General features: G+C 37.1%; 240 protein-coding genes, 5 pseudogenes and 2 riboswitches (2 of these 247 running past the window's edge). Of the genes and pseudogenes, 70 read left to right on the plus strand and 175 right to left on the minus strand.

The window, feature by feature from the left end; translation table 11 throughout:
* The 5 genes from dinG to panB all read right to left on the minus strand — a co-directional run.
* A protein-coding gene (gene dinG / locus HXV90_RS08395; RefSeq protein ID WP_115673435.1) for an ATP-dependent DNA helicase DinG crosses the window boundary here: on the minus strand, nt 1–126 show its beginning. It extends 2,646 nt beyond the left edge of the window; only the first 126 of its 2,772 coding nucleotides appear in the window; the start codon lies at nt 124–126; the stop codon falls past the left edge of the window.
* 182 nt (nt 127–308) lie between these two features.
* Nucleotides 309–2,444: a 5'-nucleotidase C-terminal domain-containing protein gene (locus HXV90_RS08400; protein ID WP_269898803.1), complete on the minus strand. Its 2,136-nt coding sequence runs from the start codon at nt 2,442–2,444 to the stop codon at nt 309–311.
* Between the two features lie 228 nt (nt 2,445–2,672).
* Nucleotides 2,673–3,056, minus strand: coding sequence for an aspartate 1-decarboxylase (panD, locus tag HXV90_RS08405; RefSeq protein WP_009370842.1), 384 nt, complete (start codon nt 3,054–3,056; stop codon nt 2,673–2,675).
* Between the two features lies 1 nt (nt 3,057).
* A complete protein-coding gene (gene panC / locus HXV90_RS08410) occupies nt 3,058–3,912 on the minus strand; it encodes a pantoate--beta-alanine ligase (RefSeq protein WP_054550960.1) in 855 nt (284 codons plus the stop codon).
* The gene (panB, locus tag HXV90_RS08415) at nt 3,912–4,748 is read right to left on the minus strand and encodes a 3-methyl-2-oxobutanoate hydroxymethyltransferase (protein WP_066037629.1); all 837 of its coding nucleotides are present in this window, start codon (nt 4,746–4,748) and stop codon (nt 3,912–3,914) included. The genes panC and panB overlap by 1 nt, the downstream gene beginning before the upstream one ends.
* A 427-nt stretch (nt 4,749–5,175) precedes the next feature.
* On the opposite strand from panB, the gene HXV90_RS08420 reads away from it, so the two are divergent.
* Genes HXV90_RS08420 through HXV90_RS08430 form a run of 3 tightly spaced genes read left to right on the plus strand, consistent with a single transcriptional unit; the run spans nt 5,176 to nt 6,931 of the window.
* Nucleotides 5,176–5,496: a PadR family transcriptional regulator gene (locus HXV90_RS08420; protein ID WP_004232706.1), complete on the plus strand. Its 321-nt coding sequence runs from the start codon at nt 5,176–5,178 to the stop codon at nt 5,494–5,496.
* A complete protein-coding gene (locus HXV90_RS08425; RefSeq protein ID WP_066037628.1) occupies nt 5,489–6,094 on the plus strand; it encodes a DUF1700 domain-containing protein in 606 nt (201 codons plus the stop codon). The genes HXV90_RS08420 and HXV90_RS08425 overlap by 8 nt, the downstream gene beginning before the upstream one ends.
* Nucleotides 6,095–6,931, plus strand: coding sequence for a DUF4097 family beta strand repeat-containing protein (locus HXV90_RS08430; RefSeq protein WP_048389854.1), 837 nt, complete (start codon nt 6,095–6,097; stop codon nt 6,929–6,931). It begins immediately after the preceding gene.
* A gap of 604 nt (nt 6,932–7,535) precedes the next feature.
* On the opposite strand, the gene HXV90_RS08435 is transcribed toward HXV90_RS08430, so the two are convergent.
* The 6 genes from HXV90_RS08435 to HXV90_RS08460 all read right to left on the minus strand — a co-directional run bounded on the left by HXV90_RS08435 (nt 7,536) and on the right by HXV90_RS08460 (nt 12,569).
* Nucleotides 7,536–8,519 (minus strand): biotin--[acetyl-CoA-carboxylase] ligase, encoded by a 984-nt coding sequence (locus tag HXV90_RS08435; RefSeq protein WP_054550716.1) that lies wholly within the window; start codon nt 8,517–8,519, stop codon nt 7,536–7,538.
* 155 nt (nt 8,520–8,674) lie between these two features.
* Entirely contained in the window at nt 8,675–9,847 is a 1,173-nt protein-coding gene (locus tag HXV90_RS08440; RefSeq protein ID WP_269898804.1) for a CCA tRNA nucleotidyltransferase, read from the minus strand.
* Nucleotides 9,834–10,979, minus strand: a complete 1,146-nt coding sequence (gene bshA, locus HXV90_RS08445; protein WP_004232695.1) for an N-acetyl-alpha-D-glucosaminyl L-malate synthase BshA — start codon at nt 10,977–10,979, stop codon at nt 9,834–9,836. The genes HXV90_RS08440 and bshA overlap by 14 nt, the downstream gene beginning before the upstream one ends.
* A 33-nt stretch (nt 10,980–11,012) precedes the next feature.
* Nucleotides 11,013–11,417, minus strand: a complete 405-nt coding sequence (mgsA, locus tag HXV90_RS08450) for a methylglyoxal synthase (RefSeq protein ID WP_004232690.1) — start codon at nt 11,415–11,417, stop codon at nt 11,013–11,015.
* Nucleotides 11,418–11,436: 19 nt separating this feature from the next.
* A complete protein-coding gene (dapB, locus tag HXV90_RS08455; protein WP_004232679.1) occupies nt 11,437–12,234 on the minus strand; it encodes a 4-hydroxy-tetrahydrodipicolinate reductase in 798 nt (265 codons plus the stop codon).
* Nucleotides 12,234–12,569, minus strand: a complete 336-nt coding sequence (locus tag HXV90_RS08460) for a nucleotide pyrophosphohydrolase (RefSeq protein WP_036077682.1) — start codon at nt 12,567–12,569, stop codon at nt 12,234–12,236. The genes dapB and HXV90_RS08460 overlap by 1 nt, the downstream gene beginning before the upstream one ends.
* Nucleotides 12,570–12,684: 115 nt before the next feature.
* Here HXV90_RS08460 and HXV90_RS08465 point away from each other — a divergent pair, with 115 nt between their 5' ends.
* Nucleotides 12,685–13,554 (plus strand): YitT family protein, encoded by an 870-nt coding sequence (locus HXV90_RS08465; RefSeq protein WP_004232676.1) that lies wholly within the window; start codon nt 12,685–12,687, stop codon nt 13,552–13,554.
* A gap of 55 nt (nt 13,555–13,609) precedes the next feature.
* Here the strand turns inward: HXV90_RS08465 and HXV90_RS08470 are convergent, their stop codons facing one another.
* The 38 genes from HXV90_RS08470 to prsW form a co-directional block, all read right to left on the minus strand.
* A complete protein-coding gene (locus HXV90_RS08470) occupies nt 13,610–14,284 on the minus strand; it encodes a zinc metallopeptidase (RefSeq protein ID WP_036077718.1) in 675 nt (224 codons plus the stop codon).
* Between the two features lie 60 nt (nt 14,285–14,344).
* A complete protein-coding gene (locus tag HXV90_RS08475) occupies nt 14,345–14,941 on the minus strand; it encodes a lipoprotein heptaprenylglyceryl N-acetyltransferase LhaT (RefSeq protein ID WP_269898805.1) in 597 nt (198 codons plus the stop codon).
* Between the two features lie 268 nt (nt 14,942–15,209).
* Complete coding sequence (locus HXV90_RS08480; protein WP_004232669.1) at nt 15,210–15,977, minus strand: menaquinol-cytochrome c reductase cytochrome b/c subunit; 768 nt, start codon at nt 15,975–15,977, stop codon at nt 15,210–15,212.
* A 41-nt stretch (nt 15,978–16,018) separates the two neighbouring features.
* Entirely contained in the window at nt 16,019–16,693 is a 675-nt protein-coding gene (gene qcrB, locus HXV90_RS08485; RefSeq protein ID WP_004232663.1) for a menaquinol-cytochrome c reductase cytochrome b subunit, read from the minus strand.
* Between the two features lie 19 nt (nt 16,694–16,712).
* A complete protein-coding gene (locus HXV90_RS08490) occupies nt 16,713–17,219 on the minus strand; it encodes a QcrA and Rieske domain-containing protein (protein WP_004232660.1) in 507 nt (168 codons plus the stop codon).
* Nucleotides 17,220–17,373: 154 nt separating this feature from the next.
* Nucleotides 17,374–17,823, minus strand: coding sequence for a DUF2487 family protein (locus HXV90_RS08495; RefSeq protein ID WP_048389840.1), 450 nt, complete (start codon nt 17,821–17,823; stop codon nt 17,374–17,376).
* Nucleotides 17,824–17,964: 141 nt separating this feature from the next.
* Complete coding sequence (locus HXV90_RS08500) at nt 17,965–18,522, minus strand: ReoY family proteolytic degradation factor (protein WP_048389838.1); 558 nt, start codon at nt 18,520–18,522, stop codon at nt 17,965–17,967.
* Nucleotides 18,523–18,536: 14 nt separating this feature from the next.
* Nucleotides 18,537–19,805, minus strand: coding sequence for a tetratricopeptide repeat protein (locus HXV90_RS08505; protein WP_004232654.1), 1,269 nt, complete (start codon nt 19,803–19,805; stop codon nt 18,537–18,539).
* A gap of 96 nt (nt 19,806–19,901) precedes the next feature.
* Entirely contained in the window at nt 19,902–21,188 is a 1,287-nt protein-coding gene (gene aroA, locus HXV90_RS08510; RefSeq protein ID WP_112117664.1) for a 3-phosphoshikimate 1-carboxyvinyltransferase, read from the minus strand.
* Nucleotides 21,189–21,247: 59 nt separating this feature from the next.
* Nucleotides 21,248–22,345, minus strand: coding sequence for a prephenate dehydrogenase (locus tag HXV90_RS08515; protein ID WP_066037623.1), 1,098 nt, complete (start codon nt 22,343–22,345; stop codon nt 21,248–21,250).
* Nucleotides 22,342–23,442, minus strand: coding sequence for a histidinol-phosphate transaminase (gene hisC, locus HXV90_RS08520; protein ID WP_066037622.1), 1,101 nt, complete (start codon nt 23,440–23,442; stop codon nt 22,342–22,344). Before hisC ends, HXV90_RS08515 begins: the two co-directional genes overlap by 4 nt.
* Nucleotides 23,443–23,460: 18 nt before the next feature.
* Nucleotides 23,461–23,829 (minus strand): chorismate mutase, encoded by a 369-nt coding sequence (gene aroH, locus HXV90_RS08525; protein WP_004232646.1) that lies wholly within the window; start codon nt 23,827–23,829, stop codon nt 23,461–23,463.
* On the minus strand, nt 23,826–24,917 hold the full coding sequence (gene aroB, locus HXV90_RS08530) for a 3-dehydroquinate synthase (protein WP_269898806.1): 1,092 nt from the start codon (nt 24,915–24,917) through the stop codon (nt 23,826–23,828). The genes aroH and aroB overlap by 4 nt, the downstream gene beginning before the upstream one ends.
* Nucleotides 24,918–24,920: 3 nt before the next feature.
* Nucleotides 24,921–26,102, minus strand: a complete 1,182-nt coding sequence (aroC, locus tag HXV90_RS08535) for a chorismate synthase (RefSeq protein WP_004232644.1) — start codon at nt 26,100–26,102, stop codon at nt 24,921–24,923.
* A 281-nt stretch (nt 26,103–26,383) separates the two neighbouring features.
* A complete protein-coding gene (locus tag HXV90_RS08540; protein ID WP_269898807.1) occupies nt 26,384–27,157 on the minus strand; it encodes a CheR family methyltransferase in 774 nt (257 codons plus the stop codon).
* Nucleotides 27,158–27,241: 84 nt separating this feature from the next.
* On the minus strand, nt 27,242–27,472 hold the full coding sequence (locus HXV90_RS08545) for a hypothetical protein (protein WP_048389827.1): 231 nt from the start codon (nt 27,470–27,472) through the stop codon (nt 27,242–27,244).
* A 125-nt stretch (nt 27,473–27,597) separates the two neighbouring features.
* Complete coding sequence (locus HXV90_RS08550) at nt 27,598–29,223, minus strand: long-chain fatty acid--CoA ligase (protein WP_269898808.1); 1,626 nt, start codon at nt 29,221–29,223, stop codon at nt 27,598–27,600.
* A 70-nt stretch (nt 29,224–29,293) separates the two neighbouring features.
* Nucleotides 29,294–30,061 carry a 3-hydroxyacyl-CoA dehydrogenase gene (locus HXV90_RS08555; RefSeq protein ID WP_048389823.1) on the minus strand — a complete coding sequence of 256 codons (768 nt, stop codon included), beginning with the start codon at nt 30,059–30,061 and terminating at the stop codon, nt 29,294–29,296.
* A 15-nt stretch (nt 30,062–30,076) separates the two neighbouring features.
* Nucleotides 30,077–31,225: a thiolase family protein gene (locus HXV90_RS08560; RefSeq protein ID WP_269898809.1), complete on the minus strand. Its 1,149-nt coding sequence runs from the start codon at nt 31,223–31,225 to the stop codon at nt 30,077–30,079.
* Nucleotides 31,226–31,666: 441 nt separating this feature from the next.
* Entirely contained in the window at nt 31,667–32,392 is a 726-nt protein-coding gene (locus tag HXV90_RS08565; RefSeq protein WP_269898810.1) for a zinc-ribbon domain-containing protein, read from the minus strand.
* Between the two features lie 632 nt (nt 32,393–33,024).
* Nucleotides 33,025–33,441, minus strand: coding sequence for a nucleoside-diphosphate kinase (gene ndk / locus HXV90_RS08570; RefSeq protein ID WP_004232627.1), 417 nt, complete (start codon nt 33,439–33,441; stop codon nt 33,025–33,027).
* An 86-nt stretch (nt 33,442–33,527) separates the two neighbouring features.
* Entirely contained in the window at nt 33,528–34,502 is a 975-nt protein-coding gene (hepT, locus tag HXV90_RS08575; RefSeq protein ID WP_054550708.1) for a heptaprenyl diphosphate synthase component II, read from the minus strand.
* A 19-nt stretch (nt 34,503–34,521) separates the two neighbouring features.
* Nucleotides 34,522–35,226: a demethylmenaquinone methyltransferase gene (locus HXV90_RS08580; RefSeq protein WP_048389815.1), complete on the minus strand. Its 705-nt coding sequence runs from the start codon at nt 35,224–35,226 to the stop codon at nt 34,522–34,524.
* A 15-nt stretch (nt 35,227–35,241) separates the two neighbouring features.
* A complete protein-coding gene (locus HXV90_RS08585; protein ID WP_269898811.1) occupies nt 35,242–36,009 on the minus strand; it encodes a heptaprenyl diphosphate synthase component 1 in 768 nt (255 codons plus the stop codon).
* Between the two features lie 263 nt (nt 36,010–36,272).
* A complete protein-coding gene (gene mtrB / locus HXV90_RS08590) occupies nt 36,273–36,491 on the minus strand; it encodes a trp RNA-binding attenuation protein MtrB (protein WP_269898812.1) in 219 nt (72 codons plus the stop codon).
* A 62-nt stretch (nt 36,492–36,553) separates the two neighbouring features.
* Nucleotides 36,554–37,123: a GTP cyclohydrolase I FolE gene (gene folE / locus HXV90_RS08595; protein WP_009370809.1), complete on the minus strand. Its 570-nt coding sequence runs from the start codon at nt 37,121–37,123 to the stop codon at nt 36,554–36,556.
* A gap of 219 nt (nt 37,124–37,342) precedes the next feature.
* Nucleotides 37,343–37,615 (minus strand): HU family DNA-binding protein, encoded by a 273-nt coding sequence (locus HXV90_RS08600; protein WP_004232618.1) that lies wholly within the window; start codon nt 37,613–37,615, stop codon nt 37,343–37,345.
* 198 nt (nt 37,616–37,813) lie between these two features.
* Nucleotides 37,814–39,292, minus strand: a complete 1,479-nt coding sequence (spoIVA, locus tag HXV90_RS08605) for a stage IV sporulation protein A (RefSeq protein WP_269898813.1) — start codon at nt 39,290–39,292, stop codon at nt 37,814–37,816.
* A 92-nt stretch (nt 39,293–39,384) separates the two neighbouring features.
* Nucleotides 39,385–40,167 (minus strand): hypothetical protein, encoded by a 783-nt coding sequence (locus tag HXV90_RS08610; protein WP_054550706.1) that lies wholly within the window; start codon nt 40,165–40,167, stop codon nt 39,385–39,387.
* Between the two features lie 22 nt (nt 40,168–40,189).
* A complete protein-coding gene (locus tag HXV90_RS08615) occupies nt 40,190–40,402 on the minus strand; it encodes a DUF2768 domain-containing protein (RefSeq protein ID WP_004232605.1) in 213 nt (70 codons plus the stop codon).
* A gap of 223 nt (nt 40,403–40,625) precedes the next feature.
* On the minus strand, nt 40,626–41,642 hold the full coding sequence (locus HXV90_RS08620) for an NAD(P)H-dependent glycerol-3-phosphate dehydrogenase (protein ID WP_237900051.1): 1,017 nt from the start codon (nt 41,640–41,642) through the stop codon (nt 40,626–40,628).
* A gap of 109 nt (nt 41,643–41,751) precedes the next feature.
* On the minus strand, nt 41,752–43,062 hold the full coding sequence (der, locus tag HXV90_RS08625) for a ribosome biogenesis GTPase Der (protein WP_004232601.1): 1,311 nt from the start codon (nt 43,060–43,062) through the stop codon (nt 41,752–41,754).
* A gap of 403 nt (nt 43,063–43,465) precedes the next feature.
* Nucleotides 43,466–44,602 (minus strand): 30S ribosomal protein S1, encoded by a 1,137-nt coding sequence (gene rpsA, locus HXV90_RS08630; protein ID WP_048389803.1) that lies wholly within the window; start codon nt 44,600–44,602, stop codon nt 43,466–43,468.
* Nucleotides 44,603–44,704: 102 nt separating this feature from the next.
* Nucleotides 44,705–45,379, minus strand: a complete 675-nt coding sequence (gene cmk / locus HXV90_RS08635; protein WP_237900045.1) for a (d)CMP kinase — start codon at nt 45,377–45,379, stop codon at nt 44,705–44,707.
* Between the two features lie 94 nt (nt 45,380–45,473).
* On the minus strand, nt 45,474–46,133 hold the full coding sequence (locus HXV90_RS08640; protein WP_237900035.1) for a flagellar brake protein: 660 nt from the start codon (nt 46,131–46,133) through the stop codon (nt 45,474–45,476).
* Between the two features lie 114 nt (nt 46,134–46,247).
* Nucleotides 46,248–47,531, minus strand: a complete 1,284-nt coding sequence (locus tag HXV90_RS08645) for a PepSY1/2 domain-containing protein (RefSeq protein ID WP_048389800.1) — start codon at nt 47,529–47,531, stop codon at nt 46,248–46,250.
* 15 nt (nt 47,532–47,546) lie between these two features.
* Complete coding sequence (sleB, locus tag HXV90_RS08650; RefSeq protein WP_259419194.1) at nt 47,547–48,362, minus strand: spore cortex-lytic enzyme; 816 nt, start codon at nt 48,360–48,362, stop codon at nt 47,547–47,549.
* A gap of 98 nt (nt 48,363–48,460) precedes the next feature.
* Nucleotides 48,461–49,135, minus strand: coding sequence for a glutamic-type intramembrane protease PrsW (gene prsW / locus HXV90_RS08655; protein WP_004232588.1), 675 nt, complete (start codon nt 49,133–49,135; stop codon nt 48,461–48,463).
* 83 nt (nt 49,136–49,218) lie between these two features.
* On the opposite strand from prsW, the gene HXV90_RS08660 reads away from it, so the two are divergent.
* Nucleotides 49,219–50,187 carry an asparaginase gene (locus tag HXV90_RS08660; RefSeq protein WP_258860450.1) on the plus strand — a complete coding sequence of 323 codons (969 nt, stop codon included), beginning with the start codon at nt 49,219–49,221 and terminating at the stop codon, nt 50,185–50,187.
* Here the strand turns inward: HXV90_RS08660 and HXV90_RS08665 are convergent.
* The 8 genes and pseudogenes from HXV90_RS08665 to HXV90_RS08700 all read right to left on the minus strand — a co-directional run bounded on the left by HXV90_RS08665 (nt 50,167) and on the right by HXV90_RS08700 (nt 57,633).
* Nucleotides 50,167–51,732: an aminotransferase class V-fold PLP-dependent enzyme gene (locus HXV90_RS08665; RefSeq protein WP_269898814.1), complete on the minus strand. Its 1,566-nt coding sequence runs from the start codon at nt 51,730–51,732 to the stop codon at nt 50,167–50,169. The genes HXV90_RS08660 and HXV90_RS08665 overlap by 21 nt on opposite strands.
* Before the next feature lie 5 nt (nt 51,733–51,737).
* The gene (locus tag HXV90_RS08670) at nt 51,738–52,298 is read right to left on the minus strand and encodes a glycerol-3-phosphate acyltransferase (protein ID WP_112117657.1); all 561 of its coding nucleotides are present in this window, start codon (nt 52,296–52,298) and stop codon (nt 51,738–51,740) included.
* Nucleotides 52,299–52,356: 58 nt separating this feature from the next.
* A pseudogene (locus tag HXV90_RS08675) lies at nt 52,357–53,321 on the minus strand (YpdA family putative bacillithiol disulfide reductase).
* A gap of 112 nt (nt 53,322–53,433) precedes the next feature.
* The gene (locus HXV90_RS08680) at nt 53,434–53,625 is read right to left on the minus strand and encodes a metallophosphoesterase family protein (RefSeq protein WP_269898815.1); all 192 of its coding nucleotides are present in this window, start codon (nt 53,623–53,625) and stop codon (nt 53,434–53,436) included.
* Nucleotides 53,626–53,765: 140 nt separating this feature from the next.
* On the minus strand, nt 53,766–54,191 hold the full coding sequence (locus HXV90_RS08685) for a metallophosphoesterase (RefSeq protein WP_269898816.1): 426 nt from the start codon (nt 54,189–54,191) through the stop codon (nt 53,766–53,768).
* 144 nt (nt 54,192–54,335) lie between these two features.
* Nucleotides 54,336–55,073 (minus strand): LysM peptidoglycan-binding domain-containing protein, encoded by a 738-nt coding sequence (locus HXV90_RS08690; RefSeq protein WP_269898817.1) that lies wholly within the window; start codon nt 55,071–55,073, stop codon nt 54,336–54,338.
* Between the two features lie 85 nt (nt 55,074–55,158).
* Nucleotides 55,159–56,601 carry a RecQ family ATP-dependent DNA helicase gene (locus tag HXV90_RS08695; protein WP_269898818.1) on the minus strand — a complete coding sequence of 481 codons (1,443 nt, stop codon included), beginning with the start codon at nt 56,599–56,601 and terminating at the stop codon, nt 55,159–55,161.
* A complete protein-coding gene (locus HXV90_RS08700; RefSeq protein ID WP_048389783.1) occupies nt 56,602–57,633 on the minus strand; it encodes a YpbB family protein in 1,032 nt (343 codons plus the stop codon). It abuts the gene before it with no gap.
* Between the two features lie 106 nt (nt 57,634–57,739).
* On the opposite strand from HXV90_RS08700, the gene HXV90_RS08705 reads away from it, so the two are divergent.
* The 3 genes from HXV90_RS08705 to HXV90_RS08715 all read left to right on the plus strand — a co-directional run bounded on the left by HXV90_RS08705 (nt 57,740) and on the right by HXV90_RS08715 (nt 59,666).
* Entirely contained in the window at nt 57,740–57,988 is a 249-nt protein-coding gene (locus HXV90_RS08705) for a ferredoxin (protein WP_004232564.1), read from the plus strand.
* A 137-nt stretch (nt 57,989–58,125) separates the two neighbouring features.
* Complete coding sequence (locus HXV90_RS08710) at nt 58,126–58,719, plus strand: hypothetical protein (RefSeq protein ID WP_048389781.1); 594 nt, start codon at nt 58,126–58,128, stop codon at nt 58,717–58,719.
* A 164-nt stretch (nt 58,720–58,883) separates the two neighbouring features.
* Nucleotides 58,884–59,666 carry an enoyl-ACP reductase FabI gene (locus tag HXV90_RS08715; protein WP_004232559.1) on the plus strand — a complete coding sequence of 261 codons (783 nt, stop codon included), beginning with the start codon at nt 58,884–58,886 and terminating at the stop codon, nt 59,664–59,666.
* A gap of 52 nt (nt 59,667–59,718) precedes the next feature.
* On the opposite strand, the pseudogene HXV90_RS08720 reads toward HXV90_RS08715, so the two are convergent.
* Both HXV90_RS08720 and HXV90_RS08725 read right to left on the minus strand, forming a co-directional pair.
* Nucleotides 59,719–60,446, minus strand: a pseudogene (locus tag HXV90_RS08720) (sulfite exporter TauE/SafE family protein).
* Between the two features lie 14 nt (nt 60,447–60,460).
* On the minus strand, nt 60,461–61,660 hold the full coding sequence (locus HXV90_RS08725) for an MFS transporter (protein WP_131519654.1): 1,200 nt from the start codon (nt 61,658–61,660) through the stop codon (nt 60,461–60,463).
* 299 nt (nt 61,661–61,959) lie between these two features.
* Between HXV90_RS08725 and HXV90_RS08730 the strand changes: the two genes are divergently transcribed.
* Both HXV90_RS08730 and HXV90_RS08735 read left to right on the plus strand, forming a co-directional pair.
* On the plus strand, nt 61,960–62,784 hold the full coding sequence (locus tag HXV90_RS08730) for a methyl-accepting chemotaxis protein (RefSeq protein ID WP_048389774.1): 825 nt from the start codon (nt 61,960–61,962) through the stop codon (nt 62,782–62,784).
* Nucleotides 62,785–62,801: 17 nt separating this feature from the next.
* Nucleotides 62,802–63,347: a GNAT family N-acetyltransferase gene (locus tag HXV90_RS08735; protein WP_131519653.1), complete on the plus strand. Its 546-nt coding sequence runs from the start codon at nt 62,802–62,804 to the stop codon at nt 63,345–63,347.
* 36 nt (nt 63,348–63,383) lie between these two features.
* Here HXV90_RS08735 and HXV90_RS08740 read toward each other — a convergent pair whose 3' ends face one another.
* Both HXV90_RS08740 and HXV90_RS08745 read right to left on the minus strand, forming a co-directional pair.
* Nucleotides 63,384–64,928 (minus strand): flotillin lipid rafts scaffold protein FloT, encoded by a 1,545-nt coding sequence (locus HXV90_RS08740; protein WP_004232547.1) that lies wholly within the window; start codon nt 64,926–64,928, stop codon nt 63,384–63,386.
* A gap of 15 nt (nt 64,929–64,943) precedes the next feature.
* Nucleotides 64,944–65,474, minus strand: a complete 531-nt coding sequence (locus tag HXV90_RS08745) for an NfeD family membrane protein (RefSeq protein WP_004232545.1) — start codon at nt 65,472–65,474, stop codon at nt 64,944–64,946.
* 154 nt (nt 65,475–65,628) lie between these two features.
* Here HXV90_RS08745 and HXV90_RS08750 point away from each other — a divergent pair, with 154 nt between their 5' ends.
* The gene (locus tag HXV90_RS08750) at nt 65,629–66,006 is read left to right on the plus strand and encodes a hypothetical protein (protein WP_269898819.1); all 378 of its coding nucleotides are present in this window, start codon (nt 65,629–65,631) and stop codon (nt 66,004–66,006) included.
* Nucleotides 66,007–66,132: 126 nt separating this feature from the next.
* Here the strand turns inward: HXV90_RS08750 and HXV90_RS08755 are convergent, their stop codons facing one another.
* The 5 genes from HXV90_RS08755 to HXV90_RS08775 form a co-directional block, all read right to left on the minus strand.
* Complete coding sequence (locus HXV90_RS08755; RefSeq protein WP_048389726.1) at nt 66,133–66,867, minus strand: hypothetical protein; 735 nt, start codon at nt 66,865–66,867, stop codon at nt 66,133–66,135.
* A 469-nt stretch (nt 66,868–67,336) separates the two neighbouring features.
* Entirely contained in the window at nt 67,337–68,128 is a 792-nt protein-coding gene (locus tag HXV90_RS08760; RefSeq protein ID WP_269898820.1) for a GNAT family N-acetyltransferase, read from the minus strand.
* On the minus strand, nt 68,121–69,920 hold the full coding sequence (abc-f, locus tag HXV90_RS08765) for a ribosomal protection-like ABC-F family protein (RefSeq protein WP_269898821.1): 1,800 nt from the start codon (nt 69,918–69,920) through the stop codon (nt 68,121–68,123). The genes HXV90_RS08760 and abc-f overlap by 8 nt, the downstream gene beginning before the upstream one ends.
* Nucleotides 69,921–70,024: 104 nt before the next feature.
* Nucleotides 70,025–70,165, minus strand: a complete 141-nt coding sequence (locus tag HXV90_RS08770; RefSeq protein WP_004232534.1) for an RAxF-45 family protein — start codon at nt 70,163–70,165, stop codon at nt 70,025–70,027.
* A gap of 155 nt (nt 70,166–70,320) precedes the next feature.
* The gene (locus HXV90_RS08775; RefSeq protein ID WP_048389717.1) at nt 70,321–71,349 is read right to left on the minus strand and encodes an AbrB family transcriptional regulator; all 1,029 of its coding nucleotides are present in this window, start codon (nt 71,347–71,349) and stop codon (nt 70,321–70,323) included.
* A gap of 205 nt (nt 71,350–71,554) precedes the next feature.
* Here HXV90_RS08775 and HXV90_RS08780 point away from each other — a divergent pair, with 205 nt between their 5' ends.
* The 6 genes from HXV90_RS08780 (at nt 71,555) to HXV90_RS08805 (ending at nt 75,460) form a co-directional block, all read left to right on the plus strand.
* Nucleotides 71,555–72,004: a LytTR family DNA-binding domain-containing protein gene (locus HXV90_RS08780; protein ID WP_048389715.1), complete on the plus strand. Its 450-nt coding sequence runs from the start codon at nt 71,555–71,557 to the stop codon at nt 72,002–72,004.
* A 1-nt stretch (nt 72,005) separates the two neighbouring features.
* Nucleotides 72,006–72,407: a DUF3021 domain-containing protein gene (locus HXV90_RS08785; protein ID WP_048389711.1), complete on the plus strand. Its 402-nt coding sequence runs from the start codon at nt 72,006–72,008 to the stop codon at nt 72,405–72,407.
* Between the two features lie 6 nt (nt 72,408–72,413).
* Entirely contained in the window at nt 72,414–73,334 is a 921-nt protein-coding gene (locus HXV90_RS08790) for an ABC transporter ATP-binding protein (RefSeq protein WP_112117647.1), read from the plus strand.
* Nucleotides 73,334–74,209, plus strand: coding sequence for an ABC transporter permease (locus HXV90_RS08795; protein ID WP_066037596.1), 876 nt, complete (start codon nt 73,334–73,336; stop codon nt 74,207–74,209). The genes HXV90_RS08790 and HXV90_RS08795 overlap by 1 nt, the downstream gene beginning before the upstream one ends.
* Nucleotides 74,210–74,344: 135 nt before the next feature.
* Nucleotides 74,345–75,100, plus strand: a complete 756-nt coding sequence (locus HXV90_RS08800; protein WP_269898822.1) for a DUF2087 domain-containing protein — start codon at nt 74,345–74,347, stop codon at nt 75,098–75,100.
* An 18-nt stretch (nt 75,101–75,118) separates the two neighbouring features.
* Nucleotides 75,119–75,460 (plus strand): GIY-YIG nuclease family protein, encoded by a 342-nt coding sequence (locus HXV90_RS08805; RefSeq protein ID WP_048389707.1) that lies wholly within the window; start codon nt 75,119–75,121, stop codon nt 75,458–75,460.
* A 39-nt stretch (nt 75,461–75,499) separates the two neighbouring features.
* Here HXV90_RS08805 and HXV90_RS08810 read toward each other — a convergent pair.
* The 8 genes and pseudogenes from HXV90_RS08810 to HXV90_RS08845 all read right to left on the minus strand — a co-directional run bounded on the left by HXV90_RS08810 (nt 75,500) and on the right by HXV90_RS08845 (nt 83,890).
* Nucleotides 75,500–75,879, minus strand: a pseudogene (locus HXV90_RS08810) (MmcQ/YjbR family DNA-binding protein).
* 81 nt (nt 75,880–75,960) lie between these two features.
* A complete protein-coding gene (locus HXV90_RS08815) occupies nt 75,961–76,779 on the minus strand; it encodes a YitT family protein (protein ID WP_004232517.1) in 819 nt (272 codons plus the stop codon).
* Nucleotides 76,780–76,866: 87 nt separating this feature from the next.
* The gene (locus tag HXV90_RS08820) at nt 76,867–78,165 is read right to left on the minus strand and encodes a M48 family metallopeptidase (protein WP_048389701.1); all 1,299 of its coding nucleotides are present in this window, start codon (nt 78,163–78,165) and stop codon (nt 76,867–76,869) included.
* Nucleotides 78,166–78,322: 157 nt separating this feature from the next.
* A complete protein-coding gene (locus tag HXV90_RS08825) occupies nt 78,323–79,129 on the minus strand; it encodes a hypothetical protein (protein ID WP_269898823.1) in 807 nt (268 codons plus the stop codon).
* On the minus strand, nt 79,122–80,192 hold the full coding sequence (locus HXV90_RS08830) for an MBL fold metallo-hydrolase (RefSeq protein ID WP_269898824.1): 1,071 nt from the start codon (nt 80,190–80,192) through the stop codon (nt 79,122–79,124). Before HXV90_RS08830 ends, HXV90_RS08825 begins: the two co-directional genes overlap by 8 nt.
* Nucleotides 80,185–81,846 (minus strand): ABC transporter permease, encoded by a 1,662-nt coding sequence (locus HXV90_RS08835; RefSeq protein ID WP_269898825.1) that lies wholly within the window; start codon nt 81,844–81,846, stop codon nt 80,185–80,187. Before HXV90_RS08835 ends, HXV90_RS08830 begins: the two co-directional genes overlap by 8 nt.
* Nucleotides 81,847–81,902: 56 nt before the next feature.
* A complete protein-coding gene (locus HXV90_RS08840; protein ID WP_269898826.1) occupies nt 81,903–82,928 on the minus strand; it encodes an ABC transporter substrate-binding protein in 1,026 nt (341 codons plus the stop codon).
* Entirely contained in the window at nt 82,925–83,890 is a 966-nt protein-coding gene (locus tag HXV90_RS08845; protein ID WP_112117643.1) for an ABC transporter ATP-binding protein, read from the minus strand. Before HXV90_RS08845 ends, HXV90_RS08840 begins: the two co-directional genes overlap by 4 nt.
* 138 nt (nt 83,891–84,028) lie before the next feature.
* Here HXV90_RS08845 and HXV90_RS08850 point away from each other — a divergent pair, with 138 nt between their 5' ends.
* The 6 genes from HXV90_RS08850 to HXV90_RS08875 all read left to right on the plus strand — a co-directional run bounded on the left by HXV90_RS08850 (nt 84,029) and on the right by HXV90_RS08875 (nt 89,919).
* Complete coding sequence (locus tag HXV90_RS08850; RefSeq protein ID WP_112117642.1) at nt 84,029–84,940, plus strand: LysR family transcriptional regulator; 912 nt, start codon at nt 84,029–84,031, stop codon at nt 84,938–84,940.
* 61 nt (nt 84,941–85,001) lie between these two features.
* The gene (locus HXV90_RS08855) at nt 85,002–85,460 is read left to right on the plus strand and encodes a PTS sugar transporter subunit IIA (RefSeq protein ID WP_054550682.1); all 459 of its coding nucleotides are present in this window, start codon (nt 85,002–85,004) and stop codon (nt 85,458–85,460) included.
* Entirely contained in the window at nt 85,457–85,720 is a 264-nt protein-coding gene (locus HXV90_RS08860) for a PTS sugar transporter subunit IIB (RefSeq protein WP_004232490.1), read from the plus strand. Before HXV90_RS08855 ends, HXV90_RS08860 begins: the two co-directional genes overlap by 4 nt.
* Before the next feature lie 33 nt (nt 85,721–85,753).
* Entirely contained in the window at nt 85,754–87,022 is a 1,269-nt protein-coding gene (locus HXV90_RS08865) for a PTS ascorbate transporter subunit IIC (RefSeq protein WP_054550681.1), read from the plus strand.
* 252 nt (nt 87,023–87,274) lie between these two features.
* On the plus strand, nt 87,275–88,261 hold the full coding sequence (locus tag HXV90_RS08870; RefSeq protein ID WP_131519631.1) for a BMP family lipoprotein: 987 nt from the start codon (nt 87,275–87,277) through the stop codon (nt 88,259–88,261).
* Complete coding sequence (locus HXV90_RS08875) at nt 88,258–89,919, plus strand: methyl-accepting chemotaxis protein (protein ID WP_269898827.1); 1,662 nt, start codon at nt 88,258–88,260, stop codon at nt 89,917–89,919. The genes HXV90_RS08870 and HXV90_RS08875 overlap by 4 nt, the downstream gene beginning before the upstream one ends.
* A gap of 59 nt (nt 89,920–89,978) precedes the next feature.
* Here the strand turns inward: HXV90_RS08875 and HXV90_RS08880 are convergent, their stop codons facing one another.
* Nucleotides 89,979–90,737, minus strand: a complete 759-nt coding sequence (locus tag HXV90_RS08880; protein ID WP_054550678.1) for an SDR family NAD(P)-dependent oxidoreductase — start codon at nt 90,735–90,737, stop codon at nt 89,979–89,981.
* A 164-nt stretch (nt 90,738–90,901) separates the two neighbouring features.
* Between HXV90_RS08880 and HXV90_RS08885 the strand changes: the two genes are divergently transcribed.
* The 3 genes from HXV90_RS08885 to HXV90_RS08895 all read left to right on the plus strand — a co-directional run bounded on the left by HXV90_RS08885 (nt 90,902) and on the right by HXV90_RS08895 (nt 94,154).
* Nucleotides 90,902–92,083: an AraC family transcriptional regulator gene (locus HXV90_RS08885; RefSeq protein ID WP_054550677.1), complete on the plus strand. Its 1,182-nt coding sequence runs from the start codon at nt 90,902–90,904 to the stop codon at nt 92,081–92,083.
* 134 nt (nt 92,084–92,217) lie between these two features.
* Complete coding sequence (locus HXV90_RS08890) at nt 92,218–93,216, plus strand: permease (RefSeq protein WP_048389680.1); 999 nt, start codon at nt 92,218–92,220, stop codon at nt 93,214–93,216.
* An 11-nt stretch (nt 93,217–93,227) separates the two neighbouring features.
* Complete coding sequence (locus tag HXV90_RS08895) at nt 93,228–94,154, plus strand: TIGR03943 family putative permease subunit (RefSeq protein WP_048389679.1); 927 nt, start codon at nt 93,228–93,230, stop codon at nt 94,152–94,154.
* A gap of 34 nt (nt 94,155–94,188) precedes the next feature.
* Here HXV90_RS08895 and HXV90_RS08900 read toward each other — a convergent pair whose 3' ends face one another.
* The gene (locus HXV90_RS08900) at nt 94,189–95,451 is read right to left on the minus strand and encodes an NtaA/DmoA family FMN-dependent monooxygenase (protein ID WP_257961494.1); all 1,263 of its coding nucleotides are present in this window, start codon (nt 95,449–95,451) and stop codon (nt 94,189–94,191) included.
* Between the two features lie 219 nt (nt 95,452–95,670).
* On the opposite strand from HXV90_RS08900, the gene HXV90_RS08905 reads away from it, so the two are divergent.
* Nucleotides 95,671–96,141: a hypothetical protein gene (locus tag HXV90_RS08905; protein ID WP_048389677.1), complete on the plus strand. Its 471-nt coding sequence runs from the start codon at nt 95,671–95,673 to the stop codon at nt 96,139–96,141.
* A gap of 31 nt (nt 96,142–96,172) precedes the next feature.
* On the opposite strand, the gene HXV90_RS08910 is transcribed toward HXV90_RS08905, so the two are convergent.
* The 10 genes from HXV90_RS08910 to HXV90_RS08955 form a co-directional block, all read right to left on the minus strand.
* Complete coding sequence (locus tag HXV90_RS08910; RefSeq protein WP_269898828.1) at nt 96,173–97,303, minus strand: CamS family sex pheromone protein; 1,131 nt, start codon at nt 97,301–97,303, stop codon at nt 96,173–96,175.
* A gap of 283 nt (nt 97,304–97,586) precedes the next feature.
* Entirely contained in the window at nt 97,587–97,982 is a 396-nt protein-coding gene (locus HXV90_RS08915; RefSeq protein ID WP_103117691.1) for a VOC family protein, read from the minus strand.
* Between the two features lie 219 nt (nt 97,983–98,201).
* On the minus strand, nt 98,202–99,119 hold the full coding sequence (locus tag HXV90_RS08920; RefSeq protein WP_048389674.1) for a D-alanyl-D-alanine carboxypeptidase family protein: 918 nt from the start codon (nt 99,117–99,119) through the stop codon (nt 98,202–98,204).
* An 88-nt stretch (nt 99,120–99,207) separates the two neighbouring features.
* Nucleotides 99,208–100,302 (minus strand): sensor histidine kinase, encoded by a 1,095-nt coding sequence (locus HXV90_RS08925; RefSeq protein ID WP_269899032.1) that lies wholly within the window; start codon nt 100,300–100,302, stop codon nt 99,208–99,210.
* Between the two features lie 22 nt (nt 100,303–100,324).
* A complete protein-coding gene (gene vanR / locus HXV90_RS08930) occupies nt 100,325–101,017 on the minus strand; it encodes a VanR-ABDEGLN family response regulator transcription factor (RefSeq protein ID WP_269899033.1) in 693 nt (230 codons plus the stop codon).
* A gap of 220 nt (nt 101,018–101,237) precedes the next feature.
* Nucleotides 101,238–101,825, minus strand: a complete 588-nt coding sequence (locus tag HXV90_RS08935; protein ID WP_269898829.1) for a pyridoxamine 5'-phosphate oxidase family protein — start codon at nt 101,823–101,825, stop codon at nt 101,238–101,240.
* Between the two features lie 159 nt (nt 101,826–101,984).
* Nucleotides 101,985–102,785 (minus strand): DUF817 domain-containing protein, encoded by an 801-nt coding sequence (locus tag HXV90_RS08940; RefSeq protein WP_269898830.1) that lies wholly within the window; start codon nt 102,783–102,785, stop codon nt 101,985–101,987.
* A 203-nt stretch (nt 102,786–102,988) separates the two neighbouring features.
* Entirely contained in the window at nt 102,989–104,416 is a 1,428-nt protein-coding gene (locus HXV90_RS08945; protein WP_004232450.1) for an amino acid permease, read from the minus strand.
* A 268-nt stretch (nt 104,417–104,684) separates the two neighbouring features.
* Nucleotides 104,685–105,590, minus strand: a complete 906-nt coding sequence (gene rocF / locus HXV90_RS08950) for an arginase (protein ID WP_269898831.1) — start codon at nt 105,588–105,590, stop codon at nt 104,685–104,687.
* A gap of 374 nt (nt 105,591–105,964) precedes the next feature.
* Nucleotides 105,965–106,552, minus strand: a complete 588-nt coding sequence (locus HXV90_RS08955) for a TetR/AcrR family transcriptional regulator (protein WP_054550665.1) — start codon at nt 106,550–106,552, stop codon at nt 105,965–105,967.
* 126 nt (nt 106,553–106,678) lie between these two features.
* Between HXV90_RS08955 and HXV90_RS08960 the strand changes: the two genes are divergently transcribed.
* Together HXV90_RS08960 and HXV90_RS08965 are read left to right on the plus strand one after the other, a co-directional pair.
* Nucleotides 106,679–107,671 carry an NADPH:quinone oxidoreductase family protein gene (locus tag HXV90_RS08960; RefSeq protein WP_048389661.1) on the plus strand — a complete coding sequence of 331 codons (993 nt, stop codon included), beginning with the start codon at nt 106,679–106,681 and terminating at the stop codon, nt 107,669–107,671.
* 288 nt (nt 107,672–107,959) lie between these two features.
* Nucleotides 107,960–109,087, plus strand: coding sequence for an acyltransferase (locus HXV90_RS08965; RefSeq protein ID WP_269898832.1), 1,128 nt, complete (start codon nt 107,960–107,962; stop codon nt 109,085–109,087).
* A 740-nt stretch (nt 109,088–109,827) separates the two neighbouring features.
* On the opposite strand, the gene HXV90_RS08970 is transcribed toward HXV90_RS08965, so the two are convergent.
* Together HXV90_RS08970 and HXV90_RS08975 are read right to left on the minus strand one after the other, a co-directional pair.
* On the minus strand, nt 109,828–112,299 hold the full coding sequence (locus tag HXV90_RS08970; RefSeq protein WP_269898833.1) for an S-layer homology domain-containing protein: 2,472 nt from the start codon (nt 112,297–112,299) through the stop codon (nt 109,828–109,830).
* Nucleotides 112,300–112,975: 676 nt separating this feature from the next.
* Nucleotides 112,976–113,512: a TetR/AcrR family transcriptional regulator gene (locus tag HXV90_RS08975; protein WP_048391146.1), complete on the minus strand. Its 537-nt coding sequence runs from the start codon at nt 113,510–113,512 to the stop codon at nt 112,976–112,978.
* A 133-nt stretch (nt 113,513–113,645) separates the two neighbouring features.
* Here HXV90_RS08975 and HXV90_RS08980 point away from each other — a divergent pair, with 133 nt between their 5' ends.
* Nucleotides 113,646–114,386 (plus strand): SDR family oxidoreductase, encoded by a 741-nt coding sequence (locus HXV90_RS08980; protein ID WP_269898834.1) that lies wholly within the window; start codon nt 113,646–113,648, stop codon nt 114,384–114,386.
* A 93-nt stretch (nt 114,387–114,479) separates the two neighbouring features.
* Here the strand turns inward: HXV90_RS08980 and HXV90_RS08985 are convergent, their stop codons facing one another.
* From HXV90_RS08985 to HXV90_RS09000, 4 genes are all read right to left on the minus strand, one after another.
* On the minus strand, nt 114,480–114,791 hold the full coding sequence (locus HXV90_RS08985; RefSeq protein WP_066036654.1) for a cupin domain-containing protein: 312 nt from the start codon (nt 114,789–114,791) through the stop codon (nt 114,480–114,482).
* Between the two features lie 41 nt (nt 114,792–114,832).
* Complete coding sequence (locus HXV90_RS08990) at nt 114,833–115,819, minus strand: ABC transporter substrate-binding protein (protein WP_269898835.1); 987 nt, start codon at nt 115,817–115,819, stop codon at nt 114,833–114,835.
* A gap of 82 nt (nt 115,820–115,901) precedes the next feature.
* On the minus strand, nt 115,902–116,729 hold the full coding sequence (locus tag HXV90_RS08995; protein WP_048391153.1) for a helix-turn-helix transcriptional regulator: 828 nt from the start codon (nt 116,727–116,729) through the stop codon (nt 115,902–115,904).
* Nucleotides 116,730–116,994: 265 nt separating this feature from the next.
* On the minus strand, nt 116,995–117,264 hold the full coding sequence (locus HXV90_RS09000) for an opine metallophore biosynthesis dehydrogenase (RefSeq protein ID WP_269898836.1): 270 nt from the start codon (nt 117,262–117,264) through the stop codon (nt 116,995–116,997).
* 72 nt (nt 117,265–117,336) lie between these two features.
* Between HXV90_RS09000 and HXV90_RS09005 the strand changes: the two genes are divergently transcribed.
* Nucleotides 117,337–117,957 carry a flavin reductase family protein gene (locus HXV90_RS09005; protein WP_269898837.1) on the plus strand — a complete coding sequence of 207 codons (621 nt, stop codon included), beginning with the start codon at nt 117,337–117,339 and terminating at the stop codon, nt 117,955–117,957.
* Nucleotides 117,958–118,147: 190 nt separating this feature from the next.
* Here the strand turns inward: HXV90_RS09005 and HXV90_RS09010 are convergent, their stop codons facing one another.
* The 5 genes from HXV90_RS09010 to HXV90_RS09030 all read right to left on the minus strand — a co-directional run bounded on the left by HXV90_RS09010 (nt 118,148) and on the right by HXV90_RS09030 (nt 122,720).
* Nucleotides 118,148–119,089: an alpha/beta fold hydrolase gene (locus HXV90_RS09010; protein WP_269899034.1), complete on the minus strand. Its 942-nt coding sequence runs from the start codon at nt 119,087–119,089 to the stop codon at nt 118,148–118,150.
* A 270-nt stretch (nt 119,090–119,359) separates the two neighbouring features.
* Nucleotides 119,360–120,292 carry an EamA family transporter gene (locus HXV90_RS09015; protein ID WP_054550654.1) on the minus strand — a complete coding sequence of 311 codons (933 nt, stop codon included), beginning with the start codon at nt 120,290–120,292 and terminating at the stop codon, nt 119,360–119,362.
* Nucleotides 120,293–120,676: 384 nt separating this feature from the next.
* The gene (locus HXV90_RS09020; RefSeq protein ID WP_048391161.1) at nt 120,677–120,886 is read right to left on the minus strand and encodes a hypothetical protein; all 210 of its coding nucleotides are present in this window, start codon (nt 120,884–120,886) and stop codon (nt 120,677–120,679) included.
* Nucleotides 120,887–121,113: 227 nt separating this feature from the next.
* Entirely contained in the window at nt 121,114–121,767 is a 654-nt protein-coding gene (locus tag HXV90_RS09025; protein ID WP_103117684.1) for an MBL fold metallo-hydrolase, read from the minus strand.
* A 29-nt stretch (nt 121,768–121,796) separates the two neighbouring features.
* Entirely contained in the window at nt 121,797–122,720 is a 924-nt protein-coding gene (locus HXV90_RS09030) for a DMT family transporter (RefSeq protein WP_269898838.1), read from the minus strand.
* 113 nt (nt 122,721–122,833) lie between these two features.
* On the opposite strand from HXV90_RS09030, the pseudogene HXV90_RS09035 reads away from it, so the two are divergent.
* A pseudogene (locus tag HXV90_RS09035) lies at nt 122,834–124,251 on the plus strand (aminotransferase-like domain-containing protein).
* Nucleotides 124,252–124,682: 431 nt separating this feature from the next.
* A complete protein-coding gene (gene yiaA / locus HXV90_RS09040) occupies nt 124,683–125,153 on the plus strand; it encodes an inner membrane protein YiaA (protein ID WP_048391167.1) in 471 nt (156 codons plus the stop codon).
* A gap of 119 nt (nt 125,154–125,272) precedes the next feature.
* Here the strand turns inward: yiaA and HXV90_RS09045 are convergent, their stop codons facing one another.
* The 4 genes from HXV90_RS09045 to HXV90_RS09060 form a co-directional block, all read right to left on the minus strand.
* Complete coding sequence (locus HXV90_RS09045; RefSeq protein WP_054550650.1) at nt 125,273–126,322, minus strand: 2,3-butanediol dehydrogenase; 1,050 nt, start codon at nt 126,320–126,322, stop codon at nt 125,273–125,275.
* 19 nt (nt 126,323–126,341) lie between these two features.
* A complete protein-coding gene (locus HXV90_RS09050) occupies nt 126,342–126,980 on the minus strand; it encodes a GntR family transcriptional regulator (RefSeq protein WP_048391171.1) in 639 nt (212 codons plus the stop codon).
* Nucleotides 126,981–127,528: 548 nt separating this feature from the next.
* Nucleotides 127,529–128,506 carry a serine hydrolase domain-containing protein gene (locus tag HXV90_RS09055; protein ID WP_269898839.1) on the minus strand — a complete coding sequence of 326 codons (978 nt, stop codon included), beginning with the start codon at nt 128,504–128,506 and terminating at the stop codon, nt 127,529–127,531.
* Nucleotides 128,507–128,597: 91 nt separating this feature from the next.
* Nucleotides 128,598–129,203, minus strand: a complete 606-nt coding sequence (locus HXV90_RS09060) for a TetR/AcrR family transcriptional regulator (protein ID WP_048391175.1) — start codon at nt 129,201–129,203, stop codon at nt 128,598–128,600.
* 284 nt (nt 129,204–129,487) lie between these two features.
* On the opposite strand from HXV90_RS09060, the gene HXV90_RS09065 reads away from it, so the two are divergent.
* Nucleotides 129,488–130,885 carry a hypothetical protein gene (locus tag HXV90_RS09065; RefSeq protein ID WP_054550648.1) on the plus strand — a complete coding sequence of 466 codons (1,398 nt, stop codon included), beginning with the start codon at nt 129,488–129,490 and terminating at the stop codon, nt 130,883–130,885.
* A 30-nt stretch (nt 130,886–130,915) separates the two neighbouring features.
* Here the strand turns inward: HXV90_RS09065 and HXV90_RS09070 are convergent, their stop codons facing one another.
* The 4 genes from HXV90_RS09070 to HXV90_RS09085 are packed head-to-tail and all read right to left on the minus strand — an operon-like array spanning nt 130,916 to nt 133,259.
* Entirely contained in the window at nt 130,916–131,314 is a 399-nt protein-coding gene (locus HXV90_RS09070; protein ID WP_054550647.1) for a GntR family transcriptional regulator, read from the minus strand.
* A gap of 21 nt (nt 131,315–131,335) precedes the next feature.
* A complete protein-coding gene (locus HXV90_RS09075) occupies nt 131,336–132,115 on the minus strand; it encodes an ABC transporter permease (RefSeq protein WP_048391181.1) in 780 nt (259 codons plus the stop codon).
* 6 nt (nt 132,116–132,121) lie between these two features.
* The gene (locus HXV90_RS09080; RefSeq protein ID WP_054550646.1) at nt 132,122–133,024 is read right to left on the minus strand and encodes an ABC transporter ATP-binding protein; all 903 of its coding nucleotides are present in this window, start codon (nt 133,022–133,024) and stop codon (nt 132,122–132,124) included.
* A complete protein-coding gene (locus HXV90_RS09085; RefSeq protein ID WP_054550645.1) occupies nt 133,008–133,259 on the minus strand; it encodes a PLD nuclease N-terminal domain-containing protein in 252 nt (83 codons plus the stop codon). The genes HXV90_RS09080 and HXV90_RS09085 overlap by 17 nt, the downstream gene beginning before the upstream one ends.
* A 183-nt stretch (nt 133,260–133,442) precedes the next feature.
* Here HXV90_RS09085 and HXV90_RS09090 point away from each other — a divergent pair, with 183 nt between their 5' ends.
* Together HXV90_RS09090 and HXV90_RS09095 are read left to right on the plus strand one after the other, a co-directional pair.
* Entirely contained in the window at nt 133,443–133,982 is a 540-nt protein-coding gene (locus tag HXV90_RS09090) for a transcriptional regulator (protein WP_048391183.1), read from the plus strand.
* A 32-nt stretch (nt 133,983–134,014) separates the two neighbouring features.
* Complete coding sequence (locus tag HXV90_RS09095; RefSeq protein ID WP_048391185.1) at nt 134,015–134,875, plus strand: YitT family protein; 861 nt, start codon at nt 134,015–134,017, stop codon at nt 134,873–134,875.
* A gap of 41 nt (nt 134,876–134,916) precedes the next feature.
* Here the strand turns inward: HXV90_RS09095 and HXV90_RS09100 are convergent, their stop codons facing one another.
* Nucleotides 134,917–136,080 carry a YbfB/YjiJ family MFS transporter gene (locus tag HXV90_RS09100; protein WP_269898840.1) on the minus strand — a complete coding sequence of 388 codons (1,164 nt, stop codon included), beginning with the start codon at nt 136,078–136,080 and terminating at the stop codon, nt 134,917–134,919.
* Nucleotides 136,081–136,180: 100 nt separating this feature from the next.
* On the opposite strand from HXV90_RS09100, the gene HXV90_RS09105 reads away from it, so the two are divergent.
* On the plus strand, nt 136,181–137,059 hold the full coding sequence (locus tag HXV90_RS09105; protein ID WP_269898841.1) for a LysR family transcriptional regulator: 879 nt from the start codon (nt 136,181–136,183) through the stop codon (nt 137,057–137,059).
* 106 nt (nt 137,060–137,165) lie between these two features.
* On the opposite strand, the gene HXV90_RS09110 is transcribed toward HXV90_RS09105, so the two are convergent.
* A complete protein-coding gene (locus tag HXV90_RS09110) occupies nt 137,166–138,767 on the minus strand; it encodes a Na/Pi cotransporter family protein (protein ID WP_181574679.1) in 1,602 nt (533 codons plus the stop codon).
* A 279-nt stretch (nt 138,768–139,046) separates the two neighbouring features.
* Here HXV90_RS09110 and HXV90_RS09115 point away from each other — a divergent pair, with 279 nt between their 5' ends.
* The gene (locus HXV90_RS09115) at nt 139,047–139,352 is read left to right on the plus strand and encodes a hypothetical protein (protein ID WP_048391191.1); all 306 of its coding nucleotides are present in this window, start codon (nt 139,047–139,049) and stop codon (nt 139,350–139,352) included.
* A gap of 4 nt (nt 139,353–139,356) precedes the next feature.
* Here HXV90_RS09115 and HXV90_RS09120 read toward each other — a convergent pair whose 3' ends face one another.
* The 5 genes from HXV90_RS09120 to HXV90_RS09140 form a co-directional block, all read right to left on the minus strand.
* Nucleotides 139,357–140,868 carry a sensor histidine kinase gene (locus HXV90_RS09120; protein WP_269898842.1) on the minus strand — a complete coding sequence of 504 codons (1,512 nt, stop codon included), beginning with the start codon at nt 140,866–140,868 and terminating at the stop codon, nt 139,357–139,359.
* Nucleotides 140,852–141,553 (minus strand): response regulator transcription factor, encoded by a 702-nt coding sequence (locus tag HXV90_RS09125; protein ID WP_269898843.1) that lies wholly within the window; start codon nt 141,551–141,553, stop codon nt 140,852–140,854. Before HXV90_RS09125 ends, HXV90_RS09120 begins: the two co-directional genes overlap by 17 nt.
* Before the next feature lie 53 nt (nt 141,554–141,606).
* Nucleotides 141,607–142,194, minus strand: coding sequence for a DedA family protein (locus tag HXV90_RS09130; RefSeq protein WP_054550639.1), 588 nt, complete (start codon nt 142,192–142,194; stop codon nt 141,607–141,609).
* Nucleotides 142,194–142,766, minus strand: coding sequence for a class I SAM-dependent methyltransferase (locus tag HXV90_RS09135; RefSeq protein ID WP_054550638.1), 573 nt, complete (start codon nt 142,764–142,766; stop codon nt 142,194–142,196). The genes HXV90_RS09130 and HXV90_RS09135 overlap by 1 nt, the downstream gene beginning before the upstream one ends.
* A gap of 510 nt (nt 142,767–143,276) precedes the next feature.
* Nucleotides 143,277–143,582 (minus strand): hypothetical protein, encoded by a 306-nt coding sequence (locus HXV90_RS09140; protein WP_269898844.1) that lies wholly within the window; start codon nt 143,580–143,582, stop codon nt 143,277–143,279.
* Between the two features lie 285 nt (nt 143,583–143,867).
* On the opposite strand from HXV90_RS09140, the gene HXV90_RS09145 reads away from it, so the two are divergent.
* From HXV90_RS09145 to HXV90_RS09160, 4 genes are all read left to right on the plus strand, one after another.
* Complete coding sequence (locus HXV90_RS09145; protein WP_269898845.1) at nt 143,868–144,767, plus strand: hypothetical protein; 900 nt, start codon at nt 143,868–143,870, stop codon at nt 144,765–144,767.
* Between the two features lie 137 nt (nt 144,768–144,904).
* Complete coding sequence (locus tag HXV90_RS09150; RefSeq protein ID WP_115673485.1) at nt 144,905–145,540, plus strand: TetR/AcrR family transcriptional regulator; 636 nt, start codon at nt 144,905–144,907, stop codon at nt 145,538–145,540.
* A 21-nt stretch (nt 145,541–145,561) separates the two neighbouring features.
* Nucleotides 145,562–146,443, plus strand: coding sequence for an ABC transporter ATP-binding protein (locus tag HXV90_RS09155; RefSeq protein WP_269899035.1), 882 nt, complete (start codon nt 145,562–145,564; stop codon nt 146,441–146,443).
* Nucleotides 146,444–146,445: 2 nt separating this feature from the next.
* The gene (locus tag HXV90_RS09160) at nt 146,446–147,243 is read left to right on the plus strand and encodes an ABC transporter permease subunit (protein WP_175400711.1); all 798 of its coding nucleotides are present in this window, start codon (nt 146,446–146,448) and stop codon (nt 147,241–147,243) included.
* A gap of 39 nt (nt 147,244–147,282) precedes the next feature.
* On the opposite strand, the gene HXV90_RS09165 is transcribed toward HXV90_RS09160, so the two are convergent.
* Nucleotides 147,283–147,879, minus strand: a complete 597-nt coding sequence (locus HXV90_RS09165) for a TetR/AcrR family transcriptional regulator (protein ID WP_016993228.1) — start codon at nt 147,877–147,879, stop codon at nt 147,283–147,285.
* A gap of 116 nt (nt 147,880–147,995) precedes the next feature.
* On the opposite strand from HXV90_RS09165, the gene HXV90_RS09170 reads away from it, so the two are divergent.
* From HXV90_RS09170 to HXV90_RS09190, 5 genes are all read left to right on the plus strand, one after another.
* Nucleotides 147,996–148,724 carry an ABC transporter ATP-binding protein gene (locus HXV90_RS09170; RefSeq protein WP_269898846.1) on the plus strand — a complete coding sequence of 243 codons (729 nt, stop codon included), beginning with the start codon at nt 147,996–147,998 and terminating at the stop codon, nt 148,722–148,724.
* Entirely contained in the window at nt 148,721–149,737 is a 1,017-nt protein-coding gene (locus HXV90_RS09175) for an ABC transporter permease (protein ID WP_048391207.1), read from the plus strand. The genes HXV90_RS09170 and HXV90_RS09175 overlap by 4 nt, the downstream gene beginning before the upstream one ends.
* A 159-nt stretch (nt 149,738–149,896) precedes the next feature.
* Entirely contained in the window at nt 149,897–150,769 is an 873-nt protein-coding gene (locus HXV90_RS09180) for an ABC transporter ATP-binding protein (RefSeq protein ID WP_269898847.1), read from the plus strand.
* Between the two features lie 18 nt (nt 150,770–150,787).
* Nucleotides 150,788–151,486 (plus strand): hypothetical protein, encoded by a 699-nt coding sequence (locus HXV90_RS09185; RefSeq protein WP_048391214.1) that lies wholly within the window; start codon nt 150,788–150,790, stop codon nt 151,484–151,486.
* A gap of 32 nt (nt 151,487–151,518) precedes the next feature.
* Nucleotides 151,519–151,656 (plus strand): response regulator, encoded by a 138-nt coding sequence (locus HXV90_RS09190; RefSeq protein ID WP_269898848.1) that lies wholly within the window; start codon nt 151,519–151,521, stop codon nt 151,654–151,656.
* A gap of 76 nt (nt 151,657–151,732) precedes the next feature.
* Here HXV90_RS09190 and HXV90_RS09195 read toward each other — a convergent pair whose 3' ends face one another.
* Nucleotides 151,733–152,182 (minus strand): 2-thiouracil desulfurase family protein, encoded by a 450-nt coding sequence (locus tag HXV90_RS09195; RefSeq protein WP_269898849.1) that lies wholly within the window; start codon nt 152,180–152,182, stop codon nt 151,733–151,735.
* 84 nt (nt 152,183–152,266) lie between these two features.
* Here HXV90_RS09195 and HXV90_RS09200 point away from each other — a divergent pair, with 84 nt between their 5' ends.
* Both HXV90_RS09200 and HXV90_RS09205 read left to right on the plus strand, forming a co-directional pair.
* Nucleotides 152,267–152,812 (plus strand): GrpB family protein, encoded by a 546-nt coding sequence (locus tag HXV90_RS09200; RefSeq protein ID WP_257961724.1) that lies wholly within the window; start codon nt 152,267–152,269, stop codon nt 152,810–152,812.
* Nucleotides 152,813–152,831: 19 nt separating this feature from the next.
* Nucleotides 152,832–153,317, plus strand: coding sequence for an NUDIX hydrolase (locus HXV90_RS09205; RefSeq protein WP_066036627.1), 486 nt, complete (start codon nt 152,832–152,834; stop codon nt 153,315–153,317).
* A gap of 48 nt (nt 153,318–153,365) precedes the next feature.
* Here HXV90_RS09205 and HXV90_RS09210 read toward each other — a convergent pair whose 3' ends face one another.
* From HXV90_RS09210 to HXV90_RS09220, 3 genes are all read right to left on the minus strand, one after another.
* On the minus strand, nt 153,366–153,881 hold the full coding sequence (locus HXV90_RS09210) for a DUF6886 family protein (protein ID WP_257961725.1): 516 nt from the start codon (nt 153,879–153,881) through the stop codon (nt 153,366–153,368).
* Nucleotides 153,882–153,894: 13 nt separating this feature from the next.
* Nucleotides 153,895–154,635: a class I SAM-dependent methyltransferase gene (locus HXV90_RS09215; protein ID WP_269898850.1), complete on the minus strand. Its 741-nt coding sequence runs from the start codon at nt 154,633–154,635 to the stop codon at nt 153,895–153,897.
* A gap of 185 nt (nt 154,636–154,820) precedes the next feature.
* The gene (locus tag HXV90_RS09220; protein WP_269898851.1) at nt 154,821–156,023 is read right to left on the minus strand and encodes a YbfB/YjiJ family MFS transporter; all 1,203 of its coding nucleotides are present in this window, start codon (nt 156,021–156,023) and stop codon (nt 154,821–154,823) included.
* Between the two features lie 99 nt (nt 156,024–156,122).
* On the opposite strand from HXV90_RS09220, the gene HXV90_RS09225 reads away from it, so the two are divergent.
* From HXV90_RS09225 to solA, 4 genes are all read left to right on the plus strand, one after another.
* A complete protein-coding gene (locus HXV90_RS09225; RefSeq protein WP_269898852.1) occupies nt 156,123–157,013 on the plus strand; it encodes a LysR family transcriptional regulator in 891 nt (296 codons plus the stop codon).
* Nucleotides 157,014–157,207: 194 nt separating this feature from the next.
* Complete coding sequence (gene guaD, locus HXV90_RS09230) at nt 157,208–158,575, plus strand: guanine deaminase (RefSeq protein WP_269898853.1); 1,368 nt, start codon at nt 157,208–157,210, stop codon at nt 158,573–158,575.
* 51 nt (nt 158,576–158,626) lie between these two features.
* On the plus strand, nt 158,627–159,976 hold the full coding sequence (locus HXV90_RS09235) for a uracil-xanthine permease family protein (protein ID WP_269898854.1): 1,350 nt from the start codon (nt 158,627–158,629) through the stop codon (nt 159,974–159,976).
* Between the two features lie 127 nt (nt 159,977–160,103).
* Nucleotides 160,104–161,219, plus strand: a complete 1,116-nt coding sequence (gene solA, locus HXV90_RS09240; RefSeq protein ID WP_048391246.1) for an N-methyl-L-tryptophan oxidase — start codon at nt 160,104–160,106, stop codon at nt 161,217–161,219.
* A gap of 42 nt (nt 161,220–161,261) precedes the next feature.
* On the opposite strand, the gene HXV90_RS09245 is transcribed toward solA, so the two are convergent.
* From HXV90_RS09245 to HXV90_RS09260, 4 genes are read right to left on the minus strand one after another with little or no spacing between them, the layout of a single operon-like run.
* Nucleotides 161,262–161,825: a 5' nucleotidase, NT5C type gene (locus HXV90_RS09245; RefSeq protein ID WP_066036621.1), complete on the minus strand. Its 564-nt coding sequence runs from the start codon at nt 161,823–161,825 to the stop codon at nt 161,262–161,264.
* Nucleotides 161,826–161,841: 16 nt separating this feature from the next.
* Nucleotides 161,842–162,927, minus strand: coding sequence for an FAD-dependent monooxygenase (locus HXV90_RS09250; protein WP_112117585.1), 1,086 nt, complete (start codon nt 162,925–162,927; stop codon nt 161,842–161,844).
* Nucleotides 162,924–164,036 carry a bifunctional diaminohydroxyphosphoribosylaminopyrimidine deaminase/5-amino-6-(5-phosphoribosylamino)uracil reductase RibD gene (gene ribD / locus HXV90_RS09255; protein ID WP_082148121.1) on the minus strand — a complete coding sequence of 371 codons (1,113 nt, stop codon included), beginning with the start codon at nt 164,034–164,036 and terminating at the stop codon, nt 162,924–162,926. The genes HXV90_RS09250 and ribD overlap by 4 nt, the downstream gene beginning before the upstream one ends.
* 15 nt (nt 164,037–164,051) lie before the next feature.
* Nucleotides 164,052–164,783 carry a GTP cyclohydrolase II gene (locus HXV90_RS09260; RefSeq protein WP_048391249.1) on the minus strand — a complete coding sequence of 244 codons (732 nt, stop codon included), beginning with the start codon at nt 164,781–164,783 and terminating at the stop codon, nt 164,052–164,054.
* A 268-nt stretch (nt 164,784–165,051) separates the two neighbouring features.
* Here HXV90_RS09260 and HXV90_RS09265 point away from each other — a divergent pair, with 268 nt between their 5' ends.
* The 4 genes from HXV90_RS09265 to HXV90_RS09280 all read left to right on the plus strand — a co-directional run bounded on the left by HXV90_RS09265 (nt 165,052) and on the right by HXV90_RS09280 (nt 168,861).
* Entirely contained in the window at nt 165,052–165,687 is a 636-nt protein-coding gene (locus HXV90_RS09265; RefSeq protein ID WP_269898855.1) for a GntR family transcriptional regulator, read from the plus strand.
* A 158-nt stretch (nt 165,688–165,845) separates the two neighbouring features.
* The gene (locus HXV90_RS09270) at nt 165,846–167,045 is read left to right on the plus strand and encodes a quaternary amine ABC transporter ATP-binding protein (protein WP_048391251.1); all 1,200 of its coding nucleotides are present in this window, start codon (nt 165,846–165,848) and stop codon (nt 167,043–167,045) included.
* Nucleotides 167,038–167,892 (plus strand): ABC transporter permease, encoded by an 855-nt coding sequence (locus HXV90_RS09275; RefSeq protein WP_048391252.1) that lies wholly within the window; start codon nt 167,038–167,040, stop codon nt 167,890–167,892. Before HXV90_RS09270 ends, HXV90_RS09275 begins: the two co-directional genes overlap by 8 nt.
* A gap of 84 nt (nt 167,893–167,976) precedes the next feature.
* The gene (locus HXV90_RS09280; protein ID WP_048391254.1) at nt 167,977–168,861 is read left to right on the plus strand and encodes a glycine betaine ABC transporter substrate-binding protein; all 885 of its coding nucleotides are present in this window, start codon (nt 167,977–167,979) and stop codon (nt 168,859–168,861) included.
* 42 nt (nt 168,862–168,903) lie between these two features.
* On the opposite strand, the gene HXV90_RS09285 is transcribed toward HXV90_RS09280, so the two are convergent.
* The 3 genes from HXV90_RS09285 to HXV90_RS09295 all read right to left on the minus strand — a co-directional run bounded on the left by HXV90_RS09285 (nt 168,904) and on the right by HXV90_RS09295 (nt 170,955).
* Nucleotides 168,904–169,218 carry a DMT family transporter gene (locus HXV90_RS09285; protein WP_016991838.1) on the minus strand — a complete coding sequence of 105 codons (315 nt, stop codon included), beginning with the start codon at nt 169,216–169,218 and terminating at the stop codon, nt 168,904–168,906.
* A complete protein-coding gene (locus HXV90_RS09290) occupies nt 169,218–169,559 on the minus strand; it encodes a DMT family transporter (RefSeq protein WP_269899036.1) in 342 nt (113 codons plus the stop codon). The genes HXV90_RS09285 and HXV90_RS09290 overlap by 1 nt, the downstream gene beginning before the upstream one ends.
* A gap of 126 nt (nt 169,560–169,685) precedes the next feature.
* A riboswitch (guanidine-I (ykkC/yxkD leader) is annotated at nt 169,686–169,782 on the minus strand.
* Between the two features lie 30 nt (nt 169,783–169,812).
* On the minus strand, nt 169,813–170,955 hold the full coding sequence (locus HXV90_RS09295; RefSeq protein ID WP_269898856.1) for a PstS family phosphate ABC transporter substrate-binding protein: 1,143 nt from the start codon (nt 170,953–170,955) through the stop codon (nt 169,813–169,815).
* Nucleotides 170,956–171,190: 235 nt separating this feature from the next.
* Between HXV90_RS09295 and HXV90_RS09300 the strand changes: the two genes are divergently transcribed.
* A complete protein-coding gene (locus HXV90_RS09300; RefSeq protein ID WP_066036616.1) occupies nt 171,191–171,664 on the plus strand; it encodes a YbaK/EbsC family protein in 474 nt (157 codons plus the stop codon).
* Between the two features lie 590 nt (nt 171,665–172,254).
* On the opposite strand, the gene HXV90_RS09305 is transcribed toward HXV90_RS09300, so the two are convergent.
* The 3 genes from HXV90_RS09305 to HXV90_RS09315 form a co-directional block, all read right to left on the minus strand.
* Entirely contained in the window at nt 172,255–173,136 is an 882-nt protein-coding gene (locus tag HXV90_RS09305; protein WP_269898857.1) for a glutathionylspermidine synthase family protein, read from the minus strand.
* A 608-nt stretch (nt 173,137–173,744) separates the two neighbouring features.
* Nucleotides 173,745–174,674: a stage II sporulation protein P gene (gene spoIIP, locus HXV90_RS09310; protein WP_131519559.1), complete on the minus strand. Its 930-nt coding sequence runs from the start codon at nt 174,672–174,674 to the stop codon at nt 173,745–173,747.
* Entirely contained in the window at nt 174,661–175,206 is a 546-nt protein-coding gene (locus HXV90_RS09315; RefSeq protein ID WP_131519558.1) for an RNA polymerase sigma factor, read from the minus strand. Before HXV90_RS09315 ends, spoIIP begins: the two co-directional genes overlap by 14 nt.
* 84 nt (nt 175,207–175,290) lie before the next feature.
* On the opposite strand from HXV90_RS09315, the pseudogene HXV90_RS09320 reads away from it, so the two are divergent.
* Nucleotides 175,291–175,389 (plus strand): annotated as a pseudogene (locus HXV90_RS09320) (recombinase family protein); the annotation flags it as partial.
* Between the two features lie 46 nt (nt 175,390–175,435).
* Here HXV90_RS09320 and HXV90_RS09325 read toward each other — a convergent pair.
* From HXV90_RS09325 to HXV90_RS09340, 4 genes are all read right to left on the minus strand, one after another.
* Entirely contained in the window at nt 175,436–176,299 is an 864-nt protein-coding gene (locus HXV90_RS09325; RefSeq protein WP_131519557.1) for an IS3 family transposase, read from the minus strand.
* Nucleotides 176,263–176,823 carry a helix-turn-helix domain-containing protein gene (locus tag HXV90_RS09330; RefSeq protein WP_131519556.1) on the minus strand — a complete coding sequence of 187 codons (561 nt, stop codon included), beginning with the start codon at nt 176,821–176,823 and terminating at the stop codon, nt 176,263–176,265. The genes HXV90_RS09325 and HXV90_RS09330 overlap by 37 nt, the downstream gene beginning before the upstream one ends.
* Nucleotides 176,824–176,951: 128 nt before the next feature.
* On the minus strand, nt 176,952–177,359 hold the full coding sequence (locus HXV90_RS09335) for a DUF5412 domain-containing protein (protein WP_373564985.1): 408 nt from the start codon (nt 177,357–177,359) through the stop codon (nt 176,952–176,954).
* A gap of 434 nt (nt 177,360–177,793) precedes the next feature.
* On the minus strand, nt 177,794–178,189 hold the full coding sequence (locus HXV90_RS09340) for a hypothetical protein (protein ID WP_131519555.1): 396 nt from the start codon (nt 178,187–178,189) through the stop codon (nt 177,794–177,796).
* A gap of 190 nt (nt 178,190–178,379) precedes the next feature.
* Here HXV90_RS09340 and HXV90_RS09345 point away from each other — a divergent pair, with 190 nt between their 5' ends.
* Nucleotides 178,380–179,855, plus strand: coding sequence for a M1 family metallopeptidase (locus tag HXV90_RS09345; protein WP_131519554.1), 1,476 nt, complete (start codon nt 178,380–178,382; stop codon nt 179,853–179,855).
* A 708-nt stretch (nt 179,856–180,563) separates the two neighbouring features.
* Here the strand turns inward: HXV90_RS09345 and HXV90_RS09350 are convergent.
* The 10 genes from HXV90_RS09350 to HXV90_RS09395 all read right to left on the minus strand — a co-directional run bounded on the left by HXV90_RS09350 (nt 180,564) and on the right by HXV90_RS09395 (nt 191,089).
* Nucleotides 180,564–181,112 carry a hypothetical protein gene (locus HXV90_RS09350; RefSeq protein WP_269898858.1) on the minus strand — a complete coding sequence of 183 codons (549 nt, stop codon included), beginning with the start codon at nt 181,110–181,112 and terminating at the stop codon, nt 180,564–180,566.
* 292 nt (nt 181,113–181,404) lie between these two features.
* Nucleotides 181,405–181,611 (minus strand): hypothetical protein, encoded by a 207-nt coding sequence (locus HXV90_RS09355; RefSeq protein WP_269898859.1) that lies wholly within the window; start codon nt 181,609–181,611, stop codon nt 181,405–181,407.
* Nucleotides 181,612–181,993: 382 nt separating this feature from the next.
* Nucleotides 181,994–182,740: a hypothetical protein gene (locus HXV90_RS09360; protein ID WP_131519552.1), complete on the minus strand. Its 747-nt coding sequence runs from the start codon at nt 182,738–182,740 to the stop codon at nt 181,994–181,996.
* The gene (locus HXV90_RS09365; RefSeq protein ID WP_269898860.1) at nt 182,733–184,454 is read right to left on the minus strand and encodes a site-specific integrase; all 1,722 of its coding nucleotides are present in this window, start codon (nt 184,452–184,454) and stop codon (nt 182,733–182,735) included. Before HXV90_RS09365 ends, HXV90_RS09360 begins: the two co-directional genes overlap by 8 nt.
* A 10-nt stretch (nt 184,455–184,464) precedes the next feature.
* Complete coding sequence (locus tag HXV90_RS09370; RefSeq protein WP_269898861.1) at nt 184,465–186,912, minus strand: hypothetical protein; 2,448 nt, start codon at nt 186,910–186,912, stop codon at nt 184,465–184,467.
* Between the two features lie 68 nt (nt 186,913–186,980).
* Entirely contained in the window at nt 186,981–187,406 is a 426-nt protein-coding gene (locus HXV90_RS09375; protein ID WP_269898862.1) for a phBC6A51 family helix-turn-helix protein, read from the minus strand.
* Nucleotides 187,407–187,949: 543 nt separating this feature from the next.
* Nucleotides 187,950–188,702, minus strand: a complete 753-nt coding sequence (locus HXV90_RS09380) for a hypothetical protein (protein ID WP_269898863.1) — start codon at nt 188,700–188,702, stop codon at nt 187,950–187,952.
* Nucleotides 188,703–188,863: 161 nt separating this feature from the next.
* Nucleotides 188,864–189,223, minus strand: a complete 360-nt coding sequence (locus tag HXV90_RS09385; protein WP_269898864.1) for a glutathionylspermidine synthase family protein — start codon at nt 189,221–189,223, stop codon at nt 188,864–188,866.
* A 23-nt stretch (nt 189,224–189,246) separates the two neighbouring features.
* A complete protein-coding gene (locus HXV90_RS09390) occupies nt 189,247–189,903 on the minus strand; it encodes a hypothetical protein (protein WP_269898865.1) in 657 nt (218 codons plus the stop codon).
* A 136-nt stretch (nt 189,904–190,039) separates the two neighbouring features.
* Entirely contained in the window at nt 190,040–191,089 is a 1,050-nt protein-coding gene (locus tag HXV90_RS09395; RefSeq protein ID WP_269898866.1) for a DUF418 domain-containing protein, read from the minus strand.
* Between the two features lie 182 nt (nt 191,090–191,271).
* Here HXV90_RS09395 and HXV90_RS09400 point away from each other — a divergent pair, with 182 nt between their 5' ends.
* Nucleotides 191,272–191,535, plus strand: coding sequence for a Parvovirus coat protein VP1-like protein (locus HXV90_RS09400; RefSeq protein ID WP_081011051.1), 264 nt, complete (start codon nt 191,272–191,274; stop codon nt 191,533–191,535).
* A gap of 39 nt (nt 191,536–191,574) precedes the next feature.
* On the opposite strand, the gene HXV90_RS09405 is transcribed toward HXV90_RS09400, so the two are convergent.
* Nucleotides 191,575–192,345, minus strand: a complete 771-nt coding sequence (locus HXV90_RS09405) for a GNAT family N-acetyltransferase (RefSeq protein ID WP_269898867.1) — start codon at nt 192,343–192,345, stop codon at nt 191,575–191,577.
* A gap of 133 nt (nt 192,346–192,478) precedes the next feature.
* Between HXV90_RS09405 and HXV90_RS09410 the strand changes: the two genes are divergently transcribed.
* Nucleotides 192,479–192,985 (plus strand): GNAT family N-acetyltransferase, encoded by a 507-nt coding sequence (locus HXV90_RS09410; RefSeq protein WP_054550613.1) that lies wholly within the window; start codon nt 192,479–192,481, stop codon nt 192,983–192,985.
* Nucleotides 192,986–193,035: 50 nt separating this feature from the next.
* Here the strand turns inward: HXV90_RS09410 and HXV90_RS09415 are convergent, their stop codons facing one another.
* Nucleotides 193,036–193,539 (minus strand): pyridoxamine 5'-phosphate oxidase family protein, encoded by a 504-nt coding sequence (locus tag HXV90_RS09415; protein WP_269898868.1) that lies wholly within the window; start codon nt 193,537–193,539, stop codon nt 193,036–193,038.
* A gap of 168 nt (nt 193,540–193,707) precedes the next feature.
* The gene (locus HXV90_RS09420; protein WP_066036610.1) at nt 193,708–194,571 is read right to left on the minus strand and encodes an AraC family transcriptional regulator; all 864 of its coding nucleotides are present in this window, start codon (nt 194,569–194,571) and stop codon (nt 193,708–193,710) included.
* A gap of 255 nt (nt 194,572–194,826) precedes the next feature.
* On the opposite strand from HXV90_RS09420, the gene HXV90_RS09425 reads away from it, so the two are divergent.
* Nucleotides 194,827–195,210 (plus strand): NUDIX hydrolase, encoded by a 384-nt coding sequence (locus HXV90_RS09425; RefSeq protein ID WP_269898869.1) that lies wholly within the window; start codon nt 194,827–194,829, stop codon nt 195,208–195,210.
* A 35-nt stretch (nt 195,211–195,245) separates the two neighbouring features.
* Here the strand turns inward: HXV90_RS09425 and HXV90_RS09430 are convergent, their stop codons facing one another.
* Nucleotides 195,246–195,440 (minus strand): hypothetical protein, encoded by a 195-nt coding sequence (locus HXV90_RS09430; protein WP_048391275.1) that lies wholly within the window; start codon nt 195,438–195,440, stop codon nt 195,246–195,248.
* Between the two features lie 85 nt (nt 195,441–195,525).
* Complete coding sequence (gene glnA / locus HXV90_RS09435) at nt 195,526–196,860, minus strand: type I glutamate--ammonia ligase (protein WP_048391277.1); 1,335 nt, start codon at nt 196,858–196,860, stop codon at nt 195,526–195,528.
* Between the two features lie 582 nt (nt 196,861–197,442).
* On the opposite strand from glnA, the gene HXV90_RS09440 reads away from it, so the two are divergent.
* Genes HXV90_RS09440 through HXV90_RS09455 form a run of 4 tightly spaced genes read left to right on the plus strand, consistent with a single transcriptional unit; the run spans nt 197,443 to nt 201,152 of the window.
* A complete protein-coding gene (locus HXV90_RS09440) occupies nt 197,443–198,576 on the plus strand; it encodes a response regulator (RefSeq protein WP_269898870.1) in 1,134 nt (377 codons plus the stop codon).
* 6 nt (nt 198,577–198,582) lie between these two features.
* Nucleotides 198,583–199,002, plus strand: coding sequence for an ATP-binding protein (locus tag HXV90_RS09445; protein WP_054550610.1), 420 nt, complete (start codon nt 198,583–198,585; stop codon nt 199,000–199,002).
* A gap of 27 nt (nt 199,003–199,029) precedes the next feature.
* Nucleotides 199,030–200,727 carry a methyl-accepting chemotaxis protein gene (locus HXV90_RS09450; RefSeq protein ID WP_048391281.1) on the plus strand — a complete coding sequence of 566 codons (1,698 nt, stop codon included), beginning with the start codon at nt 199,030–199,032 and terminating at the stop codon, nt 200,725–200,727.
* A 38-nt stretch (nt 200,728–200,765) separates the two neighbouring features.
* Nucleotides 200,766–201,152 carry an STAS domain-containing protein gene (locus tag HXV90_RS09455; protein WP_009370722.1) on the plus strand — a complete coding sequence of 129 codons (387 nt, stop codon included), beginning with the start codon at nt 200,766–200,768 and terminating at the stop codon, nt 201,150–201,152.
* Between the two features lie 572 nt (nt 201,153–201,724).
* Here HXV90_RS09455 and HXV90_RS09460 read toward each other — a convergent pair.
* From HXV90_RS09460 to HXV90_RS09525, 14 genes are all read right to left on the minus strand, one after another.
* Nucleotides 201,725–203,071 carry a sodium-dependent transporter gene (locus tag HXV90_RS09460; RefSeq protein ID WP_036080548.1) on the minus strand — a complete coding sequence of 449 codons (1,347 nt, stop codon included), beginning with the start codon at nt 203,069–203,071 and terminating at the stop codon, nt 201,725–201,727.
* A gap of 219 nt (nt 203,072–203,290) precedes the next feature.
* Entirely contained in the window at nt 203,291–203,878 is a 588-nt protein-coding gene (locus HXV90_RS09465; protein WP_036080135.1) for an ECF transporter S component, read from the minus strand.
* Nucleotides 203,879–204,095: 217 nt separating this feature from the next.
* Nucleotides 204,096–204,281, minus strand: a riboswitch (FMN riboswitch).
* A 143-nt stretch (nt 204,282–204,424) separates the two neighbouring features.
* Entirely contained in the window at nt 204,425–205,711 is a 1,287-nt protein-coding gene (locus HXV90_RS09470) for an RNA polymerase subunit sigma (RefSeq protein ID WP_269898871.1), read from the minus strand.
* Complete coding sequence (sigX, locus tag HXV90_RS09475) at nt 205,708–206,241, minus strand: RNA polymerase sigma factor SigX (RefSeq protein WP_009370717.1); 534 nt, start codon at nt 206,239–206,241, stop codon at nt 205,708–205,710. The genes HXV90_RS09470 and sigX overlap by 4 nt, the downstream gene beginning before the upstream one ends.
* 78 nt (nt 206,242–206,319) lie before the next feature.
* On the minus strand, nt 206,320–208,095 hold the full coding sequence (locus tag HXV90_RS09480; protein WP_048391287.1) for an ATP-binding protein: 1,776 nt from the start codon (nt 208,093–208,095) through the stop codon (nt 206,320–206,322).
* The gene (locus HXV90_RS09485; RefSeq protein WP_004232215.1) at nt 208,088–208,804 is read right to left on the minus strand and encodes a response regulator transcription factor; all 717 of its coding nucleotides are present in this window, start codon (nt 208,802–208,804) and stop codon (nt 208,088–208,090) included. The genes HXV90_RS09480 and HXV90_RS09485 overlap by 8 nt, the downstream gene beginning before the upstream one ends.
* A 114-nt stretch (nt 208,805–208,918) precedes the next feature.
* The gene (gene ccsB / locus HXV90_RS09490; protein WP_048391290.1) at nt 208,919–210,100 is read right to left on the minus strand and encodes a c-type cytochrome biogenesis protein CcsB; all 1,182 of its coding nucleotides are present in this window, start codon (nt 210,098–210,100) and stop codon (nt 208,919–208,921) included.
* Complete coding sequence (gene resB / locus HXV90_RS09495) at nt 210,097–211,773, minus strand: cytochrome c biogenesis protein ResB (protein WP_054550608.1); 1,677 nt, start codon at nt 211,771–211,773, stop codon at nt 210,097–210,099. Before resB ends, ccsB begins: the two co-directional genes overlap by 4 nt.
* Before the next feature lie 6 nt (nt 211,774–211,779).
* Complete coding sequence (resA, locus tag HXV90_RS09500; protein ID WP_004232210.1) at nt 211,780–212,319, minus strand: thiol-disulfide oxidoreductase ResA; 540 nt, start codon at nt 212,317–212,319, stop codon at nt 211,780–211,782.
* 317 nt (nt 212,320–212,636) lie between these two features.
* The gene (locus tag HXV90_RS09505; protein WP_004232209.1) at nt 212,637–213,368 is read right to left on the minus strand and encodes a pseudouridine synthase; all 732 of its coding nucleotides are present in this window, start codon (nt 213,366–213,368) and stop codon (nt 212,637–212,639) included.
* Nucleotides 213,369–213,668: 300 nt separating this feature from the next.
* Nucleotides 213,669–214,256: an Asp23/Gls24 family envelope stress response protein gene (locus HXV90_RS09510; RefSeq protein WP_269898872.1), complete on the minus strand. Its 588-nt coding sequence runs from the start codon at nt 214,254–214,256 to the stop codon at nt 213,669–213,671.
* Nucleotides 214,257–214,362: 106 nt separating this feature from the next.
* The gene (locus HXV90_RS09515) at nt 214,363–215,433 is read right to left on the minus strand and encodes a D-alanyl-D-alanine carboxypeptidase family protein (protein WP_115673515.1); all 1,071 of its coding nucleotides are present in this window, start codon (nt 215,431–215,433) and stop codon (nt 214,363–214,365) included.
* Between the two features lie 77 nt (nt 215,434–215,510).
* Nucleotides 215,511–216,104, minus strand: a complete 594-nt coding sequence (scpB, locus tag HXV90_RS09520; protein WP_054550606.1) for an SMC-Scp complex subunit ScpB — start codon at nt 216,102–216,104, stop codon at nt 215,511–215,513.
* On the minus strand, nt 216,076–216,855 hold the full coding sequence (locus HXV90_RS09525; RefSeq protein ID WP_054550605.1) for a segregation/condensation protein A: 780 nt from the start codon (nt 216,853–216,855) through the stop codon (nt 216,076–216,078). The genes scpB and HXV90_RS09525 overlap by 29 nt, the downstream gene beginning before the upstream one ends.
* Nucleotides 216,856–216,910: 55 nt before the next feature.
* Here HXV90_RS09525 and HXV90_RS09530 point away from each other — a divergent pair, with 55 nt between their 5' ends.
* Entirely contained in the window at nt 216,911–217,417 is a 507-nt protein-coding gene (locus tag HXV90_RS09530; protein WP_269898873.1) for a DUF309 domain-containing protein, read from the plus strand.
* On the opposite strand, the gene HXV90_RS09535 is transcribed toward HXV90_RS09530, so the two are convergent.
* From HXV90_RS09535 to HXV90_RS09590, 12 genes are all read right to left on the minus strand, one after another.
* On the minus strand, nt 217,414–217,785 hold the full coding sequence (locus tag HXV90_RS09535; RefSeq protein ID WP_004232192.1) for a GNAT family N-acetyltransferase: 372 nt from the start codon (nt 217,783–217,785) through the stop codon (nt 217,414–217,416). The two genes, HXV90_RS09530 and HXV90_RS09535, sit on opposite strands and share 4 nt — an antisense overlap.
* 199 nt (nt 217,786–217,984) lie before the next feature.
* Entirely contained in the window at nt 217,985–219,304 is a 1,320-nt protein-coding gene (gene lysA / locus HXV90_RS09540) for a diaminopimelate decarboxylase (RefSeq protein ID WP_066036603.1), read from the minus strand.
* A 225-nt stretch (nt 219,305–219,529) separates the two neighbouring features.
* Nucleotides 219,530–220,978 carry a spore germination protein gene (locus tag HXV90_RS09545; protein WP_004232186.1) on the minus strand — a complete coding sequence of 483 codons (1,449 nt, stop codon included), beginning with the start codon at nt 220,976–220,978 and terminating at the stop codon, nt 219,530–219,532.
* A 15-nt stretch (nt 220,979–220,993) separates the two neighbouring features.
* Entirely contained in the window at nt 220,994–221,785 is a 792-nt protein-coding gene (gene sigF / locus HXV90_RS09550; RefSeq protein WP_009370709.1) for an RNA polymerase sporulation sigma factor SigF, read from the minus strand.
* Between the two features lie 10 nt (nt 221,786–221,795).
* Nucleotides 221,796–222,236, minus strand: coding sequence for an anti-sigma F factor (spoIIAB, locus tag HXV90_RS09555; RefSeq protein WP_048391296.1), 441 nt, complete (start codon nt 222,234–222,236; stop codon nt 221,796–221,798).
* Nucleotides 222,229–222,582, minus strand: a complete 354-nt coding sequence (gene spoIIAA, locus HXV90_RS09560; RefSeq protein ID WP_004232181.1) for an anti-sigma F factor antagonist — start codon at nt 222,580–222,582, stop codon at nt 222,229–222,231. The genes spoIIAB and spoIIAA overlap by 8 nt, the downstream gene beginning before the upstream one ends.
* Before the next feature lie 239 nt (nt 222,583–222,821).
* On the minus strand, nt 222,822–224,072 hold the full coding sequence (locus HXV90_RS09565; protein WP_054550603.1) for a thymidine phosphorylase: 1,251 nt from the start codon (nt 224,070–224,072) through the stop codon (nt 222,822–222,824).
* A 13-nt stretch (nt 224,073–224,085) separates the two neighbouring features.
* Nucleotides 224,086–225,267, minus strand: a complete 1,182-nt coding sequence (deoB, locus tag HXV90_RS09570; RefSeq protein WP_066036601.1) for a phosphopentomutase — start codon at nt 225,265–225,267, stop codon at nt 224,086–224,088.
* 98 nt (nt 225,268–225,365) lie between these two features.
* On the minus strand, nt 225,366–226,268 hold the full coding sequence (xerD, locus tag HXV90_RS09575; RefSeq protein ID WP_054550601.1) for a site-specific tyrosine recombinase XerD: 903 nt from the start codon (nt 226,266–226,268) through the stop codon (nt 225,366–225,368).
* Between the two features lie 175 nt (nt 226,269–226,443).
* A complete protein-coding gene (gene fur, locus HXV90_RS09580) occupies nt 226,444–226,908 on the minus strand; it encodes a ferric iron uptake transcriptional regulator (RefSeq protein ID WP_004232171.1) in 465 nt (154 codons plus the stop codon).
* Nucleotides 226,909–227,030: 122 nt separating this feature from the next.
* Nucleotides 227,031–227,543 carry a hypothetical protein gene (locus tag HXV90_RS09585; protein WP_004232169.1) on the minus strand — a complete coding sequence of 171 codons (513 nt, stop codon included), beginning with the start codon at nt 227,541–227,543 and terminating at the stop codon, nt 227,031–227,033.
* Between the two features lie 53 nt (nt 227,544–227,596).
* A complete protein-coding gene (locus tag HXV90_RS09590) occupies nt 227,597–228,154 on the minus strand; it encodes an NUDIX domain-containing protein (RefSeq protein ID WP_048391304.1) in 558 nt (185 codons plus the stop codon).
* Between the two features lie 76 nt (nt 228,155–228,230).
* Between HXV90_RS09590 and HXV90_RS09595 the strand changes: the two genes are divergently transcribed.
* The gene (locus tag HXV90_RS09595; protein ID WP_054550600.1) at nt 228,231–229,130 is read left to right on the plus strand and encodes an aldo/keto reductase; all 900 of its coding nucleotides are present in this window, start codon (nt 228,231–228,233) and stop codon (nt 229,128–229,130) included.
* Entirely contained in the window at nt 229,127–229,606 is a 480-nt protein-coding gene (locus HXV90_RS09600) for a VanZ family protein (protein WP_066036598.1), read from the plus strand. Before HXV90_RS09595 ends, HXV90_RS09600 begins: the two co-directional genes overlap by 4 nt.
* Before the next feature lie 16 nt (nt 229,607–229,622).
* On the opposite strand, the gene HXV90_RS09605 is transcribed toward HXV90_RS09600, so the two are convergent.
* The 3 genes from HXV90_RS09605 to HXV90_RS09615 form a co-directional block, all read right to left on the minus strand.
* Nucleotides 229,623–230,129, minus strand: coding sequence for a GNAT family N-acetyltransferase (locus HXV90_RS09605; protein ID WP_269898874.1), 507 nt, complete (start codon nt 230,127–230,129; stop codon nt 229,623–229,625).
* A 177-nt stretch (nt 230,130–230,306) separates the two neighbouring features.
* Complete coding sequence (locus tag HXV90_RS09610) at nt 230,307–230,573, minus strand: YqkE family protein (RefSeq protein WP_036080173.1); 267 nt, start codon at nt 230,571–230,573, stop codon at nt 230,307–230,309.
* Between the two features lie 23 nt (nt 230,574–230,596).
* A protein-coding gene (locus HXV90_RS09615) for an acetyl-CoA C-acetyltransferase (RefSeq protein WP_269898875.1) crosses the window boundary here: on the minus strand, nt 230,597–230,686 show its final stretch. It continues 1,095 nt past the right edge of the window; 90 of the gene's 1,185 nt are visible here — the last part of the coding sequence; its start codon lies beyond the right edge, outside the window — the gene reads right to left on this strand; it ends in the stop codon at nt 230,597–230,599.

The following is a 230,686-nucleotide window of genomic DNA, read 5'->3' on the forward strand; positions in this document are numbered from 1 at the left end:
ATAGGTACGCTCAATTTCCCAATCCTTCATAATAACAATGGCAATTTGAATCATCCGGTCCCCATTGGCTGGTGAATGACCAGTTGTCTCCAAATCTACAATTGCATATTTTTGACTTTCCATCATACATCTCAACTCACAGTTCACATTAGATAAGTTGAATTTTATCATATTATTGGCTCTGCGGCATCCTTTCTCCTCTTTGTTGAATCACCGCATCCATACAAAAAACGCAACCTTGGAGAAATCAATCCCCTAAGGTTGCGTTGTGGAATCGTTATGGAGTGCTTACTCAAACAACGTTACGCTTATTGTTTTTTTGCTACATCAACAATACGACCTTCTGTTGTTGTTTTCACTTCTTTTAATGATAATAAGTGTTCTTGGAAATTTTCCCAGTCAGATAAACCTAAATCTGTTACGTGACCTTCTTCGTAAATTTTTCTAAATACTTCATAGCCATCCCCACCTTGCTTAGCAGTAAAGGCGTTTGTTGCTACTGTATATGTTTTATCATCTTCAAATGCTACATACTTACCTGTTGCTTGATCTAAGTATTCAAACGATACAATGCGAGAGCCTGCTTCTTTTGAAGAATCATATTGTAATTTTGCACCTGCAATTTGTAAGAAGCCTCCAAATTGATTTGGTGCTTGTCCTACAGATAGTTCAAATGCTTCTTTTAATTGAGCACCTGTTATATCCATAAGTGCTAATGTGTTACCAAAAGGTAGTACTGTCATAACATGACCTACAGTAATTTCACCTGCTGGAATCGTCTCGCGAATACCACCACCATTTGTAAATGCCATCACAACTTTTTTATCTGAGTATTGTTGTGATTTTGCTAACATGCCATCTGTAATGAGATTACCTAATGCCGCTTCTTGTGTACGTACTAATTCACGTGATCCATCTAATGCTTCATCAAGTTTTACACCAATCTCTTGTTTCATGATTGCATCTACTTTTTCTTTAAACGGTGCAAGTTTTTCTAATGCCGCTTTATCCTCTGCTACTTTACCAAGGTCGATTAATTCACCATTATATTCAGTCACAACACCATTTCCATCAAATGTTACATCTAGTGTACCTAAATACTTTACATACTCATTAGCTTGTACAATTAATGTAGCCTCTTTTGCTTCGCCAGCTGTATTTGTATCTACGATAAATGGTTTGTCTAATTTTGTATGATCATGTGCACCTACAATAATGTCAATACCATCTACATTTTTTGCTAATAGTTGGTCATTATCTATATTCGCATTATCTTCAAATCCAATATGTGTTAAGGCGATAATTTTGTTAACACCCATACCTTCAAAAGCTGCTACTGCTTTTTTGGCCTCTTCAATGTAATTTGAGAATGTTACTTTATCTGGAGATGCAACAGCTTTTGTTTCTTCTGTTGTTAAACCAAAAATACCAACTTTTTCTCCATCAATTTCTTTTACAATACCAGAATAAATTTTACCATTCTCAGGTTCACTTGAAATTAAGTCTGTAAATAAACCAGTGAATTTATCATCTGCTGAGAAATCAGCATTAGCATCCACAAATGGGAATTTAGCCCCTTTAACAAAATCCGCTAATGCTTGATGACCTTCAGGAGAGGCACCTAAATCAAATTCATGGTTACCAAATACCATTGCATCAAAGCCAATTTCATTTAATAGCGCTAGATCTGCTTGTCCATGGAATTCGTTGAAATATAATGTACCATTAAATGCATCGCCAGCATGTAATGTTAAAACATTTTTCTTTGCTTCCCTTTGTTCTTTTACAGCTGTCGCCAATTTAGGTAATTCATTTGCACGAGCATGTGTATCATTCACATGTAAAATCGATAATGAGAATGCATCTGCTGGTGTTTCAGGAGTCTCTGGAGTTTCTGGAGTCTCTGGTGTTTCTGGGTTTGATTTTGTTAGAGCCTCAGCAATGAATGTTGCCAGTTGTCCACGTGTAACTTTTTCACTAGCCTCATGATTTTTTGCACTTTCTAGCTCTGGTAATGTTGGGATAGATGCTAAAATTTTTGCTAAATCACCATGTGTAATTGTTTGGTTTGGACGGAAAGTATTATCTCCATAGCCTGTAATGACATTTAATCCTACAAGGGCTGCAATTGAGCCATAATAAGGATTTGATGCACTAATATCCGTAAATTTTGGATCCTCTACTTCTTTTGTATCCAATTTTAATGCGCCTGCAATCATTTTTGCCGCTTGTCCACGCGTGACATTTGTATCTGGTTTGAATGTACCATCTGGGTAACCACTAATAATCCCTGCTGCATAAAGTGTAGAAATGCCTTCAAAATCTGCATGACTTTCCTTTACATCCGAAAAAGGACTTGCTGCTGATGCTGGTACTACCGCTACCGCTGTTACAGCCAATGCCGCTGCAGTTACTGTTAAAAATTTGTTACGTTTATTTTCCATGACAAATGATACCTCCACTAGTAAAATGATGTACTAACAACTAAATTCTACATAAATATGACGCAAAATACTAGAACATTTGTAAAATTATAATTTTGTTAACTAGTTTAATAGTAATAAAAGCAAATTTTTGCCAGTAACTTTTGATATAAACGTAATCGCAAAAAAGGAGGATTGGCTATGCTTTGCCATCCTCCTCTCTAGTATTAATTTATTCTATGGCTGAATTCACATCACAGTTGCTTCTGGCTCGTGTGCGATCATTTCCTTAATTGTATTGCCCTCTCCCATGATGGCTACAGTTGGTTGATGGTCTTTTGCCTCATGATTATCCACATACACATAGGAAATAATAATGACAATATCACCACGCTGCACAAGTCTTGCTGCTGCGCCATTAACACAAATGACACCTGATCCTCGTTCACCAGCTATAATATATGTTTCAAAACGAGCGCCATTATTGTTATTAACAACATGTACTTTTTCGTTTGCCAGCATACCTACTGCATCTAAAATATCTTCATCTATTGTTATGGAGCCTACATAGTTTAAATCTGCCTGTGTCACTGTTGCACGGTGGATTTTACTATTCATCATCATACGTAACATACTATAGTCCCTCTTTCACAGTAAAAATACAATTATCGATTAAACGTGTTTTACCTATATAAACAGCTGCTGCCAACAAAACTTGCTGAGTTGCAGTTGTCACTGGTGTTAAATCTGGATATGTTAATAATTCAATATAATCAATGCGGCCATGTGTTCTTGCATGAATATGAGCTTTTGCTTTTGCAAGTGCTTTATCAGCATCACCATTCGCTAAAAAGCTATCGCGAGCCAACTGTAATGCTTCATTGATTGCTGGAGCCTCTTGTCGCTCTGACTCACTTAAATAGACATTACGAGAAGATTTCGCTAAACCGTCCTCCTCGCGTACAATTGGGACAACACGCATTTCTAAAGGGAAATTAAAATCACGTACCATTGTCGCAATAATCGCAACCTGCTGTGCATCTTTTTGACCGAAATAAGCTCTTGTTGGCAGTGTTAAATGAAATAATTTAGAGACAACCTGTAAAACACCATCAAAATGACCAGGACGACTTGCACCACAAAGAATGGTAGCCTGCTCACCTGCATGTAGACGAATCCCTCCATCTTGAGGATACATTTCTTCCACACTTGGTGCGAACACAATATCAACGCCCACAGATTCAGCTAATGCAGTATCTCTAGGCAAATCACGAGGATAACTTTCAAAATCCTCATTTGGCCCAAATTGTGTTGGGTTGACAAATATACTCATCACAACGACATCATTTTCTACACGAGCTGTTTGTGCTAATGTTAAATGACCTTCATGTAAATAGCCCATTGTCGGAACAAGTCCAATCGTTTTTTGAGCATGCTTAGCTGCTTGAATTTCTGTGGCTAATGCCTGTATGGTCGTGATGACTTTCATCATTTAACGCCTCCATATAGCTGATCTAATGCTTCCTCTTTCATTGTGAAGAAATGCTTTGGAGCTGGGAAAGTACCCGCTTTCACTGCTTCTACGTAACCCATCATCCCCGCGCTTGCTTCTTTGCCCATATCAGCAAATTGTTGAACAAATTTCGGTACATGGTGCGAACCGTAGCTTAGCATGTCATGATACACCAGCACTTGTCCATCAGCCTCAATACCAGCGCCTATGCCAATGGTTGGAATAACAAGACTAGCTGAAACAATTTCTGTCAGCTGATGAGGGATACATTCCAACACGACTGCACATGCTCCAGCCGCTTCGCATTGTTTTGCTTCTTCAAGCAGTGTAGCAGCCTGTTCAGCTGTTTTTCCTTGTACCTTATAACCACCAAGCACTCCCGCTGATTGAGGCAACAAGCCTAAGTGAGCTACTACTGGAATACCAGCTGACGTTAATTTACGAATGACAGGTATAACTTCACCTGCCCCCTCAACCTTTAAAGCATCTGCTCCTGTTTGTTGCATCATCGCAATGGCTGTTTTGAGTGTCTCATTGACATCGCCATGATAAGAACCAAAGGGCATATCAACGACTATAAACGTATCCTTTGCCCCTCGTCTTACTGCTTTTGCATGATGAACCATATCCGCTACAGTTACAGGCATTGTAGAATCATAGCCAAGCACGACCATTCCAAGTGAATCCCCGACTAGTATCATCTCAACGCCAGCTTCTTCCGCGAATTTAGCAGCTGGATAATCATAGGCCGTCACCATCACGATTTTCTCGCCTGCCGCTTTCATCTTTAAAAAATCTGTTGTCGTTTTCATTTTGTAGTCCTCCTTTTTTAAAGGAAGAAAACAGAAAAACCCTTCTGGCCGAAAACAGACAGAAGGGTAGTGTGTCGTTCAATGATAAAAAGACCCCTGAAAGAGGCAATAGCTTACAAAATGAAAGCTATATTTGAACGTATCGTTTTCTTCCGTCCCTGTCTAAAAGATCAAGGCAGATATTTGATAGTATAGTCTATTGCGTTTTTGAAGGTGCCGTTCACAATGGATACTGCCCTTCGCACATACTATAACAGATTTTCCTATTAATCTTCAAATATTATTTTCTTACAATATCTTCGTCTAACAACATTGGAAAAAATTTTCTTTTAGAATTGACAATCAATGTTATACGTCATATACTATCCACATACTATATGTCATATAATATAAAATGAAGTATAGGTATTACATGTGAGGTGAAAAGATGACATTTCAGCTTGGTTCAGCTTTACTTGATGCTTGTGTACTGGCTATTGTCGAGAAAGAGGACGCCTACGGTTATTCTTTAACACAGCAGGTACAATCAGTCATGGAGATTTCAGAGTCTACACTGTATCCTGTATTACGCCGCTTACAAAAAGCGCATTACTTAACAACGTACGATCAACCTTATCAAGGTAGAAATAGACGCTATTATCAAATTACGGAGCAAGGACGTATACGATTATTAGAGCTATTAAAAGAATGGCAAATGTATAAGGAAAAGGTTGATTGTGTACTTTTAGGAGGGAATTTAGATGGATAGAGCAAGCTATTTGAAACAGCTACGAGGAAAATTACGTCGGCTTCCTGCGCATGAGTTAGACGCTGCGCTTGCCTATTATGAAGAATACTTTGAGGAAGCTGGAGAGGAAAATGAGCATCAGGTCATTTCACAACTTGGCTCTCCTTCACACGTTGCCTCACAAATATTAGCTGATTTCGCATTAAAGGATTTAGAAACCTCCTCGGCAAAATCAACAAAAAAGAATATGTCTGCCATTTGGCTCATTATTCTAGCTATACTGTCTGCGCCCCTTTCATTGCCATTACTTGCAACAGCCATTGCACTCATTTTTTCATTTGGCGCAGTCATTATCAGCTTAATCTTTGCTATTGTCGCAACTGTTATTAGTATTTTTGCTGGTGGCGTTGTGGCGATCATTTCAGGTTTCTTAATTTTAACAGAGCATTGGCCGACCGCACTGCTCTTTATGGGTGTCGGGTTAATCGTAACGGGCTTGGGTGTCCTACTGTTCCCAGTTGTTGCTCGTGTTATCAAGAAAACCGTTGTTGTCTCTGTTGAAACATTAGGCAGACTGTTCCATAAAATGACAAAGAAGCAAAAAAAGGGGGACTTCTAAATGACGTCAAAAAATACCCTTATAGCCATGACAATGATTGCATTAGGCATTCTACTCGCATTGATTGGCTATTTTTCAGGGGGTCGCTGGCTGATTCTTAAAGATTCAGAGGGTCTTTATGTCCCCAGTAATACTAAATTAATAAGTCAGTCTCATGCTTTAGATGCATTCACAAGCATTAATATCGTAAATGATTATGGAGATGTGGAGATTGTTGCAAGTGATAGTGACTATAAATTAGACACAAAGGTCCATGAGCAAGAAGATGTAACATATCATATTGATAACGGAACTTTAACCATCGAAACAATGGCAAAGAAAAAGGATGGTTTTCAATTTGGCTTCGGTAACCTCTCTTCCCCTTCAATCAAACTCTATGTCCCAAAAGATACAAAAATAGAGGCGATTGTAATAGACAGTAATTTTGGCGATACAGCCATTCATGGGCTCCAGTATCAGCAGCTTAATCTTATCCAGGATTATGGAGATATTACTTTCAACAGCACGACGGGTGACAAAACAGAGATTAGGCAGTCCTTTGGTGATTTGACGCTTCAGCAACTTACTAGTAACGGCTTCACTATTGAGAGCGAGCATGGAGATATCGATATAGATGGCACATTAAATGGGCAAACAACCATTACCTCTAGTTTTGGCGATACAACGATTCACTTACAAAACAAACAAAGTGATATAGGCTACGCTCTCAAAACAGACTTCGGTGATGTGACCATTAATGATGAAGAACAAAATGGCACCGTGACTCAGGTAACGAAGGGTGAGCACCAACTGAATGTTTCCTTATCACATGGTGATATAGATGTGTCACTAAAATAAAGAATAGTCAATAAAAGAAGCTGCAAGTACAGGACGTTACTTGCAGCTTCTCATATTGTTGAAAAACAAAACCATTAATAGAATTTTTGTGAAAGGTGAAAATGGTTTCCGTTGCAGGCTACTTTCTTTCCTGTGGGCGAGCGCCGATCCCACGGGAGTCAAGTAGCCTTCCACTTCAACCTACAAAAGTGTTACCTTTTAGCAAAGGTTTTCAAATAAAGTGAAGGTGTTCACGACTCTTTATGAAGAGGTGCTGTTACGCATAACTTCCCCACATTGAAAATAAAAGTCTATCTATTCACTAATAATACAAATAATGGATTATTTTGTTCGCTACGGCCAGTACGAAAGATAAAGCAAAGACACTTTTGCAGAATTTGATTGGAGTGGAGCCAGGTCACTCCTAGGGGATTTAGCGTCACAGATGAGACTCTGGAGCGAACGTAAGTGAGTGAAGCGGCTCATCGGACGCCCCCTGGAAAGGACGCTGGCGGAACGGAAATCAACCCCTCACCTTGCAAAGTTGCTTTTTCTGCCGTTGACATCATCTTTTTGCAACAACATGAGAAGCCGCAAGTATAGGACATTACTTGCAGCTTCTTTTTTATAATATTTTGATGTCTCCTGCATAGATCGTTCGAACCGTTCCATCGTCCTGTGTCAGTTGCAGAACACCATCGTCTGTAATACCACTGGCAACCCCTTCAAAACGTTCGCGTATCGTTGTTACCTCTATACGTTGACCAATTGTACAAGACATTTGCTGCCATAGTGTCTTGAGACTCGCAAAACCCTCTTTAACGTATAGTTCTGTAAATTGTTCTAAATAGTGTAAGATAGAGGCCACAAGTGCTGCACGATTGATTTCTTCTCCAGCTTCTAATCGTAATGAAGTGGCAATATCCGCAATATCAGGTGAAAAGTCAGCTGCTGCTTGGTTCGCATTTATGCCAATTCCAACAAGTAAAGCTTGCACAAGATCCGCCTCTGCTTGCATTTCCGTTAAAATCCCCGTACATTTTTTGCCATTAATCAATAAATCATTGGGCCATTTAATCGCTGGCTCTACATGTTTATATAAGGTTTTAATGGCCATTGTGACAGCTACTGCCACCACAAGTGTATAGGATGAGGCCTGTTGGGGCGTAACATCTGGCCGAACGATAACAGTCATCCAAATACCTGTCCCATGTGCAGACTCCCAAGGACGAGCCATACGACCACGCCCCGCTGTTTGCTCCTCACCAATAATAATTGTACCGTGTGGAGCTCCTTCCTGTGCAAGCTTATGCGCAATTGTTTGTGTTGAATCAACTACATCGTAATAATGGATCTCACGTCCAAAATGCTCTGTCTTTAAAAAAAGCTTAATCTGTGTGGGGCTCAAGCTATTTGGTACACCTGTCAATACATACCCCTTTTTCTTAATTGTATCAAATGTATACCCTTCCTCTTGTAATGTTTGCATATGCTTCCAAACAGCGGTTCTTGAGACACCAAGAGAATCTGCTAATTCCTGACCTGAAACCGCTTCTCCATCAGCAGCCAATATTCTTTTTAAAATTTCGTCCTTCATGGAAATTGTCATCTTCACATCAATCCTTTAGTTAACTGTACTCTTGTTATGTAACTTATTTTGTCTTAATCATACTGTAAATTAACGTAAATGACCACCAACGATAGGAATTTAATGAAGCCGTCTCCCTTTTCGGGAGACGGCTTTCACCTATCATGTATTCGGCTTTAAGTAAGATCCTGTTGCTCCAGCCAGCTTTTAATCTGTTGTCGATCATTTTGAAGTTCATGATGAAGAATGGCTGTCAGCAGATCCTCCAATGCGGCTTTTACCCACGGCCCACCCTTTTTGCCAGACCATTTCAGTAAATCAGCCCCATTCACCGCTAATTCTTGCTTATGTTGAATCGGTAGCTTTGCCTGTAATTCTCGGATAGATTGTTGAGGTATCGAAGCGTCTAATTGGCGAAGTTGGGCAAAATATTGTGCAGCCTCTAGTTCTTGCTCTGTGTAGTAAAAATAATGGCGATTTGTCCAACCATCTTTTAAAGCGTCATAAGCGGTTAAAACGGAATTAATAAACGCCATTTCCTTATTCGATAATCGATAATCGCGCACTACCTCACGCCATGCTGCTCCTTGTAGTAAGGCAAAGTATGCCCAGCCAAGAAGGGCATCTTTTGTTTGGAAATTATGCCATTGTGCAGTTTGAAAATCACCTGTTAAATAGGCAGTTAATCCACTGTCCTCTAGTTTTTGTATACCCCCAAAAACTGTTTGTCCTACCCAAAGCTTATCAAGCTCTGCTTTAATGCGTTCTTTTGCAATAAAGCCCAAATCAGCAGCCCTTTGCTGGATGGCTGCGAATGTATTCGCCTCGATCGTAAAATCAAGCTGTGCAGAGAAGCGAATCGCTCGCAGCATCCTTAAAGCATCTTCTGCAAACCGTTTTTCTGCCTCTCCTATCGCTCGTATAATGCGCTTTTCAATATCTTGTTGTCCACCATAATAATCTACAAAAGAGCCATCACGACGCATGGCAATGGCGTTCATTGTAAAATCTCGGCGTTGTAAATCCTCTTTTAGAGATCGAACGAAATGGACATTCTGTGGTCTTCGATGATCTGTATATTCCCCATCTGTCCGATAGGTAGTCACTTCCACAGGTCCAGCGGGTACGATAACAAGTACCGTCCCATGCTGAATCCCAATATCTACAGTCTTTTGAAACACAGTTTTTACTTCTTCAGGCAAGGCATTTGTAGCCACATCTACATCATGGGCAGGACGATCGAGTAAAGCATCTCTTACAGCTCCACCAACAATAACTGCTTCAAATCCCGCCTGTTCTAATTGCTCAATGACTGAATAGGCTGCTTGCCATTCTTTATTGTTTTGCATGATTTCTTTCCGCAACCTTCTCGTACAGATTTTCATATTGTTCCACAATTTTGGATGAGTGGAATTTTTCACTTACTGCACGGATGGCCGCTTCTCGGAAGCGCAGTAATTGTTCCTCATCTTGCAATAAATGGGTCGCATACGCCGCAACTGCCTCTGTATCCCCTAATTCCACGATATAGCCGTCTACACCATGCTCAATGACTTCTGGAATACCACCTACATTTGTTCCAATACAAGGTACACCACAAGCCATTGCCTCTAATAACACCAGTCCAAACGATTCTTGCTGTGATAATAATAGCTTAAGGTCACTAATCGCATACAGTTCAGCTAAGTTTTCTTGTTTCCCTAAAAATAAAACATCCTTCATATACGGACTTCCTTTTACTTGGTCCATGACACGATGCTTTTCTGGGCCATCACCTACTAATAAGAGCTTTGCTTTCATGTTGGCACGGATTTTCATAAAGGCGTCTACAATGTGTGGAAGGTTCTTTATTTTACGGAAGTTTGATACATGAATGAGGACTTTTTCATCTTCTTGTATACCAAATTGCTCTTTTAAGTTTCCTGAATTTCGTGGGAAGTATTCGCGTTCGTCCACAAAGTTATAAATCGTTTCAATTGGTTTTACTGTATCAATCAGTTCATAGGTTTGTTCTTTTAATGCCTGTGACACGGTTGTCACAATATCAGATTTATCAATCCCATACTTAATGGCCTGTGAGAGCGTAGAATCTTGCCCAAGCACCGATATATCTGTGCCATGAAGGGTTGTAACGATGCCAATGTCTCGGCCGCTCATTTCACGTGCTAGCACCGCACATACTGCATGTGGGATGGCATAATGCACATGTAGCACATCCAACTCTTCATCCTTGATGACGTCTGCCATTTTACTCGCTAATGCAATATCGTATGGAGAATATTGAAATACTGAATAATTATTAACTTCGACTTCATGGAAAAAGACGGTTGGATAAATTTTATTCAATCGAAATGGTACGCTTGAGGTGATGAAATGAATTTCATGTCCTCTTTCTGCAAGCATTTTGCCTAATTCTGTTGCAATGACACCAGAGCCACCAACTGTAGGATAACAGGTAATGCCTATTTTTAGCTTTTTCATTCGATGATCATCCTTTCTGAATCACGTCTTTTGTTAATTGCGTCTTTCTTGTATCAGTCTCCAATCCACAAAGCCTTCCTGTAGGCCTTTTAGTAATATTTCTGCTGTTCCCATATTTGTTGCCAGTGGCACTTGGTAAACATCACAAAGACGGATTAGTGCAGAAACATCTGGCTCATGTGGTTGTGCTGTTAAAGGATCACGGAAAAATATCACCATGTCCATATCATTATTGGCAATCATTGCGCCAATTTGTTGGTCGCCACCAAGTGGCCCTGAACGAAAACGTGTAACTTCCAAACCAGTAGCTTCGATGACACGTTGTCCTGTTGTGCCGGTAGCATATAGTGTGTGTTCTTGTAAAATATTTTGGTAAGCAATAGCAAACTGTACTAAATTATCTTTTTTACGATCATGTGCAATCAATGCGATTTTCATATAGCTTCCATCCCAATCTTTAGATGATGTTTTCTAAACCATAAACAAGCTGATCCATTTTCATAACCTCTTCTATGCAAAATGCAACACCCGACATAAAAGAATTACGGTTTAATGAATCATGGCGAATCGTTAGTAGCTGCCCATCCCCTCCAAATAATACTTGCTGGTGTGCCACTAAACCAGGTAAACGTACGGAGTGAATGCGCATACCGTCAAAATCTCCACCTCTTGCACCTTTAATGGTTTCTTTCTCTTCTAGATGTCCTTGTGCCTTTGGCGTACGGACCTCTTGTATTAACTGTGCCGTTTTCACCGCTGTCCCAGATGGTGCATCAAGCTTCTGATCATGGTGCATTTCTATAATCTCTACATCTGGTAAGTATTTGGCTGCTTCTTTTGCAAACTTCATCATTAGGATAGCACCAATCGCAAAGTTTGGTGCAATAATGCAACCTAACTCTTTTTCTTTGGCCATGGCTGATAATTCCTCTAGTTGTGCATCTGTAAATCCTGTTGTACCAATTACTGGTCGTACATTTAAATTCAGTGCTTCCTTTGTATGTTTGTAGACTGCATGTGGATTAGTTAAATCCACTAGTACATCTGGTGCAGTTGCTTCTACAAGATCATGCATTTCTGTAAATATAGGCACTGTATAGCTTGCTGGAAACATATCTAAATCAGCTAAAGTTTTTCCTACTTCCTTATAATCTAGTACAGCTACTAATTCCATTTTGTCATGTTTCATGACCGTATGTACAGCCTCAGCTCCCATTTTTCCTCTTGCTCCCGCAATAGCTACACGAATCGACATCATTCTTCATCCTTTCTAGTCCAACGATCCTTATCTCTAGTTTCAAATTTATGTATGACGCGTAAAAGTGCTTCATCTAGTTTAATACCTTGGGCATTTGCAAAACAGACTAGTACAAAGAAAAAGTCTCCTAGTTCCTCTTCAATACTGTTTGTATCCTCTGTACTCTTTTTCTTTTTCTGTCCATAGACATCCTGAACTTCGCGTGAAAGTTCACCTAATTCTTCTGTTAGACGTGCAAGTAATTCAAATGGTGGAAAATAGCCTTCTTTAAATTGTCCTATATAGTCATCGACACGCTGTTGTAAAGCTTGCATTGTTAGTTGATCTGCCATAAAAATCACACTCCTATTTACCATCGTATAAAATTTACACCATTGTTGTCAAAACCAATAAAATGTCAGATAATAGATAACACTACTTCATTTGTTTGGAACTACAGGAGGTCAAATGCTAAAACAGATTAAAATACGTAATATTATCGCGATTATGCTCGGAGCAGCAGTTTTCAGCTTCGGCTTTGTTCACTTCAACATCCAAAATCAACTGGGTGAAGGTGGACTAAGTGGGATTACACTCATACTATATTTTACATTAGGATGGGACCCCGCCTTAATGAACCTGTTATTAAATATTCCCATGTTTATCATAGGTTATCGATTACTTGGAAAAAAATCATTTGTCTATACGCTTGTCGGCACTTTATCCGTATCTCTTTTTCTAAAAATTTTCCAAAAATATCAATTTACCATCCATTTAGAGGATGACATGTTGCTTGTAGCACTTTTTGCTGGTGTCTTTGTTGGATTGGGACTTGGGATTGTCTTTCGTTTCGGTGGTACTACAGGTGGTGTCGATATTTTGGCACGACTAGGGCATAAATATTTTGGCTGGAGTATGGGGAAAACCATGTTTGTCTTCGATGCCATCGTCATCATTCTTTCTTGGCTGACGTTCTTGGATGCTCGTTCCATGATGTATACATTAGTAGCCGTATTTGTTGGAGCCCGTGTCATTGACTTTGTACAAGAAGGTGCTTATGCGGCTCGTGGTGCGCTTATCATATCAGAAAAGTCTGGAGCCATTGCTGAAACAATCGCTCTTCGAATGGAGCGTGGTATCACCATTTTAGAAGGACATGGTCATTTTACGAAACAACCTAAGGAGGTTATTTATTGTGTAATTGGCCGCAATGAAGTTGTACGGTTAAAATCTATTGTGCATGAAGTTGATCCGCACGCATTTGTTTCCATCATTGAAGTACGAGATGTGGCAGGAGAAGGCTTCACACTAGACGATCAAAAGCAACCCCTTCATTAAGCATACGAAGATAAAAAACTTGTTACAGTGGTGTACCACTATAACAAGTTTTTTCTTAGTCGTCGCTACGCATATTGGTAAAAATTAAAATTAAACGTAATAACTCTAGTACAGCTACCGCTGCCGCTGCTACATATGTTAATGCTGCAGCACTTAATACTTTTCGTGCTGGTCGTTCTTCTTCATTTGTAATAATGCCAAGTGAATTCATTTGAACTAATGCTCGCTTTGAGGCATCAAACTCCACCGGAAGTGTCACTAATTGGAAAACAACACCTGCTGCTAATAATATGATACCTAATAGCAAGAAATTCGTACTACTTGCAAAAATACCAATCATTACGAAAATCCAAGACGCATTAGAAGAAATATTTGCTACTGGGACTAGCTTACTACGTAATGTAAGCATGGAATAAGCTTCTTTATGTTGGATGGCGTGACCTACCTCATGGGCAGCAACCGCAGCACCTGCAACACTTGCTTCATAAAAGTTACTTTCTGATAAAGCCACTGTTTTGGTTGCTGGATTATAATGATCAGACAACACACCTTGTGTTGGCACAACTCGTACATCATATAAGCCGTTTGCATCTAAAATCGCACGCGCTACCTCTGCACCAGTTTGCCCCTTCATTGTACGTTGCTTTGCAAATTTATTATACGTACCCTTTACCTTCATTTGAGCATAAAGTGGAAGCAGCATAATAATCACAAAATAAACAATATACATGCTCGTTGACAATTTTCTAACCCCTTTCTACCTCGATACTATAATTCTATAATTTATACCCTAATTCGGCAAATATTTGCGCCACCTAATTGTGAAAATGGCAAGTAAAATACATGCAATTGATAACCAGAATGTAAAGTAACCTATATAGCTTGTGTAATTGGCTAAATCCCGATACATCGGCATTTGCCCAAATACATAGTCAATGACATCATTATGCAGTGTCCAAACAGCTGCTATCACAACATGCCAATAAGTGAAGACATATTTCTTCATATATAGTACAGCTTGTACAGCCATGGCAAAATGTGAACCAACTAGCATCCATCCCTGCCAGCCAATAGAACCTGTTTCAATTAATGTCCAAATATTCATCACATCTGCCCATAAGCCATATTTCACCAACGTAACAAGGGCAAGTACTTCCATCAGTGGCCAGCTTTTCCCCATAATCCAAGCAATTAACACAAAACAAAAGAATAAACTGGCTGTCGGGCTATCTGGAACAAAAATATAAAAAATAGGCTCTGTGATGGCAAGCTGCCACCCATACCAATAATAGCCATAAATTGTACCTAGTAGATTAATAATTAGCAGCACTATCAAGAATGATTTATGGGTCAGAAGGTACCAAATATTTGCTTTTGTTAGTTGCACGATGTTAACTCCTTCCGATAAAAACAATCCATTATTTATGTATAGTTCTGAAATTCTAGAGCTTTACTCTACCTTTCAATTCAATTGTATCTCACCATCAATATGTGTTATTTTATTGTTTTAATTCGCTTACTTGTTTCAAGAATAAATGTTTTTTCGACATCTTTCGCTAAAATCCTTTATACAAGGGAACCTTTTTGTATGGCTTCCAGTCCCAATAGTATAACAAGGTAGAAAAAAAAGAGCCAGTTTCCTGACTCTTTTACTATTACTCTGCTTTTAAGCTTTCGATGAATTCAGCAAGTTTTTGAAGATCTTCATCTGAACCTGTCCATAATCCTGGTGGCATGTTTCCGCGACCATTATGAGCAATGTCCTTAATCTCATCAGCTGTTAATCCAGTGTTCATTAGAGATGGTGCACCAGCTCCACCTTCTAAGCCTTCACCGTGACATGTAATACAAGCTGAACCAGCGTATAGTTTATAACCTTCTGATTCTTTATCGAATTCAACTGTTTCTACGATTGCACCCATAGCTTTTTGAGCTTCCCAGTCGTGGTTAACAACTGACTCCCAAGTTAGGTAGAACATAGCAGCTAAAGTTAATAACATAAACGCTGTTGGCAATGGACGTTTAGATGGACGACGTTCTGGACCCTTGTCTAAAAATGGCATTAATAATAGCGCTCCAAATGCAAGACCTGGAATTACAATAGCTCCGATTACATTGTATGGACCAGAAGCAAATGAGTATTTTAAAAGTTGATACATAAATAAGAAGTACCAGTCCGGTAGTGGTGTATATGCTCTAGTTGGATCTGCCGGCCCTTCAAGTGGTGACGGGTGAGCGACAGTTAATAATAAGTATCCAATTAAAAATACAGCACCTACCATCCATTCCTTCAGTAAGAAGTTTGGCCAGAAAGCTTCCGTCTTACCTGGATATTCGGAATAATCCTTTGGAACGTTCGGCATTCTGTGATTCGCTTTAATACGAGAATCGCCGACAAATTTCATTCCTTTTCCGCGATGCATAGTGTCCCCTCCTTTTAAAGATCATCGAACCGTCAAGACAATTACAACGGTCCTGAAATTCCTTGACGACGAATCATGATAAAGTGCGCTGCAAGTAACCCAAACAATACTGCAGGTAAGAAGAATACATGAATCGCAAAGAATCGAGTTAACGTTTGAGCACCAAGAATCGTTGTGTCACCCGCTAATAATACTTTAATCATCCCACCGATAAACGGTACTGATGCTGCAATTTCGATACCTACTTTAGTAGCGAATAATGCTTTCATATCCCATGGTAATAAGTATCCTGTAAATCCAAGACCCATCATTACACCAAAAATACCTACACCAACCATCCAGTTTAACTCACGAGGTTTTTTATAAGAACCTGTGAAGAATACACGAAGTGTATGTAAGAACATCATTACGATAACTAATGAAGCTCCCCAGTGGTGCATACCGCGTACGATTTCACCAAATGCTACTTCGTTTTGTAAATAATAAACTGATTTCCAGGCATTCACAACGTCTGGTACATAGTACATTGTTAGGAACATACCAGATAGAATTTGAATTACTGTGATGAAGAATGTTAATCCACCAAAGCAGTAAACGAATGCTGAAAAATGATGTGCAGGGTTAACGTGCTCTGGCACTTCGTGGTCGGCAATATCACGCCAAATCGGTGTAATATCTAGGCGTTCATCGACCCAATCATAAATTTTATTTAGCACTGTTGTCGTACCCCCTTACTTATTTAACTAGAGAATTTGCTTTAGCTGGACCAATCATTAAATAGCCATCTTGTTCTTGTACTTCAAATTCATCCAACGGACCTAGAGGCGGTGTACCTGCAATGTTTTTCCCGTTTTTCTCATAACGTCCTGCGTGGCATGGACAGAAGAATTGACCTGGGTGTGCAGAATCTCCATTCCAGTCAACCATACATCCTAAATGCTTACAAACAGGTGAAAGGGCAATGATTTGATCGCCACTTTTATAAACCCAAGCTACATCTGTAACCTGTGATTTATACCATGCATCCACTTGTTCATATGAAAAGTCCACTTTTACAGGCTCTTCAGTCAAGTCAGCGATTTTATGCTCTGTTTTTACAAAATCCCCACCCTCATGCTTTTGTAGCACAGGATCAATTGCAAAGCGAAGCATTGGCATTAGCATACCTGCCGCCATAAATCCACCTACACCAGTAAGAGTATAACTTAGAAATTGACGACGTGAAACTCGATTATTACTCATTATTTTCCCCCCTCTAACTTAAAGGTCAGTCCAACGGACATACTTTTACAAATAGTAATACTAGGACATATATATGATATATCAAGTCCATAGCTTGGTCAATATAGCATTCTGTGGAAAGCTGGAGAATGTGAACATTTATTGAAACTAATTGTTAAATCTGTGCCCATTTAGTCGAAAGCATTGGAATCACTTGTCGCAATTGATCTTCTAGAATGGATTTTTTCACACTGGCATCCATACTTTCTAAAGGAATCGCTGGTAACCAAATCATATTGACTATCTCTCCACTCTTTGTCCAATAATGGTCACAAGTAATGAAGAACACATGCTTAAATCCAGCATTATGTAATTGTGCTTCTAATTGCTGTGGTAAATCATCGTTTTTTAAAGTTGTCATATAAGAAAATGGTGGCATGACTAGTAGTCGACCTTTAAACTGCTGCTCTATAAAAGAAGTTAAAGACATGACAAAATCTACCTCGGCACCACTTTGTTTCATTTTTTCAGAAGAGAGATCAATGGATACAAGTGGAACAACCGCGGTATCAATAAAATCTTTTTGTGCCATAAACGATGTTACATCGTTTGCATTAAAATACATTCAACAAACCTCCTTTTATCGCAAAATAAAAATGTCCTTTTCCACTCTTCAATAGGATACCCAATTAAAAGTGAAAACAATCATTCACTAGTAATGTTACCATATTGAAATGGATAAAGGACATTCAATTTTTACCTATAATTAACGTAAATTAGCCGTTTCCTTCAATGCTTGTAACAAATTAGACAATTCATAAAATCGCACTTCATCTCCCTGGTCGAGGGCTTCATCAATTTGTGCAAGTAATTTCTCTTCTTGGAATACGAGTAAGCTATTGGAAAGCAGCTCTTCTGCCAGTACACGATCTTTTTCACTGACGAGCAGTGTTTCTGGCATATAAGGGTTTTCTTCAAGAACTGCTAAGTATTGTGCACTTGGTGGTATATTAGGAAAATTCAATTGTATATACATATCTTCTTGTTCATGTAAGCGTAAATCATGGAAAGACTTCTCAGCATCTGCCGTCATCACATTGCCTTTATAGAAACGAAAAGGCACACCAGTTGAGTCTACTGTTGACATCACCATTGCCCTAGGACAATAGTGAGCTTCTTCCACAAAACGGATTCTTTTTAACAAGTCATCATTACTTAATAGGTAATTTAAAATCCATACACATTCACGACGTTTCAATTGATAATTTTTTAAAAACCATCGAACAAATGCTTTTTTATCAACAACTGATACAGAAGCAGTCATACCCACTCCCTCCTTTACTCAAATTCTAAGGTTTCTAACTTCTCCTGCCACTCTGGTTCACCCGGTTGAATGTTGATTAATTGTCCAAGAACCTCTTTTGCCTCTGAACGCTTTCCTTCTTCTAATAAGAAGTAAACATATTTTTCTAAAAATGTTGCGTCTTCCTTAAAATCATTATATGCCAAACGGTAAAATTCGTATGCACGGTCGTACAATTCTAAATTTTCATATGCCTCTGCCGCAAAAGGATATAAAGTGCTCCATTCAAAATCATTTTGCTGTAATGTCTCAAATAACTCGATTACATCCTCATGGCGCTCCTGTTGTCCAAACACTGAAATAAGTGCCAGTACCGCTTCCATATACTCAGGATCGAGCGCTATAGCTTCTCTCAGATGTTGCTCAGCTTCTTCTGGCAAACCATTTTTCAATGCCATTTTACCAGCGAATAAATAAAGTGATTTATCATATTCATCACGCTTTAACCCCTCTTGAATGGCAGCATAAGCTTTTTGATTATCCTCTGTCATTGCATAACTTTCCGCAAGCAATAAATAGGCTGAGAAGTAATCAGGATCTAATTCTTTCAATTCCTCTAGTTGTTTAATAGCCATCTCGTATTTTTGTGACTGGAAGGCTGAATAAGCAGCTCCAAATAAAATATCGGGCTTTACTTCATCTTCAAGGGCTTTGACATAATAATCAAATGCCGTCTCATAGGCTGCACCTGCGCGATAAACCTCCGCTAGTCGTTCGACAAGTTGAATACCAGCAAATTCATTTTGCTGCTCATATAAGTCCTCGTACAGTCTTGCTGCCTCTAAAAAACGACCTGTTTCAAATAAAAGTTCTGCTTTCGCAAAATGTAATAATGGCTCGTCTGGTAAAATCGCTAATGCTTCATTTATACGCTTTTCTGCAACCTCAAATAACCCTTGCATTTGATAATAATCAGCTAAAACCAATAACGCTTGTGGATATTCTGGGGAGGTTTCTTCAATTTCTAATAATAAATCTAATGCTTCATCTTCATTACCAAGCTCCATTAGGACATTGGCACGATCTATTTTTAACTGTGCTTCTTCTGGGAATAAAAATTGTAAATGCTCCAGCACACGGTCAGCTTCCTTCATGTACCCATACTGCATAAAAATCTCAGCAAGTGCATAGATCTCCTCGGGTAGCTCCTTCATTAAAAATGATTCTAGTAGCTGATCTATTAATGCTAAATCCCCTTGTTCAAGTGCTTGCATCATTTCAGTCATCGCATTGTTCACAGTCATTCACCTATTCTTTCGTTGATACCTTTATGCTACAAAACATTTACCTCTGAAACAAGAAAAAACTCCCCAAAAGCTTGGAGAGCCTCTCTTTAATTGTTACTTCACTGCCTCAATATGCTCAAAGAACGATGGGTAGGATACAGCAATACATTGTGCATCATCTAGTGTAACAGCTCCGTCTGTTATTAAAGCTGCAACTGCACCCATCATGCCGATTCGATGATCGCCATATGTTTGAAGGTTTGCTCCTTTTAAAGACGTTGGTCCCTCAATAATCATACCATCTTCTGTTGCTTCGATTTGGGCTCCAAGTTTCTTCAATTCAGTCACAACAGCCGTGATACGGTCAGTCTCCTTCACCTTTAGCTCCTCGGCATCTTTAATGATCGTTTGACCATGTGCTTGCGTAGCGAGTAATGCAAGAATTGGAATTTCGTCAATTAAACGAGGAATAATGTCTCCCTCAATTATTGTACCAGTTAAAGAAGATGTCGCGATTTGGATTGTTGCTGTCGGTTCAGCTTGATTATCATCATTCGGCGTTACCGTCATCGTGGCGCCCATTTTTTGCAGCACCTCTATAATGCCATCACGTGTTGGATTAATGCCCACATTATTTAGTGTTAGCTGACTATTTTTGCAAATGGCTCCTGCCACTAAGAAAAAGGCAGCCGATGATATATCTCCTGGCACAGAAACATGCGTCCCATTGAGAGCTTGTCCTCCTTCAATCGATACTACGCCATTATCTACTTCTACATGTGCACCAAATTGACGCAGCATTCGCTCTGTATGATCTCTCGAAACATCCATTTCTCTAACAATAGTTGTTCCTTCAGCACGCAAGCCCGCTAGTAAAATAGCAGATTTCACCTGTGCACTTGCTACAGGCATCTTGTAATCAATGGCTTGTAATTTTGTACCTTGAATGGCTAGCGGTGTATATTGCCCGTCTGCACGCCCTGTAATTTGTGCACCCATCTGACGCAGTGGATCTATAACACGGCGCATTGGTCGTTTTCCAATGGATGCATCTCCTGTCATGACAGAGTGAACAGTAGAACCAGCTAAAATGCCTAGCATTAAGCGTGTTGTTGTACCAGAGTTACCCGTATATAACACTTCTGTCGGCTCCTGCCAGCCATCCATCCCTGGGCTATGAATGGTTACATTTGTCCCTTCCACCTCAATCTGAACGCCAAGTTTCTGGAAGCAATCAATTGTACTTAAACAATCTTCACCTAGTAAAAAACCCTCTACTGTCGTTGTTCCACTAGCAATGGCGCCAAACATCACAGAGCGATGAGATACAGACTTATCGCCTGGAACAGTTAAAGAGCCCTGTAAAGAAGGCTTGTTGTATTGCAATACTTTTTCACTCATGAACTTTATTCCCTCCAATATGAAGATAGAAAGCGCCGAAATGCCGACGCTTTCTTATGCTAAGAAATATACGTTTCGAAATTTGCTCGTTTTTGAATACAGGCTGCAGCACGTTCGCGATCATTTTCACTTTGGAAGCTAATGACTAGAATACCGAAAACATCTTCTCGTGATTCAACGATGCGAAGATTCGTAATACTAATTGCTTCATCTGCTAAAAAGCCCGTCACTTCAGAAATAACACCTGGATAGTCAGGAACATCAACATATAGATCGAATGGTGTATACATAGCCCCTGCACTAATCGGTAATTCATCTCTCAGTTCTTTGGCAACTGCAAAATAGTTTTCAATAGCCTGTGAAGAACCCTCCATCAGCAGTTCCTTAATGCGTGTCATTTCTTTTTCCCAGCCCTCTAATTGCGTGAGGAGTTCCTCGCGATTTTGCAGCGTAATATCTCGCCATAAGATGGGATTGGAAGAGGCGATTCGTGTCACATCACGAAACCCTCCTGCTGCAAGAGAACGTGTCATTGGGTACTCCCCATTTTCGCCGCCTAATTGATGAACAAGTGAGGCCGCAATAACATGCGGAAAATGACTCACCACCGCTGTCATGTGATCATGCTCACTGGCAGATACACTGACTACTTTTGCATGGGTAAATTTCAGCAAACTTTCAAGCTGTGCCATATGAACAATTTCTTCCCCAGCAAGTGGCGTAAGCATGTAATATGCGTTTTCAAAAAGATGCGCCTTAGCAGCCAGCACACCACTTTTATGAGACCCCGCCATTGGATGTCCACCAATAAACGTTATGCCAAGTTCTCGTAATTCGCTTGCTTTTTGCATAATTAATTTTTTTGTACTTCCTGTATCTGTTACGATGACTTTATTTTTCAAGGGCCATGATTTTAATTGCTCCATCCAATCCAGTGTTGCATTAACGGGCGTACCGAAGATAATAACATCAACCTCAGCCGCAACAGCCAGTGGATCTGCGACAATCTCATGCACAATATTTAATGTTTTCGCATGCTCGCGTGTTTGTGCGTCCATGTCGTAGCCAATAATTTTTGTTTCCGGTGCTTTTTGCAAAGCAAGGGCAATAGAACCTCCGATCAATCCTAGCCCTATAACGAGTACTTTGCGTGTCATGCAAATACCCCTTGTTGTTTTAACACTTCATCAAGTTGGCTAAGCAATGCTGCATTTTGAGCCTCTGTTCCAATTGTCACACGGATAAATCCTGGTAAGCCTAATGCATTACCACTGCGGACGATAAAGCCTCTTTTCATCAGCTCTTGGAAAACAACATCACTATCAGCATGGGTATCAAAGAAAATAAAGTTTGTATCAGATGGAAAGTATTTTAAATTATGCTTTTCACAAAATTCTACATATTGTTTTTTACCTTTTTCATTGGCTTCACGGCAGGCTTCAATATAATCTTGGTCACTGAGGGCAATGGCAGCAACAGCTTGACTTAAGATTGTATTATTGAATGGTGCACGCACAGGATCAAGCTTAGCAATAACATCAGGTTGGCCAATAGCATAGCCTACGCGGAACGAAGCTAAGCCATATGCTTTAGAGAATGTACGCAGTAAAAGCACATTCGGATACTCATTAATGATTGGTAACGTATCCTTGTGGTCTGGATGTGTAACATATTCAATGTATGCCTCATCAAGCACGACAAGGACATCGCTTGGAACCTTTGCAAGAAAGGCACGCAATGCAGCATCAGGAATGACAACTCCTGTAGGATTATTTGGACTACATACCCAAACAATAGAAGTTTGGTCATCAATTGCAGCCAACATTGCCTCTAGATCATGTGCTCCATCTTGACAAGGCACTTTACGTACTTCAGCACCTTCAATTTCAGCATTGTGCCAGTATTGAGAGAAGGAAGGGTCGGCCATAACCGTGTTTACCCCTGGATACAACAGAGCACGAGTAATAATAGCAATGATGTCATCAGAGCCGTTACCAAAAAGAAGCTGTGTTTCTTTCACACCTAGATGATTTGCCACAGCAGTACGTAGGTTTTGGGCATAGCCATCTGGATAAAGTGCATGATTCACTGCATTATTTTGTAAATAAGCTGTTACCTTAGGTGAGCACCCGAATGGATTTTCATTCGATGCCAATTTAATAACTTCCTTTAAGCCATATTCACGTTGTACTTCTTCAATTGGTTTACCTGGCTTATATGCTTGCATACCGTCCAATTGTTGTTTCCACTTCATCTAAAACATCTCCTCTACTTATTTAGCCTGGGCCAAATCTGGTCTTAATTTCACTGCATCATTGAGATACAAGTGCTTTACATCTTTTTGGGCAACCTCTACGTTTGCATGTATTAATACACGAATACATAATGGTAACGCTTCTGGCACATCCATCTCATGTGTACACATAACAGGGACATATTGCCAGCCATCCATCAAGCGTACTGCACGAGCAGGAAATGCTGAGGTAATATCTGGCGTTGTTGAAATGAGGATCGATGCGATATCATCAATGTCCACATTATTTGCTGCCACAACCTCACGCACTAATCTTGCTGTCTCATCCCATACAAGCTCTGGCTTGTCAGATTCAATTGTTATTGCTCCTCTAAGTCCACGAATCATACAAGCACCTCCGCTAATAACTGTCTATATTCAGCATCTATTTCTTGGCATTCTTCTAAATCAATAGCTTTGACAAAAGGCTTTCCAACTTTATCCAAAAGAACAAATTGTAAAATGCCATATTCCGCTTTTTTATCTTTCATTAGGTAGCTAGATAATTGTTCAAATGAATAATCACTCACAGCCTTAAAAGGATAGCCGTTTTTTATCGCAAACTGTAAAAAGGATTGGGTGAACGTTCGATCAATTTCTCCATATCGTTCACTCAATAGAAGACAATAGACGAGTCCAATCATAACCGCCTCACCATGAGCCACTTTGCCATAACCCGCAGCTGCCTCAATGGCATGTCCATATGTATGGCCTAGGTTTAAAAACTTTCGAACGGATTGCTCTGTTTCGTCCTCAGCAACAATTTGTGCTTTCACTTCAATTCCTTTTTTTAGTTGCTTTGCTAGTTCATTTTGATTAAAATGGATCACCGAATCTCCTGTCATTAATTCCTCCAGCCAGTTCGGGTCAGAAATCATGGCATGCTTAATTAACTCTGCTGTTCCCGAACGTACCTCACGCTCTGATAAACTTTCTAAAAGAGCTGTATCATATATCACGCCTTCTGGCTGATAAAATGCGCCAATCATATTTTTTCCTAGTGGATGATTAATGGCAGTTTTTCCACCAACTGCGGAATCATGCGCTAGAATAGTCGTTGGAATTTGAATAAACGGAATCCCACGCATATAAGTTGCCGCAACAAAACCTGTTAAATCGCCAACTGCTCCTCCTCCAAAAGCAAAAATGAAGGATTTTCTGGAGCATTTTTGCTCTAATAAAAATGTTTGAGCAGCATTGTATTGATCAAAGGTTTTGCACGCTTCTCCACCTGGCAAAATAAAGACCTCAAAGTGGTACGGGAAATTTGCTTTGAAGTACTCTCCCTGTGCTGCCCAAACATTGACATCAGTAAACACAAAGAGCTTATCCGCTTTTTGAAGTTTATCAGCAAATGCCTCCACAGCTTCAGTTAGAAATTGATGCCCAAGAACAACTTCATATTGATGCGATTTTGTTGCTACTGGTACACGCATAACTTAGAACCCCTTTGTATATTGACGATGCTCGTCAATTTGAGCTTGTAATTGTGGTAGTTGATCACTATGGAATTGCTCTAAAATTGCATTCGCTATTTCCCAGGCAATAACATGTTCTGCAACTACAGACGCTGCTGGTACTGCACAGCTATCAGAGCGCTCAACACTCGCTTTAAACGGCTCTTTTGTTTCAATATCTACACTTTGTAATGGTTTATATAAAGTAGGAATTGGCTTCATCACACCACGTACAACAATTGGCATACCTGTTGACATACCGCCTTCTAAGCCACCAAGTCGATTGGTTGCACGAGTATAACCTTCTTCTTCAGACCAGATGATTTCATCGTGTACTTCAGAACCTTTTCGACGTGCCATTTCAAAGCCAAGTCCAAACTCTACTCCTTTAAATGCATTAATAGATAACATAGCAGCAGCAAGCTTTGCATCCAGCTTACGATCATAATGTACATAAGAACCTACACCTGCTGGCATGCCTTCTACAATGACTTCTACAACACCACCGATCGAATCGCCGGCCTTTTTCGCTTCATCAATTGCCTCAACCATTTTCGCAGAGGCGATTGGATCTACACAGTAGCAAGGATCCGCTTCGACAATTGCACGAATTTCTTCTGTTGTTTTTCCTTCTATTAAAGAAGTATCGGCTTTAATTCCCACTATCTCTGTAACATGTGCAACAATGGAAATGCCTAGTTCATTAAGTAACGCCTTTGCCACAGACCCAACTGCTACTCGTACAGTTGTTTCACGCGCAGAGGAGCGCTCTAATACATTCCTTAAATCACGGTGACCATATTTCATGCCTCCAACTAAATCTGCATGACCTGGACGAGGACGTGAGATTTGACGCTTGATATCTTCAGGATTGATATCATCAGCTAGTGGCTCTGCACCCATAATTTTAGTCCAGTGCTTCCAGTCATCATTTGTGACAACGAGTGCAACAGGAGATCCAAGTGTCTGACCATGACGAACACCAGCTACAATCTCCACTGTATCTGTTTCGATTTGCATGCGGCGCCCACGTCCATGACCTCCTTGGCGACGTTTTAAATCATGATTAATTTTTTCTGCTGTAATGGGTAAGAGTGACGGTAAACCCTCAATAATTGTCGTTAATTGAGGTCCGTGAGACTCACCTGCTGTTAAGTAACGCATAAACACTTTCTCCCTTCAACTCGCTAAAGTATGTATTTTTCACTATAACATATATTCTTTAAAAAAACAGTCCTTTTACGAATGTCTTTTAAGTAGTTACCATTTTCATAGATCTAAATGTGAATATTCTGAATGAAAGTTATAAAAAACACCTAGCTAAATTTTATAAAAAATACGCCTTTGCTTATGATAAGCGAAAAGCGTATGAATTATCTATGTTTAATGCTTGGTCAACTTTATGTACAATTGTGTTATTTGTACAAAGCTTTTCATCCATATTATTAATTATTTTTGCGATAGAAGAACGTGTCTTCTACATCAAATTCATAACGTGCTGGATTAAAAATTTGCTCTGTCGATCCAACAAATAAAACGCCATCCTTGCGCAGTGCTTTACTAAAATTATTATAAATTTGATCTTTCGCTTCTTCTGTAAAATAAATCATGACATTGCGACAAACAATTAAATCATAATTGCCGTCATAAGAGTCATTCAATAAATTATGTTTCTTAAAGGTTACACAACGCTTAATCTCATCCTTCACGCGATAGAAGGAGCCTTCTTGTTCAAAATACTTTGCTTTAATATCACTTGGGACCTCGACTAAAGAGCGTTCAGGGTAGACACCTAACTTCGCCTTTTGTATCACATTCTCATCTAAATCAGTGGCAATAATTTGAATTTGAGATAAAGGCACCAATTGAGATAATACCATTACTAAAGAATATGGTTCTTCTCCTGTCGAACAAGCCGCACTCCAAATTTTTAAACGCTTATTAGTTTGTAAAAGTTTCGGAAATATTTTCTTTTGTAATACTTCCCAGCGCTTTCCATTGCGATAAAATTCAGAAACATTGATCGTCATACGATCTAAGAATTCATTCATTAAATCACGATCTTGTTCGAGTGCCTTTAGAAAGTCTACAAAATTACGATAGCCCTTTTTCTCATAAAGAGAGGTTAATCGTCTTTTCATTTGCGCTTCTTTATATAACGCTAAATCTATTCCTGTTTTGCGCTTAATACCTTCTATAAACTGTTCATAATCAGACATATGGTCATCTTCCCCTCTAGCGTCGTATTACCATTATAGCGGAAAAGTCCCAATCCTGAAATAGTCTTTCTCATGTATGCAAATCTACTTTCTTACGTTTTGTTTTTCCTCTAAAAGTAATACTTTCGACTGTTCTAATTCAAGTCTCATTTTTTCTGTTTCAATCGTATAAGTTTCTAACCTAAGCTTTTCTAATTCTACTTCTTTTTCAACAGCCTTCAGTTTTATTTTTTGTTGTCTCGTACGAGCGTCTGTAAAAATTCCAGCTAGAGAAATAATGACGCCTCCAATTATCGCTACAATGGCAATTGACAATCCGTTCACTTCCTTTCGTTATTTTGATTATACGGCAAAATGGAAAAAATAGTTTCATTTTTCAGGAATTTATTCCAATAAAAAATGAAGGTAGTTTTTCACCACCCTCATTCTATCCATTATCGTTAGACTTGTATGCGGTACGCTTTTAAATCTTCTCGTAATTTAGCCTTTAAGAATTTACCTACAGACGTTTTTGGTACCTCGTCAATGAAGACAATATCATCAGGAACCCATGATTTATGGAATTGGTGCTGTAGACTCTCTAGTAACTCTTCTTTTGTAATCGAACCCTTAAACTCTGGCTTTGCTACGACACAAGCTAATGGTCGCTCCAACCACTTTTCATGTGGAATGGCAATAACAGCTGCCTCAAAGACCTTTGGATGGGACATTAATGCATTTTCAAGCTCTACTGAAGAAATCCATTCGCCACCACTCTTAATTAAATCCTTTGTACGGTCGGTAATTTTTATATAGCCATCTGTTGTCATCACAGCAATATCGCCTGTATAGAGCCACCCGTCTTTAAAGGCCTCTTCCGTTCGTTCATCCTGATAATACTCATTAGCAATCCATGGTCCTCTAATCGTAAGCTCTCCCATCGTTTTGCCATCCCAAGGCACTTCACCATTTTCATTGACAATCCTTGTATCAATAAGTGGCATCGTCATACCTTGTGTAATCCGAACATTCATTTTTTCATCAGCCGTATAGTCCTCCATATGTGTTAAATACGTGGATAGGCTTACAAGAGGTGAGGTTTCCGTCATACCGTAACCTGTCATGTACGGGATATTAAGTTCTTGCTCAAAGCCTCGGACAAGACCAATTGGTGAAGCAGAACCTCCACAAACAATTAATCGCATAGACGATAGGTCACGAGGATTTTGACGCTGCTCCTGTAGAACGCCCAGCCATATGGTCGGTACACCTGCTGTCAATGTAACTTTATATACATCAAATAATTCTAGCAATAGCTGTGGTGTAAACATAGGTCCCGGTAAGACCTGTGTAGAACCAAATGCGACACTGGCAAATGGTAATCCCCATGCATTCGCATGGAACATTGGCACAACAGGTAACACCACATCCGACTCACAAATTGCAATACTGTCAGCGAGACCAGCTGTTAAACTATGAAGTACAATACTGCGATGTGTATAGACTACTCCCTTTGGCATGCCCGTCGTTGCACTGGTATAGCACATGCCTGCGGGTGTATTTTCATCTAAATCTTCTGGGAATGTGAAATGTTCATCTGCCTCCGCAAGTAACGATTCATAGGAAAGAGCATTTGGAATCGGTAAAGTTTCTACTGCAACAGCATCACCCATAATGATATAATGCTTTACCGTTTTCAGCTGAGAGACGATCGGTGCAATTAGTGGCACCAGATTATCATCTATTAATAATATTTCATCCTCGGCATGATTGATGACATAGGCAATATGCTCAGGGGATAATCGAATATTAATCATATGCAATACTGCTCCTGCACATGGTACAGCAAAATAGGCTTCCAAATGGCGATGGTGATTCCAAGCAAATGTGCCCACCTTCATTCCACGATCCATCCCTAGTTTCGTCAAAGCATCGGCTAATCGGCGAGTCCGCTTGACATATTCTTTATACGTAAATTCGTGAATAGTAGTGGCACTTGTTCGAGAATAGATTTTCTTTGAGTGAAAAAATCGTTCTGCACGATTCAAAAAACTTGTTAATAATAAAGGTGTATCCATCATATGCATGATACCGCTTCCCTTCATCTACGATTTTAGAAACAATCAAAACAAAAACTATTTGAACTAGATTTTGCCGTTACCTCGGTTGCATGCGAATGGCACCATCTAGTCGAATGACCTCTCCATTTAACAAGCCATTGTGGATAATACTTTCAACCAAAAGAGCATATTCCGAAGGTTTACCAAGTCGTTTAGGGAATGGTGTCATTTGAGCAAGAGCTGTTCGTGCAGGCTCAGGTAACGAAGCAAACATTGGTGTTTCAATTAATCCTGGCGCTATGGTCATCACTCGGACACCGATTTCCGCAAGCTCTCTTGCAATTGGCAACGTCATGGCTGCTACGCCACCTTTTGACGCGCTATAAGCAGCTTGTCCGATTTGCCCATCAAATGCAGCCACAGACGCGGTATTAATAATGACGCCACGCTGTCCATCCTCATTTGGCTCATTATGTTGCATTTTTTCTGCCACTAGACGGATGACATTAAACGTGCCAACTAAATTAACAGCAATCACTTTTTCAAATAACGCAAGGGCGTGTATACCACGCTTCGAAATAACTTTACTCGCATCTGCAATGCCAGCACAGTTCACTGCAACATTGATCTTGCCAAAAGCTGCAATAGCCTGCTCAAGGCCAGTCGCCACCTCCTCTTCCTTTGTGACGTCTACTCGTGCATAAAGGACATTTTGACCTAATTCTTCCACTAGAGCTTGTCCACGCTCATCATTGACATCAAAAATAATTGCTTTGCCACCCTGTCCTATTAATTTCCGAACGGTTGCCTCTCCTAAACCAGAGGCACCCCCTGTTACGACTGCCACCACTTCATGTTCCTTCATCAGACATATCCCCTTTTACATTTTTTCAATGATCGTGGCATTGGCCATTCCCATTCCCTCACAAATCGCCAACAAGCCGTAACGATAATTCTCTCGCTCCATTCGATAGAGCATGGTCGTTAACAATTTCGTACCTGTTGCCCCTAATGGATGTCCCAGTGCAATGGCTCCACCATCAGGATTGAGCTTCTGTGGGTCTCCTCCTATTTCATGCAGCCATACGAGCGGCACAGGTGCAAAGGCTTCATTTACCTCATATGTGTCGATATCCTCAATGTTGAGCCCTGACCGTTCTAATGCTTTTCTAGTAGCTTCGATTGGCCCTGTCAGCATTAATGTCGGATCAGAGCCCACGACCACTCTTGTCACAATTTTAGCGAGTGGTTGAATGCCTAGTTCTCTCGCTTTATCCAATGCCATTACGACTACAGCTGAGGCCCCATCACTCATTTGGCTCGCATTGCCCGCAGTAATCGCGCCATTCTCTTGAAAGACGGTTTTTAATCCATTTAAAATGTCAACGGTAGTTTCTGCACGAGGACCCTCATCTACGGCAAATGTTGTCACTGAGCCATCCTCTTGTGGAACTTGAATGGGTAGTATTTCATCTTGGAAATGACCCGCTCTAATGGCGGAAATCGCCCGTTGATGACTTTGATAAGCATAGCTATTTAGCTGTTCTTTCGATAAAGACCATTGGGAAGCGATTTTCTCTGCTGATAATCCTTGATGGATAATATCATAATTTTCCTGTAAGCGGTTACTAGCATGGGCATGTTGCATGTTTGAGCCCATTGGTACTCTTGACATACTTTCTACCCCACCAGCAATGACAATGTCCATATCCCCGGCTAAAATTGCCTGTGCTGCGAAGTGCACGGCTTGTTGGCTTGAACCACACTGACGATCAATGGTTACACCTGGCACACTATCGGGGAATCCAGCCATTAATAAAGAGGTCCTCGCAATATTTGCCCCTTGTTCAGCTGTTTGCGTCACACACCCCAAAATGACATCGTCTACTTGTTCCTTACCAATGCCTGCACGCTTTACAACCTCCTGTAATACATCAGCTGCTAAATCATCTGCTCGAACTTGACTTAATGCGCCCTTACTTCTTCCTATAGCAGTTCTCACAGCTGCTACAATCACCACTTCTCTCATGTCCATAACCCCTTTTCCTCGTCATCCTCTTAGTTTATTGACGAGTCTACTCAACTATTCCTCACTTAATTATCAGAATATTACATTATTTATTGTACATGACTAAGAAGTTTTTAACAATTCTATATGTTTCTAGTAAGAGATTATTCGTCGGAATGATCCCTCCCCTTTTTTGCGCAATAAAAAAGCAATCTCAAAAAATGAGATTGCTTGATCTATTCGAAATTAAACTAAATCTTCACCGAAGAATAAACCGATTCGCGCTCTGCAGAAGCAAGAGGTACTATGCTTTTACCTTCTTAGAATCCAAAACATATAAAACTTCCGCAAATATTTACGATAAATCTCGTCTTATCCTTCTATATTATTTATTTAAATATTTTTTCTTTTTGCTACAGAAAGCGCTCCTATACATGGTCACCTTAAGGCAACAGGTCAATGCTAGTTTTCTGTATCTTCTGTCTCTTCCTCCTCTTTGTTCTTATTTTTATCAACATATGTTTCATATTCTTCTTTTACATCTGCTGGCATTGTGATTAAATATTCTTCAAATAGACTATTAAATTTAGAATATAAATCATTTGTTTTGCTGTTAAAAGATAATAGTGAACCTGTTGGTGACTGAGCTTGATCAGCAAATTCAACATATACTCCATACATTTCTTTTAAAACTCCGTATACCTCTTCATAACCTTCTGGAACGTCTTGTAGATACTTCATGCTATGTTGGATTTCGGTTTGAGTATCTGTTAATTCTTGCAATATGCCTTTCTCTTTATATGCATCTTTTAAATTGGCTAATTCAACATTAAAATCGTTACCATTATCAATCGCATCACTCCATGTTTCTGAGTACATAGAGATAACAATCGCATTTTCTAAGACTTCTAAATTCATGTTAAAAGAGTTAATCGCCATTTCTTCAACATACTCTTGAACTCTTTTTTCTTCTTGTTTTTTCTGATAAACAAAAAAGGCTCCTATGCCACCAATTACTAATAATAATCCTAAAATAGTGCTGATAATTAATTTCTTTTTTGAACCCTTTTTTTCAGAAATATTTTTTTCATCTTCCTTTGTTCCAGTATCAGTAACTAAAGAACCTCCACACCCCGAACAAAACTTACTATCCTCGGGATTTTCACGTCCACATTGATTACAAAACAACTAATCACCTCATAATATAATAGTACTAATATAATACCATAGTAGAGTATCTTACAGTTCTTATTTTTTACATTCTTCTACCAACATACCCAAATACTATATTTTTACGGCCAAGTCTGAACGTCCTAGTGCTTTAGAAATTACTGCAATACTTGCTCTTCTAACAGCAAATACATTATATTCTCTGTTTCAAAACTCTTGGCATACTTTGTTCAATTGTTTCAATATTCCCCGGTTTGATGATTTATTTGTATTCATTTATAAACGATTTTGCATGATATAGAAATTAAAATATACGTGAATTCAATTCCCTGAAATAATTTGCCTCTTCATATTTTTGATGAGCAACCTCCATGGATTTCTCCCTCTACATCCAGTTTAGTCTGTCAAAGATTCTTTTCGCTGTGACTGACTACACTGGATGTGGAACACTCCATAAATGGTGGTTGCCACAAAACAAAAACTAAACTATTATGTGTCTCAAGACGTGTTAACTTTATTAAATGATTTTGACAAACAAAAAACCCCCTAACATTTTTTGTTAGAAGGTAAAAGTTACATCGGAAAAATAGATGATTTTTTTATTGAGTTCTATTCGTAGTTATTTTCGCTACGCTTCTTCTATTCACGAATTAAACTAAATCTTCACCGAAAAATAAGCCGATTTCGCGCTCTGCAGAAGCAAGAGAGTCAGAACCGTGGATGATGTTGTGAGAAACAGTTGTTGCATAGTCACCACGGATTGTACCTGGGTTAGATTCTTCAGGTTTCGTTGCACCCATCATTGTACGTGCAAGCTTGATTACGTTCTCGCCTTCCCATACCATAGCGAATACAGGACCAGAAGTGATGAAATCAACTAATTCACCAAAGAATGGACGCTCAGCATGCTCAGCATAGTGCTTTTCTGCTAATTCTTTAGGAATTACCATTAATTTAGCACCTTTCATTACAAAACCGCGACGTTCGAAACGATCAACGATGTCTCCAATTACTTGACGTTCAACGCCGTCAGGCTTAACCATTAAAAAAGTTTGTTCAATTGCCATGTTTAAAACACTCCTTAAATTCGTCTAACAGGTTTTACACCTACCGATAAATATTAACAAAAAATGAGCTTTTGTACAACAAAAAGCTAGAATTTGCGCTTACCCATGAACAATGCTACATCACGTAATTTTTTCTTAACGGGATGTTTTGGTAAAGCATCAATTTCTTGTAAGGCTTTTTTCAAATATTTATCACTCATACGATTAGCTTGCTCAATCGCATGAGATTTACGCACATATTGCAACATATTTTGACGTTCCGATTCTGTTAACGTGCCTGCAAACACTTTAACTAAGTATGGTTGCATCTCCGGATCATCTTTCAATAATAAAATCGGTAAAGTAATATTGCCCTGTAGTAAGTCACTACCTGCTGGCTTCCCTAGTTCTTTATCGGTTGCCATAATATCTAAAACATCATCGATAATTTGGAAGCTCATGCCTACAAAGTAGCCGAAGCGCTTTAAATGCCGAACTGTTTTAGCATCAACCCCCGCTGCCACAGCTCCTAGCTCACAGCTTGAGGAAATAAGTAATGCTGTTTTGCGTTTGATTCTTCTAAAATAATCTTTTAAACCTTGATCTAATCTAAATTTATCTTCAATTTGAATGACTTCACCGTTACAAATCTCCACCATCGTACGGGCTAAAATTTGATGAACAAGTGGGTCTTCTAACTTTGTTATATATTCCAGCGCACGTGCGAAAATAAAATCGCCTGTGTACATTGCTACCCTGTTATTCCACTGTGATTTGACAGTTGGGCGTCCTCTTCGCATATTGGAGTCGTCAATGACATCATCATGTACAAGCGATGCCATATGAATGAGTTCTAAAGGCACCGCTACATCCTTCATCTTCTCAATGTCATAATCACCAAATTTTGCGCCTAGTAACACAAAAATTGGTCTTATCCGTTTGCCACCAGCTTGTAATAAATGGAGAGAAGCATCGTTGATCAAATATGAAGATGAGTCCACCGCTTTTTCTAACTCTTGTTCAATGATTTCGATATCTGATTTCAAATCGGAATAGAGTAGTTTTAACTTCATCTTTTCCACGTGTGAAAACCTTCCCCCATTAACGTATCTTTTTAAAGCCCATATGCATTGCCGCAGCCCCGCCACTGTATGCTTTGTACGTTACTTTTTCTAATCCTGCCTGCTCAAACAATGCCGCTAACCTTTTCATACCTGGGAAATCATTCGCAGATTCCTGAAGCCAAGAATACTCCTTATAGCTTTTCGCAAATATTTTACCAAATATCGGCATTATAAATTTAAAATAAAAACGGAACAGCTGACGATAACCAGGGATTTCAGATTGAGATGTTTCTAAACAAACCACCATTCCACCTGGTTTAACAACACGATGCATTTCCTTCAAAACTTGTAAATAATCAGGTACATTGCGAAGACCAAAGCCGATTGTCACATAATCAAACGTATCATCAGGAAAAGGCAACTCCATCGCATTTCCATGAATGAGTTCAATTTGTGGGTATGGCTCTACCTTTTTTTCGCCAACTTTCAGCATGTTTTGACTAAAGTCAAGCCCTTTTACTTCTCCACTTTCACCAACAGCCTCTGCCAATGCGATTGTCCAGTCTGCGGTGCCACAGCATACATCAAGTGCTTTTGATCCAGGTTTTACAGCCATGTGCTTCATCGTATCGTTACGCCAGCCAACATGCATCTGGAAACTAATTACACCATTCATTTTATCGTAGTTTTCCGAAATACTTTCAAATACTTCGTGAACGTGTTCTTCTTTCGTTTTAGCCATTTTGAAAAACCTCTCTTATCCGTTAGTAGAAGCAATGGATGCCTCTACATGTGCATGTAAAGCTTGTTTGATATCACTTTGTAAAAAGGATGCCTGATTAATGATCTGTGATAGCTCTGTTTTTAAATGCACAATTTTCCCTTGGATGACGCTATTAAAGGTTGCGCCATTATGTCTGACACTTTCTTCTAGTGCCTTACCCATTAAAGACATTTGCCCACGTTGATAAGCTGTCCATTCTTTTTCTAAACGCAAGATTAATAAGCTTTTTTCTATAAGTGGTATATATTCACTGAAAGAATAAAGATCAAAAAATTGAGCAATTAACCCAGATTCTATCGTACTCATCGATGTATACCACTGTTCCATTGTTCGCTGTTTATTTTCATAAACCTTAATTTGATTTTCACATCGTGCCACAATACCTTGTGACAAGTTTCGAATCAATGCAACATTCCCTGACATTGCTAATATTTCATAATAACGACCACTATAAAAATCCCCAGCTAATACGGTAAGCTGCTGTTCTTTTGATGTTGCGTCTAATTCTTTTATATGATCGTGAGCCGCTAATGCTGCGTACACTATGCCAACAGTAATTGCAGCCTCTTGTTGCTCTTGTTGCCACTCTTCACCATTCAAAAACGGGATTAACAAATAAAACAGTTGATTTTCATCTAGCACAGGTACACCTGTGTATTTTTGCAAAGTTCTATGACGAACATCCATGAAAATCTCTGTTTTTAACTGTGCAATTGAATTTTGAATGTATGTTGCATTCATAGACCTTACTCCATTTCACTTTCAGATACGTTAGCCCTATACAAGGCCAAACGCTTGCTTACTGAGTCATTATAGCATACGCAACGATGCGGAATAAAAAAAATTTGCTTTCTTCATAGCACAGGCAGTAAAGCTCTCCCATAATTGAATGTTGGAATGCTAACTGCCCATAGACCTTATACTAAGTTTTTCACATCTAGTGTTTTTATATGTGCTGTAGAACGTTAAACAGCATTAAAACCTATCGTCAGAAACAAAATTTCTTATTTTTTCGCTTCGCTTTTGATCACGCCATGTGCTGTATGAATTTGCGCTTTACCGCGTATTTTCATGGCAGACGTGTGTTCTGTAAATTGAGCAATCATTACTTCGCCGGCATCTAATTTCTCTGAATGATGGAATTTCGTATCAGTTCCACGTGTTAATCCAATGACATGTACACCATCTTCTTCTGCTTGAATAACAATATAATCTTGTGACATCTTTGTACACTCCTTAAATCCGACAAATTCTTAGTTCATCATAACATAATTAGACACGCAATTTAAGACATTTGAATAAATGATAGTACTTCTCTACGTTTCACTTCATCTTCCTCATAAATACCGCGTGCAACAGATGTCACCGTTTTAGAACCAGGTTTTTTTAATCCACGCATTGTCATACACATATGCTCAGCCTCGATCACAACATAGACACCTTTTGGCGAAAGCATCTCCATAATTGTGTCCGCTACTGAAGAGGTAATACGCTCTTGTAGTTGTGGTCTGCGGGCAATCGTCTCCACTGCACGTCCTAACTTACTCAGTCCAGCAACAACGCCGTCATTTGGTATGTATGCAACATGTGCTTTGCCATAGAAAGGTACTAGATGATGCTCACACATCGAATAAAAAGGTATATCTTTGACAAGCACTAGTTCTTCATGATCCTCATGAAATACCGTTTTAAAATAATCTTTAGCATCCTCATGCAAGCCGCTGAACATTTCGGCATACATTTTTGCTACACGCTTCGGCGTATCCAATAAACCTTCACGATTTACATCTTCACCTACCGCTTCTAAAATCATTTTTACCGCTTCTTCTATTTTTAATAAATCAATATTCGACATCAAAAAACCCTCCTGCATATCAAAACATTACACATTTCCCTATGCATCGTAGCACATCCAAAAGGTAAGCGCAAAATGACTTACCTGATTCATCAGAAATTCGCTTCTAGATAAGAAAATCACTGTATATTATTATGTAAAATTCAAATTTGAAGTTAAAAAGAGCAGCCTTCATGTTCGTTAACATGAAGACTGCTCTATGTAACTACTAGACGTGTATTATTTTACCGCGTCTTTAAGCGCTTTACCTGGTTTGAAAGCAGGCACCTTGCTAGCAGCGATTTCGATTTCTTTACCAGTTTGTGGGTTACGACCTTTACGAGCCGCACGTTCACGTACTTCAAAGTTACCAAAACCAATTAATTGTACTTTGTCACCCTTTGCAAGAGCATCTTGAATTGTATCAAATACAGCTTCAACTGCTTTAGAAGCGTCTTTTTTAGAAAGACCTGCAGCTTCAGCAACAGAGTTTACTAATTCTGTTTTATTCACACCATTCACCTCCTCTCAAAGGGTCATGAACCAATTCTGTAAAAAGAGTAACACATAGAAAACCGCTACGCAACTGTATTCATACATGATTATAACCAAAAAATCAGTTTTTCACCCAAAAAACAAAAATAAAAGGACTTTTCGCATAAAAACGAAAAGCCCTGCGTATATTTTTTGCATTTTTTCTGAATTTTATCACTATAAAATAAATGTTACTAAACCACGATCTCCTTCGTTAACCATACGTTCAATCGTCTGACGCATGCGTTTTTTGGCAGTAGTTGGAACTGCATCCATTTTATAGCGAATCCCCTCTTTTAATACTTCATGCAATGGTGTGCCAAATAATTGTGTATTCCATAAGGCATCACGATCATGTAAATAAGCATGATTTAAATCTTTTAGAAGTTGCTGACTATGGAACTCTGAGCCAATTAACGGTGCAAATTCTGACTCCATATCCACTCGGATAATATGATAGGATGGCGCTTTCGCCTTCATTCGTACGCCGAAGAAATTATTCTGTTTAATGAGCTCTGGGGCTGTTGGCTCAAATTCCTGCATCATTGGCAATGTCACACCATAGCCTGTCGTATCAGCATCGTGAATAGCACTTTTAAATCGTTTTTGGGCCTCTTTTGCCTCTGCCGCCTCTTTGATAAAGAGTAACCAATCTTTTTTCGTTTCAATTGGTTCTTCTAGCCATTCATTACAAACTGATTTATACAATTCACCCTGTAGGGATACCCGAATTACAGCTGTTCCTACACCTGCATCTACATGAACAACTTCACTTTGGTCAATAAAGTCAATGGCTTTAAAGGCATCTGACGCCTGTTGCACATCTCGAATTTTCATAACAGAAGAAAGGACTTCCTCCATCGAATCAATCAATGCAACATTTAATGGATGTGTAGCATCTAATACATCCAGCCAGTCTGGTTTTTCCACCTCAATGGTACGAATTGGGAATTCAAATAACGCCTCTTGTAAAATATATTGAATATCCGTTTCTCTCATTTGATCAATGGACATCGCAATAACAGGGACATTGTAACGTTCAAACAATTCATTGCGAAGCTGAACCGTTTCTTCTCTCGCAGGCATTTGGCAATTGAGTAAGATGACAAATGGTTTGCCGATGTCTTTTAATTGCTCTACAATTTCCTCTTCTGCCTTCTCTGCTGCTCGTCGACTGATTCCGTTCACTGTACCATCAGTCGTTACGACAATACCAATATTCGCATGATCGCGAATCACCTTATCTGTGCCAATTTTAGCGGCTTCCTGAAATGGAATTGGCTCCGTATGCCAAGGCGTATGAACAAATTTTGGTCCATTTTCATCCTCATAGCCTTTTGTCCCATCGATAATATAACCAACACAATCTGCTAATCGAATTTGGAATGGCATTTCATCTTCACCGACCACAATACGGGTTGCTTGGGCAGGCACAAACTTCGGCTCAGCAGTCATAATGACTGGCCCCGGAGAACTTTGTGGCAACTCATCTTGTGCTCGCATTCTTTCCGTTTCATCCACAATGTTTGGTAACACGACTGATTCCATTACCTTTTTTACAAATGTTGATTTACCTACACGTACTGGACCGACAACACCAATATAAACATCGCCATTTGTGCGCTCTGCAATTTCTCTAAATACTGCTTCACTCAAGGTTTCTGCCTCCTTTATCTACGCTTTTTCACTATATGCGAGCCTGTAGACAAATATGAAAAAGCCCCTCACAAATGTAAGGAGCTTGTTTGCTATTTCTCTTTTTTCTCGGCGGCTTCTGCCTCTTGTTTTTGTAATTCTTTCGCTTTTTTGACATCCGCATTATACGTTTTCATATCATAGATAGGCTCTCCATTCTCGTCCACTGTATAGGGAATAGAATAGGCAGGCACAACTGGAAATTTGTCGACAAGCAGTTGGCGAATATCATCACCTGGCTTTACATTCGGCTTATCCTCTTTTAAAAGCTGGCCTAAATCCACAGCATAGTCTACATGTAATTCACCATCACCAGTCATGAAAAGCGGTAACTCGACGCCAGAATAGGGACTTTTTACAGTTACCTCTGTTTTATACCCCAAATCTTTATAGTTGATCTGATAAACATTATCTGAAATTGACCCTTTTATTGGTAAATACTGTGTAGATAGTTTACGAATACCTATTTCACGTATACGCTCTGCCGCGTTTAAATCTACTAATTTGACCGATGCCTCATTTTCAGGGTCCCAAATGATATATTGATATATACCACCTTTTTCATAGGCATTTCCAGGAATTGTCGTCAAATACTTCGGCATAAGTTTTTCAAAATCGATTAAATATTTGATATAGATATCCGTATCTAGCTCGCTATTTTTAATTGGTACTAGTCCACCTGTTGCTTCACGGTATTCATCCACAGCACGTTGAACTGCCGCTAGTTGATCGACATCAGGCGTGACCTTAGCCCTTTTTTCTTCTTCTGGGTACGCACATCCTACTAACAGTATGGCGGTTGCAAATACCAACAGCAAAGCACTTAGTTTTTTCATGTTACTGACACCTCATTATTATTTATGCTGGCCAAGTGGCAACTACAAGTACCATTAAAAATGTGCCAAGTCCAAACAGTATGTATGCACATAAATTTACGACTGTTCGTAAAAATACATTTGAAATCTTATTTCGCGCTAAATAAATTAAGCCGACTGATATAATCATAAATGCGATGCAATAAAACGACACCCACATTACATCAAGCGCAGGCATATGAGCTAACGGGCCCATTTCAAAAAACCACCTTTCTTTGAATGTCAAGACACAATCAAAGTATATTATACTATGTGCTTTTGCTAAAAAGAAATAGTTGTCCCATAACTATCAAGAAATGGACAACTCTTTAAGCTTGTATTTCTATTCAACTAGTGGCACACAATAAGGCGTCTCAACAGATTGGTTGAGACACCTTATTTATGTCCATTTAATGACAAGTCTAATCAAAAAATTAATATTAATGCTTCATATCGTCTATTTCTCGTTTTTTCATACGCATCATTAAGGCATCTACTGCCACTTTCGGTTCAACATCATTAAATAGCACACTATAGAGCTCTGTGGAAATCGGCATGGCGACATCATATTTCTCTGCTAATTGATAGGCTGCCTTCGTGGTACGGACACCTTCTACGACCATGCCCATTTGATCCAGCACTTCTTGTAGCTTCATACCTTGCCCTAACATATTACCTGCACGCCAGTTTCGCGAGTGGACACTTGTACAGGTTACAATTAAGTCCCCCATACCTGTAAGTCCTGAGAACGTAAATGGATTACCACCCATTTTTACACCTAACCGTGAAATTTCTGCAAGACCTCGCGTAATAAGTGCCGCTTTCGCATTGTCTCCATAATTTAAGCCATCAGTAATACCTGCCGCTAAAGCGATAACGTTTTTCAACGCTCCTCCTATTTCCACACCAATGATATCCTCATTTGTATAGACGCGGAAGAACTGATTCATAAATAAATCCTGTACCTTTTCAGCAGCATCAATGTTGGCACAAGCTGCAGTAACCGTTGTAGGATGATGCAGCACCACTTCTTCTGCATGACTTGGCCCAGAAAGAACAACAATTTCTTCCACATACATAGCTGGTAAGCTCTCTGCTAAAATTTCAGATATTCGTTTTAATGAGTCAGGCTCAATTCCTTTTGAAACATGGACAAACAACACTTTTTTGGTTAATTCAGCCGTTAGTTTCTCGCATACTTCACGAATCGCTTTTGTTGGAACAGCCACAACAATGGTTTCTGCATGAGTAGCTACCTTCGCCATATCACTCGTCGCATGTAAATTTACAGGTAGAATGGTTTCTGGTAAATATTTTTTATTCGTATGCAGTTGATTGATTTCTTCTGCCTGCTCAGCTCTATGTGTCCATACAAGCGTATCATGTCCATTTTCCGCTAGTACCATTGCCAGTGCAGTACCCCATGAGCCTGCCCCTAACACACAAACTTTTTCCATAAAAAAATCCTCCCTTTGTTGGGTTGTCTATAAATAAGTTCTTTCTTGTAAAAAGACGCCACCCTACAATAATGTCGGGTTGGCGTATTGTATGTCTATAGCTATTGCCTTAAGCACGCGCACGTGTAATTAAACGAATTGGCGTCCCTTCAAAGTCAAATGTTTCGCGAATGCGATTTTCTAAGAAGCGTTCGTATGAGAAATGCATAAGCTCAGGTTCATTCACAAAAATAACGAATGTTGGTGGCTTAATTGCTACCTGAGTAGCATAGTAAATACGTAAACGACGACCTTTATCTGTCGGTGCAGGATTACGAGCCACTGAGTCCTCAATCACTTCATTTAAAATAGAGGACTGAATACGCATCGCATGATTCTCGCTGACACGTTGGATAATCGGTAAAATTTGATGCACACGCTGTTTTGTATTCGCTGACACAAAAATAATTGGGGCATAATCCAAAAATAGGAAATGCTCTCGAATTTGCTGTGTAAAGACATTCATTGTTTTTTCATCTTTTTCAATGGCATCCCATTTATTCACAACAATGATCACAGCTTTTCCAGCCTCATGTGCATAGCCAGCGATTTTTTTATCTTGCTCCTGAATACCCTCTTCTGCATTCAGCACTACTAAAACAACGTCTGAGCGTTCAATAGCACGTAGCGCACGTAGCACAGAATATTTCTCGGTTGTTTCATAGATCTTTCCTTTTTTACGCATACCCGCCGTATCAATAATGACATATTCCTGTCCATCATATGCATAAGGCGTATCAATCGCATCACGTGTTGTCCCTGCAATATTACTAACAATAACACGTTCCTGCCCTAGGAAAGCATTCACTAAAGAGGATTTTCCAACATTCGGTCGACCAATTAAAGAGAATTTAATGACATCATCACCGTATTGTTCTTCATCTTCTTTCGGGAAATGTTTCGCACATTCGTCCAATAAATCCCCTAAACCTAAACCGTGGGAACCTGAAATAGGCCAAGGTTCACCGAAGCCAAGTGCATAAAAATCATAAATCATTTCACGCATATCAGGATTATCAATTTTATTGACCGCTAATACAACTGGTTTTTTTGTTTTGTATAGAATTTTAGCAACTTGCTCATCTGCTGCCGTTACTCCTTCACGACCATTTGTCATGAAAATAATTACGTCCGCTTCATCAATGGCAATTTCAGCTTGTTGACGAATTTGTTCTAAAAACGGCTCGTCTCCAATTTCAATGCCACCTGTATCAATAATATTAAAATCGTGTGTTAACCACTCTGCCGAACTATAAATACGGTCACGTGTTACGCCTGGGATATCCTCCACAATCGAAACGCGTTCTCCAACGATACGATTAAAAATCGTCGACTTACCTACGTTCGGACGACCTACGATGGCTACTACTGGTTTCGTCATCTGTACTTCATCCTTCCAACTTCTTGTCTTTCGCTATTATACACGAAAAATGCCATTATATCATATCATATCCATAATGTAGAACGCTATGTATGGTGATAAAAGGTGTTACCTCATTTTTTTAAGCAAACTATCCGAGTTATTTAGGTTTTATCGCCTTTTTAATTGCTATCCTTTATTTTGAGAATCTTATCCGCTACTTTTAGAGTTTTATCCTTCAATTCAAAGATTTTATCCTTTTTTTAATTGCTATCCTTCACTTCTGAAATCTTATCAGCTACTTTTAAAGTTGTATCCTTCAATTCAAAGATTTTATCCACTCCTCAATCGCTATCCTTCACTTTCAAAATCCTATCAACCATAAAAATAGCGAGGATACAATTATGCATCCTCGCTTTATACATTATTTAAAGTTTTTTAGTTTATCGCCAATCACATCACCGAATGAGAAGCCTGTATTCTCTTCAGGTAATTCATAGTCGATTACTTCTTCTGCTTCAGGATTTTCTAATAATTCTTTAATACTAAGGGCTAGACGGCCTTCGTCAGCGTTGACATCAAGAACCTTTACCTGTACTTCTTGTCCCTCTTTTAGTGCTTCATGAGGCGTGTTAATGTGCTTATGCGCAATTTGCGATATATGCACTAAACCTTCAACGCCTGGGAATACTTCCACAAATGCGCCAAATGAAGTAAGTCGCTTCACTCTACCGTCTAAAATAGTGCCTTTAGCGGCACGTTCTTCAATATTAGACCATGGTCCAGGAATTGTTTCCTTAATAGATAAAGAAATACGTTCATTTTCTGGGTCCACTGATAGAACTTTTACTTTTACATCTTGTCCTTCAGCTAAAACCTCACTCACATCACTCACATGCTCATGTGATACTTGCGAGATGTGTACAAGACCATCAATACCACCTAGGTCGATAAATGCACCAAATGACGCGAGACGCTGTACTTTACCATCCAATACATCGCCAGCTTTTATTTGATTAATCACATTTTTCTTTTGTGAAGCTTTCTCTGCTTCAACCACTGCTCGGTGAGATAAAATAAGGCGATTCTTATCCTTATCAAGCTCAACAATTTTAAAGCTTAATGTTTGCCCTTTATAACCTTCAAAATCATCAACAAAATAGTCCTCTACAAGCGATGCTGGTACAAAGCCACGTACACCTAAATCTACGACAAGACCACCTTTAACAATATCCTTTACTTCCGCTTCAAAAATTTCCTCAGCGGCAAATTGTTGCTCTAGTGTATCCCATGCTTTTAGAGCATCCACTTTACGTTTTGATAGGACAAAGTTTTCTTCTTCAACCTTTGTAATCATCAATTCTAATTCATCTCCAACTGAGATGACATCAGACGCTTTCTCAATGTGTAAGCTTGATAATTCACTAATCGGTACAATACCATCAAACGGTGCACCTGGAATTGATACAGATACTGCCTTTTCATCAACTTGCGCGGCAATGCCTTTGACGATATCACCCTCGTTAAACGTTTGTTCTGCATAGTTCATTTCTTCAGACATATGTAACCCTCCTTCGCATCTTCCCTTACTATTTTATTCGATATTGAAGACAAAGACAAAAATAAATCCTTTAAATTCAAAAAATGTCTGAAATTTTAGGATTTATAGCATTTTTTCTTCTGCTAATTTTAAAATAGCTTGTGCTGCATCATCAATAGACAATGCTGTTGTATCTAAAAAGATCGCATCTTCAGCTTGAATCAGTGGCGATGCTTCACGCTCACTATCCTTTTTATCACGTAGTGCAATTTCTTCCTGAAGTTTTTCAAGAGATGAGTCAATGCCTCTTTTTTGATTATCAATCAAGCGTCGTCTAGCACGCTCCTCTACTGTTGCAGACATGAAAATCTTTAGTTCTGCATCCTTTAAGACATGTGTAGCAATATCGCGGCCATCCATGACAACACCGCCATTAGCTGCAAGTTTTTGCTGTTGGGCAACTAATAGCTCACGAACCTTCGCATGGGCAGCTACTTGTGAGACTGATGAAGTGACCTCATTAGAGCGTATTTCCGCAGACACATTGTGACCATCTAAAAAAACAAGCTGTCCCTGAGGTGATGGTTTTAATTCAATTGTGCTTACGTCAAGCATCTCTGCTAATTTTGCTTCATCATCTAAATGTATGTTTTGTTGCAACGCTTTATACGTAACTGCTCGATACATCGCGCCTGTGTCAATGTAAGTAAAGCCAAGTGCCTCAGCAACAATTTTCGCGATTGTGCTTTTGCCAGCACCAGCAGGCCCGTCTATCGCAATTTGAATGTTTTTCTTCATATTCTTCCCTACTTTCTGCACCTCTTATTGTATCATATAACCTCAAAAAAGCCCTCTCCTAGGAGAGGGCTTCATTAAAATATTCATTAAGAAATTAAACATGAAAAGGGTTCATTTCTTTACGACGATTGACTAATTGACGTTCAAAGCAAAAACGGACAATATGCTGTTGATCGACATCATCTGTATCTGTTAGTTGGATTGTTGCAATGCGTTTATCCTCTTTTTCGAAAATACGTACGATCAGTGCTTCTGTAACGACATACTTGACATCTCCATTGGCAAATGGCAATACAATGGTTAGTTTTACTTCATCACCCTCAGTGAAAGCTACTTGACCTTTCAACATGACTGCTAGGCCTCCTGCACTAATATCCACAGTCACAAGCTGATATTTATAATCCTTCAACTGAATAGCAACGTCTACTTGTGTCTCCACACGAACGTATTCTCGTCGCTGAATTTTTATAAACTCCTCTGGTGTTGGACAATGCAACATAATCATTGGTATATTACCTGCTTTACGGCCAACTACCTCTGTATTAAAGGCAAAGGATTGCTTATCCTCAGTACGAAAAGTTGCTCTAAATTCTGAGCCATCTATTAAAAATGCCGTTTTCTTTGTTGCCATATTAACCGGATAATCAATATATAGAATATTATCTTTTTGCTCTACAACTTTACAGCGGAATTTCTCCAAACGCTCTGTATAAGTTGGTTCAAGTTGTAATTGTGTACCAATTTTTATTTCCATGAGCATCTCCCCGTGCGAAAAATATAGTTTAATTATCTCATGAGAAGCTTATTTTGGCTATAAAAATTGGTAGTATTTTCATGTCAAATTGATACAGAGCGGAAGCATCATTGATTAAGTTAGATATTCCACTTTTAATACATTATGGTTTTCCGCATCAATAACAATTCTAAATGTTTCCTGCGTATTACCATCACGCAATGCAATGACCTCATAGCAAAGACGTTGCTCAAATTGTCCATTATCTGTGTAGATATTTTTTACCTCTTGTACTTGAATATCGTCTTGGAAGAACGTTTTCCAATCAATCGGCTTAGCTGTTTGCTTTTTAATATTTTCTTCTTGAATATATTCCATTGCATTTGCACCTAACAGCTCACCTGTATCTTTCGCCACTTTCAATTGAACACCATCAGCGTAGATTAACGCATTATCTCCAGGATGGACACGAGCAAATGTCACATGCCAAGCTTGATGATTTTCGCGTGATTCCACATAGGCTACATCTTTCATGCCTAATTTCTTCACATATTCCTGCGCTTTTTTCATGATTTCCTCTTGTGATAACTTGGCTTCATCCACAGGACGTTCTACTAAATAGGATAATAAATGTCCACCCTTTTCTGTTAAATCAACATAGCCTAATCGAATCCCTTGGTGGAATTGGATATGATAAAAAGGATATGGTGCTGTATCACTACTTTTTGTAACTGTAAATGTGGCATCTTTAATGACAGGGAATAAGTATTTCACTTTTTCTAGTGCTTCTTTTTCGGTAATAACGGCATCCTGTAATGCCTTTAACTCAATTTTTTTCTGCCAATCAGATTCAGATAAAGTTAACGGGAAATCCTTTTCGCCGTAGCCCTTTAATGTATCTTTTACAGTATCAAATTGGCTATTTGGATTTTTATTATCTACTTGCTGTAGCCAAACATCCATTTTCCCATCATGCTTATAGAAATCGACGGTTGCTGCTGTCCATTCATCGGAAAGAGATTGTAAATTCGTTGAAACCTGGGGCATTTTTTCACGCCAAGCTTCATAATCCCCTGTTTTCGCTGTCCTTTTTGCTTCATCGCCAAGTCGCCCTAGATAGTTCATCCATTCACTTGATAGTTCTTGTCCTATTGGAATATTCGCAATTGAAGAACGAACTTCTGAGCTTAAACGCCAAACCGAATCTAGTTCATTGTGAATCGCCTGCTCATCTTGAAACAACAGGGATTGTGATACTGAGCGTTGAAGATGGGAAAGTTTTTCAGATGCATCCGTTAACTTATCTGTATATTGTGCTAGCACGGTACGTTGTAAATCTTCTTTATCTCCATGTAAATCAATGCTGTATGCCCCTAACCCAATAACGGCAATCGTTAAGACCACGAGCCAAGTTTTCATCTAGGTTCCTCCTTTCTATGAACAGAAAATATGCTCTCCAATTTGTTTAATTTGTGGACGTGACCAAATCCATTTGCTCGTTGCAGTTTTTGGATTGAAATAATACAATGCATTTTCAGAAGGGTCCCAGCCGTTCATGGCATCAATAACCGCTTCTTTCGCTCGCTCATTTGGCTCAAGCCAAATTTGCCCATCTGCAACAGCTGTAAATGCTAACGGTTGGAAAATGATACCTGAAATAGTATTCGGGAAATCTGGGCTTTCCAAACGATTTAAAATAACTGCAGCAACTGCTACTTGTCCTTCATATGGTTCTCCTCTTGCCTCTCCATATACCGCATTCGCCATTAGCTGCAAATCACGCTCTGTATATTTGGGAGGAACTTGTGTCTGTGTTCCATTATTATTACTACTTCCACTACTATTGCTACTGCCACCACTAGTATTCTTTTTCACTTGCTGATCAAGTGGCTTGCCACCATAATAAGTAAATTGATTTCCTGCATTTAATTGAGCTTTCACCCATTTTTCATCATAATCTGAATTGCCCGTTAACGCTTTCTTTGTCTTAGCGCCTGCAATTCCGTCTACCGGTAACCCATAATTTTCTTGGAAATTACGTAAAGCCCAGTATGTGTTATAGCCAAATTTACCATCAATTTTACTCTTATAAAAACCTAAGTATTGTAGCCTCGCTTGCAATTCAACGACATCATCTCCATAGGCACCCCGAGTAATTTGCTGATCGCTAAATGCATTCGCATCATTTTGAGGAATCGCAATTATACTAATTCCTAATATCAAAGCAAAAAGTATGCTTACTAAACGCACTTTTATCACTCCTTTTTTTTATAGCTTGAAACAAAAGGAGTAATTTATACATGATAAAAATGAAATAAAGCGTAGAAATCTTTGACGATTTCTACGCTTTATATTTTCTTTTGCATGTGAAGATGCTGCACCAGATGATAATGTGCAAGCTTCACTTTGCGCAAGCCAAACCACCATAAAAACAACATAAAAGGAATCATTAAATAAACCCAGTGACCTTTGAATGATAATATTGTATTGTATAGAATGTGAAGTACGACTGGTGCACAAAGTGCCATAGCAATCATCTCTTTTGTCTTAACAAGTTTCGAAAACTTAGCCCGTCCATAATAATAGCCCATTACGACACCGAACAAAGCATGACTCGATACTGGTAATAAGGCTCGCATAAATGCCGTGTCTAAGCCAAATGAAAGTAAATAAAGAACATTTTCAATCGTAGCAAAGCCAAGTGAAATGCTTGCCCCATACAATATACCATCGTAAGGGTCATCAAATTCTATATGATTATAGATGGCAATTAATAGCACAAACCATTTAAAAAATTCTTCAATGACACTCGAAAATAGTACGTCTTGAAGATAAAGATATCGAAAAACCCCTTCCTCTGTTAATACATACTGTAAAAACATGATTGGGAACGTTAAAAATGCGCCGTATAAAAACGTTTGTAGTAAAGTTCTTCTTGGCTCCGTAGCCATCTGATTGCGCAAATAGAAATAACTAAAAAGCGCTAGACCGGGAGCAATGGCAGCAGATAATAAAATGATCATGATGCCGGCTCCTTTCAACAATAGACTGCTATTATTATACCATGTAATGACAAAAAAACTTTTTAAAAGGAGATTTATTTTTTATGAAAAAAACAATTTTATTAATTCATACTGGCGGCACAATCTCCATGGCGATGAGTGCTGAAGGAGCGGTCATGCCTAATAAGGAAAATCCTCTAATGAAGGAAAGTAATAAACTGGCTTCACTAGCAAGCATTATCGAAATAGAAGCTTTTAACCTTCCTTCTCCACATATTACACCGAAAGAGATGCTTTTATTGCGTAACTTGATTTTGGAACAAATTGACGCACAGCCAATTGACGGTGTGGTCATCACACACGGTACGGATACATTGGAAGAAACCGCCTATTTCTTAGAGCTAACTACGAACTTAGCCATTCCGATTGTGCTAACAGGTGCAATGCGTTCATCTAACGAACTTGGAGCAGATGGGATTTATAATTTAGTAGAGGCAGTCCGAGTAGCTGTTGATGAAGAAGCACGTGATAAAGGTGTGCTTGTTGTGATGAATGATGAGGTTCATCTTGCTGTAAATACAACAAAAACAAGCACAAGTTCTGTAAATACTTTCCAATCTCCACAATATGGACCGATTGGGCTTATTACAAAATCCCGAATCTTATTCCATCACGCACCAATTCGTCGACAATATGTAGATGTTAACAATTTATCTAAGCGTGTCGCCATGCTAAAAGTGTATGCTGGAATGGAAGAAGATTTATTGGATGTCGTGCTTGCATGTAAATATGATGGTGTTGTGCTAGAAGGACTAGGTCAAGGGAATGTCCCGCCATCTGTTGTAAAGGGAATTGAAAGCCTTATACAGCGAGACATCCCAGTTGTACTTGTTTCCCGCTGCTTTAATGGAATCGCAGAAGGTGTTTATGGCTATATGGGTGGCGGTAAAATGCTAGAAGACTTAGGCGCCATATTCGCCACAGGTATTAATGGTCAAAAGGCACGCTTAAAATTATTAATAGGCCTTAACACAACTGGCTCGCCTTTAAATTTAAAGGACTTTTTCTTGTAACGCTAAAGTCTCGATCACCTGTTCATAATAGCCCAGTATCTCGCTAAGTCGAGCAAAAGCTTCATCAAAATCTGGTTGTATCACAGAAAATTGAATGAAATTCTTTTGGCGTAAATACTGGCTTTCACCATGAACAAATAGCCCGTTTAATGCTAAATCAATAAGTAGGTTGGCATAATTATTAGGCAATTGAACCGTTATCAGCATCGGATATTGAATTGTTGGATATTGAAATTGCATGATTGGTAGCTGCAGCAGTGATTGAAAGCGTTGCTGTAGCTGCTCATAACGTGCTGGATAGGCTTGCAATGCCATCTCCACATTGCTCAGTAATACAGCAGGTAATGTAAATGGTATGGCACCTTGCTGATAATTTGCTAAATCAAGATAAGCGGGTAAATCGGCAGATGGGGGTGCAAGTGATTGCGAAAATACAAATGCTAGCCCACTTAACGCACCAATGGCCTTACCACTCACAGCCGTAGCTAAATAGCAGTCCTGTAAAGAAAACGGCATGGCACCGAACGAACTAATACAATCTATACATAACTTTACATTGTATTGTTTAGCAAGCTTTTTAAGAATATCTAAGTTATTACAAGTTCCCGTGGAAGTCTCACCATGTACTGCCAACATCCACTGATAAGACCCCGTCTCAAGCTGTGAAGCCAGTTCTTTGTCATCAAATACCGTTCCCCATTCTTTTTCTACCACATCATAATGTAATGACCAACGAGCGGCTTGCTTCTGTAAACGCTCACCGAATTCTCCATTTGTGAGAATAAGCCCTTTTCCTAATTGCTGTGCCTTTAGTTGTGCAAGCATTACTTCATTTGCTAGCGTTCCCGTCCCTACGATTACACCAACATGATTTGACTTCGATAAATGCAGCAACTTCTTCTGCACTCGTTCATAAAGCGCATAAAAAGGTAATGAACGATGTGATAAATCTGAATGAGCAATTGTCTCTAATTGCTTCACCGGCCCAGGATAAAATGTAGAGGGTTCCGTCGTTAGTCTATGTTGTAATGATTGTTCAAATTCATGTCTAGTGAGCACCATCGGTAAAAACATCGCACCCTCTTCCCCGACAGCTGGTGCAAACTGCTTAAAACCCATCTGCTTATATAGTTTTTCCTCTCTCGTTGTACCTGAAATCACTGCCGCAGAATAGCCTTTTTCGTAGGCAAATGTAGTTAAGGCCTGAGTAAGCTTCAATAGAACTCGCCCCGTTCGATAACCCTTCTTCACGGAAAGCAAACGAATTTCACAAAGCTTCTCACAATTTTCCTTCGATAAATACTGCTCGACCTTACCAATCTTTTCATCAATAGAAAATGGTCGTTGATCTCTGAACGCCAACATTCCAATTAATTCTGTTTGCTTATAAACAACGACATAAGTATTCTCCTGATGAAATCGATCTACTTTTTTTCGCGATGCATTCACCTCATGCTGAGGAATTTCTTCTACAAATGTTTCATAATTCAATCGAGCAATCGCCTCAAATTCTTCATTTGTCTTGGCAATTTTACACCAATACATTTCCTTCACTTCCCTCTTTTCAATGATTCCTGAATATTAGACATATGCTTAATAAGCATACACACGATTGCCATGATTAAAAGTCCATATGGCTCTAATTTCCCTGCTTGAATAATTGCGGCTATATAAAAAACAAAGCCCCCAACCATGCCAAGTGTCAGACTTCTAGTAAATGCAGATATAAGTGCTGTACCAATAATCATCCATAAAAAAAGACTTGGCGATAAGGCGAGACCCACACCAATAAAAGTAGCTACACCTTTCCCTCCATTCCATTTCAGCCAAATCGGAAATAGATGGCCAATTATCACCCATGCAGCTCCGCCAATAAGGACCCATTCATCCAATTGCCACATGCGTCCTAATCCGACAACAAGTACACCTTTTAATGAATCGCCAAGCAGAGTCAAAATAAACGCTGTTTTCCCAATCACACTTCCCGCATTACGCGCGCCTAAATTTTTACTACGCTCTTCCTGCAAATTGACACCGTATATCTTACCAACGAAATAAGCCGTCAAGATGTTTCCTATTAAATAACTCAAGAGCCAATACAAGCCAATCATTGAGCTGCCTCCTTGCGAAAAAGGCTGTATAAGCTACATGCCTATACAGCCTCGATCGTTATTTTTTTCTCTGCTCAATAGTTCGAGCGATACATTCGCCATGGAAACGACCATTTTCAATAAAAATTTCATTGGCATTATTTCCTGCTGCAATAACACCTGCAATGAATAGTCCTTCAACATTGGTTTCCATCGTTTCAGGCGTAACATAAGGACGACCCGTTTCTTCCTCTATGTCCACTCCCATCGCTTTAATAAAGGAGTGATCAGGATGATAGCCAGTCATAGCAAAAACGAAATCATTTTTTACTATTTTCTCTTGGCCCTCTACTTCTAAAACAACTTCGTGCTCACGTATTTCCAATACATTTGTATTAAAAAGCATGTCAACTTCTCCAGTTTTGACTACCCCTTCAAATTCGGGTAATACCCATGGCTTGATGCTTGGAGAGTATTCGCTGCCACGATAGGCTACGGTTACACGAGCCCCGGCTTTATTTAATTCTAACGCGGCATCTATCGCTGAATTTTTGCCGCCTATAACTAGAACATCCGTATCAAAAAATTCATGGCCCTCTTTAAAGTAATGGAAAACTTTAGGCAACTCCTCACCATGGATATTTAAATAATTCGGATGATCATAATAACCTGTTGCAATGACAACATAGGGCGTTTCATATATTTCCTTATCGGAGGTAACCGTGAACAAATCATTATTTTTACAACACTTTGTACTTTTTCGAAGCGATTAACTTGTATATTTTTTAAACGGACGACCTCTCGATAGTAGACAAGGGCTTGATTGCGTTTCGGCTTACGTCCTTCAATAATAAATGGTACATCACCAATGGCTAACCGTTCACTCGTACTAAAAAATGTTTGATGTGTAGGGTAATGATAGATGGCATTGACGATATTTCCTTTTTCAATCACAATAGGTTGTAAACCAATATTTTGCAAAGCTATTGCTGCTGCTAAGCCGCATGGGCCTCCTCCAACAATAATTGCATCTGCTTGCTGCATTTCTTGACACTCCAATCGAATTTGAACAGCAAAAATTGCTGCTCCATGCTTTCACATTTCATAGAATAGACGATACTTTTTTATTATACGCCTTCTCACACGTTTTGGTTGTTTATTTACTCGAAATATCAATGTCAATTATATGACATTGGGGCTTTGCACCAAATCGAAAAGGTACTAATGTCGTCCCATAGCCATTGCTTACTAAAGTCATGACACCATCACGCCGACGATAGGAACCATTTGGATGGACACCATATGGACCGAATCTGATTTGCCCTCCATGTAAATGTCCCCCCATCATTAAATCCGCACGGAACTTAGCCCGAACTTTCGCAAAAACCTCTGGATTATGGGCGATGAAAACTACTAAATCCTGCTCTCCTATCTTTGCAAAAGCTTTTTCAAAACTATATTCTTTAACGGTTGTATCCTCAATAGCACTTAACCAAAAGCTATTTTAAGCGGAAGCTGTACGGCATCATTGACAATAATGTGAACATGGTATGCCTGTAAAATGTCCTTCAGTCTTTCTTCCCCAATTTCTCTGTCATTATTGCCCCAAATAAAATAGGTTGGTCCAAGGGACGTTAATAATGATAAATTTTCATGAATACGATCAATCGGTGTACGGCTATCCGCAAAATCACCGCCAATAATTACTGCATCAAAATGATGTCCCTGTAACTGTGCAATCATTTTCTTACTTATTTTACGTAAATGAACATCTGAAATAAAAAATAATCGTACCTTCTCCTGTTCACCCTGTAATGAAAGCTGGTGAGACAATACATTATTTTCATGTGCCACCTTCCACATATAAAGTGGAGGAGCGATGACTACCAAAAGAAATAGCCCTAAATATAGCATTTTCTCACTTCTCCTTACGACAGCAAAAAAGCGATTCTTCTTAAAAAACGAATCGCCTTTTTGCTAAATCAGACGTACGTTTTGGTGTGAACGTTTGTCTGTAATTTTATACTAGAAAACCTATATAACGATAAAAAAATTCTATTAAGGTAACTTAATGACTTGCCCAACCATTACAGTATTAGAGGACATCCCATTAGCAGCACGAATTTTAGCTAAAGTCGCTTCACTGCCATCGCCATAGTGATTTAATGCAATTCGGTATAAGTTCTCATTTGCTTTTACAGTATGTGTCGTTGCTTTAGCATTTTGTTTTGCTTCTTCCGCTTTTCTAGCCTCTTCTGCTTTTCTTGCTGCCTCTGCTTGTTGTTGAGCTATTCTTGCTTCTTCAGCTTTTCGAGCTTCTTCGGCTTTTTTTGCTGCCTCTGCCTTTTTCGCTTCTTGAGCCTTTTTCGCTTCTTCAGCAGCTTTTTGCTCCGCTGCTAACTTATCAGCATCTTTTTGAGATTGCTCTTGAGCCTTCTTATCTCCCTGAGCGTCTTGACCCTTATCATCTTTTTCCTTATCTTTATCTGACGCAGATGCTTCTGAAGGATCTAATTCGACAACCTGTTCAGCTGTATCCTTTTCGGCTTGTTCAATCGTTTTTTCTGGTTCATAAAATTTCCAAAAATAAATAAGAATTGTTAATGGTATCAAGATAAAAATAACAAACAGAATCGTCATTAACGGTGTCTTACGTTTCGAATTTTTTGGCTTTTTGTTTTTATTACCGTTTTTATTCATTCTGGAAACTCTTGATAAGGATTGCTGTTCTTTTTGCTCATCTTCAAACGATTGACGATGCTCTTCTATTTTATCGCGATAATCTTCTTTATTCATTCGCCTTTCCCCCAACCTTACTACGCTTTCTATCATCTCTATTATGACGAATTTTACGAAAAAAGTAAATGACCGTCAGTTTAGTCTAATTACCCATTAATAGTTGTTGCAATCGACTTTCCCACGTTGCCATTTCTACTTTCTTTTTCTCTTTTAAGCGTACTTTCTTGATTACATCATAATGGATTCCACAATTTTCACAACAGTTTTCCGGCTTTTTCTGCAATTTTTGCCCAAAATACCCGACTAAATGTTCACGAATACAGTCTTTTGTCTGTATGATTTGAAGCATTTCATTCACTGCATTGTATTTCTCTAGTGCTAAATGATTTAATCGGACCTTCACTTGTTCCGAAGACTCTCGTTGCAGCCAATAGTCTAACACACGGAAGGCTGTCTCACTTAACTCCCCATTTTTCAGCATTTGGATGGGCTGTATTTGCTGAGATAGCAGCTCCTGATAGCGGTCAACATGATGTAAAGTTGGTAAATCGCCTGTCACAACAAATTTAGCCAGCTCCTCATCACCTTCAGCATATAGTAATATAGCAAGTGCAGAGTGACCATCCCGCCCTGCACGTCCGATCTCCTGCATATAATTCGCTATATTGGCAGGCATTGATTCATGAATGACCTGCCGTATATCAAGCTTATTAATGCCCATACCAAAAGCGTTTGTTGCAACAATCCAATCAAGTTCACCAGCTATAAATTGCTGTTGAATAAATTGACGGTCCTCCACCCCATAGCCCGCATGATATGCAGCAACACGAACGCCCTCTTGTAATAAGGCTTCGCTATATTGTTGCGCACGTTTACGTGAGGAAACATATAAAATACCAGGTCCTGCCGTTTCCGTAATATGGTGCATGAGCCATCTAGCTTTATCAGCCTTATCCTCCACTACTACACGACCTAAATGAATATTCGGGCGGTCAACATTATACATAAACTCGAAGGGAGCTTTGAGAGATAAAGTTTCCCGTATATCTCGAACAACCTTCTTTGTTGCCGTAGCAGATAATGCCAAAATTGGCGGACGATTTTCTCTCGATAGCCAGTCACCTATTCGTAAATAATCTGGTCGAAAATCAAAGCCCCATTGTGAGATACAATGTGCCTCATCTACTACGATTAAACCTAGCTTCATCTGCGCCAGTTTCTCTTGTACCTGTTGCTGGAGCAGCATCTCTGGGGAAGTAAAAATAAAACGATATTGCTCTAAATAATGTAATACATAACGTTTCTCTGTTAGTGATAAAAAGGAATTTAAAGCTACCACCCTCTTTTCCCCAAAACGCTTCAGCTCTTCTACTTGATCCTGCATTAATGACAGTAATGGTGAAACAATTAGTACAGGTTTCTCTAATGTATAGGCTGGTAGCTGGTAGCAGAGTGATTTTCCCATTCCTGTTGGCAATAAGGCAATAACATCTTGTTCTTGTAGTAATGCCTCAATGACTTCTTTCTGTCCTGGTCGAAATGATGAATAACCAAAATGCTTATGCAATAATTGTTCAAGTTCCATTTATACTTCTCCTTTCGCAAGGACAAGCCTTAATTGAAAATAACTCATATCGTTTAAAGCTTCATGTAATATTTTCAATTTTTTTGTTTGATACTGCTTCGATGCCTGCCACACTTTTTGAGCTTCATCATAGGAGACGAATGGGCCAATAGAAAAGTTCGGTTCATACATAGCTAATTCCACAAAATGATCCTCAATTGTACTTTGTTTTAGTTTTCTCATTTGAACAATTTGCTCCATCGAATAACCTTGTTCATATAATTGTGCGGTTTGTTGTGCAGAATCTGTTAGCAATATTTTAACTTTTAATCCTTCTGCCACATGCCCTAGTAATGGGTAATCATCTATTTTTTGATGCACTTCATTTAATAATATATGTAGGGTTTCAATAAAAGCTAATTGACTATCCAGTACAGTTTCCTTCCGTTCATCTGCAAGTTGTTGCCACGTCCATCCTGGTAATTGATAACCACTTAAACGATACAGAACAAGCTGTTTGCTTGCATCTGACACAGGGAGAATAGTTAGCACATGATTACATTCTGTCAATAATTGCTGCTGTAAATGACCTTCCTTATAATGATGTGCCTGTAAAAAAGTTCGCACCCACGCTTGAATCATTGTATCTCTACTAATCGGTGAAAAGGTACGAACGGCTGCGGCTTGATGTGACAAACTTTGTACAATGAGAGAGAGCCTCGCAAAAAACACATGCTCATTTCCCCGATAGTGCCAACCATCAAAGAAAAAGGTTGGCGTTTGTTGTGCACGTTGTAATCCTAGCGTTTCCATGTAAAAATGACCAGATTCCTGCACATTTAACCAACTATTCTGCATAAATAAGTTTACAGCCTCATCAAATGTAGTACGAGATAGTTTTGGCAAGAGGCCAAAATATTGATGCAGTTGAAAAAGACCAATATCTTGAATCGTCTGGCCTGAACGCTTCCCTCTTAGGACATGATAGGCAGCCGAAATCGTCCGCTCTTTATTGAGTTTTTGAAAGATTTGCAATAAAATTTGATGAAACATTGACGCAAATTCCTCCAATTTAATAGTATTTAAGTTGAAATGTAAGATAAACATCTTTAAAATGAGTATGAAGCTTTGTAGGAACATCGTTAAAGGAGAGAATAAAATGGCTAAATACACAATAGTTGATAAAGATACATGCATCGCTTGTGGCGCATGTGGAGCCGCAGCGCCAGACATTTATGATTATGATGATGAAGGCATTGCCTTCGTTATTTTAGATGATAACATGGGAACTGCTGAAGTTCCAGAGGATCTATTGGAAGATATGCAAGACGCTTTTGAAGGTTGTCCAACAGACTCTATCAAAGTAGCAGATGAAACATTCGATGGTGACTCATTAAAATTTGAATAGTCTTCCGTTGATGTATATCTTAAAAGGCATCCTTCAGGGGATGCCTTCTTATTGATTAAAATATTGGCTATCTTTTGCATCAAGATAATAGGCATATGGTCCATTGCTATACATACCAATCTATTGGAGGAATGTGAATGTTTGAGCAGTTACAAGTTGAGCATAGTTTATTTTATATTGATCAAGACCATATGAATAGATTTAAAAATCTTGCTGCAAAGTGGCAATCAATATTTCCAGATGTTTGTGCGAAATGTTTGAATACTGTGGACGCATGGGCAAACGTGTTAAATAACTGGGTTTTCTTAAAATCGCAGCAGACCGATGAGCTCATTCTAAATCCTTCTAAAGCCATCTATTATTCCATCAATACATTCTTATTAGATGAGCTCCAAAAAATTCAAATAATTCAAAAAGTAAAAGAATGTGAGAATGATGATTTTCAGTATTTTGCGGCCTTCCACTTAGGAAATGCCATCGATTTATGGGTGTACGATACACTTGAAAAAAGTGCAGAATCTGATTTGTTAAAACCACAAAATCGAATACCTTATTATCTTGCCTTTTTAGACGATGATTTTCAAACAGACAATGCTTTATTCCATAAAAATCAAACAAGAGCAATCAAAATATTAGCACAGGTCATTCGGTCACAAAATTGCTTTAGAATCACTGTCAGTAGTGCTGTTAATCGAGCAGTAGATATGTATGATCATTATGTAACAAAATAAAATAGCACACTTTTTAATTCGTCTCTACTGTAAAGAGATGAATTTTTTTTGCTCTCTAAACTACTTCTCTTTTCATCTTGTTATTGCAACGATATTTTATGTATGATAAGATTTTAGTAGTTGGTACTAATAACAGATATTATCTCACAAAGGAGTTCTTCATAATGATGGATAATTTATTACAATTAAAAGATAAGAACATTGTTGTCATGGGCGTAGCAAATGATCGCAGTATTGCTTGGGGCATTGCTAAACGTTTATTTGACGTTGGTGCAAATGTCATCTTCACGTATCGTCAAGAACGTTCATTAAAAAAATTACAAAAACAATTAGAAAATATCGGACAATCCGATTCTCTTGTTGTTCAATGTGATGTGAATAGTGACGACAGCACAAAAGCAGCTTTTGAAGAAATCGGCTCAAAGGTTGGTGTTATTCATGGGATTGTACATTCAGTGGCTTTTGCGCATGCAGAAGATTTACACAACCGCTTCCTTGAAACAACTCGAGAAGGCTATGCATTCGCACAAGATACAAGTGCCTATTCACTTATTTCCACTGCAAAAGCAGCTCATCCATACATGACAGAGGGCGGCTCTATCGTGACAATGAGTTACTTAGGTGCAGAACGAGTACTTGATGGCTACAATGTGATGGGCGTTGCAAAAGCTGCATTAGAGGCTTCTATGCGCTATCTTGCTGCTGATATTGGCCAAGATAATATTCGCGTCAATGCTATCTCAGCTGGTGCTATTCGTACACTCGCTGCAAAAGGTGTTCCTTCTTTTAACACAATTTTACACAAAATTGAAGAAACAGCTCCTTTAAAACGTAATGTTCAACAAGACGAAGTAGCAGATATGACGATTGTTATGCTATCTCACCTATCACGTGGTGTGACTGGTGAGACGATCTACATCGACGCTGGCTACAATATTATGGGTTAACAATAAAGAAGTATGGGAGGATGTATTATCCTTCCATACTTCTTTTTGTTGTTTATAGCATTGTCCATAAACTTTGGATCAACAAAATTAAGCCTGCTGCTACTAATAGAAAATAAATTAAGATTTTAAACAATTTTTGATTTAATCGCGTAAATAGCATTTGTCCAAAAATAAGTCCTAAGAAAACAATTGGCAAAGCATACATACTATATATCCAAACCATTTTACTTGTACCCTCAAAAATGACTTGAGAAAGTAAGCTAATTAGATAGATAAATATATAGTAGGCTAGTGAAACAGCTCTAATGGTTTCTTTATTTCTATGTGTGCTCGCAAAATAGAGCAACAGTGGTGGTCCAGCCATCCCAATACTTGTTGTGAACATACCTGATATAAAACCAACGCCATAATCTCTACTCCTTGTTTGTTGAATAGAGAAATTTTTAATCAATAGAATCGTAAGCCCTATAAGAAGGATAGCGATGAGCAGCTTAAATGTCGTCACATCGACTAAGGCAAATAGTATACTACCAAAGGAGCACCTGCAACACTACCGATCATCACCTTTTTAAGCAACGCTACATCAATATCATGTCTCACCTTCCATATGAGTGAAAATGAAATAACAAGGGACAGTATTATATTTATTTGCATCGCCTCTTGTGGTGTAAAAAGCAACAGTAAAAAAGGCGTAGCCATAACGGAAAAACCAAAACCTGTACTGGTTTGTAAAATAGAAGCTGCTAGGATAATGAAAAAATAGAAAAGTAATTCCTGCAAAATGACACCTCACATCATGTTGTGATACGTTGTCTAACAATGAATTTTTTTAATAAAAATGATAGGACACAAGCAATGAATAAAAACAGAGCGATCATCACTATAACACCCATCCACCCATATTTCATCCAAAAAACGCCTCCTACTGTTCCTCCAACACTTGAACCAAAATAATAGAAAAATAAATAGAGAGAAGATGCTTGTGCTTTATCGTGGGATGCTCGTTTGCTCACCCAGCCACTTGCGATTGAATGAGCTGCAAAAAAGCCAAAGGTAAAAACGGTTATCCCTATAATCTTTAAAGTAAGTAGCCCATTGAGCGTTACTATAGCTCCAGCTAGCATAATGGCAATGGCCAGTAAGAGCATTCGTTGGCGACCATAACGATCGGCTAAACTGCCAAACCATGCCGAGCTAAATGTCCCAACTAAATAAATGACAAATATCCAACCTACAATTGTGGCACTTAAATTATAGGGAGGTGCCATTAGTTTAAAGCCAATATAATTATAAAGTGTGACAAAGCTTCCCATTAAAAGAAACCCCATCCCATAAAGACACAGCATAGAAGGATCTCTTAAATGTTGCAGTAGGGTTTTGGTCAATGCTATTAATTGTAAAGGTCGCGCGCTGAAATGTTTGGAGCTTGGTAACATCCAGACAAACAATAAACTAACTAGCAGGCTGATTCCTCCTAGTACCATCATGCCTGTATGCCAGTTATAATGGTCCGTTAAGGTACCAATAATAACTCGTCCACTAAGTCCCCCTACTGAATTACCGCTAATATATAAGCCCATGGCAACCCCTAAGCTTGCTGGTTCCATCTCTTCTCCCAAATAAGCCATAGCGATTGCTGGTAAACCTGCAAAAACGATGCCTTGTACAACACGTAAAACTAAAATTGTTTCAAAGTTAGGTGAAAATGCAAGAGCTAGTGTCAGGACAGAAGCTGCAAAAATAGAAATCGTCATCAATGATTTTCTTCCCCATGCTTCTGATAACGAACTGACAATTATTAAACTCACCGCTAATGCAAAGGTAGTTACTGAAAGAGATAAACTTGCTACAGCTGGTGAGACGTGAAATGCTTCTGAAAATGTTGGTAGTAATGGCTGCGTTACATATAGGTTAGCAAACGTAATAAAGCCTGCTAAAAATAAGGCCCAATTCGCTTTATGAAACGCCCTCGTACCCTTTTGTATATAGTCCATGAAACTCTCTCCTTAACTTCTTCCACATGCTACTATTATTCTAATACAATATTTCGCAAAACACACGTCTCCTTGTCAAAAAATAGACAAAAAGGCCTTCATTTTCACCGCTGCAAAAAAATAATAATTGACAAATAAAAGCACTTCGGATTTGTATGTTCTTCTTTTAATAAAAAATATAAATAGCTATTTTGACTTGGCAAATATTGTGCTACAGTAAAAGTAATCATCTAGAACCATTGTCACAATGAAGACAGATGACACAACCATTTTCATTGACGAGACTTGGAGGAATTTTTATGAAAATTATTGAAGCTTTAGCCCTCGCAACACCTTATATTCATCTAGCATTAAAACAAGAAGCCATTGTAGCTGTTGTTGAAAAGGAAAATGAAACAGTCGTTAAATACTTAGCAGGTAAACGTGTGGATTCCGGCTACCATGATGGACAAAAAGTTAACGCCAATGACCAAAATGTTTTCATCGCCTTTAATGGACAAAATGCAGATGTGGTGATACCAGAGGATGTTTACGGTGTAGCAATCAATGCTTTTTCATTCCCCATTCGTGAAAATGGTCAAGTAGTAGGTGCATTAGCTTTTGGCTTACCAATAGATAATGAGCTCAAACTTGAAGATTATATGGCTACGATGGATAAGATCGTCAACAGTCTACAGGATAAAGTACATACAATCGCTTCCCATTCTGAGGAATTAGCGGCCACTAGTGAGGAAATTAATAAGCAGGCACAGCATGCCCTAGAGGACTCTGAAAAAACAAATGCCGTGACAGATTTAATTAAAAGTATATCTCGCCAAACTAATTTACTAGGTTTAAACGCATCCATCGAGGCTGCACGTGCTGGACAGCACGGCGCTGGCTTTAATATTGTGGCACAGGAAGTTCGAAAGCTGTCCTTTGAGACGTCTAGTGCTACCGAAAATATAGAATCATCATTACGGAATATCAATAGAAATCTAGATAATCTAAAGCAAAATATGGGACAAATCAATGATGCAACAAATGAGCAAGCACAGCTCGTACAGGATTTCAGCGAAATTATAGAAGAATTAACTTTACTTAGCCGAGAAATGAAAGGCTTTATGCACAATGCGTTAAAATAATAATGAGGTGAACAATAATGCAAATTACCATTAACCAAGATTTAGCTTTACGGATGATCGCACCTGAAGATGCAGAGAAGGTTTTTGCATTAACGGATGCCTCGAGGGAATATCTGAAAGAATGGCTACCATGGCTAGATTTTACAAAAGAACTGGCGGATACAAAAGCCTATATTGAGGGCTGTATTAAGGGACATGAAGCGAACAGTAGCCTCTCCCTAGTCATTCTCTTTAAAAATGAAATTGTTGGCATTGCAGGCTTTAACGCAATTAACCCGAGCAATAAAATCGGCACTATTGGCTATTGGTTGAGCGAAGGAGCACAAGGACATGGCATCATGACGAAAACGGTAAAAGCTTTACTGCAATATGCCTTTGAAACATTGAAGCTTCATAAAGTTGAAATTCGTGTTGCTGAAGCGAATCACAAAAGTCGCGCAATCCCAGAACGTATTGGATTCATGCAAGAAGGAACCATTCGAGCTGCAGAATGGCTCTACGATCATTATGTAAATCACGTTATTTATGGCATGCTTGTAAGTGAATGGCAGCAACAACTATAAAAAAACGACCTGATGAGATCATCAGGTCGTTTTTTGTTAGGATTGTTCTACCGCTTCTTTCGTTTCTTCAGGTGCTTGCTTTTTTTCAAGTCCTAAAGCAATCTGCTCTAATTCTGGACGCAATGTGTGCTTCCCAGCATAGCTCTCGATCAGCTCTTTTACATCGAGACCAGAAGTTTCTTTTAATGTTTCTTGAAGTGTAGACATTAAATTGGTTGCGTAAGATGTCACCTTATTCGCACCACTTCCCTCTCCACCACCAGTATCGACCACTGTAATCTTATCGATATTGCCAAGTGGACTTGCAAGCTCTTTTGCATACTCTGGCATCATGCGTACAACCATATCCAGTACAGCTGCTTGACCATAGTATTCAAAGGCTTCGGCAATCTTACGTTTAGCTTCAGCTTCAGCCAGACCACGTAGACGAATGATATCAGCCTCCGTCTCCCCTTGTGCTCGCTCTGCATCAGCTTTGGCAAGACCATCCAAACGAATTTTCTCTGCCTCTGCTTTTGCTAATGATTCAATACGATATTTTTCCGCATCAGCCTGTGCAAGCTCACGCATTTTTTCGGCTGCGGCATTTTGCTCCACTGCATAGCGATCTGCATCTGCTTTCTTTTTAACCTCAGAGTCATATTGCTTTTCTCTACGTAAAATCTCTTTTTCTTCTAATTCAATTTGCTTTTGACGCTCGATAATGCGAATTTGCATTTCTTGCTCCGTTACTTCCTGCTTAGCACGAGCAGTTTCAAGCTCATACGCTTGGTCAGCACGCGCTTTGGCAATATCCTGCTCACGTCGGAACTCAGCTACTTTTAATTGATTTTCTTTTTCTGCTTCTGCAATTTCCGTCGCACGCTCTAGTTCTGCCTTTTGTGCTTCCTTAGACGCTTCTGCACGTTTAATACGTGTTTCTTTTTCTGCATCTGCTGTCGCAATATCAGCATCTCGCTTTACCTGTGCGATTCTCGGTTTCCCTAGTGAGTCTAAATAGCCATTTTTATCTCGTACATCCTTGATCGTGAAGGATACAATGACAAGACCCATCTTTGCTAAATCTTGTGAAGCAACACGTTGAACTTCCTGTGAGAATTTATCGCGGTTTTTGTAGATTTCTTCAACCGTCATAGATCCTAAAATGGAACGTAAATGACCTTCTAATACTTCACGTGCTTCCCCTTCGCGCTCTGCTTTTTGCTTGCCTAAAAACTGCTCTGCTGCTGTCGCAATTTCTGAAATGGAACCGCCAATTTTAATAATGGCTGTACCATCTGCCATAACAGGAACACCTTGCTCTGTATACACCTCAGGCGTTGTCACTTCTAGTTTACTAGAAAGTAAGCTTAACGGCTGTGCTTGTTGGAAAATAGGGAATACAAATGTACCGCCCCCACGAATGATTTTAATGCGATTCCCCGACTCATCCTTATGTACATTTTTAGAGCCGAGATAGCTACCTGTCACAATCAGTGCTTCATCTGGACCCGCCGTACGATACTTTGTCACATATAAGCCGACTAGGGCAATTAATACAAATGCTACAATTCCTAAAACAATTAAGATATCGGTTGACATAGACATATCTCTCCTTTAAACAAATTTTTTCTCGTACGTTCTAACAAAAAGTGTTCCGTCCTTCACATCCACAACAAGTACGGTTTCATCATAGTCAATGGCTTCATTATCATAGCCCGTTGCCCGTTTTGAAATCATGCCACTTGTCGTTTCGATAACAACCTCGCCAAAACCATCTACTGGAATTGGCACAATAACTCTTCCTAATTGCCCGCCTAGCGATTCCTCTGTGTAAGCTAAAGAAACATCAGCGGAACGTAGCGGAACGAGAACAAATAAATAAAAGATGGAACTTAAAATAGCACCGATGATACATGCAGCAATGATGTTCCAAACGCTAGAGAACCAGGCTAGTTTTTCTAAAATAAAACCTGCTGCTGACATCAACGTAATGAAAGATAGAATGACACTCGGATTAAAAATGGGTAGTCCTTCCCCAATACCTTCGACTGCATCACCAAAAAACATAACCAATACTGTGGCAAGGCCAGCGAAAATCAAAACCACCAAAAAGATCTGCTCGAGTGAATAGCCAAATAGCGTCAAGTTGCTCACCCCTTTTCATCATATTACCTACTATACGGATGTACCTCAGGAAAAGTTTCAAAATTTTTCAAACTCTTCTTTAAAGTATTATTTTTTGCTTTCATTAGAACCATGTTACAATAGAAAAGTATTCTGACAACTAAGGAGATATGGCATGAAGCTTTCAACAATCTTAAATTTTGTAATTTTAATATTTTTCACGTTATTATTCGTTAATGATTTCTTCCCTGATACAGCTATTGCTGCGATGCTGACTAAAAAAATAATATTGCTTATATTAGTTGGGCTTGTCATCATTCAGCTAGCCTTCGACAAGGGTAGATATAAAAGATTATCAAAAAAGGCTTATATCGGATTAACATTGTATACAGTTGGATTATGGATTGTTTTAACATTACTTGGCGGTCAATCACAAATTGGCCTATCGTTCACAAGTCCTCTATTCTATATCATTGTTGTGCTTCTTGGATTGGATTTAATCCGCCTTTCACGCCAAACTAAGCGGGATCAAACAGAGGAGAAAGCGAAGTAAAGCACAGCTATCCGTCTATCTTACAAAGCTTTCCACCACTTTCGCACTGCTTACCGTCACTTTTGTCCCTCTATCCGACGACAACATAAAAAGCATGTCTCTGATTTTGACAGAGACATGCTTTTCTTATGATTCTAATACATTTAAAATGGCATCCAGTTCATGGACAGCTAGATCTAAGCGTTCCTTCGCTTCGATATTTTGCTGTTTTAAGTGACTAAACTCTAGCAAATTTTTCTCATGCTTTAACTTAATAGATGATAAACGTTCGATTCGTGCTTCTACTTTTTCTATTGCTTGCTCACAGACAGTTGTCCAGAGCTTTTCTGATTGTTGCATTTCCGTTGTCGATGGGTTGTGCTGACGCATAATTCGTGCGTAAACCATTTCAATTTGTTCAATTAGCTCCGAATAAAAATGGCGCTCAACGCGTGTTGTTTGGAATGTTGGATGTTCTACCTCTTTGGCATATGGCGTTATTTGACGAAGTAGCTTGCCAGCATTTTCTCCAAAAGCATGGGATAAATTCAAGACATTCATTAATTGCAATAATAAGCGTATTTCTTCTAGATTAATAAGTTGGGAATCGATGCTTTCCTTTAACTTTAATGACTCCATGTAGCGTCGATCAAAATGTTCAATTTCACCGTTGCGCTGCTCTACTAAATGGACACTTGCATTGTCTTTCAAGCTTTTAATATAGCGAATGGCATGGTTTTTTAGCTCTTCTTTTGACAGCAAGTTATCATTGTCTTGTTGTGGTTTTTCTCGTTGAACATACGCAAATGCATCCATTTTTTTGGGCCATTGTGCTGCTTGGGTTTCATCTGAGACATTATAGCGTATATAAATTCCGTGCATTTCATATCCTCCAAGTCCATTAAACAAGTATCTCTAAAGACAATAAATCGAATACGACATTTTTTCAAGTAAAAAACTTTTAATAATTGAAAATCCTTCTTTTTAACAATAAAACAAAAATCCCGAATAGTCGATACTATTCAGGATTTTACTAGTTTTCATTTATTCCTACTTATCCTTTAACACCTTTCCACCTGCTCCACTAACCCGTGTATGGTTGCATCTCGCAAATTTATATCAAAGCGATAGATGACAAGATAAAAACAATGCTGTTAACTGAGGCCTGAGGAATTCGATGTCGTAATGAGCAGCTATCCTTCTACAGGTGCAGGAAATGATTTTTGCTGATTATATTTTAAAGCATCCCTTCATCAAAGCAACCTGTAATAAAATTGGTAAGTACAGTTCTAAAAATCGCCAAGTTCCTTGTAAGCACTACAGGAATTTGGCGATCTTTATGTGTAGCTATTTAAGCCTGTTGGCGGATATCTTGAATGCTCTTCCCTTCAGTAAACGCATGAATCGATGCAATGGAGCCCACCGATTTAAAATTTGCCTTCTCATAGACTTTGGCAACCTGTTCACTAATTGGTAATATCCAAAGATCGTCCAATCCCAGCTTGACTGATTGCTGTTGGATATGCTGCAGCATATAGCCGATTAAACCTCGACCACGATAGCTTTCAGTTGTTGCAACACTTTCAATCCTACCTTGATTTTCTGACACAAAAATATTTGCTGAGCAGCACGCCACCCCATCTAGTCTTAGTAGATAATACGTAAAATGTGACGAATGATAGGTTTGCTCAAATGCCTTTTTTATTAATGAAGGCTCCCCAAATGCAGAAATGCTCATTTCTACTGCTAATGCTTCCTCCATATTTGCATCCGTTACACGCTCAATTTGAATGGCAGGATTAGGTGGAAGTATCGCATATTCACCGTCCCAGTACTGAACTTCATTAACAAAATGCTCATATTGAAAGCCGTGCGTCTCTAATGCCTCTATACATAGCTGATTTTGTTCTAGATTATATAAATAAATACGCGGGATCAGAGATTTTGATTGGTAGAAATCTTTGATGTCGTGTAAAAATAAGTCAGGTTGTTCAATCTTTCTCCAAATCTGTGCATGATTTGCATCGTAATAGGTTGGGATAGCCTGATTGTAAAATAAGACCCCCTCCTTACAAACCTCCACTTCACTGAAACTCTTCACATACTCTATATCAAGCTGCATAATGCGTTCTAAATTAAACATGCTCTGTGCCCCCCTCTAACCATCTTTCATATAAATTTTCTAATTGAAGTTCAAGCTTCTGCCGTTGTTCTTTAGCAAGCGATGGTTGTTGTAGTTTTGTCTCTAATTTTTCAATTTGCTGTTCAATCGGTAATTCTTTTTTAGGTGGCTGCGTTTTATTTACTGGTTGTTTTTCAACCATTTTCATTGCAAGTTCCTGTCGTTTTTCTCTAGCCCACTCATAATCTCCCTCAAAGACTTGAATCGTCTGGTTTTCAATCCACGCCGTTTTCGTAAAAATTTTCTGTAAGAAATAGCGGTCATGTGACACCCCAATAATCGTGCCTTCAAAGGATTCCAGTGTCTCTTCCAATACTTCTCTTGCTTCAATATCTAAATGATTCGTTGGCTCATCTAAGATTAAGACATTGATATCCTCATGCATTAATTGTGCTAAACGAAGACGCATTTTTTCTCCACCACTTAAGTCCTTCACTTTTTTAAAGACATCATAGCCATAGAACAAAAATCGTGCGAGTATATGGCGAGCTTCCGCCTCTGACACGGCGACACTTTCACGAAAGGCATCAATTAATCGTATAGCAGGATTTGGATGTTCAAATTGCTGGGAAAGGTATCCAAATTTCACATTACTTCCAATCTGACACACTCCCTGATTAGGAATGATTTCCCCTAACATCATTTTTAATAATGTTGATTTTCCACTACCATTGCTCCCAACAATCGCTAATCTTTCGCCAAAATAAATAGCTAGATTGCTTTCCTTCAATAAAGGCTTATCAAAGCCATGATCAATGGCTTGCAAAAGCACGACCTCTTTACCACTGCGTTCAGCCATCGTTAACGCTAAATTCATTTTCTTTTTAGTGAGGGGCTTCTTTACTCGCTCGATACGTGCTAATGCTTTTTCCATACTTTTTGCACGTCGATGCATCGAGGCGTTTGGTGGATTCGCCTCATTCGCCCACTGCTTTAATCGTTTTATCGTTTCTTGCATCTTTTTAATTTTCTTTTGCTGCTCTTCATAATTTGCAAACTGTTGCTCAATTTTTGCTTCTTTTTGTGCTATAAAGGCATCATAATGGCCGTTATACGTAAAAGCCTCCCCATCCTCAATTTCAATAATCTTCTGGGCTACTTGATTCATGAATTGACGATCATGGGATACGACAATGACAATCCCCTCAAAGTTTCGCACATAATGTTCAAGCCACTCAATAGCTTGCATATCCAGATGGTTCGTTGGTTCATCCAATAACAAAATAGAGGGCTTTTTCAATAAAATTTGTCCAAGCATAACCTTTGTTTTTTCCCCACCACTTAAACTACTAAATGGCTGCTCTAGCATATCTGAAATACCTAGTCCATTTGCAATCATTGCTAGCTGTGCATCTACTTCATAGCCCCCTAATAGCATAAATTGCTCCTGCAATTGGCCATATTGTAGTAATATTTTATCCGTGACCGTCGTCTGCATCTCTTGCTCAAGTGCTGTCATTTTTGCCTTTATTGCATAAATATCCGCAAATGCTTCCTCCAGCACTTCTTTCACAGCATGGAGTGGATAATGTGGAATCTGATGTAAATAGCCAATCGTCGCTTCTTTACTTTTAATTATTCGTCCCTTGTCAGGTATCTCTACCCCTGCAAGCAGTTGTAATAAAGTCGTTTTTCCACTGCCATTTACACCAACAATCGCCACATGTTCACCACTATTTACCTCTAGCTGTAAGTTCTCGAATAATATATTGCCACCCATAATTTTTTGAATTTGTTCAGCTTTCATTTGCATCGTTTTTTCCTCCAATGAAACGTGCGAAAACATCTTTAGAACACAAAAAAGACTGCTCATTAACAAGCAGTCCTCTTCTCAATTAAATGTGTGAAAAAGAATGGTTAATTCGCTACGTTTGTTATTTGATTTTGCTTAAAAATGGACAGACCTATCCCGTTGTTCGCAAAATCGAAAGTAATCACACGTGCAAAATACATAGCCGTATCCACTTTTACACATGTTTTCGTAGCGTTTTTATTCATTCCTTCTCACCTCCGTTCATAGTAGTTATGGCTATCATAACATTATTCGGATTATTTGGAAAGGGAAAATTTAACGTTCATTTATCATTATTCAAAAGTTCTATTTGATCGAAATTCGCACAAAGAAAAACATGAGAGGTTGATTCATAGCCCCCTCATGTTTTCACTTTTCTTACAAATACTTTTACCACAGGAACCAGAAAAATCGAGACAACTAGTACACGAAAAAGCTGAAAGGCCGTGACAATCGTGACATTTGCATGGACCGAAGCGGCAATAATCCCCATTTGATCAAGACCACCAGGAACAATACTTAAAAAGCTTGTCCTAAAATCAAGGCTGTACAACGCTGCCATCACAAATGTTAAACCATAGGCTGCCCCAATAAAAATGCCCGCCGAAACAAACGCATAAAAGATATGCTTCTTCGATAAATGTAAATCCTCTTTTTTCAATAATAATCCAATATAAATTCCTAGCATGAGTTGGGCAATATGCAGAAGCGATAATGGTAATTTTGGCACTTCTATCCCTGCCATATTAACGCCCATTAGTAAAAACACAGGGCCTAGCATATAGCCTGTTGGAATTTTAAGCTTTTGTGCTAGCCACCCTGCGCCACCACATACCACAAGTATACCAACAAGGTTCCATGTGTATGTTCCATCAATCATAGAACTATTGCCACCTGCCCCTGCCACCATTAAAGGAACAAAGCCAACGATTAAAAGAACGCGAAGGATTTGAAAGAATGTGATGACCACCATATCCATCTCTTGTTGCTCTTCCGCAAATGCCACAACCTGCGACATGCCCCCAGGAACACAACACGTTAAGGCAGTCGCAAAATCTAAATCTGTCCGCTTGGCAACAAGGAAACTTACCGCAAAAAACAACAAAATAAATATGATATTTAACACGACCATGCTCCCTAAAAAAAGCTTGATGTCCTGTACAGCTTCTGGTGTAAAGGCATAGCCGATAGAATAACCTGCTACGACTAAACCAAAATTGCGGAAAGAATGATGCCATTTTAATTGGACGTTGGTGGATAGCTGCACGATGAGCACCGCTGTAATCGCTCCTAACAGCCAAGGCATCGGTATATGGAAAAATTGAAAAACTACAGCACCTATTAAACCAATGCATAATGTGATGAACATATGCTTATCAAAAATAAACATGGTAGCAACCCCTTCAACTCGATAAGCCTATTATGACCTTTATAAATCGCTTTTTCTACTGGACCGACTTTTGAGCTGTTTGCTATCGTTGAAAAAGAACCTGTTATCCAACAAATAAAACCTCTTATCGAACAATTTATCCTTGCTAAAATTTTCTATGCTACATTAGTAATACCTGATTCAGCGTTTTTAAAGGAGGCCTCCTATGAAAATTCATTTAACCATCAATCATGAGCTCGAGGAAACTGAGGTTCATATTCATGCCAAGGAATATAATGAGCAAATTGAAAGATTGATGAGACAGCTTCAAGCATCCCAAACTACGATGCTAGATGGGTATGACCAACAAGAAATTCATCTCTTAAAAATTTCCGATATTTATTCCATTTACGCAGAGGATGCCAAAGTATTTTTACAGACAGATGAGCAAGAGTTTGAGTCCAAGCGAAAATTATATGAGCTTGAGGCTCAGCTAGCCAAAGATTTTGTACGCGTGAGTAAGTCTACACTCGTCAATATCCATAAAATATCCTCTATTCAAATGGGCAAAATCGGCACTACACAGCTATTACTTGAAAATGACGTAGCCATTCATGTCAGCCGAAAATATTTAAAAGAATTAAAGAGACACTTAGGTATTGGGAGGGATTCATAGCATGAAGTATTTACGCATGATGATTATCGGTCTACTCATTTCCCTTAGCTCCTCTTATGTCTTAGTGACACTTAGCGTCCTATCAAATAATGCGGTGGCCTCAGGAACAGAATTATTGGAGCAAATTGTTATCGCGGCCATTCTTGGAATTGCCATTGGTTTGCTATCCGTCATTTTTGATATGGAGCAATTGCCTTTTACAGTTCAGCTTCTTCTCCATTTAGTAGCGGTGACAGCATGTGTACTAACCGCAGGCTATTTTGGTAGTTGGTTTGATTCAGGTGTATGGTATGTACTTATTGCTGAAGCCATTATTTACTTGATTGTTTGGTGTATTCTATATGTTCTTCAATTAAATGATATTGAAAAAATCAATAAAGAAATTCAAAAGAGAAGGGATTAACCACTTATGACGTTTGCGATAAAAGTTGAAAATTTATGTAAACAGTATGGAGAACAGCAAGCTGTCAAAGGTATTTCTTTTACAGTCGAACAAGGCACCCTATTCGCTTTTTTAGGTGAAAACGGTGCAGGTAAATCTACAACGATTGAAATACTTTGTACTTTACTAAAAAAATCGAGTGGTCAAGTAACTATTAATGGTTTCACACTCGACGCAAGCAATGGTAATGCGGATATCCGTAAATCTATTGGTGTCGTTTTCCAGCAAAGTCTATTAGATGAGCGATTAACTGTACGTGAAAATATCCTCCATCGAGGTAAAACATATGGTTTATCGAAAGCACAGCTTACCGATAACTATCAATTTGTTTCCACCTATTTGCATTTAGAGGATATTGAAGAGAAAAAATATGGAACATTATCAGGGGGACAAAAAAGGCGAGCAGATATTGCTCGTGCACTGATTCATCGTCCAAGTATTTTATTTCTGGATGAACCTACAACGGGTTTAGATCCACAAACACGTCAATTTGTTTGGCAGGCGATTAAACAACTTCAACTGGAAACCAATATGACTGTTTTTTTAACGACCCACTATATGGAGGAAGCGGCAGTCGCTCACCAAGTCACTGTCTTAAAGCAAGGTAAAATTGTTGCACAGGGAACGCCCGATGCACTAAAAACAAAATATGCCTATGATTCAATGGCTCTCGTTTTTCAAAATGCACAGGAGGGTGTGAAGTTTCTTGAGGAAAATGCGATCTCCTACACAGAGAATCAAGGGATATACACCATCCGTTTAACGTCTACCTTACAAGCACTTCCCCTTTTAAAAAAAGCTGAGCCACTTATCGCCTCCTTCGAAGTCATTAAAGGATCAATGGATGATGTCTTTCTTCATATTATGGCAGAGGAGGAGGTTGCGTAGTGGAAGCATTAATTAGTTTAGTTCTGCGTAATAACAAAATATTTAGACGGGATAAAACACAGGTGTTCTTCTCCCTACTGTCAGTCATTATTGTCATTGTGTTGTACGCTGTCTTTCTCCAAAAAATGCAGGTAGATGCCATTGAACAACTAACAGAAGCTACACCTGAATTGATCACCATGGTCAATGAGTGGCTAGTAGCAGGTTTACTATCCATGATTGCTGTTTCGACTACACTTGGTGCCTATGGTATCGCTGTTAAAGACCAAGAATCCAAAGTACAAGCCGACTTTTTAACAGCTCCTCTTTCTCGTGCAACTATTCAGTTGAGCTATGTGCTCAATGCATTTATTATCGGCTGTATTTTTTCCTTTATTGCGCTCCTTGGCTGTGAAATCTTTATTGTCACAACGGGAGGTAAGCTTCTAAGTTTTGGGGATTTTATTCAGGTATTGAGCATACTGTTTTTATCTGTCTTGCTTGCGAGTGTTTTTAATTTATTTCTTTCGTTATTTGTGTCGACCCAAAATGCTTTCTCAACACTCGGCACAATTGTTGGTACATTACTTGGATTTTTATGTGGTGTTTATGTACCTCTTGGAGCTCTACCAAGCTTTGCACAACATATAATCATGTACTTTCCAATTAGCCATACAACACTATTATTACGCAATGCATTTATGGAGAGCTCTATTGCAAATGTCTTTGATGGTGTGCCCGTTTCTTATGTGGAAGATTATAAAATGAATTATGGCATTGTTTATGAACTAAATGGACATATACTTAGCTCCACAACAAGTCTAATTGTGATTGTCTGTACAATTGTAGTTCTTTCTCTAGCATCTATGATCTTATTTAAGAGAAAGTATAACTAAATATGAGCCAACCATTTTACACATCGTTTAGAATACGATGTGTTTTTTATTGCTTTAATACAAACATTTTGTTATTTTAAATATTAAATAACAAACAAATTCAGAATTCGTTTGTTTTATCAAGGAGGGATTGCAATGGATGTAAATGAATTATTTTGGCAAGCTCCTATCGATGATCTAAAAAAGGGATATATCGATCAAGCGACACACTTCACCTGCCTACTATGCGGTGAAAAAGTAGAAAAAGGCATTATTTATCCTCAAGAGGGCTTATTATATGAAGCAGAGAAAATGATGCAACACCATATTACATTGGCTCACCATTCTGTTTTTCATTATTTAAACGGTCTCAATAAAAAAATGACAGGCTTAACAGAACATCAAAGTCATATTTTACGCTTATTTTACGAGGGAAAATCAGATCAGGAGATAAAAGAAGAATTAGAGATTGGCAGTGCCACCACGATTCGCCATCACCGTTTTGCTTTAAAAGAAAAGGAACGCCAAGCCAAAACATTGATGGTGATGATGGAGTTACTAAAAGAACAAGATCAGAAGGAGGAACCATTTGTGCCTATTCATAAAACAGCTACTATGGTCGACGATCGCTATAACGTTACCCTCACGGAAGAACAGCAATTATTAGAGAAGCTATTTCCAAACGGTGTTGGCAAGGAACTGGTTCGCTTTCCAAAGCGCGAAAAACAGAAAATTGTAGTGCTGCGTGCAATTGCAAATCTTTTTGACCAAGAAAAGCATTATACTGAAAAAGAATTAAATGAATTGATTAAACCGATGTATGAAGACTATGTACACATACGTCGTTACTTAATTGAATACGGTTTTCTTGACCGGAAAGCAGATGGCAGTGCCTATTGGGTAAAAAAATAAGAAAGTAGGTTAATAAAAATGGATCATAAAAAAGAGTTAAAAGAAATGTATAAAGAGATGAAAATTGAAGCTGGCGTTTTTACAATGACCAATACACAAACAGGCAAATTATTTGTGGGGAGCTTTAATAATTTAAAGCGTTTAAATGGCTTTCAATTTATGCTAAAAACCAATACACATACGAACAAGGTGCTTCAGGCAGATTACAATTTATATGGTCAAGAAGCTTTTGAGGTGGAAATCGTTGAGTATTTAAAGAAAAAAGAAGAAGGCTATTTCGATGAAAAAAAAGAGCTCGAAAAGCTGGAGCAAAAATGGCTTGAGACACTAAAGCCTTATGGTGAGCATGGTTATAATTAGTCATTAGCGCATTTGCCAAAAAGGTAAATGCGCTATTCATTACTTGTTTGAAGGGTTGCCAATCAATTGAATTTCCTGCTGTGCTTTCTTCGTTAGTTTATTGAAAACAAGTTCATACGAATGCTTAATAAGATTCTCTACCAAATCCATCGGGACATCCTCAGCATCCATATAAATGGAATTCCAATGGGTTTTATTCATATAGTAACCATGTATAATGCTTGCATAGGCTTCTCGTAATTCCTCCGCTCGAGAAGGCTCACATTTCAATGTAAGAACAGGCTTACCTGTTCTATTTCCTCCAAGCATGGCATACAATTTCCACCGATATGATAGCGATCTGCTTGCCACTCCTCTTGATAGTCATACGTTGTTCCATGAAGCTGTATACAGTAAGCATGAATTATTTCTTTTTCCATCTTTACAATCCCCGTCCCCTCAAATAAAAACACACGTTCGATTATGGTAAGTATAACCTAAAACGTGTGTAGAGAATAGCATTATTTAGTTGTACCACGATCAAACATTCCGATTACTTCCGTCGTCTGTAAAATATTCACAAACGACTTTGGATCAGTCTCCTTAATCGTGCTTTTCACATCAGCTAGTTGGTAACGCGTAATAACAGTAATTAATACTTTCCGACCCTCGCCTGAATACGCTCCCTTTGCATCGATAATCGTTACTCCACGATGTAGCTTTTCTAATAGTTGCTGTTTGACCTCGTCCCCTTTACTCGTAATAATCATCAGCGTTAATTTAATATGGCTCGTATGAATTGTATCCACTACTTTTCCAGTTGCATAAATGGACACAAGGGTTAACAACGCCGCATCCCAGCTAAAGACAAAGCCAGAAGCAGCCACTACGATTCCATTCATAGCGGCAATTAACGTACCGAGCGGAAAATCACGTTTCCGGCTAAGTAGCATAGCAATTATATCAAAGCCCCCTGAGGAGCCAGCTGCTCGGAAAATCATGCCCATTGCAAACCCTACAATAACACCACCAAATAAGGACGCGAGGATTGGCTCTTGTGTCGCTTTGTGTATTGGAATAATATATAAACTCACTGACAACACAGCCACCGAAAGAATGGTGTAGCTAATAAATCGCTTGCCGAGCTTCATCACACCTAAAATCAGTAAAGGTAGGTTAAGCAGTAAATTTAACACGCCTGTATTTAAAGGGGTAATAATCCCAAGCATGATGGCAATACCACTCAACCCACCACTCAAGATTTCATGGGGAATCAATAAATAATTATAGGCAAAGGCCACTAAAATGGAAGAAAGTGTAATTATAATCACATTTCGCATAATGCTATCCCCTATCAATCAACGACCAATTTTTGATACATCTTTGTCATAGACTACCCAATTTACTCTCCTGAAAAACCTATCCTCTTACTTTTTCTTCTGTTCTTCCTTTAAAGGCATATTTTGTTTATGTTCCCCTGTATCCGCAACTTTATAGATTCGCTCAAGCATCGGTGGATGTGTATAACGGAACCACTTCACTAAGAGTGGCGGGTTCACTTCACTTAAGCCTGAAATCGTTAGCTTTTGAAATGCTGTTACAGCCGCTTCTCGATCATTCATAAGGTTAATAGCATATTGATCGGCTCTCGTTTCTTGATATCTCGATATAAAATTGGATACTGGATTGGAAGCAAATAGTAAAATAGAAGTAATGAGTAAAAATAATGGATAGGAACGAATGCTACTGATTTTATTAATTTTTAAAACCTGTCCATATCGTGAAATCAAGCGACGCATAATTTTCGCTGTTAGCCATAGCCCTATTAACATTAAGAATAAATAGCCTGCAATGCCAAAATAAATATGCTTTTCAACATAATGTCCCATTTCATGTGCCATGATAAATAAAATTTCATTGTCCGTTAGTCTATTTAATGTAGTATCCCATAGCACAATTCTCGAATTGCTCCCAATTCCTGTCACATAAGCATTTAAAGCATTTGTCTTTTCTGCCATGTTGACCTCATAAACATGCTCTGCCGGAATATTGGCCTGTGTAGCAAGTGAAAGTATCTTTGTTTCCAGTTCTTTATTTTTTAGTGGATAAAAATCATTGTACAAAGGATCAATGACAACTGGCTGAATGAACATCACAAAGATTGTAAAGGGGATAGTTAAAAGCCAAGCATAGAGCCACCATCTTTTTTCGCTCTTTTTAATGAGCCAATAAATCACCGTAACAATAATCAAGCTAGTGCCAAAATTCACCCAAAAATCAATGACACCATCCTTCATCCAAGATGCAAATGCTTGTGTACTGATGCCATAGCTTTTGCTTAGATGATAGCGATAATAATCAAGTGGGAATAGCACAATATAGAGCAATAAAGATAATAGGAATAAGTAACCCGCATTTTGCAATAGCTTCCACTTCGTTTGGGAGGTCGTCACATTTTCGAAATAACGAGATACACCCAATAGTAAAATCAAGAAGTAAATAAGCCATTCTAAAGGTGTGGCTACAAAGAATACAAAGTTCCGTATTTTTGAATATTCACCACTTAAAAAAAGCTCCTTGCCAGACATAAACATCACTGGATCTGCCGCCGTTCCTTGTAAGGCACTTGGTATTTTACCACCACCGCTGTGAAAAATATACCAGTACATACAAAGCACGTAAACACCGAAAAGTAGTAGTGTAACAATGCCCATTTTTTTCGCTATGTTATTTCCCCCTCATATCACCCAAAGTTCGTCCTATAGTAAGTGTAAGCGAAATTATCAAAGTTAGAACAAACATGGACCTACTTTTTTAATCTCTCTGTTGCCAAAGAAAAATTTCGCCTCATTTCTATATGAGGCGAAATCATTATCGTCCTATTCATCTATCCATAACAAATGCCGTTTTACCACGTTGATCCCCGCTTAGATAACCAGTGGATAATAGTTGCTCATACCATTGCTTTTCTATAGTAGCTGCTTGAGCCGCATCATCTACCTTCGTAGAAAGTTCAACCATAATATCGCCTTTGTACTGCCATACCTCTATATCCGCTTCATGTCCTAAAAAGCTTCCTTTATAGTTCGTAGCATTAGCAGGCCCATATACGACAACTTGAGACAACGTATTTTTATACCATGCTTCGGAGTTCCAATTTACAATTTTCTTTGGCGCATTTTCAAGAATGAGTTTTTTCGCAACATTTGTAGCAACTGAATCATAAGAGACTTCAGCAGAAGTCTTCAAAGATTCCTTTCGGCTTATCGTAAATGTACGATGATCTCCCTTAATATCTAGCTCAAACTTATAATTTGACTCAGAACCAGTAAAACCATGATTCATTGTTTCTGCTATTGCTTCACTTAAAGGTGTGTTTAAAAAACGCTTTTTGTAGGTTATATCCATTTTATTACTACCCTTATATACACGTAAGCGGTGTATATAGTCATGACGTAGAAACAATTGGTCAAGCGTATCATAAAAATAAACTTTTACGTCATCCTTTTTAGTTGCTTGAAAAGCCTGGACAATAGTTGATTCATTAAAAATCTCAGGTTTAATATTGAATTTAATTTCATGGCCTGGCTCAATGGCTGCTTTCGCTTGTGTTGTATTCACACCCATCATACTAATCACTATTAAGCCCAAGACACACAGATAAAATGCCCATTTTTTTAGTTTAGTCACGCTTTAATTCCTCCTTCGGAAATGTTGTTGTTAAATTTGTATGTGTACTGTGAAAATAGATCGTTTGTCGTGCACGAAGTCTCTGTGACAGTTCCACTAAATCCCAATAGTCTGGATGTGTTTTATAGAAGAACTCCTCAGAGATATGCTTTAAGCTAGCTGGATTGGAAGCATGACGAGAATAGCCTGTATGAACAAAAATTGCCGTCGGATAAACCTTTGCAAGCTCCTCCACTTGAGCCTCATCCTGCTCTGAGACAAAATACAGTACATGGTCACTGTCCAGTTTTTGCTTGAGTCGTTCTAAAAGCATCACTTTATTCGGCCAAATATTTTCATGTTCTTCATCATAATGCCCCAATAAAGGTTGTAGCTTGGCATCTACCCTAATCGCTCGAGTTGTATGTTCGGAAAGATACGTCATAATATCGACTGTTTTGCCCGAAAAAGAGGAGGGGAATATAAATGAATGATTGGGATGAGCCTTTACATACATAGCCATTTGCTGTAACACCTCAAGATTTCGAATGCATTTTTCCGCATGTCCACTATCAATAAACGCTACATCATAAACCGTTCCATCCTCCTCTGGCAAGGTCGCCTTTAATAAATACGAATCGACTACATAATCACCAGAGAAAAAAATCATTTCATCAAAAAAACGAATTTTGTACCACACGCTTCCAATTAAATGCCCACTATATCCCCATTGAAAGGCAAGATATTCATTGACCTCTATCCATTTTCCAATCGTATCTGGATAGAAAGTTCTGACTTGTGGGATAAGCAGTGGAAGCTGCTGAGCAGTTGTATGACTCATTAGTATCGGTCCCGTATAGCCCATGTTCTGTAGTATTGGCAATGCCCCTACATGATCAATATGCGAATGAGAAATAAAGACAGCAGCTAGCTTTTCAATATGATTAAATGTAATATTTGGTGGCGTTTTTTGTGTATTTTTCATAATGCCACAATCCAATAAAATGGCCTGACTCTGATTTTCTATATAAAAACAATTGCGCCCATATTCGCCTACACCACCTAAAATTTCAACACTAAGCATTGGCCTGCCCTCCTCGTTTTTGCAGCCAACCCAATAGGAACATAAAAATAACAGTCATAAGGACGGTTATAACAGCTACTGCCATTCCAACCCCTACATTACCTTGCTCAAATTGGCTATAGATAAAGGTTGCCCCTGTCTCTACGGATGGTGGCAAAATTAAAAGGCCAGCTACAAGCTCTCGCATTGAAATAATAAAAGTCATCATCATTCCTGTTAAAATACCCTGCATCAAAAGTGGTAGGATGATGCGACGATAAACCGCAATGTTACTACGTCCAAAAATAGCAGCTGATTGAAAAATAGAGGCATCCAATTGTGAAAAAGAAGACTTTATATACTGCACCGAATAAGGTAAAAACAGTACACAGTATGTGACTATTACCATTGCCTTTGTGTTATAAATTGTTGCGGGAAGCCAAGGAGCATTCCAAAACATAATTAAACCTACAACAAAGACAATCCCCGGAATAATATTAGGCATTAAACTAAAGAAGTCTAATATTTGCTGCTTTCTGGTTTCTCCCTTTTTAATATAAAGAGCGATGAATAAACCTATTATGGCGGTTATCAAAGCCGTCATGATAGAAAAAACGATGCTATTTAAAAATGCTGTCAATCCTGCACTTCCACTAGTGAAGACCTCTTGATAAGAAGCCAAACTGAAATTCCCAGCCTGTAAACCATCTCCCCGTACCTTTTGCAAAGAGGTCACGATAATAGAGAAATAAGGAATGCCGATAGATAGCAATAGAACAAGCCCTACAAAAGTCCACGAAACTGTTCTTATATACCACTTGTCCTTGATCTCACGTCTAGCAGGTGTTTTTCCTGATAGCACACCATATGTATATTTGCGTCCAATGAGATTTTGGAAATACCAAATGACTAAGCAAACTGACAATAAGAATAAGGATAGCGAGGTTGCCATGCGAATATCAACTGGCCATCTTGATAAATAGGAATGAATTTCGGTTGTAAACACTTGAAACCCAATCCGACTGCCGAATGTAGCTGGCGTTCCAAATTCAGCAAGCGTCTTAATAAAAATAAGGAGACTTCCCAAAACATAGCTCGAAAGTAAAAGAGGTAACACAACCTTTAGCCAATTTTGCGAGGAGCTTCGCCCAAAAATCAGCGCTGCATCTAAAAATGAGCCATTTATGCGAAGTAATGTATTTTTTAGCATTAAATACAAAAATGGAAACAGGTGTAGGCTCATGATCACTACCATACCAAACAAGGAAAAGAAGGAATCTGTCATCCAAGCAGCACTTGGAATAAGCTGCTGTAAAAAACCATTGTGCTGCATAAACAAAATCCAGCCCATTGAATCAATATAGGGAGGTGTCATAAATGGAATCGTTAACACTATATCGAGCCATTCATATTGATATAAACTTGTTTTCGTGCGAATGAAAGCCATAGGTAATGCGATAATTGTTGTCCCAATAATCACAAAAACCCCTAAAACCACCGAATTCCCAAGTGTTTTCCATATTCTATCGTGTGCAAACATTCGACTAAACTGTGATATATCAACATGTCCCTCTTTTATAAAGGTATAAACTAAAATGGCCATCAACGGAGCGATAGCAAATATGATGACAATTGTCAGTAAAAATCCAAAAGCTCGTCTTCCTTCCATTATCATGGCATGTCAACCCTTCTCTATGAAAACTAGAAGGAGGTATATCAACCTCCCTTTATTTAGCGAAATAAATCCGTAAACTTTGTTAGTACTTCCAGCTGTTTCGCTTCCGCACCCATCCAATCAACTGTTAACTGTGGAATTTCATCTAATGCTGCACGATTTTTCACAGCAATATCTTTATTCCCTGGTAATAAGTAAGCATCTGCTACTAGCTTTTGCCCTTCATCTGACAATAAAAAATCAACATAGGCTTGTGCAGATTCTACATGTTGTGCATCCTTTAAAATACCTACTGCTCTTGGACTAACTACTGTCCCACTCGTCGGATAGATAATTTTCACTGGCTCACCGTCTGCTTTTGCTTTATAAGCCATATAATCTACACCTGCAATCGTGGCATTTTTCTCGCCTGTAATAACCGCATCCAAGGCTTCTTTATTCGCACCATTGACTTGTAAGCCATTTTTCTTCCAACTATCAATCGTACTCCAAGCTGTTTTTTCTGCTGCTGTGTAGCCAAATAAGAAATCAACAGCAGAGCCTGACAGACTTGGATCTGGTATATTCATTTTATTTTGCCAATCAGCTTTTGCTAAATCAGACCAATCCGTAGGCGCCTGTGTCGTATTTTTCGTATTATAGGCAATACCTAAAGCAGAGGCACTGTAGCCATAAAAATATCCATCTTGATCCGACCAATCACTGTTAATTTTGTCCTTGTTTTTAGCCGCTTCGTAGCTTTGCAATTGATCTGTTGCTTTTAACCCATCCATTGAGGCAACAGAGGCAAGTACAACAATGTCAGCTACAGGATTATTTTTTTCCGCTTCTAAACGAGAGAGAATTTTACCCGTAGTTCCTTGAAACATTTCCACTTTAATCCCTGTTTTTTCTTCAAATGCTTGCTGAATATTTGCAGCTAAACCATCTGGCCCAGCAGAATACACTGTCAGAACTTTCTCCTCCTGTGTCTTTGCACTTGCTTCATTCGTCTCTTTTGCCTCTTTATTACCACAGCCAGCTAATGCTAAGACCAATAAAATTCCAGCAGTTGCCCATAATTTAAAATGTCGTTTCTTCAATGTAAACCCTCCAATTGATAGATTTGTTTTTCGTCAATAAAAACTTGCAATCTTTTTCCATGCTCTAATGGCTGCTTCTCATAAAAGCTCCAATACTGTCCTTCTACCTGTGCTTGTACTAGATAACGATCGCCAACAAATGTACTTTTCACAATCTGCGCTTGTTTGGCAATCGTACCAGGACGCGATACTCTAGAAACACCCTCAGGTCGCACAATTGATTGTCGATTGTGAAGCCAATTCACTTTGCCAATAAAATCTGCCACATAGGGCGTTGCTGGTGCACGATAAATTTCCTCAGGCGAGCCAATTTGAGCAATCCTCCCTGCCTCCATAACGATAATTTGATCAGACATTGTCATGGCCTCTGTTTGATCATGTGTTACGAAAATGGCTTGGCAATTAAGCTCATGAATGAGGTGCATGATTTCATCTTGCATTTGCTCTCTTAAAACAGCATCGAGAGCGGATAAAGGTTCATCAAATAAAATTAATTGCGGTTTGGTCGCTAAAGCTCTAGCTAATGCCACTCGCTGCTGTTGTCCACCCGATAATTCACCTGGCTTTCGTTTCTCATAGCCTTGCATTTTTACCAATCGCATCACATGCTCGACTCGTTCAGGAATAGCTGATTTAGGAATAATGCCCTTTAAGCCAAAGGCAATATTTTGGAAGATGGTCATATGTGGCCATAGAGCAAAATCTTGAAAAACCATAGCAATATTACGCTTATTTGGTTTGACATTTTTACGAGACGCCGAAGAATAAATGACGGTGTCATCAAATCGTATTTCTCCTTTTGATGGCTGTTCAAGGCCAGCTATCAACTTTAATAAGGTTGTTTTGCCACAGCCTGATTGTCCGAGAATCGTAATAAATTGCTGATCTAACTCCACATCAATCGGCCACAATGCTTGAGACTGCCCATATTTTTTCTCGATATTTTTTAATGAGATTTTCATAAGTATCCTCCTCGTTACTTACAACTATAAATTCCAGATATTTAGAAAATATTAATCTACTATTAATAACACGTTAAAAAAAATCTAATAAACTAAAGCAAATACAAGATTTTTTCTAATTTCCTTTAGGAGGATAAAATGAACAATAGTAAATTACAGGCATTTTGCTTACTTGTAGAATTAAAAAAATTAGCCCCTGTCGCCAAAGCACTTGGCATTACAGCCCCCACCGTATCATTTCATATTCGCTCTATAGAGGAGGAATATGGTATTCATTTATTTCGAACAAATGCTGGAGGATACCGTTTAACAGAAGCGGGCGAAGGTGTGTATCATTTCGCTCGTCAAATGGTTCAACTTCAAAAGGATATGGATCGTTTTATTGAAAATCTTTTAGCAGGCCATATCGGTTCATTACGACTTGGGGCGAGTGGCTTACCTGCCCATATTTTTATGCCAGATTTAATTCATCAAGTTTCAACGACCTATCCTGAGATTCGCATTTCATTAGAAGTAAAAACAGCACCTGAAATTGAAAAAAAGGTAGCACTACAAGAATTAGATTTCGGGCTCATCATGGAGACTAAGCAGGAAAATCCTTTACTTCATTACGAAACAATCGGTGAAGATGCACTTGTATTGGCATTCAGCCCATCACACGAGCTAGCAGCACAAAACGACATCACCAAAGAAGATATTCTTAAGTACAAGCTATTGTTGCATACATCCTCTAGCTCCACGAATCACTTCATTGAAAAGTGGATGGACCCATTTCAGCCTTCTATTTACACAATTGAGCTGGATTCTGTGAGCACGATTAAAAAGATGCTGACCTTTGGCAAAAACTTGGCGTTTCTATCTGTTTCCTTAATAGAAGAAGAATTAAAATCAGGTGTACTGCTCAAGAAAGATCTACATGATGTAACACTAAATAGAAAAATTCAATTGATTTATCCGAAAACGCGCTTAGATCATAAAATGGATGAATTTGTCAAAATGTCGGTTTATGAAATAGCAAAGCAATTAAAAATGTCTTCTACGATGACATAATTCCACATACAGTCGTAATAACATGGAATGGGAAGATATTTTTATGAAAGGAGGGTTGTCCTTGCTAACCAAGCTGTTGACAAAAGATTGTATACAGCTTGCAAACTTTGTCCGATCATGGCAAGAAGCAATTCATTTAGCGGCTAGCCCATTAGTACAACAACACAAAATTGAACAGCGCTATGTCGAAGCCATGATTCGATCTATTGAACACTATGGTCCTTACGTTGTCATCACACCCAAAGTAGCCATTCCTCATGCACGGCCATCTGATGGGGTTCTTGAACTAGCCATAAGCTTGCTACGATTACAAAAGCCTGTTTTTTTTAGCCCTAATCAGCCTGTCTACCTACTAATTGTGCTAGCTGCCATTGACAATGCTTCACATCTACAGGTGTTGGCTGATTTGGCATTAGTCTTACAAGAACCCGATCAGATTGATGACCTAATCGCCTGTCAACATGCGGACATGATATGGGAGAAAATCAAACAATATACGACAAAGGAGTCAACAGAATGAAAATTTTAGTCGTGTGTGGGAGCGGTTTAGGAAGTAGCTTTATTTTAGAATTGAATGTTAAAAAAGCATTAGAAGTATTGGGGAAAGATGCAGAGGTAACGCATACAGATTTAGCGTCTGCCAAGGCGGAGAAAGCAGATATTTATTTAGGGGCAGCAGATATCGTGAATGAATTAGCGAAAGACAAAGGAATCATTGTGAGCATCGTAAATATGATGAGTATTTCAGAAATAAAAGAAAAGCTTGAACCGTTGCTTTAAGCATTAAAAATTTGGATAGGATGAGGTGTTGGTATGTTAGATGTTATCATGCATGACATTTTAGGAACACCAGCTATATTAGTCGGCCTATTCGCTTTTATTGGTTTACTTATTCAAAAAAAATCAAATTCCACTGTTCTGTCAGGTACATTAAAAACGATAATGGGCTTTGTCATCCTCGGAGCTGGTGCCACTGTCTTAATTGGCTCTTTAGATCATTTTAGTAAAATGTTCGATCATGCCTTTCAAGTACAGGGAGTCATTCCCAACAATGAGGCCATCGTGGCAGCTGCTCAGACTAATTTTGGTACAGCTACTGCACTAATCATGGTATTTGGTATGATTATGAATCTACTATTTGCGCGATTTACGCCATTAAAATATATCTTTTTAACTGGACATCATACATTATTTATGGCTTGTTTAATCGCCGCTTCATTATCAGTTGGAGGGATGAGTGGTACACCTCTTATTCTTGTTGGGTCTATCATTCTTGGACTTTGTATGGTCGTGTTCCCTGCCATTTTACAGCCGACAGTTCGACAAATAACAGGGAGTAATGACTTTGCTGTTGGTCACTTTGGCAGTGTTGGCTATTATGTTTCTGCAAAGATTGGTAAGCTCTTTGGTAATAAAATGAAATCCACAGAAGATATACAGGTTCCGAAAGCATTAGGCTTTTTACGAGATACCTCAGTTGCTATTTCTTTAACAATGAGTGTGTTCTTTGTAATTGTTGCCCTTTTTGCTGGCCCTTCCTATATTGAGTCACAATTATCAGCTGGCTCAAATTTTATTATTTTCGCTATTATGCAAGCGATTACATTCGCAGCGGGTGTTTATATTATTTTAGCAGGTGTACGGATGTTAATTGCTGAAATTATTCCAGCCTTCAAAGGCATTGCAGATAAGCTTGTACCAAACACAAAACCAGCACTTGATTGTCCAACCATCTTTCCTTTTGCACCAAATGCCGTTATTATTGGTTTCATTTTTAGTTTTATAGCAGGGCTGGTTTCCATGTTTATACTCCCCTTCATCGGACTAAAAGTCATTGTGCCAGGTCTTGTTCCACATTTCTTCACAGGTGCTGCGGCGGGGGTCTTTGGAAATGCTACTGGCGGTAGAATTGGTGCGATGTCCGGAGCCTTTGCCAATGGTTTATTAATTAGCTTTATTCCAGCCATACTCCTTATCTTTATGGGAGACATTGGCTATGAGGGCACAACCTTCGGTGATTCAGACTTTGGGGTAATCGGCATTATTATTATTAATTTATTAAAATTATTCGGCGCTGTTTAGAACATATAAAGCCTGACGCTATTTGCGTTAGGCTTTTATAGTGCTGTACATACAAGAAGTGCTACGAAAACCTTTATAAATCAATTACTTTATTAGTAATCTAGCTTTATATTATTAACTTATTATGTATATAGAAATGATTCATTATTCTTAGACATCCTAAAAATTTTTTGCACGGATGTCTGACATCAGACTAAAAATATTAAGTTTTTGCCGATATATATTTTATACACAACAGGAGGTACACAAAATTTGAAGAAATTATTCACTAGTTTTCTGTTGATCACTCTGTTGATAGCAGGCTGTTCCTCAGCACCGACAGAAACATCAACTGAAGGATATAAGATAGGAATTTTACTATCAGATGCAGGACTAGGCGATGAATCATTTAATGATTCCGCTTTTAAAGGCTTAGAAAAAGCGCGCGATGAGCTAGGCATTTTGTTTGATTACAAAGAGGCTCCTGATGGTAAATACGAGGAAAAGCTGAATGAACTTGTAGCAGAAAAATATGATATCATCATTGGTCTCGGGTTCTCTGTACAAGAAGCACTAGAAAAGACTGCAAAACAAAATCCCTCTCAGCAATTTATACTGATTGACGGGCAATCTGATATTAACAACATCATTTCGATTACCTTTAAAGAACAAGAAGGTAGCTTTTTAGTTGGCATGATTGCCGCTATGACAAGTAAAACAGGAAAAGTTGGCTTTATTGGTGGAGCAGATGCTCCTGTTATCCATCACTTTGAAAATGGTTTTATCGAAGGGGCACGTTATGTACAGCCATCGATTGAAATTATGAGTGACTATGCTGGTACCTTTGACGATACCCAGGCTGGTGCAGCAATAGCAGAAAGGTATATCAAAAATAACGTTGATTTTATTTACCATGCAGCAGGCTTTACTGGCTTTGGGGCGATAAAAAAGGCAGAGGAAATGGGGATCTATGCAGCAGGTGTTGATATCGATCAGTTTTTTGTTGCCGAAAAAACAGTTGTCACATCCATGCTTAAAAATGTTGATCTAGCCGTCTATCAACTCGCTAAGACATTAGTAGAAAATGGTAAAATTTCCGAAAAATCCTTTGCATTAGGTTTAGCGGATCAGGGTGTGGGACTAGCAGATATTCGTGTAATTCAACTGACAGCTGAGCAACAGACTGCTATCGAAAAAGCCAAAGAAGCCATTATTTCAGGTACGATAAAAGTTACTGCGGAAAAGAGGAATGACCAGTGACACTACGTAAGAAATTATTTATGAACACATTGATTCCAATCGTATTGGCTATGGCTATGATTGGCTTTATTATCCTACAAACATTCACGATCCAAACAACAGCACAGGATGATACGAAACTTTTACTTGCAGTGAAAGAACTAGAGCAAAGTTTAGTTGTTGCCAGCCAATCTTTAAATAATTTTACCTACCTGGATAGTGAAGCCAATAAAAACGAAGCGCTCGCTATTTTACAAGAAACAAAAAGTAATTTAGAGGCATTAGCCTCTCTAACGAGAATACCTGAACATCAGACAATCGTCGAAAAAATAGCTAGTAAATTTGAAAATCTAGAAAAAGCGACTGAAAGCGGGTTTCAAGAAAACAATCGCTCTGAAATTAAAAAGCAGTCCATCAGAATTAAAGGAATTTTAAACGATATGTATTTGCTCAAAAAAGAAACGAACGAATGGTATCAAGAAATGATCCAAGTAACGAAGCAAAAAATAGGTTTCATTACAACCTCTACCATCATAGGTAGTGTGCTATTAATTATTGCTACGATACTTTATTCCTATGTAGCTGCGAAAAGAATTACCAAACCCATTAATCAGATTGTAGATTGTGCACAGGCTGCAGCAACAGGAAACTTAACAATGGATACTTCTACCCTTTCCTATCAAGCAAACAGTCGATATGAGATTGATCAATTAACAAAAAGCTTTGCAGACATGATGAATAATTTAAAAAGTACTGTACAATCCATTGATAATATTGGAAAGGATGTTAATTTGTTTACACAAGAAGTGACGAGCCATATGAACAATATTCATGAAAGTAGTAATCAAGTCGCTACCTCAACCGACGAATTAGCAAAAGGCAGCTATACGATGTCCGAAGACATTCAATCAGTGGCACTCCAAATGAATAATATGGCAGATCAATTTAGGGATGTTATGCGTACGAGTGAGCAATCGGCTGACACTGGTAAACAAGCTCTGGAGGCTGTTCAAAATGGTCAATATTCATTAGAAAAACAATCTTCCATTGCAAAGGATATATCAACCACATCACTTGATATTAAGGAAGCTGTAACTCAATTTTCTCAATTCACTTCGGAAATTGAAGGCGCAGCCAATGCTGTCCATACGATTGCTAGCCAAACAAATTTATTAGCACTAAATGCTGCCATCGAGGCTGCAAGAGCTGGAGAAGCAGGCAAAGGGTTTGCCATTGTTGCCGAGGAGGTTAAAAAGCTCTCTTCTGAAACGGAGAATGCTACGAATTTAATCACTTCAATGGTCTCGCATATTCAAGATGGCATTACGCACATCCTTACTACGGCTGAACGAGGTTATCTGCTGTCAAATGAGCAATCTCAATCCATGGTAGAGACAGAACAATCATTCTCTGTTATTACCATGCACATAACAAATATCCATCGCGATTTACAAAACCTCACAAGAGAAATGGCACAAACAAATGAAATGAGCCAGCAAGTAAATAGTACCATTGAAAATATTTCTGCTATTACAGAAGAAACGGCTGCTGGCACAGAAGAAATATCGGCATCAACGCAAGAACAGCTACTTTCCTTCCAAAAAATTAGTGCTAAGATAGACGATCTTGAAGCTATGACTAATACGTTGATGAATGAGCTCAAAAAATTCACCCTATAGCGATTCGATTCATTACCGCAAAAAATCCAGTGAAATGATTCACTGGATTTCTTCTTTCATTATAAAGTTAAACCACCATCTACTAACACAATAGAGCCTGTCATATAGCTTGCTTTGTCTGATGCTAGGAATACTACCATTTCTGCTAATTCCTCTGGTTTTGCATAGCGTCCCATTCTCATATTTGGAATCTCCTCTGGCACATAGCCACCTGTTTCAAACATCGCAGTTACACTGTTTGTTAATGCCGTTTCTACTCCCCCTGGACAGATACCATTGATCCGAATACCTTTTTTTACATACTCCAAAGAAGCTGATTTTGTTAAACCCACTACTGCATGCTTACTTGCAGAATAGACAGCCATACTGTGCTCACTGCGAACTCCTGCTGTAGAAGCTGTATTTATAATTGAACCGCTTCCTTGTCCCTCCATTACTTTTAAAACATATTTTAAGCCAAGGAATACACCCTTCACATTGATTGACATAATACGGTCATATTCTTCATCTTCAATCTCTGTTAGTGGAGAAATTTTCTGAATAACCCCAGCATTATTGAAAAATACATCAATACGTCCGTACGTATCAACAGCAGTATTGACATATTTCTGAACGTCTTCACTTTTTGAAACGTCTGCCTGAACGAAAATACCTTCCCCGCCTTGTTCTCTAATCAAGCTTACTGTTTCTTCCCCTGTTTCTTTGTTGAAATCCACTACCACCACTTTTGCACCATTGCTAGCAAGTTTCAAGCTGCTAGCTCTTCCAATTCCGCTTCCTGCGCCTGTTACAACTGCAATTTTATTCAAAAGATCCATCTTCTATTCCTCCCTAACATTTTAAAGTCACTGTCTATTTTATTGCTACTTCTCCTTTATTTATTGTATTATTCTACACAAAATAGTACTTTCTCAATGTCTATCCAATAAAAATGTAAATGCTTTCATTTTAATAGAATTATTACGAACTGGAGTGTAGGAACATGAAAATTAACACTATTGATCTTCAATACATCAGCCAATTAATCTATGAAACACATCATCTTCCAGTCACTTATATTAATTCATTAGGAAAAATAATCTTTGACTATTCATCAACAAATAATCCATCTTACATTTCTTTAAAGGAACAGTTGAAAACATATCCTTACCATAAAGATTCTAATGCCTATCCAATTTTTTTCTCTTATGCTGAGTTTAATTTTTTCTATATTAATGTGCAGCAAGAGGATCAATATTTAGGTGCAATTGTAGTTGGCCCTTCCCTTTCTCCAGAAGTGGAAGACATAAAGACAAGTGTTAATCAAGAGCTGATTCCTATTCTTCATTATCAACAAAGTTTAGCCATTAGTTTATTTGTGTATTACGCCATCTATCAAAAGAAATTAAATAAATCTGCTGTCATTTATCACAACCAAGCATTAAGACCTCTCATTCGTCATGAGGAAAATACTACGCTTGAGCTCTCCTATGCAAGAAGAAATGATATTGTTCATACAAATCTTTACTATGAAAAAATATTGTTAGACAATGTGAAAAATGGGCGTATAGAGAAACTAAATGAAGTTTTGAATTATTCCATTGTTGAGCAAGCAGAACTTGGAATACTATCAAAACGCAATAATTTAAGAAGTGTTCAATATTTGATGATTACAGGCATTGCACTTATTTGCCGTGCAGCAATTGAGGGTGGTTTAAATGAAGAAACAGCCTTTACATTAAATGATTTTTACATTCAAAAGCTAGAGGATCAAAACAGTTTAATCGAAATTCTTTCGTTAATGGAGGAAGCTATTTACGACTATACAAGCCGTGTATCACAGGCAAATACAAGGAAGTATTCTGGACCCATTACTACCTGTATCCATTTTATTGAAAATGAATTATATGGAGATCTAACACTCGACCAGCTTTCAGCAATTTGCCACCTAAGCCCCAATTATCTTTCCTCCTTATTTAAAAAGGAAGTAGGTACTTCCTTTAGTGAATATATTCAGCAGCAAAGGATTGATGAGGCGAAAAAACTCTTAACATTTACCAACTATCCAATCCTAGACATCGGTTCATTACTTAATTTCACAGATCAAAGCTATTTCATTAAAGTTTTCAAAAAATTTACGGGAATTACCCCTAAACAATATAGAACTAAGTATTCTCATAAATAATTCGATATAGAGGGAAAGTAAAAAGATGGTAGAAATCAATTTTTACTTTCTCTTTCCTTTTTTGAAGTACTAACAATATCATCTATGTCATATCTTGAATTAAAACGTAACCATTACACTTTAAGGAGGTCTATGTGGAACGTCTCCATTTTTCTAAATATGTATTGAATTTTTGGCTGCTCTTCATTTTATTCCTAGGCATTCTACCACTACTGTTATACAACGTCTCAGCTTTAAACGACCTTAGTTCCTCTCTACTCAATTTAAATACGATATTTTTAAGTATTTTAATTGAAGCATTACCATTTGTCTTAATTGGAATACTGATTGCTGGCTTTATACAGATTTTTATAACAGAGGAACATATCCAAAGGTGGATTCCTCGAAACCCTGTGATGGCAGTTATCATGAGTTGTCTTGTAGGTGCATTATTTCCAGCCTGTGAATGTGGGATTGTTCCGATTGTTAGAAGATTGATTGTCAAAGGCGTACCTATACATGCAGCTATAGGCTTTATGTTAACTGGTCCACTTATTAATCCCGTTGTTATTCTTTCTACTTATATGGCATTTGGAAATGATTTAAGAATAGCGAGCCTTCGAATGCTTGTTGGCTTTGTCATTGCTATTGTAGTAGCATTACTTATCAGCTTATTTTTTAAAGGCTCCCAATTTAAGAGCTCTTTACAGCCCTACTCATTAACAATCCCTAGTCTACAAACATCCTTCTTCACCAAATTATTAAATATGGTCAAACATGCCATCGATGAATTTTTTGATATGGGTAAATACTTAATTATCGGGGCATTTTTAGCTGCCTTTGTACAAACCTATATATCTACCAAAACACTCGTAGCCATTGGAGAAGGTGAACCCTCCTCCATTCTAGTTATGATGGGCTTAGCCTTCATTCTGTCACTTTGCTCTGAGGCAGATGCCTTTATTGGCGCATCCTTTAGTGCTATTTTCTCCACTCCATCCATTCTGGCCTTTCTTATTTTTGGCCCTATGATCGATTTGAAAAATACCATTATGTTGATGAGCGTATTTCGTTTAAAATTTGTTTTTTGGTTAATCGCCTTAGTGGCTACAGTTGTCTACATTAGTATATGGATTCTTTCAGCGTATCTCTAAGGGGGAAAACCATGAAATTTCACGTTCAACAAGCGCTAAGAGCCTTCATGTTACTCGCCTTTTCGGCTATGATTGCCAACCTGCATTGGACCGGAGAACTAACAAAATTTATCAACCCTAAATATGAAGGGCTGAGTAAAACAGCCGCCATTTTATTTTTTATACTATTTCTTGTTCAAGTGACAAGAATTATATCTTTTTCAAAGGTTCCCCATTCATGTGTTCAAACGGGACAAGCATGCTGCTCCCATCACGACCATGGTCACACAGCCTTTACCCGAAAAAAAATGATAGCCTACCTCATTATCATGACACCAATAATGACAGGCTTCTTCGTGCCAGCAAAAATTTTAGATGCATCCATCGCTGATAAAAAAGGTGGTGCATTTATTCTCACCCAGCAAAATCAATCATCTAAAATAGAGGATTACCTCACTTCAAATGAAACGATTGATGAAAACATCTATGATGAACATGAAGCTGATCCCCGACTGACAGAGGAAAAACAGGAAATGACAAAAAAACAATATGAGCAATTAAAGCAACAGCTATCCCAACAATCCATGCTAAAAATGACCGATGAGGACTACACGATTTATTATGAAGAAATTAATCAAAATTTGGCTAACTATTTGGGGAAGAAAATACAGTTGAAGGGCTTTGTTTTAAAAGAAGAAAATTTTACAGAAAAGCAACTAGTGATTTCAAGATTTCTTATTACGCATTGCGTCGCCGATGCCAGTATTGTCGGCTTTCTGACAGAGTTTTCGGACGCTCCTACACTCACAGAAGATACATGGATTGAAGTGGTCGGTACAATTAGTCAAACAACATATGAAGGTGCAAGCTTACCTGTTATCCATATTGATGATTGGGTAACAATCGAACAACCTGAATCACCTTATCTTTATCCTATTAATATTCGAATGAGTTTCTAGCAATAAAAGGGCAAAGCTTATGGCTTGCCCTTTTTCAGCTATTAATGGGGGATCGCACATCTAAGCCTAAATGGGAACGTAATGTGCTACCTTCATATTCAGCTCTGAATAAACCCCGCTCTACTAACATGGGAATAACGTCGCTAAAGAACAAATCCAAAGATTTCGCAGGTCCGCCTGGTATGGCAATAAAGCCATCCAATGCACCCTCTTCATAAAAAGTAACGATTTGATCGACAATATCCTGTGGTGTACCGATTGCTACAAGGTGGGCTGAGCCAATTACCTCTGGGCGTGCTAACAATACTGCGACTGTTGGTTCATTGTTTACAATATAACGACGTACCAAATCTGCATGTGTTTTACTACGTACTTGTTGATCTTTTGATGGCAGCATATCAACCGTTACCTGATCTTCAAGTGCCAAATGACGAACATCCATGCCAATCACAGATTCTAAAGCACTGTAGCGCCGCTCAAGTGTTAAATGTGCATGTGCTTGTCGGTGCATTTCGAGTGCTTCTTCATATGTATCCCCTATAAAGAAATAGAGTCCGGGTAATAAGCGAATATCGTCGGCTGAACGACCTACTTCTATAGCCTGCTGACGCAAATCATTACGCATCTCAATACCCACCTCCATGACTGGTGTAGCCGCAAAAATCGCATTGGAAACAGTAGCCGCAAATTGCCGCCCAACATCCGACGCTCCTGCTTGGAAGAGTGGAATCTCTCCTGCTGGATGCATTGGGAGATTTAAGGGACCTTTTATATGGAAAAATTCTCCTTCATGCTCAATTGGCTTAACAAGCTCTTTTATTTTCTCTAAATTCCCATCCATTTCTAATGTTTCATAGGGATAACTATGCCATAGCTGCTTGACCACCGCTGTACATTCTGCAGCTTTAGCATAACGCTCCTCGGAAGAAGGCATGGGCTCATTGCTGAAATTATGGGCGCCATCTATAGAGGTTACGATATTCCATCCAACTCGTCCTTCGCTAATCCAATTTAAGGACTGCAATTGACGCGCAATCAGATAAGGTGGCGTAAAGGATGTGGAAATCGTTGTTACTAAGCCAATCTGTTTCGTTTCTCTTGCCACCATCGCCATTAAAAAATTAGGATCTAAGCCAACTGTTCCTTTCATTTTAGCCATTAATTCTGGATGAGCTGTTAAATAATCCGCCTTAAATACAAAATCTAATTTCGCTGCTTCAGCACGCTGCGCAAATGCAATATGTTCTTCTATCAAGGCACCCTGTTTGCCATGATTACCGTAAACAGCTAAATGCATTCCAATAATAAGGTGTCTTTTCATTGCTACTCTCCTTCTTTTTAATTGATAACGATTATCATTTTCATAATAATCATTCATGGCAGAGATTGCAATGAATGACTATTAAGTTTTTGAAGGTCCTCTACAAATGAAAAATAAGCAACCAAACTAATATTTACTATAAAGTTAAATAAAGGCATTATTGAGATAATTCAAAAATATTTAAGCGGAGGAATCATGAGAAAATTTACCTCTTTATTTATAGTTACTCTTTTTATATTTCCAATTGGTGGAGCATCTTTTATAGAAGATCCTATACTCCAACCATCTATTCCGCCGAACCTTGGTGCTTCTGCTGAGGAATCTTATTCTACCCCCACAGCTGAAAAAAGTGATGATTCTCTTCTTACAACGTCTTCTACCTTTCCAACTGGTCAGGGTTCGATGAGCTTTAATTTTAAAGGACCTAGTAATGGCACTGATACAATTCAAATTTATGTAAAAAATAACAGCTCACAATCTATTAGGTTTATATTAACTGCACCTAATGGAACGGTTTGGATAGACGGAGAGATCATTAAATCTGGACAATCATTTACTTCAACTTACGAGTTGGATGCAAGCCAAGCTGGTCAATGGTTCATGAAATTTGATAATAATGATGGTTCTTCAATTACAGTAGATATAAATACAAGTTACGAAATTTAATATGGAGCTTCACCCTTTAGCTTTTTTCTATTCAAATAGGTGTTGCAAAAATTTGTTTTTCCGTTGGGTCCCAGAGAACAATTCCAACATCCTGCTTCTGATCGATTACCCGAATGGTGATGGGGATATAGTCAAATAAAATTGTATTTATTTTTGTACTAGTGAGCTGTAACAAGCCAATTAATTCAATATCATTAACCAGTGGTACATGTATTTCTAGATTAATATCTGTTAATTTGCCATCTTCATAACGAAGTTTTCCCATGATTTTAGGATTTAAATGTTTAAATCCACCTTGAATATCCTCTTTAAAAATTAATAATTTATTATACATATTTTGGTCCAAACTATATAAAGCATCTGATGGGAATATATAATGCTTTTTATCTATATCAAACCATTTTGTTATGGTATCTGCATCTTTAGGAATAAAGGTTTCAGCTAAAAATATGCCTGGAATAATATCGTTTATATTAGATTCTTGATATAAAGTTAAATAAATAGGGACTCTCGGATATTTTTCATTTTTTCTAATATCCTCAAGAATCCTTTTAGCTACTTCCTTACCATAATTTTTAACATCGTTGATATCATCATCCTTTTGGTCTACTTTCACTTGGCCTGTGTAAATTAAACCATTGGCATCGGAAACTCGTATATCATAAAATTCATTTAACGAGATCGCGATCGATAGTCCCTCTACTTTGTTATTTTCTTTATTAATAAAATTTTGTTCTAACACATGTGAGAGAATCAAAGGATACTTTTTTTCATCCTCTAGCACATTGTCACTTCTAGTTTCAATGGCTGGATTTAACCCAATACCTTCATCTGTTTTTCTACTTAACCATTGGCTGATCATTTTCTCTTCCAGATATTGACCTTCCTGCATATAAAACTTGTCAGTTGAGAAATGATTCACCGATAAATTCATGAGTCCTCTTTCAATTTCATTAATATTTAAAGCATTATTCATATTATTGATGATTGAACCTCTAGCAATATTGACTTTTGCAGGCTGTTGAATCTCATAGACCTCCTTTTTCTGTATCGATGAAATATACTGTTTCTCATTAGCAGTAACACTTTCGTCCTCACTACTACAAGATGCTAAAATCAATATTGGTGCGAATAAAAATAACATAAAGCTTCTTTTTTTCATTGCTATTTCTCCTTGCATACTATGTATCATTTGATAAATTACCTCATTCAACGATACCAAATTTACCAAAATAAAACATTATATATTTACAAATCTCCCCATTTACCTATCAGATAATCAAAAAAAGACCTATGCTCGTTTTCTCGAACATAGGTCTTACTGCTTTCAACTGCTAATGAGTGGGTTTTTCACTACATTGGAGTGGCTCTCACACTTTTAAGAGCGGGTTTTCGCTTCTTTAGGAGCGGGTTCCCTCCTTCTTAGAGCGATTTACCCCTCAATACTATTTGGCATTTTTATCGGGCTGGTGAATACCAAATACATTGCCTTCTGTATCAATATAATAGCCTTGCCATGCCATTCCTGGCAATGCGTACTTTGGCATGGCTACTTTGCCCCCGTTTTCAAGAATTTTTGCTTCCGTTACATCATAACTTTCAACACCCATTGTACAAGCATAGCCATTCAACGCTTGGTTTGTTTCTGGTGGAGGCCCTTGGCGTTGCATTAAAGCACCGTTAATGCCAAGTTCACCATCTTCACCTGTCACGGCACCGAAGTAAGGCATGCCTGCATATTCACTCCAGTCCTGAAATGACCATCCAAAAACTTCCCCATAAAAATCCTTAGCTCGATCCATATCACTTACATGAATTTCAAAATGAACTAATCTCCCCATAGTATCCTCCTTAAAGATGAATGTATTTGATCATATTTACTATATATCATTTTTCTGAAGATTAAAATTAATAAATTATTTCTGCCATACCAACAACATGTTGGTTATAGAGACTTATATGGAATCTCCCATCTATTATTCAATTCTATTATTTTTACAACTACAAAAAAGTGTGACTAGAAAATGAATTATTCTCTAATCACACACTATTAGGGCTAGTTATAATTGACTATATACCGAAATGGCATCGGTAATATTATATTGCTCCGTTCTAGGGCTGCCGTCCGCTCCTACTGTCACTAGCACATATTCTTGTCCATTTATAAGGGCTAAGCTTGCTAAACATAAGCCTGCATCTTCTGTATAGCCAGTTTTTCCACCTAAAATTTCCCCTCCTGGCAATGCACTTGACGTCATATGCTGAAACATGCGACTGGTAAAAGTAATGCCTTCCGGATGAAGGTTTGTTGATTTTATAGAATATCTTTCTGCTGTATAAACATTTCGAAAATCATCGTTTGTTAAGGCGTATTGTAAAAGTAAAGACATATCCTTTACAGTTGTATAATGATCTGAATGGTGGAGTCCAGTTGTATTCACAAAGTGCGTATTTTTCATGCCTAGCTGCTGCGCCTTTTCGTTCATCAGTTTCACAAATCCACGTTCTGACCCCGCAACATATTCAGCTAAACCTAGTGATGCCTCTGCACCTGATGGCAACATAGAGCCATACAACAAATCTTCTACTGTCAGCTTTTCATTTGGGAGAAAGCCCGCCACTGACGCATTTTCCTCTAATAAATCCCGAAAGATATGTTTAGGTAAAATGATTTCTTCTTGTAAATTGGAGATCTGCTCTATCGCGACTAGAACCGTCATCATTTTTGTCAAAGAAGCAGGATAAATCTTTTCCTCACTTTTTTTATCTAAAACAATTTGATTTTCATCCAAATTCACTAAAATTGCATTCGAACTGTACATATCAAGATCGAGCATATGCTGACTGGCTGTTTGTACTACTTTTGGTGCATGATCTATTTCCTGACGTAAAGTCATTGGCGATTCTTTCAATAGTAAATAAACGAAAATCATTATGGATAAGAACAATAAACTCAATATACCTTTTCTCTTGAACATAAAAACAACTCCTTCTCTTTATGCTTTTATTCAACCATAAAAAAAGGAGCTTATTTTTAATTTACTATTAGTGAATTCTTAAGGTTTCTTAAGAATTGGTTGGAATCATCACGGTGAATACGGTTGTATCACTACTAGAAGTTGCGGTAATGGTTCCGCCATGGGCCTGTACAATTTCATTAGAAATGGCTAAACCAAGCCCAGCACCTCCTGTTTGGGTAGACCTTGCACTATCTAAGCGGTAAAACTTTTCAAATATCATTTTTAATTTTTCAGGAGGGATCGTCTTCCCTGTATTCGTAAACGAAATAAATGTCTGATTATTTTCGCTTTGCGCACTAATTTCAATTGTACTATTTGGATCACTGTAGGCAATTGCATTTTTTAAAATATTATTAAATACCCTTGCTATCTTATTACCGTCTGCATAGATAGTAATATCTTCATCTAATTTGACGATGGCTTTTTGACCCTTTGGTGCCAGCAATGGATAAAACTCGTCGGCCACTTGCATTAACATATGTTGTAAAGGAATAGAATCTTTCTCTAAGATGATGGATTGTAAATTAAACCTGGTTATTTCAAAAAATTCATTGATTAGTTGTTCCAGTCTATAAGATTTATCTAATGTAATCGTCACATATTTTTCTTTCTGCTCTACCGGCATATCCCTCGCTTCATCTAAAAGACTTAAGTAGCCAATAATGGATGTTAAAGGTGTTTTAATATCATGCGCTAAATAGACAACTAAATCATTCTTTCGTTGCTCAGCTTCTTGTGCATCCCTTGCACGCTTTTCTAATTTATATTTCACGTTATTTAATTTTTTCTCCAAAAAATCGAGTTCAGCTGGGAGCTCAATTTCCTTCCCTGACTCATCAGCAAGCATGGTAATACTTGAACTAATTTGATGAAAATATCGGGTAAATCGAGACAAGGCGATATAAAAAATAATCAATAATAATAAAATAAATCCTATCGCAAGCCAAAGTGATTTATTTTGTCGAAATAACACATGATAGGCATTGCTTGCAGCATAATAATCAAGCTGCAAGACATTTTCACAAAAAGCAATAAAAGCATCTGCAAAGGGAGCTTGTAAGACCCCATCAATAAATGCAAAATTAATAAAAAAGCCTATGATGCTAGCGATGACAAGTATCGAAATAATTTGTAGAACCATTTTCCTTTTCAGTTTGCCAAACTCATTTTTCAATGGTATACCCCACTCCCCAAACCGTTTTAATATACTTTGGGTTCTCCGCAGCATCCTTCATTTTTTCCCGTAAATGTCGAATGTGAACCATTACCGTGTTATTGCTGCTAAAGTACTTTTCCCCCCAAATTTCTTGGAATAATTGCTCTGAGCTAATAACTGTCCCTCGATTTGCACATAAATACCAAAGAATAGCGAACTCAGTAGGTGTAAGGGATATGGGCCTTTCATTTAAAAAGACTTGTCGTGTGTTTTTATTAATCACCAAGCCAGCAAAATCAATGATATCTTCCTGTTGCTTCGAACCTTGGTTGTAGAAAGTAAATCTTCGTATTTGCGCCTTTACACGAGCAACCAACTCTAATGGACGAAATGGCTTTGTTATATAATCATCTGCTCCCAGAGAAAATCCATTTATTTTATCGATTTCTTCTTCCTTTGCCGTAAGCATTATCACTGGAAAATTCAGTGTTTCTCGGATTTTTCGTAAAATAGTAAACCCATCTATATCAGGCATCATAATATCCAGAACAGCTAAATCTACTTTCTCAAGCTCAATACATGCCAAAGCCTCTTGAGCCGTATAAAACTTAAATACATGATAGTTTTCATTTTTTAAGTAAAGTTCTATTAAATCTGCAATTTCCTTTTCATCGTCAACAACTAATATATTCAACTGTATTGCCCTCTCCTTCTCCCTACTTGTTTTCCAATGATTTTTCACAGGCATTATAGCACTTACGCATGACTATATCTATTATTAGGGTAGTTAGATGAAAACATCTTTCCAACTCTACTTTTAATAGGTTTATATTAACAAAATCATAGATAGCTTCATAATGAACTATTACTACATCAAAAATAGGCTTAGGTTATATCCCAAGCCTCGCATTTTCTGGTAATTAATTTGTTGGATTGATTGCTGTAGCAGTAGATTTTCGACTCATATCCTGTGTTACCACTCTACCTGCGTAATATAGCATTTGTTTATTTAATTTATTCTCTTTTACAGCTATACTGGTCGGTTTCACTTTTAGCACAAGCGTTTTGCTCCCTAAAGATGACTGATATTTTTCGATATGCTTTTTTGATAAAGGTGCTTGGTAATAATCTGGTACATATTTATCAAGCATTGCCTGCATAGCAGCAGTAGCTTCATTTAAATCTGTAACAAATTCCACCAAACCATTTGCTACTACACTTATATAAGCCGTATCAGTCTCAGCAGGAATAGGGTCTACCATTGTTCCATAATTTTCACTTACTGTGATACATGCATTCCGATTATTTGTTAGAATATCTATTTTTCTTCCTTCGTTGGCACCATGAAAATAAAAACTTCCGTCTTTGTAAACATAATTTAGCGGAATAACATATGGCATATGTTGATCTACCAAACCAAGAAATGCAGTTTGTGCGCCTTCTAAAAATTGTTTAATTTGTTTTTCATCTGTACAAGCTCTATTTATCATCCGAATATCTGTTACCATTATCATTCCCCCTATCCTCTTCTAAAAAGGAGTCTACAGCAGTATTGCACGTTAAAAAAGGGACAGTTTGATGAAAGGGCATGGGTACAAGGTAAAAATACTAGTTTATCAAAAGCCCATACTATTTTCTTAGAAGTTCTCTAGTACTACAAATGAATGTCATATATTGAATGATTTCTTCTCCAAATTTTCACCTACATCACGATAGAATAGTTTAAGTTGCGCAACAATCATAATGCTAATGACTACAAGTAAAAACCATGAACTGATTTTACCAAAATGAACAATCGACCAAGACACCTCTTGATTCGGATAGGACCATGCTCCAAAGAACGTTGCAATATTTTCAGCAATCCAAATGAAAAAGCCAATCAAAAAGAACGATACAACGATGGGCATTTTAAAGACTTTGTTCCGTACTGTAAATTTTACAACAGTACGATAAAACACAATAAATAGTAGTGCCATTAACAGCCATCTAAAATCATAAATAAAATGGTGTGTGAAAAAATTCAAGTAGATAATGGCTCCAAGTGGAATAGCTACATAACTTTTTGGCCAGCTTACAATTTTTAAATCAAACCTACGCCAAGCTTGGCAAATATAACTTGCTACACTCGCATACATAAATCCGCTATATAAAGGCACACCCCCTATTTTTGTCCACGCCTCTTCAGGATATGACCATGAATTGAAATTCACTTTATATAGTTCGAGCACGAGCCCAATAATGTGAAACAAGCAAATGACTTTTATTTCATCCTTTGTTTCTAAACCAAATTTATACATCAAGTACTGAGTCAATAGACAAATTGCCAGAATAAAGTCATATCTTCCTACCCCAGGTATTTGAATGACTTTAGAGAGTGCAAGTGTAGCAAATATCACAACAGGAAAAATACAAGATAATGATTGATGATACGTAAAGACTCCTAAGTCTTTAATAAAATTCTTCAACATGAATCCACCTCAAATGAACTTGTTCATAATTAAATTGCTTCTTGTATGAAGAATAAACGATAAATTATCTTATTTCAATATTTATTTATCGAAAAACAATAAATTTTTTCTCTTATTACTGGAACTATTCTTTGTTAAATACGTCTTTGTTGTTGCTTATCTATGAAGAAAAGAGTAGCCATGTAAGTAGCTACTCTTTGATATTAAAGATATATTTTTTGATTTAATTTTAATTGGACTTCTTGTTGGTTTATTTCTAAATTCGTCACTTTTTTCACTTTTAAATAATAAACGATATAACAACCAATGAAGAATGCTCCACCACAGTAGAGTGCTAAACGTTGAGCTGGATCAAAAGCCAAGCTTGCCATAACAATACAGTTCGCTAATAAACCTAAAATAGGGATCACTGGATACAGTGGCGCTTTGAATTTTAAATCCTCTACTTTTCCTCCTTGGCGTATATAGGAGCGTCTAAATGCAATTTGAGATGCTGTAATCGCAATCCAACCAATTTGTGCACCTAAGCCTGCTAGAGATAATAACCACACAAAGACTGTATTAGCAGCAAATACACTTGACAGTAAAGACAGACCTGCTACAGCGAGTGTGATTAGTAATGCATTCATTGGGATACCTCTTTTATTAACTTTCCCTAAAACGGGACTTGCCATCTTTTCGACAGATAGTGAGAACAGCATACGTGTTGCAGCATAAAGACCCGAGTTTGCGACAGATAATAAGGCTGTTAGGATAACAAAATTCATAATATCTGCTGCATATGGAATACCTATGCTATCTAATACGACTACAAATGGACTTTCCACCACCCCTGCTTTATCCATTGGTATCATTGCTGCAAGTACAAATACGGATAACACAAAGAAGAACAGCGTACGCCAAACAGTTTGCTTAATAGATTTAGGGATAGTCTTTTCAGGATTTTCACTCTCCCCAGCAGCAATACCAATCAATTCTGTACCCTGGAATGAAAAATTCACGGTAATCATTGTAATAAGCAGTGCTGTTACACCATTAGGAAACAATCCACCCTCATAAAAATGAGTAAGGAAAGGGGCATTTGTTCCATCTTTCATATCGATTAGCCCAAACATAGCTGCTCCACCAACCGCAAGGAACATAATAATTGCCAATATCTTAATGCTGGAGAAGACAAATTCTGCTTCACCAAATGCTTTTGCTGATAAACCATTCAATACAAAGAGTAGTGCTGCAAATATTAGGCACCACATCCATACTGGTGAATCAGGAAACCATCTTTGCATTAGTTGTCCAGCCCCTAAAAACTCAAGAGCAACAGTTACTGCCCAACCTAGCCAGTATAGCCATCCAACGGCAAAACCAGTAGCAGGACCGATAAATTTCGTTGTGTACGTTTGGAATGAACCTGATACCGGCATAGCAACAGACAATTCACCCAAACATAGCATTGTTAAATACATAACTGCTCCGCCTACTAAGTAAGCTAGGATGGCACCAGTTGGCCCAGCTTGGTTAATCGTGTAGCCTGATCCAAGAAAGAAACCAGTTCCAATACATCCGCCAAGTGAAATCATAAATAAGTGTCTTGCTTTCATACTTCTTTTTAATTCATATTGTTCTGCTGCCATAAAAAACTCCTTACATTCATTATCTGTGTAAGCACTTTCTTTTTTTCGTACAAAACAGATAACAATCTAAAATTTGAATGTTAATAGATAAACTGTTTTATATATTTTATGAACTGTCAATTTTCTGACAAAATAAAGGCTATTGAATAGCTAAATTGTATTGTAAACTTACTATAGGGAGAGCTATTTTCTTATAGTTGGTTGTCGCGACCTAATTTTTTAAGAAAAGTTCTTCCTTCTGGGATACAAAATGACTTCTATTCATGGCTTAAAGTAATGTATCGCCAAATAGTGAGCTGAGTAAAGCTACCGCAGCAATAGCCGTTTTATTGTATTGATCTAATACAGGGTTTGTCTCAACAAATTCTGCTGAAGTAATAATATTTGCTTCTGACAGCATTTCCATAGCTAAATGACTTTCACGATAGCTAATACCACCTGCTACTGGCGTGCCTACACCTGGTGCATCATTTGGATCCAGTCCATCTAAATCTAATGATAGGTGAACACCGTCTGTGCGCTCCTTTAAATAGTCAATCGTTTCTGACATTACTTTCGTCATTCCTAAACGATCAATTTCATGCATCGTGTATACTTTAATACCAATTTCCTTAATAAGCTTTTTTTCTCCAGGATCTAAATCTCGAGCACCAATGATAACAACGTTTTCAGGCTTTACCTTTGGAGCATAACCTCCGATATTTGTAAGTGCTGGATGTCCAAGGCCCAAGCTTACAGCTAAAGACATGCCATGGATATTTCCTGAAGGAGATGTTTCACCAGTATTTAAATCGCCATGGGCATCATACCAAATAACACCTAGATTCTCATAATGCTTGGAAACTCCTGCTAATGTTCCAATAGCAATACTATGGTCTCCACCTAAAACTAAAGGAAAACGGTTTAAAGAAATTTCATGGTCTACTTTTTGGCCTAGCTTCTCGTTACTTTCTGTGACAGTTTTTAAATTTTTTAAGTTTGTCTTTCCTTCTGCGTCTTTATCTTCGTGTACGAGGTCGATAGTTAAATCCCCTTCGTCGTAAATCGAATAACCAAGTCTCTCAAGTCGTTCAGTTACCCCCGCATATCTGATAGCACTTGGTCCCATGTCTACGCCTCTTCTTGTTTGACCTAAATCCATGGGCACCCCAATAATTGTCACTTCTTTATTCATGATGTTTTCTCCTCTCCAATAATTACTTTCACAGTATAAAGAAATTGCAACATTGACTCAACTCGACATTATTTTAAATTTTTATACAGTTTAAATTATTAAAAACATAGATTTATTCTTGTATAAACGATTGCATAAACGCTATTTCAATGCATAACAAAACATTTTTTTCCTTTTAAGTGCGTATTTTTGTAAAAAATTACTAAACAAAATATTAAAACTGTTCTTTTTTTATAGTTTTTTCCGAAAATTTTGACGGTAATTTTATCTATAAATGCAATATGTTAATAAATATTTTCCAAAATCATTCAATTATTCTTCTTTTTTACGGCAAAAAAAGCCTTACTATAATAGTAATAAGGCTTTTCAATTGCCTATTTTAATAATCGCACAATACTATTCAAACAGGTTTCTTTATAAAATTTATGTTGTTCTTCTAAATCGCAGGTTAACCACTGAATTAATGAACCATCAATCATTGCCCTCATCATTTTTGCATAGGTTAAGGAATCAATGTCTGAACTAAAGACACCTTCTCTTTTTCCTAATTCAATAATTTCTTGTCCAATTCCCCAGCAATTCTCATAAAATTTTAAGTTAATTCTTTTGTACTCTTCATTGCTATTTGCCTGAGCTAAAAAATCTAAATAAACCCTGTAAAATTTTTTATTTTCTATAGGGGATACAAATACAGCATTTAAGTAGGCATGAAGCTTGTCTATAGCTGTTTGATGCTTGCCTATTTCTTGGATTTCATAGCTGTAGATTTTGTTCGTAGTGGATTCAAGTAATTCTAATAAAATGTTTTGTTTGCTTGTAAAGTAGTAGTGAACTACCCCTTTTGAGACACTGGCATGATTGGCTATGTCTTGTAGTGTAACCTTATCATAACCTAATTGTGAAACAGCGTTAAAGGCTGCTTTCATAATCTGTTTTTTACGTTCTTCCTCTTTCTTTTTCATAGGAGCCTCCGATGACTTGATAGAAGTTATTATACATGAAGAGTAGCAACAATCCAATTTTATGTTGACCGGTCAGAATAATTTTGATACTGTTTAATGGAATAAAATTGTAGGGGGACGTTTACGATGACGGCAGAAAATTTTAGTGCGTTAGTAGTCAATAAAGATGATGCATTTACAGTGAAAGTGAACAAGTTAACTTTAGAAGATCTACCAAAGGGTGAGGTATTAATTAAAGTTAGTTATTCAGGTATTAATTATAAAGATAGTCTTGCCTCTATTCCTGATGGTAAAATCGTTACGTCTTATCCTTTTGTTCCTGGCATTGATTTAGCTGGGACTGTTGTTTCTTCTGAGGATTCTCGCTTTAAAATTGGTGACGAGGTCATTGCAACTAGCTATGAAATAGGTGTTTCCCATTTTGGTGGCTTTAGTGAATATGCCCGCATCCCAGCGCAATGGATTGTACCGCTTCCAAAAGGACTTTCCCTTAAAGAGGCTATGGTAATTGGTACTGCAGGATTTACAGCTGCATTATCTGTTCAAAAGTTAGAGGAAAATGGTATTCATCCTGAAAAGGGGAAAATTCTTGTGACAGGGGCTACAGGTGGTGTAGGTAGCTTTGCCGTATCTATTCTTTCAACACTGGGTTATCAAGTTGAAGCGAGCACAGGAAAAGAATCTGAACATGAATATTTACAATCACTCGGGGCTACTACAATAGTAAATCGTGAAGAGGTTTATGATGGAAAAATTAAAGCATTAGGCAAACAAAAATGGGCTGCTGCTGTTGATTCTGTTGGTGGAGAGCCACTTGCCTCATTATTAAGCCAAATTCAATATGGTGGGGCTGTTGCATGTAGTGGTTTAACGGCAGGTACACAGCTTCCTACAAGTGTATTTCCCTTCATTTTAAGAGGCGTGAGTTTACTTGGAGTTGATTCTGTTTATTGCCCAATGGACATTCGATTAAACATTTGGCATCGACTAGCGACTGATTTCAAACCAGCAAACCTTAATGATTTTATTCAGCAAGAGGTAACACTACAACAACTTCCTGATGTTTTACCTATTTTACTGAAGGGTCAAGCAAGAGGTAGAATCCTTGTTGCATTATAAGGAGTTTAATTAAGCTTCCTTCTTTATTCTATTTCCCAGAAAATAATTCTAGATGGCGAATAACAACATACAGCTACTACGCAAAGCGAGCGTGGTAGCTTTTTTTATTGTTGACATCTCCCTGACATAAAAGCGCTTTATTGTAGCTCATGAACAACCAACTTGCTTCCTTTAGACAAATTTAGGCAACAAAGCTTGTCTAAATTTGTACTAACAAGCATACCAATAGAGTATGTAGGCAGTATTCTGGGAATTCAATACTATAATTAATACTTTGGAGATAATCGTATGAAGCGAGCACATATTAATGAATTAGCTATTACACGGGCTTTAGCCATTCTAGCTGTTCTTCTTATTCATTCTACTAGTACACCTGTAACGACTTTATCTAGTGACTCAAAATTATATCCATTTTATGTATTTTTCAATATCTCCCCTAAATTCGCTGTCCCTGCTTTTATTTTTTTAAGTGGCTTTGTATTATTTTACAATTATATACAAAAGGATTTAACAAAGGAGCTTATCATTCATTTTTATAAAAAAAGAGTGACCCAAATACTCATTCCTTATCTCTTTTTTTCTATTTTTTATTATGCAGCGATGCAATTTTATGTGACACATGATTTAGTAGACACATGGCGTTCTCTATTTAGTATCGAATTTCTAGAAAAACTTTTATTAGGCAAAGCGTATACGCATCTATACTATATTTTTATTATTGTTCAATTCTATCTTATGTTCCCATTATTCCTATATATTTTAAAGAAAAAACCAGCACTATCTCCTTATTTAATTTGGATTGGGTTCGTTCTTCAATGGGTCTTTATTCTATTAAACGCTGAGTTATGGCAGTATCCCTATAGAGGGAGTATCGCTTTTTCCTATCTCTTTTATTTCTTAGCAGGGGCATTTTTAGGAATTTATTTTGAAAAATACAAAGGATGGCTTCAACTAAAAAAAGAAAATTTTCCTATCAAGATACTTTTTCTGTGGTGTATATGGCTAATTTCTACTATATATAATGTTTATTTATATTACTTTGTTTATACATCACAAACCTATATAGTGAACAGCACAATATTTGAGCTAGTTTTTCAGCTACAATCTTTAACAGCCTGTATTGTCTTATTACAGCTTTCTTTCTGGATCTATGATAAATGGAACCATGCTTTTGTAAATGGCTTAATCAATCTAGGAACAGTATCATTTGGCGTCTATCTATTGCATCCATTTTTCCTTTTCCTTTATAGACAATTAAGTACTGGTGGTAATAGTATAATCTATCACCTATGGAGCATTGGTGGCTTTACCTTTGCTCTATTCGTCACATGGATGGTCGTGCTATTGATGGGCAGATTCTTTAAATATCATTGGATTGCCTTTGGACCTATCCCGAGCAAATTCCCTTACAAATAGCCGTTCAATATGCACAGCCAGTCGTCGATTTGTTTCCGTCAACTGGCTGTGTATATTTAGTTGAGAACCTGTTATTTTGTGCTTACCGTTACTGAAATACTAATGTTTCTTCTGTGGTGCATTATTAAATAAGAAGAAACAAATTAAAAAGACCCTGTGGAAATATACCAAGGGGTTTCATAGTGTTAAAAAAGCAATCAATAAAAAGTGAAAATGAATTTCCGTTGCAGGCTACTTACTTTCCTGTTGGCGAGCGCCGAATTGCTTCCTCCGCTACCACTCCGTTTAGCGTTTTGCCTGTCTTGCTATCCCACGGGAGTCAAGAAGCCCTCCCCTCCCCCACAAAAGTGTTACCTTATTAGCAAAGGTTTTCAAATAAAGTGAAGGTTTTATGAAGAGGTGTTATCACGCATCACTTCTCTACATTGAAAATAAAAACCTATCCTTTTTCTAATCATGCAAATCATGGGCTATTTTGATCGCTACCGCTAGTATGAAAAAACACTTTTGCAGAATGGTTGATTGGAGTGGAGCCAGCGTCACTCCTAGGGGATTTAGCGTCTCAGAGGAGACCCTGGAGCGAACACAGCGGCTCATCGGACGCCCCCTGGAAAGGACGCTGGCGGAACGGAAATCAACCTCTCGCCTTGCCTAAAGGTCTTTCTCTCCTATTAGCATGATCTTATTTAAACACTAAAAAAGCCCTGCGGAAATCTCCACAGGGCTTTTGAACGATTTAATTATTTTGCAATAGAACCGTCTTTTACTTTGTTGTTATTAGCATCAACTAGGTTTGTTGATTTGAATTCAACTACAATGCTGTCTGTTAATGCATAGTCAGCTTTAGTTGTCGCAGTAAGTTTACCACCAGCTACTGTAATAGAAGCAAGTTCTACAGTTGATCCTGCAATTTTAACAGTAACACCTGTTGGAGCAGCTTGATCAGCAATATTTTCAGAGAAATCTACTGTAAATGTTTTGCTATCTACTGCAGTTACTTTAGTAGCAACAGGAACAATATTTTCTTTAAGTGCTACTTGAGTTGTCACTTTTCCACCTTTAAGCGTGTTACCTTTTGTATCTACTACATTGCTAGCTTCAAGTACATAATTACCATTAGCTGTGATAGAACCTTCTGGTAAAGTGAATCTTACTTTCTTAGTACCATCTACAAACTGAAGTTGCGTACCTGCAGGAAGTTCTTTTCCTCCAAGTGTGTAGTTAGCAGCATTTGTAGCTGTTGCAGTCACATCTTTAGCATACTCAACTGTGAATACGTTATTGTCAGTTACAACAACTGGAGTAGCGCCGAATACTAATGAATCTGTTGGTGTTTCAGGTGTAGCTTCAAATACGCCTGTTGTTACATTGAAAGTAACAGTATCAGCAGTTACATTGCCAGCTAAATCTGTTACTGCTTTAGCAGATAACTCGAAAGTGTATGTTGAATTGCTATCTAGATCAATGTCAACTTTTACAGTGTTTTTCTCTGCACCCTCGATTTTACCGTTACCATCTACATCGAAACCTGCATCTGCTTTTACTGCTGTTTCTTTTCCAGTAGTGTAAGCAATACCATTTTGTGTTTTAACAGTTAATTTTCCTTCTACTTTTACTGGCTCACTAAAAGTAAGGTATAATGCATCAACGTCTGTAGTAGCATTTACATCATCAGCTACTAACATTTTAGTAGCAGCAGAAACAAGTGTAGCAGGTGTTAAATCTTTTGAAAGAATAGCATTGAACTCAAATGCATCACCTGCATTACCAGCTAAATCTTTTTGTCCTTCTACTTTAATGTTTGTATTAATGAATGTAGCTGTACCTAAAGCAGATTTAGCATCAATAGTAAATACAGTTTTATCCTCTGTATCTTTAATATCAGCATCTGTTAAATAGAATACAGTTGATCCTACTGTTACTTTTGCATATTCTTTAGTCTCTGCATCTGTATTAAGATTTTGTTTCATTAATTCTTCAGAGAAATCAAACGTAATTTCTGTACCATTCACTGCTGTAGAAACAGTTGGTTTTGAATTATCAACGTCTGCTTTCAAAACTGTGAAGTTAACTGCGATAGGATTTGCGATATTATTAGCGAAGTCAGTTGCACCAACAATGTCTACTTTGTAAGATTGTTCTGCTGTTAATCCAGTAATTGTTAATTTCTTACCAGACAAAGTATAACGATCTTTTGATAGTTCTGTACCATTTAAGCTGATTGTTCCTTCACTTTGTACTGGCTCGTCGAAAGTGATAACAGCTGTAGTACCTTTAGCTTCTACAGAATTAACGCTTACAGGAGTCGTATCTGCAAATGTGATTAATTTGTTGAACTCTTCAGTTAGAACTTTAGCATCCGCTTTTGTTTTAATTGGTTTTACAGTTACTTTACCATTTGTTAATTTTACTTCTTTATCAGTTGTTAACGTAACTGTCATACCGTCTTCAGATACTACTGCGTTAGTGATTGCTACACCTTCAACAGCATATTTTGTTGTGATTGCTGCATCTTTTGCATCAACAGCTGTGTTGAATTTCACTTCAAGTTCTTTTGCATTAAGCCCTTTTACAGCTTCTACAGCTGGTGTTACTTCTTGAACTGCATCAATCGTACGTTTTACCATTGTAGCGAATTCTTCGCGGCTAATTTTATCTTGTGGTGCTAATAAAGAGCCTTTACCATTGATTACACCATTTTCTACAGCTGTTTCTAAGTAAGATACAGCCCATTTAGAAGCTTTAGAAGCATCTGCAAATTGGCTAAGATCTGCTTTACCTGTTAATTGGTAGCCTTGAACGATGACTTTAGCAGCTTGTTCTCTTGTTAATTGAGCTTTTGGCTCAAATTTACCATTGCCCATACCATCAAATAATTCTGGTGAAGTTGCAAGTACTGCATTATAGAACCAATCATTTTCACTAACATCAGAAAAATCTTCAGTACCAGTAGCTTTTAAATCTAATGCTTTTGATAAAATTTCAGCCGCTTCTGCACGAGTAAGTGTACCAGCTGGGTTGAAGTTTCCTTTTTCATCGCCTTGGATGTAGCCTTTATCAGTTAAAAATTGAACAGCTTCTTTTGCCCAAGATGAAATGCTAGCTGCATCTTGAAATTCCGCAGCTGATGCTACTGGTACGATTGCTGATGCTACAAGTGCTGCTGTAGCTGTAGTTGCGAAAAATTTACGACCTTTGTTTTGTTTTGTCATAGTATATTCCTCCAGAATTTTAATAAATTATATTATTCTGTGAGAACAATATTATCGCGCTATTTAATTATAAAATTATAAAAATATGTATAAATCGTTCCCACAAATAATAATTCAACCAATTATATGTAAAGCAATCTTCTAAATTTTTCATGATTAAATATCCCAATCAAACTGTAATTTGCTTTACAAGACAATAATATAACTTCATTACCAATAAATAAACGCTAAAAATAAGGTAATTTTAATACTGCATTGGTTATATAGGGAATCTTTTCATAAAAAATTTCTATAATTTAGAAATACTATAACCTTTAACGGCAAAAGTAGCTGTTTCAATTAAATTTACAAATAACTCCTTTTTTAATCTAATCCGATTTCATTATTTTTTCGATATAATGATATACTGAATCATAAATTTTTATCCTTCTGAAATTACATCTACGATTCTATTATCCATTTATGCCTCGTTAGAAATATTCAATTGAGTATCTGAATGCTTTGATTGCAAATTCTTCATTTACCCCATTATCCTATCTCCCCTATAGAAATAGATTGCCTTAGCTGAATCTAATAATAAAAAGAAACGGATTGGGGAAATGCTTATTTCCCAATCCGTTTTATAATTTTGATCATAAAAGCACAACAAGCAGTACTTACTTTGAAAGATCAAGACTTAATGAGATCTACTAACAACAGACCAAACCTGTTCAAACAAATGTAGATGGTCCCCCTGATTCCACCGTTCAGCAAAATAAGGATTATGGAAGTAAGTAAAAGCTACAATAACTGCCATCCCCTTATTTTCCCAACCACTAATTTCTTCAACTTTTTTAGCAAGATGCTGGAGATGATCTTTAATTAAATCTTTATTTGTTTCTATATAATTTGTATACAACAGAAACATTTTTTGATGATTTTGATACAGATTTCTTTTTGTGACATGAAGAAGCCATAGCCAATCATGTAAAGCGATTTCCGCATCAACGCCTTTTTTAGGACTCCATTCAAACAAATCTTTAGAAGTATTATCCAACCACTTAAGGGCAAGCTTTTGGAGCAAATCATCCTTATTCTTATAGTGTTTATAAAGCGCAGCATGTGTTACGCCTAGCATCTTTGCAATATCTGATAATGTTGTTTTATTTATACCTTTGCTTAAAATAATTGCTTCAGCCGTAGAAAAAATCTTCTCTTCTGAAAGAATAGCCATTAAATATACTCCTTTCGCTTCTCATAGTTACATTTTGTTGACAATGTAACTATAACATGTGTAACATACAATAACAAAGTTACAAAAATAAAAAAATGTAACTTTTAATAACGGATTGTGGAGGATGAATTTTATGGTGAAAGAAATGTATAAACGTGTTGCTTTGGTATTAGGCGGATCTGGAGGGATAGGACATACTGTTGTAGCAAAATTAGCACAAGAAGGTTATGCAGTTGGCGTTCACTTTTCTTCAAGTGAATCAAAGGCTAACGAATTAGTTGAAGAAATATTAGCTGATAAAGGACATGCTATAAGTGTGGGAGGTGATGTAGCAAATGAAATAGAAATGAGTATGGCTTTTGATCAAGTAGAAAACGCTTTTGGTGGTATAGATGTCGTGATAAATACAGCAGGAATCATGTTACTTAGTCCAATTGCAGATTTGAATTTAAATGATTTAGATAAAATGCATCGCACAAACATCAGAGGTACATTTGTTATCTCACAATTAGCTGCACAACGAGTAAGGAGAGGTGGCTCCATAATTAATTTCTCTACCTCTGTCACTCGTAGCCAATTTCCAAACTATGGTGCTTATGTAGCAAGTAAAGCAGCTGTTGAATCTATTTCAATGATTCTAGCTCGTGAATTAAGAGGAAAAGATATAACTGTTAATGCAATAGCTCCTGGACCAACGGCAACACCTTTGTTCTTCCATGGAAAAGATGAAAAACAGATTCATAATTTAGCAAATGCTGTACCATTAGAAAGACTAGGAGAACCTAGGGATATTTCAGAAGTTGTTTCTTTTTTAGCAGGACCAGCACGTTGGGTAAATGGACAAGTAATCTTCGTAAATGGTGGTTTAGCTTAATAACGAACTGTTCCCAAGGTAAATACCCCTTTAGATTAATCTAAAGGGGTAAGATAAAAAATCATCTATCTCTTTTTGTTATTCTGGTAATGCCTACATGACCTTAGGCTCCACAAGCATAATATGGCATTCCTTTTCAGCAAAGGGCTTGTGGTCTGCTTCTCCCGGAACAATAAACATCTCACCTTTGGATATTTTCACCTGGCCATCCCGAAAAGCAATGAACATCTCCCCTTCGAGCACAATAAATACCTTATCAGCCCCTTGATGTTCATGCCATATAAAATCCCCAGCAATCTTCACCACTTTGAATTGAAAATCGTGTATTTCACCAATAATTTTCGGTGACCAAAGCTCCTTTAATTCGGATAATTTCTCATTTATATTGATAACTTGATCTTGCATATTCATCTCTCCTTATTTACTTTTGGAAAAGGTTTTTCCTATTATTCGTCCTTTTGTAAGGCTTCTGTTATATTTTGCAAAGCGTACTCGATAGCTAATGGACCTCCTGTAATAGCGGAAGTATCCATTAAATGAATATTACCTTTTTTTACGGCATTCATATTATTCCAGACATTGCTTTGATTTAACTCACTCATTAATGCTTCCTTTTTTGTAATATCACCGATAAGGAAAATATGGTCTGCTTGAATAGTTGAGATGCCTTCAAATGCAGCGAATTGATTATTATTCCCCTTAAATGTATGATCTGGTGTTAGACCCAAGCCCTTTTCTTTATCGAAAGCAAGTGTATAAACAGGGTTATCTTCACCAAGAACATTAAACGTTTTTCCGTCCCAAGACAAAATAAGCGCTACAGACTCTCCTTGAATTGACTTTAATGCTTCACGTCCTGTTGAGATATCTTTCATCATTTTATCAATTACTTTTTCCGCCTCATCGTCTTTTCCGATAATCTCGGCTACTGTACGAAGTCCATATTGCCAGTCTTCGTAGATGTCCTGTGATTTCAACGTAATGACTGGGGCGATTTTTTCTAGGGATTCATACAATTTTTCATGATGTTCTGTTGCTAAAATATAATCAGGACCAATCGATAGCGTTTTTTCAATACTAGGAGACAATTTATCACCTAATTCCTCTGTTGAATCTAGCTTACCGTTTAAATAAGACAAAGTGGATAGATATTCTTTATCAGTAGAAGCTGCAGGTGGCTCACCTAATGCAACTAAAATTTCAGGGTAAAAATACCATAATGAAACAATTTTTTCTGGTTCTTTCTCGATGACAAATTCCTTACCTAGGGCATCTTTAATGGTTCTAGGCCACGCAGTTTCTTCTACATTAGCTGCTGATGAAGATATGTCTTCTGTAGTTAACCCCTTACTTTCAGCAGGCGATTTATGACAACCTCCCAATATACCTGCTAGTAGTAGCATTAAAAATAGCAGTCCTTTAATCTTTTGCATTGAAATTCCTCCAACATAAAATCTCTGATATACACTTAGTATAGTAAAGTCATGTTTGGCGGAGAATGGAAGCTTGGTGAACTTAGCATGGATTATTGATGAACTTATCTCGATATTCAGTAGGAGAGATACCATATTGCTTCTTGAATACTCTACTAAAATAAAAGGGGTCAGTAATTCCCACCGTTTCTGCAATTTGTTGTACAGGCACATCACTTGTAAATAGCATTTTTTGAGCCATGTTTATACGATAGTTTAATAAATATTCTGCTGGACCCATCCCTGCATGCTTTCTAAATATATAGGATAGTCGATTTCGATTAACGTTATATTGTTCGGCAAGAGAGGTAATGGAAAGGCTTTGATAATAGTTTTCATGAATATAAGTAGTTATTCGTTCGAATAGAGTGTGAGACGCACAGCTATTTTGTCGATTAGCTACACATAATAATGCTTCATTCAGTACATCACGAAATAGCATTTCTGTCTGAAACATTGATATACCTCCACGCTGATTATATACATGCCATAGACGCATAATTAACTCGATTAGACGAGGAGATTGTCCTATCGGTAATTCAAAATGCTGATGTGAAAAGCTTGTCTCTGCTAAATTCTCCGTACATATCCTGTACAAAACCAGAATATATTCCCAATTTGCATCATCAAAATTTTTTTGATTTAGTTTCATCTTCGCTCCCCCGTGTACAACTTTTCCTGGAGAAAAGATGTAAGGGGTGCCATTAAATTGAAATTCTATTTTTCCAGAAAGGGGAAAAACAAATCCTGGAAAAGAATCTGTATAATCCGCGGAAGGTACACCTGTATTTCTAGAATATCGATAGATTCCTTTTACTTGGAAAGGAGTGTTTGCTAAATGCTCTGCAAGCTGATTTACGTCGATTTTCATACTTATATACCTCATTTCAATAGTAATTTGTTTGGAAAACCAATATTTGTCATACAGCAAACTGCACGTACCACAATAAGTTACTGCTTTTTCAAGGTGTAGTCCTCGGTAGTTGGGTTGAATTATAGTTTTCATCTTATTCATTACCAAAAATATAAAAAGGTAGGGATGACGGCTCTCGCCTATCCCTACCTTATCGATAACGATTATCATTGTCAATTAAGTTGAAGCCTCCCTCTTATACCCAAAGATCCATCAACCTCACTCATTTCATTTCTCTATCTTTTATCCTCTTCCTAAAAGCAATTTCTTGCAAATCATCTACTATTTCTTGTGAAAAAGATTTTATTTGGAAGGCTTCTGAAAGCCTTTGATTCTCAGATAAAGCTACTACTTGTAACAATTTTTCTTCATAAGTTTGTACAAAATGATCAAGCGTCGGACTGGTTACTTTCAGGACTTTCGCAATAGGGAGACTTGAAACTATACCTTTGCTCAACATTATAGATTGAAGTATCAATTTTGTAATCAACACTTCGATGAACGTCGAAATGTTTATATTTTACAATGAGTCTGACAGTGAAAACATTTATGGGAGGAACTAAAAATGAAAATAATGCAACAAATGCCAAATACCAAAATAATAAATCCTAAAATTTTATATTATGGATTTCCTGTAATTTTACTAAGTACGTTAAATGAGGATGGAACAGTAAATATTAGCCCTTTATCTTCTTCTTGGGTATTAGGAGATTGCATTATCTTAGGGATTGGTCTTGGAGGAAAGGCAATTGAAAACTTAGAACATCATCCTGAATGTGTCATAAATATCCCAGACCCCTCTCTCTGGGAAAACGTGGAACAGTTAGCTCCTTACACAGGAAAAAATCCAGTTCCAGATTTTAAGAAACAGATCGGTTTTACATTTAGAAAAGAGAAATGTGATATTAGTTGCTTAACACCTATTGGGTCTACAACGGTTATTCCTACTCGAATTATGGAGTGTCCTATTCAAATCGAAGCAAAGGTAAAACATATACGTATTCCAGATTATTCTCCTAATTTTGCTATCGTTGAGACCCAAACGACACAAGTACATGCCCACGAAGAAATAATTATTGACGAAAATCATATTGATCCAAATAAATGGAGTCCACTAATTTATAATTTTCGTCATTATTTTGGTTTGGGTAGCAACCTTGGGAATAACTTCCGCTCTGAGATCTAAACATTGGGATTAAAACATATGGTTCACAAAAAAAGACCAGGTTCTCATTTGAGCGCCTGGTTATTTGTTAATAATTAGGTCTATAATAATATGCTTGCTGCTCATACGCACTAAATACTTCACTATTAAGCAATACAATAATTAAATCTGTTTTTTTCCATTTAGAAATGAAAAATCTTTCTTAGAACATTCACTTTATCTCTTTCATAAATTCTCTAAAGTCTTCAACGATTTCTTTTGCTTTTGTACGATATAAGAAATGATCCCCTTCAAATGTCATCACTTTCCCATGGACAGAATTAGCTATTTGTTTTTTATGCTCTGGTATCCATCTGTCCGTTACTGGATGCTTCTCTTGTATAAACAAAATAACTGGAAGATTTTTAGGAAATATTAAACTTTCAGCCACTTTAAAGTTAGCATACATCATTTCAGCTTCATTTAACTGGCTGAGATTATACATATTTTTGAGCTTAAGAATTTTCAGTTGTTCTTTTGTTCTCTCATCATAGGGTAGTTCGACATATGGGTCATCACTAAGCTTCATCTGCAATCTAGCTAAACCTGATTTTTTTAGTAGTTTTAAAGTAGTTATTACTGAAGGTTCAATCTTTCTTTCACTTATTGTTGGAACACTACTATCCAGCCCGACAAATGCACTTACTTCGTTTGGATATTTGTTCACATAATCCAATCCGTAAAGGCCTGAAATGGAGTGGCCCATTAGAATATAACGCTCAATTTGAAGGCGCTGTAATGCTTCATGGATTTCACTAACAATATTCTCAGTGCTTCTTTCTTTTTCGGTAAGAGCACTTAATCCATAACCAAAAGGCTCAATGACCACAACCTTGTAAAATGGAGATAATTCATCTACTAGTAGTTGAAAATCAAGTGCTGGTGCTGCTGTTCCATAACCAGGTAAGAGTACGACGGTTTCTTCTCCTTCTCCCTGGATAAAGACATTCATTTTTTTCCCATCTACGGTGACAGACTGACCATAAGTTTCTAGTTTTCCTTGCTCCATTTTGCTACAAACAATATGAACAAGGAAAACAACCGCTAATAAAAGTAATATGGCTATAATTAAACCTACTACTATTTTACTTATAAAGGTTATCGTTTTTTTCATTATATTGGCACGAGGGTATAGAACAGCAAGCGAAAACTGTGTTTTCCTTTCTTCTCGTGCCACACCTCCCTTTCATACTCTTCACCCTATCAATCTATCTCGGCTACTTTTATAAACCGCTAAGGATAGCTTATACAATGAAGGTGTACTGCCTATGACAACAATATGAACAGCGTATGAACAAAAAAATAGTACGTCATTCAATAAATAGAAAGGACCCAATGATTCTTTTGCTATGACATTGCTTAATTGACATGAAAAAAAGGATCTTCAAATCGAAGATCCTTTTGCTACTTTGTCAGATTTTCTGTATTTAGCTTTTACATTTTTTAATAATCCATCTTTATCAAGCAAAGTTGGTAAACTGATACCGATAACGATTATGACAATACCTGCTATTTGCAAAGTTGTAACCGTTTCGCTTAAGAGGATAACTGATACCATCACCGCGATTGGCAATTCAACAGCACTCAATATGGATGACATACCTAATCCCACTTTAGGCACTGCAATTGTGAATAAGAAAACTGGTATAATCATGCCAAATAACCCCAATGCTAAACCATAAATCCACAGTCCTTCGTTAAACAAAGTGCCATTCCAAATAATTTCTGGAGACTGAAAAGCCGCAGTCGTCATGAAAGCGAAGAAAGAAACCAATACTAAGCGATTAGAGGTTGTCATACTTGCGGTTGTCTTTCCGTTTACATATAAAAATAAGGAGTAACAAAGAGCAGCTGCTAAACCCCATAACCACCCTTGAAAAGGTATTTGAGACAAATCAACATCAATTATGCCTGCAGCTGGTATGGTTCCAGCTACTAATATAATTAAAGAGATGAATTCAATTCTACTTGGAAATTGCCGTTTTGTGATACAAGAAATCAGCATACCAATCCATGTAAATTGGAACAGTAATACTACTGCCAAGGAAGCAGGCAAAAAGTTTAAAGAATGACCATATAAAATATTTGTTAACCCTGTTAACATGCCTGCAAACAGAAGGATTTTAACGCCTTTAAAGCTAAAATTTGATCTATTTGTAACTAAGGAAATACATACTGCTATACAAAAGCCGATGAAAAACTGACTTGTAACTGCCTCAGATACAGAAAAGCCACTACGCATTGCCAGTTTTATAATAGTTGAAACGATACCAAAACTACTAGCTGCAATCACTACTAATAGGGGATAAAGGTACATCTTGATTATTCACTTCCCTCTCAAAACTTGTCTATTGATGAAATTTTGTTTATGATTTTGAGATGTCGAAAAAAATCATAATCTCCAATATATATCACAGATTGTTATTTTACAATCTTTTTTTCGTTAATAATGAATCCTCTCGTAGAGGAAAACCTAATTTTTAAAAATGATAAAAAAGCCAAACCCACATGTATCAAGGGTTTGGCTTTTATCTTTGTATTTCATTAATAAAGAATGTTAAATTGAATGTTTTTTCTCAATTTCCTTCAGCATAAATCTTATACTGTAATAATCCAATCAAAAAAACACCCCCTTCTATAAAGAACATAGAAGTGAGATGTTTTTAATGTTCACTAATAGTATTAGAACGGCCGCAAACGTTTAACGTGACTCTTTTGGCGGTTGGCATACATCACATTTTCGTTGGTTTTTATTTTTAAATTTCGTAAATGTTTTTTCAAAGTTAGTACCACATGCACATTTAAATAGTAGCTTTTGAGAAAAACCATGGTATTCAGTCGTTAGCAACTTACTTTCTGAATTGTTCTCAACAAATTTCTGAATTTCACCAATCGTCCAACGTTTATTCATTTCCTTACACCTCCATATTTAATCGTTCCGCGGAGGCTTTTCTTGGCATCCGTTATAAAAAAGAGCTTAAGTATCTTAAGTGCCTCATTATAACATGAGCTGGCTCACAATAAAACAGAAGTTTTACAAGCGTTGGAGGGCTGTACTCTTGCCTGTTACGGTTCGAGCGAGCCTCTAAACATTTGGTTTTCTAAGGAAATTTCATCTTTAATCATTATTTTTAAGATTCAAAGCTTTTGAATCTGCTCTTTAATATCCACCGTGCATAATCCTCCGTGATAACAAATCACCGATTCAATGTCTAGGTCTACATATTTTTTTAAAGATTGTTGAGCAACCTCTATATCTAAAGTGGTTGGAACATGAATCCCTCCCAGTGTACCATTTACACTATACATCGAATCGCCGGCAACAAGCGTTTTACTTTGCTTCAAATATAAACTAATATGGCCAGGCGTATGTCCTGGCGTATGGATAACTCGTATTCCTCCACAATATGGTAGTTCTTGACCGTCTTTCAAGGTCTCATCCACTTTCCCCTTGGGTGGATTCTCTATGTGCCCGTCTTTCAAAAGCGGTAAATCCCCCTGAATATAAGGCTTATCTAGTTCGTGCGCATAAATTTTTATATGACTACCGCAATTTTGCAATATTTCAGGAAGACTGCCTATATGATCGATATCCTGATGTGTCAAAATCACAACTTTTAATTGGTTGAACGACACGCCTACATCTTCCATTGCCTTACGTAAATCTTCCATTTGACCTGAACATCCAGTATCAATTAAAACAGCCATCTCCTGATCCCATAAAAGCGTTGGATGAATGAAGGCTCCGTTAAATTTAAGCTCCAGAATCTCTACTCCCCTAGAAATTTTCATCATTTCTTCCCCTTTATGATTAGATTTTATTATTCTTTTACATCCTGAAGAACGGTCCTCTTCCGCCAAAGCAACTCTCTCAATGTTTCAAAATTGACAAGAATCGTTCCAACAATAATCGTCAGCGTACCTATTCCTGTTAACCACGAAATATATTCATGATAGAAGGTAACACCTAATATAACGGCAATTACTGGTGAAATATACAGCCATGTGGACGGAAAAACAGGATTTGTTCGTGACACAAGCCAATAATAAATGCTGTGACCAATCATTGAACCAAAAATAATTAAATAAAAAAGAGAACCAATTGAAGCTGGACTTAAAAGATAATGAAGCTGAATGTTCTCAGTAAAAAGTGACAAAATGATTAATAAAATCCCTCCATGCATCATTTGTGCTGCATTTAAAGCAATTGGAGATGTTGTTCCAAATTTTTGGATGACATGCTTCGTATAAATTGTTCCAGATGCATAGAAAACTTCACCTAAAATAATAGCGAAACAACCAACCATCCAGAAGGGACTAATCTCAATTGCAAAACTAGGTAAGATTAAGAACGTAACACCAATGACTCCGACAACACAACCAATAAATGATTTTCCGTCTCCTTTTTGCTTCAATATAAATGTCTGAATAACAATAATCATCATTGGACCTGTAGCAGATAAGACAGCTGCGATTCCAGATGTCACATACTGTTCTGCCCAATATAATGTGGCAAACGTTCCAAAGGTTAAGGCCACTCCTGTAAAAAACATTTCTTTTCGAAATAATAACCGGATTGTCGTTTTTTCGCGCCAAGCCATATAACTAAATAGTAGTAAACCGGCAATGAAAAAACGAAGACCAGCTGATAAAAACGGAGGAACCCCTGCATCAACACCAACTTTAATTGCTAAAAATGTTGTCCCAAAAATCAAACACATAAAGAAATAATTAATCATTACCATATCAAACTCCTCCTCTTTTTCTATCATAAAAGAAGTAGGATAGAACAGATTAAAAAGGATAGAACAGATCAATTTGGTTCGTGGTACAATCGGTTTGAATAGGAGGAATCGATGTGGGCAAAGCAAATCAAAATGAAGATTATCTTTTTAAGAAAGTCTATGATGATGTACTGCACCGAATAGAGCGTAAAGAATGGAAAGAACATGAAAAGCTTCCCTCCGTCCGGCAATTAGCATCTGAAATGAATGTCCATCGGCTAACGGTATTAAAAGCTTATCAACTATTAAAACAGCATGACAAAGTTTATGTAAAAGATAAATCAGGCTATTTTGTCCAATCAATTGTAACAAAATATATTGAATGTTTAGATCAGGACAATCCCATTGTTTCAGCATACGTAAAAAAAATCATTTATCCGAAATCCATCAGCCATCTGTTTCCTATCATTTTTCTCAGGCATTGATTGATCCTAATCTTTTGCCTAATCACTATTTTTCAAATTACGTGAAGGAAGTGTTTGACCTATATCCGAAAGTACTGGCAACCTACTCAACGGTGCAGGGTGATTTAGAGCTACGTGAGACACTGACCCAATATTTTATCAACCACTATAAAACACATTTGAGTCCAGATGAACTGTTAATAACATCTGGCTCACAGCAAGCCATTCACTTAATTGCTCAAGCTTTTATTAAGCCAAGAGACGTCGTTTTATTTGAACGTCCAAGCTATAGTGCTGCGATTGATATCTTTAAAGCACAAGGAGCTCAGATTGTTACGGTGGATATCCACCCTGAGGGCTACGATTTAGAACAGGTCGAATACTATATTAAAAAATACAAGCCACGCCTATTTTATCTCAACCCTACCTTCCATAATCCAACTGGTTATACGATTTCTGTCGAGCAGCGCAAAAGATTAGTGGAATTAGCTGAGCACTATCGGTTTCTAATAATAGAAGACGATGCCTATCACGACATTTATTTTGACCAAGCCCCACCACCTCCAATTTATACATTTGATAGTGTTGGGACAGTCATTTATATCCGAAGCTTTTGCAAATACATCTCTCCTGGTTTGAGAATTGCAACTGTTATTTGTCCATCATCATTAATGAAATCACTATTAACAGAAAAATCGCTAGCTGATAATGGCTCACCACTTCTCAATCAAAAAATTTTTCTCCATTACTTCTCCTCACTAAGATTGCAACAACATTTGGAGAAAATCCGGATTGCCCTACAGATTCGAAAGGAAATTATGGAGGAAGAGCTAGCTGTAACAGGCTGGCGATGGAACAGTCCAAAAGGCGGTCTAAATTTATGGGTACAGCTCCCAGACGATCTTCCAACTGAATTATTATTATCTAGAAGCATCGAACAATCGATCTCCTTTGTGCCAGGTCAAGTTTGTGATCCATTAAAACAACTATCCTCTTGGATACGTTTAAGCTATTCCTATGCAAACGAAAAACAGCTAAGAGAAGGAGTAAAAAAGTTGGTTACAGTGGCGCAATCACTTTCTAAGTGATCGGACTAGCGATTTAATTAAATCTATAAACGGTGGTATTCACAGCTTTATCAACCATTTCAATTATTTTTTCATCGGTGGCACGAATCGTAATAAGCGGTAGACATAGCAATAACAGGCAGACATATACACCTAACATATTCAGCTGTCTATTTGAATAATATGAAAAAAAGTTATACACCTAGCTCTTATCTGTTCAAAATAATTACAGCAAATCACAGCAAAAAATTGTTCTCGGTGTAGAACACATTTTTACCAAGGAATGATAAGAGTGCCTTCAGATTTGAGAAAGCCATATTAACTCTATATTCCAGTAAAAATAACAGCCAAATTATTATTGAAGAGCGAGATTTAGAAAAATTTCTATTCTCATAACCTCCCTGTAGAATGATAGAATGTTTTTATACAGTGATAGAAGGAGGAGAAAGATATTGTCTAATCAAAATGAGTCTTCATTAGATAAGGAAAAGCAGCCTAATCCGAAAGTTAAAGTAGAAAGAAAAGAGGGGGAACCAACTGCTGCTTTCAAGGGGGCTTCCTGGGGCGCATTGTTAGTAGGTGTTACGGCATATTTTATAGGCTTGTTTAATGCAACGATGCAACTAAACGAAAAAGGATATTACCTAGCTGTTTTAATATTTGGACTCTATTCAGCAATATCCTTACAAAAAGCAGTAAGAGATAAAGAAGAGGGAATACCAGTTACTAGTATTTATTATGGTATTAGCTGGGTTGCACTTATTGTATCTATTTCATTAATGGGCATTGGGTTATATAATGCTGGAAGTATTGTTTTAAGCGAAAAAGGGTTCTATGGTATGTCATTTGTTCTAAGTTTATTTGCATCCATCACGGTTCAAAAGAATATTAGAGACACACAGAGAGCTAGAGAAAGAGATTGAGTTACTGAAAGAGTCGAGAAGTTCATTCTCGATTCCTTTTGTCATTTTTTCTTAAGCTCCATACTCCTCCAGACTATAAAAAAAGAGCATGGCTGTCATCAGCCATACTCCTCTCAATTTTATTTTTCTCCGCTTATTTCGACTAAAATTTTAGATTGTGTTTTGTCATTTGTTAACGTTTTGAATCCTTTTTCAACAATCTCATCTAGGTCAATTTGACTTGTGATGATCCCTTGTGGATTTAGTTGACCAGCGCTCATTGCATCAATTGTTCTTTGGAAAATTGACGGTGTATAAACAATGGATGATAATACATTAACACCTGTGTTTGTAAGTTGCATTGGATTCCATTCGATTGGTCTTGCAAAAATCGAAACAATCATCATGTTACCACGAGGTTTTGTTACATCAATTGCTTGTTTAAAGGTAGGAGCAACTCCTGCCACCTCAAAGGATACATCAACCCCATCTGCAACAATCGCACGAACTGCTTGTACAGGATTTTCTTTACCTGAATTAATAGCATGGGTTGCACCTAATTCTTTTGCCTTTTCTAATCGATCATCGGATAAATCTAATACGATAACTTTACTAGCACCTGATGCTTTTGCAGCGATTACTGTTAATAATCCGATTGGTCCAGCTCCAAATACAGCAACAGAATCACCTAATGTAACCCCAGCATCTTTAACAGCTTGTACAGCAACAGCCATTGGTTCTACCAGTGCACCATCTTGTAATGTTAAGTTATCTGCTAAACGATGTATATTCGTTACAGGGACATTAACATATTCCGCAAATCCACCGTTTCCATGTAAACCAATAAAGTTAAATCCATCATAACGATCGACTTCTTCATGTTTATTTCTATATGTTAATGTAGGATTGATGACAACTCGGTCCCCAGCCTTAAAGTCAGTAACCTTAGAGCCAACTTCTTCGATGATACCAGCAAATTCATGTCCCATTGTAAGTGGGGCAACTTCACCTGTTAAATCAGCTTTTTCATTAACTGGTACGAAAACCGGACCTTCTTCGTATTCATGCAAATCACTTCCACAAATACCAGCCCACGCTACTTTTACTTTCACTTCTTCTTCTCTTAAAGCGCGTAATTCAACCTCTTCAACTCTAATATCTTTCACACCATGCCAAACTGCAGCTTTCATTTATGTTACCCCCATAAAATTATTTAAATTGGTACCATAAAATAACATCCTTAATAGCTACTCGTGCATGATCAAAATCCGACACTTCTATACACTTGATAAAAGTATTGATGGACATATGATAGGATTCAACTAGATTCATCTTCCATTTTGTTTGTGCAGCTACATTTGTAACAAATATTGTTTCTTTAAAGAATCGTAGCATAGCAATATTTCCTGTAACATCAAAAAACAATTGTAACAAGTGGGCAAACGAAACAACATATTCATAAATATTTTCAGCAGACTTTCTTTGTTTCATAGCTTCAAATCGAAATAATAGTTCATTTTGCAAATCGGCAGTCCATTTAGATTCACACTTGGTTAGTGCAATATCCAATAGATGATAAAGCGCTTCCAAATAATCCTTTAATTCCTGATCCGTTATAATCTTCACTCTTACACCTTTATGTTGTACTTTTTCAACTACACCATCTTTTTGTAAAAGATATAGAGCCTCACGAACAGGTGCATGACTTACTTGTAACTCCTTTGCAATTTCTGCCTCTATTAAGCGCTGACCTTGTTCATAGTAACCAGAAAATATGCGGAATAATAATCGTTCAGCTATTTGCTCAGAAATTGTTTTTTTTGAAATTGAATTTTCATCAAACCCCATTAAACCACTCCAATAAATTTATATCCTTTTATTTTAACATAGTTCAGTGTATAGGGTGATTAGCTAAAAGCGTTATATATTATGGATTATAGATTATCGATAATCTATAAAAGTATTTTAATCTATAAACTCATTTCTTTCAAATATCTTGTTTTGGGTAGGTAACTAAATAATATGAAGTACCTTTTAAGAGAAAATTTATAAATGCAAAAAAGATGGTGTTAAGTTGATCAGATCGGTATATGGAGATAATTTGCGATATGAGTTACTCAATACTAACCCATAAAAAATGCACACAAATTGCTAGTTATTGTCTAACAATTTGTATGCCAATCATCTTAAAGTGATTTGTTATGAGTTGACGATGTATATCCATTAACAACTGTTGCGCTATATGAACCACTAATCTTCTCTGTTGCAATTTATATAGGCTTACCAGCACTTTGCGTACCGAATGCAACCTTTTAATTATACTATTTCAAAAAGACTTAGGAATAACTCCTAAGCCGTTATCATGTTTCTTCTCATATGAAAAAGAGTCTGTACCCCTAGTCTCTATTCTCTATATAACTAACAATTTGATTGGCAACAGTTGATGTTAACAATGTAGATATGTTACTTAAAACAATAATTGTTGCGTCACTTTCTATCAACCTTAAATAGGAGGAAGTAAAACCATTAATCCCTCCATGATGAAAAATGAGCGTATTATTCTTTTTTGTCTTAGTAATGTTCCAGCCATATCCGTGGCCAAAACGACCTGATGAAAGCATCTGAGTTGTTATATTTTTCGATAGTAAACAATTATTTTTTATTGCATCATCAAGTAATTGTAAATCTTCTACTGTAGAAAATAACCCACCAGCAGAATAGGTGTTAGACATATTGATGAAACTAGCATGATAAATATTATTTTTTTCTAACTCATAACCGCTTGCTTTATACTTTTGAATAGCCACGTTATAATCAAGACCAGTATTTAACATAGATAGAGGCTGAAGAATCTTTTGTTTAAGAAACTCTTCATAACTTAAACCACTTGTCATTTCTATAATCTTACCTAATACAATGTATCCTGAATTAGAATAATTAAACTCTTTCCCTGGTATAGATTTGAATGAACAAGAAATAATCCAATTTATTAAATCATCTGGTGATTGTAGTTGATAAGATTTTAATAAAAAATCAGGTTGATCAGTAATATTACCAATGCCAGATGTATGCGTTAATAGATGTTCGATCATAATTTGGTTACCTTTTGGAAAATTAGGAATAAAATTATCTACAGTATTATGTAACTGTAACTTTTGCTCTTCAACTAGCATTAAAATTGCAATGGTAGTAAAGATTTTAGTTACAGATCCAATACGGAACTTTGTAATAGCTGTATTTGGTATATCCCATTCATAATTAGCTTTTCCAAATGATTCTTTATATATTCTTTCTCCTTGATCAACCACTAAGATATTTCCACTAAACCCCTCTTCTTTTGAGTTTAAAAATGAATGAATATATGATTTTAGCAAATATCAAGCACTCCTTATTTTGTACTATAAGTTACTTGAAATGTTATCCAATGGCATTTACCAACTTCCTCCTTTCGAACTTTACGAGATCTTAAAGCTCATTTCTAAGATTTCTGCGAATTTCCTTTTGCTTTAACTTTATTAATTCTATGATACTTTTACAGATTCTTTTAAGTGACTCATTTGATTTGTAAGTGAGTACGAAAATACTGCCACCTTCTATCATGCTAAAGACTAAATACGCCATTTCTGTAGCTTCCTCAGGGGGCCAATTTGATTGGATAAACTTTTCTCTTAATATCATGATAAGTTCTTCATAGGCATTCTTGCATGCTAAACGAAGTTGCTCACTCATATGCCAAGTTTCCAAAGAAATAAGTGCTAGTGGAATTCCATCATGTGCAATTTTTGGATTGAAACTTAAACATTGACCAAAAAAACACTCTAAAGCTTTTATTACATCATCATGCTGTGAAAATAAATTTCTCAACTCTTGAGCAGCAAAATCTTTTGTTCGATTAATTGCCTCTGTCGCTAATTGCTCCTTGCCTTCAGGAAAATAATAATAAAGCGAACCTTTTGGACAACCCGACTCTTTAATAATTTGATTTAATCCAGTAGCATGGTACCCTTGTTTTTGAAACAGTGTTGACGCGGTTGATAAAATTTTCATTTTACTTTCTTGATTTCTAGACATTTTCCCCTCCGAAATTATAATGACTGGTCTATATAATAAATTGTTAAGACGATAAAGTCAATAGAGCTGATTATTGCTTCACCTTTACTCGTTTAATTCAACTTTCATTTTTAATGGCAAGCTCTAATTCCTCTCCTTTTATGATTACTTGATCTACATCAAATAATTTATTTTAATTACCCATTAATTCAGACTGCTTTTCACCAGGATCAAAATTTTTTAAAATCATCACCATCTTTTTTTCTCTTCATATTCTATAGAATCAGAATATTGAGGGGAAACGTATGGGGATTGAATTCACAGCTCTCCATTGGATTTACGTGGTTTTTATTGTGCTCATCATCGGATTTATGGTTAAACGTCGCGATACCACCCTCATTTGTGTAGTAGGCATCTTTATGCTAGCGATTGTTGCAACTGGTGATTTTACCTCGTCCATAAGTGGTGTGTTTAACAGCTTTATTTATGCTATAACTGAGCTGCTATCAACAATTCTTATTATTTCGATTATTGTGGCGATGAGTCGGGTAATGATGTCTTCAGGTATTAATGAGGTTATGGTGGCCCCTTTCACAAAGATCATTAAAACACCCGCACTCGCTTATTGGACGATTGGACTATTAATGATGTTTATTTCTTGGTTTTTCTGGCCATCACCTGCAGTAGCGCTATTAGGAGCCGTGCTCTTGCCTGTTGCGATTCGGGCGGGCCTCCCAGCACTGGGGGTTGCCATGGCGATGAACTTATTTGGGCATGGTATTGCATTATCGAGTGATTTTGTCATTCAAGGGGCTCCAAAATTAACGGCTGATGCTGCTGGTATCCCTGTTGGAGATGTTGTTTCAGCCAGTATTCCGCTTGTTATCACAATGGGCGTTGTAACGACAATTGTTGCTTATATTTTTTTAAGACGTGATATGAAACGAGGAACGCTACTTTTAAATACTGGCAACAATGAGGAGGAGGATGGTGAACAAGAAACTGCGGAAAACTTACTGTCAATTGGGCAAAAACGATTCTTCGCCGTACTTATTCCTATTGCCTTTATCTTAGACGTTATCGCTATGTCAGTATTCAATTTAACGGGCGGCGATGCAACGGCTTTAATCGGTGGAACCTCTGTTTTTATTTTATTGTTGCTTAGTATGGTTGCTCATAAATCAGCGGGATTAGAAAAGACAACAAGTTATTTGATTCAAGGATTTCAATTCGGCTTTAAAGTCTTCGGACCCGTAATTCCAATTGCTGCTTTCTTCTATCTTGGAGATGCTGGCTTTACACAAATTCTTGGAGATCACCTCCCCGCTACTTCACACGGTATTGTCAATGATCTGGGTGTCGGTCTTGCAGCAATAGTTCCGTTAACAAAGGAAATTGCTGTTGTTACATTGGCAATTGTTGGTGCCATTACTGGGTTAGATGGTTCGGGCTTCTCCGGAATTTCTTTAGCAGGTTCGGTTGGTAGTCTATTCGGGAATGCCATTGGTGGGGGAACAGCCACTTTAACTGCTTTAGGGCAAATCACAGCTATATGGGTAGGCGGCGGCGCATTGATTCCTTGGGCATTAATCCCAGCAGCTGCTATTTGTAATGTCAGCCCATTTGAGCTGGCAAGACGAAATTTAATTCCTGTAGTCATTGGACTGATTGTGACAACGATAGTTGCTGTATTTTTAATTTAATAAAAATAGTAAGAGATGGTCACTAGGTTATCAGTAGCCATCTCTTTCACTCTCCGTATAATACTTTTGTAAAATGTCATAAAACATTTCTTTTAGTTGAGATTTTTTCATGCCTAAAATATAAGCCTCTATCAATAATTGCTCCACTTTCATAGCTATTTGGTGACATGAAATAGTCGTTGCTTTATTAGGATCTACGATAACAAATGCTCTAGACTGAGGCTTAATGGTGATGATCCCCTTTTTTTGAAGCTCTTTGTAGCTTTTATGAACTGTATGCAGATTGAGGTTTGTTTGTGCTGCTAGCTGGCGAATTGAAGGCAAATGTTCCCCCTTTTTTAAGCTTCCAGTCGCTATGGATAAAAGCAACTGCTGTGTGAGTTGTTGATAATATGGAATTTTGCTTCTTCGATTTACTTTTACATTCATTTGTCGAGGATTTCCTCCATATTAAAATTTCTTTTTGGCAATAAAATGATGCATGATAGCCATCATGAATAGTACAAGTAACAGTGTGACAATTATATTAAAGCTATACCATTTTTCTATGTCACCTGTCATGATTATCGTTGTAGCATACAAACTATTACTAGCTGGATTTATGACATCTAAGAATGGATGTAAACCAGCACAAAAACGACAAATAAATAAGACACCAATACTAATTAAAGCAATAAATGGTGTACTATTAAAAAATGTACTCATCATGGCAACAAATGTAATGATGAACAACAGCCAAATACAATAAAATGCTAAAGCTATCAATGCGCGCATTATCGGTACAGAGGTAAATAAATAAGATGTATAGCCAAGGGACATTGCATAGCCAAGCGAAATACATAGGACGGCTAAAATATAATGAGTAAGGAGTTTACTGTTTAAGTAGGATGTGATTGATACTGGCCTTGTTAAAATGAAGGCCATCATTCCATTCGCTTTTTCTCCTTGAATAATACCCATCGTTGCAATAGCAAGGATGATTATACCTAATTGATCAAATTGCGAATTAAGGGTTGAAGCAAGCACTTCTTCTCCCCCTGGCTTTGCCATTGTTGGATCAATTATAATCCCTTCTATACCACCCATTGATTGTAAAATAGCAGGCAAGAAATACATCATAATCGGCTGAGTTAAACCTAGGAGGATATAGACGATTGGTAGCCAAACGACTTTATATTCCTTTGTCATTTGATTCATTTCTTTTTTACTTAGTGCTATAAACGTATTCACTTCAAATTACACCACCAATTCTAAAAATATTTCTTCTAAGCTTTCTTGAAGGCCAAGATCAAACTTTGTAAATAGTACATTTGAATCCAATCCGTACTGTAGCAATCGATGGGCGTCCTTTTCCAAGTGATTGACATATACTTTAAAACCTTCCCCACAATTTTCGATTCTCTTTACATAAGGTAAATGTTCAATCGTTGTTAGCCACTTCACATCTTTCTTTTGAACCGCTAAAAAGATAGCTGAATCTTGATAGCGATTAAGTAACTCTAATTTTGTTGCATCTTCTATTTTGTAACCATTTTTAATGACCACAAAGCGCTCACAAACTTCCTCCGCATCGGCTAAAATATGTGTAGAAAGTAATATGGTCGTTTCTTTTTTTATGTCTTTTAATAGATTCAGCACTTCACGTCTACCAATTGGATCTAGGGCTGAAACTGGTTCATCCATAATGATGAAAGCTGGCCTGTGTAATAAAGCTTGTGCGATTCCAAGACGCTGTTTCATACCTCCTGAAAATGTTCCAACATGAGCATATGCTTCTTTCCCTAAGCCTACCTTTTCCAGAAGAATTGGGATGTCTTTTTGTAATTGATTTTTCGAAATACCCGAAAGTGTCCCCATAAAGGCTAAAGTTTCAGAGGCTGTCATCCACGAGAAGAAATTAGGGTACTGTGGTAAATAACCAATATGATTTTTCATCTTTGAAATTTTTTGCCCATCAAGTACAATGTCCCCTGCATCTGCATAAAGAATATCAGCAATAATCTGAATTAATGTAGATTTTCCTGCCCCGTTTGGTCCAATAAGCCCTACACATTCATTCGAATCTATAACCATTGAAAAGCTACTTACTGCCGTTTTCTGTTTAAATTTTTTCGTAATATTATTAATTTCTAAGCGCACGTTTATTGACATCCTTTCTTCCCATCACGAAATATAGAACAGAACCAATTGTATTAAAGAACAAAATAATAATGGCCCACATTAGTATGTTTTCTCTGCTATCTCTATGTTTATATAAATCTATTAGTGCAACAGTGATAAGTAAAAAACCTACGAGTACAAATGGTAAAAGAATTGGTAGTATGTTTGCCCAATCAATTTGATTTAAGTCTTCAAAACCATAGTGTAATTTCATTTTTATAACCCCTTTCATTATCATTATCAATAATGATAACAAAAGAATGAAAAAATTTCATTACCTTTTTACTGTACATCTTTAAAAAAACGCTATAGTATATTTTTTGATAATGTTCTCAAATTGATAACATTTGATTGCTTCCCTTGATACTATCTCATTTTCTGGTAGGAGGATCGGTTTATGCGTAATAAAGCAGAGGTATTAATGCACCCTGTGAGAATGAAAATTTTACAAGCTCTGATGCACAATAAAGAAGAGGGTTTAAGCACATTGGAGATGATTTCTGTCATTAAAGATGTACCACAAGCCACTCTATATCGTCATATCCAAATTTTAGTCGATGAAAATATCATAAAAATTGTGAAAGAGCGAAAAGTTCGTTCTGTTACAGAGAAGTTTTATGCATTAAATGAAGGAGCAGCAAAACTTAGTAAGGAGGATTGGACTCAACTCACAACCAAGCAAAAATTAAATTATATTTCCTACTATCAATTGGCTTTACTATCTCAATATCAAAATTATTTGCATTCACTTGATGAAAAAGAAAGCACAACAGATTTAGCAACTTTTTCTTTAATCGACTTAACGTTAACGGACGATCAATTCAAAAACTTTGAAAATGAATTAAACGATTTATTAACTAAATACTATAATATGACCGATTCAAATAAAGGTTTGGAGACTAAAACAATTGCTTTAAATATTATTCCAAAGCCTTAGGTACTATTGACGTAAAGAAATGGAGAAGATTTATGAAAAAAGGAAAGTCACTAGAAAATATACGAAAATTAATTATGATCATTATTGGGGCAGTTATAGCCGCATACGGACTAGAGGCCGTGTTAATTCCGAATGCTGTCATTGATGGCGGTGTAACAGGTCTTAGTATTATGGGTGCGCACCTCTTTGGTATCCCGTTAGGCGTACTGCTCTTTGTATTAAATATTCCGTTCATTTATATCGGCTACAAGCAAGTTGGAAAAACCTTTGCCTTAATGAGTAGCGCTGGTATTGCAGCATTATCGATTTCTACAGTGCTTTTACATGACGTCAAAACCATTTTAGGCCCAAATGATCCCCTCCTAATTGTCTTATCTGGTGGTATGCTCCTTGGTGTGGGTATTGGAATTGTCCTACGAAATGGTGGCGCTTTAGATGGCTCAGAGGTTTTAGCTGTACTATTATCTCGTAAAATTCCATTTTCAGTCGGCGATATTATATTATTTATCAATGCCTTTATTTTCTTAGGGGCAAGCTTTATCTTTGGCTTAGAGAGTGCTCTCTACTCAGCGTTAACTTACTATATTGCCAAAAATGTTATCGATATTATCCAAGTTGGTTTAGAAAAATCAAAAGAAGTTCGTGTTGTTAGTGGAAAATCCGAGGAGATTGGAGACGCTATCCAAGCCCGCTTAGGACGTGGTGTTACCTATACACATGGACGTGGTGGTTTCTCCAATGAACCAACAGAAATCTTAAACTGTGTCATTAACCGTATGGAAGAAAATAAATTAGTTTCGATTATTAAAGACATCGACGAAGGCGCTTTTGTAGTCATTTCTGATGTGTCAGAAGTTCGTGGTGGTAACTTTAAGAAACGAGATATCCATTAATTTCAAAGTAAGTAAGGCGCACTATACCTTACTTACTTTTTTTAGTTGCTTCTATCATATTTTACGCCTCCTATTAAACATAATCCTCCCAGCATTACTACTAAGGAAGCCCCAACTAAGGCATACTGATAGCTATTTGTGTAACTTGCAAGTGTGCCTGCAATGGATGGACCAATCATTTGTCCGAGCGCATAGCCAGCCGTTAAATAACCTATCATTTGATGACTATTAACTGGTGCAAGTTTCCTCGCTAATGTTGTACAAACAGTTGTAATTCCCATAAAGGTTGCCCCGAAAATGAAGGCACTAGCATAAAGGGTCATCGAATTTGTAGCTAGCGCAGGTAAAACAATACCTATCGCTTGCAGTAGCATAGAGATGAGTAAAATTTTCACATAGCCATAACGCTGTGCTAGCTTAGACCAAACGATACATGAGGGAATTGCTGCAACACCCACAACAAACCATACAAAGGCTGCATCTCCATGAAAGCTTGTCGACTCCTGTGCAATTGATACAATAAATGTGCCTGTGACAATATAGCCAAGCCCCTCTAAGCTATAAGCGATGATTAACCATTTCATCCAAGACTGAGGAGGCGTTTTCTGTGAAATTATCTGGCTTTCCACTAGTTGTTTACTTGGTGTAATAGGCTTAATGAATAGTACAATCAAGACAAACAATACAATACTAAATAAAGCTAATACGATCCAAGTTCCATTCCAATGGAAAACAGCTTGGATTGGTGAAACAATTACCGCACTTAATGCAATCCCTATTCCCACCCCACTATAGAACAGCCCCGATAGATGCATATGACTACTGCTGGCTAACTGGTCTAGTATAAGGCTTGTTATAACAACAAAAATAAAAGCACTCACAACACCCGAGATAAATCGTAATAAATACCAAATGATGATTACATTTGTAAAGCCCATGAAGGCTGTTGTTAAAATGCTGATAACAAGGGTAATTTGCAAAAAGAGAATACGTTTATTCCCTATTGGTAAACGGCCTGCCACCCAGGCTCCAACCAAATAACCTAAGTAATTACTTGTTGCTAAGTAACCTGCTGTTGCTCGGCTAAATTCAAAAGTTTCTTGCATATAAGGTAAAATAACCGTATACGAAAAACGGCCGATGCCCATAGCAATAACTAAAGCAAAAATACCCCCGATTAAATAGCGTACGGTTTGCTTGTGCATATCATCACTCCTTCTATTTCACTATATCGAATATCTAGGTATCAAAAATAGATCTAATTCTTTATAATAAGTATCAATAAAATTGATAGCTGGAGGGCATATGAATATTAATGATTTAACGATTTTTCGAACAGTCGTCCAAACAGGTAGCTTTTCTAAAGCTGCCACAGCACTTAATTACACACAATCCAACATCTCTATGAAAATACAAAGTCTTGAGGCACTCTACGAAACAACCTTTTTTTATCGTGGACATCGAGGGATACGGCTAACACCAAAAGGAGAACAATTCTACGAGTTAGTCCTAAAAATGCTTCATCTCTATGAAAAAACCTTTGAGATCATACATGAAACGGAGGAACAACGAGGCATTTTACGAATTGGTTCAATGGAAACAACTGCTGCATTGCATTTACCAACTCTGTTAAGCACATTTCATCAAGCACATGAACAAGTGGATATCACCATATCAACAAGCCCTTCTCAGTACAATATTGAACGGGTAGAAAACTATGAACTAGATGGCGCATTTGTTACCGGACCTGTTTATAAAGAAAATATAATGATGAAAGAGTTTGTCTGTGAAGAGCTTGTTATTCTCACTTCTAGCAAGCATAAACCTATTAAGCATCTACAGGATTTAGAGGGAAGCACTGTGATTACATTCCGCCACGGCTGTTCCTATCGAGCCATCTTGGAACATTGGTTACATGAAGAAGGGGTTCGACCACAAAATCGAATGGAGCTTGGTACGCTTGACGGTATTATTGGCTGTGTTGCTGCTGGGTTAGGTATTACCTTACTACCACTTGCCATTGCGGAAAAATATATGGCAACACAAGCATTAACATTGCACAAGATAAAGAACAAGCAAGCACATATTCCTACATGGTTTATTTATCGTAAGGACGAAGTACAATCCCCCATCCTAATTTATTTTTTAGAAGCCATAGAAGCTTATGACTATCCGACAGTTTGAGGGTTCTATCCGTCAGTTTTGAAATTCTATCCGTCATTTTAACAATTCTATCCTTCCCCTAATAAAAAAGCTGTTCAGCAGATTATCTCCACTGAACAGCTTAATATTAGGCAATAACGGTTTCCGCTATGTTAGAAGCATGATCACCAATTCTTTCTAAATTACTCACAATATCCGCAAATACAATACCTGCTGAACCTGAGCAAACTCCTTCATTTAATCGCTTAATATGCAACTTACGTAAACGTCTCTCCATATTATCAATTTCATTTTCTTTTTCTATCACTTGCTGTGCTAAGGAAAGATCACGCTTATCAAGGGATTCAATAGACATTTTCACAGTTTCTAATGTAAAAACAAACATATCTTCTAACTCCTGCATCGCTTGTTGACTTAAACGAACGCGATTACTATCCTTGTATTGCAGAAGCTCAATTATATTTTCTACATGATCACCAATTCGTTCGATATCCCGAATATTTTCAAATAAAGCATGATGCACTTGGGAATCATGGGTTGATAGAGATTGTTTTGATAGCTCCACTAAATATTCCGTTGATTTGCGGTCTAAATTATTAATGGCTTCCTCCAATTGGCCGACCTTGCCAATTAACTTAGCATCATCCGTTTTCAAAATCGTTAACGTTTCTTCTAGACCTTGAATACTATACTCGCCCATGCGCACTACTTCCATTTTTGCTTGACCTAATGCCACTGATGGTGATTTGATAATCAAATTTTTATCCAAAAATTTTGGTTTGTATTCAATAACTGAATCTTCGCCTGGAATTAGTTTCGTTACGACATAAGCCCAAACACCTATGAATGGTAACTGAATGATTGTATTGATGACATTAAACGTTCCATGTGCAAAGGCTATTTGCATTTTCGGCTCTAAATTGAGCACCCCTGCAATCCATTCCACATAGTTCGTAAATAATCCCAATATGAGCATAAAGATAATTGTACCCACTACATTAAATAGTAAATGTGTGGCAGCTGCTCGCTTTGCTGCAATAGAAGCACCTAAAGCAGCTAGAATTGCTGTAATCGTTGTACCAATATTATCTCCAAACAAGACAGGTAATGCCCCGTGTAAAGTTATTAAATCTTCAGCATAAAGCCCTTGTAAAATCCCTACTGTAGCTGAGGAAGATTGAACAATCAGGGTGAATATCGTTCCTACTAATACCCCTAAAATCGGCACATCAGACATTTGTACAGTCAAATCTAAAAATGGTTGCCAATCTCTAAGCGGCTTCATTCCACCACTCATAAGCTCTAAACCAATAAATAAACCTGCAAACCCGAATAATACTTGTCCCATATTTTGAATGAAACTCTTCTTAAAGAAAAATAAGCATATCGCGCCCACTGCCATAATTGGATATGCGTAAGCACCTACATCTATTCCTATAATAAATGCTGTGATGGTTGTCCCAATATTAGCTCCCATAATAACGCCTATTGCTTGACGCAATTTCATAAGTCCTGCGCTCACTAGTCCAACAGTTATAACGGTCGTACCTGAACTTGATTGTATGAGAACTGTAACCACAATACCAACTAGTACACCCATCAATGGGTTTGTTGTAAATTTATCTAAAATATCTCTTAGTCGATCACCTGCAGCCTTCTGCAAGCCATCTCCCATAAATTTAATAGCGAAAAGAAATAAGCCTAACCCTCCAAGAAATTGGAAAATCATCTCCTGTACATTGATAGCCAATCCATTCAACCCTTTCCTTGTTGTCAGACTTTATTATTAATAGTTTTAAGCTAGCTGTACATATCATTTACAATGGATTAAGTTAATGTTTACACGCCCTTTACAATTAGTCCAAAAAACGGACATATTCAAATCAAATTCAACAAAAAACAAACAAAAAAAACATGAAAAAATCTTCAATCAGATTTTCACATGTTTTCTTTTGACGACTGAATGCATTTCCATTAGGCTGTACTTAGACACTGAAGGGAGTTTTCTATGGATATTTTTATAGCTAGTAACCGCCAATTACCGATCCGCTACTATGTGCAGGAAGCAATTTGGATTCGACGTGGTGGCAGTATTAAGCTGCCAGATTTAACACTGCCATTTTTCGTTGAGGTAGAGATTAAAAATCAATATAATTTACATATCATTGCAGATTATATTATGGACTTTCAACGACAATACAAGCATACTGAAATCCAATTATTAATCAGAAACACAGCTACCCTAGCAACCCTGCAAGACATGCTGTCACATCATACACAAACACAACATGCCATTACTATTCTTCCATTGTAGTCAGTTATGAAGCTGCTAACGGCAATGTGATAATAAAGTACAGTGTCTCGTTTTTGTATTTTGCGTGAATCGTTCCTCCGTGAAGCTCCACTATGCTTTTCGCAATCGCTAGTCCAAGCCCTGAGCCCTCGGTTACATTTGTTCTCGATTGATCTTTTTTATAAAATCTCTCAAATAAACTAGCAAGCTCCACCGATGTAAAGGCATCACTTTGGTTCGCTACACAAATACGTACATGGTTTGCTTGTCCTTCAAGGGAAACCATAATTTTTCCTTCAGCAGTACTATAATTGATCGCATTGATGAGTAGATTATCAAAAACTCGTACAATCTTTTCCGAATCCAGCGCAGCAAAAATTCGATTCTCTGGAAAATGTTTTATAAAAATACGTTGTTTCTCCTCTGCTAACGGCACTAGTTCCTCCATTAGTTGTGAGAGCAGCTCATTTACACAAACTTGTTGTCGCATTAAAGTATTTTTATCATTCGTGAGCTTAGTATATTCAAATAAATCGTCTATTAAATTTTTTAATTGCTCGGATTTAGAAAAGGCTATTTTCAAATATTCGTCATATTGCTCTTTTGTCTCATACTTCTCTTCTCTTAATAAACGCAAATAACCCATGATTGAGGTAAGAGGTGTTCTAAGGTCATGTGAAACATTTGTAATAAGCTCGTTTTTTTGTTGCTCAATTTTCCTCTCCATCTCGATACTTGTCATAATTTCTTCTGCCATTTGATTAACATTATCCGTTAGTGAAGCAATTTCATCTTGGCCTTTTTTCTCAATACGAAAGGCTAAATTTCCTTTTGCGATTTCCATAACCCCCTCTGCTAATGCCTCAATTTGATTCATTTTGCGTTTTGTTATCAAGAAAAATGATACGATAAACAACATAACACCAATGAAAAAAGGTATGGGACCTTCATTCGTACTTGTGATGGCTTCTCCTTGTGGAAGCCCACTAACAAAGAAGTAATAATTTTTATCTTGTAAAGTTAGTGGCACTAATGTAGTAAACTCTTCACGAGAAGTTTCGATCATATGATAGGCATTTTCAAAAGGTTGATTCATTGTAAAGCCCATGACATGCCTTATTTCTTCATGCAAATCGATTTGTTGCTCTTTTACCTGCTTTGTTTTATATAAGATCTTACCTGCCTCATCTGTGACGACAATTTTGAATGCATTGTCCTCATTTTCTATTTTTCCATTTTCTTGATCGATCAATTCTCTTAATGCTTCAACACTATTTTCTTGGGTTGCCAATGCTGCTGTATCCTGTGCATGATAATACATCATCTTCATACTACCACTATAATCCACAATCACTGTCTCATTGTTATTCTCAAAAAATGGCACTACTGCACGTGCCACTAAAAAACTGCCAAGTGCACATAATAAAAACGTTGTAAATAGTTGAATACGAATGCTACGTTGAATATTATTTTTTATTTTCGCACCAATTTGCTTCAGAAACCTTGGGAACTTTAAAAGCCTAAAGAACTTTTTCAACTTTATACCCTACTCCCCATACGGTTTTAATATATTGTGGATTCCTTGGATTTGCCTCAATTCGCTCTCTAATTTTTCGAATATGTACCATTACAGTATTTTCCGATTGAAATGCTTCCTCTTTCCAAACTTTTTCATAGATTTGCTCTGCACTCATGACAATGCCAGGGTTACTAACAAGCAATTCCAAAATAGCAAACTCCCTAGGTGTCAGCTTTACTCTTTCATTGTTAACAAAAACTTCATGTGTCGCTGTATTGATACGTAAATCGCCAACTTCCAGCTCCTCTCTATTGCTGCTATGTAAGCCACTCATTTTCAGATAGCGACGGAGCTGTGATTTAATGCGGGCAATTAGCTCTAACGGATTAAAGGGCTTAGTCACATAATCATCAGCACCTATCGTTAAACCACTAATCTTATCCATATCTTGAGATTTGGCAGTTAGCATAATAATAGGCATTTCTGCTATTTCTCTTACCTTCATACACATTTCAATGCCATCTACTTTAGGCATCATTAAATCCAATACAATTAAATGTACTTTATGCTTCTTTACTAACTGTAAGCCCTCTTCTCCATCACATGCCTCTAACACATGAAATCCCTCATTTTTCAAATAAATGCCTATCAGATTTCTTATCTCTTTTTCATCATCTACAATTAAAATTGTTTCATTACTCATCTAATCCCACCATTAATCAAATATTTTCCATTCATAATGCTCCTCCATTTTAGCTATTTTTTTATTTTCCGTATATAAAAATAATAAATACAGCTAACAGTCACGATGAATAACCCAAAGTAAATACCATATTTCGTAGCAATCAAAGAAATATATTCAATTTGACTGCCAAATAATAAACCTAGTGTAAAATAAATCAATGTCCAGACAAAGCCTGTTGTATAGGAAAATAAGGCATATGTTTTAAAAGACATATTATTCATTCCCACCAAGTAAGGGAGGATATGTCGAACAATTGGAATAAAGTAACTCAGGACTAATGCAAAGTGTCCATATTGATCTAACAATTCTTGTGATTTGGTTAAGTACTTTGCCTTTTTCTTTTTCACAAGTTTATCGAGTACACGATGACCAAATAGTTTTCCAAGTATAAATCCTAGAGAAAGCCCTGAAACAACGCCTAAATAAGTAAGTAAGAAAGATTTCCATATGATCAATTTTCCTAGCGACGATAGAAAACCACCACTCATGACAATCATTTCATCTGGTAGCGGCATGCCTATGATCCCTAGCCATAAACTAAAAAACAAAGCAAAATAGCCATATTGTTCAATAAATAATAAAAGATCCTTTAGCTCCATTAGCTGACCCTCGTATTTCCTAGCCTACAGCTCAATACATAGGCTGGTGGCATATTAATCCATACTTTCTCATGTGAAATATTCTGAAAATAGGTTTGAAAAAATGATTTTTTTACAAGTGAATATTGGAAAGTAATGAATTTTCCATTGTACAAACAATCCCTCACATTTCTTAAAATACAACACGATACTTCCGCCTTTAACGAAGTAAATGGCAGTCCAGAAATAACATAATCTATTTTTTCGATATTCAAATCTGTCAAATATTGCTTCAAATTTTCTGCTGAACCATGGATCACTACAACATTGGCTACATGAGCAAATTGCCTACGCAGTTTCTCACAAAAAATCGCATTATGTTCAATGAGAACAAGCAATGTAGCTGGCTTTTTTCTTTTCACAAGCTCCTTTGTAAAGGCCCCCATCCCAGGGCCAAGCTCTATAATGCATTGAGCCGTCTCAAAGCAAATAGGTTGCACCATTTTATGCGCTAATTTCTTAGAACTAGGTGATATAGCGCCTATTGTTTTTGGATGCTTTATAAATTCAGTAAGGAAGGTGATGAGCTGCATTTAGTTGTCTCCTCGCTTTGCTTTCTTTATTGATGGTTTTAACTATAAAGAGACTTTCTTAAAGATTTGCAAGGAGAATTCTTAACTTTTTCTTAATAATTGACATTATTTAGTTAGTAGATCAACACGATCTCATACGGTGAAACAAAAAAGTCACTCATGTTCATTCATGAGTGACTTAATTGCTTGATTTCTATATTCATCTTCATTTTTCTTTTTACACTCTTCATCCCTAAATGCTCATAAAATTCAATTTCATTGGTATTGAACTCACACACATTAATTCTATAGATGTAGCCCCCTCCCCATTCTTTACAACGTTCAAGTATCCGTTTCCCCAAGATGATTGATCGCAATATAATCTTCATTTTTAGCTGTATCAATAGTAATGAACATATTTTCCTCTCTTCTTATAAAGGCATGGTTCTTTCTTATACGACTTATTGTAATTTTAATCTTTTACTCTATGTCTCATGATTCCTTTTCTAATCCCTCTTATAATTAATTGCCCTAAAACATAAAAAATGAAACAAAGATAATGGCTACATCTCTTCCAAAAGGCTTAAACCAACTTCCATCATCATCTATAAAAAAATGGCCTAACATTAAAGACAAAGCAGTCATCAAAAAATTTAGGACAATGAACAAAGGTAGATGATCATTTCTAGATACTATGCCAACTCCAATAATGAAAAAAAGAAATAACGGAAATAAGAAGCTAGCCTCTTGGTTTGAGAGGTGGCTATTATACTCGTAAAAATGAAATAAAAACGGGAATGGAAATAGCGACAACATACTTTGAATAAATCTTTTCATTTCAGCTACACCTCCACAAAAATATAATATGATTATTTAAGTGTAATTTTACACTAATTATATTCTTTTATCTATAATAAATAAAATGTATAGGATGGTAATTCTTCTGTATTAACTTCCTCCTGAACATCAGTACAATTTCCCTTAAGATTCATAAAAGATTAAAAGGTACTTCGTTCTAATGACTATTTCCTACATAAAATAGGCATACAATTGCTGCCAATCGAATAGAAACCTATATAGGGAACATTTAGTCATGGGAAAAATAAAGTGGGGTGTGTAAGGATGCTTAAAGTAAATGATGCAAAAGAAATGGTACTTGAAATTGTGCAAGATGACCCATTGTTTGTGGCACTGCAACATACACCTTTAGAGGAAAACCTCTATAATGATGGGTATTTAGCAGAGATCGATGATTCGAAACACTATACAATTGCAGAAGTCGCGGGCTGGTTTGATATTACAGACGCCATGCTTCGCTACTATTTAAAACCATTTGAACAGTATATTTTTGACAATGCTTCGCCCAATACAAATAGCAATATTCGTTTAAACCTACCTGCTATATTGAGATTGCGCATGATTTTATTATTGAAGGATGAGTATCGTGTAAGGGGGATTAAATTATTGCTAGGTATTGATGATAACGGTCAGTTGCTGAAACACCAAATTACCGCAACGACCATGGATTCTGAGGATTTATCACATAAAATCGATTTGCTTGGAAACGTCCTACAGCAAATGATTCAAACAGGTCTTTTTCAGATTTTGCCGAATGAAGAGCAAGGGACATTACAAGTTAACATTAATCAGGACTTTCTTGACAAAAACATTCAACGTCTTTCGACCGATTCTATCCTTCAAGTGGAAGAAATTCAAAAAGAAACGTTGGAGCTAAAGCAGGAAAATGAGCATCTACAAAATCAAATTACCGAGCTGCAAGAAAATAGCGTGAAGGACATTGTCCAAAAGATTAGAGAGCGTCATATAGAAAATGAAATCGTTTCTACATTACGTACAGAAGCATTACAGCAATATTCCCAAAATCATAAAGTCGGTTTTTTCACCAAATTTTTCAAGTCCGCACAAATTGAAATGGACAAAGAGCAGTTCGTTCTAAGCTATATTTCAAAGCATTTAGAAGAACGTTTAGAAATTGCATTGAACAATTATTATGATAAGTAAACTGAAGCAATGGAGAGCATGAGTGAGACTATTGGAAATGGTCACAATCATGTTCTTTTTTATTTTCCCAAATCACATTGACCACAGTAGTCAATTTCTATATAATGGCATAAAATATGACGGAAAGGAGTAAAAAATTGTATCAAGCTTTTATGAATTTAACCGAAGAAAAGCGCCAAGCAATTATTAATGCTGCCTTAAGGGAATTTTCGCTCAATAACTATGCTACCGCTTCAACAAACAAAATTGTGAGCAATGCCAATATATCAAAAGGCATTTTATATCACTATTTTGGTAGTAAAAAAAATTTATATCTTTTCTTATATGACTATACAACTACTAAATTCTCTGTGGCACTTAATCGCCAAATTGATTTAGCAGAGCCTGATATTTTTAAGCGTTATGAACAGATCATGAAAATTAAAATTGATCTCATGAAGCAATATCATGCGCTGTTTGATTTTTTGAAAAAGGCCTATGCTGAAACAAGCTCTGAGGTACGAGATGAACTAAATCATTACAATGCCGCTTTTCAAAAAAATGCTTATGTAACTGCATTCGAAGGAATTGATACTAGTTTATTCCGAGAAAATTTGGATATAAAAAAGGCAATTGATACTATTCAATGGGTAACAGATGGTATCAGTCATCGTTATGAGGAAAGATTAAAAGCGCATGTAGATAATCAAGAGCTCTTTAATGAATTAATCGAGCAATGCATGGAAGAGGCTAGTGAATATTTTCTATTTTTGAAAACATTATTGTATCAATAAAATGGGGTGAGTGACGTGTCCATGATTGAAGTAAACCATTTAACTAAAAAGTTTGGCGATTTTTATAGTATACAAAATGTTCATCTACAAATTCCAAAGGGTGAAGTGTTCGGTTTTTTAGGACCAAATGGGGCAGGAAAATCCACAACCATACGCCATTTAATGGGTTTTTTACAGCCAACTGAGGGCTCTTGTTTCATTAACGGTTTAAATTGTCGGGAGGCATCTGCAACCATCCAACAAGTTGTTGGCTATTTACCTGGAGAAATTGCGTTTATTGATAAAATGACGGGTAAGCAATTTATTCACTTTATTGCTAAGTTAAGAGGGATGAATGATTACACCCATGCCGAGGAATTAATGCATTTCTTTGAATTAGATGCTTCTGGGCTCATAAAAAAAATGTCGAAAGGTATGAAGCAGAAGGTTGGTTTAGTTTGTGCCTTCATGCATCATCCCGAAATTGTCATTCTAGATGAACCTACTAGTGGTTTAGACCCGCTCATGCAAACCAAATTTATTGAATTCATTTTAGCTGAAAAGGACAAAGGAACGACCATTTTCATGTCCTCTCATATGATTGAAGAAGTAGAGAAAACTTGTGATCGTGTAGCGATTATTAATACAGGTAAAATCGTGGCGACTGAAACCATTACAGATTTAAAGAAACGTAAATCTAAAAAATACATGCTTGAGTTTCAAGATGAGCAAGAGCTCACTCGCTTCCTTGATGAGGAATATGTACTTGAACGTATCTCTTCTACAAAAGTTATGATTACTATAATGGGAGACCTTCAAGCATTTCTCCATACGCTATCTAACTATAAAATTATAGACTTAGACGTTATTTCCCAGTCACTAGAAGATATTTTTATGCATTATTACGAAAGTGGAGGTGCTTAATCATGAATTTTACCTTATTCAAGCATGAGTTATTTGCCTCTCTTAAACTATTCACCATAATTATCGGTGTACTAATGCTATATATTGTCAGTGTAATTTATATGTATAACCCAGAAATGACGGATACACTAAAAAAATTAACAGAAACAATGCCTGAGATGATGGCAGCCTTTGGTATGACCAGCATTGGCGATACCTTGATAGAATTTCTCTCCACCTATTTATATGGATTTTTATTAATGATTCTTCCTTTGGTATTTTCTATCATGTTAGCCAATAAGCTCATCATGGGCTATATTGATAATGGTTCGATGGCATACTTAATCGCTACACCGAATACACGTTTTAAAATTGTCTTTACACAAGCACTATTTTTGATCATCAGCCTTTTTACACTCCTTGCTGTTACTACGTTGGTCATGATTGTCTTTGCAGAAATATTATTCCCTAATGAGCTGGACATAACGGCCCTACTGCTGTTAAATTTCGGGCTATTTTTATTGCACTTTGCCATTAGTGGATTCTGTTTTCTTATGTCTTGCAGCACGAAAGATTTAAGAACATCCTATGCCTATAGTGCTGGCATTCCCATTGCCTTTTATCTGATTGAGGCACTGAGCAATATGGGGGGTTCACTAGACAAATTACAATACATTACAATCTATTCATTGTTCGATTCCGTTCAATTAATCCAACAAAATAGCTCTTGCTGGTGGATGCTAGGTACACTTTTCCTCATTGGCTTGCTTTGCTATAGTCTAGCAATTCGTTTTTTTGTAAAACGAGATTTGCATCTCTAATTTCTAGCCGCTACAGATCCAGTGCTGTAGCGGTTTTCATTAAATAGTACCTACTACATTTCCTAAAAAACGTATTAATCGAAAATGTAGAGCGACCATTTCTTCTACTGTTAAGTTCTCGTTCCCCTTGTCCAACCACTCCTGAATGACCCCTAAAATGGCAGATGCTATAAAGGCTTGTAAGTATTGTTGAAACTCTGGATCTTGTGCTTCCTTGCGTATAAGCGATAATCTGTCCAAAATATGACTCCCAAAGATCATTTTCACCTTTTGTGTAAAGCTAGGGCTCCCCTGCTCTCCTAATAACATACGAAAAGCTGGTGCATGCTCTTTTATACACGTTATCACCTTGATAAATGGCTGATAAAGTTGCCCCATTTTTAACGTTTGAAAAGCATCCAACGGCTGAACATGTTTGACATAGCGCTCTAACTCCTTTAATAGCTCTTGCTGCAAATCCTCCATCACATCATATTTATCTGAATAATGTAAATAAAACGTGCCACGATTAATTTCAGCTACTAACGCTAAATTCTTTACAGTCACACGCTCAAAGCCTACCTCCTCTACTTGTTGGATAAAAGCATTTTTAATGGCTTGCTTCGTTTCAAAATTCATTTTTTCATGTACAGACACATATTTCCCTCCATTTACTTAACACTTGCTGGCAAACTGTTGATTGTATTTGCTCACATGCTACCGTAAAATTTTTATCAAATCAACATTGTGTTCAGTGAAGGAGTGAGGACCATATGGGCAACCAGGCAATCTCTATTAAGTCTCTCGAAAAACGATTTCAACATAAGCAAGTTATTGCCCCCCTTTCTTTGGATGTTCCCAAGGGACAGTTAATGGGCTTACTCGGTCCGTCAGGCTGTGGTAAAACAACACTAATCAAAATGATTATGGGCATGCTGAAACCTGATAGTGGTACTATTCAAGTATTAGATTTGAATGTTCCTCATAAACAATTATTAAATGACATTGGCTATATGGCACAATCAGATGCACTTTATACAGATTTAACGGGAGAAGAAAATCTACATTTTTTTGCAAAGCTTTATTCACTATCTAAAGCGGAACGAATAGAAAGAGTAGCCTATGCGGCAAGCCTCGTTCGTTTAACAGATGACTTACGACAAAAAGTAGAAAATTATTCGGGGGGAATGAAACGTCGATTATCTCTTGCTATTGCCCTTATTCAAAATCCTAAACTACTCATTTTGGATGAACCAACGGTGGGGATAGATCCTGTCTTAAAAAAGGAAATTTGGCAAGAACTGATTCGTTTAAAAGATCAAGAACAAAAAACCATTTTAGTGACGACGCATGCGATGGATGAAGCGGAAAGATGTGATCAATTGGCCATGCTGAGAAGTGGACATATTATTGCACAGGGTACCCCACAAGAGTTAAAAGAACATTATCAAGCAAAAGACTTTGAGGAGGTGTTTGTAAAAGCTGGAGGTGACGTTCAATGAGAATAAGTGCTATCATCACAAGAATCATCCAACAAATGAAAAGAGATAGACGGACACTTGCTTTATTATTTTTAGCCCCACTTCTTGTCTTGTCCTTAATGTATTTTATTTTCAATAGTAATGAGGCTTCCGTCACACTTGTGGTCTCTAATGCGCCCGCCCCATTGATCGACAAATTAAAAGAGACTGATTTTACCATTATCGTGGACAATGATTTTTCAAAAAAACAGCTACAAGATAAAGAGTATAATGGTTGGCTAGCAGTAGAGCAAAATGTTAGTAAGTTAACTTTATTAAATGATGATCCTTCTCTGGCAAAGGCTTTAACGATGCAACTTGCTCAAATCTTACAGCCTACACAAGCCTCTATAGGCAGTATGAAAACGGACTATGTTTATGGTGATCAGGATACGGCTATTTTTGATATATTTAGTCCTATGCTCATTGGCTTCTTTGTTTTTTTCTTTGTTTTTTTAATTACGGGCATTGCCTTATTAAAGGAGCGTACTTCTGGAACATTGGAGCGTTTACTAGCGACACCGATTAAACGTTCAGAAATTGTAGCAGGCTATATGGTTGGCTATGGTTTATTTGCGTTCCTGCAAACAATTATTATCGTCCTGTTTGGTATTTATGTGCTCGATATTGTCCATGTTGGCTCCATCTGGCTTGTCCTACTCATCAATATGATGGTTGCTCTTGTCTCGTTATCCTTAGGTGCGTTGCTATCTAGCTTTGCCGCTTCAGAATTTCAAATGATGCAATTTATTCCGCTTGTTATTGTTCCTCAAGTGTTCTTTTCGGGTATTTTCCCGCTGGATAGTATGGCGGAATGGCTTCAAAACATTGGGCGTATCATGCCTCTATACTATGCTGCGGACGCATTGAATGGTGTGATGTATAAAGGTTATTCACTTTCTGATATTATAGTGAATCTCAGCATTCTTGCTTGTTTTGCCATTGTTTTCATTACGTTAAATATTATCAGTTTAAAAAAATATCGTTCGTTGTAATCAATCCTTAAAAGTTCTGCTATTTAAAAAGCAGAGCTTTTTTATGTAACTTAAATAACTAAAAACAGGAAATATAACCAATTTAATTGAAGTGAATGGTCGATTTTCATTATAATTATTTTATGGAGAAGAATTATCCAAAAATAAAGGTGTGTGAAGATGACTACTATTTTGGAAGTACAAAACATCTGTAAACAATACAATGGGAAAAAAATTTTAGAGAATGTATCGTTTTCAATTCCGTCCAATCAAATCATTGCTCTAGTGGGGAAAAATGGTTCTGGAAAAAGCACTTTACTCAAGATTATTGCAGCATTCATTAAACCAGACAGTGGTTCTATTGTGAAGCATAAAACGTCTTTAAAAGTTGGCTATGTACCAGAAACAACTCCTTCTCATATTTTATTTACGCCTCAAGAATATCTTTATCACATGGGCTGTATAAGAGGTATGGCTAAAAAGCAGCTTTTGCAGAAGATAGAAGAATTACTTGATATGTTTCAACTAAAAGAGGAAAAAGATACAAGGATTGTCCATTTCTCTAAAGGGATGAAGCAAAAGGTGATGATTATGCAGGCGATGCTAGAAGAAACTGATCTACTGATAATGGATGAACCATTGTCAGGACTTGATGCCAAGGCACAAAATGATTTCGAACAAATCTTAGCTAGAGTAAGAAGCAAAGGACTCAGTATCCTCTTAACCTGTCATGAAACCAAATTACTCGAAAACCTTGTAGACTCCGTTTTACTTATTCAAGAGAATACGATCATTCAGATAGAGGGTTTCGATCGCAATCCAACGCATCGATTAATTTTTGAGATTGCTAGCCTGTCATTACTCGATGAAATCATACCTTCTATGGAGATTCAACAAAAACAACTTCTAGTGAATGGACATTATGAAATAGTGACGATTGTTCCAGCAAAGGATTCAGATGAAATTTTACTGAAATTATTACAACACAATGCTTCAATTAAATATTTAGCTACTGTCCACTACAAAAAAGAACAATTCTCTTCTCATTTTTGAAAGGAGGAATCGAAAAAGATGAGCAGTTTAGTACGTTATCAATTGATAAATTATTTAAGAACCTATCAATACGTTCCACCTTTTACAATCTTCATTCTATGTCTTATCGTTAATTATACTTTTGTGCCTAATCCAATATTAGATAGTTATTCATTTACATCTCTTGTGCTCTTTTTTTTAATGGGCTGGTTTACTGTTACATTATTTCATGCTGAAGATGAAGGACAAAAAATGATTACTACCCTTCATACGAGAAAAACAATAGACTACAATTTAGGGATATTCATCATTTGTGGGCTGCTTGCCTTTAGCCTAAGCTGTGTTTCTGTCATCTATCCAATCCTAATAGAGGCATTTTTTGAGAAGCCCAAACTATTACATATTTTACTAGGTTTCTTATCTCATTTTAGTTTATCGTTACTTGCCATTGCTCTCACTGCTTTATTTACTAGGGAACTCGTGAAAAATAGGCGAAATACGTGGTGGGGTGTAATAGGCATCCTTATTATTTCTGTCGTGATCGCTACTTTAAAAGATTCTATTCTAACTGGACTTCTTTGGTTACTTCCTCCTCTTCATTTTTCATTAGAAATGATGAGTGTGGGCGATCAAATTGAAGTTATACCCAACGTTTTTTATTGGCAATACACATGGATTATAATTTATGCATTCCTTATCATTGTTTTGTTTTTTTTCCTAGTCAACCGAAGAAAATGATTTAGACATCTTACTAAGGAGAGATAGTATGTATGAGCAACGGGAACATCAAAGTACTAATTGTTGAAGACGAAAATGATATAGCTAATATTATAAGGGACTACTTAAGTGTTAATGAGTTTGATTCACATATAGCTGCATTTTTGGCGGCTGGATTTCGACCAAAATAATTGCTAAAACGTCGCCTCGCATATTAATTGTTGAATAAATAAATTTGGCCCCTACTAGTTTAGGGGCCAAATTTATTTATTCAAAAAAATTCTCTTCAGATAGCACGACAATATTGTTTCTTCGAAGCAATGCCGTAGTTACTCCTTCGCCAGCTAATTTTGTTCCATTAAACGCACCGTTATAAATCTTTGCACTGCCACAGGATGGGCTATATTCCTTTAAAATGACATGAGTTGCCCCTACCTCAAGTGCTTTTTGTAAGGTTGCATAGGCTCCCTTCAGATATAAATCTGTGACATCTCGTCCAGAACTTTCAACCACTGTTGCGTTGCCATCAAGTACATCTTGTCCATTGCCACCTACAATTTCAGCCGGTTCGCGGGGCGTTGAAAAGCCTCCCATAAGCTCTGGGCAAACCGTGACAGCTTTATTTTCTAACACAAGCTTTTGTATTTTTTCATCTATACTGTTTGTGCCATTATAACGAACATTTAAACCTGCTAAGCAAGCACTTATTAAAATCATCGTTTTCTCACTCCCTCTACTATCTTTATTCCACTATAACACGCATGCTACAATAATTTTATGAAGACTAAGGGAGGAGATAAAATGCCTGATCCTATTTTGATTTTACCTTATACAGATGAATGGGCTAAGGAATTTCATAGCATAGGCTGTCAATTACGGGAGGCCTTAGGAAACATAGCGCTGAGAATTGATCATATTGGCTCAACTGCTGTAACAGGGCTAGCAGCAAAGCCTGTAATTGATATACAAATATCCGTCACATCGTTTACACCATTGGCAGCATTTAAAGCTTCATTAGAATCTCTAGGTTTTAGTTATCGAGCAGAAAATCCAGACAAGTCTAAACGCTATTTTCGAGAGGCTCCAGGAGATAGACGAGTACATATTCATGTTCGACAGGCTGGTAGTTGGGCAGAGCAGCTAGCCTTATTATTTCGAGATTTTTTGCGCCGTCATCCAGATTACTGTCGTCGCTATGAGCAGGTAAAATATGAATCGGCTAAGAAATACCAATATAATCGTCAACTTTATACAAAATCTAAAGAATCGATCATATGGGAAATTTTAAAACAAGCAAATCATTGGAGTCAGCAGACTGGCTGGTCCCCTGCCAATTCAGATAACTAAAGAAAAGGGAGGAACAAACTTGGCTGAATTTACAATTTGTTTTCTGAAGAAAGGTGATTATATCCTTTTATTGAATAGAGATAAGCCTCAGTGGATGGGCGCATGGAATGGTGTTGGTGGCAAAATTGAACAGGATGAAACACCATTAGCTGGTGCCTTACGAGAAATTAAAGAAGAAACAGGCATTACGGTTGAGGATATTACCTATAAGGGTAAGATTACCTGGACAGATGGCGTTGTTAACTATGGCTGTATGTATGCGTTTATAGCGGAACTACCTGAATCTTTTCCATATGTAACACCGATAAAGGTTGCTGAGGGCATTCTTGATTGGAAGGAGCTTACTTGGATTTTACACCCTGAAAATGTAGGTATTGCGGACTTAAAATATTATTTACCTAAGATGCTTAATGAAACAACTAACTATGATTATATTTTTACATATCAAGACAAGAAATTAGTCAATATCTCTTCAGCACCAATTGAACAAACATCGACTGTCTAATAATAAATAAGCCTCGTCCATGCAATAGGTGCATAACGAGGCTTGTTTTTAGAATCTTGGTTGTGCAAAGCGCATTCTGCATATTGACCAATTTAAGCTTGTATTTTGGATGTCATCATGTATTTCCCATAAGCTATCCACGATTCGCAATTCAACATTGCGCTCCAATAACGCTTTAGCTATATCATTGATCTCTGAGACATGGATGGGCATTTGTGTTATTTCACTCGTATAATAGCCCGCAATATCATCCTGTAAAGTGAATCCATTACTATCAAACTCATATAGGTAAAGACTTGTAGTTTTCAATACTTCTAACCACTTGTTTTCTATGACTACTACATGTGAAGCTTGATGTAGATATTGCTGTCTGTCCTGCTCTGTTGTTTGATCTCCTGCATGAAAGCAGACACGCGGACAATCTCTTGGCGTTAAATAGTTTGGCAGGCATCTTTCGTTGATTGCCCATACTAGCCCTTTTTTAGCATCTAAATCTGGTCGCTCAGGCAGTCGTGGATGAAAAATCATAATAGTAGGGTCTTCACTGACATGAAATAAACGCATGGTTACTTCTCCTTTATTTCTTTAATTTAAAAACAATAAAATCTGCACAATGCAAATCTTCCACAAATTGAGGGTACTTCTTTAGCATGTCTTGTGATGGCTTGGGCTCTACAATAGTCTCAATAGTAAATCCAGCTTGCCTAATTGCTTGCACATAGCTTGTTAATGTTCGGTGGTATAGAACTATTGGTGGGTCAGCATCTAGCTGGTGATACTCCCCTTCATAAAAATAGCGTTGGACTTTCCAATACTGTTGATCTAGCTGCTCATGTCTCATCCATCCACTATTTGGTGTCACAAAGCATGGATGTAAAATCGAAAAAATAAAAGTGCGATTAGGTTTTAATAATCGAAACATCTCACATAGAGCAGCCTGATAATCCTCTAAATCTTGGAGAACCATATTTGAAACAATACCATCAAATTGTTCATCTGCTAAAAAGGATAAATTTTCACAATTCCCGTGTAAAAATTGAATAGCTTCCTGCTGTGGTGTTCTTTCCATAGCAATGTCTAGCATTTTTTGTGAAAAATCAACAGCTGTTACTCTTGCACCCTTCTTTATCAGTAATCTGCTTAAATAGCCTTCTCCACATCCTGCATCTAATAGATGGTTTCCATCTACCTCACCTAGCAAAGAAAAGATAGTGGGATTTAACAGTACGACACGATGAATATCCCCCTGCTCATCGTAGTTTGCTGTATATCTTTCCGCATATCGATTCCAGCGTTGAATAGCTTGTTCTGTGTTCATTTACAGTCCCCATTTCAAAGTAAAATCGTAACGTTACGTCCTATGTGCACTTGTCTATTTTTCCATATAAAGAAAAAAATATATAGACTTTTATTTTATTTTTTAATATCATGTAGATAGAGGCACGGCTTCTTTAAGTAAATGATAAAGCCAGAAATCCTATTTGGATTTCTGGCTTTTATGCGTTATATAGAAATTGTATGTTCAGCAACAGCTTCTTTTTTTACAGTTAGCCATCTACCAATTACCATAACGAGCAATGCAAGAAACACTATGACACCAGCAAATATAAGTGCTGCTTTATAGCTACTATAAACTTCGACCAGTTTTCCTGCGATAATCGGTCCGATAATTTGTCCAAAAGCATAAAAGGTTGTTAATAAAGAAACAACGAATCCGCTCTTTGTCGGGAATAGCTGTCGTGCATAGGAAGTAGTTAGCGTGACAATTCCTACAAAGGTTAGACCGAATAAAAAAGATGCTAATAAAACGCTCCATACCGTTTGTGCAAAAACAGGTAACAGGATACCAACCACTTGCAGTATGTATGCCACAAACAAAATTTTTATAGCTGAAAACTTCTCTAATAAGACCGTCCAAACAGGAGCTGAAGGAATAGCCGCGAGCCCCACAATGACCCAGCTATAGGAAGAGTAAACTTGAAGAGAAGGAATATTATGAATAATATCGACTAAAAAAGTACCTGTAATAATATAGCCTAACCCCTCTAAACCATAGGATAAAATCAGCCATGGCATAAAACCCTTTGTCATTTTTGTATCAAGAGATTTCGTAACTTTTGTGCTGTCCTGCACCACTAAACTTCTCCATAAATAAGAGGTAATAAATAAAAAAATCGCTGATAAAATTCCTAAGCCTAACCATGCACCCTGCCAAGCAAATCTTGCTTCTATAGCAGGTACACATAAACCTGAAATAGCAATCCCTAAGCCTATACCACTAAATACATAGCCAGACCAACGTGATAATGAATGCTTCGCCAAGTAATCCATAATAATACTCGATGTTAACACAAAAATAAGGCCCCCTGTAATGCCCGCAATTAAACGCAGAACTAGCCAAACACTATACACTTCTATTAAGCCCATTAATATAACAGATAGGACATTGGTAACAACACTTGCCATTAAAACATTTTTACGTTGACGATAAATGAACCCTGCCCATAATGCGCCAATGAAATAACCAATATAATTGCTTGAAGCTAAAAAACCAGCCACTTCCAATGAAAACCCTACATCATGACGCATAAAGGGTAGAATCGGTGTGAAGGCAAATCGACTAATCCCCATAGCAACAACTAATAATAAAATTCCTCCAAAGACAATTCCTACATGTTGTCGATTAATGATGAACCCCCCTCTCATATATTCTACTGTAATTAAAAGGATACAGAGCGCAAATTAATAAATCTAATATATAATGTATATAAAAGCATAAAAAAAATTTATGAAAGGTGTAACGACATGAATTTACATGCTCTACGTTTATTTACAAAGGTGGCTGAACTCAATAGTGTTTCCAAAGCGGCACAGACACTTATGATTAGTCAGCCTGCTGTAACCATTCAAATTCGAAATTTAGAGAAAGAACTAGGCTTGACACTGCTAGAAGCCAAAGGTAGGGGCATTTCGCTAACACAAAATGGTACTTTTTTATACAAACAGGCACAGCGCTTATTTGATCTAGAAATTGATATTGAAAATAAAGTTGAACAGCTTAAAAATACGGGCAATGAAGAACTGCAAATTGCCTCCACACATGTTCCCTCCCATTTTTTACTACCTAAATGGTTAGCTCAATTTAAACAAGTTTATCCAGCAACACATATTCATTTAAAGACCGCCAATTCCCAGCAAGTGATTGAGGATTTACTCCATTATAAAGCTGATTTAGCTTTTATCGTCAAAGAAGATGGACATCATGCTGATATTAATTATCAATTTCTAATGAATTTGGATTATTGGTTTATTGTGCCGCACAATCATCATCTGGCAGGTCAAACAGTATCGCTTGCAGAACTTATGCAGCAGCCCTTCGTCACAAGGGAGGATGGTAGTTCCACAAAAGAATACTTAAATGCTCTATGTAAAGTGCATAAAATCCCTCCACCGAAAGTAGGTTTACAACTAGACGGGATTAATGAATCCATACATGCCATTGCGGCAGGTTTTGGTACAATGCTAGCACCATCCATAGCAGCTTCTAGCTTTATTCTACAGCAGCAAGTTGCCCGCGTTTTTATTAAGGACATTGATATCCAACGACCGATTTACCTTTGTACCAGAAAAAATGAATTGCATCACTCCACATCCTTTAATAATTTTCTTCACATCATCAATGAATCGATCATATAGAAAGAAGGCACTCTCAAATAGGTGCCTTCTTTTGTTATCTATCAACGCTTGTCAAAGCTGTAAAAATGTAGTTAAAAAGGTGCATGCATTTCTTTAGTCATTATATTAATATTCGTTTTTTTGTAGACTTAATAGTTTTTATAGCCTATAATAATCCGTGTTATTATCAATAAACGAACATTAAGGTGGTTTTTATGTCTGAATATACGCATATTTTCAAAGGAACAGCTTTTACTAGTAAATCTGCTACTGACGTTCACATTTTAAAGGATTATTTATTTTTCATTAATGCTGACGGTATGATTGTTAAAACTATCGCTCCCGAACAACCTGATTACCAACAAATATTAATTACATATCAAAATCAAAATAACTTCCATGCATTAGCTGAAGGCCAATATTTCCTACCGGGATTTGTCGATTTGCATGTACATGCACCTCAATGGGCACAATCTGGGACAGCTTTAGACATTCCTCTTTACGATTGGTTAAACACATATACTTTCCCTATCGAATCAAAATTCTCCGATTTAGTATTTGCTCAAGAAGTTTATGAGGATTTAGTAAGCACACTACTTGCCAATGGTACAACTACATCATTATATTTTGCGACGGTTCATAAGGAGGCCAGTGTACTTTTAGCGAAAATCTGTGCTGAAAAGGGACAGCGAGGATTAGTCGGAAAAGTGGTCATGGACGATCCTGAACAGAATCCTGATTTTTATCGAGATGAAAACACAAAAACCGCATTAGAGGATACGGAAGAATTTATTTTAGCTGTAAAAAATTTAGCCAAAACGACTAAACAGGGTGTTTACCCCGTTGTCACTCCTCGCTTTATTCCAAGCTGTACAGACGGTGCCTTAAAGGGCTTAGGTGAATTAGCTGCGAAATATGATACACATATCCAATCACACTGTAGTGAAAGTGACTGGGAGCACAGCTACGTCAAAGAACGATTCAACAAAAATGATGCCGTCGCCTTACATAATTTTGGTTTGTTAGGTGAAAAATCTGTCATGGCTCATTGTAATTTCTTAAGCGATGAGGATGCCAGATTATTTGCTGAAACTGGCACTGCCATAGGTCATTGTCCAATCTCTAATGCCTATTTTGCTAACAGCGTGATTCCAATCGCCCGCTTTCATGCAATGGGCGTTGATATTGGACTAGGTTCAGATGTTTCAGGCGGATTTTCTCCAAGTCTTTTTGATAATGCAAGACAAGCTGTTATGTCATCGAGAATGCTAGAGGATGGTGTAGATACAACCATTTCTGCCGAAAAGCGTGGTGTCCCAAATTCACGCATTACAATAAATGAGGCCTTCTATCTAGCGACAGCTGGTGGTGGAGAAAGCTTAAGTCTTCCAATTGGCCGTTTACAGGAAAACTATACATGGGATGTACAAATTATCGATACAAAAATTCCTACTGCTAGGCTTCCGATTTTTGATCCAAATGAAGATTTACACGATATATTCCAAAAAATCATGTATCTTGTACGCCCAGAAAATATCCGCGAGGTATGGGTGCAAGGAAATAAAGTTCATAGGAGAGGCTAATCATTCTCTTATTCTCTAATAAAAATCTATCATTTTGAGGTGTACAACTTCGTGGAAACACAACATAGAAAACTAAATAATCAAACAAAACAAACACAATTAACCGTGTTACCAGATGAAAAAATTTCGTTCGGTCAGTCTGCTCTACTCGGTTTACAGCATGTTATGGCTATGGATGTTTATGTGGTGCCCTTTTTAATTGCCATGCTAATCGGTCTACAAACTGGTCAGGCAAGCGCCTTGATTCAATCAACCTTTATTGCAGCTGGGGTCGCGACGATTGTGCAAACACATTTTTGTATGAAATTACCGATGGCACAAGGTCCATCCTATGTTCCACTTGGTGCCATTGTTGGGATCTATGCAGCAAGTGGTAGTGGTGATTTAGGTTGGAGTACTGTGCTAGGTGCTAGTTTAATTGGAGCCATTTTGGTTATTATTTTAGGCTATACAGGTATCTTCAATAAAATTGTCCAAACATTTATTCCACCAATTGTTGGTGGAACGATTATCTTTGTGGTTGGATTGTCCTTAATGCCTGTTGGTTTAAGTGATAATATTTTTAATGGTGCAGGCGCATCCATAAATCAAAACATTTATTTAGCACTTATCTCAGCATTCGTATTAATTATTTGTGTCATGTTAGGCACAGTCTTCCATCAAAAAGGACGTCTATTCCGAATTGCTTCTGTCATCATCGCCTTAATTGCTGGTAGTATTGCAGCAAATATCATGGGTGTTTTAGATTTATCTCCTGTATCGCAAGCCAAATGGTTTAGCATGCCACAAATTCCATTTGCAGATTTTAGTTTTAGCTTTAATTTTTCTGCTATTATCACAATGGTCATTATATATATTGTCTTAATGGCTGAAACAACAGGAACATGGTTTGCCATTAGCAATGTCATCGACCAACCTTTAACAAATAAACAAATTAACCGTGGTGTTGTTGGTGAAGGAATTGGCTGCTTTATTGCTTCTTTACTTGGCTCCACTCCTGTGACAGGTTATTCAACAAATGCAGGTGTTATCTCTATTACTGGGATTGCGAGCCGTCGTGTCTTTATAGCAGCAGGTATTTGGTTTATCGTCTTCGGCTTCTCTGGTAAATTAGCAGCACTCATCTCAGCAATTCCTTCAGCTGTTATTGGTGGTGTATTTGTGATCGTCTGCGGCATAATAGCCATTAGTGGTTTACAGGTCATGAAAAATGAACATATTGGTGAAAAGGAAATGTATGTCATCGCGATTCCTGTTATTTTAACGTTAGCATTGACATTATTGCCTGATGATTTCCTGTATTCCTTACCTACAACCGTGCAGTATTTATTTGGTTCGCCTATTGCAACCGCTGCGCTCGTAGCGATTTTCCTTAATAAAATTTTACCAAGCTCAAAATAGTAGCTATCTACAACGCACAGCATCTCTAGTCCATTCGGATTGCAGGTGCTGCGTCTATTTATTTTCTAAAAATTCTGTTTCCTTTCCTATAAATCTGTTATACTAGAGTAAAAAAGTAGGGATTAAAATGGACTATGATGTCATAATAGTTGGTGCTGGCTCCATGGGAATGGCGGCTGGTTACTTTTTAGCAAAGGAAGGAAAAAATGTACTTATGCTAGATGCCTTTACTCCACCCCATGAAGAAGGTAGTCATCATGGGGATACAAGAATCATTCGCTTTGCCTATGGTGAAGGAGCTAGCTATGTACCTTTTGTAAAAAGAGCTGGCGAGCTTTGGCAAGAGCTAGAGTCTTTAGCAAATGAAAGCTTATTTTTACAAACTGGTGTAGTTAATATTGGAGAGCCAACATGTGCCTTCATTCAAAATGTGAAGGCTAGTGCTGCGCTCTATAATTTAGCGCTTGAACACTATTCACCTGCTGAAGCAATGAACAAATGGCCAGGGTTATTCTTGCCAAAAAATTTAGTTGCTTGCTTTGAACCTACAGCTGGTGTCCTTCGTGTTGAAGCATGTATCCAAGCCTATAAAAAATTAGCCTTGGAGGCGGGTGCAAGCCTTCGAACAAATGAAAAAGTATTGGCTATCCAAGCTGGTGATATTGTACAGGTACAAACAGTACATAATAGCTATAAAGCAAAGCAATTAATAGTAACGGCGGGTGCATGGGCAACAGAATTATTACAAACAGTAGACGTGAGCATACCCGTCACACCAACGCGGAAAACCTTTGCATGGTTTGAGGCAGATGAGCAGCTGTATCGTGATAAAGTTTTTCCAGCCTATTGCTTTGAATTTGCCGATTCAACCTACTACGGCTTTCCAAGTATTGATGGAGCGGGGTTAAAACTTGGACGACACGATGGGGGTGATGTGGTTAATCCAAACGACCCTCTACGACCTTTTGATGCGTCTGATGCTGTTGACTTACAAAACTTCATTGATCAGTTTATGCCTCAGCATGGAACGCTTAAATACGGAAAAACATGTAAGTATTCGATGACACCAGATGAAGATTTCATCATCGACTTTTTACCTGAACATCAGAATATTGTGATTGCTGCAGGTTTTTCTGGTCATGGCTTTAAATTTAGTAGTGCCGTTGGGGAAGCTCTTGCAGATTTAATTATAGAGGGCAAAAGTAAACAAGATTTATCTACCTTTAAACTTAGTCGATTTTAGCAAAAAAGGATCGGTACAACGGTTAGTCGTTGCACCAATCCTTTATTTTGTTAACATCGTTTGAAACTCTTGCCAATCATATAAACGTGGAAGATTTACATGCTGGTTATAAGATTGATTCTTTAAGATTACCTTAGTTGTCACATCATGAAGTGTCTCAAGTACTGCTGGTTTATCATCTACATAAATATCTAAAGCAAGCTCTTTTATAATGGCTACCTTTTCTGCATCTTGCATGCCACAAAAAAAATGACCGTCTGTTATTGGAAAGCCCTGTGCCTCCATCCAAGCTTTTGTTTGCGCACAATATTGCTTTGGACGAGATGTAATATAGTAAATGTCATGTCCCTGCTCTGCTAAAGCTTGGAGGGCTTTTAAAGCACCATCAAAAGATGGACAGTCCGTAAAATAGATCTCTTCCAATGCGCTATTCCACAAGGCAGTTCCTTCCTCATCTGTTAATCCAAATGGTTCATGAATTTCTACTCGTTGTATCGCTTGAAAGGTTTCAAAGGAAACCTTTTTGCCAAGCTTTTTATTATAAAGTGAAAAGGCATGTGCTCGTAAATCAATTAATGTGTCATCTATATCAAAGCCAAACTTCATCTAGTTTTTCGTCCTTTCACGAAGCCTTGTTTATAAAGTTAGAAGCAAATGTCTGTTCTTTTTCAATTTGTTTTGCTAATACTTCCTCAATGGCTTGCTTACGCATTTGTTGAAAATATTGTACGTTAAATTGTGCTAGTGTGTCTTTATTTAGCAATGATGCAAGACAATCTGCATCTTTTAGTGCACTATTCAGCCCAAAAGCGCCTGTTGGTGTCATTGTATGAACAGCGTCCCCTAGCAAGACAAGGCCCTTTGTCCCCCAACTATTACAATGGCTACTAAAGACATCAAGCAAAACAAAATCCTGCCAGGAAGTTATCTGTGCCTGCACTGTCTTCGTTAATTCTGGAAATGCCTCCACAAGCTGCTGGATAAAGGGTGTAAATGCTAGTTTTCGAAGCTGAGGGAAACTACCTTGCTCAATATTCCAGCCTATTTGAAGATAACCACCAACTTGTGTAAACAATGACAGCTGCTTATCATCGATGAGTGCCATTTTTATGGATGGTTCCCAATCAGCTGGCGCAGGAATTTTAGCCCACAGTAAATCAAAGCCATGCTTCTGTTTCTGAACATCAATATGTGCTTGCTTACGAATAGTAGAATAACGACCATCCGCACCGATAATTAACTGACTATCGATTTGTATAGGGTCCCCGTTTTTTATCGCCATAACGCCTCTATAATGACCAGTAGCATCCGCGATCAGCTTTGTTACCTTTGTATGTAGCAAGCATGTAAAGTTAGGGAACAGCTGTGCTTTTTGTAAAATTCCTTTTAATAAATTTGCCTGTGGTACATGAATGCCTAAATGTCCTATTGCTTCATCTGGAAGAATTGTTTTAAATGCTCTGCCACCAGCATAATACTCAAGTTTCTCCATTCGTAATATACCGAGTGCCTCGACTGCTTCGAAAAGATGGTGGCTTTTTAAAACAGCCTCCCCTTCCTCATTTAAATGCTCGCCACGAAATGCCTGACCAAGTGCTACATTTTGCTCTAATAAAATCACTGACAGCCCTTTTTTAGCAAGTAGGTAGGATAACAATGCACCAGCAGGACCTGCCCCTACTATACAGACATCTGCTTGATAGTTCACTTTTTTTCACCCTGCTTTGGATAGGCAATAATACGCAAATCCTCGCCTATTTTATCAAATGATGCAAACTCAACATTCCATGCCTCATGCATGAGAGAGGGATTATAGCCGGCAAACGGCGTTAACGATAGATTTCCACCCAAAACTTTAGGTGCTATATATACTACATATTTATCGATTGCACCTTGCTGTAAAAAGGAAGCATTCATTTTACTTCCACCTTCTAGCAAAATATCTGTTATGCCGTGTATATAAAGCTTTTCAAGCATCTCATCAATCTGTAATCCATATTCATTTTTTTGTACGGGTAAAACTGTAACACCTTTTTCTGTAAATAAATGAATTTTTTCTTGGCTTACGTCGTCACTACAAACAAGAATCGTTGGTGCATCCTCTGTATTCAAGACATTTGCATTGTCAGGTGTACGTAGAGAACTATCCATAATAATACGTGTTGGATTTTTTCCATATCCTTCTTTTAGTCTTGTTGTTAAAGAAGGATTATCAGCAATGACTGTACCCACGCCAACTAAAATTCCATCTACTTCATGACGAATATGGTGAACATCCTCACGTGCACCCTCTCCAGTTACCCATTTTGAATGTCCTGTATGCGTAGCAATTTTCCCATCTAAAGTCATAGCAAATTTTGAAATAACAAAAGGACGATGCGTAAGCATATTGTGAATAAAACGTTCATTTAAACGGCGCGCTTGTTGCTCTAAAACCCCTACTTCCACCATTATTCCAGCATCTTGTAGCAATTGGATGCCACGACCTGCTACTGCTGGATTTGGATCTTGCATAGCAATTACTACTCGACTGACACCAGATTCCTTCACTAAATTGGCACAAGGAGGTGTCTTACCATAATGTGAACAAGGCTCTAACGTTACATATAACGTAGCACCCAGTGCATGCTCTCCAGCCATTCGAAAAGCATGCACTTCAGCATGTGGTTCCCCTGCTTTTCTGTGTAAACCTGTACCTACAATCACACCGTTCTTCACGATTACAGCCCCAACAAGTGGATTAGGGTTCGTATTTCCTTTAGCACTAGCTGCTAAATCCAAAGCCAGTTGCATATACTTTTCATCTACATTCATCATCATCGCAACCTCCACCTATTGCTTTTCACGTATATGTCCAGATTTTTCAACTTTCGTTTCTAAATAAAAACGATTCGTCTCTGTCAAACCGCCCCATAAAGGAACATGCCCTTCCGCAGCCATGCCACGAGCCTGTAATGCAGCCAATTTCTTCGGATTATTTGTAATAAGTGTTACTGGTTTGGTACGCAGTGTAGCTAATACCGCAAGTGCTTCGTCATAAGAACGTGTATCATCTGGGAAGCCAAGTGCATGGTTTGCTTCAACTGTATCGAGCCCTTCCTCTTGCAATAAATAAGCAAGAGATTTAGAGAATAGTCCAATACCACGACCTTCATGATCAGCTAAATAAAATATAGCACCACAGCCATGCTCAACTATCATTTTCATAGACTCATGCAACTGGTATCCACAATCACAACGCTGGCTGCCAAATATGTCGCCTGTGTGACAAATACTATGCATTCGGATTAAAGCATCTTCTGAATGGGTAAAATCACCATATACAAGCACAGAGGATTGTTGTAAAAATGCTAAATTAGCAGCGGCTAATCCATCAATGATTTCTTCTTTAGTTAAATTCGCATCAATTTTAAGCCAGTTATACCATTGAAAAGTTGCAGAAAAATCGCCTTGTTTTACAGGTAATTTCACTGGTCCAACTAGGCAAATATTCTCTGTATTTGTATGCTTTACTAACGTCATTTTATCTTTTACTAAGTCCATCACTTTAGTTGTAATTGTCATATTAATCTCCAACCTTCTATAGAAACAGTTGGCTAAATTCACCAACTGAGCACATGTATTTTCACATCACTTACATAACGTAACTTAGTTTATAATAATAACTAAAAAGTGTCAATCGACAGCTATTACTCTTAATTATAATTATTAGCGATGATAATTTTATTATTACTTTTTCATCATATACTACTAGCTTATGGAGATGCTATTTTTTCTGTGCAGGCTAGTCTATAATAAGCTGTGGTACTGTAATGACGAAAGGAAGTTTAACATGAACTTAGAAAAAAATGTTCAACTAAAGCAACCAAAATATCAACAAATAGCCATTGATCTCGCCTCCAAGATTGTTGAAAGAAAATACAGCATTGGCGATAAAATATATGCAAGATCCTCTCTTGCCAGTCAATATAATGTTTCTGCTGAGACGGCGAGAAGAGCTATTGCCGTTTTGCAAGACTTAGAAATTGTTGAAGCTTCAAAAGGTAGTGGCGTAATTATAAAATCGTATGAAAAAGCGGCTCAATTCGTCAGACAGTTTCATGATGTACAATCGATTCATGAAATACAAAATGAGCTTTTGACAAGTATTCAAAAGCAACATCATGAATTGATTAATTTACAAGACAAGGCAAAGCAACTAATTAGCCGCACAGAGCATTACCGGTCAGTCAATCCGTTCATCCCCTATCAATTAGAAATGACAACTGATAGTCCATGCATTCATCAAACTGTACAAGCTTTAAATTTTTGGCAAAATACTTCTAGTACTATCGTTGGTATTCGACGTGGCAATGAATTATTACTATCCCCTGGTCCTTATGTCTCATTTGAAGAAGGGGACATTATTTATTTTGTTGGAAATGATGAAAGTTTCGCTAGAGTTCAAAGCTTTTTATACCCAAATTAAAATCCGTTTAAGCGCTGATATAACAGCGTTTAAGCGGGTTTTTTCTTATTTGTCGATTTGACAAAAGTAACAACCCTTTGCTACAGTAAGGTTGTTACTTGTTTATTTTTGGGTATCATTATCCTCACATAGTAATAATCTACGAAAGGAGTGCTTCTATGGAAAAAATTAAAATAGAACACGTATCGAAAGTGTTTGGCAAACATATTCCCCAAGCACTAGAACTCGTTAAGCAACAAAAAAGTAAGACTGATATCTTAAAAGAAACAGGTGCAACTGTTGGAGTATACGATGCAAGCTTTACTGTCAACGAAGGAGAAATCTTTGTTATTATGGGATTGTCAGGAAGTGGCAAATCTACGCTTATACGGCTTTTAAACCGCCTAATTGAACCAACGAGCGGAAATATATATATCGATGGAGAAAATATTTCTACCATGGGAAAAGAAAGTCTACGGTCTGTACGAAGAAACAAAATGAGCATGGTTTTCCAAAACTTCGGTTTATTCCCCCATCGTACATTACTTCAAAATACCGAATATGGCCTTGAAATTCGAGGTATTTCAAAAGAAGAACGGCAAGCAAAAGCTGAACAGGCTTTAGAAAATGCTGGATTACTCGCTTATAAAGACCAGTATCCAAATCAGTTATCAGGTGGTATGCAGCAGCGTGTTGGTTTAGCACGAGCCCTTGCTAATGATCCTGAAATATTACTAATGGATGAAGCATTTTCAGCACTTGATCCATTGATTCGCAAGGAAATGCAAGATGAGCTACTCGATCTACAACAAACATTGAAAAAAACTATTTTATTTATCACACATGATTTAAATGAAGCATTACGCATTGGGGATCGCATTGCCATTATGAAGGATGGCTCTATCATTCAGATTGGTACGGGTGAAGAAATATTAACCAACCCAGCAAATGATTATGTCAAAACATTCGTGGAAGATGTGGATCGTTCTAAAGTATTGACAGCTGAAAATGTCATGGTACGTCCAGTTTATGTCAATACAGACCTTGATGGCCCTAAAGTGGCACTAAAGCGTATGCGTCAAGAGGCTGTAAGTTTATTAATGGCTGTTGATAAAAATAGACATTTAAAAGGCTATATCACTGCAGACGATGCACTAGCTGCAGCGAAGAAACAAGAGCAAACCGTCCATTCTATTGTGCAATCAGAAGTATTAACTGTTCCACCAGATATGCTACTACAGGATATTTTAGGGATGATTTATAATTCTCCTACTCCTATTGCCGTTGTGAAAGATGGTCGCTTGCTTGGTGTACTAATTAGGGGCGTTGTCATCCAAGCACTGTCAACTAGCGATGAGGAGGCCGAATCACATGAATAACTTTTTAGATAATATTCCAACATTACCACTAGCTCCGTGGGTAGAATCAGCTATGGACTGGTTGACGAGTAATTTTTCAGCGTTCTTTAACTCTATTCAGCAATTCGGAAAACTACTCATGAATCAGGTCACTGATTTATTAATTAGTATCCCAGCCATTATTCTTATACTTCTTGTCGTGATATTTGCCTTCTTCGTTTCAGGCAAAAAGTTAGGGCTTGCTGCATTCTCATTAATTGGCTTGTTGTTTATCTATAACCAAGGATTATGGACTCATCTTATGGAAACAACCACGCTTGTGATCTTTTCCAGTATTATATCCATCATCATCGGTATTCCACTAGGTATCTTAATGTCAAAATCAACGGTAGCTGAAAACATTATTAAACCAATACTAGATTTCATGCAAACAATGCCTGGCTTTGTCTATTTAATTCCAGCCGTTGCCTTTTTTGGTATTGGTATTGTACCTGGTGTCTTTGCATCCGTTATCTTTGCTTTACCCCCAACTGTACGTATGACAAACCTCGGTATTCGTCAAGTACCAAAAGAATTAGTGGAAGCTGCAGACTCCTATGGTAGTACAGCTAGCCAAAAATTATTTAAAGTAGAAATCCCCCTTGCTAAATCAACCATTATGGCAGGGATTAACCAAACCGTTATGCTGTCACTTTCTATGGTAGTTATTGCCTCTATGATTGGGGCTCCTGGTCTAGGACGTGAAGTATTAACAGCCCTTCAACGTACTCAAGTTGGGAATGGCTTCGTTGCAGGATTAGGCTTAGTTATTTTCGCGATCATTATTGACCGTTTAACACAAAGCCTCAATAAAAAGAAAGCATTATAGAAATGTCATCTTTCTTGCTACCATCCATCCTCCGGTGGATGTCGGCAGTTTGGATACAAAATGATGAAGAGAAAGGGAGATTCGATGAAACTGAAAACACTATCAAAGTTAGGAATGGCTCTAGGTCTAGGCTTCATGCTTGCTGCATGTAGTGGAGGCGACTCAGGCTCAAGTTCTGGAAAAAACAGTGATTCTAAGGAGGTAAACCTAGCCTATGTTGAGTGGGATACGGAAATTGCCTCAACGAATGTTGTTGGGCAGGTACTCGAAGATTTAGGTTATGATGTAACATTAACTCCTCTGGATAATGCGATCATGTGGGAGGCTGTCTCGAAAGGAGAGGCTGATGGAATGGTTGCTGCTTGGCTACCACATACACATGCTTCACAATATGAAAAATATAAAGCTGATTTAGATGAGCTAGGTGAAAACCTTGCTGGTGCAAAAATTGGTTTAGTTGTACCAAGCTATATGGATGTCAATTCTATTGAAGATTTATCTAATGAAGCAGATCATACAATCACTGGTATTGAGCCAGGTGCGGGCATTACTGCTGCTACAGAAAAAGCATTAGAAGAATATGATAATTTAGCAGATTGGAACTTTATTACTTCTTCTTCTGGTGCGATGACAACTGCATTATCAAAAGCACTGAAAGATAAGGAAGAGATAATTGTCACAGGCTGGTCACCACACTGGAAATTTGCGAAATATGATCTTAAATACTTAGAAGATCCAAAGGGTGTATATGGTGGAGAAGAAACGATTAATACATTCGTACGTAAAGGCTTAAAAGAAGATTTACCAGATGTATATTCAGTACTCGATAACTTCCACTGGACAGCAGAAGATTTAGAAAGTGTTATGTTAGAAGTAATGGATGGTAAAGATCCAAAAGATGCTGCGAAAGAATGGGTTGATGCTAATCCAGATAAAGTGGCTGAATGGACAAAAGACGTAAAAAAATAATATAAAAACAGGCACTCCTGCATAAGAGGAGTGCCTGATTAATTATGATAGCAATTTCAACATGATTGCTGCTCCTAATACAAGGATAATACAAACGATGCGTCGCCAGTCCTTAGATTCATTAAAAAACAGCATACCTAGCAGTGCTCCCCCAGCTGCACCAATCCCTGTCCAGATCGCATAGGCAGTACCCATTGGTAATGTTTCCATCGCATAGGCAAGGCCTGCAAAACTTAAGGTGAATGCACCAATCAACAGTCCTAAATTTTTCATACTCTTCGTCTTATTATATTTACTAATCATATATACACCCATCATCTCACATAACCCTGCAACAACTAATGCCATCCATGCCATTATTCACTCACCTCTTGTTCCTTAGGCTCTCTTGTTACTAGCTTTAAGCCTACAACTCCTGCAAGTAACACAACAATACATATGATTTTTGCTAATTTCCACGGCTCTCCAAATAGCAAGCTATCCGCACATACAGTACCAGCTGTTCCTAATCCGACAAAGATTGCATAAACGGTCCCAACTGGTAGATGCTCACCTGCTTTAATGAGCAAATAAAAACTAATAAAAATGGCAATTGCTGTACCAATCCATTCCAGTACACTTGTTGCATGCTTTAACCCAATGACCCAGCCAACTTCAAAGCAAGCCGCTATAATGACGCTGATCCATTGTTTATTCATCATAAATCCCTCCATTTTATAAGACACGGCCGAATAATTGGATGATCCAACTACTTTTTCAGCATTCGCCAAATGACTTGATTTTAGCCAAACAAAAAAAGCCTGAAGAAACTGTCTTTAAACAGTATCTCCCAGGCTTTTATCCTTCCGTGTCACAAAATCAATTTGTGGTTTTCTCTCGGACCAGACTAGCAAGCGCTACGGAACCCTAGAAAACTTTTATTCGATTATTACTCTTAGTATAGCAAACTATTCAATGATTTTCCACTGGTACATAGCCAACCTTTTCTACCATTGCCTGCCCTTCCTCAGAAAGAATCCAATCAATCAGTTTCTGTACATTTTGATTTTCCGTTCCTGCTGTGATGGCATAAAATTCAGACACTAAAGGATATGTACCATTTTGAATATTCTCTTTTGTTGGTGCTACTCCGTCAATGGATAGTAATTTGATCTTTTTGTTACCAACCATCTCTGTAGAATAATATCTAAACGTAAAGCCCAAGGCATTTTTATAATTTCGATATTGCGACACTTCACGAATGATTCCGCCCATTCCTGATGCAACATCTTCAGTGGGTGCCTCCATGATTGGCGTATTGCCCATCAGCTTTTCTAGTGTCGTTTGGCTTCCACTATCTGCTGGGCGTTGGAAAGCACGAATGGCCTCATCCTCCCCACCCACTTCACGCCAATTAGTTATTTCTCCAGCATATATTTTTTTGACCTGCTCAAGTGTTAAATTATCGATTTTATTTTTACGATGCACAAAAAAGACAAATGCCTCTCGACCAATTGGCGTCATATCAAATGTAAGTCCTTCCTTTTCTGCCTGCCATTCTTGTGAGGTGGACGGGGCTGCCACAAAGATTAAATCAACATCTCCAGCTATTAAATTTTGATAGGCCTCTGGTGTACGACTTACTTGAACTCTACTATTATATGGAGGATATTCCCCTTTGGGATACGTAGCCTCCACAAAAGCCGCATATAAAGGGTACATGGCTGTTGCACCATCTAGTCGTGGTAATGACTCTGTCAATTGTAAGGAAGCTTTATTTTTCACTATTTCATTGCCAGGGACAAATGGCTGATAGACTGTTACATCAATTTCCGCATCAACAGTGGGAATACTCATTTTATAATAATGTTGAATCGGTTTAATGGCTGCAATCAACAGGGCGATTCCCATGACACCAAATAGCAAGCCCCTTCGTTTTTTTGTGTTGGTCCATTTAAACATACTACAAACAATCCAGACAAATAAACAAACAGGTATAGTAAAGACCAAATTAATTAAATGCAGCCCACCACTTAATGTGATCATGAATGCAACCATTAATGTCACAACGGATAAACCAATTAGTATCGATACTATTTGTATAAACTTAAGCATACAAAGACCTCCCTAGTGTAATTTTACACTCCTTATACCAATGGTACCCGAAAGATAAAGCATTCACAACTATATATTCTGAAAATTATGGTAAAATTAATTTTGTCTGGATTTAATGAATGCTTTTTGTATGAAGGTGGTATATCAACTATAGAAAAGGGATCTTTTCGAAAATCTCAAAAAATCTCGACAACCTATGCTAGGGCATAATTGATACAAGTAGGAGGGTGTACATATGGCAATTGAAAAAGTACGTCGCCATTTAGCACAATGGCATGTAGAACACAAAATACAAGAATTAGAAGAAAGCTCCGCAACAGTTGAGTTAGCAGCACAGGCGCTTGGCTGTGAGCCAGAGCGCATAGCAAAATCTTTATCTTTTCTTGTAAATGATGGAGCGATCTTAATTGTGGCTGCTGGTGACGCAAAAATCGATAATGCAAAATATAAAGCCGTATTTGGTACGAAGGCAAAGATGTTATCCAAAGATGATGTGGAGACGATGATCGGCCATGATGTCGGAGGTGTATGCCCTTTTGGTGTGAATGATGGCGTAGCCATTTATTTAGATGAATCTTTAAAACGTTTTACTACAGTATTTCCAGCGTGCGGTAGTAGTAATTCAGCCATTGAGGTAACCATTTCAGAACTTGAAACATATGCTCCCTATAAAGAATGGATTGATGTCTGTAAAGGCTGGAATGAATAAGGACCAAACGATTGGCGATACTTTTAAAAGTCTCGCCAATTCATGTTGTTGAAAAAAGATAATATCGCTAGGAGAAATAATACCTTTTGGCAAGGTAAGGATTGATTTCCGTTCCGCCAGCGTCCTTTCCAGGGGGCGTCCCATGAGCCGCTTCTCTCACTTACGTTCGCTCCAGGGTCTCATCAGTGACGCTAAATCCCCTAAGAGTGACGCTGGCTCCTCTCCAATCAACCATTCTGCAAAGTGTCTTTACTTTTTTAATAGTAGCATAGTAATAAAATCGCCCATTATCTGTATTCATAGAGGGGATAAGCTCTTATTTTCAATGTGGAGAAGTGATGAGTGACAAGAAGTGAACACCTTCACTTTATTTGAAAACCTTTGCTAAAAAGATAACACTTTTGTAGATTGGAGTGGAAGGCTACTTGACTCCCGTGGGATAGCGAGTCAGGCAAAACGCTAAACGGAGCGGAGCGAAGGAAGCGGTTCGGCACTCGCCCACAGGAAAGCAAGTAGCCTGCAACGGCAATCCATTTTCACCTTCTAAAAAAATTTTATGGGTGGTTTTGTTTTTCAGCACTATAGATTTGCTATTCCTTGTAACCAACGGCTAACCAATGTGAATCCCATTCTGTAATTTGATTGCCTACCCGACAGCTTAAACCACATGCACGATTATCAGCAACAAATGAGCCAATTAGCCACTTCTTAGCACGATATCCTTCTTTTAACTGCACTGTTATACTAGGCATCTCCACATACTGTTGGTAAATAAACAAATTATCATCATAGTGTTTGGATGTAGAAGCATTTACTCTACGCCCACTTCCTGCGTAAATTTCTACTGTATTTCCCTCACGAGAATAAACAGGCTTCTTGACATAGGGTACATCATCGCGAATAAATGGTTCTGCTGTAAGGTATGTAGGAAGCATATATTGCAAAATAGCTGCTCGTTCCTCGGAAGTAAAGAGCAATGGATCATTTCTCCGCTCCCATATTAACCATAATAAGATTTTCGATTGTAATACATAGGCAGCAGGTGGATTAATAATTGCTAGCTGTCGTTTTTTGACAAGCTCTAAAAGATGCAAGCCAATGCGATCACCATCTGCTGCCACATCATCTATTAAAAACTCTACAGGGTGTGCGGGTCTAAATAAAATATCAATTTTCTCCATTGTAGGTGTATAAAGACCTTGTGCTACCTCAGACGTGTCACTAGAAAAGATGATAAGCTCTTGTATCGGCACATACTCAATGTCAAAAGGAATACAGGACTTGATAAACTGTACCTGGCAATACTCTTCGTAGTCCTCTTTCGCTGTTTTTCCTGTGATGACAATCTTCGGCTTTTTGACATTATGTAAATATTGAATGGCAGCAAAAAGAGCGCCCGACAATGCTTTTTGTAAGGCTGTTACATCATTGGGATTTTTATAGCCAAAATGCTGACATAGTGCGTCATTCATCTTGAAGGTTTCTTGAATAAGTTGTACTGACGATATATCAAGGGAAAATATAAAAACCCCTTTTATATAAATGGTTGTATTACTTTTTCCCTTTTTAAAAAGGGATAAAATCAGACTCATGCGCTTTTTAATGACTCTACTTACTTCAATTTAACCAACCTATTTTATTCGTATAATAATATCTACGAAAACATAAAACCTCCGGTTCATTAAACCGGAGTGAGTACTGCGGAGCATTTGAGAAAGAAGTGCGGAGTTTTAAGCCAACGAATGCTGTTGCTTTGTAATAAAGTTTAATCAAAAATGCCTCACAAACCCGTATTTTACTGTAAAAAAGAAGAATCCATTTTGAAAGAAAGTCTGATTAAAATAGATTCTTCTCTTGCATATATAGTTTCCTTTTTATAAAAAAGTTTGATCACTTTCTAAATATGTTGCTCAACAATCGCGCCCGATTGTGGAATAAAGAAATACTCTACAAAATAGATCCTTTTATCAAACTTTTTTATAAATTATAATTATTTAAAAGTTAATAAAAGAAAGTAAAGGTCATAGATAAGCCATATTACCATAAAAAAACATCGTGTTATATCTATGACTAGGTTTTACTAATTATTATTTAGGATTTTTTCAATTGTTTCAGTTAAAATGTCTATAGTTCTGTATTCCTCTTCTAATGTGTTTTCTACACCACCGATTTGTAAGAGAACTGATTGGTCCAAGAGTTCTTGATTATAGGTGCTTTGTTTATGGGAATCTGGTTTAACTACTACTCCTCTTGATAGATCTGGATATTTCTTCTCTATTTCATTGTGTAAGTGTTCTGCGAACTTTAGATTTTTATCATATCTATAACTTGTCTTCGATACAACAAACTGTATTTTTGCATATTTGTTCCCTTTCATATTTAAAGTTGTTGTAACTCGGTCTGAACCGTCCCTCTGAACATCGAATACCATCCTAATACGATTATATTTTCTTAAAGCTTCTTGTAGAGTTTTTCTTGACAACATATATGGATCATAATTATTTGGATTTTCATTCTTCATAATACCCATAATATCCGTATTATCATAAACATTATTAATGTTCTTTTTCTCTAAACTTTCACTAAATCTTTTTCCTACCAAAGTAATATTGTTAGAAGGGTGAGTTACTTGCGTTGAATTCATTTCTATCCTTTCTTTAGTTGAACTCATTTCCTCAAGTTCTGAATAAAATGACTGATTATTATTTGTATGATAAATATATATTAATGGTTCTTGCTTATTCTGAGCAGATGCAGAAGCGCTGTTGTAGATAGAAACTTGATGGTTGTTCATTATATTTTTATTTATAAAGATTGCAATGAAGAAAATAGCTATAGCAGATATAACGAACCCACTAGTAACAATCGATACTCTGTTTAATAATTTTCTTCTGTTTAATTTTCTCGCCGATTCTTTTATTTTAATATGAGTTGACTTAACGAACTCTTCTGTCGGTTCAAGTTCATAAGTTTCTTTTATTAAATCAAACATGTCTTTATCCTTTTGCATATTCAAATACCTCCTTTTTCGAAAAAATCTCCAAGTCCTTTTTAAGTTCTTTTAATGCCCTATGATAATTTACCTTTACCTTTGCTTCACTACATTGAAGAATTTCTGAAGTTTCTTTGATTGAAAATTCATTTATTCCTCTTAAAATCACAACTGTTCTATAATTAGGCTTTAAATTTGAAATAGCACTGTGAATAATTCTCTTTATTTCTTCTTGTTCCATTATTTCGCTTGGTCCTTTATCCGCAGATTCTAACTTTGTTAAGACCCCATCAGTAAGAAACGAAATAATTTTTTTCTTACGATAGTTATCCACTGCAACATGCTTTGCAATTGAGAATATCCATGTTTTAATTTTGCTTTTTTTATTTAAACTAGGTAGATTTTTTAGAATACGGATAAATACTTCTTGTGTCATGTCCTCAGCATCGCTTTTATTTCCTGAAAAACAAATCAGAAATCTATAGACATCTGAGTAATAGTTATAATAAATTTCGCTAATCCTATCTTCTAAATTAGCCAAATCATGCAATACAATCCCCCCTATTGGTAGATATTCACATATAAGTCGTTTTAAAGGATTGAAAAGTTACAAAATTCAAAAAATAATCTCGGGATTTATGTGAGGGTTAGTTCTGTTGATCAAAATTTAGATCGCCAATTGAAGGAGCTTGAAGCTTTTGGATGTAAAAAAATATACACTGAAAAAAGGACACTCTCCTATTCAAGGAGGTAGTGACCCCTTAAAGTTAGAGTTTTTATTATGCAGCTAATTGGCTGGCATGTTTTCGGTAATTTACCGGACTCATGCCGGCCAGTTTTTGTTTAATACGAACATTATTATAATAATTGATATACTCATTTATTTTCTTTTGTAATGCTTTATAAGAGATTAATTGTTCTCCATAATACATTTCCTGTTTTAGTAAGCTAAAGAAGTTCTCCATGGCCGCATTGTCTGCGCATGTTGCTTTACGAGACATGCTTTGAAAAATCCTGTTCTGCCTTAATGTTTTCACCCACGTATTGTGTTGATAGTGCCATCCTTGATCAGAATGAATTGTTGTCCGATATTCAGCACGCTTTAGAATAATTGGAAGTGCTTGTTTAAGTGAATCTAACACAAAATCTAGGCTTGGCCGTTTTGACATACTAAACCCAATAATCTCACCATTATATAAATCCATGATCGGACTTAAATATAATTTTTCATCATCTGTACATTTAAATTCAGTTACATCAGTCACCAATTTTTGAAGGGCATATGACGTTCTGAATCTACGATTCAAAAGGTTTTTAGCGACTTTCCCAACTGTTCCTTTGTATGATTTGTAGCGTGATTTACGTACGAATTTTACACATTTTAACCCTAGGTTTTTCATGATTCGTTGTACCTTTTTATGATTAATTGTATGTCCTTGCACTCTTAATTCCGCATGAATTCGGCGGTAGCCATATCGACCTTCATGTTTTTCAAAAGTCTCTAAAATCAAGACTTTCCACTCTACGTCTGGATCCTTTTGCCCCATCTGTTTGATATGATAATGATACGTCGCTTCTGGAATATCCACTTGTTTTAAAATATCTTTTAATCGAAATCCTTCTTGTTTAAGTTCGAAGGCGATGGCAGCTTGTGCTTTTCGAGGAAGGCATCTTGATTCTCCCGAAAAGCCTTCAACTTTTTTAAATACGCCACCTCTAAACGAAGCAGTTCATTTTCGCGTTCTAGCTGCTCCTCACGTGACATTGCTTTTTCTTGGTTATTCGCTGTTGACTTTTGTTTCTTAGACATTGACGGGCGCCCCTTTGAATTTTTTTGCAGGCCCTCTATCCCTTCTTTTAAAAATCGATGATACCAACTGGCAACTAAAGTTGGATCATTCAAGTTAAAGTGAATCGCAGTATCTTGATAGGAAGCACCTGTTCGTTTCATAAAGTTTAATACATCTATTTTAAAATGAACAGAATAAAACAGCTTCGTTTTCTTAACTAATAAGCCGTTACGTCCAAACTCTTTATAAGCACGTACCCATCTCCTTAATGGAGAATCACCTATACCATACTTCTTCGCTATCGCTCGATATCCTATAGAGCCACTTAAATATTCTTGAACCACCATCAATTTAAATTCTTCACTATATTTAGTCATAAAAATCACCCCAAAAGTTAGTTTTTCACTCTAACTTTTGGGGTGCAGTACCGAATTGCGCCCGATTGTTGAATAGTATATATGGGAAAGAGATAAGAAATAAGCATCACACTAGAAGAAGAAAGCTATTATTGATGTCTATAATCAAATTTTTCATTAGGGACCTTAAGGGTATACCCATTAATTATCATCTTGTTGTTATCTATCCAATTTATGTCTGCAGTATCTTCACGATAATTCCAATAGATATTTTTAGTTTTGTATCCCTGTTCATTAAATACTAATTCCCCACGAATCCCATTAGACGTTGTAGCATCGCCGTTAGTAACAAATGCTTTAATAGTATATTTTCCATCAGGTGAAGTTGCTTCTGTGAGATACTCTCCTGTTTGTAATCTATTCATATCATAAAATGCCCAATAAACCCCGTATCCAATTAAAATAATAAATAGGAGGCAACCTATCATTAATCTTAATAGCAATTTTTTGTATATATTCCTCTTCGCATATACTACGCTCTTTTCTTCAATATTCAAATTTCAACCTCCTTAAAAATGGTAAATTACATTGGGATTATATGGTTTATTTTAGATAAACGGTCTTTCCATAAGAATTGTTCCAAACTCTAATCAGTTAATGAAAAATGACGCAATCCTTATTTGAGAATCGCACCCCGTTAGTTCAATAAGACGGGAGTAAAATTTATGCAGATTTACGCCGTAAGACTTCAATTTTTATACAAGATTTTATTCATCAAAGACGATAGTGCAATATCACTTCAAATGCTTCAAAACCTTTGCCATGACTGACTTTTAACAAAAATGCATAAAATAACGCATAAACAATGTTCATAAGAAAAGCCACGAACGCTGATTTCACAACATTCATGGCATTTAAGTCTGTTTCTAAACTTCCATTTGGGAACGTTATTTGAATACAACTTGTATAAATTTTTTATGAAATGTAACTGTTATTCGTTAGACGATTCGACTTTGGAGATTATCCCGCTATACATAGCTTTCCAGGTAACTTTATCTTTTTCGGTTTGATATAGTTCTAGAGTACCTTTATACAAATGTCCTTCAACATCTTTTGTAAATTCGATAAACTCGGGTGCTTCACGGTAATCGGCATAAAATAATTCAGTTGTATAAATAGGTAATCCAGAAGGTGTGTGTAAATATTCTTTCGTAGTTAAGTAGGAAATACCTTGAAAATCTAAAATTGTTTCAGTTTGAAACTCCGTAGAATGAAAGCCGTCTATTAATTCTATCTCCTGTGTCACTGCATAAGAATTATTTGAAAATGAAAAAATACCACAAGCCAATATTGTTAATAGTAAAAATACACTTAATTTCTTTTTCATTTATACCCCATTTCCAATAATTGTATATATCTATATTATACTTAAGATTACTGAATATTCATTGAATAATAAGTCTTAAAGTAAGACTTATATAGATTTAAAAACCTATTGTGGGTTCAAACAGAAACGTAGTAACTATTAAGTTCAAGATATATGTATAAATTTAAAAACTTTTTAGTAAATTCATATAGTGGGTAAATTATTTTTATTGTTACATAGATTGGAGGGGGAAGTTATTAAGAAGAAAATAATTATTATATTTTTAGTCTTAATATGTGTATTTTTCGCAGCATGGAAGTTAAATAAACAAGATGATAATTTGGAATCGACGGTTACTAAAAAAGTGAATAGAGGAGAATTTATTTCCAAAGGAGTAAATACTGGAAATTCTAGTGAATATGACATTAAACTAACAATGGATAATAACAGAAATTTCCAATTAGAATCAACCGCTTTAATTAAAAATCTATCTACCGATGATTGGGAACAATTAACTTTCTATTTTATACCAAATATATTTACAAAAAGTGTTTCACCAGAGCTGGAACATCCCTCTACAGTTAATTTTCATGACATATCTATTGATGGTAAAAAAGTCGTTTACACACTAGAAAGAGATACTTTAAATATTCAACTTCCCCATAAGTTGAAACCTAATCAAGAAGTTAAAGTATATTTTTCCTATGAACTCACCTTTCCTGAACAAGGCTTAAGATTTACAAAGAGTAATAATGGTAATTTTCATTTAGCTCAATTTTACCCAATGCTTGCAACATATAGGAACTATCGGTGGAACAAGGAGTCTTACCAAGATAGAGGAGAGACTTACCATACTGGATTTAGTAATTTTAAATTAACATACGATATTCCGAAAGGTTTCACCTTTGTATCTTCATCGGATAAAGAAGTCTTTCCGAGTTCAAACGTTGGTTCCATTGAAGCAAAGAATATAAAGGAAATATTTGTCGCTATTTTAAAAGATCCTATACTTATGGAAAATGATGGGGGCCTTTCCGTTAGAGTATTTGGATTTAATGAAAATAAAGAAAAACTATATCGAGAAATAGCAGATGAGGCTATAGCTGCAATAAACTATTTTGAAGAAATTATGGGGCCTTATCCTTTCAAACAATTTGATATTATAGTAGATGGAATGGGGATGGAGTATCCAGGAATAGTTACAGTTGGTTCGATTTATAATACTGGTCCTAGTAATTCTCAAGAGCTAAAAAATATGGTGATACATGAAATTGCTCATCAATGGTTTTATGGGATCGTTAGCAACGATCCTTATAGTGATGCATGGTTAGATGAAGGTTTCGCAGTATTTGCAGCGAGTTTATTCAAACTTTCGAAATTGAAAGAGGCTGAAGATTATAATTCAATGTACAGACCGGATCCTAATTTAGAGTTACCAGTAAATTTACCTCTCGATCAATATGAATCCAACATGAGTTCATATGTCTATGGAAAATCTGCCACAAAGTTATGGGAATTATTTAAAGATAATGGAGAGGTTAAAGAAGCTGAAAAATTTTTAAAAAGCTATTATCATTTTTATAGATATAAAGAAGTTGATACTAGAGAATTTGTGAGATTCGTAAAATACTATTTTGATTTAAAAGATGATACCCTATTTGAGGGTTGGTTAGAACTAGAAAAATAAAAACAAAGAGTCAGAAGAGACGTAAAAAAGCACCCTTAAGGCTGCATTGAACTTTAGATAAAAGGTATCGAGAAGAGTATTCTCGATACCTTTTTTGTCATTCTTATTTCTCTCATTTAGTTACTCCTTCTAGAAGTAACGTACCGTAAATGTTCTTTAACTATCCTGCTCCGTTAGTTTAAGTACATTTCTTCACAATCCCCTAGGTGATATTATCATAAATTCCAATAAAAAACCTCACCTCTAAAAAACTATAGAAGTGAGATGTTTTTAATCAAAATTTATTACAAATTATCAATCTTTATTATAAATGATCAAACTTTTTTACAGTCACCCAATGTCTTTATAATATATTAACTCAAGCCTTCTACCGGCTCTTTTTTGTTTACTTATAAATTGATTTAAAATCTTTCCAAACATAATGTTTTCTAGTAAATGGAATTAAACTTGTTTGTCACAATTTCACTATAATGTTCTCGAAACTAAACTTAAGTCATTATCCCAATCAACTAAACCCCCAAAAATTCACTTTTTGAACGCAGTTGAACCATCATGACTCCAAATTTCAATAATGGTTTTTCTTCACTTGAAAAGTTTTTTAATTCTTCTTTCAGCAGAATTATTATTTTTTATAATCGATTTTTTAATTATTTTATCATCATATGTCGCATAAATAATTCCATTTCATCATAATAATAATTATCATCTCTATAATTTTGGAATATTAATTTCTTTTATTGTCTTAAGATTATTCCCATTTACTATCGTTAAGCTTGTATCTTCCTCTACCATTATTGTATTGTCATATCCATATTTTATTTTCATGCTTTTCTCAGGCCAATCTGTATTATATGAAAATTGTCTTTTTGCTATCAGTCCTTTGTTATTAAATACGTAAATATTATTATCCGCTGCAACTACAAAATTCATTGTACCAATTAAATTGTTGTTTAAATAAGCAAATTTATTAAAACTATCTGCTGTCAATTGACCCTTGAAATCTTGTTTCCATAACAGTTTCCCATCTTCTTTTACAGCACTAATTGTAAATGTAGGCTTATTATATTCATGTTTATTAAAGTACATTACCCCATCAGCATTTGAACCTAGATGATACCCCTGCTCTACATATTTAGTATAACTATTACTATTTACTAAATTATCATCATAAAATGACATCTTTCCACTATTCGAGTCTATTTTTTTATATGCATACAATTTTCCATAATATCCGTTTACAAAATCCCATGTTTCCATTTTCTTTAGTATTTTTCCTGAATCAGAAAATTTGTATACTATATTTTTCGCAACATTATTCCTAATATAAACTAGTACTTTCCCATCTTTCGTTGCTGTAATACTATATAAATCAACTGTTTCACTGAAATTATAAGTTCCAATTTTTTTCCCATGAGTATTATAAATATTTAAAACTAATTTTCTTGAACGTCCATCATTCGATATAATATAAATATTCCCCTTATTATCTAGAGCAAAATATGTATTACGTTGAGATTGAATTTCCCCAGTTTTTTTACCTGTCTTATCATTAATATTTCATACCTCGTATCGTCTCCCTATATTGAATATAAATATAATCTCCTAATTTTTTAAATTCACTAAGAATATCCGTATTCTCACTTGTATAACTCCACTCTGGCGAGTCTAATGATACTTGGGAAGCAGCATGCACTTTCAATGTAAAACTAAATATCAATATAACTGCAAATAAAGCCACTAAATTTTTCATTTTCATAAGTATTCACCCTTCTTTAAACTAACTAATAAATATTTCCCTTTATTTAATATAATTCTATATTTATAATTGAACTCATAATATTAAATTGAACAAAAAAACTTATAGTTATATAACATTGAATTGATTTGTTTATATTTTAACTTTGAGTAATTTTGAAAAGGTTCAATCATAATATGGTATCATCTTTTTTTCTATTAAGATTAATAAAAAAATTGAGTACTTGATTAATCAAATATCTATAATAGTACTTGCAACTGTGTCATAACCACCCTCAATAAATGTTAAATGGCTCTCCAGTCGCACTGAGTGGCTCTGTATGGCTTAATTTAGCGCACAGTTGGTCTTTTTAGTCCGCAATATTCACCGGAGGTTTTTTACTTTAAAACCTATCTTTAAATTCATCTACTATGCTTTTATTAGGTTTTTTAAATGGTACAACGTTTTCCGAAGAGGGTGGTTCTCCCGCCTCTGATGCATTATCGTTAGAAGCTTTAAAATAAAAATCAGTGAGGCTATCATAATCAAATGCTTTATTTAAAGCTCGTTTAATACGTTTGTTAGCGTTATTAATATCTAATAAGTTCTCTAAAGGTGTTCCTTTTTTTTCGCTATAATAAAACAGTTTAGCTAAGGTTTCTTCCAGTATAGAGACCTTTTCCATTAATCGACGTTTTTCTTCCTTCTCATTTATTAACTCGATTTTCAATTTATCCATTTTATCGTTTAAAGTATCGTTTTCCCTTGCGATGCGTCTTAACTCAACCACTATCGGATTTAAATGAGTATGAAGTTTCTCTTTATTGTTCGCGTACCTATCGATTACATCTATAATGTTCGGTATTGTTGTCTCTATTTCGTTTTCTCTAACAATTTTTACGGTCCTAATGGCGTTTGCTGTATCTATCACTTTCCTGCCTGGTTGTCCTTCGCGTTTCCAAAAGTCTTGACTAAATGTTTTGCTATATAATTCCGGATTCTTCTCATGTAATTCAATATGAAATCTGTATATTTCTGCGTACTTTATTAATCCAGTTGGTCTTACATTCTCTCTAAAATGCTGAACTATCTTATACAGTTCTTGTTCATCGTATTCTAGGCTTGGTCTACCTTTCCTTTTCTTACTCATAAACATCTCCCTCTATTTCCTTAAAGCGAGCTATAGCTTCAATATGGCTTTTGATCTCGTTAGCGCTTGTTTCGAACGCCTCTAGCTCTTCTTTCATTAATCCCTCTTTAAACATTGTAGTAGTAATATTTTCATTTAACGTTTTTAAAAATGCTGATAACTCTGTTATTTTTTGTTTTCTAGAATTTATTTTTTCCTCAATTAAATGAAGATTATCTACAAGTTCTTCAGGAGAAATCCACCATTTGCTACAAAGCATACAGTCTTCGCTTTCGCATATTTGTAACTCATCTGTACAATATCCAATATTCATTTTTAAACGGGTGCTGCTTTTAGGATAATTAAAACTTTTCGATTCTACATCTTTTCTGGAAAATTCAAGACCGCTAATTGTCGAATTACTAAGTTGCCCGTTTTTTATTCGGTATGACTCCATAAGCTTCTTAACTTCTATGTCTATGAAATACTCCGTATGATTGGAATAATGATATTGAGCTTCAATCGTTGAATGCCCTCCTAGTCGAGCTATTTCAACAGGTGATATTCCTTGTAACATAAGAGAACAAAATGCAAAGTGACGCGTGTCATTAGGATTAACTTCTCTTTCGTAATCTTTGTGATAATATTTTGTAACGATATTTTTATAAAAAGATTTTAATAAATTATGAAAACTACTGCTATGTATAAATTCAGGAGCCTTTTTACTAAACCAGTAATCTCTATAAGCACTAGAAATGTTTGAACCTGTTTCGTTAATAGCTTTCCAAGAAATCAATGTATCGCTTCTTCCGTATGAATCTGTTGTTATAATATATTCATTTATCAAATCAAACATCTCTTTATTTATAGCGATAGTGCTTATCTTTTGGAGATTTCTTTTCGAATTAGTATTTTTTATTCTAGGTAATGTTATCGTGCAGTTTTCTTCATCTAAGCAATCTCTACTGATATTACAAAACTCACTAATACGCATAGGAATGATGTTAGTTAATTTCCACCAAATTAATATAGGTGAGAAATGTATTACTTTTTCACAACTAAAACCATTTTCAAAATAATGTTCAATACAATTATTTAGGGTTAAAACATCCTTAGATTTAGGAAGAAGTCTGTTATTGACATCTCTAGGTATTTTCCTCCTTAAATTCACTAATTCCCGTACATAACTTTCATGTCCGGATAAATCTAAATAATTGATAAATGATACGACGCTGTTTATGATACTTAAAACTTTGTGAGCATTTTTCAAATTACTTTTAGAATTGTTAACATATTCCATAACAGAAACATTGCTAAAAACAAACACTTCTTCTGAAAGATAATTTATAAAATCATCTAGTTTTTCTTCGCTAAAAAAATCTGTTTTATAAATACTTGAAATTAACTGATTAGTTTTTTGTGTGACTGTAGATGGTACATAAGAATCAAGAAGTTCTGCACACCAACATTTAACTAGTTCTAAGATTTTGATTCCCTTATGTTTCTTAGAAATCAACTCTAGATCATTAAAGTTAATGGAGTGTGTTCTGCCTATACGTGTATTGCAAGAAAATGTCCATATATTATCTTTGAAAGTTGTTTTGAAATTAACATCTTCTTCGTCTATTTTGTTTAAAATGTATCGTGCTTTTTCTTTACTTACTTCTAACGAATACGTTTCATTAGCTAATTCTTCTACATCAATTAAATCCTCTATTCCACTGGCACTATGCATATCTTCCACCTTACTCTAAATTAAAATTTTCTTTGTTAGCGGGTAAGTTCGTTAATTTTTCTATAAAGTCTTCTTTGCTAATAGATAAGAAAGTATAAACTTCTTCATCGAATTTTCCTTTTGCTTCAAAAAACGACTCCAATTCTGTGTATAGCAGGCGAATGTATTTTCTTTGTTCATTATAATTTGCTTCTTCTGAACTTAACATGATCAAATACCCCTCTATACGTCGTTCTAAGCTATCCGCCAATACAGAAAGGGTGTAATAGTTAGGAATAGAATAAACGCAATTTAAACACGGTAAATGGGGTTTTAAGCATCCTTTACTTTTATATACCAAACACTGTGTAGCTTTATCTTTACCCAACATTACATTCGCATGTATTTTGTTAACATATAATCTAGCCTCTTCTAATCCTAATGAATAAATTGTATCCATGATAGCTTGGCGTTCTTGTTGTATTGAATTTATAAAACCAGATAAGTGTTCTACGTTTTCTAGGCTACCGAAATTGTTTTTTAAACTTTGTATTTCCAATGTTCTTTTGTGCCTATTCAGTTCTACACCATTGATGAAATCAATAAATGTATCATAAATAAACCCAAATGCCCCTCTATCAAATAATTGTTTTGTCAAATCGTCTACAGCTTCTTGCGTTAAATCTACGTATATCAACGTGGTTTCTTCATCAACATGACCACGCATATTTTGGACTACTTTTAACGCATAATCACTACCTTTCATTTTGCTCAAGATGGAATAAACGTAAGACATTAAAGTTCGATTCATCTTTTTGGAACCAAAAACAAATTCTTCGTTATCTAATTCTTTAAGAAAATTCTTGCTCTTTGATGGTGTCAATACATTAGTTTTAGTTCCGAAATCGATTAAATTTGTTCTCAAAGGATTCAATTTTTGTACACGCAATTCACAAATAGCTGCTGCTGTTGCAAAAGCTAACTTTAATTCATCGGAAATAAAAAAGTGGTTTTTCACTTGAGTTTTAGAAATAGTTAAATCTTTCCGTTGAATTTGATTTACGATAATATCTGCATCAGTAGGAGGGATATCATTCTCTTTTAACCACTCCAAGTCTACGATACTTGTTCCTTCTAAACTGATTCGTGGAAAAGTTATAACATCTGAATTTCTCCATGCGTTATTTAAATGCATAAGCATGTACAACCAACTCGATCCATAATATTTATATTTCTTTTTCTTTTTATTGATTTCCTCAATAATATCCGAGATAGCTCGTTCCTTTTGAAAAGAAATATTGTTACAAAATTTCATAACATCTTTAAATGTTTTGTAATCATAAATTTCTTTAGAATGCTTTTTGGTAGGAGGTATTTCAAAAGGATTAGTTATATTGTCTATTTTATAAGCACGTTTTCTCACTTCTTCATACTTATCTGAAATATTCTTTAAATAAAGATATATACTTTCCGCATGTGTCTTTCCTATTCCATTAAAAAGCATATTTATTTCGTTTGAATTAAACGAATAAATTTCATGACTTTTTTTACTTCCCAAAAATTCATTTAGCTCTGAAGTACAATGTATGAATGTACCAATCATCTTGTTCAGTGTCTCTTGATTGGCAGTTGAATTTTTTAATTTATTTCTTACATAAGCTAACCAACTCTCTTTAGTGAATGGTCCAAAATTATTTAAATACAATGTATCATCCATCTTTTCCTTAATTTCCAACCTATAAAGGAAAGTCTCATATGAATTATCCAAGCTTATAGTATTCGCCGAAATCTTTAATAACTGTTTATTCTTCCAAGCAAGGACATCGTCCTTTTTGTATAGCTTAGAAACTCTCTTATGAATAGGGCGTATTAAAGCTACTATAGCTGGGCTTGTTTCCTCGATTCCATCTTTCATTGATTGACTTCTAAAGTTTAATTCTGTTCCTGATAACATATCTTGTACTTGTTCAACTGTTACGTAATCTGACAACAACTGCTTTTGAATTGCCACTAAATTTTCAACTTCTGCTTTGATGTAAAATTTGTAAGCACCATTATAATAAATAAATGGGATAGGATGATGTTGTATAATCTTATAAAATTCATTTTCAGAATTAATTGATAATAATTCCATCACTTGCTTCTTTGAATACGTGTTTGTTTCATCAAGTATTTCGCCATATTTTCTTTTCTGTCTAATTAGAAGGGAAAATGGGGTTTTCTCTAAAGGAATATTTTTATCCTGAGCAGCTTTTATAACTAGTTTTTTTATAACCTCATCTTCTAACCAAGAAATAAGAGTTTTATAAGAAATTTTTAACATCCTAGCTATTCTGTATAGGTTGATATTTTTTTTTAATTCATTAGAAACGAGATTTATTGCTCTAAGTTGAATAGGGGATAAATAATCAGTATTGTTTTTTTCTTCTGCTTCCTTGATAGCCGCTAAGAAATAAGGGTCTTTTAGCCAAGATTTCAATTTACTTCTATGAATTTTTAATTTTCCCGTTATTGAATTGTGAGTAAGATTTTTCATTTTATAATTAGTTAACAGTTGAATAGCTTCAAGTTGTACATCAGAAATTTTTCATTAATAGGATTGCTAATCATCTTCTCATCTGTTCTCTTCTTCAGTTCTGAATTGAACAAATCATTTTTTAACCAATAACCAATAGTGGAATCTGAGATGTTCATTTTTTCTGCTATTTCTTTCTGAGTTAATCGTTTATATTTAGGTTCTGATAATAAATCTATAACTTCTAACTGAACATTTGATAAACTTTTCTCGTAATATAAAGGGTTTAGTTTTAAAACTTCTTTCATGAAGATTTCATTTTTTCTCCATCGTGCTAATGTCCAGTAAGGGACACCTGATTTCTCCGCTATTTCCGCCAGAGTTAGTCCATTTCTGTCAGGAGTGCTAAGAATAGAAATAGCTATCATCTGTCCTTCTGTAAATTTATTATGTTCCATTATTTCACCTCAAAGCTTAATGTTTTAGATAGACTATCTGTTTTATAAATTCCGTTCATAGCGCTTTGGAAGTGAGCTAATGCATTCCTTTTGTCGATGTATTCCTTTGATGATAGTGTACTCATATCACCACGCAAAATTGCCATTTGTATTTCATCTATTTTTAAATCAAATAAAATATTTGTAAAAATACCTCTACCAATATGCGTTCCCCATATAGACTCATCAAGTATCTTGAAATCACTGTATCTACCATTTGTTTTTCTTAAAATTTCAATATACTTTCGTTTTACTTTGGCAAATTTTTTTTCATATGATTCCCCGGAGATTGCTTCTCCATCCTTGTTTAAAAAAAAGCATACATATTACGACGATTCTTTTGTGAATCAATTCTAATTAGGTGACTCTTGTACATATCTCTTAATAACTCGTTAGCAAAAAACAGTTGTAATCTAGGTCTCTTCACTTCTTGTTTACCTTGGCTTTTAAGACGTTCAAATAACGTTTTTTGATTATCTTTGATTACGATTGCATTTTCTCCATTTAAAAATTTGTTGGAAGACTACTGCTCATTATATTTACAACTTCTCCTTTACGAAGTCCACCGAATATTTGTAATCCTATACCAAACGCAATTTCTGGACATGTAACTTCAGCAACCCTTAGGAATTCTACAATCATTTGGTCTCTTTTTTCCGTTTCGTTACCAAAGTCTTTTAATTTGTATTTTATTTTTTCGCCATCGTTTCTTTTCGGATATTGAATGCCAAACTTTGGGTCGTCGAAAGGAGTTTCTACAATTATTCTGTCTAGCTTGTCTACATGATCAACAAACTCTATATCTTCTATTATGTCCATGTCGGATAGGTACTTATAAAATATTGTTAAATATCTCTCTATGTTTTTAACATACTTATAATCTTTTTGTTTGTTGTCTTTATCCCTCTCATTCGTTAAAAAGGTTATATATCTTGCACCATGAATTGGCTGTAAACCAGGAATTCCTTCTTCCTTCAACATCATAAATTCTTCTTCATTCGATGAAATTTGTTTGTTAATAAAATTCAAGAACTTACATATTTCCCTAGCTGCATTTTTTTGTGTGTTTATTGAAGTACCTTTATGAGCGTATATCTGTTTAATAAAATGAGTAATAGGATGTGGAAACTTTATCCCTTTCATTTTATCCTCAACGCATATTATTACTGCTCTATCATCTTCAATATGCCCATTGTTTAAGACGTTTTCTATTGGTACGTCTTTTGTAGTCCACCTATATCGATCACTTAATAACATAAATTTTCTCCTTTACCAATAATATCTATATATATACTATCATAATTTTCCCGCTTTTCATATGACTTGGGGAAATAAAAAAAGCCTCCAATCTATTGAGGCTCAAGGGTTTCTACTATGTATAAGTATTAAATTTCAAATTCCGCCCTAAACCATACTTACTATACAAGAAAAGGGGTTTCTCCATTTAACTCTAAACATTTAATGTAGCCCTCCTCTGTACAAATAAAATCAAATCGTGCCAGAATTGATTGCTGCTGTAAATAATCTAATTGAATATATGGGATCATTTCTGGTCGAATACCTAAGGCTAAGAGCTGATCAACCGATAAATGTTTAAATTGTTTCCCGACTTTTAAAAAGATGCGCCAAAGCATTTGTGTTGCATAATGAAGTTGATCAATTTGTTGCTTTGGCAATTCTAAAACATCATATAATGCGTACTCTAAATCCTCAAAGTCAGGAAAGAAATCAGGGAATTTTGAGTAAAATGCTTGTCGTTGCTGTGTGTGATTCATCATGTTCTTCACTCCCTATCCTAACCTTACGAGGAGGACGAGCCGCCACGAGATGCCCCGCCTGAACCAAAGCCCGATTTTCCTGTGCTTGAGGAAGAGCTATTGGAGTAGGAATTGGAACTCTTTGATGAACTATCCGTCGAATAGGAGCGTTGTCCACTCGAATAAGAATTTGATCCACTTGAAGTTGAGCTACCTGAAGTTGAACTAGCCTTATTTTGCGTACTGTTTGTTATACCATTTGTTTGTTTACTTTCATCATTAGCGCTTGATGACGATCGTGGCACTGCTGAGCCGCCACCATTGCTTTGCTCATCCCGATCTGTACCATTTTTTAAATTGCGACTTTTATATATCGCACTTCCTATCATGGCTCCAGCCGTTGCATACATCAAACCATTAAAGAAATGCTGGGCATAGTAAGGTGAATTTTCATCGATACATTCAAAGGAACCATCATCACCTTCTTGCCATTCATCACAGGTATCAGCCATTTCACTATTGTAAACACTTTCTATTTCATCACTTGTATTTGCTTGATTTTGATCTTCAGTTATCCGATTAGAAGTAGTTAAAGGGTATTCTTCTGCTGTTTGAGTTTCACTATTTCCACATGCTGCAAGCTGTACAGCCATCAAAGATGCCGTTGTCACAGCCATATATTTTTTTATTTGCTTAGCCATATTATAAACGCTCCTTTATTTCTGGTACCTAGTTTACGATTATCTCCTATTTTAGGTTTCATTTTTTACAAAAACATACAATTTATTTTAGCAGAAAAAATCCCAAACAGTAGGATTGTTTGGGATTTACAGTATTTTATGATTGTTTGGACACGACTTTTTTTCCATAAGTCATATATCGCCATAATTTTTCAAATGGTCCTATTGTAAAGAACTTAAACCAAATCACGCTAAAAATTATTTGAATGATAAACGTAATACTCGCTATCACTACAATATCTGATGGTGAAACTACTTCTAGCCCCATTAATGAAATGATGGCTGTTCCAATAAAGCTTTGCGCTAAATAGTTTGTAAAGGCCATTTGCCCCACACGTCCAATTGGCTGAAGTAGCTTCACTATTGTTTTATGTTCTAATAGAATAAACAAACAACTTAGATAAAAATAGGTTGTTGGAACAACCCCTAAGCCAATGATAGATTGAAGCTGTTGGTCATCTGCTTGTGAGGCAAACCAAATCCATAATGAGCATCCAATAAAGAACGGGAAAGTACTATAAAGCAACCATTTTATTTTTTGACTATGTGCTCCAATGTGCCCAATCCAATCAGCTTTTGCTACTAAAAATCCACTTAAAAACATAATAAAGATGGCTACGGCATCATTGCCTAAAAAGCCAAATATAGCTGACGAAACTGTATTAGATGGCATATACATTTGTCCTAATAATGCCAGAATATGCAGTGTGATAATCGTAAACAACCATTTAGAAATGGTTGAAACCTTCGCAGAGTAAAATGGTAGCAATAAAAAACCAATCACTGCGTAAATGGCTAGGATAGAGCCCCAAAAAATAAAAATATGAATAATACCTATAACCAATAGAGCCAATAAGCGTCTTGCAAAGCGCATTCTCGGTCTATCTCCCCGCGCTTCTGCACGTGTAGCAAAAATATAAAAACCAACCCCAAATAGGAATGAAAAGATAGAGAAAAATTTCTTTTCTATAAAAATATTAATAAGTGAATCAATAACTCCATTGATTCCGCTCATATCAGGCATTGGTGCACCCTCCATCAAGAGCTGATAGGCACCTACATTAATAAATAAAATACCAAATAACGCTAATCCTCGAATAATATCTAAGGCAATGATTCGTTCTTTTTGTGTAACGGATGGATTCATGTTGAAAAACTCCTTATCTTTTATGCTATAGCTAGCATAACTCCCCATCCTTACAACTAATTATTTTTAAGCTTACAGGAACCTTACAAATCAAAAAGAATAGTCTTATAGTTTTTTATCCTCTTCTACGATGAAATATTACATATTTTATAGTAAAAACATCGAAAAGAGAGGTTTAGGAGATGAATAGAAATCGCAAGCTCGGTTTTTGTTATCCCGGCTACCGATACTGTGGTCCTGGCTGCTCAGGACCAGGTACGCCTACAAATGCAGTGGATGCTTGCTGTAAACTGCATGATGAATGCTATGAACGCCACGGTAGCACAAAATACTGTGATGAATTGTTTCAACAATGCCTCCGTCCCCATATGAACGCTCCAAATAAAATGGCTAGAGACGCTAGACTATTCTATCGAGTTTTTGAATTACGCAATCGTTTCTTTTAAAAGCAGATAAAGCTCACGATGTTTTAATAACCGCGTGGGCTAGCTTTTTGTATAGATAGTATATTTTTGTGGTGTTGTAAAACCAAGCTTTGTGCCTAGGTGAATGGATCCTGTATTCGAAATATCACAATCCCAACAAGGCTTTAGCTGGTTGACAAGACAATGATCTATAAATGCTTCTGCAATGCTACTTGCTAATCCTTGTCCTCTAAAATTCGAATCTGTCATAATATCAATTTCTGCATACTCATTTGATTTAAATATTGAGACGGCTTCGCTAATGATTTGTTCTTTATGTACGAAACAAAAGCCAAAGCCATTTTTGAGGAAATTAGAGGTAGAACCCCAATATTCCTCATAATATGTCTGATCAAATTCCAGTGAATTTTTAATCAAGGGTTCAGTAATAGATTTGACTTCGTAATCACGTTCCCCATGCTTCTCTCTATGATTATAAATATTTTCATCAAATGTAAATGTATAGCGTTCTAGCTTTCTCAGCTGGTTATTTAACAATTGTTCGATTTTAGTATTCCACTGTTCAGAATAAGAAAATAAGGTAAACCGTTTCTGTTGTTCTATAGCCTGTTGCAAACAATAGGCAAGCTGATAATCAATCGAAGTCTTATTTTCATCGCCATATACATAGTATATCCCTGATTTCGTGTGAAATAATAATGTTTGAAAAGCAGCTGTATCAGAATAGACAGCTCCTTCTATCATTCGATCTAGTATACTATACACAAATGTCGGGGCTCTTGAAATAAATTGTTTAATGATAGGATATTGCTCTTCCGAGACTTTTATCATGCTATTTCCTCCAGTATTTTGCAGTATGTATCATTTCTATTATAATAAACTTATATCCATATGAAGGGACTGAATTATGCGCAGATAGCAATATTTTTCATCCAACATCATCATAATTTTGGAGGTAAAAGTATTGATTGAAAATATCGACACGGAAAGATTGCGGTTACAAAAAATGGAGAAAGCTGATGCTAAAAGTTTATTAACCATTTGGTCTGATCCTGATGTAACCAAGTATATGAACATTACTCAGTTTACACAAGAAGAGCAAGCCTTGGAAATGATTGAACTTCTAGAACAATTAGCTAAGCAACACAAGGCAATCCGCTTCTCTATTTTTGAAAAGGCATCCAATCATATCATTGGGTCATGTGGCTTTAATATGCTTGATTATGACAATGCTCTAACAGAGATTGGCTATGATTTGGGCAAGGAATATTGGGGAAAAGGCTATGCAACAGAAGCTATAACTGCTTTAATTGATTATGCCTTTAAGCACTTGAAAATGGAAACAATTGCTGCAGAAGTTGACGCTGCCAATATCAATTCAATCAAGGTTTTAAAAAAATTGAATTTCATTTACCAAGAGAAGCACAATACTGAAGATACTCTACAACTTTACACTTTAACAAAATCGTAAGAAGAAAAGGCTAAGCATGGTAGAATTCAACCAATACTTAGCCTTTTTGATTAATGATACATGCCGTGATTAATTTTCCCTGTCAGCTTTTCTATTTTCACTTCAAATAGTTCAATTTTCGGCATAATCGGATAGCCTTCTCTTTCAAATGTCCATTCAGGCTTGCCATACTTCTCCAGTAACGCATCAAAGAACCATTCTTTTTTCGTTTCCTCTTCAATTCTTTCGATATGTCCAAACAAAACAACACTTTGATAAACTAGTGCGGATTGACAGGCATATTTTTTACCTGGATGTAAATCACCCATATCACAAACTTCTATACAAATTTTAGGATTTTGTTTGATATTTGACCAAAAGTGACTTTCTCGAAGATTACCAATATGCAAGAATAGTTTGTCCTCCCCTTCATATACATAGACAAACGGAATAACATAAGGAAAACCTTCCTCATCAACTGTTGCAACATGCGCAACTTTTCCAAACTTTAAGTATTGCTGTGCATCCTCTTGTGAAATTTCAACACGTTTGTTTTGAATCTTACCTCTCATCATTTCTTAACCCCCTCATGAAATTATGTAACGATTAATAAACACCGCTAAACCGTTCATTTTAAACATATATATATTTTACATCTTTAACAAAACTAAAAAAAGGGTAAATTTTTTTAATAGAATAATAAAAGCCAAGGATGCACTAGTATAGCATCCTTGGCTTTCTTGTTATTTAATTGGAATCCAAATTTCTGAATACGAATCAGGGCTATAAGCATCCTCTTCAGGATAAACCTCTAACTCTGCTGTTCCTGCTGGTTCATATGGGTTGGATGGGAACCACTCAGAATAAATTTGTTTCCACGTATTTTGCATTGCATCAGGCATAGGTCCATGTACTTCAAAGATAACCCATTTGGATGCAGGTACTTCCATTGTTAAGAGATCTTCCCCTACTTCTCCTACATGATCAGTAGCAATCCAATAATCAATGAAGCCCTTTTGTCCCTGTTCAGTATTTGGTACACAAACACCTAATACGCCATTGACCGTGCCATTATTTAATTGGTATAGCTGATGATCAAAGCCACTTTGGTTTACCTCTTGCCAAAATAGAGGTATTTCCGTTGTATTCTCCCCATTTTGACAGTTGTATGTTCTTTTTACACCCACAATTTGAAACTTGTCTTTTTCAATAATTTTATATTTCATTGGTTCCGCTCCCTTCAAGCTTACCTGTATGACCAGGCGATTATATGATTGTAATGGTCCTTGCTTCTTTCTTGCTTCACTAGGCGTAACATGGTGCTGTTTTCGAAACGCTTTAGTAAAGGCTTCAGGAGTTTCATAGCCGTATTTGTAGGCGAGATCGATTATTTTTTGTTCAGTACCCAGCAATTCTTGTGCAGCTAATGTTAATCTTCTTCGCCGCAGATAATCTGCAATAGACATATCTGTCAAAATGGCAAATGTTCGCTGAAAGTGAAAGACAGAAGAATTAACCTCCTGCGCAATCTGTTCAATCGTAATATCCTCTAATAAATGCTCCTCCATATAATTAATGGCCTTTTGTATCGACTCAATCCAACTCATTGCTTTCACTCCTTGATTCCATCTTAAAATAGATATCGCTGTATAACCTGTCTTTTTATGCTAACTTTGGACAGGTTAAATGGAAAGCATTTTTTGACTAGCTCCCCACTTTTAATTTCTTATCTCACTCACTATTTTTCCCTAAAATTCCATTGTAGTAAAAATCAAAACATCCAAAATATTTCTAAAATATATTTACAAGATTTTCTATTAAATGGTAAAACGGTATAAGAGAAGATATAGGGGGACTTTGCGATGAAATGGTTAGGTGCTGCTGCTATTTGTTTGAATGAAAGTAATCAGTTATTAATGGTTTTACAAGGAACTGTTGATGAAGAGAAAACTTGGACTGTGCCATCAGGTGGAAAAGAGGCCACGGAAGATTTTAAGACTTGCTGTGTACGAGAAGTTTATGAAGAAACAGGCTATACAGTAGATATTATTAAGGAAATTTATTATAAGTACAATGAAGTAGTGGAAGTTCGCTATTTTCAAACCATCTTAATAGGTGGACAAATGATGATACATGATCCCGATGAATTAATATATGACATAGCATGGAAATCTAAAGAGGAAGTAGCACTTTTACCCCTAACATTTCCAGAAGATCGGGTATTTCTCTTATCGTTATTTAAATAAAAAAAAGTCACGTCTCATCGACATGACCCCTCTTGTTAAATAGTGTAATTGTTTTGCTGATAAATAATTAAAGCAGAATGGATGACTGTCTGCTCTCCAATAAAGAGCGTATTGTATTTGATATCAAGTATGAAAAAGCCTTTTAAATCTACTAAAGCACGGTTAATATCAAGTTCAAATTGCACAATATCATTGTTTTGAATTGTCACAACTTGAGTTATCTGTGTCATCGTTCACACTCCTTTAATCTTATGATAGAGCAAAAAGAAGTACATGTCACATAAAAAAGTTGGAGCTAAAAAAGCCCCAACACCTTTAGTACATCGTTAAATATTCTTCACGCTCCCAGTTATGGACACGTGTGCGATATTTATTCCATTCAATTTCTTTGGCAGCTGTAAATTTATCATAAATATGGTCCCCCAATGCATCACGAACAATGGTATCCATCTCTAATTCAATTAGCGCAAATTCTAATGAGGATGGTAAACTATCAATCCCGTTCAACTCCCGATCTGCTGCTGTCATTTTATAAATATTACGGTCTACCGCGGCTGGTGGTGTTAAATCTTTTCGTATACCATCCAGCCCAGATGCTAGAATAACAGCCATTGCTAAATAAGGGTTTGCTGCTGGATCAACTGAGCGCAATTCAATTCGTGTAGATAAGCCACGTGCTGCTGGAATGCGAATTAATGGTGAGCGGTTTTGAGCAGACCACGCTACATAGCAAGGAGCTTCATAGCCAGGCACTAATCGTTTATAGGAATTGACAAGTGGATTCGTGATAGCTGTAAAGCCATGCACATGCTTCATAATTCCTGCCATAAAGCTACGTGCGGTTGCGCTTAATTGCAAGTCTGCATGTTCATCATAGAAGGCATTTTTATCACCTTCAAATAATGAGAGATTAAAATGCATTCCTGAGCCATTGACCCCAAATAGTGGCTTTGGCATAAATGTTGCGTGGAGACCATGCTGTGCAGCAATGGTTTTTACCACCAGTTTAAATGTTTGGATATTGTCACATGCCTCAATAGCACTCGCATACTTAAAGTCGATTTCATGCTGGCCTGGTGCTACTTCATGATGAGACGCTTCAATTTCAAAGCCCATCCCCTCTAGCTCTAAAACAATATCACGACGACAGTTCTCTCCCAAATCAGTTGGCGCTAAATCAAAATAGCCTCCACTATCATTTAATTCCAGTGTCGGATGCCCTTTTTCATCCAACTTGAATAGGAAAAATTCAGGCTCTGGCCCTAAATTAAACGACGTAAAGCCCAGCTCCTCCATTTCCTTCAATACTCGTTTTAAATTGGAGCGTGGATCTCCTTCAAACGGTGTACCATCTGGTCTTGCAATATCACATATAAAGCGTGCTACTTTCCCCTTTTCAGCAGTCCAAGGAAAAATCACAAAGGTATTGATATCTGGCTTTAAATACATATCTGATTCTTCAATACGCACAAAACCTTCGATTGAAGAGCCGTCAAACATAACTTTATTATCTAGCGCTTTTTCTAATTGACTGACAGGAACTTCCACATTTTTGATTGTACCTAAAATATCTGTAAATTGTAGGCGAATAAATTTCACATTTTCTTCCTTTACTCGGCGTATAATATCTTCTTTGGTATAATGTTTCATTCTCCACCACTCCAATGTAATTTTAATTAACACGTTTTTTATAACTTCTCTAAAAATACATTAAATTTGAAGAATAAGCAATATGTATGTAAGGTTTTATGACATGCTTTTTATCGAATATATTAATCCTTATTTTAGATTAATTTTTCTTACCGCATTTCCATCTCAAATAGCGATCTTTCATCTTTAAAAAAGGGCAAAATTACCATTTTATACAAAAGGCCTTTAGTCTTATAAAAATCCTTCGTCATTCTAAAAATAAACAGTCTATATCATGACGAGACGAAGCATTCACTACTTCCCCATGCATCAATTGTAGATATATCAAGAACACCTTTAAAAAGATAACCCGCGAACCCTATCCAAGAACCAAGATGTCAAAAATCCTATTGATTAAGTTTTACTTTATATCACAAAAGCCTTGTATAATGCGATATTTATTGGTAAATTTATAGCAAATTAGAATTTTAATTTATTCATATTATCAGTAAATACGGAGTATATAATTATGGTTAGAAATCATTATGTTGGCTTCCAGGAAATATTTAGTTATAGATACATAAGGCGGTGAATTAAGTAGGCATGTCAGTATTAATTATTGGCAGCGTAAGTAATGATGTGCTACGTCTGCAAAAGTATTTTCATCGTATCAGCATCCCCAATATTTATTGCTTTTCAACAACGGAAGCAGCAATGAACTATTTAGTAGATTCAGCTTTGAAAGATGAGCTGGAATTAATCGTACTTGACACGAAAATGACACTCAGCAATTGCGAGGAAATTTGTCAGCACATTCATGTACTTAAAAATTGGATAGATGTCCCTATCCTTCTATCTACTACCTACGAAAAAAACATAACAATCGATAGGGTTTTTGAAGCAGGCATTTTCGACTTTATTTTAAAGCCGTTTGATTTTACTCATTTTAAGACTCGAATTCAAGTAGCCTTAAAATATCAGAGGGAAGCCAAGCTTCGAAAGCAGCAAGAAAGTATGATTCAAAAAGATTTATTTATTGCAAAAAAATTCCAAAAGAACGCACTATCTCCTCCATTAAATCTTGAGCAAATACAGGTTGATGGTCTTTATGTAACATCCAATACACTAGGAGGTGACATGTACTGTTGGTTTAGGATTAATGATCATTTAACCGCCATTCTTCTGTACGATGCAATGGGGCATGGCATAGCTGCATCACTCGTTACTATGTCCATCAGATCATTATTAAAAGGAATGATTACTAAGTTAATTGATCCAGTAGCAGTAATCCAAGAACTTAACCGCCAAATATACGAGCTATTTTCTGATGAGGATATGGACCGTTTTTTAATGACAGCAATCTACATACTTCTAGATACAAAAAATGGCACTTTGCACTATGTGAATGCGGCTCACCCTTCTGGTTTTTTATTTGGAAAATTTGGAGAAACAGTCTTCCTCCCAGCGAATACGCCTATCCTCGGACTATTCCCTACTATTCAAATAAATAAAAAAACAATACCTTTATCAGGCTGGCATCGTATTATTCTTTATACGGATGGATTATTAACATTGAACGAGCAAAACTCAATTGATATGGACTTTTTCTACGCCTATGCTTCACAGGATAACAGCTATGCACTACAAAAGTTTTCTCAAAAGTACAATTTATTTGATAATGATTACAGCGATGACATCACAGTCGTTTCAATAACAATTACATTAAAGGGTAGGTGATTGAAGATGGAATTCACACTCAATGTAAATCCTGATACACAAGCTATAGCCTTTATTGATCAAGTAATGGAGAATTATACAGAGATATATAATCTACCTTATAAACGAGAGTTAAGATTTGTTGTTCATGAACTAGTCATCAATGCCGTAGAGGCTATGGGAAAAATTAATACACCCGCTCAAAAGAAGATTCAAATACAAGTAACTCAATCAAACGAAGAGATAAAAATAACAGTCACTGACGAAGCAAAAGGCATTGACGAAAAGGACTGGGACAAAGTTCTTCAATTCGATTTAGACAAATTTGATTATGCTGATCGTGGACGCGGTTTATTTTTTGTCAAAAATATGGTCGACCATATTTGGTTCGAAAATATTTCTGAAACAAAATTTTTAGTTGGTATTTCCAAAAAGATTCATCTATAAAGTAAACGTAAAATTGGGGGCGTTTTAATGAAGTTATCTATACGAAAGAAAATGAATCTGCTTATATTTGGTTGTATTATTTTACTTACTTCCCTTTTAGCAGGAGTCAATTTTTTTGTTGCCAAGAACAATCTATTAGAAAGTGCTGATACAAAGCTTTTATCAGATATACAGTTGAGCTATGAATATTTAGACGCTAAATATCCTGGTGAATGGTCCATTAAAAACAACCAACTCTATAAGGGCGATATCAATATGGTAGAAAACTTTGAGGTAGCTGATAAAGTTGGAGAACTCACAAACGGGAATGCTGTATCCATCTTTCAAAACGATACGCGTATAAGTACCAATATAGTGGATAATGGTGAACGCGCTTTAAATACAAAGGTTTCTGACGAGGTTGCTACTGTTGTACTAGGAGAAAAAAAGCGCTTTATCGGTTCTGCCAATGTCTTAGGAAGTTTGCATCAAGCAGCCTATGATCCGATTGTAAATAGTCAAGGCGAGGTTATCGGTGTATGGGCAACCGCTGTCCCTACCGCTCCTTATATAAGCATTGCCACAAAATCAGCACTGGAGAATGTAGCGATTTCCTTAGTGATCGCCATTGTAATGATCGGAGGAATTAGTTGGTTCTTACAAAAGCAAATTGTTAATCCTATTAACATTCTAAGTACCAATGCCAAGGAACTAGCAGAACTAAATTTAAATGTTAAACTGTTAAACCCTAAAGGCAAAGATGAAATCGCTGAATTAGCACGCGCATTTAGTAGTATGAAAAATCATTTAACAGAGACGATAAAGATTGTGGCTGGTAGTGCACATCAAATTGCAAAGTCATCACACACTTTGGCAGAATCATCACATCAAACAAGCGAAGCATCTAATCAGATCGCACTAACAATGAATGAAATCGCCGTTGGTACTACCACTCAATCTGATCAGGCTGAACGAATAGTTTCAATGATGCAAAAAACGCTTGAGGAAGTATCAAAGAGCTTACAAAAAGCTGAAATCACTTTAAATAGCGCTATCGAATCCACTCATATCGCACGTAAAGGAGAAGAAGCCATCAATGAAGCGATTATGCATCTAAGTGATGTTACGAAAACAGTGTCTTATGCAACAGATTCTATCCAAAAATTAGGCAAGCGCTCTGAAGAAATTGGTGGTATTATTACCGTTATCACTGGCATCGCAGAACAAACGAATCTGTTAGCACTCAATGCGGCCATCGAGGCAGCACGAGCAGGTGATCAAGGGAAAGGTTTTGCTGTCGTTGCATCAGAGGTTCGTCAATTAGCTGAACAGTCAAGTTTAGCAGCTGGACAAATTACTAATCTTATTAATGATATCCAAGCGGAAACATCTGTGACCGTACGAACAATGGAAAGTAATTTACTAGCTGTCGAGGAGCAAGTAACGATCATCAATAAAGGCGGAAGTGCCTTAAAAGAAATCGTGGAGAAAGTTGTCGAAACTGAAGAAGGTGTCGAACAAATGAAAGTGGCATTTACACATGTTAACGACAACTCCCTAGATGTGCAACAAGCCATTCAAGATATTTCTCGCATCATCGAGGACGCTGCAGCAGCTACAGAAGAGATTGCCGCAACCTCAGAAGAGCAATATGCGACTGTTGCCGAAATTACACAAAGCTCAGATGAGTTATCATCAATTGCTGATAAATTACAAAATGAAGTGAATAAATTTAAGTTTGAATAAATCCCCAAACAAGAAAAGAAAAATGGAGGCGCTATAGGATGAATCAGAAGAAAATTGCAATGAATATTGACACAAAGGCTGATTATATTGTGATTGCGTTTACAGGCGATTTAGAATACGGGATGATTGAAGAAATAAAGTCAGAGCTGCAAACACTTAGCTTAGACACAAAACACGGATACATTATCGATATGCAAAGGGTAACAAATATTGATAGTACTGGATTCGGGATGATCGTTAATTTTGCTAAGAAGGTGTCTGTAAAAGATAAGAAAATCGCCATTATTGTCGTCGATGATTTCATTCGCAACTTATTCGCTATTTCACAGGTTGATAAAGTATTCCCTATTGCCGAAAGTGAAGAACAAGCAAGGAAGATTATTAAAGAAGATTGGCTAGGTGAGCTATCACTTAACGATTATTAATCTCTATAATCATAATAAAAGGTGTATTCCTATTAGACGGAATACACCTTTTTATGTTGTTAAAAAAAGAAGATGTCAACGGTAGAAATAGTAACTTTGCAAGGCGAGAGGTTGATTTTCGTTCCGCCAGCGTCCTTTCCAGGGGGGGCGTCCGATGAGCCGCTAAATCCCATAGGAGTGACGCTATCAACCATTCTACAAAGTGTCTTTACCTCATAGTAGCATAGCGATCAAATCTACCCATTATTTGTATTCTTAGAGGGGATAGGCTCTTATTTTCAATGTGGAGAAGTGATGAGTGACAACACCTCTTCATAAAGGGTAATGAACTCCTTTACTTTATTTGAAAACCTTTGCTAAAAAGATTGAGATTTTTTGGGTTGGTGCGGAAGGCTTCTTGACTCCCGTGGATTAACAAGACAGGTGAGCCCCTACACGGAGGAAGCTGCTGGCACTCGCCCACAGGAAAGCAAGTAGCCTTGCAATAGAAATCCACTTCTACCTTTCTATTGACTGTTATGTTTTTAACACTAAGAGAAGGTATTTTTCCTATGGCGGAATATACCTTTTCTTTAATACTGCAGTAGCATATTAACAAACACAACTAGAATGATAATCGGTACAACAACTAGCATTAACATACGATATGTCGAATAATACCCTTGTCCCATTTGACTTCCCGTTAGCAATTCTCTCTTCACAAATTCTTTATCCACTACATAGGCAATAAAAATAGCAATGAATAAATTCCCTAGCGGAAGCATGATATTCGACACTAAAAAATCGGTTGCATCAAAGATACTTTTCTCAAAAATCATTATATCCGATAAAACACTCGAAGAAAGCGCTGCTGGAATGGCTGCAATAAACACGACTATACCAAGTAAAAGTGTCCACATTGGACGCGATTTCTGACTATGCTCCATAAATGCCGCGACGATAATCTCATATAAACTAAATGATGACGTTAATGTAGCAAATAAAAATAGCAATAAAAACATGGCTAAAAACACTTCACCAAATGGCATTTGACTAAATGCTGTTGGTAGCACCATAAATAGCAAACCTGGACCCGCTGCTGGCTCTAAATCAAAGGCGAACACAACAGGGAAAATCGCTAAACCTGCTAAAAATGAAACAAGCACGGTTAACAGCACTACAGAACCCGCTGAATTCGGAAGACTGACATCTTTTTTTAGATAAGAGCTATATGTAACTAGACAAGAAAAACCTACTGCTAACCCAAAGAACGATTGCCCTAAGGCTTCTAATAATGCCTTACCCGTAATATTCGAGAAATCAGGCCATAAGAAGAATTTTACCCCTTCCATTGCCCCATCTAATGTAACTGCACGCACAACAAGGACAATGAACATTATGAAAAGTAACGGCATCATCCATTTATTGGCCTTTTCAATCCCATTTTGTACACCTAATGAAATCACAAGTACGTTGGCTAATGTAAACAACACTAGACCAACTAGCGTAATCCAAGGCGTGCCTATAATTTTTCCAAATAATTCAGCAGGATCTACTGCTGGATCAATTACCGCGCCAGCTACACCTAGCCCGCTATAAATAAAGATCCAACCTCCAACAACGCTATAAAAAGTTAATAATAAAAAACAGCCTAGCACGCCCATTCGACCAATCCAGGCCCATCCTGGCTTAGTTGGAGCAATTTTTTTATACGCTGTTACAGCCTCGGATTGTGTACCACGTCCTAAAACATACTCGGACAATAACATCGGTAGTCCTATTAACAAGGTAAATAATACAAAGATAAGGAAAAATGCTCCTCCACCACTTTGTCCTGTTACATAGGGAAGTTTCCAAATTGCCCCTAGTCCGATCGCCGCACCAGCTGATGCTAAAATAAAACCTAATTTACTAGACCATTGTCCTTTTTTTCCACTCATCTCTTCAAACTCCTCAAACATTCTAAACTCTTCTCTATTTTACATGAAAATATAGCTTTCGACTAGGTTATAATTATAAAGTACTAGTTAGCTTTTTTACCCCATTACTTTTTTCTATATTTATCCGTTAGTTTAGCCTTTCTATTCTTCACACCTTTCCCTATCCATCATTCCTTCCAACAAAAAACCTCAGGTATGTTCACCCGAGGTTAGTAAAAATTATTTTGTTATATAGATAGAACGCTGGCGGTCGATCCACTTGCGCATAGTTGTAAATAAAAACGCCATAATAGCCGTTAATAAAATACCTTTCACAATGTTAAATGGTAAAATCCCAGCGATAATCATTTTATAAAGTGAGTCACCTACAACAGGTTCCATTCCTAAGAAGTATGTGTACATCGGTAAAAATACTGCGTAGTTTAAAATACTCATCCCTACTGCCATTACGACTGTTCCTGTCGCTAAACCTCCAACAAGACCAGCAATTGTTTTAAAGCGATTAAAAATAAGGCTTACAGGCAAAATAAATAAAATGCCTGTTGCAAAGTTGGCAATATGACCTACTGGCACGCCTGTTGGCGTTCCAGAGAAAATCCAATCCAATACATTTTTAAATAATTCTACTAAAATACCAGCTACAGGCCCCATTGTGATGGCTGCTATTAATGCAGGCATATCACTAAAGTCGACTTCCAAGAATGCTGGGAATGGTGGAATTGGGAAATTAAAAAGCATTAATAAAAACGAAATACTGCTCAGCATGCCAATCGTAATAAACGATTGAAGTTTAACATTTTTCTTCATAGAAAACTCTCTCCTCTTTGCTGATTCAATCTCGCAAGAAGAAAGGTGACGATCTTTCAATTGTTAGCACGAAAAAACCCTTATGCATAAAGAGCACAAGGGAGAAAGGCATGACGAATAAGCGTCAATTTAAACTATTTTTGAGCACTGTTTAAAAAGCCATACAAAAAAAGCGCTCGGTCATAGTTTATTTCATAACAATGAATGACGATCGTACCTCCATCTTCTCCCATCCAGACTTTAACTGTCGGCCTCGGAATTACACCAAGTCAGCCATGCAAATAAATTTGCACAGGTCGCGGGCTGAAGAGCGAAGCATAAACCATTCGAGTTAATGGAAACATTAACGGTTCACCACTCTATTACCGCCGGTCGGGATTTTCACCCTGCCCCGAAGATGAATCATATTATTTTATACTACAACCTTACTATAATTAATTATTAAGAAAAAGTAAATAGTTCTGCTTAAAAAATTCCGATTAGATTTGTAAGTATTGTAAAAATGGAGCATTCCATGTTACAGGAATGCTCCATTTTTGATTTTGACTAAGGCATATATTGTTTATTTGGCCCCACAGGCTTGGGCAAATACGTTTTTAAATCGAATCCTTCCCAGCTTTCTTGGACCACATTATCCAAGCGTAATTGTTGGTCAAAGCTAGCAGCAGTTAACATCATAGCTTCAATCAATTGGGTAGCGCGAATTGACTCCATCGATGCTAAATCTAAGGGAATATCGAATGTTACGACTACACCTTCTGCTTCCTCTTTCACGGTATATGTTACATTTTCAGGAACCACTGTTACATAAACATCATCATTTTTGTTTTTCATTAGTGTAAGTGCTTCTGTAACATTAGCAAATGTTTGACGGAAATCTGGTGACAGGTATTCTGCCCCACTACCATCTTGGTATAAATAATAATTAAAATGCTTGGCGTTTGTTAATGACATGGCTTGACTTGGCTCACCCTCCTGAGAAAACTCATAAGGTGTGCCATCTTCATTTTGAATCTCAACTTCCGTATATTCAGAATCCGAGAAGGTATCCTCTAAAGTCCCTTTGTACTCATTAACGGTAGCTGATGCAACATCATAGTCATTGTCCTTTGGTAATACGTGGACAAGCTTGTCTTCCTTCTCCTTCAGTTCACCTTTAAAAGGATGATAATCCGTAAACCCTTTGGCTTCTTCATCTATTTGAGGAGCATATTTTTCATACATCTGTAGGGTAGAAGGCTTTTCTGTTCCAAAATCAGTTGCTACACGCTCATTTGGTATCACATATGTCATTGGAACACTTTCTGCATCGCGTCCTGCCAAACCAATACGGAAAACGACAGCATCTTTCACATCTTCCTCATAGACAGACGACCGTAAAGATAGCATACGCTCATGCTCCGATACAATACTGGATTGAAGTGCCTCATCCTGGGTAGCTGCCTCTTTAGCAGAACGATCTTCCTGTAACGTAGAGTAATTAGCCGTTTCTGGCGTACTAGCTAGATCTTTTTGGCTAGCGTCATTATTCATGAACATGAAGCCAACGAGTACCGTTATCACGAAAACTGCTGCTACACTCGTAAAAATCGGCATTTTTCGGAACTTAAATCGTGATGGTCGTTCATCTTGTATTAAAGATTTACTTTCTTGTTGTGCTTCTTCATTCTCTATAGGTTGTTGTATCGCTTCTTGTAGGTGACTATTATCCTGCAAGCGAGCATCTGCCATTAACCGATTTAATATTTCTTCTTTTGAACGGCGGTCAGAAAGCTTAGGGGCATTGTTCAAGACATGTTCAAGCTGTTCATCATCAAATGGCTTATGCGTCATTGCCGTTTCGCCTCCTGTTCTCTAATCGGCTGTAGCTGTTGCCTTAAAAATTTAATGGCTCGATGCTGGGTCGTTTTTACCTTAGCTTCTGTCCAATCTAGTATTTGCGCTGTTTCTGCAATCGATAAATCTTGAAAATAGCGCATAATAATGACCATTTTTTGGTCGCCTGTACAGTTTTCAAGTGCTGATTCCACCTGCATAAATTCATCACTGGCCTGTAGCATATCTTCCGGTGATGGCGTGGTTGAATGGAGCTGTTCCGTTTCCCAGTCAAAGAAATCATGTGAATGCTTTTGACGTACAGCTTGCTTTCTAAAATGATCAATTGCTACATTTTTAGCAATAGCAAATAGCCAAGTTTTCTCACTACTATTGCCTGCAAATTGATCGTATGAGCGCAACACTCGTACATAAACTTCATGTGCTAAATCTTCGGCAAGTGTACGGTTTTTTACTAAATATATTAAAAACTGAAACACGTCTTGGTGATATGCATCGTATAGTCGATGGAACACGGAGTCATTCAAAGCACTCCACCCCCGTTCTATAATATTTGTCGTCTTACATTCATAGAAGTTACAGCCAATTAATAGCAATACTTGTTATTAATCGAACGGTAAATAAAACGTGAAGGTCGTACCCTCTTTCAACACACTGTCTACCATAATATTACCTGAGTGTGCCTTCACAATATTTCTAGCAATGGCTAAGCCGAGACCAGTTCCACCCTTGGAACGAGTACGTGCCTTATCTGCTTTATAAAAACGTTCAAAGACATAGGGTAAGTCCTCTTGAGGGATGCCATGTCCTGTATCTTGAACAGATATTTTAGCAAATGTCGGCTCCTGCTCTACTTTTACAGTCACAGACCCTTCATCTGTATGTCTCAGGGCATTGTCAACTAAATTTGTAAGCACTTGTTCAATGCGATCCTCATCTATATTAATCATGGCCTCGTCATTAAATTCACTCTCAAACAGCAGACGAACGTGCTTTTCTTTTGCTACCTGTGCAAATTTTTGTGTAATACGTTCAAAAGTAGAATTAATTGGTAATTCATCTTTATAAAGCGTCATATGCCCTGATTCCATACGTGCCAAATCTAATAAATCTGTCACAAGGCGACCCATTCGCTTCGATTCATCATAAATAATTTTGGTAATCTCATTTCGCTCTTCCTGATCCTGAATAAAATCGTCATCCATTAATGCTTCTGAGTAACCTTGAAGCATGGCAATCGGTGTCCGAAGCTCATGAGAGACATTCGCAATAAAATCCGATCTTAGTTTTTCTAAGCGATGCTGTTCAGTCATATCACGAATAACAGCGACAGCACCACGTATCATTTCCCCACTATAAAGAGGACTAATGGTAAATGTATAATAGCTGCCATCCATTTCAATTTCCTCTTCTAGTTTATCCTCAAACATCAGCACATGATCAAGCATATGATACAGCTCTGGCGGAATAGGTTTTGCACTTTGTGAGCCTTTGTTGACAAACCACTTTTGCATCAGACGTTCGGCTGGTGGATTACTTAATAATATTGTACGATCCCGATTAAACGTAATCACTGCATCTGTCATAGATGTCAAAATATTAGAAAGCTGTTCGTTTTCTTGATTGATAACCTCTAAATTATGCTTTAATTGACGGCCCATTTGGTTGAAGGCAACGGCAAGCTGACCAATTTCGTCATTTTGGGTAGTAGGCATTTTCGCTTCAAAATTCCCTTTTGCAATTTCAAAAGCTAATTCACGCATTTTTCTTAATGGCGAAGTTATACGTGAAGAAAGGAAGAATGCGAAGAATGTCGTCAACACAAATGCTATGAAGGCTGCTAAAAAGACAATTTTCGTAGTTTCCTTAGACGTTTTATGTAGCGCATCTGGGCTTTGGTAGATGAAGACAGCTCCATGTACTGCATTTTCAACATTTAGGGGAAAACCAAGTACGACATAAGATTCCATTTTTTCTTGATCAGTTGAAGAAGGCATCATCATTTCTTTAATAATCGGCTCATCTGATTGAAACACTTCATGAAAAGATTTATTGGCTAATATAGTATCTTGTATTTCTTTTTTGTTGACACCCTCTTGCATCGCAAAGGACACTTCAACATGACTGATAGCGATCAATGCATTGGTTCCTGTAGGTAAAATATCTTTTAATAATTCAGAGGTAGATTCGGCTGTTTCATTGTCATCTACTATACTTGCTACCGTTGCTGCTGTTTGTCGCAATGAAATTTCTGCTTGCTGCATATGGTAATTTTGAAGAAATTCAAGCATTAATACCGTGAAAACAAATAATACAAATGAAACGAGAAGCAATATGGTTACCCATAGCTTCCCGACAACACTATTCCATATTCTATTCATTGACAACCTCAAATTTGTATCCAACGCCCCAAACCGTCACAATCATTTTAGCAGCGTTTTCAGAAACTCGGTTGAGCTTTTCACGTAAACGTTTTACATGTGTGTCTACTGTGCGTAAATCACCAAAGAAGTCATAATGCCATACCTCTTTTAGTAGTTGTTCACGGTCAAATACTTTGTCTGGCGATTTCGCTAAAAAGTACAGCAATTCATACTCTTTCGGTGTTAAATTAACCTCAATGCCTTCTGCAGTCACACGATGTGCATCATGGTCAATCATTAAGTGTTGGAACACCACTAAATCTTTTGAAGAAGATGCATTAGTCGTTGGTGAGAAAGCCTGTGAACGACGTAAAATAGCCTTCACACGTAACACAACCTCACGAGGACTAAATGGTTTTACGATATAGTCATCTGCACCAAGCTCAAAGCCTTGTACACGGTTCGCTTCTTCGCCTTTGGCAGTTAATAAAATAATTGGTGTTGCTGCGCGCTCTCGAATTTCTGCACACACTTCTAGCCCATCTTTTTCAGGCATCATAATATCAAGTAAAATACAGTGATACTCTTTTTCTAAAGATTTCTCGATCGCTTGTTCTCCATTTTCGGCCTCGTCAACAAGGTATCCTTCTCGCTCAAGATACATTTTTAATAAGCGGCGAATACGATCCTCGTCATCTACTACTAATACTGAAATATTTTCTGACACTTTCACGATCCCTCTCTTCCATCTTTCTCTAACTTCTATTGTACATGGTGTGACACATATTGAAAAGAAAAGAAAGCCTCTTCGCTACAGCGAAAAGGCTTGTTGCTTCACAGGTTACGCGTAGGAGTGTAAACCTGCAAGAATTAAGTTAACAGCAATTAGGTTGAATAAAATAATCCCAAAACCAATTAGTGCTAACCAAGCAGATTTTCGACCTTCCCAGCCTTTTGATAGACGTAAATGCAGGAATGCTGCATAGAATAACCATGTAATAAGAGCCCATACTTCTTTTGGATCCCAACCCCAGAAACGACTCCAAGCAATTTGTGCCCAAATCATCGCAAAGATTAAAGCACCAAGGGAGAATACAGGGAAACCAATCAGCACTGAACGATAACCAATTTCATCAAGTAATTGTAAATTGACACGTTTAACAAGTGGTTGGAAAATGGCACTAATTCGACGGCGAGCAATTAAACGAATTAATAAATACAACACAGATCCTACCAATAATGACCAAACAACGGTTGTTAATTTTTTAGCATTAATTAACGCTGGCATTTCTACTAATGGCGACATGCCATGTTCTTCTATCACTTCATATTCATTCATACCGAATACTGGAGGTAAATTGTAAATAATTTTACGAGTAGTACCTTCTTTATCCACATAATTATAGCTAGACTCATAATCCATAGCACTAAATGTAGATGTTACCGCGACAAATCCAACAACTACTACAAGACAGTACATGACGGCTTCTAACCAAAAACGTTGTTTAGAGGGCTTCGTTAAATCTACTACTTTTAACAAGTAAATAAGTCCTGCCACAGCACTAATGGCTAAAATAGATTGCCCTAATGCTGCTGTAATAACGTGAATTGTTAACCAATGACTTTGTAATGAAGGCACTAATGGACTTACTTCTTTCGGGAACATTGCTGCATAAGCAATAATCAAAAGCGCAACAGGCAGTGCCACTAATCCAAGTGCAGTCAAACGATAAATAAAATAAATTAAGATAAACGCGCCGACAATGAACATACCAAAGGCAGTTGTAAATTCGAACATATTACTTACTGGCGCATGTCCTGTATAAATCCAACGCGTAATAAAATAGCCAAGTTGTGATAGGAAACCAATAATAGTAACCACAATGGCAAGCTTGCCCCATTTGCCAGTATTTTTACCAGTAGCATTACCTTGCTTAATTGAACCACCAAATAATAATGTCGCAACTAGATAAGCAATAAACGCTACAAATAGTAAGTTTCCACTTAAGTCAATCAAACTCATAAGGTGTTGTCACCTTCCTTTTCTTTAATGCCACCAGTAGTGGACTCTTCGCCAGCCTCATCTTTCTCTAACTGATCTTTATACGGAGGCAATGCAGCAAATGTTGTAACAGCATCTAAATCCTTTTTCATGCTGAACATATTTTTGTTGACATGGGCAGCCATTAACACACGGCCGTCTGGTTCCACTTGAAGCCATAAACGACGATGATTCCAGTAAGAGCCAATGGCAACACCGATCATAAAGATGACCCCCCCAACAAACAGAATAGGGATGGTACTATCTTTTCGCACCGTAATACCTGACATATCACGCATCTCTGCACTAGCAAATTTCATTCTGTATTTATTTTCACCCAGTGGTTCTAAAGGAGGCTGCATAATTTCAACAAAGCTTACTTCTCCTTCAGGAGTTTCTGGTGTAGTCATTTTAAATAAAAATGCAGGATTATTTGGAATAGACGTTTTAGTCTGAGGTTCTCCATTTTCAAATCCATCAAAATCAGGTGTATAGACAAGAATTTGAACGGATGAACCATTCCCTAAATCATATTCTTTTTTAGGATTTGTTAAATCAATCTCTACCTTACCTAATGATTTCTCTGTCGTCTTATTAATTAATTCAAAGTTCATCTGTTTTAATTCATTTAGACGATAATCCATCTGGTAAAGAGCAAAGCCATCTTCTTTCAAAGGATGGTTTACACGAATAGAATAGTCTTTTACTTTTTCTAGATTTTCCGTATCCCCAGGTAATGCGTCTTCAGGTTGCTTGTAAAGTGTAATATCGGTCTGGAAGTTTTTAGCCACTACATTCACACCCTGTTTAACTTGCTCACCTTGAGGTGTATTATCATGTGTTTCTAAAATAAAGTCACGGTTTTCAATGAAATAGCCTTCCATTCCAGTGATAGCTCGTGTTTCACCTTCACGCACCCATATCGATTCATCAACATAGAAGCCTGGAACTAGACGTAGCATGACCCCACCTAAAAAAATGATGAGACCTACATGGTTTATGTACGGACCGTAACGAGAAAAGCGTCCTTTTTCAGCTAAGAGAGCGCTACCATCTCGACGAACAGAATACTTCATCTCAGTCATTTTTTGAGCCACTTTATCAAGCGTTTCCTCCGCACTCGCTGACACTTGTCCTTCTGCAACAATGCGCTGACGCTTCATAAAGCTTTCATGTCTTTTAACACGTTGATTCTTTAATGATTTATAAAGTGGAATGCCTCGGTCAAGACTTGCCACTATAATTGATACTGCTAGCATACCAACTAAAATCTGGAACCACCATGAGCTATATAAATCCGAAAGCCCCAACGTATAATAAATTTTACCGAATGTACCATATACGTCTGCGTAATAAGCCCCCTTCTCCATATCAGAAGCTTTTACGTAAAACTCTTGCGGTAGTAATGTTCCGACTGAAGCAGCAATTAATGTGATAATAATTAAGGATATACCAACTTTAACACTTGAGAAGAAATTCCATATTTTATCAACAAATGATTTGTTATATGTTTTGGAACGAATGGCCATACCATCATAGCGCATATCAACAACTTTATTTTGTTTTTCTTCTTCGGTTAAAGGACGACCACATTTCTCACAAAGCTTCGTGCCGTATGGATTACTATGACCACAAGCACAAATGATTTTTTCCATCGTCATTTACTCCTTATTTGGCTTCACTAATTCCATGTACGAAGCAATATCTTTCTCCGTCATTTCACCTGTAATAATTTTGGCCACTTTGCCTTCTGGATCAATTAACACTGTTGCAGGTAATTGTCCTACATTATAAGCAGTCATAACACTTTTTGTTTTGTCGATAACTACTGGAAATGACAACCCATATCGATCGACAAAATTCTGTACTTCAAAATCTGTTTGAGCAATATTGACAGCTAATGTTTGTACACCGTGATCTTTAAATTCTTGATACTGATTGTCCATTGCGGGCATTTCCTTCTCACAAGGCTTACACCAAGTTCCCCAGAAATTTAAAAATACCCCTTGCCCTTTATAATCCGACAATTTATGTTTTTCACCGTTTAAATCTACTAACGTGAAGTCAGGTGCCTCAGAGCCTACTGCTACTAACTCTACTTTTTCCTTTGTTGCTGTTCCATATACTGTGTACCCGATTGCCAACGCTAACACAGCTAAAATGACAGTTCGCAGTACAAGACGTTTTTTCTTTTTCTCCAAGTTAATAAACCCCCTATCAATTACGGCTTGCGTTGCTTTTACATATTGAAGAAACAAATAGAACTTTTTCACTCTCTATACGTCTATAAATATGTAAAAGCTTCTTTCACATTGACGTCAACAATACCGGATTAAATGTGTTACAGCTTTTTTGAACAAACTGCTACTAGGTGTACTATTCTCACCTATTATAGCAAAATGATACAAAAACACTTAGCTATTAATTATGAATGATTTATGAACGATTTCACCACAAAGAAAGTGTAAACATCCAAATACCTCTATTGGTATCCACACTTTCTTCTGGCAACATTGCATTAATCAAGCTTTCCTGTTTCTGCTAACACACGTAGTTGCTTTACTTCATGCTTTGATAATTCACGATATTCTCCTGGAGCAAGACCAAATAAATCTAAAAAAGCAAAGCGTTCGCGTTTTAATTTAACAACGGGTGTTCCAATCGCTTCAAACATACGACGAACTTGGCGATTGCGCCCTTCATGAATCGTAATTTCACAAATAGCTTTGCCCGCTTTTTCATCGAAAGATGTCATACTTACCTTAGCAGGTGCTGTTTTTCCATCCTCTAATTTGATCCCTCGTTGAAGCTTTTTAAGCCCTTCAATTGTTGGCACTCCTTTGACACGAGCGATATATGTTTTGTCAATTTTAAATTTCGGATGTGTCAACATATAGGAAAATTCTCCATCATTTGTCAATAGCAATAATCCAGATGTATCATAATCAAGACGACCAACTGGGAAAATACGTTGCGGAATATGATGAAATAAATCTGTGACAGTTTTGCGTCCTTTATCATCTGTAACTGCAGAAATTGTTCCACGTGGTTTGTAAAGTAAGAAATATACCTTATCTTCTTTTTCTAGTTTTACACCTTCTACTTCAATTGTATCGGAATTAGATACCTTTGTTCCTAACTCACGAACCACTACACCATTTACTTTAACTTTACCTTCTAAAATCAATTGCTCTGCCTTGCGCCTTGACGCAACACCTGCATAGGCAATGACCTTTTGTAATCTTTCCATTTTTTCACCTCTAGTTTTCTTTCACATTGACACGTTCGTCATCATTCGATTTCGATCCAATGAATAGGGTTATTTTTCCCGCTAATCTGTGAAAATTATGTCATACTTTTAGACATTATTAAAGAAAAACAAATTTCACATTTTTTAATTGAGTATTCCGACTAATTTCTCGTTCGTTAATTTCTTAACATTTGAACCGAGATTTTGTTTTGTTTACTAGCAGTATACTCATTTGATAATCATGCGAATCGATTGTAAAATGTTTATTTTGACACAAAAAAAGCTACCATTCGGCAGCTTTTATTTGTATACATTTTCAATTGTTAGGCCACGTTGCTTTAACTCATTGGCTATATAGTTTTTAGCCAGTACCATGTTGCCTGCCAAAGGTTCCTCAATTGTGGAACCATCTTGAAATGTAAAAACCAGATGATCAGGCTTTGTCACACCACTTTTTTCTAGATTAACTTGCTCAACTTTCACTATTTCTTCCCACTCGACAAAATTTACTTTTAAACTAAAAAATGGATTCATATGAATACCTCTTGAATCTATCCATTTATAAGTATTAAAGCTTAATGCGATGAAACCTAAGGCAATTAATAAGGAAGTAGATACTAGACCACGTTTTATATCCTTTCTTTTTTTCGTTTTAGGTATGATCAAATAATTGATTAGTAGTACGAGGGCCATGACAAATAAAGAGACCATAAAGATAATATAAGCATTAAAATAAGGTGCAAAATAATAAAATTCATTAGGTCGATATAGTATCTCTTGAATTGGATATAGAAGAATGACAGGCACAATTAAACTTGATAAGAATAAGATAATGATTAGCCCAAATTGAATTTGCCTACCATTACTTTCCATTGAAGCTTTCCTCAATTTCCTCACCCCTTTTTTTTCGAAAATTAAGAATTTTACACTCATTATCATTTTACCAAATTTAACATCAATTGATCAAATAATGTAAAAAATCAGCCAATCGTTTTTAACGATCCGCTGATTCAACTTTTACTGGCGTTGCATAAATACGTTCTTCTCCTATAAAGATAGACAAGACTGCTTCTTGGCGTTTCCTTGAAACATGTAATACTTGCCTCACCTGTTCTTTTTCCTCTTTATTTAACTGTAGTCGGACGGGCTCTTGTAAACGAATAGCCAACTTTTTATTGACATTGTATTTACCCTTTTTCACTACTGTTTCAAGACTATAATCTTGCCATACTTTATTGGATAAACCTCGATGTACATTCCAATCATCTGATTCATTTAATGTGACGACAATGCAGATTTGTCCGTCCTTTTGAAAGGCCGTTGCAAGTGTTCGTCCAGCAACCTTAGTAAAGCCCGTTTTTCCAGCGAAAGCAGTACCAGTGGCTGACTTTAAGGAACTAACAGGCTGTTCTGTCTCATCATCTATATCTGCTGCCATTCCTGAACCTTCTCTTAATAGACGGTGTTTATTTTCCCATAACATTCCGTTTACTGTATTTGCCCGATAAAGTACAGTTGAAGCAATTTTCTCAAATGTTTTATTTTGCAACGCAAGTCTTAACATCTCAGCAGTATCTCTTGCAGACGATAAATGCTCATCATGATGAAGACCAGAAGGATTCATAAAGACGGTATTGGTAAGACCTGCAATAACAGCTCTTTCATTCATTAATTTGACAAAACCCTCTACAGACCCTCCTACATGTTCGGCTAAAGCTGTTGCAGCATCATTGCCGGAACGTAGCATTAAGCCATACAATAACGTTTCAACTGTCACCGTTTCACCAGCCTGTAGGTAAATAGAGCTCCCCTCAGCCATAGCAGCCTTAGGGGATATAACGACTTCATCCTGCAAGTCACTATTTTCAATTGCCACAAGTGCTGTCCAAATTTTTGTGAGGCTAGCAATAGGTAATCGTTCATCGCTATTGGATCCAATTAAAAGTCGACCTGTATCGCCATCCAAGACAGCATAGCCGCTTCCTCCTCTTGCAAAGCTAGTCTGAGGAAGCATTACCATTAACACAATGATCATAAACAGTGTTAAACGAAATAACCGAAGCAACGAGCCACTCCTTATTCAATGTGATAGGAAATTATAGATTTAAATTTATGTTGAAGGCTACGCATTATACCTAACCATTATTTTGCTCCGCTAAAAGTCTCTTGGAACTTCGTCATAAATAAATCTGTTTCTTGTTCTGTATCAGCAAGGTCCTCTTCAGGTAGAGGAGGCATTTCTTCTATACTATTTAAGCCAAAATAATGTAAAAATTCTTTTGTTGTTCCATATAAGATGGCACGTCCAGTCCCTTCTGACCGTCCTACCTCTTTAATTAATCCTCGTGAAACTAATGTTTGGATTGGTCGTTCACACTTCACACCGCGCAAATCTTCTATTGCTACACGTGTAATGGGCTGTTTGTATGCAACGATCGCTAACACTTCAAGGGAGGCTTGAGATAAGGATTGTGCGGTTGGATTTTCTACTAATCTTTGAATCGTATCGGCAAAATCAGATTTTGTAATGAGCTGATAAACGCCTGCAATTTCTTTCACCGTAATTCCTCTTGTTAAATCTTCTTCATAGGTTTCTCTCAATGTATTCATTGTTTGCAGAATCAGCTCTTCCTGCTCTCCTAAGAGTTGTGAAAGTTGTTTAATCGTTAAGCCATCATCTCCCACAACAAATAATAAGGCTTCAATTCTACTCTGTAACATCAATGTTTTCGTCATCTTCCCATTCCTCCTTCTGTAAGGTAACCGTTAATTCTTCAAAGTTACCATCTTGCTCTACGATGACGACCTGACGTTTCATCAGTTCAAGAAGAGATACAAACGTCAGAATAAGTGTTGGCTTATCTTCATAGGGAAAAAGCTCGAAAAATGATGCACGTCCACCTGTTAATCGTAAAGAATCCACAACAGAGCGCATTTGATCTTTTACTGATCGCTCCTGCCTTGCTACAGTTGTTTTTAATGGTTTCTTTAATTTTTTGCGACGCATCAATTTCTGAAATGCTCCAAGCATATCATAGATATTCACATTCAAATCAAATAAAGCCATCTGTTCTTCTGAGGCTAATCCTGTTAAATCAGCAGGTGGCCTCGTAAATACCTGTGCTCGGTCTGTTTCAAGCTCCTGCAAATTACTAGCTGCTTCCTTGTATTTTTTATATTCGATTAAGCGTTGCACCAGTTCTTCACGAGGGTCAGGGCCGTCCACTTCTAATTCTGCGTCCTCCATCTCTCCTTCGTGAATTGGCAATAACATGCGGCTTTTAATTGCCAGTAACGTTGCTGCCATTACTAAATATTCACTTGCTTCATTTAACTCTAGTACTTGCATTGCATGAATATGGTCGATATATTGTTGTGTAATTTCAGCCATTGGGATATCATAGATATCAATTTCCAATCTGTGAATTAAATGCAATAATAAATCAAGAGGCCCTGAAAAGGCTTCTAATTTTACTTCATAAGACATTATTTTACCACCCTGAGATTCTATGTTCTTTTAGTATAGTGGAAAGGAGTCCAAAATGCATCCACAGCATCATACTTTATTTATAGATTACTGTGCCTATTTTAATGGCAATCAAGATTTTTTTGAATGCCATGAAGTGCTAGAGGAATATTGGAAGGAAATTGCACCTGGTGATAAAATGCATCCGCTTGTCGGCTATGTGCAGCTGGCAACAGGTTTCTATCATTGGCGACGTGGTAACAATACTGGTGCTAAACGAATTTTAGAAAAAGCACTTCATAACTTTCAAATAAATGAAGGGCATGTTTTTTTCCAAGAAATTGATTATCTCGAACTCCTAACACAAATAACAAAAGCTATCACTTCGATTGAAATGGGCAAGTCCTTTCAAACTTTCCAGCTTCCTCTCTCACCTCACTTGCTGGATTTAGCCCTAGCACGTATAAAGCTTTTGCCATCAAATAGCTCAAAATATCTTCTTCATAAACATATGCTTCGAGATCGCTCACATATTCTTGCAGAGCGACAAGAAAGCAAACAAAGAAAAAGCAGACGTTGTTAATCGTCTGCTTTTTCATCGATACAATGAATACATTTTTGAACAAAACTACGTGTTTCATCTGTAGCACGCACACTTTCATATTGGCCAAGTTCCGCCACTTCTTGAAGCATCTCCGTTGCTACTCCCTCTCCCCTATAGGAAGGGATCACCGACACGTGCTGGATTGTGGCTATATTATGCTCGTCAACAACAAGCCCTACAATGCCAACATATTCATCATTCTTTTTCCATAAGTATAAAACCCAATTATCGTCATTTTCATAGGAGTGGATGGTTTCTGTAAGCTTTTTTACGTCTTTTTCGTTAGGCATAAATGAAAGTAGCCCCATTGCTATTTTCTCTAAAGCTTTTTTATATCGAATTAACATATTTGTCTATTCCCTCTTTTTCTAGCTGTACATAATCTTTGACTATCCTACACGATTTGTACTTTTACCGCAAGCCAATTTCTGTCTTACGAACCAGGTCCGAGAATACCTTTCGACGCCAACACCCAATAGACTACGCCCCATAATAAAATAAATGTTGTAATGGACGCTAGTAATACCCACTTATTTTTCCTCAAATTTACTCACCCTTTTTTAAAGTTAGCGGGAGATCGTTTTGCACAATATCTTCATAACTTTCGCGGCGAATAGCTAGTTGATGCTGTCCATCCTCTACAAATACAACTGCAGGTCTTGGCACACGATTATAGTTACTAGCCATCGAATAACCATACGCACCTGTACAGAAGATGGCTAACACATCACCTGAAGCAGCATCTTGTAGTTTAGCATCAATAATTAATTTATCGCCGGATTCACATAATTTACCAGCAACTGTATAGAGCTCATCTTTCGGCTCGTTCGCCTTACTTGCGATGACTGCCTCATACTTAGCGTCGTATAATGCGGGACGGATATTATCGCTCATACCTCCATCGACAGCAATATATTTTCGCACATCTGGCACAGTTTTTTGTGAACCGATTGTATAAAGAGATGTTCCTGCATCACCTACAAGTGATCGACCTGGTTCAATCCAAATTTCCGGCATCTTCAGTCCAAGAACAGTTGCTTTATTTTTGACAACTGTAATCATATCCTCTACATATACTTGTGGTTCAAGCGGTGCATCTTCTTCAGTATAACGAATACCAAAGCCCCCACCTAAGTTTAACACAGTACATGTAAATCCGTGAGTCTTGTTCCAATCAGAAATTTTGTCAATCAATTTTTCTCCAGCCAATCCAAAACCGGCAGTGTCAAAAATTTGTGAGCCAATATGGCAATGTAAACCAAGTAGCTCTAGGAATTCATGGTTAAATGTTTGTTGGAATGCTTCATCCGCTTGACCATTGTTTAAGTCAAAGCCGAATTTTGAATCTGCTTGACCTGTCGTGATGAAATCATGCGTATGTGCTTCAACACCTGGTGTAACACGTAATAATATACGCATTTTTTGCTGACGGCGCTCCGAAATATCTTTTAAAAGCTGTATTTCATAGAAATTATCTACAACAATACATCCAATCTTGGAGTCAAAAGCTAGCTCTAATTCAGCAATGCTTTTATTGTTACCATGAAAATGAATGCGCTCTGCAGGGAAACCTGCCTTTAAGGCAGTAAATAATTCGCCACCAGATACAACATCCAATGATAAATTTTCTTCTGCTGCTAATTGATACACCGCTACACATGCAAATGCTTTTGAAGCATAAGCTACTTCTGCTTTTACACCTAGTTTTTTAAACGTTTCGATAAAGCTGCGCGCACGCTTACGAATAAGTGCAGTATCATACACGAAAAGTGGTGTACCATACTCTTTTGCTAGCTCTAATGTGTCTACCTGTCCAATTGTTAAATGACCATCTTCAGAAATCGCTTGTGTTCCATATAAATGCATGTGCATCTCTCCCTTTTCACATCGTTCCATCTTGTTATTTTTACGGTTTGAAAGTGGAAGGGTTCTTTACTATATTAGAACCATTCCATCAAAAAATTATTTCCTTCACATATAAAAAAACAAATGTATAGTACTTGCTTTTTCTTGAATGAAAATAATTTTTGCAAAAATCACAAAATACTATATGTGAACTTTATCACATGAAAAAAACGAGTGCAACGGCTCCTATGATCTTTTTCGCTGTTTGGAAGCGACTACATAAGGTCTGAGTGCATCCGCTGTCATTGGGAAGCGAATAATGACGCGAAGCATTGCTGTTGGAAAGAATGGAACAAGCGGCCATAAATAAGGTGCCTGCATTGGTCGCAATGAACATAAATACGTAAACAATAAAAATAAACCAATAAATAACCCATTGACACCCCAGAGACCCGTCATCAGAAGTAGCAGTAACCTAAAAATTTTAATGGAGATACTAAGCTCATAAGATGGAATAATGAAAATAAGAATGGCTGCTACCGCTGTATAGAGGACCACCTCTGAAGAGAATAATCCAACATCAATCGCAATTTGACCAATGATTACCCCCGCAACCAATCCCATCGCTGTGGACAATGGTGACGGTGTATGAATGGCGGCCATCCTCAAAAATTCTATTCCAATATCCGCAATCAAAATTTGTAGTAATAAAGGTACATGCGATTTCTCCTCCGTACCTAAAAAGGAGAGGGCATCTGGAAGTAGGGATTCATTCGTTGCAAATACATACCACAATGGCAATAAAAGTAAACCCATTACAGAGCCAAAATATCGCATAAAACGTACAAACGTCCCTACTGTGGGTGCCTGACGATATTCCTCTGCATGCTGCAATAAATGAAACACTGTAACAGGTACTAAAATAACGGATGGAGAAGTATCGACTAATATAGCTATATGCCCTTCAAGTAGATGAGCTGCAGCAATATCAGGTCTCTCCGTATAACGTACAAATGGAACTGGGTGGAACTTTTGTTTAAAGAGCCATTCTTCTAATGATTTATCGGCCATCGTCAAGCCATCATGATTTATTTGTCCAAGACGCTGTCGTAAACTTTCGAGCATATCTTCATTGGCAACATCCTTCATAAACGCGATCGCCACGTCGGTTTGACCGATTTTGGATATTTTATGTAGCTCGAAACGTAGATTACTATTACGAATTCGCCTACGTATTAAGGCTGTGTTTTGAGAAATCCCTTCTGTAAAGCCATCCCGTGATCCACGGATAACTTTTTCATTATCTGGCTCTTCTGGAGAGCGTCCTGGATAGTTTCTAAGCTCTGCAACATAGCAATAGCCACTTTTAGTAATAAAGGTGACTTGTCCACTTAAAATGGCTAGTAAATAGGCTTTACGCTCTGTTTCTTCTGAACGTCCATGGAAATTAAAGTAAGACTCAAAATATTCCTTCTCATCCTCTACATCAATTTCAATGTCCTCATCTGGAAGCATGCTAGACAGCAACTGTGTTAAAGCTTCTCCATCTACAAGCCCACTAATATATGCACAAAGGACCGGCAAATCTTTGACAAATAAGTGTTTAATACCAACGTCAAACGATTCGCCGTCACCAAATTGTTCTATAAGAAAATCTTCGGCTTCTTCTAAGCTGTTAAATAATTTATTTGTCATGCTGTCACCATTTTCTTAGATGTCTTTTTTTATTACTTCCTGCTCCACTGTTGCACTAGTTGCCATCCAACTTTTCAGCTGGGCAAGGATTTTTTTCTCTAATCGGGAAACCTGTACCTGCGATATACCTAATCTATTTGCAATTTCAGTTTGCGTGCAATCTGAAAAATAGCGAAGATATATGATAGACTGCTCTCTTGGCTCAAGTCTCGTTAGTACTTCTTTTAATGGGATGTAATCAAATGGTTGCTCCGATTTTTCATCCTTCATTTGATCCATTAGTGTAATGGAATCACCCTCACTCTCATACAATTGCTCATGAAGAGAGGCAGGGTCTCTCAATGCATCGGATGCTGTAACAATTTCCTCTGTTGTCACACCAAGCACCTGAGCAAGCTCTTGTATGGTTGGTGGATGTTCGTTCTTTTTAATAAATTCATCTGTAGCATGACGGATTTTAAAATTGAGCTCACGAATAGAGCGGCTCACCTTCACCATGCCATCATCCCTTAAAAAGCGCTGAATTTCTCCAATGATCATCGGTACAGCATAGGTTGAAAATTTCACATCATAGGTTAAATCAAATTTATCCACAGATTTCATGAGCCCTATGCAGCCAATCTGGAATAAATCCTCAAGCTCAACACCTCTCGTTGTAAAACGTTGAACAATGGACCACACAAGTCTCGTATTGCCTTCTACCATTCGTTTACGAGCCTCATGATCGCCCTGCTGTGCGCGTGCAATTAAATCACGCATTTCCTCCTGAGACAATAGCTTATCGGACGACTGTTCTAACGGCTTCACGGGTTTAACCTCACATTACCGCTGTGCGAACTGTGTAAAATTTCTTCGTGAATGTTACAGTTGTTCCTTCTTGCCATTTTGATATAACTGTCAGCTGATCTGAGAAGCTATCCATAATCGTGAAGCCCATACCCGAACGCTCCATCATACTTTTTGTTGTAAATAATGGCTCCATCGCTCGACTAACGTCTTCAATTCCTATCCCTTTATCCATGACAGATACTGTCACAATATCATCCTCACGTTTAGCATGAACTGTCACAACACCCTTACCATCTTCTTCATAGCCATGAATAATAGCATTGGAAACTGCTTCTGAGACAACTGTTTTAAATTCTGATAGCTCATCAATAGTTGGATCTAATTGAGCAATAAAGCCTGTAACAGCTACACGCGCTAAAGCTTCATTTTCACTAATTGCCAAAAAAGTTAATGTCATTTCGTTATCCATTTACAATCCCCCTTACGCGATCAATCGCTTGTTCCTCTGTTGCATCCATCATCCACGGTCCTAAACCTGAAAATTGAAATACTTTTCGCATTGTTGGCGATGGATTCAATAATATAGTTCGCCCAGCAACTGCCTCTAACTCACGCATACGACCAAGCACTAATCCAACTCCCGAACTATCCATGAAAGATAGTCCTTCCAAGTTCCAAATGATGGTCGTCACAGTGCCTTGAAAAATTGCTGCAGAAATTTTCGCTCGAATTTGTTCAACGGCATGATGATCGAGCTCCCCAAACAAACGTATAACGACTGTCTCTCTTGTGACCATTTCTAATTGATAATGCATGAACATCGCCTCCTCCTCGTGCAATTCCACATTCAATAGGTTGAATCCTTGTGGCTGACAGAACTAGTGCAAAGTCTTCCGAAATAGTGTCTAATCGACATACTTATAGCTTTTTAGGTTATGTGCAGTATGGGATAAATCTACAATTTCTAAACGCTATCGAGCTCTAAATTTTGGCGATTCATCGAACGCACAAAAAAGCGAGAACCCTCATAAGTGAGGGCTCTCGCTAATAATCTTTATGCAATTGTATAAGCTTGCTGAATTTTATTAATTGTCTCTTCGTCAATTGGCTGATTTGAATACAAATAAGCAATCGTATCACCATTATTAACATGATCACCTTTTTTGGCGATTAGCTGAATTCCTGCATCATAATCAAGCTTTGATTCCTTCGTTAAACGTCCAGCGCCTAGACTAACACTTGCTTCTCCAACTAATAAAGCATTAATCGTCTCCACCGTGCCCTCTGAAACCGCTGTCACTGCTACTTTATGAGCTGTGTCATTTTGAACAATATCAGAGACTACTCCTCCTTGCGCCACAATAAACTCCTCGAATTTTGCAGCTGCAGAGCCATCTGCTAGCACTCGCTTAACAGCAGCTGTCGCTTCCGATTCATTCACACCTGCCGCAATTTGGTACATCAAGGAAGAGATGACAACACATTCTTCAACCAAATCTTCATGCGTTTCTGCCATACGTCCACTTAATAGGGCATAAGCCTCCACTACCTCAAGCTTATTACCAATCATTTTCCCTAAAGGATTATCCATATCACTGATGTGTGCGATGACTTTACGGCCAAGTTTTTCTCCAATAGCCGTCATTGTATCTGCTAAACGCTGTGCTTCTTCCTGCGTCTTCATAAACGCACCTGAGCCACATTTTACATCGAGGACTATACCATCGGCACCACTTGCAATTTTTTTACTCATAATCGACGCTGCGATTAATGGAATAGAATCGACAGTACCTGTCACATCACGTAATGCATATAATTTTTTGTCGGCTGGTACTAGATTACCTGTTTGTCCAGCAACGGCAATTTTATGCTGATTGACATTATCAATGAACTCCTGTGATGAAAGCTCTGTTTTAAAGCCCTGAATGGATTCAAGTTTATCAATTGTCCCCCCAGTAATCCCTAAGCCTTTACCACTAAATTTCGCAACAGGAATTCCTAGAGCAGCAATAATTGGCGTAACAACAAGTGTAACCTTGTCACCAACCCCTCCAGTTGAGTGTTTATCAATTTTAAAGCCTTCAATAGATGTTAAATCAATGACATCGCCTGATTCGATCATTGCCTTTGTTAAATAAAATGTCTCATCATCAGACATGCCTAGTAAACGTATCGCCATTAATAAAGAACTTGCTTGATAATCTGGGATAGAGCCTGTCGTATAGCCTTCAACAAAATACTGAATTTCAGCTTGAGAAAGCTCTAATCCTTGTTTTTTCTTTTCAAACAATTGAACCATATTCATACAAAAAACCCCCTTATTTCAAATCATGTAAGAAACTTTTACCGAATGGCGGTGCTTCTACATGAAAGTTTTCTGCAACTGTTGCTGCAATATCTGCAAAGGTTTCACGAAGCGCAAGTTCCGCACCACCTTTAAAACGTGGTGAATAGACAATTAGTGGTACATATTCGCGTGTATGATCTGTCCCTGGGAAGGTTGGATCATTGCCGTGATCTGCTGTAATAATTAATAGATCGTCTTCTGACATTGCCTCTAGAATTTCTGGTAGACGTGCATCAAATTCTTGTAATGCCTGTCCATAGCCTAGAGGATCACGTCGATGGCCGAAATTGGCATCAAAGTCGACTAAATTTAAGAAGCTTAGACCACGGAAGTCACGACGTACAACTTCTGCAAATTGATCCATACCATCCATATTATTTTTTGTACGTACAGCATCTGTTACACCTTCACCATTGAAAATATCTGAGATTTTTCCAATTGCAATCACATCTAATCCCGCGTCCTTCAAAACATTCATTGTTGTACGACCAAATGGCTTTAACGCATAATCATGACGATTGGATGTACGAGTAAAGTTTCCAGGCGTACCCACAAATGGTCGTGCGATGACGCGACCTACTAAATATTCAGGCTGTAATGTTAATTCACGAGCAATTTCGCAAATTTTATATAACTCTTCTAGTGGAATGATTTCTTCATGAGCAGCAATTTGTAAAACAGGATCGGCTGATGTATAGACAATAATCGCACCTGTTTCCATATGCTCCTTCCCGAAATCTTCAATTACTTGTGTACCACTTGCTGGCTGATTGCATAGCACTTTCCGACCTGTACGTTTCTCTAGCTCATCAATTAGCTCTGCAGGAAACCCATCTGGATACACTTTAAATGGTTTATCAATATTTAACCCCATGATTTCCCAATGGCCAGTCATCGTATCTTTACCAACTGATGCTTCTTGCATTTTACCGTAGTATGCTTTAGGGTCAGTAGTTGCATGCATTCCATGCAATGGTTCAATATTCGCTAAACCAAATGACTCCATTACTGGCATTGTAAGCCCATTCATTTTTTCAGCGATATGTCCTAGTGTATGTGCGCCAACATCCCCAAATTTAGCAGCGTCTGGCGCTTCACCAATACCTACGGAATCCATGACAACAACATGGATTTTGTTAAAAGGTTTATTCATAATGGTTGCCTCCTAATCTCATGACTCTATTTTACCAAAAAAATGCGAAAAATAAAGGTCAGACATCCGACTGAAAAATAATTTTTTCCTATTATCTTTTAAGCACGTGGATGGAATTGCTTATAGACCTCAGATAATCTTGTTTTGCTAATATGTGTATAAATCTGGGTAGTAGAAATATCTGCATGACCAAGCATCTCCTGCACCGCTCGTAAATCGGCTCCATTTTCAACCAAATGAGTGGCAAAGGAATGACGCAATGTATGTGGTGTTAATTCATGTTGGATGCCTGCCTTTAACGCATGCTCCTTCATTAGTTTCCAACAACCCTGCCTTGTTAAACGTTTCCCTCTTTGATTAATAAAAAACGCATCTGTTTTGGGGTACTTTCCCTGTAATTGACTACGAGCACCATTTAAATAGGCATTTATTGCCGAAAGTGCGCTTTTGCCGAGTGGAATGATTCGCTCCTTGCCACCCTTCCCAAATACACGTACAAAGCCCATGGTTAAATGAATATCAGCTAAATCCAGTGCAATAAGTTCACTGATGCGCATACCAGACCCATATAGTAACTCCAGCATGGCAAGATCACGTATACCTTGTGGCTTACTTTTATTTGGAGCTGTTAGTAAAGCTTCAATCTCTTGGATAGATAAAATATTAGGCAACTTTTGCTCAATTGTCGGCATCTCCAAATGGACTGTCGGATCAGTTTCTGCACGCTTTTCTCGTAGTAAAAATTGATGGAAACTTCGAATCGATGAAATATGACGGGCAATGGTACGACTTGTCTTTCCCTGTGCCCGCAATTGCTCTAAATGGCGTAATATAGTTGTCCGTTCTACCACACTAAAATCAGACATACCTTCTGCTTCCTTTAAAAAATGTACATAGCTTTCTAAATCTCGGCGATAGGATGCTAATGTATTAACAGATAACTGCCTTTCCACCTGAATAAAATGGATATAGTCCTCTACTGCATATTGAAATTCATTCATCACAACGCCCCCTCACTGTCAATTATTCTCTATTTTAGCATGGCCTTAAGAAATGTGCTAAAGGACCCTCCATTCGACATAAACCACCAACCATAATGGTGTCTATACTTCAATAAAAAAAACAAAAAACTGCCCGATTCAATCTATACCAAAGATTAAAACAGACAGTTTTTCGTTATTTTTCTTCATTCGATTCGTCGTTTTTATCATGACAGCGCCAGCATATGCCGTGGAAAGTTAGTCGGTGATCTTTTATAATAAAGTTCCAACGTTTTTCAACAACGGCTTCCACATCTTCAAGTAAATCTTCTTGAATTTCATCAACAGCACCACATTCGATACAAACAAGATGATGGTGGAAATGGGCAGCTCCCTCTTGGCGTAAATCATAGCGCGATACGCCATCGCCAAAGTTGATTTTGTCGACAATTTTGAGCTCAGTTAATAATTCTAACGTTCTATAAACAGTAGCTAGACCAATCTCAGGTGCTTTTTCTTTTACTAAAAGATAAACATCTTCAGCACTTAGGTGGTCCTCTTCGTGCTCAAGCAAAACAGCAACTGTCGCTTCTCGCTGCGGCGTCAGCTTGTAACTAGCACTATGCAACTGTTTTTTTATACGATCAATTCGGCTCTCCATGTGACGCCCCCCTAAACTCTTTCCATTATACCAAAGGAGTAAATCCTATTACAAGATAGTGAATAGATTTCTAACATGCTTCTACTTTTTTATCTGATCACAATTTTGGTCTATTCAATCCATCATTTTAACACATAAGAAATAACAATAAACTCAGCAACTATTATGATGAAAAATGCGATAAAATTCAACAAAATTGTCCGACCAGATACTTGTTTCCCGATTTTTCGCTTTGACCAAGCGGGTACAAGTAAATTGCATAGGACTAGCAACAATATACAATAGATGAGCTGAAATGGAAACCACCAAATCGTATAAAGCCAAAAAGCTTCAAGTTTTTGTAATAAAAAAACCGAACTAAAGCCAAAAAAAGTGGCACGCATGGCTACAGTCACACGCACTAACACCTTTAAGACGCTATGTGTTGCTAGTAATAATATAAGACCTATGGAAATAGCAACAGGCAGTACTAAACGAAAAATGGATTGCCTGTCCCCATCTGCTAAACGAGGCTCTATAAATAATATAAAGGGTTCCGCTTTCGGTCCACCAATAATATGAAAGAAAATAACGCCACAAACAAAACTTACTGCAATGATGGAAGCGTGATAAAAAATAGACACCGTACGAGACATAAACATGCTCCTTTTCTATCAAGGTTTGTACAGCTTATGCTCGTCCGTCTCTATTATGCTAAAAGATTATTTTCTAAATTTGCAGCTAGCCATAGCACTGCGAATGCTGTTTTAGCATCATATATACGCTGGTCAGCCACCATTACTTGTGCTTCTTCCAACGAAACTTCTAATAGTTCGACAAATTCATCCTCATCTAAATCTGCTTTATTGTCTATTGTATATAATCCCCTCGCCACAAACAAATGAAGAACTTCATCCGCAAAGCCTGGTGATGTTGCAAATGTTTGTAAAAAAGTAAGTTGATGCGCGCCATAACCTGTTTCTTCCTCTAATTCTCGACGTGCTGTCATCACTGGCTCCTCACCTGGCTCTAGCTTTCCAGCTGGAATTTCAATAATAGAACGCTCCAGCGCTTTACGATATTGTTCTACTAACACTAGTTTACCCTCGTCCGTAACAGCAATCACCGCTACGGCACCTGGATGCTTAATGATTTCACGTTTTGCAACCTGTCCATTTGGTAAAGTGACATCATCAATTTGTAGTTTTATTATTCTACCGTCATAGATCGGTGTCGTTTTCGTTGTTTTTTCCTCAAACTTTTTCATTGACGATAACCTCGCTTGTTCTTCAGATATGTTCATTGTACCATTACAAGTAGAGAAATCGAAGGAGGTCATTCGTATGAAAAAAAGACAGCTTGGTACAAGTGAATTGTTTATTTCAGAGATTAGTTTAGGGGGCATGTCTCTTTCGACAGATAAAACACAAGCAGCTGCCATTGTCGATATGGCATTAGATGCTGGCATTAACTATATAGATACAGCTGATTTATATGATTATGGTGCAAATGAAGAGATTATTGGCGCAACGTTAGGTAAGCGTCGTCATGATGTCATCCTAGCAACAAAGGTAGGTAATCGGTGGGCAGAAGGGGTAGATGGCTGGCATTGGGACGCATCACCATCCTATATAAAAGAAGCTGTCCATGCTAGCTTACGACGTTTAGGAACAGACTACATTGATGTATATCAATTACACGGTGGCACAATCGAAGATGATTGGGACGGGATAATTGACACATTTGAAGGACTGAAAAAAGAAGGGCTCATTCGTGAATATGGTATATCCTCCATTCGTCCTAATGTATTGCAGCGATTTTTACCTGCAAGCTCGGCTAGAAGCGTCATGATGCAATACAGTGCCCTCGATCGCCGCCCTGAAGAATGGTTTAACTTTATTGCGAAACAGGGTGCTTCTGTTGTAACACGTGGCACAGTGGCAAAGGGCTTATTAACAAATAGCTGGCAACAACGTCTACAACATGTTAATGGTTTTAACACCTATACTGCTGAGGAGTTAACAACAACGTTAACAGACTTAGCTTTACACTATAATAACTTGCATGCTTTGGCTATCGCTTTTAATCTAAAAGAGCCGACAATCGCTTCTACGGTCATTGGCGCAAGCTCTCAACAACAACTAGCACAAACGCTTGCTTCCTACGAGAAAATTAATTCTATAACAGATTTCAAGGTAGCTAATGAGCTAACAAAAAATGAGTACTATCAAGAACATCGATGAAAAAATGGCTAATTTTACTCATTTGTCTAGTTGTACTAGTAATCTCCTCTAGTATGACCTATGAGCAACAGAGTATACTACCAGAATTAGAAGATTTGCTCGCTAATAAACCTTTTGAAAAACAACTATCTATTTTAAAAATTCCCTATTGGGGAACCATCGTTTCAGTGGAAGAGCGAGGTTATTTTCCATTTGTAGAGTTTTTAATTCGTAAATTGACACACTTCATGGGATTTGGATGCATCGCACTTGGCCTTTACTTCGCTTGGGGAAAAAGACGTTTTGCAGCAAGTATTGCTATCGGTGGAACGGCTACAATCGCAGTGCTTGATGAGTTTCGTCAAAGCTTTACGCCAGGTCGTACAATGAGTGCTCAAGATGTGCTTGTCGATACAGCTGGAGCCATTGTTTTTGTTAGTCTCGTTGTTGCACTAAGAAAAATACTCAAAAATAAAAGACAAAAGGCTCAATTATAGCCTTTTGTCTTTTATTTTAAAGGTGGAACCGCCAAAAATAGAGGGACTTCGTTTCTTTAAACAAGACAGCCCCTGCTTTTTCCAAAACTCGATGGGAAGCCATATTTTCTTTTTCCGTGTCAGCGATAACGTATTTTGCATTTGGCTGATGGAGTAACCAGTCTTTAAGAGCTATGATTGATTCTGTCATATAGCCCTGCCCCATATAAGGAGGCAAAGTATAATACCCAATCACAACTTCCCCTTGCTCATTTGGCGTACCTTTTAGCATTATGCCACCAACAGCACAATTTTTTTCTTTTAATACAAGTAACCAATTCGTATGCCATAGATAATTTGGCTCATTTTCTAATACTTTGCAAAGTCTAAAATACAGCGCTTGTTTAAGCTCGCAATCTAAACTCCCTACACCTTTACTTAATGACAACTCCGCCGCCATTTGCTCCTCATGCTCTATTAGTAAATTAAGATACTTAGCGTTTAAAGGAATTAATCTTATTCTTTTCGTTTGTAATTCTACCATGTTGGTCTCCTAACATAATTTAATTGATACTAAACTACAATTAGGTATATGTTATTGGCAGCGTCTCCCGTTCCATTAATTTCAAAAATCTCTCCTTATATATCGACCACAACCATATAAATGTTATGCTGTAAATATAAAACAGTGAACCCACCTATGTGAATTCACTGTTCTCTCTTAATATTTAGTACCTTTATCGCCGTATTCGTTTAAAAGTTCTTCAAACGATTTGTTTTTTTCTCGTTGTTTACGTTCAAAAGCTAGTTTTGCCTGACGCTCTTCTTCTGCCGCCTGCTCTTTAGCAGTTAAATCTTGCTTCGCTGCTTTCAATTTTGCTAGCACATCGCCACCTAGCTGATCTGCTAATGTGACTGCCTCTTGCTTAGGTAGACTAGCTGTTACGCTATTGTCAGTATGCTGTTGCTGTTTTCGTTTCTTTCCCATTTCTATTCACCTTCTTATTGACATCAAGGGCGCTTCACAACTGTTGCTACGCCTTGTCCACCACCGATACATAGTGTGGCTAAGCCCGTTTTCACATCACGCTTTTCCATCTC

This window comes from Lysinibacillus sp. JK80 (assembly GCF_027557635.1).
GTDB classification, from domain to species: Bacteria; Bacillota; Bacilli; order Bacillales_A; family Planococcaceae; genus Lysinibacillus; species Lysinibacillus capsici.

What these genes read in the sequence shown, in the direction of transcription:
- HXV90_RS08400 (WP_269898803.1), bottom strand. Translation starts at nt 2,444, where the DNA reads ATGGAAAATAAACGTAACAAATTTTTAACAGTAACTGCAGCGGCATTG.
- panD (WP_009370842.1), bottom strand. Translation starts at nt 3,056, where the DNA reads ATGTTACGTATGATGATGAATAGTAAAATCCACCGTGCAACAGTGACA.
- panC (WP_054550960.1), bottom strand. Translation starts at nt 3,912, where the DNA reads ATGAAAGTCATCACGACCATACAGGCATTAGCCACAGAAATTCAAGCA.
- panB (WP_066037629.1), bottom strand. Translation starts at nt 4,748, where the DNA reads ATGAAAACGACAACAGATTTTTTAAAGATGAAAGCGGCAGGCGAGAAA.
- HXV90_RS08420 (WP_004232706.1), top strand. Translation starts at nt 5,176, where the DNA reads ATGACATTTCAGCTTGGTTCAGCTTTACTTGATGCTTGTGTACTGGCT.
- HXV90_RS08425 (WP_066037628.1), top strand. Translation starts at nt 5,489, where the DNA reads ATGGATAGAGCAAGCTATTTGAAACAGCTACGAGGAAAATTACGTCGG.
- HXV90_RS08430 (WP_048389854.1), top strand. Translation starts at nt 6,095, where the DNA reads ATGACGTCAAAAAATACCCTTATAGCCATGACAATGATTGCATTAGGC.
- HXV90_RS08435 (WP_054550716.1), bottom strand. Translation starts at nt 8,519, where the DNA reads ATGACAATTTCCATGAAGGACGAAATTTTAAAAAGAATATTGGCTGCT.
- HXV90_RS08440 (WP_269898804.1), bottom strand. Translation starts at nt 9,847, where the DNA reads ATGCAAAACAATAAAGAATGGCAAGCAGCCTATTCAGTCATTGAGCAA.
- bshA (WP_004232695.1), bottom strand. Translation starts at nt 10,979, where the DNA reads ATGAAAAAGCTAAAAATAGGCATTACCTGTTATCCTACAGTTGGTGGC.
- mgsA (WP_004232690.1), bottom strand. Translation starts at nt 11,417, where the DNA reads ATGAAAATCGCATTGATTGCACATGATCGTAAAAAAGATAATTTAGTA.
- dapB (WP_004232679.1), bottom strand. Translation starts at nt 12,234, where the DNA reads ATGTCGATTCGTGTAGCTATTGCGGGAGCAAGAGGAAAAATGGGAGCT.
- HXV90_RS08460 (WP_036077682.1), bottom strand. Translation starts at nt 12,569, where the DNA reads ATGGCAGATCAACTAACAATGCAAGCTTTACAACAGCGTGTCGATGAC.
- HXV90_RS08465 (WP_004232676.1), top strand. Translation starts at nt 12,685, where the DNA reads ATGCTAAAACAGATTAAAATACGTAATATTATCGCGATTATGCTCGGA.
- HXV90_RS08470 (WP_036077718.1), bottom strand. Translation starts at nt 14,284, where the DNA reads ATGTATATTGTTTATTTTGTGATTATTATGCTGCTTCCACTTTATGCT.
- HXV90_RS08480 (WP_004232669.1), bottom strand. Translation starts at nt 15,977, where the DNA reads ATGCATCGCGGAAAAGGAATGAAATTTGTCGGCGATTCTCGTATTAAA.
- HXV90_RS08490 (WP_004232660.1), bottom strand. Translation starts at nt 17,219, where the DNA reads ATGAGTAATAATCGAGTTTCACGTCGTCAATTTCTAAGTTATACTCTT.
- HXV90_RS08495 (WP_048389840.1), bottom strand. Translation starts at nt 17,823, where the DNA reads ATGTATTTTAATGCAAACGATGTAACATCGTTTATGGCACAAAAAGAT.
- HXV90_RS08500 (WP_048389838.1), bottom strand. Translation starts at nt 18,522, where the DNA reads ATGACTGCTTCTGTATCAGTTGTTGATAAAAAAGCATTTGTTCGATGG.
- HXV90_RS08505 (WP_004232654.1), bottom strand. Translation starts at nt 19,805, where the DNA reads ATGACTGTGAACAATGCGATGACTGAAATGATGCAAGCACTTGAACAA.
- aroA (WP_112117664.1), bottom strand. Translation starts at nt 21,188, where the DNA reads ATGAGTGAAAAAGTATTGCAATACAACAAGCCTTCTTTACAGGGCTCT.
- HXV90_RS08515 (WP_066037623.1), bottom strand. Translation starts at nt 22,345, where the DNA reads ATGACACGCAAAGTACTCGTTATAGGGCTAGGATTGATCGGAGGTTCT.
- hisC (WP_066037622.1), bottom strand. Translation starts at nt 23,442, where the DNA reads ATGAAGTGGAAACAACAATTGGACGGTATGCAAGCATATAAGCCAGGT.
- aroH (WP_004232646.1), bottom strand. Translation starts at nt 23,829, where the DNA reads ATGATTCGTGGACTTAGAGGAGCAATAACAATTGAATCTGACAAGCCA.
- aroB (WP_269898806.1), bottom strand. Translation starts at nt 24,917, where the DNA reads ATGCGTGTACCAGTAGCAACAAAATCGCATCAATATGAAGTTGTTCTT.
- aroC (WP_004232644.1), bottom strand. Translation starts at nt 26,102, where the DNA reads ATGCGTTACTTAACAGCAGGTGAGTCTCACGGACCTCAATTAACGACA.
- HXV90_RS08540 (WP_269898807.1), bottom strand. Translation starts at nt 27,157, where the DNA reads ATGTCTGATTATGAACAGTTTATAGAAGGTATTAAGCGCAAAACAGGA.
- HXV90_RS08550 (WP_269898808.1), bottom strand. Translation starts at nt 29,223, where the DNA reads ATGCATATGATGGATACACCTTTATTATTAACAAGTTTTTTGAATCGT.
- HXV90_RS08555 (WP_048389823.1), bottom strand. Translation starts at nt 30,061, where the DNA reads ATGAAGGAACATGAAGTGGTGGCAGTCGTAACAGGGGGTGCCTCTGGT.
- HXV90_RS08560 (WP_269898809.1), bottom strand. Translation starts at nt 31,225, where the DNA reads ATGAGAGAAGTGGTGATTGTAGCAGCTGTGAGAACTGCTATAGGAAGA.
- ndk (WP_004232627.1), bottom strand. Translation starts at nt 33,441, where the DNA reads ATGGCAATTGAACAAACTTTTTTAATGGTTAAGCCTGACGGCGTTGAA.
- HXV90_RS08580 (WP_048389815.1), bottom strand. Translation starts at nt 35,226, where the DNA reads ATGGCTAAAACGAAAGAAGAACACGTTCACGAAGTATTTGAAAGTATT.
- HXV90_RS08585 (WP_269898811.1), bottom strand. Translation starts at nt 36,009, where the DNA reads ATGAATGCAACATACATTCAAAATTCAATTGCACAGTTAAAAACAGAG.
- mtrB (WP_269898812.1), bottom strand. Translation starts at nt 36,491, where the DNA reads ATGTCACAAGATTATATTGTTATTCAAGCAGAAGAAGATGGTGTACAT.
- folE (WP_009370809.1), bottom strand. Translation starts at nt 37,123, where the DNA reads ATGTCGAATATTGATTTATTAAAAATAGAAGAAGCGGTAAAAATGATT.
- HXV90_RS08610 (WP_054550706.1), bottom strand. Translation starts at nt 40,167, where the DNA reads ATGAAAAAACTAAGTGCTTTGCTGTTGGTATTTGCAACCGCCATACTG.
- HXV90_RS08615 (WP_004232605.1), bottom strand. Translation starts at nt 40,402, where the DNA reads ATGGGCCCGTTAGCTCATATGCCTGCGCTTGATGTAATGTGGGTGTCG.
- HXV90_RS08620 (WP_237900051.1), bottom strand. Translation starts at nt 41,642, where the DNA reads ATGGAAAAAGTTTGTGTGTTAGGGGCAGGCTCATGGGGTACTGCACTG.
- der (WP_004232601.1), bottom strand. Translation starts at nt 43,062, where the DNA reads ATGACGAAACCAGTAGTAGCCATCGTAGGTCGTCCGAACGTAGGTAAG.
- rpsA (WP_048389803.1), bottom strand. Translation starts at nt 44,602, where the DNA reads ATGTCTGAAGAAATGAACTATGCAGAACAAACGTTTAACGAGGGTGAT.
- cmk (WP_237900045.1), bottom strand. Translation starts at nt 45,379, where the DNA reads ATGAAGAAAAACATTCAAATTGCGATAGACGGGCCTGCTGGTGCTGGC.
- HXV90_RS08640 (WP_237900035.1), bottom strand. Translation starts at nt 46,133, where the DNA reads ATGGAAATAAAAATTGGTACACAATTACAACTTGAACCAACTTATACA.
- HXV90_RS08645 (WP_048389800.1), bottom strand. Translation starts at nt 47,531, where the DNA reads ATGAAAACTTGGCTCGTGGTCTTAACGATTGCCGTTATTGGGTTAGGG.
- prsW (WP_004232588.1), bottom strand. Translation starts at nt 49,135, where the DNA reads ATGATCATTTTATTATCTGCTGCCATTGCTCCCGGTCTAGCGCTTTTT.
- HXV90_RS08660 (WP_258860450.1), top strand. Translation starts at nt 49,219, where the DNA reads ATGAAAAAAACAATTTTATTAATTCATACTGGCGGCACAATCTCCATG.
- HXV90_RS08665 (WP_269898814.1), bottom strand. Translation starts at nt 51,732, where the DNA reads ATGTATTGGTGTAAAATTGCCAAGACAAATGAAGAATTTGAGGCGATT.
- HXV90_RS08670 (WP_112117657.1), bottom strand. Translation starts at nt 52,298, where the DNA reads ATGATTGGCTTGTATTGGCTCTTGAGTTATTTAATAGGAAACATCTTG.
- HXV90_RS08680 (WP_269898815.1), bottom strand. Translation starts at nt 53,625, where the DNA reads ATGATGGGGGGACATTTACATGGAGGGCAAATCAGATTCGGTCCATAT.
- HXV90_RS08685 (WP_269898816.1), bottom strand. Translation starts at nt 54,191, where the DNA reads ATGCTATATTTAGGGCTATTTCTTTTGGTAGTCATCGCTCCTCCACTT.
- HXV90_RS08690 (WP_269898817.1), bottom strand. Translation starts at nt 55,073, where the DNA reads ATGAATAAAGAAGATTATCGCGATAAAATAGAAGAGCATCGTCAATCG.
- HXV90_RS08695 (WP_269898818.1), bottom strand. Translation starts at nt 56,601, where the DNA reads ATGGAACTTGAACAATTATTGCATAAGCATTTTGGTTATTCATCATTT.
- HXV90_RS08700 (WP_048389783.1), bottom strand. Translation starts at nt 57,633, where the DNA reads ATGTTTCATCAAATTTTATTGCAAATCTTTCAAAAACTCAATAAAGAG.
- HXV90_RS08705 (WP_004232564.1), top strand. Translation starts at nt 57,740, where the DNA reads ATGGCTAAATACACAATAGTTGATAAAGATACATGCATCGCTTGTGGC.
- HXV90_RS08710 (WP_048389781.1), top strand. Translation starts at nt 58,126, where the DNA reads ATGTTTGAGCAGTTACAAGTTGAGCATAGTTTATTTTATATTGATCAA.
- HXV90_RS08715 (WP_004232559.1), top strand. Translation starts at nt 58,884, where the DNA reads ATGATGGATAATTTATTACAATTAAAAGATAAGAACATTGTTGTCATG.
- HXV90_RS08725 (WP_131519654.1), bottom strand. Translation starts at nt 61,660, where the DNA reads ATGGACTATATACAAAAGGGTACGAGGGCGTTTCATAAAGCGAATTGG.
- HXV90_RS08730 (WP_048389774.1), top strand. Translation starts at nt 61,960, where the DNA reads ATGAAAATTATTGAAGCTTTAGCCCTCGCAACACCTTATATTCATCTA.
- HXV90_RS08735 (WP_131519653.1), top strand. Translation starts at nt 62,802, where the DNA reads ATGCAAATTACCATTAACCAAGATTTAGCTTTACGGATGATCGCACCT.
- HXV90_RS08740 (WP_004232547.1), bottom strand. Translation starts at nt 64,928, where the DNA reads ATGTCAACCGATATCTTAATTGTTTTAGGAATTGTAGCATTTGTATTA.
- HXV90_RS08750 (WP_269898819.1), top strand. Translation starts at nt 65,629, where the DNA reads ATGAAGCTTTCAACAATCTTAAATTTTGTAATTTTAATATTTTTCACG.
- HXV90_RS08755 (WP_048389726.1), bottom strand. Translation starts at nt 66,867, where the DNA reads ATGCACGGAATTTATATACGCTATAATGTCTCAGATGAAACCCAAGCA.
- HXV90_RS08760 (WP_269898820.1), bottom strand. Translation starts at nt 68,128, where the DNA reads ATGTTTAATTTAGAACGCATTATGCAGCTTGATATAGAGTATGTGAAG.
- abc-f (WP_269898821.1), bottom strand. Translation starts at nt 69,920, where the DNA reads ATGCAAATGAAAGCTGAACAAATTCAAAAAATTATGGGTGGCAATATA.
- HXV90_RS08770 (WP_004232534.1), bottom strand. Translation starts at nt 70,165, where the DNA reads ATGAATAAAAACGCTACGAAAACATGTGTAAAAGTGGATACGGCTATG.
- HXV90_RS08775 (WP_048389717.1), bottom strand. Translation starts at nt 71,349, where the DNA reads ATGTTTATTTTTGATAAGCATATGTTCATCACATTATGCATTGGTTTA.
- HXV90_RS08780 (WP_048389715.1), top strand. Translation starts at nt 71,555, where the DNA reads ATGAAAATTCATTTAACCATCAATCATGAGCTCGAGGAAACTGAGGTT.
- HXV90_RS08785 (WP_048389711.1), top strand. Translation starts at nt 72,006, where the DNA reads ATGAAGTATTTACGCATGATGATTATCGGTCTACTCATTTCCCTTAGC.
- HXV90_RS08790 (WP_112117647.1), top strand. Translation starts at nt 72,414, where the DNA reads ATGACGTTTGCGATAAAAGTTGAAAATTTATGTAAACAGTATGGAGAA.
- HXV90_RS08800 (WP_269898822.1), top strand. Translation starts at nt 74,345, where the DNA reads ATGGATGTAAATGAATTATTTTGGCAAGCTCCTATCGATGATCTAAAA.
- HXV90_RS08805 (WP_048389707.1), top strand. Translation starts at nt 75,119, where the DNA reads ATGGATCATAAAAAAGAGTTAAAAGAAATGTATAAAGAGATGAAAATT.
- HXV90_RS08815 (WP_004232517.1), bottom strand. Translation starts at nt 76,779, where the DNA reads ATGCGAAATGTGATTATAATTACACTTTCTTCCATTTTAGTGGCCTTT.
- HXV90_RS08830 (WP_269898824.1), bottom strand. Translation starts at nt 80,192, where the DNA reads ATGCTTAGTGTTGAAATTTTAGGTGGTGTAGGCGAATATGGGCGCAAT.
- HXV90_RS08835 (WP_269898825.1), bottom strand. Translation starts at nt 81,846, where the DNA reads ATGATAATGGAAGGAAGACGAGCTTTTGGATTTTTACTGACAATTGTC.
- HXV90_RS08845 (WP_112117643.1), bottom strand. Translation starts at nt 83,890, where the DNA reads ATGAAAATCTCATTAAAAAATATCGAGAAAAAATATGGGCAGTCTCAA.
- HXV90_RS08850 (WP_112117642.1), top strand. Translation starts at nt 84,029, where the DNA reads ATGAACAATAGTAAATTACAGGCATTTTGCTTACTTGTAGAATTAAAA.
- HXV90_RS08860 (WP_004232490.1), top strand. Translation starts at nt 85,457, where the DNA reads ATGAAAATTTTAGTCGTGTGTGGGAGCGGTTTAGGAAGTAGCTTTATT.
- HXV90_RS08865 (WP_054550681.1), top strand. Translation starts at nt 85,754, where the DNA reads ATGTTAGATGTTATCATGCATGACATTTTAGGAACACCAGCTATATTA.
- HXV90_RS08880 (WP_054550678.1), bottom strand. Translation starts at nt 90,737, where the DNA reads ATGGATCTTTTGAATAAAATTGCAGTTGTAACAGGCGCAGGAAGCGGA.
- HXV90_RS08885 (WP_054550677.1), top strand. Translation starts at nt 90,902, where the DNA reads ATGAAAATTAACACTATTGATCTTCAATACATCAGCCAATTAATCTAT.
- HXV90_RS08895 (WP_048389679.1), top strand. Translation starts at nt 93,228, where the DNA reads ATGAAATTTCACGTTCAACAAGCGCTAAGAGCCTTCATGTTACTCGCC.
- HXV90_RS08900 (WP_257961494.1), bottom strand. Translation starts at nt 95,451, where the DNA reads ATGCATTTAGCTGTTTACGGTAATCATGGCAAACAGGGTGCCTTGATA.
- HXV90_RS08905 (WP_048389677.1), top strand. Translation starts at nt 95,671, where the DNA reads ATGAGAAAATTTACCTCTTTATTTATAGTTACTCTTTTTATATTTCCA.
- HXV90_RS08910 (WP_269898828.1), bottom strand. Translation starts at nt 97,303, where the DNA reads ATGAAAAAAAGAAGCTTTATGTTATTTTTATTCGCACCAATATTGATT.
- HXV90_RS08915 (WP_103117691.1), bottom strand. Translation starts at nt 97,982, where the DNA reads ATGGGGAGATTAGTTCATTTTGAAATTCATGTAAGTGATATGGATCGA.
- HXV90_RS08920 (WP_048389674.1), bottom strand. Translation starts at nt 99,119, where the DNA reads ATGTTCAAGAGAAAAGGTATATTGAGTTTATTGTTCTTATCCATAATG.
- HXV90_RS08925 (WP_269899032.1), bottom strand. Translation starts at nt 100,302, where the DNA reads ATGGTTCTACAAATTATTTCGATACTTGTCATCGCTAGCATCATAGGC.
- HXV90_RS08935 (WP_269898829.1), bottom strand. Translation starts at nt 101,825, where the DNA reads ATGGTAACAGATATTCGGATGATAAATAGAGCTTGTACAGATGAAAAA.
- HXV90_RS08940 (WP_269898830.1), bottom strand. Translation starts at nt 102,785, where the DNA reads ATGTTGAAGAATTTTATTAAAGACTTAGGAGTCTTTACGTATCATCAA.
- HXV90_RS08945 (WP_004232450.1), bottom strand. Translation starts at nt 104,416, where the DNA reads ATGGCAGCAGAACAATATGAATTAAAAAGAAGTATGAAAGCAAGACAC.
- rocF (WP_269898831.1), bottom strand. Translation starts at nt 105,590, where the DNA reads ATGAATAAAGAAGTGACAATTATTGGGGTGCCCATGGATTTAGGTCAA.
- HXV90_RS08955 (WP_054550665.1), bottom strand. Translation starts at nt 106,552, where the DNA reads ATGAAAAAGAAAGAGGAAGAACGTAAAAAACAGATTATGAAAGCAGCC.
- HXV90_RS08960 (WP_048389661.1), top strand. Translation starts at nt 106,679, where the DNA reads ATGACGGCAGAAAATTTTAGTGCGTTAGTAGTCAATAAAGATGATGCA.
- HXV90_RS08965 (WP_269898832.1), top strand. Translation starts at nt 107,960, where the DNA reads ATGAAGCGAGCACATATTAATGAATTAGCTATTACACGGGCTTTAGCC.
- HXV90_RS08970 (WP_269898833.1), bottom strand. Translation starts at nt 112,299, where the DNA reads ATGACAAAACAAAACAAAGGTCGTAAATTTTTCGCAACTACAGCTACA.
- HXV90_RS08975 (WP_048391146.1), bottom strand. Translation starts at nt 113,512, where the DNA reads ATGGCTATTCTTTCAGAAGAGAAGATTTTTTCTACGGCTGAAGCAATT.
- HXV90_RS08980 (WP_269898834.1), top strand. Translation starts at nt 113,646, where the DNA reads ATGGTGAAAGAAATGTATAAACGTGTTGCTTTGGTATTAGGCGGATCT.
- HXV90_RS08985 (WP_066036654.1), bottom strand. Translation starts at nt 114,791, where the DNA reads ATGCAAGATCAAGTTATCAATATAAATGAGAAATTATCCGAATTAAAG.
- HXV90_RS08990 (WP_269898835.1), bottom strand. Translation starts at nt 115,819, where the DNA reads ATGCAAAAGATTAAAGGACTGCTATTTTTAATGCTACTACTAGCAGGT.
- HXV90_RS08995 (WP_048391153.1), bottom strand. Translation starts at nt 116,729, where the DNA reads ATGAAAATCGACGTAAATCAGCTTGCAGAGCATTTAGCAAACACTCCT.
- HXV90_RS09005 (WP_269898837.1), top strand. Translation starts at nt 117,337, where the DNA reads ATGAAAATAATGCAACAAATGCCAAATACCAAAATAATAAATCCTAAA.
- HXV90_RS09010 (WP_269899034.1), bottom strand. Translation starts at nt 119,089, where the DNA reads ATGAAAAAAACGATAACCTTTATAAGTAAAATAGTAGTAGGTTTAATT.
- HXV90_RS09015 (WP_054550654.1), bottom strand. Translation starts at nt 120,292, where the DNA reads ATGTACCTTTATCCCCTATTAGTAGTGATTGCAGCTAGTAGTTTTGGT.
- HXV90_RS09020 (WP_048391161.1), bottom strand. Translation starts at nt 120,886, where the DNA reads ATGAATAAACGTTGGACGATTGGTGAAATTCAGAAATTTGTTGAGAAC.
- HXV90_RS09025 (WP_103117684.1), bottom strand. Translation starts at nt 121,767, where the DNA reads ATGAAAATTTCTAGGGGAGTAGAGATTCTGGAGCTTAAATTTAACGGA.
- HXV90_RS09030 (WP_269898838.1), bottom strand. Translation starts at nt 122,720, where the DNA reads ATGGTAATGATTAATTATTTCTTTATGTGTTTGATTTTTGGGACAACA.
- HXV90_RS09045 (WP_054550650.1), bottom strand. Translation starts at nt 126,322, where the DNA reads ATGAAAGCTGCAGTTTGGCATGGTGTGAAAGATATTAGAGTTGAAGAG.
- HXV90_RS09050 (WP_048391171.1), bottom strand. Translation starts at nt 126,980, where the DNA reads ATGGGGTTTGATGAAAATTCAATTTCAAAAAAAACAATTTCTGAGCAA.
- HXV90_RS09060 (WP_048391175.1), bottom strand. Translation starts at nt 129,203, where the DNA reads ATGTCTAGAAATCAAGAAAGTAAAATGAAAATTTTATCAACCGCGTCA.
- HXV90_RS09065 (WP_054550648.1), top strand. Translation starts at nt 129,488, where the DNA reads ATGGGGATTGAATTCACAGCTCTCCATTGGATTTACGTGGTTTTTATT.
- HXV90_RS09070 (WP_054550647.1), bottom strand. Translation starts at nt 131,314, where the DNA reads ATGAATGTAAAAGTAAATCGAAGAAGCAAAATTCCATATTATCAACAA.
- HXV90_RS09085 (WP_054550645.1), bottom strand. Translation starts at nt 133,259, where the DNA reads ATGAAATTACACTATGGTTTTGAAGACTTAAATCAAATTGATTGGGCA.
- HXV90_RS09090 (WP_048391183.1), top strand. Translation starts at nt 133,443, where the DNA reads ATGCGTAATAAAGCAGAGGTATTAATGCACCCTGTGAGAATGAAAATT.
- HXV90_RS09095 (WP_048391185.1), top strand. Translation starts at nt 134,015, where the DNA reads ATGAAAAAAGGAAAGTCACTAGAAAATATACGAAAATTAATTATGATC.
- HXV90_RS09100 (WP_269898840.1), bottom strand. Translation starts at nt 136,080, where the DNA reads ATGCACAAGCAAACCGTACGCTATTTAATCGGGGGTATTTTTGCTTTA.
- HXV90_RS09105 (WP_269898841.1), top strand. Translation starts at nt 136,181, where the DNA reads ATGAATATTAATGATTTAACGATTTTTCGAACAGTCGTCCAAACAGGT.
- HXV90_RS09110 (WP_181574679.1), bottom strand. Translation starts at nt 138,767, where the DNA reads ATGATTTTCCAATTTCTTGGAGGGTTAGGCTTATTTCTTTTCGCTATT.
- HXV90_RS09115 (WP_048391191.1), top strand. Translation starts at nt 139,047, where the DNA reads ATGGATATTTTTATAGCTAGTAACCGCCAATTACCGATCCGCTACTAT.
- HXV90_RS09125 (WP_269898843.1), bottom strand. Translation starts at nt 141,553, where the DNA reads ATGAGTAATGAAACAATTTTAATTGTAGATGATGAAAAAGAGATAAGA.
- HXV90_RS09130 (WP_054550639.1), bottom strand. Translation starts at nt 142,194, where the DNA reads ATGGAGCTAAAGGATCTTTTATTATTTATTGAACAATATGGCTATTTT.
- HXV90_RS09135 (WP_054550638.1), bottom strand. Translation starts at nt 142,766, where the DNA reads ATGCAGCTCATCACCTTCCTTACTGAATTTATAAAGCATCCAAAAACA.
- HXV90_RS09140 (WP_269898844.1), bottom strand. Translation starts at nt 143,582, where the DNA reads ATGAAAAGATTTATTCAAAGTATGTTGTCGCTATTTCCATTCCCGTTT.
- HXV90_RS09145 (WP_269898845.1), top strand. Translation starts at nt 143,868, where the DNA reads ATGCTTAAAGTAAATGATGCAAAAGAAATGGTACTTGAAATTGTGCAA.
- HXV90_RS09155 (WP_269899035.1), top strand. Translation starts at nt 145,562, where the DNA reads ATGATTGAAGTAAACCATTTAACTAAAAAGTTTGGCGATTTTTATAGT.
- HXV90_RS09160 (WP_175400711.1), top strand. Translation starts at nt 146,446, where the DNA reads ATGAATTTTACCTTATTCAAGCATGAGTTATTTGCCTCTCTTAAACTA.
- HXV90_RS09170 (WP_269898846.1), top strand. Translation starts at nt 147,996, where the DNA reads ATGGGCAACCAGGCAATCTCTATTAAGTCTCTCGAAAAACGATTTCAA.
- HXV90_RS09175 (WP_048391207.1), top strand. Translation starts at nt 148,721, where the DNA reads ATGAGAATAAGTGCTATCATCACAAGAATCATCCAACAAATGAAAAGA.
- HXV90_RS09180 (WP_269898847.1), top strand. Translation starts at nt 149,897, where the DNA reads ATGACTACTATTTTGGAAGTACAAAACATCTGTAAACAATACAATGGG.
- HXV90_RS09185 (WP_048391214.1), top strand. Translation starts at nt 150,788, where the DNA reads ATGAGCAGTTTAGTACGTTATCAATTGATAAATTATTTAAGAACCTAT.
- HXV90_RS09190 (WP_269898848.1), top strand. Translation starts at nt 151,519, where the DNA reads ATGAGCAACGGGAACATCAAAGTACTAATTGTTGAAGACGAAAATGAT.
- HXV90_RS09195 (WP_269898849.1), bottom strand. Translation starts at nt 152,182, where the DNA reads ATGATTTTAATAAGTGCTTGCTTAGCAGGTTTAAATGTTCGTTATAAT.
- HXV90_RS09200 (WP_257961724.1), top strand. Translation starts at nt 152,267, where the DNA reads ATGCCTGATCCTATTTTGATTTTACCTTATACAGATGAATGGGCTAAG.
- HXV90_RS09210 (WP_257961725.1), bottom strand. Translation starts at nt 153,881, where the DNA reads ATGCGTTTATTTCATGTCAGTGAAGACCCTACTATTATGATTTTTCAT.
- HXV90_RS09215 (WP_269898850.1), bottom strand. Translation starts at nt 154,635, where the DNA reads ATGAACACAGAACAAGCTATTCAACGCTGGAATCGATATGCGGAAAGA.
- HXV90_RS09220 (WP_269898851.1), bottom strand. Translation starts at nt 156,023, where the DNA reads ATGAGAGGGGGGTTCATCATTAATCGACAACATGTAGGAATTGTCTTT.
- HXV90_RS09225 (WP_269898852.1), top strand. Translation starts at nt 156,123, where the DNA reads ATGAATTTACATGCTCTACGTTTATTTACAAAGGTGGCTGAACTCAAT.
- guaD (WP_269898853.1), top strand. Translation starts at nt 157,208, where the DNA reads ATGTCTGAATATACGCATATTTTCAAAGGAACAGCTTTTACTAGTAAA.
- solA (WP_048391246.1), top strand. Translation starts at nt 160,104, where the DNA reads ATGGACTATGATGTCATAATAGTTGGTGCTGGCTCCATGGGAATGGCG.
- HXV90_RS09245 (WP_066036621.1), bottom strand. Translation starts at nt 161,825, where the DNA reads ATGAAGTTTGGCTTTGATATAGATGACACATTAATTGATTTACGAGCA.
- ribD (WP_082148121.1), bottom strand. Translation starts at nt 164,036, where the DNA reads ATGATGAATGTAGATGAAAAGTATATGCAACTGGCTTTGGATTTAGCA.
- HXV90_RS09260 (WP_048391249.1), bottom strand. Translation starts at nt 164,783, where the DNA reads ATGACAATTACAACTAAAGTGATGGACTTAGTAAAAGATAAAATGACG.
- HXV90_RS09265 (WP_269898855.1), top strand. Translation starts at nt 165,052, where the DNA reads ATGAACTTAGAAAAAAATGTTCAACTAAAGCAACCAAAATATCAACAA.
- HXV90_RS09270 (WP_048391251.1), top strand. Translation starts at nt 165,846, where the DNA reads ATGGAAAAAATTAAAATAGAACACGTATCGAAAGTGTTTGGCAAACAT.
- HXV90_RS09275 (WP_048391252.1), top strand. Translation starts at nt 167,038, where the DNA reads ATGAATAACTTTTTAGATAATATTCCAACATTACCACTAGCTCCGTGG.
- HXV90_RS09280 (WP_048391254.1), top strand. Translation starts at nt 167,977, where the DNA reads ATGAAACTGAAAACACTATCAAAGTTAGGAATGGCTCTAGGTCTAGGC.
- HXV90_RS09285 (WP_016991838.1), bottom strand. Translation starts at nt 169,218, where the DNA reads ATGGCATGGATGGCATTAGTTGTTGCAGGGTTATGTGAGATGATGGGT.
- HXV90_RS09290 (WP_269899036.1), bottom strand. Translation starts at nt 169,559, where the DNA reads ATGAATAAACAATGGATCAGCGTCATTATAGCGGCTTGCTTTGAAGTT.
- HXV90_RS09295 (WP_269898856.1), bottom strand. Translation starts at nt 170,955, where the DNA reads ATGCTTAAGTTTATACAAATAGTATCGATACTAATTGGTTTATCCGTT.
- HXV90_RS09300 (WP_066036616.1), top strand. Translation starts at nt 171,191, where the DNA reads ATGGCAATTGAAAAAGTACGTCGCCATTTAGCACAATGGCATGTAGAA.
- HXV90_RS09305 (WP_269898857.1), bottom strand. Translation starts at nt 173,136, where the DNA reads ATGAATGACGCACTATGTCAGCATTTTGGCTATAAAAATCCCAATGAT.
- spoIIP (WP_131519559.1), bottom strand. Translation starts at nt 174,674, where the DNA reads ATGCAAAAGGATAAAGACATGTTTGATTTAATAAAAGAAACTTATGAA.
- HXV90_RS09330 (WP_131519556.1), bottom strand. Translation starts at nt 176,823, where the DNA reads ATGACTAAATATAGTGAAGAATTTAAATTGATGGTGGTTCAAGAATAT.
- HXV90_RS09340 (WP_131519555.1), bottom strand. Translation starts at nt 178,189, where the DNA reads ATGAAAAAGAAATTAAGTGTATTTTTACTATTAACAATATTGGCTTGT.
- HXV90_RS09350 (WP_269898858.1), bottom strand. Translation starts at nt 181,112, where the DNA reads ATGGAAACATGGGATTTTGTAAACGGATATTATGGAAAATTGTATGCA.
- HXV90_RS09355 (WP_269898859.1), bottom strand. Translation starts at nt 181,611, where the DNA reads ATGAAAATGAAAAATTTAGTGGCTTTATTTGCAGTTATATTGATATTT.
- HXV90_RS09360 (WP_131519552.1), bottom strand. Translation starts at nt 182,740, where the DNA reads ATGAGTAAGAAAAGGAAAGGTAGACCAAGCCTAGAATACGATGAACAA.
- HXV90_RS09365 (WP_269898860.1), bottom strand. Translation starts at nt 184,454, where the DNA reads ATGCATAGTGCCAGTGGAATAGAGGATTTAATTGATGTAGAAGAATTA.
- HXV90_RS09375 (WP_269898862.1), bottom strand. Translation starts at nt 187,406, where the DNA reads ATGGAACATAATAAATTTACAGAAGGACAGATGATAGCTATTTCTATT.
- HXV90_RS09380 (WP_269898863.1), bottom strand. Translation starts at nt 188,702, where the DNA reads ATGTTATTAAGTGATCGATATAGGTGGACTACAAAAGACGTACCAATA.
- HXV90_RS09385 (WP_269898864.1), bottom strand. Translation starts at nt 189,223, where the DNA reads ATGATGAATCACACACAGCAACGACAAGCATTTTACTCAAAATTCCCT.
- HXV90_RS09390 (WP_269898865.1), bottom strand. Translation starts at nt 189,903, where the DNA reads ATGGCTAAGCAAATAAAAAAATATATGGCTGTGACAACGGCATCTTTG.
- HXV90_RS09395 (WP_269898866.1), bottom strand. Translation starts at nt 191,089, where the DNA reads ATGAATCCATCCGTTACACAAAAAGAACGAATCATTGCCTTAGATATT.
- HXV90_RS09400 (WP_081011051.1), top strand. Translation starts at nt 191,272, where the DNA reads ATGAATAGAAATCGCAAGCTCGGTTTTTGTTATCCCGGCTACCGATAC.
- HXV90_RS09405 (WP_269898867.1), bottom strand. Translation starts at nt 192,345, where the DNA reads ATGATAAAAGTCTCGGAAGAGCAATATCCTATCATTAAACAATTTATT.
- HXV90_RS09415 (WP_269898868.1), bottom strand. Translation starts at nt 193,539, where the DNA reads ATGATGAGAGGTAAGATTCAAAACAAACGTGTTGAAATTTCACAAGAG.
- HXV90_RS09420 (WP_066036610.1), bottom strand. Translation starts at nt 194,571, where the DNA reads ATGAGTTGGATTGAGTCGATACAAAAGGCCATTAATTATATGGAGGAG.
- HXV90_RS09425 (WP_269898869.1), top strand. Translation starts at nt 194,827, where the DNA reads ATGAAATGGTTAGGTGCTGCTGCTATTTGTTTGAATGAAAGTAATCAG.
- HXV90_RS09430 (WP_048391275.1), bottom strand. Translation starts at nt 195,440, where the DNA reads ATGACACAGATAACTCAAGTTGTGACAATTCAAAACAATGATATTGTG.
- glnA (WP_048391277.1), bottom strand. Translation starts at nt 196,860, where the DNA reads ATGAAACATTATACCAAAGAAGATATTATACGCCGAGTAAAGGAAGAA.
- HXV90_RS09440 (WP_269898870.1), top strand. Translation starts at nt 197,443, where the DNA reads ATGTCAGTATTAATTATTGGCAGCGTAAGTAATGATGTGCTACGTCTG.
- HXV90_RS09445 (WP_054550610.1), top strand. Translation starts at nt 198,583, where the DNA reads ATGGAATTCACACTCAATGTAAATCCTGATACACAAGCTATAGCCTTT.
- HXV90_RS09450 (WP_048391281.1), top strand. Translation starts at nt 199,030, where the DNA reads ATGAAGTTATCTATACGAAAGAAAATGAATCTGCTTATATTTGGTTGT.
- HXV90_RS09455 (WP_009370722.1), top strand. Translation starts at nt 200,766, where the DNA reads ATGAATCAGAAGAAAATTGCAATGAATATTGACACAAAGGCTGATTAT.
- HXV90_RS09460 (WP_036080548.1), bottom strand. Translation starts at nt 203,071, where the DNA reads ATGAGTGGAAAAAAAGGACAATGGTCTAGTAAATTAGGTTTTATTTTA.
- HXV90_RS09465 (WP_036080135.1), bottom strand. Translation starts at nt 203,878, where the DNA reads ATGAAGAAAAATGTTAAACTTCAATCGTTTATTACGATTGGCATGCTG.
- HXV90_RS09470 (WP_269898871.1), bottom strand. Translation starts at nt 205,711, where the DNA reads ATGACGCATAAGCCATTTGATGATGAACAGCTTGAACATGTCTTGAAC.
- HXV90_RS09480 (WP_048391287.1), bottom strand. Translation starts at nt 208,095, where the DNA reads ATGAATAGAATATGGAATAGTGTTGTCGGGAAGCTATGGGTAACCATA.
- ccsB (WP_048391290.1), bottom strand. Translation starts at nt 210,100, where the DNA reads ATGAGTTTGATTGACTTAAGTGGAAACTTACTATTTGTAGCGTTTATT.
- resB (WP_054550608.1), bottom strand. Translation starts at nt 211,773, where the DNA reads ATGGAAAAAATCATTTGTGCTTGTGGTCATAGTAATCCATACGGCACG.
- HXV90_RS09505 (WP_004232209.1), bottom strand. Translation starts at nt 213,368, where the DNA reads ATGGAAAGATTACAAAAGGTCATTGCCTATGCAGGTGTTGCGTCAAGG.
- scpB (WP_054550606.1), bottom strand. Translation starts at nt 216,104, where the DNA reads ATGACGAAAACATTGATGTTACAGAGTAGAATTGAAGCCTTATTATTT.
- HXV90_RS09525 (WP_054550605.1), bottom strand. Translation starts at nt 216,855, where the DNA reads ATGTCTTATGAAGTAAAATTAGAAGCCTTTTCAGGGCCTCTTGATTTA.
- HXV90_RS09530 (WP_269898873.1), top strand. Translation starts at nt 216,911, where the DNA reads ATGCATCCACAGCATCATACTTTATTTATAGATTACTGTGCCTATTTT.
- HXV90_RS09535 (WP_004232192.1), bottom strand. Translation starts at nt 217,785, where the DNA reads ATGTTAATTCGATATAAAAAAGCTTTAGAGAAAATAGCAATGGGGCTA.
- lysA (WP_066036603.1), bottom strand. Translation starts at nt 219,304, where the DNA reads ATGCATTTATATGGAACACAAGCGATTTCTGAAGATGGTCATTTAACA.
- HXV90_RS09545 (WP_004232186.1), bottom strand. Translation starts at nt 220,978, where the DNA reads ATGACAAATAAATTATTTAACAGCTTAGAAGAAGCCGAAGATTTTCTT.
- spoIIAB (WP_048391296.1), bottom strand. Translation starts at nt 222,236, where the DNA reads ATGGATAACGAAATGACATTAACTTTTTTGGCAATTAGTGAAAATGAA.
- spoIIAA (WP_004232181.1), bottom strand. Translation starts at nt 222,582, where the DNA reads ATGCATTATCAATTAGAAATGGTCACAAGAGAGACAGTCGTTATACGT.
- HXV90_RS09565 (WP_054550603.1), bottom strand. Translation starts at nt 224,072, where the DNA reads ATGAATATGGTTCAATTGTTTGAAAAGAAAAAACAAGGATTAGAGCTT.
- deoB (WP_066036601.1), bottom strand. Translation starts at nt 225,267, where the DNA reads ATGAATAAACCTTTTAACAAAATCCATGTTGTTGTCATGGATTCCGTA.
- xerD (WP_054550601.1), bottom strand. Translation starts at nt 226,268, where the DNA reads ATGAATGAATTTCAATATGCAGTAGAGGACTATATCCATTTTATTCAG.
- fur (WP_004232171.1), bottom strand. Translation starts at nt 226,908, where the DNA reads ATGGAGAGCCGAATTGATCGTATAAAAAAACAGTTGCATAGTGCTAGT.
- HXV90_RS09585 (WP_004232169.1), bottom strand. Translation starts at nt 227,543, where the DNA reads ATGTCTCGTACGGTGTCTATTTTTTATCACGCTTCCATCATTGCAGTA.
- HXV90_RS09590 (WP_048391304.1), bottom strand. Translation starts at nt 228,154, where the DNA reads ATGAAAAAGTTTGAGGAAAAAACAACGAAAACGACACCGATCTATGAC.
- HXV90_RS09595 (WP_054550600.1), top strand. Translation starts at nt 228,231, where the DNA reads ATGAAAAAAAGACAGCTTGGTACAAGTGAATTGTTTATTTCAGAGATT.
- HXV90_RS09600 (WP_066036598.1), top strand. Translation starts at nt 229,127, where the DNA reads ATGAAAAAATGGCTAATTTTACTCATTTGTCTAGTTGTACTAGTAATC.
- HXV90_RS09605 (WP_269898874.1), bottom strand. Translation starts at nt 230,129, where the DNA reads ATGGTAGAATTACAAACGAAAAGAATAAGATTAATTCCTTTAAACGCT.
- HXV90_RS09610 (WP_036080173.1), bottom strand. Translation starts at nt 230,573, where the DNA reads ATGGGAAAGAAACGAAAACAGCAACAGCATACTGACAATAGCGTAACA.